Source organism: Pseudoalteromonas sp. SMS1 (assembly GCF_021530565.1).
In the GTDB taxonomy this organism is placed as follows: Bacteria; Pseudomonadota; Gammaproteobacteria; order Enterobacterales; family Alteromonadaceae; genus Pseudoalteromonas.
Window position 1 is genome coordinate 230,686 of record NZ_JAKGBI010000001.1, and the last position, 230,686, is coordinate 461,371.

A 230,686-nucleotide genomic window follows, 5' to 3' on the forward strand; every position below is an offset into this window, starting at 1 on the left:
GGCCTTTATGTGTCTCTAATAACACTTCATGAGGGCCTAAAAAACTAAATGGGTCACTAAAACACCCTGATGACAACGCGTTGACCTGTACTGAATAATCTTCAATATTCACAAGCTTTTTATTTACAGAATTCATTGTTCCTTCCTGATCTCACTAAGCTGCTTGATAAAATCTTGCTGCATTCTAAAAATATCAGCTAACTCATGATTTAACTTTCGACGCCAATTGGGATACTCAGTATCAGTGCCAGGTATATTTACAGGTATCTGTTGCATGTCCAAGTCATCAAGCTGAACAGCAATCAATTGACTTGGACAACCAGCTATCACCTTCATCACCGCGCAATATATGGCGTCACTGGGGCTGTCCAAACTGTAGCAGTGATCGTTATGCATGCTTAACCAGTCTAATAAACGACTTTTCTCAGTGTCTCTTTCACTTCGTTGCTGCTGGCGCTGTGCTTGGTCAATAATGTTGTATGAAAGTTTCACATCAATATCCTTTCCATTCCACCAGCCATAAAAAGGTGGCACATCGTGGTTTGCCACCATCGTCAGTGCATTCACTCTAAATGCATCGCTGTGCTTAAATGAACCATCGTTATTTTTTTCAAAATAAAAGAGTGTATTACCGAAAATGGCTGACTCTTCTAGTGCAGTAGTTACCTCTGGTGGTACTACACCTAGATCCTCTCCAATTACGATCGTCTCATTTAAATGAGACTCTATTTTTAAAATAGCTAGTAGGTGTTCAAATGGGTAATAAACGTAACAACCTAACGCTTGCTCACCTTCAGTAAAGCACCACCAAAGCCTGCGCAGCGCCATAACGTGATCAATCCTCAACGCCCCTACTGAATGCATATTGGCCCGAACAAGGGACTTAAAATAGTGATATTTACCTGATTTGAGTTTTTGTGGGTTTGGCGCAGGAAGTCCCCAATTTTGCCCATTTTCAGCCCAAGGATCTGGCGGAGCGCCTACATTAGCGTCATTGGTAAAACAATCTCGGTAAGTTTGATACTCTAACCCTTCTTTTGTACAACCCACGGCTAGGTCATTCACCAGCCCAATTTGCATACCAAGCTGCTTAGCGAGCACTTGGTTGCGCTCCAACTGCGTTGCGCAAATCCATTGTAAAAACCATTCGAATGAACTTAATGGTAAGTTTTCGTGTGCTATTGTTTGCGTCGTTAAAAATGCTTGATAACGGCTGCATGAGTCCGATTCAATCACCCAGGCATCATAAAGCTGCTCGTAAAGACGGTATTTAGTCTCGCTGACTTTTGAGTAATCAACATACTGCCCGTCAAAAATTCTATTCTTACTCAAGTCTGACGTCGCCAAAAATCGCGACCAACATGCGTTACCAACAATATTTTGAACATCGTCTAGCGCAATATAAAGAGGATTGATCAGACATCGGTGAGAAGGGCTGTATGGGCTCGCTTTTTCAGGCTGCTCAGAAAACAGCATATGTAGTGGGTTTAGTAATATAAAATCAACACCCACACTGGCTGATTTGCTAACTAGCTCTTTCAAGTCGCCAAAATCACCAATCCCATAATTTCGATCACTTTTAAGCGTATATAACTGTAAAGAAAGTCCGATAGATTTGTTTTCGCGCTGTTCAGAATACGGGTTGTAGCATCTATTGGGCACAGACCATAACTCAGTCTTGAACGTTCCTAAACTACAACTTACTCGCATATCAAAATACCCAACGGGTAATTCACCAATTGATATTTCTAATGCAACGTAACGTTCGTTATTATGCTGGTAGTTACCCACTTCAGGACAACTAGCTAGATCTACCTCCAAGGCAAGCTGACACTTTGCAATGGCAATGTTTACCACTTCACAACGATGAGACTCGGGTACCTTTAATTCGAATACACCTAAGGCGGAGCTTGCTAAAGTAACTTCCTCAAGCATTCGCATCCATGGCGCAACGTCTAATGAAAAGTTAGTCTCATAAACATGCGCTTGATCGCTGGTATCAATTCCACAGCAGTTTAAAGCCGCATTTCTTGTTGTTTCGTCGAATACGACATACTCGCCATTGTATTTGGTAAAATCATATCCGATACCATATAGGTAATACAGTTGCTGTAATCCTTCCATTGGCGGCTAAGCCAATCTTTGCGTATCGACTATACTATTTTCACTACCAAACCCATTGGCAGCGTAACCATCGGCGTTATGGTCGTTATCCCACTCTTTGCCGTCAATAAGATAACGAAAGTGATATTTCTGCTCGGTTGGGAGTCGGTGTTTTACTCTAAAACGTTTGTCTTTTTTGCTAAACTTCATAGAGATAGGCTGCCAATCGTTGAACTCGGCAACAAGTTCGACTTTATTTGCTTCTGGGTGGGAAAATTCAAACGTGATTTCAGCTTCGTTTTTAGTTTTAAAAAAACGTTTTGTTAACATCTTGGGCTCCAAAAACCTAACCTGGTTGGTGTTCCTTGCCACAAAAGGATGTCGTATAATTAAAATCTTATACGTACACATTTTGTGAGAATAATTTAGTTCATCAAATAAACTTGTACGCCTCACAACAGTGCAATACAACTTGAATTTGCACCAGAAAAGTACATTTTTGGATAGTCAACTTGATACCTAACTGGATACAGCAAGTATCAAGCCAATGACATAAAAAAGTAGATAAGAATTATTATCATGTAAAGTGAATTAATTTGATAATTGATCTTACTCAGTGAATTTTAAAATATTTTGTTTAATCAAAGTTGAATTTATTTTGAAAATTGCACTTGATAGCAAAAGCGTGTAAAAGGTTGTAATCTCTGTGACTAATTTGATGTATACTACAGAGGTAAGAAGGATCCGGTTATCGGTTAATTTTGGATTGTCTCAATCATGCAAAATGTATTTAAAAATTTAGCTTATGGCTTAGTCAGTATCATCGTGATTGGGATTGCTGCAAACTTGACGTTTGCAAAGCATGTTTTGAATGCACAGTCAGGTCTTTTGACACTAGATACGCAAGTCGCAAACTTTACCGACGTAGACACTTCATCTCCATGGTTTCAGTTTGTTTTATATGACCAAGACTTTGTCGAACTCGATACACAATATTACGTTGTCGTAGGCAAAGAAAATGCCAGCTACATATTAGCAACCACCAGCGAAGTGTTTACGTTAGTGTGGTCTTCTCCTGCGTTACTCATGCTTTGTTTGCTTATTGCGCTATTCATTTTTTCACGACTAAAAAGCCAGTCCCATGAATCCGCGCAACTCGAAGCTTTACTCGCCATAAACAAAGACCTAACGACCTTGTTAAATGGTTTGGACATCCAACATAAAGAGTTACATTCTGGTGGTCCAATGGCGCAAATTTGTCATGCTGTTCAGGCTTTAAGTGATAACTTGCAACGAATAAAAGTGCAGTCTGATAGCCATGTCTATCAAGATAAGTTGACCAAGCTCATAGACAGACACGCGTATATTGAACACATCAGTGAACAGCTGACGGAAGCTGACAAAAGCAAAACCAAATGTGGCTTGCTTTTTATCGACTTAGACGGCTTTAAACAAGTCAATGATTCATTTGGTCATAGCTTTGGCGATGAAATTCTAATACAAGTCTCAGGGCGGCTTGAGCAAGTTGTTAGGCAGTTCCAATTAAATGACGCCCACCCTGTACATGGTTTAGACCAGAATTTGTCACGTCTTGGTGGCGACGAATTTTCCATATTCATTCCAAACTTGAGAGATACTAGTTTTTGTACAGAAGTCGCTCAAACCATACTGAGTGAAGTAGAGCGTGACTTTGTACTTGGCAATAAACTTGTAAAGATCAGTGCAAGTATTGGGATTGCCGTATTTCCTGACAGTGCGTCAACACCAAATGCACTGTTGCAAATGTCAGATGTAGCCATGTATAGGGCTAAAACAGACGGCAGAGGGATCTTTAGGGTCTATTCACCAGAAATGGGGAATAAAATCCGTCGTTACCATTACTTATTGGAAGAGTTGCGTTTGGCAATCGCCTCACAAAACTTTCAGCTGTCTTTTCAACCCATCGTTCATGTTGAAGATTGCTCGATTGATTATTTTGAAGCGCTTACTCGTTGGCATCACCCTATTGAGGGACTTATCCCCCCCTCGGAGTTCATTCCCATTGCAGAAGAGTCAAATCTTATCTTAGAGCTTGGAGATTGGATATTACTCGAGTCATGCAGACAAATGTCAGCGTGGCATAATGCCGGAATGAAAAAAGTGAAAATCTCAGTAAACGTATCGGGTATCCAATTGAAACACCGCCCTATTTATGATTGGGTCTTGAATGCACTAGATAAGTCTGGGTTACCACCGACCTCACTGATGATTGAAATAACCGAATCAACACTCATCACAGCCAGCGATGAAATCATTGCACAATTAGAGCGATGCAGAAGCGCAGGAGTTACCATCGCGATTGACGACTTCGGGACAGGATTCAGCTCTCTAAGTACGCTTGCAGATTTGCCGATCGATGTAATTAAAATTGACAAGTTGTTTATCTCTCAAGCGAAGGACAACCCTAAATACTATAAAATTTTAAATTCAATTAGTGAACTTGGGGCACAACTTGGGCTAAAAATTGTGGCTGAAGGTGTTGAACAGCTTGATCAATTTGAATTGGTTAAAGACATGGGAATATGTTGCGTTCAAGGTTATCTCGTTAGCCGCCCAGAAACGTCTAGAAATGTGGGAGATAAAGTGCTCAAGGGCAACGTCAATCACATTGCATCTACAGGAACCAGTGTCTGGTTGCCTAAAGCGAATTAGTTTCAGCGCTTATTAGCGCTGAAACTTTGTCTCTAAAATAACCGCTGAATTGGTTCTTTCCACACCATCGAGATTACCGATTTCGTCTAGCAGTTTACTCAATTGCTCCAAACTTTGTGCCTCAACAATTGCAATCATGTCGTATTCTCCGCTTATTGCGTACAAAGCCGAAATATGGTCAAGCTGTTTTAATGCATTGTTAGTTTTTGCCGTTAGCTTCTGCTTCACCTTGATGGATACGTGTGCCGATACGAGACTCCCTAAATAGTCTTGACCAAAGTCAATTTTATAGCCCTGTATCACACCACTTTGCTCAAGTTTTTGTAACCTTGACTGGACTGTTGTACGCGACATATCCAGTGTTCTTGCTAACTCAGAAATACTCGCTCGCGCGTTGCTACGCAGTACAGAAATCAACCTTTCATCTTGCTTACTTATCATATTGATCAATTCAATCGTCAATTTGACGATAATTATACTCATTTTATACAAAATTACACTGCAAATTTTCATCACTTCACGCAATAATGGCCTAATAAGAACATACACAAATTGAAACGTGTAATTGTAAGTTGAAGTAATATGAGGACGAAGTCATGCAAGTGAATCGCGAACTATTTGATGAAGTTATGGTGCCAAACTACAACCCTTCTGCAGTAATCCCTGTTAAAGGTAAAGGAGCACGTGTTTGGGATCAAAAAGGCGACGAATATATCGACTTCGCAGGCGGTATAGCTGTTAACTGCCTTGGCCATAGTCACCCTGCACTAGTGAATGCACTTAAAGAGCAAGGCGAAAAGATCTGGCACCTATCTAACGTAATGACAAATGAGCCTGCGTTGCGTTTAGCTAAAAAACTAACTGATGCAACCTTTGCTGATAAAGTCTACTTTGCTAATTCAGGTGCTGAGGCTAACGAAGCCGCATTGAAGTTAGCGCGTCGTTTTGCAATCGATAATTTCAATGAAGACAAAACACAAATTATTGCGTTCAACAAAGGATTCCATGGCCGTACATTTTTCACTGTAACCGTTGGTGGTCAAGCGGCATATTCTGATGGCTTTGGTCCTAAACCACAAGACATTATACACATCGACTACAACGATCTAGAAGCATTCGCCAAAGTTATCTCTGACAAAACGTGCGCCGTTATGATGGAACCACTGCAGGGTGAAGGCGGCATTATTTCTCCCGAAATTGAATTTGTTCAAGGTGTAAGAGAGTTGTGTGATAAGCACAATGCACTGCTTATTTTTGATGAAGTTCAAACAGGCGTTGGCCGTACTGGTGATTTATATGCATATCAGGGTCTTAATGTAACACCTGATATCTTAACAACCGCAAAAGCACTAGGTGGTGGTTTCCCAATTGGTGCCATGATCACTACAACAGAGATTGCCAAACACCTTAAGATTGGTACACACGGTTCTACGTATGGCGGTAACGCACTTGCTTGTGCAGTAGCCGAAGCCGCATTTGATACTGTAAATACACCTGAAGTTTTAAATGGTGTTAAAGAAAAAGAACAAATGTTCCGTGATGGACTAGACGCTATAAATGAAAAGTATAATGTATTTAGTGAAGTACGAGGAAAAGGCTTACTACTTGGTGGCGTGCTAAAAGGTGATTACGAAGGTAAAGCGCGTGACTTTTTAGTCGCAAGTGCAAAACACGGCCTAATGACTTTGGTTGCAGGCACTAATGTAGTGCGTTTTACACCTTCTTTGGTTATCACTGAAGAGGAAATAAAAGCTGGCTTAGCTCGTTTTGAGCTTGCTGTCGCTGATGTTGTAAACGCTTAATCATTACAGGGCGGGCCTCCGCCCTTTCAGATACTCTTATGCAAGTACTTAGACCAATTAGCAGTGAAGACTTCGCTGCGTTAAAAACCATCGCGGTAGAGTCAGGGCATGGCTTCACTTCTCTACCTGTTGATGATGAACAGTTAACAAGTAAGATTCATCGCTCACAGGAGAGTTTTGAAAAACATCTCAATGCGCCTGTGAATGAAGGGTACTTATTTGTTCTAGAAGACACTCGAACTGGAGAAATACTGGGCACAACAGCGATAGAGGCAGCTGTTGGCATGCAAGTGCCTTTGTACCATTACCATCAGGGTAAAACGGTTCATCATTCGAGCACACTAAACGTATATAATACGGTAGAGATCCTATCCATTTGTAATGACTATACGGGCAGTTCTGAGATCTGCACATTGTTCTTGCGAGAGCAATTTCGCCGTGGTCTAGCAGGTAGATTTCTATCACGTGTTCGCTTTTTATTTATGGCGCAACACAGCAATAGATTTAGCGATAAAGTCATTGCTGAAATGCGTGGTGTCAGCGATGAACATGGCCATAGCCCTTTTTGGCAGTGGCTTCAAGAACACTTTTTTAGTATTGAGTTTCCACAAGCTGATCATTTAGTTGGATTGGGAGACAAAGTGTTTATTTCTGAGCTGATGCCCAAGTACCCGATTTATGCCAACCTTCTTAGTCCAGAAGCCCAAGCAGTGATCGGCCACGTGCACGAAAAAACCAAACCAGCACTTAGGCTGCTACAAAAAGAAGGTTTCGAGCATAGAGGATATGTAGATCTTTTTGATGCAGGCCCAACAGTTGAAGCCCGTTTGGAAAATATTCGTACGGTAAGAGAAACAAAATCTGGGAACTTAATCATAGATGACCAAGTGGCAAACTCGACAGAGACATGGGCACTATCCAATGGTCAACTAGCACAATTTAGAGCCACTTTTACAACCGAAGTCCTGTGGGATGAAATATCACAAACATTTACGGTTAACAGTGAAACTGCACAAGCGCTTAAATTAAGTGCAGGCGACAAAATAAGTGGGTTCGTTTTATAACAATCAAATACGTCGTGCTTTGTCGTAATATTAACTCGCGGCCAAGCCGCTATTTTAAGGAATTGTCATTATGCACAACAATGTAGATAGCTTATTCGATAATTTATGGAGCAATTACTTAGAAGTAACGCCTTCTGCAGTAAAAGTTCATGAATTATTAGGTTCAACACAGCAAGATGATGTCATCAACGATCACATCGCATTACGTACTTTTAATCATGATAAAGTGGGACTGGAGAAGCTAGCGGCACATTTTAAAGCGGTTGGATACACTGAATGTGGTGAATATCATTTCGAAGCTAAAAAATTGTATGCAAAACACTATGAGCATAGTGATCCAAGCAAGCCGAAAGTATTCATTTCAGAGCTATTGCTTGAGAAGTGTTCTGAATCGCTACAAGCAATCGTAACAAAAATGATTGATAGCATTGATGAAAGTGCTGTTACTGCTGAAAACTTTTTATATTCAGGTACGCACTGGCAAGTCAGCAACGAAGATTACAAACAGCTGTTAGCAGAAAGCGAATACGCTGCATGGATGTCTGCATGGGGTTACCGCGCAAACCACTTTACAGTAAGCATCAACTACTTAGCAAACTTCGAAACGATTGAAGCAGTTAATCAAGCACTGAAGGATGCAGGCTTTGCATTGAATACTTCTGGCGGTGAAGTGAAAGGCTCAGCGGAAGTGTTGCTCGAGCAGTCTTCAACACTTGCAGACCACCACCCTGTTATGTTCTCTGATGGTGAGTTTGAAATCCCAAGCTGCTTCTACGAATTTGCCTTGCGTTACAACAAGCCGGATGGCGAGCTGTATACCGGCTTTGTAGCTGCATCTGCAGATAAAATCTTCGAAAGTACTAACGCTAGATAAACTATTCTGCGTTAATACTAATTGAAGTAAAACTAACTTAAACACACAAAGCAGCTTCTGGCTGCTTTTTTCTTGCTCTCCATATTTACAGCCTGTAAATTGATTTAACAAAGATAATGTAACGTCACACTCACTGAATTTTATCAAGGATAATGGAGAAGCCAGTGTACACAGCGATCCCTCCCCCAGTCTCTCTGGCGCCTTACGTCATTAACTTTTGGTACGCCCATGGCGCCACGCCTGATGTGCCACAAGCAATACATAGTGATGGCTGTATTTCTATATTGTGGGTGACTGCAGGAGAATCTCAAATCAATGACGTGTCGATATACTCGGGTGCGTTTTTGCTTGGCCCACAAACGACTTCACACCTGTGGCACTTCAAAACCAATCAACATACGATGTTTGGCGTGAGGCTGACCCCCTTAGGCGCAAAACACTTTACGACCATGCCATTAAAATATGCAAAAAACCAATGTATTGAATTGAATGAGTTGGTGAGTACAACAAAGCTCACCATGAAAATATCACAGCCACTCGCAACCCCAAGAGAGTGTATTAATACACTGAGCGCCTGGCTAGAGGCACACTTGAAACGATTCAGCTATCAACTACCCACCGCTTATAGTTTAGTCTTAAAACAAATCGAATCTAAAGCGAGGTCAAAAAAGCTTTCTCAGCTGTATGACACAATGGGCGTGAATAGTCGATGTGTCGAGAGGGCATTTATGGACGTAATGGGCATAGGTGCCAAGGAATATGCGACCCTGATGGAGGTATCGAAGTCAAGAAACGCGATTAAACACAACCCAAACAAATCGCTCACTGAAATTGCTTATGATTTGGAGTACACCGACCAATCTCATTTTATACGTCAGTTTAAAAAAGTGATGAAGATCACGCCAAAACAATATCGCATGAGGTTACCAATTTGACTAAACCGCAAGAAAAAAAGCTAAATAGGACGACATCGATCACAATTCAAGACAAGCAGGACTATCCAGCTATTGATACGAAAAAGGCCTATAAACAAGCGTTAAAGTATTGGCAAAATGAGTTACTTCATGTTCAACAAGCCTATTACCATCAAGGGCAACGTGCAGTGATTGTCTTTGAGGGGTGGGATGCTGCTGGCAAAGGCGGCGCAATACGCCGTATTACCGAAAAACTCGACCCGCGGGGCTATCAAGTTTTCCCCATCGGTGCGCCTAGCGCTGATGAGCAAGGTCGACATTACCTATTTCGGTTTTTCAATAAACTCCCTAAACCAGGCACCTTCACTATTTTTGATCGCTCCTACTATGGCAGAGTATTGGTAGAACGAGTCGAAGGGTTTGCCAACAATACAGCTTGGCAACGTGCGTATAGAGAAATTAACGAATTTGAACAACTTTTGCTCGACGATAACATTAAAGTCATAAAACTGTTTTTACATATCAGTAGCGATGAGCAACTTAAGCGATTTTCAGAGCGACTGAATAACCCATATAAACACTGGAAACTAACCCAAGAAGATATTAGAAACAGAAACAAACGCGCGGAATATGAAGTTGCTATTAACGAGATGCTGTCCAAAACAAGTACGACGAAAGCACCATGGCATATAGTTTTGGCAGATCACAAATGGTATGCCCGTGTCGAAGTACTCAAATATCTCACTTCGACACTAAGTAAAAATATGGTGGTAACCCCACCCCCTGTTGACCCGACAATTGTTGCATTGGCAGAGCAGCAATTGGGAATAAAGCAAAGAGGATGTAAGTATGAGCCGTGAAAAGGTATTGAGTAAGTATTTTAAACGTCATGATGGCTGCGAGCCTTCAAGTACACTTGCAAAGCACGAGAAAATGGCGTCCAGCCCTTTTCACTTTTTCCGCGGCTCGGCGCCATTAATGTATCAAGATATATTCGATGGTGAAATTGTGTTACCTGAGGACGCTTATGAAATTCCAGTTACGACGATTATGGGTGACTGTCATGCCAGTAACTTTGGCTTTTTAAGTGAAGAAGGATCCCATGGAGAAACATTGGTATTTACACCTAATGATTTTGACGATGCGTGCGTTGGGCATGCTGTTTGGGATATGTTTCGCTTTCTTGTCAGCTTACACTTGGCGCAACAGGCCGGTCAATTGCTGCAAGCGCGTTCAGAGGATCTCACCATACGTCAAAAACCGCTTGTTTACGCCAGTGATATACCGGAGGCACAAAAGCGCTTTCTTACTCACTATGTGCTCACTTGTGAAGCTTCATTACGAGGTGAAAACAACAGTCAAAGTGCCATCACTCAATTCGACCAAGATCATATTTTACATAAACGCTGGCAAAAAGGGTTACAGCGCTTAGTCGGAGGTTCAGCGTTTAATCTGAAGAGTAGCCTTGCAAAAAGTGTAGACTTAACCACCTGGCCTTTACGCTTTAAAGCAGATCCTCAAAAATTCGAGCCCATTCATAGCGATATAAAAACCAATTTGATCGAACAATTTAGACCATATGTTGATGATGAAATCATTGACTGTGTCGAGCGCCTTGACGCAGGAACAGGTAGCAATAATCTAAAGCGATATTACTTACTCGTTGGCCCTAGAGATCATAGCCCAGCAGAGCTTTACCATATCGTAGAAGTCAAACAACAAAACCTTGCAGCACCTTTGCACTACTTCTCAGATCTAAGTCCGATGAATCGATTGAACCAAGCGCACCTGACCGTAAATTGCCAAAGGAAAATGCAGCGACGCCCTGATCTCATCATTGATGATGCGCTTTGGCAAGGCATCCATTGGCTGGTGAGGTCGCGACATCATGCCCGTGTCGGCATTGACCCCGAGCATATTGTGCTGGGCAAACGCGCAGCACAAAAACAGGGTTTCCAACAATATGCCCAAAGTTGTGCTCAAGTCCTCGCTTATGCACATATGCGGGGGGATAGAAGATCAATGTCATTTCAACAGGCGTGTATTGACAAATTGCCAACTTTATTTGATTCGCTCATTGAGCAAGCCGCAAAATATACAGACCAAGTTAACGCCGACTGGCAATTATTTAAGTCACTCAGAAAGTAGCACCTTTGGTACATCAATAATATCACCATCGTTTGCCAAAATGAGTTCCCCTTCGAAGTTGGTTTGGGCCTCTTCTTTTAGCTTGTCTAGAAGACCTGGTCCATGATACCGAACGCTAAAATGTGTCAACACGAGACAAGCAATTTGCACAGACTGAGCAAATTGCGCCACTCTCTTAGCGTCACTATGTCCTGTATGCTTGCCTACTTTCATTAAATCACTGTGTGTAAATGTTGCTTCGTGCACTAACAGATTAACGTCACAAATATATGGTTTTAATAAGCTTGGCTTTTCATTGTCACCACACACAATGACTGCACGAGGTTTCCAACTAGGAAACGCATACTGTTGCGAGCACAGAGTTTGACCATTAAATTTTACATCTAACCCCTTTTGCAATTGATTGAAATGCGGGCCAGCTGGGATCCCATCAGCCTTGAGTGCTGCTATGCGTAGCTTATTGGGAATAAGCTTCTCTGTCACTTTGAATCCATAGCTTGGTACACGATGCTTTAAAGACATCACTTCCACCGAGCAAAAATCAAATTCTAGTCGCCCGTGTATCTCTTCGATTGATGTTGTTTTTAAATCAAAAGGCAAGGATACGTCTGTCAACGCAAACGTTGCGTGCAAATACTCTATCACTTTTTTTGGCGCAATCATGTAAACAGGTGCTTGCCTGCCAGACATTGCCATTGATGCAATCAGACCAGGAAGACCGTAGCAATGGTCTCCATGAACATGGCTAATACAGATCACACTAAGTTGATATAAAGTGAGCTTGGATTTTAATATTTGATGTTGAGTGCCTTCTCCACAATCAACCAATAGCCATTGTTTACTCTTTTCAAACCTGACAGCGGTCGCGGACATATTTCGATATGTGGTGGGACTACCTGAAGAAGTTCCTAAAAACTCTAATTGCATATACAGACTAGACAACTTTAATATAATAACTCACAGTGAGTTTAAATGAACTTTACGTTTAACAAAAGGATTGCTCCATGACCACTAACGTACATTTATATGAAATATTGGTCGTCGATATTCAACAGAACTTTGAGCCACACATAACAGAATATGATGCAACAGTAAAAATAACGCAAAAATTGCTTTCGGCCGCACAAACATTAGATATACCTACAATTGCTTTTGAACAATACCCCAAAGGATTAGGACATACTGACAGCAGGCTTTTGGCTTATTCACCGCCTGTAGTAGAAAAAACGACCTTCAGTGCAACGCCGCAAAACAGTGACTTTGCCAATAAAATAGACCATCAAAGCATTAAAGTTCTTGTCGGGCTAGAAGCCCATATTTGTGTCTATCACACCGCGACGGATTTGCTAAATCAAGGACACAGAGTTTATATCATTGCAGATGGTGTTTGCTCTAGAAACCCACAGCACAAAGCGTGGGCGTTAGAACAGCTGCGCAATGATGGGGCTAAGGTAATGAGCCTTGAAACCTTTTTATTTGAAGTGCTCAAGGACGCAAAACATGCGAAGTTCAAACAGATATCAAAACTGATCCAGTAGGTTATATCGTTAGTATTGATATGTAGCTTGAAAAATTAGGGCAGTAATATGAAAAATGAATTAAGCACAACATTGGTTTTAAAGGTGTACGAGCACATTAGCCAAAATGGACAACAATACGACCTGGGGAAGCAACTTGACGGGGTCACTGCATTTTCAGATCCCGACGGCTATACCATTTATTTAAAAGGGAGCGGTGTGTTGCTTAGGTTTGGGTTTCATAACACGTATCATTTTGAATACGACAAAGAGTCTCAAAAACAGGATTTCATGAAAAAACTCAGCCAAATAGCAGACGCCATTGATGATTGAACGACGTAACAGAGTATGTCGAACCGACAGTGCTTCGACTCAATATTTAGAAAAAGTCATTGCCGTGCTCAAAGCAGAGCCACACAAAATATCGATCCTGAAACGTAATTGTGAATACTATCAAAAGCAGCAATTTCTAAAAAAAGGATTTCAGCGTGCAATAGAACATATGCAGTGGTTGCTTGCCGTTGATGACGACGTAGAGCGGATTTGCAATCACATCATGGCAGAGGATTACATCGGCAACAAACTGAGACAATACCCTTTACTTTTTAAAGGCGTAACAACGCTTTAAACAGGAATAGTCTAAGCCAGAAAAAATAAGAAAAACAAATAGTTCATTAATTGGCCAAGTCACTAGCTAGTGCAAGTTGTATCGGCACTTGCGCTGCGCCCTTCATCACTGTTACTTGTAATTTTATCTCATTTTCACTTCTAGTTAACTTTAATAAATGACCACTGAACGAAAAAGTGGTAAGGTATGCCGCATTTTTTGGAACCGAGAAAATTTGCTATGTCGAATGCAGTAGAGACTAAAGCTAAACAAGACTCACAATCTCCTGAGCAACAAAGTGGCTTATTTAACCGCTTTTTAGCGACAGTTGAATTTTTAGGGAATATGCTTCCTCACCCTATTACGCTTTTTGCGATGTTCTGTATTGCAATTGTTTTATTCAGTGGCATTGCCGACTGGATGGGATTAAGCGCAATAGACCCTCGACCTGAAGGCGCAAAAGGCCGTGATGCTGATGGAGTTATCGAAGTAGTTAGCTTGATGAGCGCCGAAGGCTTACAAAAGATTGTTACAGGACTCGTAACAAACTTCACTGGCTTTGCTCCGCTTGGTACTGTGCTAGTTGCATTGCTAGGTGTGAGTGTTGCTGAACATTCTGGTATGTTATCAGCGGCAATGCGCGGTATGGTAATGGGTGCATCAAAACGCCTCGTAACTTTCATGGTTGTTTTTGCAGCTATTTTATCTAATACAGCTTCTGAACTCGGTTATGTTGTCCTGATCCCACTGGCAGCGATGATTTTCCACAGTTTAGGCAGACACCCACTAGCAGGTCTAGCAGCTGCGTTTGCAGGTGTGTCTGGAGGTTACAGTGCCAACCTACTGCTTGGTACCATTGACCCACTTCTCGCTGGGATCACAACGCCAGCCGCTCAGATGATTGATCCAACATACCAAGTTGGCCCTGAGGCGAACTGGTACTTCATGATGATATCTGTATTCTTGATTGCCATCGTTGGTACACTAGTCACAGAAAAAATTGTTGAGCCGAGACTCGGTAAATACAACCCTGAAGAAGCTAGTATCGATTTGTCAGAGAACAATATTGAGCACTTAACTGACAAAGAAAAGTCTGGTTTAAAATGGGCTGGTGTTGCCTTACTGGTAGTTTCAGCGTTACTTGCACTGACAATCGTGCCTGAAGACGGTATTTTACGTCACCCTGAAACTGGAGCGGTTGCAGGTTCCCCTTTCTTAAAAGGCATCGTTGTATTTATTTTCGTGACCTTTGCCATTCCAGGTTTTGTATATGGACGGGTTGTGGGCACTATGAAAAATGATCGTGATGTGATTGACGCTATGAGTAAGAGCATGAGTTCAATGGGCATGTATATCGTACTCGTTTTCTTTGCTGCGCAGTTTGTTGCTTTCTTCAAATGGACTAATTTAGGTACAATCTTGGCAATTAATGGGGCAGCATTACTGCAAGCCTTGAATCTGACCGGGCCTGAAGTCTTTGTCTTGTTCATTCTAATGTGTGCCCTGGTTAATTTAAGCTTAGGTTCCTCGTCAGCACAATGGGCGGTGACAGCCCCTATCTTTGTTCCAATGCTGATGTTAGTTGGCTATGCACCTGAAACAATTCAAGCTGCATACCGTATTGGTGACTCAGTAACGAACTTGATTACACCAATGATGAGTTACTTTGGTCTAATACTGGCAGTCGCCACTAAATATAAAAAAGACATGGGAATTGGTACGCTCGTAGCGACAATGCTCCCTTACAGTATGTTCTTCTTTATTGGCTGGGTTGCACTATTTTACATTTGGGTGTTCGGATTTGGCTTACCAGTTGGTCCAAATTCGCCAATCTATTACACGCCTTAGCCTTTTTGGAGCATTATGTGCTAACTCACATAATGCTCCAATTCACTTCTGTTAATACAAAACACACTTCATTAGAATAATCATAATCTTTTGAAATTTGCTTGGCCCCTCTTCCTAAAAAATACCTCGTTGGGGTAAAATCTTTAACGCTAGAGAAAGTATTGGTTAATAATGTAAACATTCTTTACCGGATATATAATTTTGAATAAAAATAGAGCATTTTATTTGTTATTATTCAAATGCTGTCCTAAAGTGCTTATGGAATTACCAAAAAAGGAGCTTTCCAGCCAATAAAAACTTGATGATAAGGCCAGCTATGTACACTTTGTTTTACTACCCCCGCAATGCCAGTCTCGCCCCACATTTTGTTCTAGAAGCATTGAATGTCCCATACCAACTAGAGCTTGTAGATAGAAAGAAACAAGCCCACAAATCTGCACAATATTTACGGCTAAACCCTACCGGACGGATCCCCACCTTAGTTGACGATGATTTTGTGTTATTTGAAAGCGGTGCTATTTGTTTATACCTCGCCGAGAAGCACCCAGAGTCTCTGATGATACCTTCAGATCCTCACAAAAAAGGTGAGTTTTACCAATGGCTTATGTACTTTACGACAACAGTACAAGCCGAGCTCATGATTTACTTCTACCCTGAGCGGCATACTCAAAGTGCTTTAATGTACGATGACATAGTTAAAACACAACAAAGTCGCTTAGTCAGTATGTTTGAGATCATAAATCGACATTTAGCAGATAAAAATTATGTTGTAGATGATCAATTCACAATATGTGATTGCTATTTGTTTATGCTTTGTGTGTGGGCAGACGAACTGAACAAACCGCCCCTACAATTTGAACACCTATCAAACTACCTAAGGTTTTTGGCTAAGCACCCTGTGATCAAAAAAGTATGCGAAACAGAACAGACTGATTTAAGTCCTTACAAATAATCTTATTTTGGCGGTAACTTTTACCGCCTAGTTCGCCAACTCGGATACATTTAACTTCAATTTAGATTCAATTTTACATAATAAAAATACGGATTTTCCTTATCCTAAAGTGAATTGCTGAAACTATGGTATGCATTCTAAAATTCTAAACAGCAACTTCATATTATTTTACTAACACGTTAGTATATTCCGAACCACGTTTCCTTAGTTTAATTAAATGTCTATTATTCAATCCCGGTACGATAAACTCGTTAATGAAAACATCCTCACTCTCGACCAATCTCAAAGCAATGCTATCTCCGCGCTAGACAACCTATTGGTGAACATCACGAGCAATCGTAAAACGAAAGGCATTTATTTGTATGGGCCTGTCGGACGGGGCAAATCTTTCTTAATGGACTTATTTTTTGAATCACTTGAATCGTCAAATAAACAACGGCTTCACTTTCATCACTTTATGGCGAAAATCCACCAGCAGTTGAGAGAAATACAAGGTGTGAAGAACCCTTTACAAAACCTAGCGAAGCAATGGGCAACACACACCAAAGTACTCTGCTTCGATGAATTCTTTGTAAAGGATATTGGTGATGCAATGATACTCGCTGGGCTCTTAGAGGCATTTATCAAACACGGTATCATATTTGTAACTACATCCAACACTCACCCGAGTGAACTATACAAAAATGGCTTACAACGTAGTCGATTTGAGCCGACAATTAAGCTACTGTTGTCGCAATGTAACGTGGTTAATGTTTGCGGGGAGTTTGATCATCGGTTTAAAAATGGCTTCAGTAGTCGCTACTATTTTGTTAAAAATCAGACAAAGTTCGACTCTGTTTTTAGGCATATTTCCGGAGTCAAACGCCAAAGGACGATAGAGGTAAATGGTAGGCCTATTTTCATAGAAGGCGCCTGTCAAACAGCTATTTTGGCAAACTTCCTTGAGCTCTGCTCTTCCCCAAGATCCACATCTGATTACATAGAACTTGCCAATCAGTATGAAGTCATTTTTGTTAGCGGTGTTCAGCAAATGGGCGTATCTGTTGAGAATGGAAAAAATGCGCAAGGTATAGAAGAAGGGTATATTCGCCCACAGCAAAACTACGCAACACATACACTTGATGATGAAGCCAGAAGATTTATCGCATTGGTGGATGAATGTTATGACCGCAAAAAGCTGGTGGTGATTTCAACAGAGGTCGAATTAGGGTCACTGTATCTGGGGGAACAACTGGCATTTGAGTTCGAGCGAACAAAAAGCAGACTGGTTGAGATGCAATCCTGGCAGTTAGTCGGCTTGCCAATCACAGCATAAAGGAGATTTGAAAGAGGCGAGTAAAGTTCACCTCTTTCTATATTAGCTAGATTTACTTGTCTAACTTTAGCTTCACACCTTTTAGCCTGCTTCTTACAGAACTAATTTTATTGCGGTTTTTGGCTCTCGCCTCACCACTTGCCTGGTTACTCGGTCTATTGGTACGGACTTTTCTTCTTTGGTGGCTCGGCTTTTTACTCAAGTTTTCGATTAAATTGTCACGATTTGCCACCTCGTAACCAGGTAAATAATAACGTTTAATTTTTTGCCCAATTAATGTTTCGATGTGCAGTAAGAACTGCTCCTCTTCACGGCTGACAAAAGAAATTGCCTGGCCGCTGTTACCTGCACGACCTGTTCGACCAATTCTATGAACATAATCTTCGGCTAAATAAGGGAGATCATAGTTAACTACACGCGGTAAGCCTTCAATGTCGATTCCTCGCGCGGCAACTTCAGTTGCAACAAGTACACGAACCTTGCCTTCTTTAAACTCTCTTAAAGCACGGCGCCTTGCTCCCTGTTTCTTGTCGCCATGACACACAGTGGCCGCAATCCCGTCTAGCGCTAATTCTTGAACAATCGTATCCGCATCATCTTTCATATTGACGAATACCAATACCTGTTGCCAGTTTTTCTTACCGATCAGTTCAGAGAGCAACTCTTTTTTACGTTGCTGTTCAACCGGATACACAACATGGCGAACAGTTTCAGCAGTGGTATTCTCAGGAGTGGTTTGGACGAGCTTAGGGTCTTTGAGTACTTGCTTGGCGAATTGTTTAACTTCCGAAGGGAAAGTGGCAGAGAACAACAAAAGCTGTTTATCTTCTCGAGCAAGGCCAATTACTCTGCGCATTTCATCAATAAAGCCCATGTCTAACATACGGTCCGCTTCGTCGAGTACTAGATGTTCGATGTTTGACAAATCAACGCTTCCCAAACGAACTAAGTCTAATAAGCGACCCGGTGTCGCTACAACAATATCTGCACCTTTCGCCAGACGCTGTGATTGACCTTCTACATTCACACCACCAAAAACAGCGACTGTACGCAGTGACGTATATTTAGAAAAAGATTCGCAATTGACGGCAATCTGCTCAGCTAACTCTCGAGTAGGTGCTAAAACAAGTGCACGTGGTGAATTTGATGATGTGCCCTTTAGCAGGTTATGGATCACAGGTAGCGCAAATGCCGCGGTTTTACCCGTCCCTGTTTGCGCTGTAGCCAGGACATCATGCCCCTTTCTAATCACAGGAATGGCCGCCTGTTGAATAGGAGTGAGCTCTTTGAAGCCGATTTCATCTAAGGCTTCTAACAAAGGCTCCGGGAAACTAAACGATTTAAAATTCATAACAACAAACCTGCGACCAATAATGAGGGTCGCAGATTATACGTCATTAATTGGTATTAACAAAGCTTAAGTAGCGTATCATCCACCAAATTTGCTTTTCCGCCAACGATGTACTGTTCATCAATCGCATTTATCAAGCTTTGGCCTTGTAACTGCTGTGCTTTATTTAAAGGCACATATGGCAGCCTGAATACGGGACTAACAGCACCAGTCATAATTAGCGCCGTGTTTATCGCGATTGGATTTGGCTCACAGAAAAGCCAGTTGATCATTGGTGCAAGCTCTTTATTAAGCGTATCATTGCGTTCATCCATCAACTGCCTGAACAGTTTCGGCACAAGGTTTGATGTAACCGAAATAACACCATGTGACTGACAGAAGTGACGACCATCATGTGCTTCATCATCATTTCCAGACCAACATGCAATTCCCTGGGCTTCGTAATGCGCAATTCTCTCGTTGCCGGCGCATTCCTTAACACCGATGAAATGCTTATGTTTTGATAATGGTTCAATAATTTCAGGGGTTAAATCCTGTCCCGTTCGACCCGGTACGTTGTATACAAACGCAGGGCCAATCTCTAATACGCGTGTGAAGTGTTCAATCACCCCTTTATCAGAAGTGCGACCGTAATAAGGGTTAATTTGAAGTGCAGCATCCATACCTGATGCAAACCCATACTCCGTTGCTTTAATTGCTTCGCGTGTGTTATTGCTTCCTGTATTACCCACAATAATCAAGCGCTCAGAAAATTGGCTAACGCTGTGCGCGATGAGCATTAAGTGCTCTTCCCAGTTCATTAATTGGCCTTCGCCAGTTGTGCCACCAACAATGATACCGTCGACACCCGCCTCAATTTGAGCTTCAACTAATGCATCATAAGCATTTAAGTCTATCTCTCCATTCATTTTATAAGGCGTTTTAATGGCTGTAATTAAGCTGGCTTTTTTTATAGTTTGTATACTTCGCATGCAAATTCTAACTGATTGTGAATATACGATATGTTGTAACACAATTGGCTCTATATGCCGAGTGTAAAAAGAAAGATTTACAAATTTTCTTGCTTAACGGTGAGAATTAATACAAAATCAAAACACTGTACATTCATCCAGTATGCACTATGCGACTTTCTGACTACTTGAAAACGAACTTTTACGACACACAAGAACTGTGTAGTTTGCTTAAAATTGACTTACCTCAGTTGCAATTATGGCAAGACAATAGCTTGTTCCCCAATGCCAGTTACAATATTGAAAATCAAATTAAGTGCAGTTCATATCTTGGCCTATATGAATGCCTAGAAATCACCGACTACTACCCTCGCGGCCTGATAGAATGGGGTCTAACAATTATTAAACACGACGTGACGCAGTCTAGCCATGCTTATGAATTGTTCCAACAAAAGTATGTTGCGACACTTCAGTCGTGTGCGCAAAAAGGCATCATTTCTCAAGATGATAAATTTTCTGACGATTTATCAGAGCACATCCAACAGGTTTGGCAGCAGTTCCTTTGCAGCAAATATGGGGTCATTAGCCAAAATGGGCGGGTTGAAGAAGTGGTATATATTGACCTCGGCCGAGCGATTGTTGATTCAATAACAGAGGATAAAACAAGCCATTCTATTCCGTTAGCGCAAAGGAGCCCGTTACATGATGCAATTAAATTGCTAAATCGCGCTTTAAGCCACCACGCAGAGCACGAGCGTAGTGCATCATTGCGTGATAAATACATTGATAGCGTAATGCAGAAATATGATTTGTCTATTGGTTAAAAATACCGCGGGTTTGAAAATCGCCGCTTGACAAAAGGCTGAGCACTAAATGTAAAAGCCATTGTTAAAAATGGCTTTTACATTTTAATAATGGCGACGCATGTTTACATTAAAATACTGCCTAGTTGGTATTCTCATAATGAGCACGAATAATTTCAAAACCTTTAAGTACTAATTGTTGGTCTTCGCATAAATTGTCATACCAATCATCAAATTTTTGATCATCGTCTTGTTCGCTCAACACTAAATAATGAGCAAGTAGTTCTACAATGTCACTGTGATCGCAAGTCAACCCATTAAGTTGCTGGGCTAAAGATGAATGATCCTTATTTTGCAATTCCGCAATGACACCATTGTCTAATTGTTGTGCTTGTTCAGTCACGGCGTTATCCTCTTTCTCGATCTCGCTTCTAGTTATAACAGCCTGATATTGAAGATCCAGTAACAATTTACTTATTAGTACAATCAGTAATCAAAATCGTCAAAAAAAATAATTATTAGAATTAATTGAAAACTATTCTCAAATAGAATAATATTTGTGACGTTATCACATTTCATAAGGTTTTAATTTAATATGAAAGCAAATATCCACCCGGATTACCAAGCAGTTGCGTTTCATGACACTGCAGTAGACAAATACTTCATCGTTGGCTCAACTATCAAATCTGACAGAACTGTTGAGATTGACGGTAAAGAATACCCTTACGTTCCAATCGATGTATCTAGCGCTTCACACCCGTTTTACACTGGTAAGCAGAAGATCGTTGCTAGCGATGGTCGCGTTGCTAAGTTCAACCGCCGCTTCAAGAATATTGCTTCAACATCGAAGTAATATCTCAAGCAACGCTTTGACATCGGCTAGGTTACTAGGCGATGTCAAGACGAGGCCAGTCGCCTAAAATTTATAACATAAGTAAAGGAGCATAAATTGAAAGTTTTAAGTTCATTAAAAAGCGCAAAGAGTAGACCAGGATGCCAAGTTGTTAAGCGCCGTGGCAAAGTTTACGTGATTTGTAAAACTAACCCTAGATTCAAAGCAGTTCAGGGTAACAAAAAGAAAAAACGTTAATTTAGAGTCTCTGAATTAACAATGAGCACTTTGAAAACAAAGTGCTTCTGCTCTCTTCTCTCCTTTTTTATTTCACCTATTACTTATTAAATCTATACAAAATTTTAGTCGAAAAAAAAGCGGCTAATGCCGCTTTAAAAGTTGATTTTAGCGTTTACGCCTTCTTAATAATGCCAGCGGTAAGCTCAACAATGTCAAGAAACCAAATGAGCCTGCGTCACCATCATTGTCATCATCATCATTACCTCTCACATCAATTAAGTTGACTGTTACTTCGGTATACTCAGACATATTCCCGCGAGTATCCTCAGCCCTGACGCCAAACTTAATGACACTTTGGAATTCAAAGTCAAGATTTCCCTGAACCACAATATCCCCATTATCCTCTACAACAAATGGCGCGTTACCAATTACAAAGAACTCCTTCACTGGTGATGTTTCAGGGTCTGGATCTGAATATTCAAGACGTCCAACAATGGTACCTAACGCGGCGTTTTCCCTTATTTCGAACACTTGACCAGCCGGAATCACAGGGTCACGATCACTGCCTGTATCATTTGGATCGTCAATGACGGTTACTTTAACTTTCGTGTACTCAGATTCGTTGCCTTTATCGTCAATCGCTTTTACAGCAAATTCGAAATACGTATTTGTTTCAAAATCGATATCACCTGATACAGTGACGCCGCCACTTGTATTGACTTCAAACGGGACATTACCTAACACTTCAAATGACACAATAGAGGCTTCATCGGCATGGTCAAACTCTATTGTTCCTATCACAGTCCCTATTTCTGAATTTTCCATGACTTCGAACATCTGGCCTTCATCGATTACCGGATCAGAAATATCGTCGTCTGCGCTATCGTTTGTTACAGATACTTCAACCTCTGTATACTCCGATGTATTGCCTAATGTATCAACCGCTCGCACAAAGAAACTATATTCATTTTGAATCTCATAATCCAAGGATTCAGTTACAAAGATCTCACCAGTTTCATCTATCATGAATGGTACTTCGTCTAAAATCATAAAGCGTTCAACTGGCGACACCTCTGGGTCAGGATCACTAAACGCGAGCATACCTAATGAAGTGTTCTCGTCATTATTTTCCTGCAATTCGAATGACTGACCTTCTTCAATCATTGGTGCGCGTTTAGGCGCCTCAACAATATCCAAATTAAAGAACTGCATAACTTCCAGTTCACCATCGCTGACCACTAGTGTCATCTGCTGACTGAACGTTTCAAAAGGTCTTCCCGAGAGAACACCGTCAATAAATGACATGCCTGGCACCGAAGGCTCTAGTGAAATCATTAAATTATCACTGTCGACATCTTCAATATGGTCTTTGAAGTCTACCTCAACCAATTCATCTATATACAATGTCATATCATCTACAGGTTCAATCACTGGTGCATCATTAACCGCTTTTACCTTGATACTGACCGTATGCTGATTTTCTTCACCGTCGTTATTTGGAACTGACTCCGTCATCATACCTTTAAATGTAAAGGCATCATCACCATAAAAATCATCATTGGGCTTGTAGCTGACGTTCGCGAAATCAGCTTGTTGTACTTGGTCCCCAACTTCAAGTACTTCGTCGGCAGACATCAAGGCTCCCCCGGTAGGCGTATCGACAATTTCTACTGAATCATAAGGCTGGCCAAATTCATTGACTAATACATCACTCAACATAAGCGACATATCTTCTTGTGTTTCTAAGGTTCTATCAGACTCATTTTTTATCGCAACCTTATAAGTACTGCGACCGTGCGTAAACGCAAACAGTTCGGAATCCTTAATAATCAATTTGGCAATATTGGTATTCGCTAAACCTGAACCATCTGCCATCCAATTCATTCCGCCATCAATCGATACAAAAACGCCCAAGTCAGTACCGACAAATAGCCGTTGTGTATTCGTTGGGTCCACAGCAATTGTCATCGCAGGTACATTGGGTAAGCCATTATCCATTGCTTGCCAATTTTGGCCACCATCAGTTGTCTTCCACACATGCGTGACATCAAAGTTGGAAAGCGTTGCGTAAATGACCTGATTGTCCTTGGGGTCAAATGCGATTGAGCTGACAGTTGCGCCACCTTCAAGCGTTGCTTCTACCCATTGAGTTTGTGTATCAGCTTGATCCGCATTGTAAGTGACATAAATTGTGCCACCATTGGTGCCTGCTGCCACAGCACTATCTGTATTGGGTGCTATGCCTATCGCATAAACTGAACCGTTAAGCACGCCAGATGCAGCCGACCAGCTTTCTGCCTGATTATCTGTGCGCCATAATTGACTTCCACCTATCCATAATACTTGTGGGTTTGATGGTGCCATTTCAAATCGTGTAATGAATGGGAATCCATTATCACCGGAGATACCCACTGTAGCGCTGCTGAAGCTCTGTCCACCATCTGTTGACTTTTGAATAGACAAGCCCGTATTTTCAGCGAACATAACATCAGGATTTGTTGGATCAATTGCAGTCCATCCACCATCACCACCGAGTATTTCTATCCAACCATTGAATCCGCCATCTTGACCGGACAATGTCCCGTTATCTTGTGTACCACCAAAATAACTTTCCCCATCAGGTTTGACTGTTCCATGATAGAATTGTGTTACCGCATACCCATTATTAAGTGTTGACCAACTTACTCGTTGCGCAGGATCTGCAGCAGTATTTCCGCACACTTCATTGAGCGTTAAGCGACCTGACAGCGCATTATCAGTTCTCTGTATCCCCCCATCGTTCCCCACAAACATCGTTGTATTCGTTGTGCCATTGTAATCTGGATGGAATACAATCTCATGTTGGTCTGCGTGAGCATACTGCGGGTTAGTCGGATCAAACCACCAAACGCTTGTCGGCACAAATGACTGTCCGCCATCGTCTGAACGAAATACATCAATACCCCCAGTCCAAACAACATCTGGGTTAATCGGATCCACCGCGATAATGTTATCGTACCAGCCTTGGTTAAAGAACTGAGCCGTGCCACCAAAGCACTGATCAAACAGCCCGAAAACCGTATTACTTAACAGTAATTTCGTGAAAGAGTCGGCAGTATCTTGCGTGACGGTCGTGTTCCAAGTCGCCCCCATATCAGTCGACTTATAAACAGCATCCATTGCGTGAGAATTTCTGTTTGCCGCCAACGCATAAATGATATTATTGTCGGAAGGCGCTACCGCAATCGTTGTACGCCCTTGTGTGGCATCGGCAATAACTGGCGTCCAAGTTGCACCTGCATCTGTGCTTCGATGAACGCCACCCGCATTAAATGACCCGCAAGCGGTCAATAGGACATCGACACTTGATTCACTCAGTACGCTCAAATCAGTACACCCAACCGAAGCGCCCTCAGGTACAAATACAGTACTCCAAGTAGACCCACTGTCCATAGACTTCTGAACACCTGTTCGTGTTGCTGCGTACAGTATATTGGCGTCATTTTTACTGAAAGCGATTTTGTTAACATACTGAAAATCACCATTACTTGCAGTGCTTGAAATTTGCTCCCAAGTCATGCCTGCATCTGATGATTTAAAGATTCCGTCCCCTCGCAGCGCATCAAAATTAAAAAAGCCCTCGCCTGTACCCGCATAAATAATATCGGCGTTATTAGGATCGAATGTCAGAGTTGTTACCGCGAGGTTTGTCGCAAGGTCACTTAAGGGCTGCCAAGAAGCACCTGCATCGGTTGTTTTCCAAACGCCACCAGCTACGCCAGCTGTGTACATCACGTCGTGATTTGTTGGATGAATAATCAATGTTCTTGTACGCCCACCGATGTTCCCGGGACCAAGCTCTTGCCAATCACCAAGTTCTTGATTCTGACCGTCTGGTGCATTCAATTGGGGCTGATAGTCAAATAGTACTGAACTCTGTGCAATTGAGTAATGTGGCATACTCTTTATCTGTGCCAACGCCGCTGAATATTTTTCTGTAGGCAAACTGGTCGCACCAAGGGGCAGTCTTTGTTGCACATAAAACTCATGTGCTTCTTTTGGTTTGTCATATCTTTTTGGCGCCTGCGATTTACTTGCAGCTTTCTTTGCAAGAAAATCAGCTTTCATTTCATAGGGGGTTTCTTGCGCCCGATTTTCATAGGCTAAATAGGCAGCACCGCCAAGAGCTACCGCCACAGCGAGACTTACTGGGTGGAGAAGTGTCATTCGTTTTATCCCTTTTTTTCGTAACAATTTTCTGTCCTATCGAGTCATTACGATCAACGGCAAATATAACAACCTGTGCAAACCGCAGATTTCAAAAACAACTATTTACAAGTATCAAAACTAATTGAATCTTCACACGAACACATTTAACATCTTTCATATATTGATAGGTATCCGAGCAAAGTGTAGTAACAAATACCAATTAATCCACGGTAAAAATAATGTTTATGGAGATATATGATTGAATTAATGGGATTAGCGGCTACAACAAGCCATGTTGAAGTAATTGAGGTATACGCAGGAAAAAACCTCCTAAAAGAAGCCGTTTTTACAGATAATACCGTGGAGTCCCAGCCCCCAAATTCATTCAGTAGTCCAAATAACACTATTGCTGATCATCTAGAAGCGTTTCCAGGTCTGAACAAAACGGGGCAAGGTGGCTTGTTTCAAAGTTACAGTATCCGAGGTTTAGGTGGTTGGCGAATTAGAACTAATGTTGATGGTATACCTATCATAACAGACAGAAGAGCAGGTAACTCAGCGTCTTTTTTGCCCGCAGGGCTCGTCTCTTTGTATGACGTTAACAAAGGTTCAAACTCCCTACTTCATGGCTCAGGTGCCATGGGTGGCGTTTTGAATATCTCCACAATAAAACCAGAACAGCCCCTATTTACATTGGCACATCAAATGCCTGCGGATGCAACCAGTTTAACTGTTGGATATGGCACTCTGTCTAACTCTATCGCGACAAGCGTCCGCCATTCACAAAACGAAAAATCGGCGTCAGGACAACCATTACATGCTCAATACACACAGTTTGCTGCAGCGCTATATCAACAAGGTCACCTTTTCGAGCGATTTGATTACAACATCAGCTGGATCCCTTCAATGGGCAGTGACATTGGCAAGAGCAGTAATCAATACCCCGATTATCAAGTAGCGGTTTACCCTGAAGATAATCATAGCTTACTTCAAGCCACACTCCATACAGATCGCTGGTTGTTTAAAGCCTTTCATCACTACCAAAATTGGGATAGCCTAGTCGAAAGAATTAATAAAAGAGAAAACCTCACACGCTATCAGTCACATACTTATGGCTCAAACTTATACAGTAGTGCGCATGGCCAATTGGCATCTTGGCGTTTTGGAATAGATTGGGTATCACGAAATGGTATTAAAATATCAGACCGCGAGACTTCGACAGATAACCTCGTTACAGAACAAGCTTTAATTGATGGACATACGATTAATTTGGCGCCTTATGTTAGTACAGCTATAAAGCTAAATGATATGACCGTCAATCTTGGGGTCAGATATGACTATTTCAAAGCCCAAAATACCAATATGAGTCGTTCTGATAACCACATTTCATACCAAGCGTCTGCCGAACGACAAAGGGAAAACCAGCTGCTAAAAGTGTCCTACAGTACAGCTTTTAGATTTCCATCCATGACCGAGCTGTATTTTAACGGCGTGACACCACGGGGAGATACCTTTGGCAATCCTTCTCTAAATCCAGAAACAAGTAACACCTTTGAATTCAACTACATTTATTCACACCAGACTTTTTCAGGACGCTTCAATCTTTACCAAAGTAAGCTCGAAAACTTTATTGAACGCACAAAACTACCTAGTGGTGACCGAACATATAATAACTTACAACATGTCGATTTAAACGGCTTTGAGTTGGCCTTCGACTTTACGCCGTTTACAGGGCATAGTCTGTCGTGGAATGTAGCCAAGCAATCGGCAAAGCAAAATAACGGTCACTATGTACAAGGCATTGCGCCGATCAAAGCAAATATAAAACATCGTTTTACTTGGCGGGAAGTAGAGCTCTCTACTGAAATCACACATCGGTTTAGAAAAACTGAAACGGGTTCTGGCGAGCAGCCATTACCAAGTGCCACAATGATCAATACTTATGCTAAATGGCAATTTGATAGACATTGGGTTGGTACAATCAAGGTCAGTAACCTGCTAAACAAGGCATTTCTAACAACCGCAGATGAAGATGCTCCTGAAATACCACAGCGTCAAATATCATTTCAACTTGACTGGCGAAACTAACGACCAAAAAGCAGTTCCCAAACTCCCGGAGGTTCATGAAGTTTATGGTATTCGACACGTAACGCCTCTATCTCCTTGAGCTTCTCTTTTGCTGCAATGAGCGTATTCTCACTGGACAAAGCCGCAGCTTGTTTGGCGAGTGCAATTGTTAGGTTCAAACCTTTAATTGATTTTTTGGCCTGATCACGTCCAAACCGTTGATGTTTTGCAAGCTCCACGAGCGAAATAAATTCATCGATATGATGTTGCATTTCATTTGCTGATTGAGATTTGATAGCAAGCTTGTATTCATGACCCATTTTCTTCATGATCTGGTTCAAATCTTGTGTTTCAGCATAAACTAAACCAGACATCAAAAATGCGACAATAAGTATAAACTTCATAAGATCCCCCAAGCAGATTGCGCTAGTATATAGAATTATGAACACTGCACAAGACTCGGTTATGTAAAGGGCGTTTGCATGTTGAAAATTAATATTTTGTTTTACTTCGTTTTATCCACAATGATTACTTTGTCATTGTTTACCACCAGCTTTGGCGCTCACGCATCGCAACCTTTAAAGGTCACGTTCATTAACCCTGGGTTTGACAGCGATAATCCAACTGGAAACTTTTGGTTTAACGTGTCAAATATTATGAATGCCGTTGCCCAAGACACCAACATTGAACTCACAACCTTGTTTGCTCAGCGAAACCATATATTAATGAAGCAACTCACCCGACAAGCTTTAGAGTCGGACGCTGACTATCTGATACTCGTGGATGAGAAACGTGTTATTACAGAGGTGCTGTTAACCTCTGAAAAAACACACCCAAACATTTTATTCTTATTAAATAGCCCAAATAAACTCGCATTGGAAAGGCTAGCTGCAAAAGGGTTCGGGGTTAAAGCCGCCATCTTGCCAGACAATTATCAAGCAGGTAGCTTACTGGCAAGAGAACTAGTGCAAAAAGCAAGTAACACACCGCCAAAAACACAAAATCACACCATGTTGGCATTTTTGGGTGATATCGCGACCAATGCGGCCACAGAAAGAGAACAAGGGCTATTAAGTTTCACAAATAGGATGTCAAATATAACTTTGGTTGAAAAAGTAGATGCACAATGGTCCAAACAACGCGCCTTAGAGCTATCAAGAGGTTTGCTTAGACGCTATAGAAACCTTGATATGATTTGGTGTGCCAATGACGCGATCGCATTTGGTGTAAGCCAAGCTGCAGTTGAACTTGGGATAAGAGATAAACTACAAATTGGGGGAATAAACTGGGACAACGAGCATGAATCTAAACTCGATGTTTCAATCGGTGGACATGTTTTACTGGGCGGTTATTTACTGATTGAGCTCAAAAAATACCAACTTGGATTGGTGAAGTATATTGGCACACAAAAGATTGCAATTTTTAGGCCGTATAAATCAGAATTTGCTCCCATCTACAAAGCTATTCATGAAGATAGACTGCATCAAGTTGACTTTTCTCAATTCGTCAACGATGAAAAAGATTACAATATAATGACGATTAACAGTGAATTAAATTTCTAACCTTTTAGACTCTATAAATCTAAAAAACAATCCACCGAACAATAAATAACCAAATATTTAATCTAAATTAAACTTATGTTATAAATACATTAATCAACGCTTTGAATTGAATGAATTTCACGCAGTTGACAGCCGACCAAATACCTGTTTTAGTTAAATTGGTTAACAACATGTAACTAGGACAAACAAAATGAAACACAACTTTCTAACAAGCACTAAATGTACTTTACTTGCCCTTGGCGTTGCGTCTGCGCTTGGTACTGCCACAGCACACGCGTCTAATACAGAGCGTATGATTGTCACTCTGAAAAGCGAATCAATCGCCAATACATTGCCAGTTGCAATGTCAAACGCTGAGGTGTCCGAGTTTAAAGCTCAGTCACTTTCGTTATTCGCAAATGATTTAAACACAACTGCAATTAAAACCTTACCAAGCATAAACGCAGTTGTAATGGAAGTAACGCCTGAGCAGCTCGCTGAGCTTGAGAAAAACGGTAATGTTCAAACGGTAGAAGTGGATCCGAAACGTTACGTTCCAGAAATCATTGAAGCAGGCATCTCTCCACTGGCTGAATCTACACCCTACGGTATCAATATGGTTCAAGCGAAGCTTGTAAGTGATGCAGCCGCAGCAAACCGCAAAGTATGTATCATGGATACAGGTTATCATCGTGCACACGAAGATCTTGTGAGCTCAGGTGTAACAGGCGACGATGGTTATGGTTCTAATGACACAGGCCTTTGGTACAACGACGGTAATGGTCACGGTACGCATGTTGCGGGCACAATTGCGGCACTTGGCGGAAATGGAACAGGTGTTGTAGGTGTTAACCCATCAGGTAATCTAGGTCTACATATCGTAAAAGTATTCAATGATTCTGGTCGTTGGGCTTATGGTTCTGACCTAATCGAAGCAATTAATCAATGTGAAGCAGCGGGTTCACACATTACCAGTATGAGTCTAGGTGGTAGTGGCAGTTCAACTGCGGAACGAAATGCTTTTGATCAAAGCTATCAGCGCGGTATGCTCCACATCGCAGCAGCAGGTAATGGCGGAAACAGTGCGCTTAGCTACCCAGCATCATACAACAACGTTGTTTCAGTAGCCGCTGTAGATAGCTCTGAAAACAAAGCATCATTCTCGCAATATAACAGCCAAGTTGAAATTGCAGGTCCTGGTGTAGGCGTTAACTCTACTTGGAATAACGGTGGTTACAGAAGCATCAGTGGTACGTCTATGGCAACACCGCATGTATCAGGTGTGGCAGCGCTTGTATGGAGTAACTTCCCGAATTGTTCAAACGCAGATATCCGTGCAGCACTAAACGCGACGGCAAAAGACAAAGGTGCCGCAGGTCGCGACACATCTTATGGCTATGGTATCGTTCAAGCAAAAGCAGCTTATGATTACCTAGCACAAGGCTGTGGTGGTGGTGACCCAGTTCCAGTTGCAAACTTCAGCTACACAACGGATGGTTTGAAAGCAACATTCTCTAACTCTTCAACAGTGGGTACTTACAACTGGACATTTGGTGACGGTAACTCAAGTACTCAGGGTTCACCTACTCACACTTATGCGCAGGCAGGCACATACGATGTAACGCTAAAAGTGACTAATTCTGCAGGTGACTTTGACAGCATCGTTAAGCAAGTAACCGTTGATGATGTAGTGACTCCTCCAGGATGTTCTGGTCTATCGGCTTGGAGTGCTTCAACATTCTACCGCATTGGAGATAAAGTATCTTACAACGGGTATGAGTACCACTCAATCTGGTGGTCACGAGGCGCTCGTCCAGATGTATTCTCAAACGTGTGGAGAAAAGTAGCTAAGTGTAACTAATCAAATAGAGAAGATAACACTGGTTATTAAAATAACCCCAACGCAGGTCCACTGTGTTGGGGTTAGTTTTTCTCTGAATATATACACGCCGATAAGACCTGCGCCAATGATCCCAATAGCCCGCTTTAACGCTTCCAAAATACCTGGCTGAACTTCTAATAAGGCGACAAACTGAAACGTGACGGCAAGAGAAAAACAAACTGCCGCGCCAATCCAAAAGCGCGTAAACTTCATTGCTTTCATCAAATCTAATTTGGGTCTAAATAATAAGCCATTAAAAGCGAGCACAACAAAAGTGATATACATGATATGAAACTCAATACTGCTTGCTTGTAGCGCCTGTTTATCAAATACAATACAGCACCCCCAACATATGGCAGTGATGAAAATATAAGTACTCCCCTGCTCGAGAAAAGTAAATCTGCCCCCTTGTAATATAAAAGAAGCACTTACTAAGATAGCTATCGCCCCAACCTCTATCATACTCAGTGATTCCCCCAACCAAAACCAAGCAAAAATGCCCGATATCACAGGCGTTAAGCAAAGCATGGGTAACATCACTGCAACTTTGCCTACTGCTAAGGCACGGATAAAGCAAACACTGCCGATCCCAGCAAGTAACCCGCTCACCGTCGCCGGGAAAAAATAGTATGAGTCTGGAATGGTTTTATCAGCATAGAACCAGTAAATCATGTAACACGGTAACACCAGTGCACTAAAAACCACCGACATCAAAGGAGCTGAAAAATCTGCGGACAAGCGTTTGCGCGTGTAGTCAAACCCAACCCAAAATAACGCACTTAAAAGAGCATACACCATCAGCTATTGCACCTTATAAAAACAGGGGTAATTTTTTCGATTGGTATTTCATATAGTGATTGATTTTTTTATGGTCAGGTTTCCAGCCCACTAAAAAACGATGAAAGTCAGCCCATATCAAAGGCCATAAAGGGCGCCATTCACGCTCCACATCCTGCGAAGATAATTGAACATGGCACTTAGCCATACAATTTGCTAACGCCATAAAATAGATATCCAACAGCTTATCACTAAGCGCCTCTAGCTCGTTACACTCAAGCACTGACGTGAGCAATAACATCACGTCTGACAATCCAATTCCAACACCAACATGCTGAAAATCGTAACCAATTACCGCTTTATTATTGAAAGCAAAATTAGCTAACTTCGCGTCGCCATGTATCAACGTTTTAAATGTCGTAGCAGTTAAGATTTGGTCAATTTTTTGCGCATGCTGTTTAAGTGGGCCACCTGGCATTTTTTTAAATTCGTCGGGTCGGGTTTTAAAGTGCCAATAATTTCCCTCTCCAAACTCAGCCAACAAGCTGTGACTTGTAGACTGCTCTAACCAAATAGCGTGAAATCCAGCTAACCATGTCAATATCGCGACTATGTCTTCAAAACTGGCAGAAGCTTTATTCTCAAAACCTAGTGTACGAAAGTCAGCCAATATAGTGACGAAAGTTCCCTGCTCTTTATGCAGTTCATATACTTTTGGCACGGTGCAAAGAGGATTGAGCACTCCGCTGTACTGTTTGTAAAACAGTTGCTCTTTCTCATAACTGCGCACCTTACGTTTCAATGAGAAACTAGATTGCTCTATAACGCGATGTTTAAGATCATTTGGCACACTGCTAATCTTTGCGACGTAGCAATGAGAATTGACAACAAATCTCTCTAACGTACCACACCCGTTCCAGAGATTTACTCGGTCTTGACTGCGATTGGCTAACTCAAGAAATTCTTTATAAAGAGAGGACTGCATAATGAATAAACGTAAACCCTTTTTACGCAGTCTATATGAAACACCCGCTTATAGATATAAGCGGGTGTCAAAGAGGGTTATTGATTTACTGCAGATTTTAAGCGTTCATCCGATTTTTCATCCACGATTAAGTTTAAATCAAAATCAAACTCATCTACTCGTATTGCTTTTTCACGTTTACGGTTGTAGTCGACCAGCTTAATGTACTCTTGCTCGTTTATGATGTTTGCAACAAATGCGTTGTTTAACGTTTCATCGAATGAAACGCCCGCTCTAATCTCACGACGCTTAAGCGCTTTTTTCACTTTACTTAGCGACTCCAAGCACACCATCTTAGCTTTGTAAGCTTGTTCGTTAATATCATGCCCATCACCTTGTGTTGGCTTCACAAGATGAGTCAACTGCTGCTTAAATGTGGTATCCATTTGTGCTGCCTTTGCTAACTCGCGGATCATATCATCGCTGATTTTTGGCATACGATAGCTAAAGTTAACGGTAGCAATACGCATAAAGCGGCGAGCAGCTTTACTTGGGAAGTTGTCCAAAAACTTATGCAGTGCTTCCTCAGCTTGGCCAAGCGCATAGCGCGTCGCGTAGTGGAAGTAAGGCGCAGCTTGAGCACGCTCACTGTCAGAAACTTTTTGTTCATAATAGCGTATCGACGCCATAGCCGCGTAAACAAAGCTCATAACATCACCTAACCGTGCAGATAGGAGCTCTGCCTGCTTGAGTTTTCCGCCCAATACTAGCAGTGAAAAATCAGCGTATACAGCAAGTTTCGCAGATAACTGCTGAGCTGCTTTTTCGTATTCTACAACTTCCGGTAACTTTGATTTACCAGAGGCCAAAAATGGGAATGCACCAAGTTTAAATGCTCTAAACCCATTACCGACACTGTATCCTATGGTCTTTCGTAGGATTTTATTAAACTCTTTGTCAGCCGATGGAGACTCACTGTGAATAGACTCAACCATGCTTTGTAGATATGGGTGACAACGCATCACACCTTGACCAAAGATCATCAGGTTTCTAGTTAGAATATTTGCCCCTTCAACCGTAATTGCAATAGGTTGCGCTACATAGCCACTCGCTAACGTATTTTGTGGTCCATTTTGAATCGCTTTACCCGCCAAGATATCCATCGCTGAGTCTAAAACATCTCTGCCAAGTTCAGTCATATGATATTTCGCGATAGCTGTCACAACTGACGGCTTAAGACCCATACCTAGGCCCTCGGTCGTAAGTACTCTCATTGACTCTTGTAGGTATGCTTTACCTGCAATGTCAGCTAGCTTTTCTTGAATGCCTTCAAACTGTCCTATCGCAAGACCAAACTGCTCACGTACAGCGGCATATTCTGAAGCTGATTTAAGTGCAACTTGGCTGGTCGATACACCTAGCGCAGGCAGTGAAATCCCCCTACCCGCACCTAAACAACTCACGAGCATTTGCCATCCTCGGCCAATGTTCTTCTGCCCACCAATGATAAAGTCCATCGGAATGAACACCTTATTTCCGCGTGTCGTGCCGTTGTAAAAACGGATCCCCATCGGATCGTGACGGTTTCCTAGCTCAACACCCGGGTGAGACTTTGGTATCAAAGCACATGTAATACCTAGAGACTCTTTCCCACCAAGTAGACCTTTAGGATCGAATACTTTAAATGCTAAGCCCAAAACCGTAGCAATCGGTGCCAAAGTGATATATCGCTTGTCCCACGTGACTTCTAGACCAAGCACTTCTTTACCTTCGAACATGCCTTTTGTCACGATGCCTTGGTCTGGGATACCACCGGCGTCGGATCCTGCTTCAGGGCTCGTTAAAGCAAAACAAGGAATATCACGACCATTCGCGAGCCTTGGGAGGTAATGAGCCTGCTGCTCAGCTGTTCCGTAGTGCAACAATAGTTCGCCAGGACCCAGAGAGTTTGGAACCATAACGGTTACAGCCACAGCGGACGATTTTGTCGCAATAGTACCAACAATGGTTGAGTTTGCGTATGGACTAAACTCCAACCCGCCATATTGCTTTGGAATGATTAGTGAAAAGAATTTCTCTTTTTTCAAAAACTCTAAAATATGTTCTGGCAAATGCTTAGAATTTTGTATGTGGTTCTCGTCGATCATCGACATCAACGTCTTTACCGGCCCATCTAAAAACGCTTGCTCATCTGCCGACAACGTCGCCTCTGACACCGCTCTCAATGCGCCAAAATCTGGCTTTCCTTGATAGATAGAGCCTTCAAGCCAAACATCCCCTGCGTCTAACGCTTCTTGTTCTGTGATTGAAATGCTTGGCAAAATTTTTCTTAGCTGTGTTCTTAAACTCATAATAAACTCATCCGACCAGATAGATATACCTACATTACGGCATAAAAAAAGAATTAGATCAATTGCTCCAATGAAAAAATTAACGATATTTTTACTGATTTTGTGTAAGCACATGGAAAAGTTGCTAAGTATTAATAGCTTACACGTGTACGCTGAAATAATTTATTTTGGAAACTTTTCGTTTGAAAAACCCTGAATTTAGACGCTTTGGGCTAAAATTTAGCGAGTGTCGCTTTTGTGATGTGGATGAGTGTCTCTGGACAAATCGATATCTCTAACCCTCTGCGTCCGCCACTCACATAAATATTTTGGTAGTTTTTCGCCGTTTCGTGAAGCACAACTGGTATGTGTTTCTTATGAGCGAAAGGGCTAATGCCACCTAGCAGGTAACCTGTGGCTGCTTGCGCTCTTTTTGTGTCGGCCATCTGAGCTTTTTTGCCAGAAATCGACTTAGCAAAACACTTTAAGTCAACTTGTTGACTCGCTGGTGTTATTCCGATGTAAAGCTCGCCGTCGACATCAATCACCAGTGTTTTAAACACTTGCTGCTCTTCTAAGGTAAGTTTCAACGCCGCTTCTTGGGCATAATTTGTTGTGTTAGGATCGTGTTTGAACTTTAACACTTCAAATTTCACTTTGCGTTTTTTTAGTAAATTTATGGCTGGAGTCATAGCATCTCCTTGATAAAATGGACACAAATGAGCACGATGAAACTTGCCACTGTGGTTACTTCATCGGCGCGCCGACCATTTGTCGAATAACACATTTTCTAATCAAAAAATAAACCTCAGTTTATACTAAATTATGCTCGACAATATAGGATTGTCTACTAAAGTAGTATATACCGGCAAACGCTTATTGAAGCCGCTACACATCTGGGCTTGAGGCAAGTTGCGTTCCTGCTTCAAAAGCATCGTAAGCCGAGCGAGAAAGGTAACATGAGTGTTCAAGTTGTAAAAGCAGTAAGCATGACAACGTGTGCATGTTTATTGGTGGTTTTTTTAAGTAACGAGTACAACTTCTGGCTTGACCGATTAGCATGTAATGAGAAGTGTGAAGTCTTAGGGTGTCACTCAGGAACACTGATTTCAGGAGAAGACCGATCGGACCTACTGTGCCGATGCAACGACGATATGGATTATCTCGTAATATTAGACTGAGAGGTAAAACGGCGCCATTGGCGCCGTTTTGATATATTTTTTATTTGGTAAGGTCATCAAAGAACTTTTTAACACCATCAAAAAAACCTTGAGCTTTAGGGCGATTCTTACTCGTGTCGCCACTCATGCTCTCTTCAAACTCACGTAGCAGCTCTCTCTGACGCTCATTAAGGTTAACAGGTGTCTCAATCACAACCTTACAAATCAAGTCACCCACAGAGCCACTGCGAACTGATTTAACCCCTTTGCCACGCATGCGGAACATCTTGCCAGTCTGGCTTTCTGAAGGAATTTTCAGATTTGCTCTGCCATCAAGTGTAGGCACTTCAATTTCACCCCCTAGTGCAGCGGTGGTGTAACTGATGGGTACTTCACAGTACAAGTTGTTACCATCTCGAACAAAGATTGGGTGTTCACGCACACTAACCTGAACGTATAAGTCACCTGCAGGTGCACCGTGCATACCCGCTTCACCCTCACCAGACAGCCTAATACGATCTCCCGTATCAACGCCCGCAGGGATCTTAACTGAAAGTGTCTTCGTCTTTTCAACTCGGCCCTGGCCATGGCATTTATTACATGGATCAGAGATAACTTGCCCTGTACCTTGGCACGTTGGACATGTTTGCTGAACAGCAAAGAAACCTTGACGCATTTGTACTTGACCTGCGCCGTGACACGTTGTACACGTCTTAGGCTTAGAGCCAGCTTTAGCACCTGAACCATCGCAAGGTTCACAGCTAACCCATGTAGGTACTTTAATTTCGACATCTTTGCCTTTTACTGCTTCTTCAAGCGAAAGGTCTAGGCTGTATCTAAGATCAGCGCCGCGCTGCTGTCTCGATTGACGACGGCCACCGCCACCACCACCACCAAAAATATCACCGAATACGTCCCCGAAAATGTCGCCAAAGTCGGCTCCACCACCGAATCCGCCATGGCCTCCACCACCGTTTTGTTCAAACGCTGCATGGCCGTATTGATCATACATCTGGCGCTTTTGACTATCCGTTAGGATTTCGTAAGCTTCTTTTACTTCTTTGAATTTAGCTTCTAATGTTTCATCACCCGCGGTACGATCCGGATGATATTTCATTGCAAGGCGCTTATAAGCCTTTTTAATATCACGTTCACTGGCGTCTTTAGATACGCCTAATACTTCGTAATAATCACGTTTTGACATAGTTATCACACAACTCTTACAAGACAACTCTCAAGGGTTAAAACCCGATATATTGAGCCAAATTTTAAAAACACGAAGGGCGCGTCTGACGAAACCGCCGCGCGCCCTTAACAGTCAACAATTACTTGTTGTCTTTAACTTCTTCAAATTCAGCGTCAACTACATCGTCGTCTGCTTTAGCTGAACCTGATTGAGCACCAGCCTCAGGACCTGCTTGCTGTGCTTGCGCATTAGCTTGTGCAATTTCCATTAGCTTTTGAGACTTTTCAGCAAGTGCTTGAGTCTTAGCATCGATTTCTTCTTTGCTATCACCCTTAATAGCAGCTTCAAGCTCTGTTAGAGCACCTTCAATTGCTGATTTGTCTTCAGCTGGAAGTGCTTCGCCTGCTTCTTCTACTTGCTTACGAGTCGCATGTACAAGTGCGTCAGCTTGGTTACGCGCACCAACTAGCTCTTCAAACTTTTTATCTTCTTCAGCATTTGCTTCTGCATCACGTACCATTTTTTCAACTTCATCGTCGCTTAAACCAGAAGAAGCTTGGATAGTGATTTTTTGCTCTTTACCAGTATCTTTGTCTTTTGCAGATACATGTAAAATACCGTCAGCATCGACATCGAATGTTACTTCGATTTGCGGTGCACCACGTTGTGCAGGACGGATACCTTCAAGGTTGAATTGACCAAGAGACTTGTTATCAGTTGAGCGTTTACGCTCACCTTGAAGAACATGAATCGTTACTGCAGATTGATTATCTTCCGCTGTTGAGAATACCTGTGACTTCTTAGTTGGAATAGTCGTGTTTTTCTCGATAAGCGCAGTCATCACCTGTCCCATAGTCTCAATACCTAGAGAAAGTGGGATTACGTCTAGAAGTAGTACATCTTTAACGTCACCAGATAGTACACCACCTTGAACTGCCGCACCCAGTGCAACCGCTTCGTCTGGGTTTACATCTTTACGTGCTTCTTTGCCGAAGAACTCTGCTACCTTAGTTTGTACTAATGGCATACGCGTTTGACCACCAACAAGGATGATGTCATTTACATCGCTCACTGATAAATCAGCATCAGCAAGTGCACGCTTCAACGGTTCGATTGACTGGTTTACAAGATCTTCAACAAGTGATTCTAACTTAGCACGTGTAAGTTTAACATTCATGTGCTTAGGACCAGTTGCATCAGCAGTTACGTAAGGAAGGTTAACTTCTGTTTGCTGTGCTGATGACAGTTCAATCTTCGCTGTTTCAGCAGCTTCTTTAACACGTTGCATCGCAAGTGGGTCAACCTTAAGGTCAATACCCTGCTCTTTTTTGAACTCTTCAACTAAGTAGTTGATAACACGGTTATCAAAGTCTTCACCACCTAGGTGAGTATCACCGTTAGTCGCTAGTACCTCAAATGTGTGCTCGCCATCAACTTCATCGATCTCGATGATTGAGATATCAAAAGTACCACCACCAAGGTCATAAACCGCAACAACATTATCGCCTTGTTTCTTATCCATGCCGTAAGCAAGTGCAGCAGCTGTTGGCTCATTGATAATACGTTTAACGTCAAGACCCGCAATACGACCAGCATCTTTAGTTGCTTGACGTTGTGAATCATTGAAATATGCTGGTACTGTGATTACAGCCTCTGTTACTTCCTCACCAAGGAAGTCTTCAGCTGTCTTTTTCATCTTTTTAAGTACTTCAGCAGAAATTTGTGGTGCAGCGCGTTTTTCACCGCGTACTTCAACCCATGCATCACCATTGTCAGCTTTAACAATGTTGAACGGCATGATGCTGATATCTCGTTGTACTTCTTCGTCTTCGAAACGGCGACCGATAAGTCGCTTAATTGCATAAAGCGTATTTGTAGGGTTTGTAACCGCTTGACGCTTAGCCGGTTGACCTACTAGTGTTTCGCCTTCTTCTGTAAATGCAATAATCGACGGGGTAGTACGATCGCCTTCAGCGTTTTCAATTACGCGCGTGTTCTCACCATCTAATACTGCTACACAAGAGTTAGTAGTACCTAAATCGATTCCAATAATTTTACCCATGTGAATCTTCTCCGACCTCAAAAAATTCGTTGTTCTGTTAGTTGAATTGATAGATAAGGGCGGCAATCTCTAATTCAACCTTAAAGTCGAAAAAAATTTCATTTTTTTTCAATTTTTTTTATTTTTAGGATGAACAGAGCAAAAAGCAGACAAAATAACTGTATTTATTTGGTTAGAGTTTATATTCTAATTCGATAAATCTTCATATTTGGAAAAACAATGGATTTTGATTCTCTTATTTCTTCCCAACAATTACAGGAAAACCCGTGTCAACTCACAGTACCTGAGACATGGAGCCAGGGCAGAACCGTGTTTGGTGGGCTCAGTGCTGCATTGATGATGAAACATATGTACCTTCATATAAATGATAGTGAACGTAATATGCTCTCCTTTAGCTGCAACTTTGTAGCGCCGTTACTCGCACAGACTCCCTTTCATATTTCTACAAAAACGCTTCGTAGCGGTAAAAGTGTCACACAAGTTGAAACTACTATCACGCAAAATGATTCGGTGTGTTTAGTTTCTTTAGGTTGTTTCGGTGTTCACAGAAACTCCAAAATCAATGTTGCAACGATTGATACGCCGCAAAAGCTGAGTTCTGAAATCAATAACAAGCAAACTTTGAAGTATGTCGAAGGGCTGTTTCCAGCTTTTATTCAAAACATCGACCTAAATTTACAACATGGCGCAATGCCATTCAGTGGCGCTAACTGTACAGAAATCCATGGCTGGATGCGGTTTAAACAGCATAGTAAAAACACATTAAACGAATTACATGTGCTAGCGTTGGCCGATGCATGGCCTCCCACGTTGCTGCAATTGTGCGACGCCCCTTCTCCGGCAAGTACCGTATCTTGGTATATTGAGTTTATTCAGCCACTCGCTTTAAAAGGCAGCCAATGGCTTGGATATCAGGTCTTAACACATCAAGCAAATGGAGGTTATGGCACAGAAGACGCTAAAATCTTCTCGCAATCTGGTGAATTACTCGCATTGAGTAGACAGACCGTTGCGGTGTTTGATAGTTGATATTCTTTTGATGGTCACTCACAATAGAAGACATCGTTTCTTGCATTTATACTTTGTTTAATTGTGATAGTAGCTTGTCAACATTGCGACCATCTTGTATCCATTGCACACATGGGCAAACAGCAGCGTGCTGTTTGTCCTCACTGTAGCAACGTATTAGCCCATTGTCGTGTAGACTATAATCAAAGCATTAACGCGTTTGGACTGTCTTCTATCCTGTTCCTTTTGGTCAGTTTGCACCCGCATTTCATCTCCTATGCACAGCACGGATTGAAGCAATCCATCAGTTTGATCGATGCCATTTCATTACTTGCTACGAATTTCAGCGCGCTGCTTGCGGGACTGCTGAGCTTTACCATTCTCGTTATGCCACTGGCCGCCTTATTGCTAATATTACTAGCTCACTCGCCATTGTGGCGACATTTAAATCCACACAACGCACGCATATTTGTCAGAGCACTCATGCTCTTAAAACCACTTAACCTTGCCGACATTTTTCTTGTCGCAGTATTAATCAGTGCATTTAAGCTCACTGAATTTGCAGAAATAGAAGTTGGACTGGGGTTTTGGGCCTATGTCTTGTTTGTATTATGCTTTATAGAAACCCTCTCTCTTTTAAGTAAAGAGCAACTTTGGGAGCGTGAACAACAAACGTTTTGCCCAGACGAAAAAACGTGTTCGCCGCGAGCCAAGCAACAAAATCTCAAGCAATGCCACGTTTGCGGTCAATTAAGCGACTCTACCCATTGTCCTAGATGTATGACCAAACTCAAATTTAGAAAAACAAACTCTTTGGCAAAGAGCACAGCTTGGATGGTTACCGCAATGGTCTTACTTATTCCCGCCTTAGCTTTACCCATTATGGACACTATCAATTTGGGGTTACATACCAAAGCAACAATTTACAGCGGCGTTGAAGTAATGTGGCATGCCGGTTCATACCCAGTTGCAATTCTTATCTTTGTCGCCAGTATTTGCATACCTATTATTAAAGGCGCTGCACTTTTCTATTTAGTGTACCAAGTAAAGAAATGTACCCACCCTAAGTTAGCCAGTAAATTATATCGTGCCCTTGAATTTATGGGAAAGTGGTCGATGATAGATGTATTCGTCGTAATTCTCTTGGTTTCTTTGGTGCAACTTGGTACTGTCTTAAGTGTTGAACCTCAATCTGGTATCGTGTTTTTTACTGCTATGGTCTTATGTCAAATAATCTCTGTTAACCACTTCGACCCGCGTTTACTTTGGGACAATCTAAAACAACAATGAACGAACAAGCCTATATCGAATCCAAACCGAAATTTTCAGTCATCTGGATTGTACCCATTATCGCCATCATTATCACTGGCTGGATGCTCTATCAACACCAAGCCAATAAGGGCCACTTGATCTTTCTTAAAATGGAAAACGCAGATGGCATTGTCGCAGGTAAAACTGAAGTTAAAGTGCGTAGCGTGCAAGTGGGCATCGTAGAGTCTCTGAGGTTGCAATTGGAGCAAAATGCAGTAATCGCCACGGTACGCATAAATAAACATTACGATTCATTACTGACAGAAGATGCAAAATTCTGGACCGTCAAACCACGAGTGGACGAAACAGGCATTTCAGGTTTGAATACATTGTTATCCGGTGTCTACATTGAATTACTGCCAGGTGAGAGTAAGAACTTTGCTAGTTTATTTACTATGCAAAACCAACCCGCGCTCATTTCCCCAGATGTGCAAGGACTCAGATACAACCTGACGGCAGCAAACGCGGAAGTATTGGATGTGGGAACTGGTATTTTCTTTAGGAATTACAAAATAGGCCAAGTGGAGACCGCAAATTTCAATGAAAAAACACTCGAAATGGATTACGGTATTTTCATTAATTCTCCCTATGATGAACTGATCTCAAAAAATGTCATCTTTTGGGTAAATTCTGGGATTGAAGTTGATTTATCTACCGAAGGTATTCGCGTTTCAACAGGCTCCTTATCGAAGTTGATAAAAGGCGGCATTTCTGTTGACTACCCTCCGGGGACAGAAGCAGATACGCTCGCCCCGCAAAATAACCAATATAAACTGCACAAAAACTTCGCAGTTGCATTGGAGCGTCGATTTGATTTGTTCGACTTGTATTTGATTGAATTTGAGCAGTCTATTAAGGGCCTTAGACCGGGTGCGCCAGTCGAATATCGAGGTATGCGAATTGGTACGGTCGAACAAGTGCCTGCGCAATTGGTCAGAGATGGCCAACCACTCTACTTTCAACAAAACAATACTTCCATTCCTGTGCTCATTAAGGTTGAATATGGTCGAATTTATGATGTAGATGAGCAAGCGAAGGAATATTGGCAAGGAAATATAGAAAAATGGATTAACAATGGATTAAGAGCATCATTAAAAAGTGGTAATTTGTTAACAGGTGCGGTATATATAGAGCTAGACTTCTATAATTCGGCAAAACCAGAATCGATTGCGAAACACTCTGTATATCCAATATTGCCGAGTGTACCAAGTGGCTTTACGGCTTTGTCTGAGCAAGTCATGGCGCTGCTGAATAAACTCAATAAACTGCCTCTAAATGACACATTGGGTGAAGCGCAAGACACATTAGTAGCTTACAAACAGTTGGGTTTAGAAACCGAGAAGCTAATAAAAGAATTAAACAACAAAAAAGTATCAGAAAAAGTGGACAAGAATTTAACTCAATTACAAGGCACGTTGGTTCAATTAACTGCAAGCTTGAAACAATTCGAGAAAACGCTCTCAACCTATCAACAGGGTTCTGGCGTTATGGAACAACTTACCGATACCTTAAGTGAATTGGAGAGCTTGTCTAATACGCTTAAGCCTGTGACGAAAAGCTTAAACGAACAGCCTAGCATGTTAATTTTTGATAAAAATGCAGAGCAAGACCCTATGCCGAGGAAGGGGCAATGAAACTAACAACCATAGTCGGCTTATTTTGTTTGTTACTTGTTGGCTGCAGTAGCCAAGTAGATTCGCACAAGTACTATAAATTCACGCTTGAAAATGATGGCCCTTCCCCCAATACATTGGAAGCAAAACAAAGGCTCTACATAGACACAATTTCGATTCTTGGTGCGGCAAACCAACAAGCCTTAGTTCAATACACAGATACAAGCCGAGTGAACATAGCTAACTTTCACTATTGGGCTGAACACCCTGAAAATATGTTAGCGCAAGCAACGCAATCTTATTTATCTAATGAAGGGATCTATACGATCCCGCTCTCGTATGCCGGAGACGACCTTAACCGATATATGACGCTTAAAATCGTTGTTCGCGAGTTTGCTGGTCACTTTACAGAGGGGGCAATCTTGAAAGGAAATTGGTATTTATACCAACACCAAAAGCGTAACAAAATTTTGTTGAGCTCCTCGTCTTTTTCGCTGTCAAATACACTTGATAATGATGGTTTTGATGCATTGGTCATTGCACACAGAAAAAACTGGCAGTCGCTCATGGAAGATGTTTCGTCACACCTTGAACAGTTTGATAAATAAGCTCACTGGATCATGCGGTGAATGCGCATAAAGGTATCCACTATTGTTGAACCCTAATTTAGCTAAAAGTTTTTGGCTACGTTCGTTATTTGGATCAGTGACGGCGTAAAGTGCGCTCAAGTTTAGCTGACTCTTTGCAAATTGCATCAGTGTGGTACACACTTCTAACGCAAGCCCTTGCCCGGTATATTGATCAAGCAAGGCGTAGCCTAGATCCGGTGCATTTAAATAAGGCCGCTGGTAAAATCCTACAATACCGATTGGTTCTTCATTTTTTAGACTTACAATATATGGAGCCAACGCACCTGATTGGTAAGGCGTCAAAAACGCCTTTTTTATGTATTCTTGCGCACTCTGTTCATCACATACGTTTTTATCACCGATATTATCGATGAAACTCTTTTGTCTGAGCAGTTGAACAATAAAAGTTGCATCATTCAATGTGGCTTTTCTAATACTGCATCTTTGTGTCGTTAACAACGTACTATGATCCATCCGTTCTCCTTCAACTTTTACTGTCACGTACCAATAGCCTTTACCTGCCAACATCGATTTGCAAGTAATTTAACATAAATGCGGCGAAGCAATCGCAATCACCGCACGCATATTGGTTTATTTAAATGTAGCCTGCTGATATAGCTCAGATAACGACGTGATCAATTTTTGGTTTGGTAGTGTTGCAAATGGTTGGTCTGCGAACTTTTTACCCCGTATTTGGATATTTAAGCGAGCTGCATCATCATTCAATAGTGTCTCGTTTAAGTATTCTTTTACGTTTTCCAAAGAAACGTCTTTAGCTGCTTCTACCAGTTTTTGCTTTGAGTCAAAAGAAAGCTGATTCCGATACCAGTCAGACAAAATTGGCTGCGCTTCCTCAGCGAGATTCTTGGGTTCTTCCATCAAGTTTGCAAGCACAGATGACTTGATTTTTGTGAACTCCTCTTCTGATAACTTAGCGAGTTCTTGTGCGTAACTTAGTTTAAATTCATCAAATCGCTTCTGCATTTGCTGCGCACTTTTCACCGGGGTTTGAATGAAGAGCCCAATCGCAGAGTAGTCATCGATATTCGTTGACAGCGCGCCGACAGCATAAGCTAGTTGCTCCTCTGTCCTAAGCGTATTGAAAGCCTTTTGACGCAAATGTGCTTTAAGAATAAGTGCCGCTGCTTTTTGTTCATAGCCAGATTTCGGGTGAACAGCCACATCGACAATCGCAACGTCAGCAACATCGGCATCTTGTTGCCAGACTAATACCTCGCCTTTTTTAGGCTGCCAATACCCGGTTCTTACATACTTCGCCTGGCTAGCCGTATCGCCAATTTCTTTTTCAAGCAGCTTTACAACGTGACTAATATCACTGTCACTGTAATTACCATATCCAAAGACCCTTACTAAGTTCTCACCCAGTATCTTGCCTTGGTATTGAGTAAAGCTTTCAGGCGTCATCTTCTTCGCAGTTTCGATTAGCAATTCATGATCAAAATTACCACCCCGTGTCAAACGCCGATAGGCACCAAAGGCTTGGTAGTATGGAATTTGTTTGTTCTGATTTTGTATTTGACGAACAAATCTGTCTACAGCTTGATCAAGCTGTTTTTTGGTTGGAGAAACTTTAAAGTCAACAAAAGCCTGTTCTAATAACAGCGACTGTTTATCAGTGAATCCGGATAAAGACATAACTAGACCATTGGCGTAGCTTAAGTTTAACCCCATGCCCGCAACTTGAGCCTCAGTGATGAGCTTTGCTTTATTGATTTGATAAAGATCAACCCACAGCTGTGCAGCAACACGCGTCTCTATACTCTGAACAGGCGTCTCACTATTAATGACAACTTCCAATGTGCCTTTTGGTTGGTGTACAAAGCGCTCACTTGACTTTCTCCAAGCATGAACACGCTCACCTTTATAGACCTGTACTACCTCATCATTCGCGTTACTTTGCGCTAGTTTAATATCAAAGTTTTCTGGCAATAAGCGGTTAATGCTTGGCAATGCCATCGCCAATTCACTCGATCTAGACCAATTTGCAATTTCCCTGTCTGAAATTGAATCAACTTTATACTGCCCGTCATAAAAATGTAGCTTGCTATCGACTGGCTCATCTTTACTGATGTACCAAATACGCATAGTTTCTGGAGTAAGCTGGTTTAATACTTGGTTGATTGCCTTGGGATCAAACTTGGCAAAATGATAACTCGCATTGACAGCATGATTTAAGGGATAATCCTGCATGTTAGCCGCCAGATCACTGACATAATCAAATTCATCTTGTTTTTCGAGGAATCTGAATTGGTTATCCAATGAAGTTTTTATTTCCTCAAAATATTTTGCATCAACACCTGTGTCCTTTATCAAATTAATGTATTGCATAACCGTTGCGACAATCTCTTCGCGTCGCTTCATGCCCTCTTCAGTCAGCTCAATACCCACATTGATCACACCGTAGTTGCCATAATGATTGGGTGAATCATAAGCGCCTAAAGAAGCAATCCAGCCCTTATCTTTTAACAGTTGCGCTGGGCTTCCCTGCATTTCATTGCTAAGTAAATAGGTGATAAAATAGTTCGGTTTAACTGCAAAATCAGACTGATTATTTTCAATAATAAACTCAATATTTAGAGACTTTACATCTTGATTTGGTCGATAGTGAATACGTTTTTTACCTGCATTATCGAAATTTATCTTATTCGTAACGACAGGCTCTTCAATGCGCTTGTTCTTGATGCTGCTAAAATGCTTAACAGCTTTCACTTCCATTTCTGACAAAGGCAGATTGGATACCAATGCAAGCTTCATGATATTTGCTGAGTAATATTGGTCGTAAAACTTCACGGTCTCTTGATGCAGATTACTGTGAGGCTTATCACCCAATGTTTCTAAATTTCCTATTAGGAAGCGATTCGCAGGGTGTTCGCCCAAGAGTGAGCGTGCCAGCTTAAATTGCCCAAAGAAGTCCATTTCTCTTCTCATTGACCACTCTGCATTAACCGCATTTTTCTCTTTGTCTGTATACTCAGGATACAATTTAGGCGCTTTAAAGAAGTCAGAAAATCGTTCGAGCGCTTCATCATATGCATCGTTATTTATCTTCAGCATATAATTGGTGACGTCTAACCAAGTATAGGCATTGTGACTCCCGCCATTTCGCTGCATAAACTCTGAGTATTCATCCGGATCTGGAAATTGCTCAGTGCCCAAAAAAAGCATGTGCTCTAGGTAATGTGCCATACCTTGTTGGGACATAGGATCATGTAAAAGCCCAACCCCAACACTAAGGGCAGCAGCAGACTTTTCCGCACTCGGGTCTGAAACCAAAACAACGTCAATGCCATTTTCGAGTGTCAGCACTCTATATTGACGATCATCATTTGGACTGACGACCAAGCTCTCAGCAAATAAAGGTGAGTGAGAAGAAGAGAAATGCGTCGCTGAGCATCCGGCTAACAAGCCTAACGATATTGCGCCTAAAGCAAAAAGTTTTTTCATTATTTACCTATAGGTTTTCGCGCTGACCCATGAGACAAGCCTCACAGAATTCAGGCAAGTTTTTGATAAGTTTAGATACTATTCATATTGAGTGTAATTTCGCAAAGGTACAACTGTTATTAAGAAAAAAATGTAACGTATTGTGAGACTCTTTAAGTTTTACTCTATGATAAGGTCATGTTCGTTGCTTCCCTACCCACTTTCACTCAATATAAATATTAATTTTTTTACTAAAAGGTATTTTTTTTGTTATAAAAAACACCTAAACTGTCGACAATTCAAACAGAGGGACGTACGCTCTGCAAATACATGGCTAGTAAAAGGTAAAATAACAGGGGCAACTTTATGGCTGATGAATATGTCTGCGACTTTGGATTACATGCAGGTGAACCATATAGCAAGCTACCAGCTTGTTTCTTAAATTGGATGATAGAAACAAACCATAGTAAGCAGGATATCGCTAAAATAGAGCTAGAAAGAAGAGAGCTGGCGGTATCCAACTCTAGAGTACTTACCAACACAGAAACTTTGTAATTCCATTTTTGTGCAATTGCTTTAAAATAAGCGCATAAATAAATTCAGAAGTACAAAATAATTTATGCGCATAATTGCTTCAGTTCTATTGCTCAGCCTTTTAGCTGCGTGTGAACTAATACCAAAATCACAACAAACGCAATACCTCACAGTTCTACACACCAATGATCACCATGGCCGTTTTTGGCACAATGAAGATGGTGAGTATGGTATGGCCGCAAGAAAAACGCTCATTGATAAACTACGCAATGAGGCGCAGCAACAGGGACACAGTGTGCTGCTTCTATCCGGTGGAGATATTAATACTGGCGTGCCAGAGTCTGATCTACAAATTGCAGAACCTGATTTTAAAGGGATGAGTTTAATCGGTTATGATGCAATGGCCATTGGTAATCATGAATTCGACAATCCACTGGATGTTTTAGACAAGCAAATAGCCTGGTCCAATTTCCCGCTGTTATCAGCGAATATTTTAGACAAGCAGACGCAAAAACATGCCTATCAACCCTATGCAATCATAGACAAACACCCATTAAAGATTGCAATTGTAGGTTTGACGACTACCGATACGGCAAAAATCGCGAACCCTCAGTATATCGGGCATTTAGACTTTGTGGAGCCTGCAGTTGCAACACAGCCCTTGGTTGATGAAATCAAGTCAAAATATAATCCCGATGTTGTTATTGCAGTAACGCATATGGGCCACTACCACAACGCAAATTTTGGTATTAATGCGCCTGGAGATGTCACACTTGCTCGCACTTTGAAGCCAAACACACTTGATATGATCATAGGTGGCCATTCTCAAGAACCAATTTGTGTCGATGAACATGGCAATCCGAATAACGAATTTAAGCCAGGTGATGCTTGTTGGCCAGATAAGCAGAACGGGATTTGGATCATGCAAGCGCATGAATGGGGTAAGTTCGTTGGTAAAGCCGTTTTTAAAATAGACAATGGCGAAAAAACACTTTTGAGTTACGACCTCATCCCAGTAAATTTGAAAAACGAACATGGTCATTATATCAATGAAGAGATCGAAAAAGACGACGCTTTGTATGCTTTTCTTCTTCCTTACCAAGAAAAAGGCGCATTAAAGCTTGCCGGCTCTGTGGGATCTATTGATCACTACCTAGATGGGACAAGAGACACAGTTAGATTTAAGCAAAGTTTGATCGCTGATTTAATCATCAATGCGCAAGCAGAAGCGGTAGGTGCAGACTTTGGCATCATCAGTGGCGGTGGTATTCGTGCTAGCATTAAAGCAGGTGAAGTAAGTTATAAAGATATATTAACGGTTCACCCGTTCAAAAACCGTGTAGCTTACATCGACTGGCAAGGGACCGAGCTAATAAATTATATGAATGTTGTAGCGAGCTTTCCACCTGATGCTGGCGCTTATCTTCAACATCATAAAATTGATTTTGAGATGAAAAATGGAGTTGTAACTATTAACGCCATTAATGGTAAACCATTTCATAAAGATCACACATACAGAATGAGCATTAATAGTTACAATGCCTCAGGTGGTGATGGTTACCCGACGATATCCGAGCATAAAAATTATCAAGTAACTGATTTAACAGATGCGCAAGCGCTGCGTATTTACATAGAAAAACATTCACCAATAAAAGTTAAATCGCTCTAAATCCTAACAGGGCACATATCAATAACGATATGTGCTCTGCCCTATCTGCCGATAATGTCTATATCTCCACTTGTTACTCGCGTTAGCGCATAACTATGTAGCTTTGAACGTGACCCCTCACCATGCGCTTTTGGTGGGTAGTACTTCGACTTTAACTCTGGTGAATTAGATAGTAATTCATCTAAAGCTGCCCTAATCTCACTCAACGTTTTTTCCAAACTATTCGAAAAATTTGGGCGTTTCCTTATTGTATGACCAAGAGAAATTAATCGATGAAAATACTTATCTGCCAGTTCTAGCAACTCTTCAGGCAATTCTTTATTCTGGTTCAATGGAGATTCTGGGTTTGCAGCACAGTACTCTATTAACGCCAAGTAGAAACATAATGGCTTATTCGCTAACTGCACCTTATGCTCTTTATCACAAGACAAGTGTAGAGATTTAGAATATAAATCGACCTGTAAGATTGGTTTTTCTTCTATTAATGGAACAGCACTTTTCTTGATTTGCGCTTTAAATCTCCGTCTACTAACGCTCCGTAATACTGCTAAATTAAACACTGCAAAAATAATAGGTATAATGTACAAAGGTAACTTATGACTATCATCGACTTTAAATAATAAATAAGTTTCATATGTTGTGCCAGTAAGCACTTCAATATGTTCACCTTCCTGTGCATTAAGCTTTTTGCTTGAAACCGCCGATAAATAGATTCTGCTATGTTGCTGTTGAAGGAAATCATTTAAGGCATATATATACTCACTTAATGCTTCTTCATTCCCTGAGTAATTAAGATTCGGGTCTTCTAATGACAATCTGGCCCTATCGATCGCCACCCTCAATTTTACACTTTGAATATCACGTAAAATATTTTCATTAATTGTATATTTACTTGATACATTAAATATAAAAAGAAACAAGATTAAAAAAAGCGTAAACATAGAAACTTGCTTTAACGAAATCATTAACCTTCCCCTAAGAAATTATAAGGAAATGACTCGCACTGCCAATATCGGTCTACACTGTTGAAATAGCTCGAACCGCCACCTCTAGCAACACGTTGCAGTACATTTTGTAAGGAGCATGCAAGTTCTGTATTGTCATTCAACATTTTTAAATACCATTTGCTACCACTGATGTTTTCGCCAATTGGAGTAATATAGTTTTTTGAAAAATACTGCTCATCAGATTCACTCCAATAACTCGCAATTATATCAAGTTCACCAGCTGCCAATTTGTCTCGTAAAATTTGATGAGAACTCACATATTGAACATTCAGTGTATCGACATCTATATCTAGACTCTTAAATGACTTTTTTGGAATGATATGCCCTGATCGGCTTGTAGGATAATCTAACAGTCCGATACGCTTATCTAGAAAATAGGCTTTCTCTAGTTTAGGCTTTTCTCTATTAGAAATGAAAAATGCAGTGTAAGTTGGATAACCAATCACAGGCATATAACTATAGGTTGATTCAGCCATCAATGCTTTCATTACATTGTCTTTAGATAAGGTTAAATCAGCCAGGCCTTTGGCGATGTAGTCTATTTGCTCAGCTAGGTTACCACTCCACCAAACCTCAACAACACCATATTGCTTCGCCAAAATTGGATCTTTACATAGCTCAGGCGCCAATGATGCAGCCAAACTTTTAACTGGAACATGGACACTAAACACTTGTGCATTAGAGACTGAGCGAGTGTGACATTGAACATGCTTTTGCATCACTGGCGGGAAATCTAAGACTTCACGACTATTAAGCTGTTCAGCCAGAAACCAGCAGCCTAGAATAGACAGAAACAAAACTGTAACAATGGTTGTATTATTGCTTAAATTGAGATTGTATTTCACATTGATGATTTTCTTTTCCTTCAACCATGCTTATTAGATCAATTTTTATTACTTATTGCAATAGGTAATTTTACCAATAAAACATAAACTGTTGTTTTTAATACTTTATTAATAAGAAATTATGAATCTCATTGACTCCTTTTATTTTGCTAAAAAATCCGGACAATTGACCTCATTGGAATGACTGGTTACATCCAGCTTTACAACGTATAGAGTTAGTAATGTTAAGAAGTTCATTTAAAGTTTTAGCTGTTTCATTGGGGTTACTTAGTAGCTCGGTTTTTGCGTGGGGCCAAAATGGTCACAGAGTTATTGGAGAGTTGGCGCAAAACAACCTTACTCCAGCAGCCTCGTCACATGTTCAGTTAATTTTGGGCGATGATTCATTGGCGGAAGTGTCTACTTGGCCTGATGAAATGAGATCAAGCTCAGAACACTTTTGGCGAAGAAAGGCCGGTAAGTGGCACTATATTAACATTGATAAGCCTGAACTAATGCACCAACACACTAACGCTCATATATCCAATATAGATGATGTAAAGCACATTCTAGACGGTATTCATTACACAGCCAATGTACTTAAAAATCCTGCTTCAGACACTGTAGACAAGCAATTCGCGTTAAAGTTCCTCGTTCATTTAGTGGGGGATGCACATCAACCATTCCACGCTGGCAGAGCCGAAGACCACGGTGGCAACAAGATTAAAGTAGAGTTTTTTGGTAAACCATCCAATTTACACAAAGTATTTGATACAGAGTTGGTTGAACACGAAAGACTTTCTTATACTGAGTTGACCCAATTTTTAACGACATCGAATAAAAATGTAATTGCTGATTACTTAAACAGCTCCCCCTCGGATTGGTTATTAGAATCCAACCGAATTGCTGAAGAAATATATGAGAGCAATGAAACTGAAATAAGTTGGGGTTATATATATAAGCATTCGCCAATGATTAAAACGCGCCTACAGCAAGGCGGGATCAGATTGGCGGGGCTGCTAAACCAGATTTTTGACAAGAACTCAAAACCTTTAGTTAATGCTTTAGCGAAACAATAAGAGTTTTGAAAATGATATTTAAACTAACTGATAAACCTAATAACACGGGAAACAACATAATGAAAACGCAACTACGCAAAACGGCACTTTCTCTAGCGGTAATCGCTGGCATTGGTGCTAGTGGTGCTGCTAGCGCGAACTCTTTAACAGCAACTATCAAAGGTACCGTTGTAGGTCCTCAAGGTAACCCTGATACGTCGTCTGTTGTTACTATCATTCACGAGCCAACAGGCTCTAAGAAAACGCTTTCTTTGAATGAAAATGGTGTGTTCAATGCGTCTGGTCTGCGCGTAGGCGGTCCTTACACTGTCGTAATTGATTCTCAAAAAAACAGAGACAAAACACTAACCGATTTGTTCTTAACATTAGGTAAAACGTCTGATTTAGACATCGAGCTTAACTCTGATGTTGAAACAATCACAATTACCGGTGCATCACGTCACTCTATCATGAACGCTTCTAAAGATACGATGGGTAGCGTATACGGCGCAGGCGATATCGAGCGTGCACCTTCATTTGATCGTGATCTAAAAGACATCATTAGACAAAACCCGCTTGTTAATATCTCTGATGATTCTCGTGGTGAGATGTCAGTAGGTGGTGTTAACCCTCGTTTTAACAGCATCTCAATTGACGGTGTTAAGCAAAACGATGACTTTGGTTTGAACGACAATGGTTACCCTACTAACGGTTCACCAATCTCTCTTTTGGCTATTGATCAAGTATCTGTAGACATCACGCCATTTAACGCAAAAGCGTCTGGTTTTACAGGTGCGTCTGTAAATGCAGTAACAAAATCAGGTTCTAATGAACTTTCTGGTGAGTTTTTCTATGAGTACGAAGATGACTCAATGGCTGGTACGCCTAAGCGTGAAGATGGCACAGAAGTTGACCTAGCATATGAACGTAAAACGTTTGGTGCAGCGCTTGGTGGCAAGATCATCGAAGACAAACTATTTTTCTTCGTCGCTTACGAAGAGTCTACAACACCATTTGTTACTGAATGGGGCGTACAGGGCTCTGGTGCAGCAAACGAACTAGATTGGTTAACAAACGCTGATTTAGAAGAAGTTAAGAGTGTTGCGAGCAGCAAATACAATGTAAATACGGGTGATGTGCCAAGCGGTCTAAACAATGACAGCGAAAAACTACTTCTTAAGCTTGATTGGAACATCAACGATTACCACCGTGCTGCATTCACGTACCAAGATTCAACAGATAATACAATTACGCCACAAAATACGCGTAGTAGCCGTTTTTCTCTGTTAAGTAACTGGTACGATAAAAAAGGTGAGATCACATCTTACGCAGCACAGTTCTACTCTGACTGGACTGACGAATTTTCAACTCAAGTTAAAGTATCTTACAAAGATACAAAAACTGACCAAGCACCATTCTCTGATGCACTAAATGACGCAAAAGTTGGTCAAGTGCGCATCGACTTTGATGACAACAGAGTTTATTTTGGTACAGATCCATTCCGCCACGCGAATAAGCTAGAGAATACAACAACAACTTTCGACATCGAAGGTGAATACTTATTTGACTACCACACGTTAAGCTTCGGTATTGGTGTTGAGAAAATCGACGTATTTAACCAATTCGTACCGTTCTCTCGTGGTGACTGGACATTTGACTCGTTACAAGACTTTAAAGACGGCAAAGCGAGCCGAGTATCCTACTCAAACGCACACACTGGCAATGCAAACGATGCAGCAGCAGACTTTGAAGTTCAAAATCTACATATGTTCGTAGAAGATCGTTGGGACATTCGTGACGACTTATGGATTAACGTTGGTGTTCGTTATGAGAAGATTTCAACATCAGGTCTAATTCGTGAAAACACGACATTCACAGATCTATATAACTTTTCAAATACAAACAGCCTAGACGGAAAAGATATTATTCTTCCACGTATCGGCTTTAACTGGACTGCAGCAGATAACCTAACTATCAGTGGTGGTCTAGGTCGCTACTACGGTGGTACACCAAATGTTTGGATCTCTAACTCTTATTCAAACGATGGTCAGATCAATGTTCGCGCAAACACTGACGGTGTTAACTTAGACGCACCTGACTTCACTAAAGCTCCTGAAGGCGCAACCCTTGCACCTGGAGACGGCGATGTTAACTTAATCGACCCTAACTTCGAACTACCTTCAGAATGGCGTTACGGCATTACAGCAAACTATTCTGCTGACTTCTCAGACATTGGCCTTGGTGACAACTGGGACCTTGAAGCAAGCTTCATGTATGTAAAAGAAGAAGACGCTGTTCGCTGGAAAGAGCTATACCGCGAAACTCAAGAAGTTGTAGTAGGCCCAGATGGTCGTAACATTTACGTTGGTACTGGTGAACGTGACCGTGCTGACATCATGCTTACAAATGGTGATGGCGGTGAACGTAAGACATTTACTTTAAGCCTTGCTAAAGCATTTGATAACGGTTTCTATGTAAACGCGTCATACGCAAACCAAGATGCATCATCGCTTGTAGGTGGTACTTCTTCAACTGCGAACTCAAACTATGAGAAGTACAACGCAGCAGATAGAAACAACCCTGTAGTTGGCCGTAGCCGTTACGAAATTGAACATAGCTTTAAGCTTAATGTCTCGTACTCTACTGAGCTATTCTCAGGCTATAAGTCAACCTTCTCACTACAAGGTGAGCGTAGCTCTGGCAGACCTTACAGCTGGGTATACGCAAATGGTTACGATACATTCGGTGGCCAAAACAACTTTGATGATGGTCAATTCTTAGCGTACATCCCGACAGGTGCTGACGACAGCCGCGTAAGATACGCTGACGGATATAGCTACGAGCAACTTAAAGCAGTTATCGATGAGAATGGTCTTGGCGGACACGCAGGCAGCATCGTAGACCGTAACACTGTAACTGGTCCTTGGACTACACGTTTAGACTTCAAATTCACACAAGAAATTCCAGGGTTCATGGAAGGCCATACAGGTTCTGTATACTTCTCTGTTAAGAACCTACTTAACCTAATCGACAGCAGTGCAGGTAAGGTTTACAGAACTGATTTCTTCAACAATCGTGAATTAGTTGGCGTTGAATACGATCAAGCGAGCCACCAGTACGTCTACAGCGAAGGTTATGAAAGTGATGCACCGACAACATTTGATGCAGAGCGTTCTTCATGGCGTATCAAGTTAGGTGTTAACTACAAGTTCTAATATCTAACTTAAACATGTAATTAGATAGCAAAGGCCAGTGTTATACTGGCCTTTTTTTGACCCTGACAGCGAGGATAAACATTATTTATCTGTAAATTGGGATTATCTCTTCAAATCCACTCCCAAGTGCAGCACTCTTCGCTCAATACACACTCCAAATGGTTTAAGTATCCAATATAGCTATTAAATTAACTTATAGTCTTCAGTTATTCTTATATATAAAATTAAATTAATGAAACAGAAACAAATAATGAATATAATATTCCAGCACTGACATTCTTTTGTGTTGGCAGTGTAATTTGATACTTAGAAAAGGAATAAATTCTAATGAAATTAAAAAAACTACTATTAAGCGTAGCAATCTCAAGCTGCGTCGCACTATCCCCCGCCCATGCAACTGAGCAAGAAGAAGAAACTGCCTCAATTGGTGAGCTCATTTTAGACAAAGCGAAAAGTAAACTCATCTCTGGCTTTGGATCATTGCTTGCTGATGCTGTTTTCGGCTCTCGAGGACCTCAATACGTGATGTTGAGTGAAGCAAGTTTGCAAGCTATTCAAGATCGCGTACGCGAAGAGATAGTCAGAGACGCTGAATACGATTTTATTGCTGAATTCAGGTCGCTCGAATCATCGATGGAACATTACGCCGATACTGCGAGCCATAGTCAGCCTGATCTCGCGCTATTAACAGCCTTACTTGTAAAATCAGAAGACGTCATTAATCACAGGGCGTTGAATTATCGATACAACGATGATTACTATTACATGGCAGATACGTACGCACTTGCTGCCTCTGTGAGCATTGCAATTTATACCGAACGACATTTAGAGGGCTATATCTCAAAGAGTGTTGTTTCGACAAAAGCGCATACACTCGCAAATACATTAGAAAGCATGTTACGAAAGAAAAAAGCGGCAGATTTACCACTGCGTAGTGGCTGCGAAGCGCCAGATCCTTATGACCAAGTGGTAGAATATGCTTGTTGGTTAAAGGACCCATATGGCAACTACCTGGCGTCTTACGTTGTTGAGCCACAATACCCTGGCGACAGTGAGTATTGGGACAACTTAAAAGACCGTAAAGAAGCGGAATACAAACGGACTAAATTTGATAAAATCCAAGCAGTAATAAATAAACTACGTGGTTTTTGATCCCGTAACTCTCCTGGGGCAATGATGACTGCCCCTTCTTATTTAATGCTCACCTTTCTCTTCTACTGATTTGTACAGCTTCGCAACCAATTCTCTAAACGTAGCTGTCTCATCGTCCGAAAAGTTTGACAAAAGCGTACGTTCCCATTCTTTCGCTTTGGGTGTGAGTTGCGTGTAGAGTGTCAAACCAGCTTCTGTTGCTTCAAGTACAGACGCACGCTTATCCGTTGGATGCTTCGAGAGCCTAAGCAACTGCTTTTCTTCAAGCTGTTTTATAGCCCGAGAGACCGTTGATTTATCCATATTCGCCAACTCACACACGCGCTTTGCAGTCGCAAACTCCAGATTGAACAGATGAGATAAGACGCGCCATTGTGCCTGTGTTAGGCCAGCTTCTGCGCTATACACCTGCGCGAAATCATCACTGACTTTGGTAGATAACGAAACCAATTGATACGGTAAAAACTCACTAATATCTAAAATTGACGGCTTACTCACGATGGAAAGCACCTCTCACTTTTTGTAATTATTTATTTACAGTACATCTTTATTGGGATGTTTGCAATTACTCTCACATGAGAGTATCTTACAGAAAACATCAATGGAGTCTAAGTAAAATGAGTACAGAATTCGAATATATGACAGGATTCGGTAACGAATTTGAAACCGAAGCATTACCTGGCGCACTACCGATTGGTCAATTTTCACCACAGAAAGTGAAATATGACCTATATGCGGAACAATACAACACAACCGCATTTACTGCACCACGTGCTGAAAACCGCAGAAACTGGTTCTACCGTATTCGTCCTTCCGTATTACAAGGCGAGTATCAACCAATGGACAATGGATTAGTACGCACAGGACCAATTACTGAAGTGCCAACACCTCCCTCAATGCTACGTTGGAACCCAGTAGAAGTGCCTAGCGAGAAAACAGACTTCATTGATGGCTTAGTAACAATGGCTGCCAATGGCAGCGCAAATGGGCAAATCGGTATCGGTATTCACGTTTATGTTGCTAATGCATCGATGGAAGGCCGTTATTTTTACAATGCCGATGGCGAACTGCTTTTTGTCCCACAACAGGGTGAATTAGTACTCCACACTGAGTGCGGTAAATTAAACGTGAAACCAGGCGAAATCGCAGTAATCCCAAGAGGCTTAAAATTTCGTGTTGAATTAATCAGTGACACGGTTCGCGGCTACATTTGTGAAAACTATGGGCATCCGTATATTCTCCCTGAACGTGGTCCTGTTGGCGCAAACGGTTACTCAAACGAACGTGATTTCCAATACCCTGTTGCAGCATTTGAAGACCTAGAAGGTGATTTCGAGCTTGTTGCAAAATTTAACGGCAATTTGTTCCGCTGTGATATTGGTCACTCTCCATTGGACGTGGTAGCTTGGACAGGTAACAGTGGTCCTTATAAATATGACTTGTCTCGTTTTAATGTGATGAATACAGTTAGCTTTGACCATCCTGACCCTTCAATTTTCACGGTCTTGACCTCCCCTTCAGGTCAAGAAGGTGTTGCAAACGTTGATTTCGTGATTTTCCCTCCTCGCTGGATGGTGGCAGAAAACACATTCAGACCACCTTATTACCACCGTAATATCATGAGTGAGTTTATGGGGTTGATTGAAGGTGTGTATGATGCAAAAGAACACGGCTTTGTGCCTGGTGGAATGAGTTTACATAATTGTATGTCACCTCATGGTCCTGAAGCGGATGTATTTGAAAAAGCGTCCAATGCAGAGCTAGAGCCGCAGCGTTATGAAAATACACTCGCCTTTATGTTTGAATCTCGTTACGTTATTTCTCCAACAAAATACGCGCTTGAAGGCAAAGAGCGTCAGCCAAATTATGCTGATTGTTGGAAAGGCATCAAAAAATACTTTAAAGGCGCATAACCTGCTGTAGATTAAACTACAACTGAAACGCATTAAAATGGCCACATTATGTGGCCTTCGTCGTGAAAAAGGATCAACAATGAAACTGTATACATATTTTCGTTCATCTGCGGCTTATAGAGTACGTATCGCTTTAAACCTCAAAGGTATCGAACATGAGCTTGAAGCAGTTAACTTGCTTAAGTCAGAACAACAACAACAGCCTTACACCGACAAGAACCCTCAAGGCTTATTACCAGCAATGGAAACTGAGCAAGGCACACTCGCACAATCTTTGGCTATTTTAGAATGGCTTGAGGACACACACCCAGAAACGCCACTTCTACCTAGTGACCCTTGGCAAAAAGCGCAAGTACGTAACTTTAGCTACGCAATTGCTTGCGACATCCACCCAATAGATAACCTTCGTGTGCTGAAATATTTGGCAAACGACTTAGGTGTGTCAGATGAGCAAAAAACAACATGGTACCAACATTGGATCATTGAAGGGTTTAAGAAACTTGAGCCAACGCTTGGCGATGGACCATTTTGCTTTGGGGATACACCAACACTGGCAGATCTGTGCCTTGTTCCACAGGTGTTCAACGCACTGAGGTTTAAAGTGGACATGACGCAATTTCCAAAAATTGCCGCCGTTTACGCCCACTGCAATACATTAGAAGCGTTCATTAAAGCTGCACCAGAAAATCAACCAGATGCAGCATAACGTCTACTTCATGTCTGGAGCGTTACTTTAACGCTCCATGTACTTGGTCGATATGGGACAATAAATCATGCCCCAAATCAGTCAAATACCCCCCATCAGGGCGATCTATTACGCCTTTCTCGAACAAACGCTCTGCCGCCGCCAAAATGCTTTGATCAGCACTGCTATGTATTTTTAAACCTTGGTGTAAACTGCTCCTTGGAAATTTTGCTAAAAGTTCTAGTTCCGCCATTAACTGAGTGTCAAATGCCATACTTCCCCCTATTACAATCAAGCTACCATTCGGGCATGACTTGTGCTTACATTAGATATAACTCGTTCGACGAGGTTGCCGTCGAAAATCCCTTTGACCGTAGTTCAAACAAGCAAACATGTTACTAGCTATTATTGTTGTTTTAGCTACTTTGACCTAATAAACATTAGCCCAGACTATGAGTAATGCCATGTATAAGATCAATTTTTTAGCATTTTTAATACTTTTTTTATTTATAAGCCCCATTAACGCAAAACAGCAATCTGCGCGAGTCTTTGTAAATGGCCCTGAACGCGTATGTTGGTTCAACTCATCAAAATACAGCGAAGGCGCAATTATTAAACAGTTTGACCAACTTTATATTTGCAGCCACAAATATGCAAATCAACCTGACAGTCCGTTAGCGTGGCTGCAAGTAAATGAGCAAGGAGATATAAAAAGGCTGGATTTGCGAGGCAAGATACGAGTACACTAGCGCGTCGTAAAAAATGAGATTCATAATGAGTACTGAACAGCCAAATAATCCCCTTCATGGTGTAAAACTTCAAGATATTTTAGAACGACTGGAATCTGAGCTTGGTTGGCAAGAAATGGCTCATCGCGTAAATATCAACTGTTTTAAGTCTGACCCATCCATCAAGTCGAGTTTAAAATTTTTGCGAAAAACGCCATGGGCTAGAGAAAAAGTTGAACAATTATATTTAGATACTTTTCATGGTTTTGCTTGGCCTACTTCACCTAAAAAGTAAAAAGCGATTTACCCAGACTGCTTATATGCGAGCTTGATTTTTTTGGTGATGTGCGGGGCCAAGTTTTTATTGCAAGCAAAGTAGAGCTGGGTATTGAGATTTTCAAGTGTCAGTACCGGTTCTAATAAGCCACTTCTGCTATCATGTTGCTGTTTAAACTTAAATTGATTGTCGCTTAAAATCACTAAATCAACAAAACTACGCCTTGCTTCTAATAACTCAAACACCCTATCAAAGGAGTTTATTAGCACCAAGTTATACCCTTCAATAAATCCATTTTTCACTAAGAATTGATGACTGTAGTTATCTTTGATTACGGCAACTTTATATTGCTTGGCATCTTCTACACTCTCAATGTCGATGCGAGACGATTTCAGTGCATAAAATGAAGTTGTAAATTTGCTGATAGGAAAAATCCAGTTAAATTTCTCACCTCTTTGGTCATTTTTTGCCATAGAGAATATGCACGTATTGCTGTCTCTAGCAGCAGTATTATATGCTGTTGTCCAAGTTTGGACGCTTATATGATAATCAATTTGTGCATTGTCCAGCACCATTCTCACTTTATCAGCCGCGGCGCCAATCAGTTCCCCCTCCCCATTAATGTATTGAAAGTTCGGGAAGTTTTCCGTAACTACATTCAGTTTATATTGCGCATGAGCAACAATCGATGAAATCAATAAACTGAATCCAAACACAAACTTAAGCAACATAGGCTCCTTCTAAAATCGTTTTGCCCACATAAACTATAGGAAAAAATAACTAGAGTGTGAAATTGGGATTTAATTTTGTGAAGTTACGTCGCATTTAATGACAAGGTAGGTGAGAAGGAGGAAGCCCTCCTTCAATTCGGTGATTAAGCTTTGTTCATTGTATCAATTAAGAATGCAGATAGCTTAGCGCCTTCTCTGAGTGTTGTTTCAGAGCTTGACTGTCCCGCCAAAGAACTATCCGTAAATGGCGCGATTTCCATCATATCAGCACCGGTGATAGGAAACTCTTTTGACAAGGCCTTCAAAATTGTCATTGCTTCATCAGGTGTTAAACCGCCCGTCTCAGGTGTTCCTGTCGCTGAAGCAAACTCTTCATCTAACGCATCAATATCGAAACTTACATATAATTCGTCAACATTGTCGGCTTTAAGCTGTTCGATGACCTGCGCAACAATGACATCTGCACCTTGCTCACGAATCTCATGGGCCCAATGTTGTTTGACGCCAAATGTCTCTTCCCAATGCGATTTTGCTTTACCACTAGAGCGGATACCAAACTGGATCAAGTGATGAGGCGCTGGTAAGAACTCCAGGATATGTGTGCACCATGAGCCAAAACAAAGGTCGATGCCTAGTCTTTCAACTAGTAAATCGGTATGTGCATCAAAATGAATTATTGCCGTGCGCTTACCTTGGTCTCTTTTGGCTTTTAAATAAGCTTTTGTTAATGGGTAACTAATAGAGTGATCGCCACCAATACCAAATACCCCCTTATCCGGGTAGTGTTTGTAAAAGCCGTCACATACGTCTTCAGTGATAGAAAGCGGTGCAACAAAATACTCGCTATTTTCATCCTGATAAAGGGCTTTTTGACAGTTAGAAATTGTCCCTTCATTTAAGTACTTGTCGTGCAATAAATGCGGAATTACTCGTACATCGCCTAAATCAAATGCGGAGGTTTGCGGTTGCTGCTCTATTAACGTACTGCGTAAAAAGAGTGGACCCCAGTTCGCGCCACGCAGAATACCGCCGCCACAATCTGAGCTGATCCCCAAAATCGCAGCTTTGTGTTCACTGTCCGCCAATGTTTTCAGAGAGTCTTTCCAAAGGTTTTCAACGCCTTCAGTTTGCCCATATAGTTTTTGTCTGAGTGCTTCTTTTCTTTCTTTCGCTGTGTTTACAGTGAATACACCATCGCCTGGCGGACACAAACAATTTTCTAGTTTTTCAAGGTATTGTGATTTGCTGTTGCTCATAGCGTGCTCCTCAAAAATTTGCATAATCATGCTAAATTTACTCTATATCAAAAACGTACTACGCGATTGAATTCAGCTGACTTGAACTTGAGTTAAGGCGCAAAGGACTTCTAAAAACAAAAAGTAAAAGTATTAAAAATCAAAACCTTAATTTTATTACAAGATAACTTTAGAGAAAATTACAGTTGGAATATGGCTGGTATATCACGACTGACTTATAAGTCAACCGCTGCGGCAATTTTCCTTGAAATGCTCAGCGGTTGATTATTCATTGAAGCTGTCTACTTATTCGTACCCTCTCGGTTTTTTTGTTTTTATAATAGCAATGTATCCATGCCAACTCGCGTATGCTAAAAGCGGCATTATCACGATGAAGCCAGCAGCACCCGTTAAAAACCCAATAAGCACCAGTGTTACAATCGTCAATCCCCACACAAACATTGCAGGCGCGTTGGTTTTAACCGCATGAACAGAAGACACTACCGCGGTCATAATATCAACGCGTCTTTCCATCATAATTTGAGGAGTAAATGCGGATATTGCAAATACGCACAGCATCAAAACACCACCCACAATTGACCCCAATGCCAAAAAGGCCTGTAATTGCTCAAATGTTGGATTAGGAACATTCGGGTACAACGCATGGATCAGTGCAGCCAATCGCATCCATACAATCATAATCACCATCAGCAGTATGGCAAACCCCCATTCTCCTGCGGGATTTCTAAACATGGACTTTAAGCTATGCATTAACGTTGGTTTATGACCTTTTTCTAGTTCCCATGCCACATCATACAATCCAGCGGCAAACGCTGGACCTATTAATGCGAACGCAACTGACGCAGGTAAAATAACGAGGTGGGTACCAGACTGGAATACCAGCCACATAATAAAAGCAGGAATTATGCTAAACACCAAGCCATAAATCAGGCTTAACATTGGCGCTCTAACAATATCTTTCAAAGCCAATGATAACCAATGGAATGGAGCTAGCGCACTTATTTGATTGCTCTCTAAACACCGAGCAAACTCTTGGTTTTTATCGATAGGTTGAGATGTTGGCATAATGTTTCCTCTCTACATTGCTATATTAAGGTTTAGATGAGCACTGGCGAACATGCAAGCATTGCAATAATTGCGTGTTAAATTTGTTATAAAATATTCGTTACTGCCTATCATATAGCCCGACTTTTAGTTGCTCGTTCACCTCGGCTAAAATATAGGCGCTTCGTTACTTCCTATACTGATAGCGGACATCTGTCCTGTACTTAGAAGCGCGTAACTTTAACCATTACGTTTTAGAACATAAAAAGGTTTTTTTATGGAAAAGGTATTTCATTTGGGGTTAACCCAAGCAGATCTCAAAGGCGCAACGCTCGCAATTGTCCCAGGTGACCCTGAGCGTTCTAAACGCATTGCGCATCAACTAGAAGAACCAGTCTGCCTGGCACAAACTCGAGAATTCCACATTTACCTTGCCAACATCAAAGGCCACCCTGTGGTCATTTGCTCAACTGGCATTGGGGGTCCTTCAACATCTATCGCAGTTGAAGAGCTTGCTCAGCTTGGCATCAAGACATTTTTAAGAATTGGAACAACTGGTGCAATCCAACCTCATATTGATGAAGGTGATATTTTAGTCAGTACTGCATCAGTGCGTCTGGACGGCGCAAGTCAGCATTTTGCACCGCTATCATACCCAGCGGTTTCTGACTTCCATTCAACACAGGCCATGGTGCAGGCGTGTGAATTTGAAGGCGTGCCATACCACACTGGCATTACTGCTTCCAGTGACACCTTCTACCCAGGTCAGGAGCGTTATGATACGTATTCAGGCTATGTTTCCAAGGCATTTCAAGGCTCTTGCGAAGAGTGGCAAAAGCTGAATGTCATGAATTATGAAATGGAGTCAGCAACATTATTCACTATGTGCGCAGCACTTGGACTAAAGGCTGCTTGTGTCGCGGGTGTGCTTGTAAATAGAACAAGACAAGAGATCCCTGATGTAGATCACCAAATGGTAGAAAAACGCGCGGTATCTGTGGTGATTAAAGCTGCAGAAATAATCGTGACTAAAACAAAGTAGGCATTGCCTACTTTGATTCGAAAACATGGTGCACCAAGGAAGACTCACCATTTAAATTTGATAAGACAGCCTCTGCGACCGCTTTTTGATTTTCAACCCCTTTAGTTTCAACCAAGGTAATTCGCTCCACCTCTACTTCAGAGAGAGCTTCACCCGCCAAAGCTAATTGACTTAATGCACTGCTCATTGGACTCAAACTCGGGCTATAAGCTGCGTTCTCGGCGTATCGACCATAAAACACTCTACCATCGGTGAGCACCAACTCTGCTGCGCTCATATTGTGACTATAGGGTACATAGGCCAATTTAACTTGCTCTTTTAATTCTCGTGAGATTGGCAAATCAATGTCAATATCCCCTTTAATCTGAGACATTAATGCCTCTTGATTACCTAAATCCTGCGGGCCAAAATCACAAGGTAATAACTCTTCAAGTGAATACCTGCCAGTAGGCAGTATGATGTCGAGTGTGCCAGCGGTGCTTAGCTCATTCATAAACTGTCGGCAGAATCCGCAAGGTGCAGCGTTTATTGCAATCGACGTAATTTCTTTCGCGCCATTAATCCACGCGTTTGCAATGGCGGCCTGCTCAGCATGCACAACTAACGATAAGGCTTGGCGTTTAAACTCTAGATTAGCGCCTAAGTACATATTTCCCGTTTGTTTATCGAAAATGACCGCACCGACATAAAAAGAAGAAATCGGCGCTTGCGCAAATTTGGCCGCGATGGGCAACAATGCTTGTTGTAGGGACTCGATATCACAATCTAGCTGGGACATGAGTTTATTGACTAAATCCGCACTCACTACACCGTGTGTCTGTTTGCAGGACTCTATGATAAATAATTCAGTTTTGTTGTCTATTAATGCCATAACTTTTTTATTATAGAATATGGCATGCCAGTTTACGCACCTTTTAAGCGTTACTCAACCATTCCTTTGCAGATTTAAAACATTCAAAATTTTCAGCGTGAATACCAAAGCGTTTTACTTTTTGTAAAAACAAATCGTGCATATACCCCTCAAAGCCGACAACACGAGCGATCTGCATATTGGACACATAGTGCGCGACTTTTGGCATGACATTAACAATGTCAATGGCGGCAAATCGATGCTCTAGTTCAGACACATCTACCAAAACTTTATTACTGCCATGAGATTGCGCATATTTTTGTACTGCTTTGTAAGCATTTAAAACATCTTCAACGCCAGCGCGTCCTCTCACCGTCATCATAATTAATGAAGTAGATTTATCGTATGTGATGCTGGTCGATAACAATGACATTTCTCGCTCTATATGTGGTTAAGTTTACAAAATTTCTTTCGTGGCCGTGAATTTTAATTTATAGAGGCTGGCTGTCAACAAATTACGATTTAAAAACTAGTAAAAAATAAAAAACCAACCCTTATGGATTGGTTTTTTATTTCTAGTTGTTATTTAAAAGTATATTTTTAAAACTTTTAGGAAAATAGGGTTAGCCCGTATTGCGTAACCCTGCTGCAATACCCATCATTGTAATCATCAAAGCACTGTCTAATTGATGGTTTTGCGATTCTCTCGTGCGCTTTAATAGCTCCACTTGTAACAAGTTTAGCGGGTCTGTATACGGGTTTCTGAGTTTAATTGATTCTTTAACCCAAGGCTGCGCTGAAAGCAAACTGCCTTTAGGCGCAAGCCTCTGCACACCTGCCATGGTTTCTTTAAGTTCAATGCGCAACGTTTCGCCGATTGGACGCAGTTCATTTGGTACCAGCCGTTCGTCATAATATTCAGTCAACCACAGGTCTGCTTTGCAAAACACCATCTCTAGCATTTCTAAACGTGTTCTAAAGAATGGCCACAAATCACTCATCTCTTCAATTAATGCTTCCCCCCCTAAATCTAGTACCGCTTTAATGCCCTCATTGGCTCCAAGCCAGGCTGGTAACATCAACCTATTTTGGCTCCAAGCAAAAATCCATGGTATCGCACGCAAACTTTCAATGCCCCCTTTAGGGTTTCGCTTAGCAGGCCTAGAGCCCAATGGTAGCTTGGCAAGTTCTATCTCTGGTGTTGCACTGCGAAAGTAAGCAACAAAATCGGGGGTGTTACGTACATATTTACGATATTGTTCACATGAAGCTTTGCTGAGTAGTTGCATCGCCTCGCGCCATTGTGATTTGGGTGTTGGCGGTGGAAACAAATTATTTTCGACAATGGCACTTGCGTACAGCGATAAACTTTGGATGGCAACCGTGGACAAACCGAATTTAAAGCGAATCATCTCGCCTTGCTCGGTCACTCTCAGTCCATGCTTTAATGATCCGGGTGGCTGAGACCGGAGCGCTTGCATCGCAGGGGCACCACCCCGGCCGATGGTACCACCTCGACCATGGAACAGCTTCATCTTAATACCATGTTGCTCACCAAGCGTAATCAGTGATTCCATCGCGCAATACTGTGCCCAACCCGCGGCCATCATTCCAGCATCTTTCGCAGAGTCAGAGTACCCTATCATGATGTATTGTTGGTGTGCGAGGTGGCCTTTATACCAGCTGGACCCTAACAACGCTTTCATCACTTCTGGCGCCCGATTCAAATCATCGAGCGTCTCGAAGAGTGGCGCAACAGGTAAGTTAAATCTAACACCGCTTTCTTTGAGAAGCAGTTGTACTGCCAGCACATCAGACGCATTACGTGCCATTGAGATAACGTATATCCCCAGTGCAGCTCGGTCTTGCGCAGCAATGGTTTCAAAAGTATTGATAACTTCTTGCGCAGCCTCACTTGGCTGCCAGTGCTTTGGAATGATTGGTCTTCTAGAGCTTAATTCGGAGAGTAAAAAAGCTTGTTTGTCAGCTTCAGACCACTGCGCATAGTCGCCAATACCCAAATATCTTGTCAGCTCAGAAAGTACCTCGGTATGCCGGGCTGAGTCTTGTCTAATATCAAGCTTACAAAGGTGTACACCAAAACAATCTAGGCGTCGTAACACATCCAGTAGTAGCCCTTTTGCAATAACTTCCATGCCCTGTTCATTTAACGAATTAAAGCAAACAAGTAACGGTGCTCTAAGCTGATCGGTAAAACGGATTTTGTCGTTACTGGAGCTGGGTAATCCTTTTATTTTATCTTCTAAATGATTGATCGTTTCTCGCAAATCCGCTTTAAGTGATTTCAATAATTGACGATAGGGTTCCGTGTTATCATTTGTCATAGCGCGCAATGATTCACTCGCTTCTCGCATTGAAAGTTCTGCACTTAACTTATCTAAATCCCTGTAATACAAGTCCAACGCCATCCACCGGCCATGATCGAGTACACTCTGTGTCACTTCTGCCGTTACATTAGGGTTACCATCTCTGTCTCCCCCCATCCATGATGCCAATTTTACGGGAGCGTAATTTAGTGGTAAATCGACTTGTAAATTCGCTTTAACCAGTTTGCTCAACTTATCCACAAACTGAGGAATTGCATGCCATAAGCTATTCTCCACTACCGCAAAGCCCCACTTAGCTTCCTCTAGTGGTGTGGGCCGTTTATCTCGAATTTCATTTGTATGCCACGCTTGGCAAATTAACTGAGCGATGCGAGATAAAATGGCTTCTTTTTCGATAGTATCGAATTCGTTATTTTCTAGCTGCTTCAGACAGTCACTCAATTCAACGTGTTTGCTTATAATTGTTCGGCGTGTTACCTCTGTGGGGTGCGCCGTTAAAACAAGTTCAATTTGTAATGCCTGAACAGCGTCCAGCGCATCCCCCAAGGAACACTCGCCTTTTTCAATGCGCATTTTTAAAGTGTTTAACGTATTTTCAATTGTGACGAAGGGGCCTTCTGGCGCACCAGATTTAGAAACTGTGTGATACTGATCGGCAACATTTGCAAGATTAAGAAAGTGGTTAAACGCTCTACAAACCGGCAGCAGCTCCTCATTGCTCAGTGCTTTTAAGGTATCAATCAATGTTTGACGAGCTTGGTGGTCGCCGCTGCGAGACGCTTTTGCAAGGTGCCTAATTTGCTCCACCTTTTCCAGTATTTTTTCGCCTTGAGCATGCTCGATAGTGGCACCTAAGCACTCCCCGAGCAAACTAACATTACGGCGTAAATTTGTATATTGCTGATCCATAAACATTCCTTGAATACTAATTAATCAATCCAATATACTGCCAAACAGGCATAAATGAAAAGACCATTTCATGACAGGCAAGGCGGCAAATAATGAGCCATGAACGCCATTTTTTAGACTGATCCAAGTGCCAATTTCATCCGTAAAGATAAAAAATTACAAGCTTTGATAACGATGAATCAAGAAACGGCAGTTGTGATAGGCGCCAGTGGCGCGATAGGAAAGGCACTCGTCAACGAGAAGCTTAAACACCGTGCACACGTGATAGCAGTCAGCAGGTCCCCTATCAGCATAAAACATCCGTACATGACTATGTACGAAACAGACTATTCGCAAAAAAGTATCTTGTCGGTTGCAGACAAGATAACCAGGGTTAATCCAAAAATTCAGTCCATAACCGTATGCAATGGCGCGCTTCACACGCAAGATAACATGCCTGAAAAAAGAATCGAGTCGTTCGACAGTGACTACTTTAATACTTTGCTGCACGTCAACACGGCAGTGCCATTTAATTGGCTGCAAGCATTTATGCCTCACTTGTTGTCGACAGAGTTACCATGTGTGTTTACTGCGCTGAGCGCACGTATTGGGAGCATAAATGACAACCGACTTGGCGGCTGGTATAGCTATCGCGCATCAAAGGCTGCGCTGAACATGCTTTTTAAGACCGCAGCGATAGAGTTAAAACGCAGAAAATGCAACGCCAAATTGATGCTATTTCACCCCGGTACAACGGATTCTGAGCTTTCAAAGCCATTTCAAAATAATGTGCCACCAGACAAACTCTTCTCCCCTGCTTTCGTTGCCGAACTGCTCAATAAATTTGAGCATAGCAGAGAATTTGATGGCGAAGTTGATTTTATTGATTGGCAAGGTGAAACCATAAACTGGTGATGAGATGATTTTAAACAACAAAGACTTATTACAATTCCAAGAACGATACAGAGCCCATTTTGTGAATTCGTTGTCTGGATACAAAAGCGCAAACTTAATCGGCACCCGCAGCCTTCAAGGTGATGAAAATCTATCAATTGTAAGCTCAGTCTTTCACTTGGGGGCTAATCCCCCTTTGATGGGCGTGATTTTTAGGCCTCATAGCGTTAGAAGAGACACGTTAGAAAACATTATAGAAACTGAGTCATACACAATTAATCACGTAAACTCACTAATTTGGAAAGAAGCGCATCAAACCTCAGCACGATATAAAGAGCATCAGTCTGAATTTGAAGAAACAGGCTTGAAACCTTATTATCATGACGAGTTTGATGCACCTTTCGTCGCTCAAAGCCAACTTAAAATCGGGCTAAAGCTCCGAGAGTACAAAACAATTGAACTGAACAAAACCGTGATGGTTATTGGCGAGATTGTACATGTTGAAGTACCTAATGGTGCAGTAAACGAAGACGGCTACATTAACATTGAGCAACTTGATACGGTCGCAGTGTCCGGGCTGGATTGTTATCACACAACTCAGAAACTCGCTAGGTTAGACTACGCAAAGCCTGATAGGCAAGTCTCAGTGAAACGCTAAACTGACGAGGCTTAGCGCAGCTAAGCCTACTACTCTCTTATTATGAAATTGCACATAATAACCTTATCCACGCTCATTTAAATTGATAAACAACAAGAATATGTGGGCTTTTCTCATTCAAACTTTCAATTTTACGCGTATTTACCCCATTGAGCTTCATTGAAATCGATGGTAGCATCGAGAAAATTTATTAAAACGTTCGCCAAATGCGTAAATTTTCTATCATAATTGTAATGCTATGTATTCTGAGTACTCAGGTATTCGGAAGTATTGCTTATGATGGACAACATCAATCGCAAGGTGACACGCATGGCCTACTACATGAAATTGGTCAGCCCCACAGTCATGATCACAATGATGAAGTAAACTTCACACTTTCTTTCACACAAGAAGCGGTTGAACACATTAATCAAGACCTTGAATGCTGTATAACCGCCATCGTTGAAGCTTCTCCCCTAAGAGAGCCTGCAATTAAACCAACCGGGCCCGTTATTTCGCTTTCCGCCGATTGGTCTCCGCCTTTTTTAAAACATAATACGCCCCCACCTCGGGCTTAATTCAAACGAACTTTTTTCGCAGTCAATGCACCGGTGTGCATGGCGAGTGTTGTTGTTTTTTTGGAATATTTATGTATTTTAATTTAGTTTTGCTGCGTACCATGCAGCGTGCACTAAGCAGTATGTTGCTTATCGTGCTTATATTTTTGTTTAATTCATTTAGCGCTTACGCTTCTCCAGGTGCCCATGGGCCAAATGGAGAACACTTGAATACTCAACCTAAAGTTGATGTATCAAGCATTCCCACATTTGAAAGTGCTACAGAATCCTTTGAACTGGTTGGTTTACTCTATGACCATCAATTGGTTATTTACCTTCACGATTTTAAATCAAATGTCCCTGTCACTAATGCATCTATTGAATTAGAAGTAGAGAACCTATCGGCGAGCATGGTGTACTCCATGCAAAGAAGCGCCTACATACTAAACGATGAAGCAGTGCTATCAACACTGATCCGCGCTGGTACACATGAAATTGTACTGACCGTTTTGGCCGATAATCGCGGGGACCTGTTAACGGCCAGCCTTGAGACTGTCGTAAAACCTCGCAGTGATGCAACCCAGCGTTCGCCCCACCACCATGAATTTCCATGGCTGATTGCCGCAATGTGCCTTTTAGTTTTTGTCGCAGGATATATGTTTGGCCGCCAATCAAAGGAGTCAAAATCATGAAATTTTATCGTTCACTTATCTTACCTTTAGGCTTATATTCCCTCACTGCCTTAGCCGCTCCGGGGGCACATGGCCCTAATGGCGAACACCTAGCACAATCATCAAATAAAGCGTCTGGCGCTATGGGTCGACAGTCAAATGGGATTGTTTTTTTGCCAATGCACCATCAAGCATTACTCAGTATTAAAACGCAATTTGTCACTGACACACATGCACAAAGGCATACACAGTTAGACGCCGTCGTAAAACATCATCCAGACGGTTACGCGAAAATACAATCAAGTAGTGATGGCCGGCTTGATGCATCTTCAGAAGGTATTAGACCCAGCGGTAGCCGTGTACAAGCCGGCGATATACTTGGGCTCATTCGATACCAAGACACTGCCTATGAATTCGCAAGCCAAACCAGTGAACTTATCGCTATTAGAAACCAAATTTCTCAGACTCAACGAGATGTTATACGCTTAAAAACCCTCGGAGAGTTGGCGTCTAAGCAAGGGTTAGAACAACTCGAAACTGAGTTATTCAGTTTGAAGCAACAGGCAAACGCGTTACAAAGCGGGTTAGAAAAACCCGAGTTTTTAATTGCACCTATATCAGGCGTACTTATCAACCATGATGCATCTAGAGGTCAATGGGTCGAAGCTGGCGAGACCATTTTTGAAATCATTTCACCCAATCAGTATGTGATCGAAGCCACTACAAGTCATCACCAATTATCTTTGCAAGTAAGCGCGGCCAACATTGAAGAGCAACCAAACCTATCTTTGAATTACATTGGTCACGCACCAAAGCAAGTGAACGGCTTAACACTCCTTAATTTTGAACTTGCTGATGACACTCACGAGTCGAACCTCTTTGTCGACCAACGAGTTTCATTGAGGGTGCAAACTAACGAAACACGACGGGGCATAATCTTGCCTGAGGATGCCATTGTGCTAAGTCAAAACAACCTCCCTCAGGTCTGGATAAAACTCTCAGCAGAACAGTTTTTACCTCAGTTAATTCAATATGAATCTCTGCAGCCAGGGTTTGTGCTTGTAACCCAAGGGTTAGGTGCAGGTAACCGAGTGGTGGTTGAAGGTGCATCACTACTAAATCAGGTGAGATAGACAAACAATGTTTAATTTATTAGTCAAATCAAGTTTAAAGCATCGTTTGGTCGTTTTACTCGTCGCTTGTGTGATGATGATATATGGCGTGATGCAAGGCCAACAGCTACCAATTGATGTTTTTCCCAACCTAAACAAGCCGGTGGTTACCGTGCTAACTGAGGCTGGTGGCATGGCACCAGAAGAAGTCGAGCAATTAGTGACTTTCCCTTTAGAAAATCTTTTGAATGGAGTAACGGGGGTCACACGCATTCGCTCTACTTCCGGTATTGGTTTATCAATCATTTACATTGAATTCGAGTGGGATACCGATGCCTATCAAAATAGGCAATTGGTGTCTGAACGATTGGACTTAGCGTCAGAGCAGCTCCCAAATGGCATATCTCCTGTCATGGGCCCTATTTCATCCATCATGGGCGAAGTTATGCTTATCGCGCTTCCCATTCATGAGGAAGGAAAAACCGATGCTATGAAAGCACGCGAGTATACCGACTTTGTACTTCGGCCAAGAATACTGTCTATTGCAGGTGTTGCTCAGGTCATTCCCATTGGTGGTGAAGTGCGCCAGCTTAGAGTTTCTCCTGATACCATGCGTATGCGCCAACTTAATATCTCACTGAGTGAACTACACAATGGGCTCGAGGATTTTGCAGCAAACTTTGGAGGTGGTTTTATTGATTTAAACAATCAAGAGTACCTTATACGCCATCAAGGACGTACATTAGACATCCGGCACTTACAAAATTTGGCAATTGGCTGGCGAAACGATCGCCCTATTTTGCTCTCAGAAATCGCTCAAGTCAGTTATTCTGCTGCTGAAAAGCGCGGCGACGGTGGGTTTAACGGCCGTGCAGCGGTTGTTATCAATGTACAAAAGCAGCCTGATGCCGACACCGTTCAACTTACCCAAAAAATAGAAGCTGCGCTAGAAGAGTTAGAAGCTGGATTACCAAGTGGCCTTGCCCCGCCGCAAATTCTTTTCAGACAAGCTGACTTCATTCAATCTTCCATTGACAACGTCACTGAAGCTCTTCGAGATGGGGCCATTATGGTTGCGATTGTCTTGTTTTTGTTCCTACTCAGCGCAAAAACTACCATAATCTCATTACTTGCTATTCCCCTCTCTCTTGCCGTGACCGTGCTAATATTTAATTGGTTAGGGCAGAGCATCAATGTCATGACACTGGGCGGCCTGGCCATTGCAATTGGAGAGCTTGTTGATGACTCAGTCGTTGATGTCGAAAACATTCTCAGGCGCCTAAAGCAAAACGCACTATTGCAAGCCCCCAAGCCAGTGTTCGAGATAATTTGGCATGCAAGTTTAGAAGTTAGATCAGGCATTGTTTACGCAACCGCGATTGTCATTTTGGTATTTTTGCCCTTGTTTGCACTCCCCGGCATCGAGGGCCGACTGTTTTCACCACTCGGGTTAGCCTACATCGTGGCTATTCTTGGTTCATTGCTGGTGTCAATGACCGTCACACCGGTGCTTTGTTACTATCTTCTTCCCAAGGCAAAAGTCGTACACCAAGGTGATAGTTGGCTCGTAAAAAGACTAAAATCACTGCAAAGTAGATGGATTGACTGGGCTTTAGCTAAAAAGACGAATTACTTAATTGCCTTCACCGGCGCCATCGCCTTGTTGTCTGCTGTGAGTATTACACAGTTTCCACGCGCTTTTTTGCCCCCCTTCAATGAGGGCTCATTAGTACTTGGAATTATCTTTGAACCCGGGACATCTTTGGATGAGTCAAATAGAATGGGACATTTAGCCGAATCCCTATTACTGACGGTCCCCGAGGTCACCCAAGTTGGCAGACGCACTGGTCGCGCAGAATTAGATGAACACGCTGAGGGCGTCCACGCTTCCGAAGTCGATGTTGATTTGGCCTATTCTGAGCGTTCTCGAGAAGAGGTGCTCACTGAGATCCGCGAGAAACTGGCTGTCATTCCAGGACAAGTCGCCATTGGCCAACCAATTTCACATCGTCTTGATCACTTATTATCAGGTGTGAGAGCTCAGCTAGCCATCAAACTGTTTGGTGATGATCTTGCGGCTTTACGCATTAGTGCACAAGCGCTTCGCGCTAAACTTGAAGCGGTACCCGGGTTGGTTGATGTCAACATCGAAAAGCAAGTCTTAATACCTCAACTAAGTATTCGTATAAAGCACACAGCACTTGCACAATATGGACTGACGCCAGGTTCAGCACTGCGTCAACTCAACTTGCTAACAGAGGGCGTTGAAGTTACTGAGGTGGTAGACGGGGTAAAACGATTTGCATTGGTGTTACGACTCGATGATGCAAAGCGTACGCCGCAAGCACTTGCCTACACCTTAATCAACTCACCAGCAGGCGCAATCCCAATATCTTATATTGCAGATATAGAATTGCTTGATGGGCCGAACCAAATCTTGAGAGAAAATGGTCGGCGCCGACTCGTACTATATGCCAATAGCGAAAATGTTGATGTTAAGCAATTGCTCAGCGTTATTCGTGACATTGTTGCAACCCATCAACTACCCGATGGCAGTTTCATCCGTTTAGAAGGGCAATTTTTAGCGCAAGAGCAAGCCATGCGCTTGCTAATTGTGTTGTCGGCCTTGTCGTTTGCACTGATTTTTTTAGTGTTGTACCTGCGTTATAAATCCGTGGTGTTTGCCAGTATTATCATGTGTAGCTTACCGATGGCTCTAATTGGCTCTGTGGTTGCAATGTGGTTAACTTCCACAGCACTTTCTGTGGCTTCGGTTGTCGGCTTCATTACCTTGACCGGTATTGCAGCGCGCAATGGCATTTTAAAAATTAGCCATTATCTAAACTTAATTCGATTTGAGGGTGAGTCATTTAATGCGTCACTTATCAAAAGAGGCGCAAGTGAGCGCCTGTCTCCCGTGCTCATGACATCGATGGTGACTGCATTTGCCCTTACTCCTCTACTTTGGGCTGCAGACCAGCCAGGTAAAGAGATTCTGCATCCAGTTGCTATCGTGATATTTTCGGGCTTAGTCAGCTCGACATTACTGGACATATTATTAACGCCATTACTGTATTGGAAGTTTGGCAAAAAGCCGACCGAAGTATGGTTGAAAAGCGGCTCTAACAAGTCAATTTAACGGGTCTTTACAGCAACACCTACAAAAATAAGTATGCTGAAAATACATTACTTTATAAGAGAGAAAATAATGAAAACACCTATTATTACCGCGATTTTACTAACACTGATTACATTGGTTATTACCCCACATGTTAGCGCACATGGCAGTGCCCATCCACGCCATGGTGGTGTCGTTAAAATAGCCCATGAAATGGAATTTGAGCTGGTGCGTGAAAAAGCAGGTACAGCCCTTTATTTACGTGACCATGGTAAACCTTATTTCACTGCCCAGCTAACGGGAAAGATCACAATACTTGCATCGGGCAAGAAATCAGACGCCCCATTCACATCCGCGGGGGATAACAAGATGACAGCCAATATTAGTATTCCTGATGGCGCCAAAGTACTTGTAAACATCAAAGAGCAAGGGCACCACGCCGTTACAGTGCGTTACACATTCTAAATAAGTACTGAAGTAGTGCCTTGGCTGAGGTTCAAGGTACTACCACACTATATACATCAACTTATTGTCTTAAGTAATGACAGTTAAGCCTGCTTAAAGCTTGGTATCCATTAACTGCTTCACAACGTCTGTCCACTTTCGAATGTACTGATCAACTTGGTCTTGTTGTTGTAATGAGAGTGTTTCGCGAAGATCCAACATGAGCTTGACTTGCTTTTCTATCCATTGTGCTCTTACACGCTTAATGTGACTCGGCGCGTCATGGATTGAGTTGAAAACATAACCACCAAGCAATGCTTTTTGTTGCTCGTTCAATGCTTGTTCAACTGCCAATAAAGATTCAATTTTTTCAATTCTCTTTTGGGTATGTAAATGCCATACCTCTCTGTAATATTCTGTATCGTCTAAGTACTGTGTCACCAGTTTTTGTTGACTCGGCGTAAGCGTTCCCAATATATCTTCAAACCGCTCCAGTGCCCTTTCTAGTCTCTCGGTATTTTTCGTACGCTCTTGTGCACGTTTTTTTAAAGCAGCGATAAAATCCGCTTTTTGTTGGGTGTTTAAGCCGTGTAACAAACTTGTGGTAGGTGCACTGATACTCAATGATAAGTCAGACCAATGCGTTTGCATGTCCTCGCTGAGGCTAACGATTTGCGCGTAGCTTAAAATACGCCAATTTCCCTCAAGCACCGTCAACCACCTTAAATACAGGGGCATATGCTCTTTTTGATGCATCACTTGAAAGTTGCTAAATGAGCCTAAAAAGAATTGTGTTTGTTCATCATTGAGCTCTACAAGCTCCTCCAATCGGTTTAAAGCCAACCGATCTGCATTTTTGTATACGGTTTCGTAAAAGCAACCACTCAACGTGAGTACCGCAAATAATGCGAGTAAATATTTTTTCATTAAACCCCAAATACAATTAGTTATCATTTTCAGTTGACAAGCAGCGAGAAGTTATTGATAATCATTCTCAATGAAACTTGGTGATCAGTATACGCATTTAGCGCTGTGTTTCATTACTGTGAGTAAACTACTCGACCCAGTTTATTCACATACTCATTTACTTGCTACATTACATTGCTCATATCGGTGACGGTTGATATGAAACTAAAAAGCCCTTTAAGGGCTTTTTTTATTTCCCTTCAAAAGCTTATAATCTAAACTGGTAAATTGCACTAGGTGCATTAAACTAAATTTATCCCCCTGTGCTATAAGGAGAAACGCCATGTGGCAAAAAATAACTCGAACCTTTGTGTTAGCGGGGCTTATTACTTGCTCTGCACCTTCCCTCGCGACCTTAGAAGAAGGTATCGCCGCTGCCAATATGGGAAAATTCGATGTAGCCCTGAAAGAGTTTAGATATCTAGTGGATATGGGCTATGCGCCAGGAATGTATGAACTGGCCAAAATGTATGATGGCGGCTACGGTGTACCAAAAGATCCTAGAAAAGCAGCCGAATTGTTACAACGCGCAGTGAAACTAGGCAGCTCTGATGCCATGTTTGCTTTAGCGGTTATGTACGAAGATGGTCGAGGCGTTAAGCTCGACAAACAAAAAGCAGTTGACTTGTTTACTCAAGCAGCGAAAAAGAACCTGCCAGCAGCCCAATACAATTTAGGTGTTATGTATGCAAATGGTGATGGTGTTACTCAAGATTACCTAGAAGCGCGTTTCTGGTATGAACGCGCAGCTGCCAATAACTATACATTGGCCATGTTTAATCTTGCGTTGCTGTATTATCAAGGGTTAGGAGTTCAGAAAAACATTGAGCGTTCATATATTTGGAATACTTTGGCGGAGTTCAATGGTTATCAACCAGCAGCAGAAAGCCGCCAACTAGACGAACAGAGTATGTCTCGCTCTCAAATCGAGAGAGGACAAAAAATCGCGAATGAAATCTACCATAAAATTCAAGCTCGTACTTATATCGCAGGTAGTGGGTTTGCTCAATAAAGCGTAGTTGTCCTGAAAATTTATCTTAAATACAGCCATGTTAAAATCTTGCCGATGACATGGCGGTATTTACTTAACATTTTACTTCGCCATATGTGGTCACTTGAGCTAAAGATCCCCTTTCCATGACTAAATGTTTTGAACCCCTCGATAGCATGATACTGTCCAAATCCCGAACTACCTACTCCACCAAATGGTAGATCAGCAACCGCCACATGCAAAAGCATGTCATTAATACTCAAATTGCCACATGCCATCCTATATTTAATATCATTTTGAGCGCATTTATTACTCGTATACAGATAGCATGCGAGTGGCGTTTCAGTGCACCTAATGATGCTATTAGCATGCTCTAAGTCTGTCACTCTAAAAATACTCAACACCGGACCAAACACTTCCTCTTGCATCACTTTTAAACTTCTTGTTGGCTCAAAAACAAGGTGCATACCAAAATCATCAGAAGCCGTCATTTCAAGCGGTTTTGAATGCCACACCTCTACACCTTTCGATTTTGCCTGCTCAAGCATCCCAACAAGCCTTTGCTTATGTTTATCATTTAATAGACCTGTATCAGTTTTAGGCTTGGCTTGGTCGCTGCTAAAAGATTCTTTTAACTTTTCAACAAACTGCTCGTAAACAGCTTGATGTACTAGCACATAATCAGGTGCTACACAGATTTGACCACCATTCATCCGCTTTGCAAAAGCGATATCTAATACGGCTTTTTCTATATTTGCATCGTTTAAAATAATGGCTGGTGATTTACCACCCAGTTCAAGTGTGCAAGGTATAAGGCGGCTGGCACATGCCTGATAAACTAGCCTTCCCACATGGGTTGAGCCGGTAAAAAACATATGGTCAAAAGGTAATTCACTAAAGTGCCCACTGACTTCAGCTCCTCCCTCCACGACGATGCAATCTTGCTCTAAGCAAGCCAAAATGGATTTGATGACCTTATTCACGCATGGGGTGTATTCGCTCAGCTTAACCATGACTTTATTGCCCGCAGCAATTGCAGTTGCCAATGGCACTAATGAAAGTTGTACTGGGTAATTCCAAGGTGCGATGATACCGACAACTCCTTTTGGCACATATTCAACATAGGTCTTTGATGGGAAGAATTCGATGCCGGCGCTGCGTTGGTCGGGTTTCATCCATTGATGGAGATTGCGGCTAATATGTCCGATATGGTTCACCGCGGGGACCATATCCGCCATAACAGTATCAAATTCAGCACGATGACTAAAATCTGATTGCGCCGCAACAACTAACTCATCTTTGTTCTGTATGATAGCAGACTTCAGTGCAGCTAATTTTTCAACTCTCAATGCACAGGATGTGTAAGGCTGTGCCAAAAAGGCTGCTTTTAGTCTAAACAGTGCTTGTTCTAATGCGGAATCATGCTCGGGTTTCACTGACGTGCCCTCGTTTTTGTGGTTTCCAAGCTTTGCATGTTAGTGTTACCAAGTTGCGAAACTAATTTGAAGACACATGCCATAAGCACTGACGTGCCATCTTTATTTAACTACCCAGCATAGTATCAAAGAAGCTTAGAAACCACCAACTTGTTAAATCAATGTTATAACTAGTATGCCACGAAAGCGGAATAAAGCGACAAATTCAATAGAAGCGCCGTAGCACAGCCTATTTCATGCTGCGCTATAACATGCAGACAACACTAAAATACAAAAACCCACTTAGCGACTGTGAGCGTCAAGATACTGATCATAGTGATAGCGATTAAGTTCAATACGAAGCCCGCTTTAACCATATCGCGTATTTTAATTTCTCCTGAGCCAAAAACAATTGCATTTGGAGGCGTCGCAACAGGCATCATAAATGCGCAGCTAGCAGCCATCGCAGCAGGGATAATCCAAATAAGCGGTGTGCCAGTTACCTGTTCAGCCACAGGGCCAAGCAAAGGTAAAAAGCCTGCTGCAGTGGCTGTATTGCTTGTCAATTCTGTTAGAAATGTTATCAGTGCCGCAACAGCTATGACACCCAATACAATTGGGATGGCGCTTGCACCTGCCAACAAATTTGCAATGTACTCGGCTAACCCTGAGCCTTTGATTTGACTCGCTAACGTCAAGCCCCCTCCAAACAGCAACAGTATTCCCCAAGGGACATCTTTTGCCGCAGCCCAATCCATCACTTTTTCTTTACCATCTTTGCTTGCAGGTAACACAAATAACAAAATAGACGCAGCAATGGCGATGCCTGTATCGGTAATATCCAGGCCTGTCCAAGTTTGCAAATATGGCCGCAGTAACCAGCCAAACACGGCAAACAGAAATACAAACAGCACATTCTTTTGCGCAATTGACATCCTACCAAGCGCAGACAATTGAGAAGCGAAAATCTCCGATAATGCTGAGCTATTTTCTTGCTTAGACAGTTTAAATGCAAACTTTGTTAACCATATCCAGCAAAGTAAAATCATACCAAATGTAAACGGAACGGCCACTATCATCCATTGAGCAAAACCTATTTTAATTTGATAGTTATCCCATAAATATGCCACCATCAATGCATTAGGCGCAGTGCCAATAATCGTCCCGACACCACCTAAACTGGCACTGTACGCGATAGCCAGTAGCAAAGCCTTGGCATAATTGTCACAACCATTGCCATTTTTTTGCAATACATGAATGACTGACAATGCGATAGGTAACAACATCAATGTCGTTGCAGTATTGTTAATCCACATCGATAAAAACCCACTTACCATCATCATTGCTAGAATTTGATACTTCGGATTAGTACCGCTTTTCAACATCGTTTTAAGCGCTATTCTTTTATGTAACTGTGACTTTTCCATTGCTATGGAAATCAAAAAACCGCCCAAGAATAGAAAAATCAATGGATGCGCATACGCAGATGAAGTCGTTTTGATATCATTAATACCCACCAGTGGCACTGCCAATAAAGGAACAAGTGACGTGACAGGGATCGGAACAGCTTCACTGACCCACCAAACAGCGAGCCACATAGCAAGGCCAGCGGTTCTCCAACCTGGCTCAGATAACCCCTCAGGACCGTTGGTAAAACATGTAATCAGAAAAAGAAATGGGCCTAAAAAGAGCCACAAATGATTGTAGTGTGCACTGCCTTTATTCATTGTATCTGTCATTTTTGTATTTTTTATAATTATGCTTTGTAAATAAGGAGGCAGTATGAATCACATCGGACATAACGACAAGACAGACCAGCCTTTCAAGGCACTAAAGTAGTTAATTTAATGGTATATTTATGGCGTTACTGGTAGTTGTGTTTTCCCACCAGTAACGCATTGAAGAATACCCTCTACTTCGCACTGTAAGTAAGTGAGACGCCTGAAGACTGCGAGTATCCTCTTATGTCAAAGTGCCATGTTCCAGCGGTTGGCAAATTGAATGTGCAACTCTCGTTGTTTCCGTACAAATATGGTCTGCATCGGTAGGTGGAAGTTGAAGAAGCTGTGCCAAAGTTCACATACAAGTCTGCATCTCCGGTACCGCCAGAGATTGAAACTTTAAGTTCTTGATAGCCAGCACCAAGTGCTACGCTAAAGCGTTGCCATTGACTTGAACCGATATCTATTCCCGTAATCACTTTTTGTATCGGTGTCGGATCGGTTGGCGGCGGTGGAGGTGCACTGCCCGCTGTTTTTGCAAGTTCTGCCACATAGGCAGCAGCCAATTTCGCAAAGTTAATTGAGTGGCTTGCATCAAACCCCGTATCATTGGCGGTGTGAATATTGCGGTTCGCCTCTCTCATTCGAGACTCAAAAGGGAAAGAAGCAGCAATCCCCTGTTGATACCAAGAGGCATGATCGGAACAGCCATAGCCACATCGATCGAACCCATAGTTTAGACTTGGCAAATAAGTATCTAAGAGTTGGCTCATAAATGTATTTTGTGCGCTGTTTGTATAATCAGTAATAAAGACAATGTCATAACTTCCCCCTTTGTTTCCTGACATATCAAACTGTGCCATACCCACAACATTTTTGCCTTGTGCCACATAATCAGCAGCAATCGCTTTAGATCCTCTTAAGCCAACTTCCTCAGCTGCATATCCCATAATTTGTATGGTTCTTTGAGGTTTAAACTCAGAGTTGACAATTGCTTTTAGTACTTCGCTCAGTACAGCTATCCCTGATGCATTGTCATCAGCACCAGGAGCTCGACCATTACTGGAATTCGAACTATTAATAGAATCCAAATGACCGCCGATAATCACTATTTCATCAGCCTTTTCCCGCCCGGGAATCGTCGCGATAACTGAAGGCTGTGCCCAACTATGTGCGTACTGCTCAACACTAATATCGGTTCTGCTTTTAGAAATATCCGTCCAGTGCTGTTTCACCCAATTGGATGCATCTACTCCGGATTGTTGTGTGTAATACCGATTGTAAAATGACATCAACGAATTCACCGTACTGTCTAGGCCAGTTGTTGAAACCCGAGATATGAGATCTTGTACCGTGTCACCATTGTCAATGGTATAAGCTTGCGTTGGCTGAGTCTGATGCGCTCGCGCTAATTGCGACAAATACTGCTGGGCATCCAATTCACTGTCATGGGCCACGAAACCACCACATCGATGGTAATGGTCGTGCATAAAGTGACTTAGTGCAAAGTGTTCCTGTTCATCCACCAGCAATACATCGACATCCGCCGAATTGGAGATAGCACTTTGATACGCAGTGCCCTTTAACGCATTTTCTAGTTGGTAATGATGGCTTGCTTGTGATTCGATGGTTATCCACTTAGGTGTGAGTTCAGTGTTTGCAAAGGCAGGCAAAACAATGCACACCGCCATCGTTAATAAGGCTTTTGTACACATAATTGTTCCTTTAAAGAGGGGTTAAGTTGAGGCGGTAGAACACCGCCTCACCCTTTGGCGAAGTTAGTTGGCTTTAATATTAAGCGTTACACCAGAAGCGCTGCTGTAACCTCGTAAATCGATATGCCAAGTACCACTTTGAGGGTTAGTAAAGGAACAAGATTCAGTATTACCATTTTTATACGGTCTGCACTGATACGTTGATGTGGTTGAAGCGGAGCCAAAATTAACATATAGGTCGGCATCACCTGACCCACCAGAAATCGTCACTTCAAGACTGGAATAACCGGCACCAAGCTGTTGTGTATATCTAGCCCACTGACCCGAACTAACCGCTATGTTGCTCTCTGTTCTGTCAATCGGCGGGGTACTATTACCACCTGACGTGTATGTACCAGTCAATGACACACCTGAGATTTGATTCCATGCCTCAACCATCACATAGTAAGTGCCTGCTTGAATATTGGAAATAGAGCATGTTTCATTACTCGTTGAGGTCGTGCTTTTACAATCGAATGTTTGCAGTGTTGGTCTGCTACCAAACTTAACATATAAGTCAGCATCGCCACTACCACCGACGGTTTCAAACTTTAAGCTTGATGCATCAGCCGGTACATTCAAGATGAAAAATTGTTGCGCTTTAGAGGCGCCGTTAATGCCAGTACGCGCAACACCATTGGTCAGCTCTTCGTCAGTTGGTGGGGTACCACAACTGCTCCCAGAACTTAATTGAGAGTTAACGCCTACTTGTGCTAGCGCCGCTTTTACGTCATCAGGGTTGTAACCCAGATCACATGCTGCATCCATTACACCATTACCAGCTAGATCCCAATCCGTGCTCGCAGTCCAATACATTTGATTCGCCTTAGCCATGACAATAAATGCTTTTTTAGTGTCCCAGCCGGCCGTAGTAGCGAGGTTATAAAACGCTTTGTTAAATACACCTGATGAGTGATGAACATCCATCCCTGAAGTAAAGTTTGCTTGTTGATCGATAGAGCGGCCATCTTTAGTCGGATCGTTCATGTATCTAAGCGCGCCACTTCCTTTAAAGATATCCTGACCAACTAACCAGTCGTTTGAACCCTTCATGTAAAATTCAGCAGCTTCACCTGCCATGTCTGAAAACGCCTCATTCAGACCGCCTGATTTATTTCTGTAAATTAGGCCTGAGTTTTGCTCGGTAAAACCGTGGCTCACTTCGTGTGCGGACACATCTAAGCTAACCAGTGGATAAAATCTATCTTTACCGTCGCCAAACGTCATCGAACGTCCATCCCAGAACGCATTTTCATAGTTATTGCTATAGTGAACACGCATTTGCAATTGGAAACTGAGCGGTGCAGTTCCTAACCAATCGTTATACATGTTGAAAACAACATTCCCAAAGTAGTGTGCATCATTTAAAGGAGAATACGCGCCATTAATAGATTTCACCGTATTTTCAGGACACGTGAAACTGTGAGCAGACGAGCCGCTTGAGCCATGATTGAGGTTAATCGTTTTTACGTTGGCATTATTCATCGTACATGTTGAGCCTGACTGGCTAACATCTAAGTGCCCATAATCTGTCCCATAGTCATATCGACCAGTTTTTTGGTTTCCACCAGGGCCAGATGCATTTGCATGTTGAATATTGTTATAATTAACAAGTACTTCACCTGTATTTGCATCGATAATCATATAAGGGCGAGCGGGCTCATGGCCGTATGTGACATAAGACATCTCATACACTAAACGCGCACTACCAGCAGTATCTAGCCAAACGCCCAGCCTACTCTCTTCATTGTGTTTTTGAACATCTATACCTTTAGAGAAAACTTGAGCTTGTGCAGCTTTTACGGCACCTTCAAGCTTTAATGCAGGTGTTGTACTCGCCAAGTCTGATTCAATGCCGTATACCGCCGCACCATGTGCGTGTTTCAGCGCACCTTGCTGATTAAACGTTAAGCTCACTGTATCTCCTATGACAGGTAAACCTTGATACATTTGTTGATAACGGTGTGTGATCGATCCATTTTTATGTTTAAAAGATTTCAATACTTTTAGCTGACTTTGCGTACTCAACCCGATCATTTGAGCTGCTGGTGTAGAGAGAACAGCAGGTGCGCCAGATTGCAGCATCATACTTAAGTTTGCTTCATTATTTAAATAATGCTTTTGCGCAGCAGTCGCGCCCCCTGACATTAAGGCTAACGCGGATAACGTCACCGTTGTTATCATTGATAGTTTCACTTTTATGCTCCTTGATTGTGTGTTTTTGTCTCTCATTTCAAGGTGAGAGCGCATGTTAACAACCCATGCCTGATTGAGATTAGCCAAATGAAACAGTAAATACACTTATTTTTTACAATTGTTGCAAATTTGCATCTACATATATTTATGCAACAACTTCATTAGCTTAATGAATTTCTATCAATGTTAACGATCTACGATGGTTAAATGTGTAAACTATTTAATACAAACCTAGTATTTATACTCTTTTCAGGTATGACAGAAAGAAATGAAAGTGACACACTTTAGCTAAAAGGTTTAAGCTAAAGCATAGGGGGTATGTTGGGTCGTTGCATGAACTTGTGGCTTCTTTTTCACCCGAATCCACCCTCGTCAAGCCTTTAGACTACACCAGTCTATGTTAATCACTTTAAAAACTAAGTAGCTGACTAAGTTTGCCGAACACCAATAAAAGACATTGAAAAAATAGCGATATTCTGGAACTCGTGTTCTCTCATTGATGATATCGAGCCAGCACATATATGCTGTTCTACTACTCCATTATCCGACTAACAACACAGGTTATCGTGTTAAGACAGAGGCTCGAATAGCATAGCGCAGAATTGAATACCGCTTAGTCAGAGACGCTGTGGTCCCAAGTGAGGTGGCATGTTATATTAGTAAAAAGAGCTTGCGTGCTAACATTTTTAATATTTGTGAATACAACTAAAACTTATAAGTGTAACGCATTCTGACTTGCCGACCTCTTTGAGGTACTCTGCCATCGTACCGCCTGGGGTCAAACGCATCCGTTTCTTTGTCAAACAAGTTTTGAATTTGCAAAGCAATCCCTTGAGATTCATCCAAACGCCAACTTACCGTAGCACCAAATATCCAATGACTCGGTTGCCTGTAAGGCGAAAAATCGGGATCATCTGGTAATTCGAAAGGAATCACTGTAATACCATCTCGCCACAAACCATTCAATGCATATTGAAATTCGCCAGCCTTGAAATTAAACACCAAAGATCCGAATTTTTTGTAGCTTGGGTTAAAGGGCAAATCAATGTATTGAGTAAACGTCGTACTCAACCACGCATTTTTTGATATATGAACAGAACCATTAAACTCAATACCTTGCATACTGGTTTCGAACACATTATCAAATGTAAACCGCGTTTGTGCTTCGTCGACAGGGATCAAATTTATAAAGTCTTCTAACTCATTGTCAAATACTACCAAGTCCACTTGCCAATCTTGATCTTGAATATGCCAAACTAGCTCAGTGGTTTTCACGTACTCAGCTTTTAAGTTGGGGTTTCCTTGCGTCACTTCATCGTTTGAATTCAGTTCATTGCTCACCGGCACCCGGAAAGATTCACCGTATTGTAGTTTAAAGGTATGTTTGGGGTTAAAACGATAAATTACCGCAAGTCTGGGTGAAAGCTTTTTGTCGATGTCCAACACATCATCAAATCTCGCACCAGTGAAAATGGTCACATCATCATTTACGGTATACTTCGCTTGCACGTACGCTGCATATGAGTCAAAGTCCTGTTTAAGCGACGTAAATGGAGCGTAGTCTTTAATTACTCGAAGCCCCCCTAAATAGAATGCTTCTGCTGGGAGTACGATCTGTTGTTGAGGGTCGTAATAATTGGTGTATACGTCTGCTCGAGACTGCTCTTCCCACGAATATTCTCCACCGATTATAATATTCAGTGCCTCACTGTGGTCATAGACAAACTCGGTGTTCAAAGTGAGGTCTTTTGATTGCCAACGAGGTCCGACAAATAACCCATGCGCTAGGCCTAACTCTTCCGCTGTTGCAATTTGCCCACTGCTCTTTATATCGTGCTTGATAAACTCTACTTTCGTTTTATTACGCAATGACTCTGAGAGTGTGTCTTCAAATTCTAGTTGCATCCCTAAATTACGACTGGTGTACTCATTCTCTTTGGACTCACCGGATAAATTGATAAATTCATCTAAGCGAGTTTCAGTATTGTGAATGGAAAATTGCCAGTTGTGCCACTTCATATCAATTTCAACAAAACGGCCGTCAACGGGATCCCGAACGCCTTGCTCGAAATACTTATCGCCGTCATCACGATACAAAGACGCATTGATATTTAGCTCGATCCCATTTTCAAAGCCCTGATGCATACTCATTGCACCTTGATACATCCCTTTGTCACCCACTGCTGCCATCAGTCTATTGTCATTTTTTCTGGTAACGATATTCATTACCCCTAAAAATGCATTACTGCCATACAATGCGGACCCTGGCCCTCGGATAAACTCTACCCTTTCAACTACTTCAACAGGAATAAAAGGGGCATAAACAGACGCTTTGCCAAATGAAGATTCGTTGAGCCGCTGACCATTCAACATAACCAAAACGTTACCACTGTCTAAGTACACGCCGCGGGCGTGCTCTTTTGGTACCGCACCTACCCAATCACCTCGCGTGGATTGCATACCAGGGACAAAATTCATCAGCTCATACACATTAGCGACACCCAACAACTGGATATGCTGTTGATTAAAAACGGTAATACTTGAGGGGACTGAGGTAGACGTTTCAGCAGTTTTAGTTGCCAATGTAATATTAACATCAAGCAATTCTTCAAAGCTCAACTCAAACAAGTCTTCTTGAGATGCGTTGCTGGTAGCGCTTATAAAAGTGGCAAGAATTAGAGGGACTGTTTTTTTCATTTTGAGCCTTACTACTTACACGATAGTAAGCTCATGTTTAAATAAAGAAAACTTTATCTAACTTTGGCTTACACAGTTACCGTCCATACAACTTAATAATACGCATGATATGCAACTGTGCAAGTTTTTGCTTATGTTTTTACGCCGTTTGTAATTTCTTTGCTTTGAAATACTTATAAAGGCCGATAAGTGACGCTGCGATCCAGAATAATTCGATCACGAAGCTTGCAAGATTAAAGTTGTAACATAAGCTAATGAGCAGCAAGATTGCTCCTGTGAGGTTCATGAGGTTATATTTGAGGCCGTCTGGTGCGACTTTTTCTAGCTGTAGTAAAAAGAAAGCACCAACAACAAGAAAAGTGCCTGTCATACCAATAACGTCAAATAAGATATCAATCATGTTTTTGTCCATAGATTTTGTGGATACTCACCCAAACACGCTGGCCCTACTCCATGGGAAGGGTGACTTTCAATCGTTGAAACAGCACAAACTTTAAAAGTATGGCTAATATCAATTGCAATCTACAGGATAAATGTCCGCTAATTATCTATTTGAAAGTGACTTTATTTCCCACTATTTTCAGTGCTGGCGCACCTCTTATGAGTGTCTTTCGAGAAAACTCTTGCTCGCAATTGGGGCAATGTGTTTGATTGATTGTATGATCAACGCTAATTCTTTCGACAAAGCACTTTATTAAATTTCCTTTTCCTCCTTTTCGATACTTGAATAACTGCGTTTTACATTTCGAACAAAATATATCAACTGTACGAATTGGCCCTTTTTTATTTGGCTTAGCCACTTAGTTAAAGCTCCCTACAACAAATCCAATTAATGTAAATTGTAACGTGTGATATCCCGCATTGACCAGAAACAGCTTCAAGGGTCTTTGTTCAAACAAGTAACTCACACCAAAAGAAGTACCGACAAACACCACGCCAATTCCCATACCATATAACATCGTATCCAAAGCCGAAGGTGACGTTCCAACTGCAAGTGCCACGCCGGCTGACGCGAGTAAGCAAAATATAAAAGCGCCAAGGAAAATCATTTTGTGATTTGCATTTTTCAGGTCAAGCTCCGTTAAACCCGCACCTTCTAACCACGCCTGCTGAAACATCAAGGGAGAATACCAGACTCCACCTAACACAAAAGAACCAATTGCGCTTAGCAATACGGCAAATACGTTCACTTCAAATAAATACATAGATACTTGCCCCATTATCTCGTTAATTTCAATTTAGTTAATAACTGAGAAATGAGCAATGTCGCTTAGACCTTTATAGTCACTTAGTAACGGGGCGTTTTTGCAATTTTCGCTGCAATGTTCTTCTATGCATATTCAACTGCCTTGCAGTTTCCGAAACATTGCCGCCATTTGCTTGCAACGTTTGTTGAATATGTTCCCACTCTAATCGCTCTGGAGACATTGTAGACTCGAAGCAGCTCTGTACTTCAACATTTTCCCCTAGTAACTTTTTAGCAATCAATTTTGTATCTGCGGGTTTAGTTAAATAATCATCAGCCCCTAACTTAATCGCCTCAACCGCCGTCGCAATGCTCGCAAAACCGGTCAGTAAAACCAGCTTGCATTCGGGTAACGTCTCACGGATTTTCGCAATATAGTGAAGCCCAGAACCATGTTCTAGTTTCATATCGAGCAAAACAAAATTAGGCGCGAACTGTAAACATGTATCAATTATTTCTGATTCCACATTAACGCACTGACAATCAAAACCCATTTTTGCCATTCTACGCGCCAACGTATTAGAAAAAGCGATATCGTCCTCAATAATCAATAACTTCATCGAGCACCTACTATTGGTAATTTTACCGTGGATAATACACCACCTTGCGGCAGATTCTCTAGCTTTAGCTCTCCTTCGATACGCTCTAATGTGGCATGCGTAAGCAATAAAGCCATACCAAAGCCACTGTCACTTTCCACGATAGACTTTCCAATCTCGTCTAACTTGTGCTCAGCGATTCCTCGCCCTTGGTCTTGTATGGTCAAAAACCAATAGTCATTTTTAACGAAAGTATTTAATTCGATTTTAGTCATGCCTGAACGCTCGTTGGCTTTTGCGGCATTCACGACTAAATTTAGCAGCGAAGGGATCAGCATGGGATCTCCCTGTATGGTGGAAGGCTCTGACTTTTCTTCAATTTGAATTGCTTGATTAGGATATTGGAGCGCCATCAACTCTTCTAATTGTGCAAGTACATAATTCGTAGACTGCAACTTTGTCTGTCCTTTGAGCTTCAATAGCTCGGTTTGATCTCTAAAGCCGTCCAGCTGTGTGCGGCATTGGGATATGGGGTCAACCATTTCTTGCACTGCTGGGTGGGTTGGGTAATCTTCTTGAAGCTCCTCTAAAAGTAAGCTTAGGTGCGCAATTGGAGTCGCTAGTTGATGCGTAACTTGAGCGGCTGCACTGCCCAATGCTAACAATTGCTCTTGTTGAAGTTGTTTCTCTCTCGTTTTTGCAAGTAATGCTTCTCTCTCTCTTATACGTTTCACCAACAGCGCAACAACCCCAACGGTCACCACAACCATAAAAACGAAATTGACGAACATACCTAGGAGATGCTCACCCATATGCATACCATGATGATGCATCGGCATCGTGACAGCGATATAAAGATAACCATATGCACTTAATGCACAGGCAGACACAAATAACACATAGCCTATGGATACCGTGACTGCAGCAATAATACACGGGAGTAGTAGTAAAGAAACAAAGGCATTACTCGCCCCGCCCAAAAACGAAAGAAGAATAGATAAGAACAAAACATCCGCAACAAGCTGCAATGTCATTGCACGTTCAGAAATTTCCCTAGAGCGTCGATAGACAAAAATGCTGAGTAATTGAAACACAGATTCCAAAGCAATAATGGTAAAAACGGGCTTATGTGGCAAGTGCTTATCGAGTAATAAAATAGAGATAATTACGAGTACGAGCTGAAGCACAATGGCAATAGAGCGCAGTAATAACAGCTGACCCAGCGCAGATTGAGGGGAAAAAGCGATAACCATTTAAAAGGTCCAAATCAAAATGATAGCGTACTTTACCGCACCCAAGTCGTAACTCAAAACATAGCGAAACGTGTACTAGTCATAATTCAAAATAAATTCAGGACTCGGTGTGCCCTGATGAAAAAGCAACTGCCATCCGACTGTATTTTTACGCCAAATTGACATCCTTAAAGAATATTGCAAGTTGCTGTAGGCATTGCGCCGATAGGCAGCCTGATAGGTTAACTGAGCAATGTTCTCAGCCAACATTTGTCCCCTAAAATCTTGATTGTAAAACTGGGGCACTTTCTCGCTGGGTAATCGAGACAAAACATGACGCTTGTTGAACAGCAAACCATTGGCAGATATTTCATAAAAATCATCGTCCAACATAACAGACAAACGCTCCTTTGATTCTCTTACGTTAGGCTCAAGTAATTGACGCTCTAAAGAAATAAGTTCGTCCAGTAATTCCTGAGTGATTTTTTGAGTCATAAAGTGCTGATATTTAGCCTGTTTCAAACCTAATTTTAGACAAATGTAGCAAATCAACAAGGTTATCTTTGTGTACGAAACAATAGTTTGTTATAAATGTGCGATTACCCAAGTGGTCGGATTTGATAAAGAGACACTATGATTTACGCAAAAATAACAGGCTGGGGCAAAGCAGTGCCACCGGCCGCCATCAGTAATGATGAAATCAGCTCTATTGTTGACACAAACGATGAATGGATTGCAACCCGAACGGGAATACGATCAAGAAGGGTTAGCCATGTTAGTACAGCAGAACTAGCCACGATTGCCAGCAAACATGCTTTAGCGTGTGCAGGGTTGGACGGCAAAGATATTGACTTGGTACTGTTGGCCACGTGCACCCCCTCAACCATGGTTGCGAACACCGCTTCTTTGGTGCAAAAGAATATTGGTGCCACTGGGGCGGCTGCATGTGACACCAATGCCGCTTGTTCAGGCTTTTTATATGCGCTACAAAACGCCACCGCTCAAATCCAAGCAGGCATGATTAAACGCGCGGTTGTAGTTGCAGCAGAGCGGATGACTTGGTATGTAAACTGGGCGAAGCGCGACAGTGCCGTTTTGTTTGGAGACGGTGCGGGTGCTGTGATATTGGAAGCTAGCACAGAGCCAAGTGGCCTGATGGGCACAAAAACAGGGTGTGATACAGAAGACAGAGATATTCTTCATATCACTAACTATGGTTCTGACATCGACAAATACAAGCCTGTTGGCCCTTCTGACTTGCTATTTGAGGGCCGTGAAATTTTCAAACGAGCGGTTACAGGTATGAGCATAGCGTGTGATGATGTGATGCAAAAGGCCCAGTTAAACTTGGACGATATCGATGTGCTGATACCGCATCAAGCGAATTTGAGGATCATTCAAGCTATCCAGAAAAAGTTGAATATCAACGACGAGAAAGTCATGGTCAATATTGACCAGTATGGTAACACCTCAGCTGCTACTATCGCCATTGCGTTATGTGAAGCTGTAGAAAAAGGCTTAATCACCCCTCACGCTAATATCATGTCTGCAGCGTTCGGCGCTGGATTAACTTGGGCTGCGAGTTACATTCGTTGGGGTGAACGTACAACGCCAATCAATACTTGTGACTACACGTTCCCGGTATGCGAAAAATCGGGGCTAGAGCTGGTCCATGAGGCCGTCTTGGCATGTAAAGCCAAAGACTAATCCCCCTTATTTTTGGGCAGCTATTATCTACATAGCTGCTCGCTATCCCCCAACAGACCTGCTAAAATTTCTCGACGTTTTAGATTAAAAATGCCTGCTCGGCGATTAATAACAAGCATGCCAGTAACTTGCTCGTCCATTGTATTTTACTAAAACAAATTCGTCTTACTGCATGGAACGGTCATTATAAAGGCCTAGGTTCATTGATATTGAGCCTAATCAATAACGACGACTGGCAGATAAAAGTAAACAGCACATCACCTACACTTTTGAATAGGTGATCACGCAAATTAATGACAACAAATTTAGACTCACATTAGGGGAATAAGGTGTTTAAACCTCACTCAGAGATAAGCAATTTAGAGCCAAAAATTGTTTGGCAGTTTTTCGATCAAATATGTTCAATCCCTCACCCTTCAAAACATGAAGAGGCACTTGCCCAATTTATCGTTGAATGGGCAAACGCTCAAAACCTTGCGGTCCGCAGAGACAAAACTGGAAACGTGTTTATCAAAAAGCCCGCCACATTGGGTATGGAAAATAGAAAGCCGGTCGTGCTGCAAGCACATATCGATATGGTACCGCAAAAGAACGATGACACAGATCACAACTTTGTAACTGATCCAATCAAACCATTTATTGATGGAGAGTGGGTGACAGCAGACGGCACAACTCTAGGTGCTGACAACGGCATTGGTATGGCGTCTTGCTTAGCTGTACTGGCTGCGGATGATGTTGCGCACGGCCCACTAGAAGTCATATTAACTGTTGATGAAGAAGCGGGTATGACTGGCGCGTTCGGATTGGAAGCGGGTTGGCTGGAAGGCGAAATCTTACTCAATACGGATTCTGAGCAAGAAGGTGAAATTTATATGGGCTGTGCTGGTGGTATTGACGCCAGTATGAACCTTAATATCGAGCGACAAGCCAAACATGATAACCAAGTTTATCTTGAAATATCTCTCAAAGGATTGAAAGGTGGTCACTCAGGTGTAGATATACACACAGGCAGAGCGAACGCCAATAAACTACTGGCTCGCGCCCTAAAACATCATCTTACAGACATTGAATTTCAGGTGGTCGAATTCAAAGGCGGGTCACTAAGAAATGCGATCCCTCGTGAAGCTTATGTCACACTCGCACTCAAAGACGAAGACGTAAACAAGGTAGTCACGGCGATTCAGGATGTTGAAACATTGATGCAACAAGAACTCGCAGCAATAGAAACCGGTTTGAGTTTTTTGACAAAGCAAGTAGAAAGCTCGCTTTCACCGTTGACGACGCAAAGTACTGCTAAGTTATTATCTATTCTCAATGCATGCCCGAACGGCGTGGTTAGAATGAGTGATGATATTAAAGGTGTTGTAGAAACTTCTTTAAATTTGGGTGTTATTTCAACGTCGCAAGACACCATTGAAATATTGTGTCTTATTCGCTCATTGATAGATTCTGGCAGAAAAGATGTCGAAGGGACGCTAACATCACTGGCTGAATTAGCAGGCGCACAAATCGAATTTTCGGGAGCTTACCCAGGCTGGAAACCAGAACCAGACTCTGAACTTATACACATTTTCCGTGACATGTATGAGGGAATTTATGGTAATAAGCCTGACATAATGGTCATTCATGCCGGTTTAGAGTGCGGATTATTCAAAGAACCTTACCCTGACATGGACATGATTTCATTTGGCCCGACCATTAAATTCCCGCACTCACCAGATGAAAAAGTTAACATTGAATCTGTTGGACTATATTGGCAACAAATGAAAGCGCTATTGACAAATATCCCAGTCAAAAGCTAAGTCAATCGAATCGCTAAAAACGGCTCCAAATGAGCCGTTTTTTATTGAATAAATTACTTAGCAAACCGTTTTTGCAAGTAGGCAAAGGTCGCTCTCAAGCCTAACCCTTCCCCACCGACAGGCCTTCCTGGTAAGTGACGAACATTCCACGCCATCACATCAAAGTGCAACCAAGGTGTCGTTTGTGGCTCTACAAACTCCTTCAAGTACAGTGCAGCCGTAATTGAACCGCCAAAAGGGGTTGAACCACAGTTAGCGATGTCTGCGATATCACTTTTGAATAATCCTTTATATTGATCAAATAGTGGTAACTGCCAGACAGGATCTTGATGCGCTAGGCCCTCTGCAATAATGTCATTTGCAATGCCTTGATCCGTACTATAAAACCCGGGTAACTCAGTGCCCAAAGCAATACGACATGCGCCAGTTAATGTTGCGAAGTCGATCAATAGCGCTGGCGCTTCGTTTTGCGCTTCAGCAAGTGCGTCACATAACACAAGGCGCCCTTCAGCATCTGTATTGTCGATTTCTACCGTGATGCCTTTACGTGTCTTAATGACATCACCCGGGCGGAATGCATTTTTAGACACCGCATTTTCAACAGCGGGCACAAGTACACGCAGTCGAACTGGTAGATTAGCAGCCATAATCATATGTGCTAGACCAAGCACATGCGCCGCGCCACCCATGTCTTTTTTCATGTTACGCATGCCAGACGCAGGCTTCAAATCCAAGCCACCTGAATCAAAGCAAACCCCTTTACCTACTAGGGTAAGCTTTGGTGCACTTTCGTCACCCCATGTAAGGTCTAAAAGTCTTGGTTTATTATCACTGGCTCTACCCACCATATGAATGGTTGGGTAATTATGTTCAAGTAACTCATCCCCTATCAATTGCTTGAACTCACCACCAAACTGTTCTGTTAGCTCAATAAATGTTTCTGCAAGGTGTTGAGGCATCATGTCTGCCGCTGGCGTATTTACCAAATCTCTGACGAGATAGATCCCCGAAACCATGTCTTTTATACGTTTGAATTGCGCTTCGTCAGATACCGCTAACTTGGCTTGAATTGGTGCTGACTTTTTGTAGGCACTGTATTTATATGCGCCCAGCGCATAGCTTGCGGCAGCGCTTTCGATCAAGTCACTGCCACCCATGATCTGGTACGTGCCTTTGGGTAACTGCTTAGCTAGGTCTCCCGCAATCCATTGATCTTCTAATGAATCTACAATGCACACTACACTTTCAAGCTCTCCACTATTCAAATCAGGGACCAGTAAAACATTTTGCCCTTCTTGTCGAGATGCCAGCACGAAGTTTTGCGCAGCACTTGCATGCTCTGACAGCCAGCCAGTAAGTTGAGACTCTGTGGTGAAATGAATCGGAGTACCTTTATTTGAGTGAATGAGTAAAGTGCTCATACGTGCCTCTTATTGTAAGTTGTATTAAAACAAGGATACCAATTCACGACAGACAATTCACCGTTATAAGGGTAAGTTTTTACTATATTTTCAGAAATCTGTTGAGTATGTGAATCACCGACATATGTCGATATACCTTTTGAAGGCCATTGCTCGCTTGACGTTATTAAGTGCACATTCCTTGCCAAGCTTATTTGGTTTTAGAATCTCTTTGAGTTGAAAATGAACTAGGCAGTACATCAACACCGAGTTTATTTCCCAATGCGATGATGATTGGAATGGTAATTGGTGCAAACGGTAATATGGCAAACACGCCTAAACCAAGCCCTTTTAAAATATCTACAAATTGCTTATTGGCGGTTCTTAACTCAGCTTTGGATGCATCCCCTTGGGTGTAACGTTTGTAAATATCTAGCATTTCTTCGGTCTCTTGCTTTTCTTGAGCAAGCGCACCTTTTAACGAAATTAACGCGCGTTTTAATCGCAGCTTTTGCCGCTTGCGACTAATTCGAACAACTCTTATCGGCGCTTTATGCGCCACTTTTATCAACTTCATCTGCACCCAACATCAGGTCCTTTTATCTGATTTTAGCAAATTTTGTGACAAAAATCGTGAGGATATTCATGCTAAATCAACTGTCAGTCTCTACAACTGTGTACAGACTAATTTTTTGCATTGCAAAGAAAAACATTAAATAAACTTTACGTTTATTTAATGTTTTTGGTAAAAATTAAAAGAACCCTTTTTGCTTTGTAAACATATAAAAATAAAAGAATACCTTGCTAAAATAAGTAAACAAACGTCCAACTCTCGACTTAAAATCGTAAAAAAATAAAAATTAAACACGTTATTGCAACATAGTAAGTACCTGTTATAAAAACATAAAAATATCAAAAAATCACACCCAGAGCATAAAAAATTCACACAGAAAGATAAAAAGCAATTAAATCAATCAAAAAGTTGAACTTGAAAAATTCACTGCTACTTTTATAAATGTGTTAACTATTTGATTGATAGTATAGGCAAAATCCTTTTGCAATGTTATCTTAATGTTAACAATGTTAAGCTGTTAATCAGCAAATAAAAAAGTTAAAACTGGGGAAACAGGATGAAACTACAGAGATGCAAACTTAGAAGTGCGATTAAATTTGCCATTTCAACTACTGCCGCTATTACGACAATAGCGTCATTTAATGCTTTGGCGGATGCCAGAGAAGATGGAGCAAACAAAGACATAGAAAAGATAGCCGTAGTCGGCTCAAGGGCAGCACCGAGATCGGTGGGTGAGTCACCTGTCCCAATTGATATTATTGGTGGTGACGAACTCAGTAAAGCCGGTGGTGATGATATGCTTGAGTTGCTAAAAGGCTCTGTTCCCTCACTTAATGTTCATGCAAACCCAATAAGTGACGCTGCAAGTTTAGTGCGTCCGGCGAACCTTCGAGGTTTACCAGCTGATTCAACGTTAATCCTTCTAAACGGTAAACGCAGACACCGCTCGTCAGTTATTGCGTTTTTAGGTGGCGGTATTAACGATGGTGCCCAAGGCCCAGATATTTCAGTTATACCAAGTATAGCGCTCAAACAAGTCGAAGTGCTTCGAGATGGTGCGGCAGCGCAATACGGCTCAGATGCAATTGCAGGGGTACTCAACTTCGTCTTAAAAGATGCGTCAGAGGGCGGCAGCTTCTCCGTCAAACAAGGCGAATATTATGAAGGTGATGGCGACACTACAACAATTGAAGGTAACGTAGGCTTGCCGTTCACAGATCAAGGTTTCGTAAACTTGAGCTTCCAATATAAAGAAGCTGACCCCACTAGCCGAAGTGTACAAAGACCTGATGCTCAACGCTATATTGACGCCAATGTAGAAGGTGTTAGAAACCCAGCGCAAATTTGGGGGGCACCAGAGATTAAGGATGACATTACGATATTTGGTAATGTCGGACTTGAACTAAGTAACAGCTCAGAATTTTATATGTTTGGTAATTATTCTGAGCGTGATGTAAAAGGTGGATTCTACTACCGTAACCCTCAAACTCGTCCACAGGTCTATTCAAATGATGGCGGTGCAACCCTACTCGTCGGTGATTTAGATGGACTAAACAACGGGATAGACTGCCCTACAGTAAATTTACGTGACAGCGAAGGTAATCAGATATATAACGTTGCAACTATTGCTGCCTATCAGCAGATTGCGGCCGATACAGAGCTAGGTAGAAACTGCTTTGCCTTCAATGAAATTTTACCTGGCGGTTTCACGCCTAACTTTGGTGGTAACATCACTGATACGTCATTGACGATTGGTACAAAAGGCGAATTCACTGAAGGCTTCATGGAAGGCGGGTATTACGACTTAAGTGGCTCGGTGGGCCGAAATGAATCACGATACTTCATTACAAATACGGTGAACGCTTCATTGGGTGCAGAAACCCCCATGGAGTTTAGTCCTGGTAAATATATTCAATTAGAGAAGAACTTTAACTTTGATGTGTCTAAAGGGTTCGACTTTGGTCTCGCTTATGAAGTAAACGTTGCTGCGGGCCTTGAGTGGCACGAAGAAACGTTCGAGGTGATTGCAGGTGATGAGGCCTCGTTCATTGCAGGACCACTTACCCAACAGGGCTTTGGTATTGGATCTAATGGTTTTCCTGGATTCCAACCTTCTGCGGCAGGCGAGTTTTCTCGTAGAAACTACGCAGCATACGTAGATATCGAAACCCCATTCACTGATGACTTCCTGATGGGTTGGGCTTTACGATTTGAAGATTATGATTCGTTCGGTTCAACAACTAACTTCAAAATCATGGGTCAGTATCAGATAACCGATGATCTATCTGTTAGGGGCTCTGTAAGTACAGGCTTCCGTGCACCCACTGTAGGCCAAGCAAACGTCAGTAATGTTCAAACCAATTTAAGTAGCGGTGTGTTAGTAGACTCTGCATTATTACCCCCGACTAACCCAGTGTCAGAAATATTAGGTGGTACTGAACTCCAGCCTGAAGAGTCAGAGAGTTATACGCTTGGCTTTGTTTATCAGACAGGGGATTTGTTCTTAACCATTGATTACTACAACATCCAAGTTGAAGATCGATTGAGTCAATCTGATAAGATCAACCTGACACCAGCCCAAAAAGATGCACTGAAAGCAGACGGCGTCCCTAACGTTGATAGCATCGCGCAAGTATCATTCTTCACAAACGATTTTGATACTACAACTCAAGGTGTGGATGTAGTTGCTAACTACTCAATGGATTTACTTGGTGGCTTTGCCACTTTCAGTATGGCTTATAACTGGAATGAAACGACCGTTGATAAGTTCTCTGCTATCACCGGTGCATTCAAAGTAAAACGCTTAGAAAACGATTTGCCACAACATAGAGCAACTTACACTTGGTCACAGCAGTGGGAAGACTTCTCAGGCTTCATCCGTTATAACTACTTTGGCGAGTATCAAGGTGTTCACGTAGACTACGATGCAACCGCTATTATGGCGGATCCAACATTCACGTTTGATGCTGAATTGACGTACTATGCTACAGAAAACATTAGCTTAACCGTCGGTGCAAACAATATCTTCGATCAAGATGCTGAGGAAGTCATCGACTTTTATGAGGAAGGTAATGCGACCACAACAGCTAAAAATACATGGGGTGGTGTTTACTACGAAACCTCTCCATTTGGCATAAATGGTGGTTATTATTACGTCAAAGCAACGTATACGTTCTAAACTTTATCTGTAACCCAGAAGCAAAAGAGGAATTAGCGATGGCTATTTCCTCTTTTTATTTTTATTATTTAGTTAAAAATAAAAAGCTTACAAGATATGCTACTTTTAGATCGCGCCACAGAATTACTACTTGAGAATCGCCTCAGAGAGGCAGAGTTTATGTTTAAGCAAGTGCTAAAACAAAACCCTAAAAATGGGAAGGCTCTGTTTGGATTAGGTAGGATCTGTATGCGCTTAGAGCAATACGACAATGCCATTTATTACCTAAAAAGAGCATGCGAGCACTTACCTAAGATGCTCGATCCACTGTACGCCCTTGCCGATGCATTTATTGCAGTTGGTTCCCCAGTAGACGCAAAAACCGTTTTGGAATATGCATTGAGCGTAGCTAAACATAATGCTCAAATCCATTATCACTTAGGGCAGTTCTATCTAGATCATGGTTTTATTGATAATGCGACACAAGTATTCGAAAAAGGCTTGGAGTGCCCGCCATCCGGCGTATCGGTCTTTATGATTTTTGAATTGATGCAACTTCAACCTCCTGCCGAAATTCCCGCCTTGATACAACGCTTAGAAAGCCTCGACGGCAAATATGAGCATCCAAAGTTTCAAATTATTTCATATCATGCGCTGGCAACAGGTTATCAAGCACTGGGCGAGAATGAAAAAGCATTTGAGTTCTATGAAAAAGCCAATGCGCTTCAACTTGAGCAGTGCGAATTTAGAACTGTGGATATGTTGCCGTTTTTCAACCGACTATTAAGTACATTTGATCGTACTTTTTTTGAAAAACCAACGGACAAGGTTCAGTCAACCTTTACCCCAGTGTTTATTGTCGGACTCCCAAGAACGGGGTCTACTTTATTAGAACAAATCCTCACGCAACACAGCCAAGTTGGTAGTATAGGTGAAAGCATTGTCGTCAGTGACAAAATCGTCCCTTATCTCGAGATGAGAACCGAACGGAAATTTCCTGAGTGCTCACTGGATGTCAGCACATCGATGTTAGATTACTGTCGAAATGTCTATGTTGATGAAATCAAAAAAAACCGCGTACAAGAAGAGGTCGTCTTAAATAAATTACCGGCGAACTTTCAGAATATTGGTTTGATTTATAAGATTTTCCCTCAAGCTAGATTTATTCATTTAACCAGAGACTTTATGGCCAATGCCTGGTCTGTATACAGCAATCATTTTGCTGAAGATGAACCCTATTTTTGCTCCCTTACCGAATACCAACAATATGCGTCGATTGAAGAACAAGTTATGTCGCATTTTAAGCCTTTTATGAAGCGCAATATATATTCGATAAGCTATGAAAAGCTGATTGAAGAACCCGAAAGAAACATACAAAAACTGCTCAACTTTCTATTCCTAAAGTATGAACCAGAGTGTATGGAATTTTACAAAAGCCGAGGAAAAGTAGAGACATTAAGCAAAGTACAGGTTAGACAGCCTTTGCACACGCGCTCTTTAAGCCGTTGGAAAACCTTCGAAAAGCAAATAGAAAGTGTATTAAGTGAAAAGTAAGGCACGTCGCACCTGCCCTACTTTCTATAAAGCTCCAGCCACTTTAATAAATCTTTAAACTGGTCATCTTGTGCTTTTGGGTGAGTCAGCATATCGATGTGTCCATAATTATGACCATGGCCATTTTTTTTACCATAGATATTAAGCGTTTGAATCCCCTTACCTGACTCTTTCATAAACATTTTAATGTCTATTGGCTGAGCAAGCGCTTTGTCTTTAACGCCAGCAATATGCAATGTGGGCGGCAACACTTGAGATTGCAATGCCTGAGCATAGTCAAAACCATCATCACTGTCTATCCATGGCTTCTTCTTTGCCCACTGTACACTTTGCAAATGAGATTTTACGGTTTCATTATCGGAGCCCCATTTCAGTTCTTTTGCCGGTAAATAACCGTATTTTTTTGAATACCGGTGTGCCAGCCAATACCACAGTAAATTTGCTTTTAGCAGCTTTTCTGGGTGGTTATTATGTAAACTGCGCTTAGAGCCAAAATATACGCAGGCATCTACTGGTTCAATTTCTTCAGGGAAACGAGCAAATACACTGTTCATGAGTACACCTCCCCAAGAGTGCGCGACCCAAAACTGTGGTTTAGTCCCGGTAAATTGCTCAATAAACGACAGTGCAAGTGGCACGTCTTCTAAAATAGATTCTGTTTGGCCATACTCATGTCCAGACCCAATTAAAGGAAAGCTTTCCCCCCTTCCCCTCAGGTCCAAAACGAAGCACCGATAACCATTGAGCGCCATAAAAGGCGCCAAGCCTTTGTTACTATGTGTATAGAAAATCTTGCCATTTTCAATAGCACCATGAAGAAACAGAACAACCGGGCCCGCCTTTTGCTCATGATATATATGCCTTAAGTGCAAAGAGCCTGAGCAGGGTAAAGGCACAAATAGGGATTTTTGTGTGATCATGAATCGTCAATTATATTTTTTAACTCATCGTACCAGTTAACACATCCAAAAGTAAACCTCATAGTTACATCTCATAATTTAAGGTATAATCGTTGGCAATTATTTAGCGCCTTTTTTTACTATGCACTCTAGAAACAAACATTTACCTGGTTATGACTTTCCTTTATTGATTAAACATGTGCCAGAGCTTGAAAATCATCTCATCGCCAAACCAAATGGCGAAAGCACTTTAAACTTCGCAGACAAGTCAGCTGTTTTACTGCTCAATAAAGCATTGTTGTCTGCGCATTATGGTATTAAGTATTGGGATCTGCCTGAGCAATTTCTTTGCCCACCCGTGCCGGGGCGAGCTGACTACATCCATGCGCTCGCAGACCTTTTGGCACATGATAACGCAGGCCAAATTCCAACAGGAAAATCTATAAAATGTCTTGATATCGGCACGGGCGCTAACCTCATATACCCAATACTTGGCCAATCCATTTATCGCTGGCGATTTGTCGGCTCAGAAATCAATGACGTTGCAGTTAAAATTGCGCAAAACATATCAAAAGCGAATAAGTTAGATGTGAAAGTGAAGCTTCAGAAAAATACTGAACAGATTTTTTCGGGCATTATTGGTGAAACAGATTATTTTGACATAACAATGTGTAATCCGCCTTTTCACGCCAGTGCAGAAGAAGCGCAAAAAGGCACTCAGCGGAAATGGAGAAATCTGGGCATAGATCACACAGCGGGGAAGAATTCATTGAACTTTGGCGGCCACGCACCTGAGCTATGGTGCGAAGGCGGAGAACTTGGTTTTGTCAAAAACATGGTTTTACAAAGTGCCCACTTTAAGGAGCAAGTTGGCTGGTTTACGTGTTTGTTGTCTAAAAAAGACAACGTATCGCCGTTAACGAAGTTACTAAAGCAACAAAAAGTGAGTCAATTCAAAACTGTTAAAATGCAGCAAGGTAACAAACAAAGTCGCTTTTTAGCATGGCGTTACTCGTGCTAAAAATACAAAATGAGCAGGCAAATTGAGTTTGCTCATTCACCTTTTGAAAAGCTAACATCAAAACAACTTCCAACTCCAGATTTGGACTCTACGCTTATTTTTCCATTATTATTTTTAACCAAAACAAGTGCAATTGTTAAACCTAATCCTAAATTTTGCCCAACTGGTTTTGTAGTATAAAAAGGGTCAAAAATTCGATTTAAGCAATGCTGTTGAATTCCCTCACCTTGGTCTTTAATTATAAGATGCATTGACTTTGGATTGGACACCACTTGCAACTCAATCCCTTTTTCTGTGGAGCCTGACTCAAGCGCGTTAATGTGTAAGACGTTCAAAATTTGTAGGAGTTGGCTCCTACAGCAGTCAATATTCCAATCGGTGTCTTCGTCACATGAAAACGACAGTACCGGAGGTTGTGAAAGGGTCGCAACATATTGCTCTAACAACGCCTTTATATTCACAGATGTGCTTTCCTCAGCGGAAACACCATTAAAGATAGATAGCGCACTGACTATCTTCTCGATTCTCTCTATGTCTATGCTCGTGTCTTCTATTACTTCAGCAATTTCTAACAGATCGTCATCAACGCCTTCTAGACCAAGTGCTTCCACTTGTCCTTTAAACTTAGTTATGTAGTCATTTAGCACATCAAAGTTACACTTCATCGCGCCCAAAGGGTTATTAATCTCATGTGCAACACCAGCGGCAAGTTGACCAATTGATGCCATTTTTTCTGACTGCAGTAAAGATTGTTGTTGCGCAATAATTTGCTGTTTGGCATGGATGAGTTCTAAATTAGCTAACTGTAATTCAGAAGTTCGCTCCGTTACACGTGCTTCCAAATTGTCATTGAGATCTTTAAGCGCTGTAATTAACTCAGCCTGTCGTTTTATATCCTGATAGGCGCGTAAAGCACTGGTCATAACAATGTATAACCGTGACTTGGTTAAATCCACTTTGTTTTTATAATCGTTAATATCGTATTTGAGCATTACTTCATGCTCTGGAATAGTACTTGGCTGACCTGTTCTGAGTATGATACGCACTGCTTTATTCTTTAGGACGTGGCGTATCTCTCTCACACAGTCTAAGCCCGCAGTGTCTGTTTCCATAATCACATCGAGCAGAATGACGCTAATTTCGTCATTTGAACGCATAATCTCGAGCGCCTCACGCTTAGAATATGCATGTAAAAATTCCAACGTTCTATCTTCGTAAGTAAACCGAGACAGTGCCATTTTTGTGACTTGATGTATTTCGGGCTCATCATCGACAAGTAACACTGTCCAAGGTGCATGATTGGTAGTCGAGGGTGTTTTGCCAGATTCGCTGGCTAAAAATGAAAAAGAAGAGTTAGACATGGCTACCAAATATTTAGATTGATAGCCTAAGCATGGTTAAAAAAACTTAGAATTACAACTTATTAAGTTCTGATTTATAGTGTTTTCTACAAACAGATACATACCGGTCATTACCGCCGATTTCAACTTGGTTACCGCCTGAAATCGCATTACCGTGCTCATCTAAACGCAAAACATGGTTTGCTTTTCGCCCACAGTGACAAACTGTCTTTAGTTCGATGAGTTTATCAGCCCAAGCAAGAAGATACTTTGCTCCTTCAAAAAGTTCACCCATAAAATCAGTGCGCAAACCATAACACAATACAGGCACCCCCAAACTATCTACCACATCCGTAAGCTGGGACACTTGCTGTTTACTTAAAAACTGACTTTCATCGACCAAAATACAGTCGAGCTTTTGTTCTTGATGGTGTCTGCTTATCAAGTCAAACACATTTGAAGAGGGCTCGAATGTGCATGCATCAGCCTCTAAACCGATTCGTGATGCTACTTTACCAACTCCGGCGCGATTATCTATGGCAGCGGTTAAAATAAATGGCGTCATTCCCCGTTCGCGATAATTAAATGCAGATTGCAAAAGCGTTGTAGACTTGCCAGCGTTCATTGCTGAATAATAGAAGTAAAGTTGTGCCATGGTGAGCTCACAGAGTATATCAGTGCGCGTTAGTCTACATAAAGAATTCTAATATGACCACAATCAATACCTTGGAAGTTTATAATTGTCAGGGTTATTAACATAATCAAGGTAATACTTATGCAGTGGCATGCTACCAAGCTGATCCCACAAGCTTTGTGCTACATCTGGGTTTTGCTCGGTAAACTCTTTTGAAAGCGCGAGATAGCCATAACTGATATCTACCGGTGGATAAACTGCTTGTAATTGATCACTGTGGGGGAAGCCTGCTATCTGCTCGTCATAAATTTTACACAAACCCAAAGAGCCATCAACTAAGCTTTTCAGAACCAATTGGTACGCATCTTCTTGTGAATCAGTCAAAATTACGCGATATAACTCTTGTTGAAGCGTACTAAGCACCGCATACCCTCTTGGCGCAGCCAAGCTCAATGGAAAATTTCGGTTTGCGATGTCAATTGCGAGCCCCTCTTTACCGACCAAACAAGTGCCAAGCATACTAATCGCGAGTGACAAATTAATACTGCCATCTAAGTTTTTGGGAAATTGCAAAAAACGACTACGCTCTGGTCGGTAAGATGCGACAACAGCATCAACTTTGTTGTTTTTAATGTCCTTTAAGCATCGCTGCCAAGGCTTTCGAACAAACACCATCCTTACCGTCGATACATGTCTATCGAGACTCTGGAGTATCTCAATGGTGGCACCTGGACGCTTTTCTGGCACGTCAAATCCGCTACCCACAAAAAATGGTGGGGCATGCTTGTCTTCATAACAGACCGTAATAAACGTCGTAGCCGAAGCAAACGAAGAGAAAATTGCAAATAAAACGACGGTAAGAAATCGCATACTGTCCACGTAATATAATGATGTTTGGCAGCTCGTTATATAAACTTAAATGCCAAAGACTTACCTATACTATAGCGCACAGTTTTATCTGCGTCTCTCATGGAAAGTGACTATTTCTTTGAATAGGACTAATTGCATGATTTAGGCGTGTACAAATTGACCACTCAGGCGGATTAAGTAGCACCGCTCAAATTAAGCGGTGCTACTGATGTTGATTAACCGGCAATTGCTGCTAAATAGCGCTTTTCAACCTCAACCCAATTAATGACATTGTAAAACGCCGCTATGTACTCTGGACGGCGGTTTTGATACTTTAAGTAATACGCGTGCTCCCAAACATCCAAGCCTAAAATTGGTGTTTTGTTGTCCATTAGCGGGCTGTCTTGATTTAGTGAGCTTGTTACTTCTAATTTGCCATCAGCAGTAACAACTAACCACGCCCAACCACTACCAAAACGACTGACTGCAGCGCCAGTAAATAGCTCTTTAAACTTATCGAAGCTACCGAATGTGTCTGAAATGGCTGTAGCCAGTGACCCTTCGTGAAGAGTCCCTCCCTCTGATGACATGATTGTCCAAAATAAACTATGGTTGTGGTGACCACCAACATGATCTCTCACGGCACCTTTTAAGTTTTCAGGTAGGCTATCTATATTTTTGAGTAGCTCTTCAAGTTCGCGATCCGCATACTCTGTGCCCTCAAGCGCAGCATTCGCTTTACTGACGTAAGTTTGATGATGCAAGGTATGGTGAATTTCCATTGTTCTCGTGTCAATGTGTGGTTCTAAAGCGTCGTAAGCATACGGTAGCTGTGGCAATGTAAAAGCCATGATATTTCCTCATTTACTTTAGTGGACTATGTGTGGACGGTTGAATCCACCTTCCATAGCGATATTGACTTGTTCAATAAGCTCAGGAAGATGGGGGTGACAAGAAGCAAAATGAATCAGCTCTTGCCTTGTTTTATGTAAGTGGTGACAGGCAATCTCAACGATTTCAACGCACGTGTTTTGAACTAGGTTTAGCATGACACTATGCACTTCTATTAGTTGTTCACACGCCCTCTCAGGGTTCGACAGTGCAATAAAGCAATCAGCCAAATTGTGTGCAGCGACCACTAGAGCTGGACAACAGTGCTCAATCGCAACTAACTGCTCTTCGCACACTTCACTATTAACAAACCTCTCTAGTAAATGACCCGCGAGATTCAATGCACTTTGATAGCGATCTCGTGCAGAGTTAAACTCTCCATGTTGGAAAGCATCGTTTCCAGACTTAATGGCATACTGCCAAGGTGCTAATGCATACTCCAAAGGAGTTTCAACAGAAGTATCGAGTTGCTCAGTTAGGGCCATTACGCTCCCCTCAGATTGCTGTAGACCCGACAACTATATACAAAACAAACACCTTAATGCAAATTGTTTTTATTTGCATTATTGGGATCATTTGCATTTGACTTGATAAATTCTCATCGATATTTATCGAAACCTTGATTAGAAACGAGCTAATAGCAGAAATGACAACGAAAATGAGAATAAGAATCAATTGATAAACCATTGATTTATAAGGAATTTATTGACAAGTTATTCTCTTTATATACAATAGCCCCATCAGTCAGAGTTTGAGGAAAGACCTATGAAAGGTAAACAAAAGATCATTGATGCATTTAATGCACTACTGGCAAATGAATTGGCAGCTATCGACCAATATTTCATCCACTCACGTATGTATGAAGATTGGGGCTTAAACAAATTGTATGAACGTCTAAATCATGAAATGGAAGAAGAAACAACCCATGCAGATTGGTTAATAAAGCGTATTTTATTTCTAGAAGGCGTGCCGAATATGACTAAGCGCCGTGATCTGTTAATCGGTCATGACGTAAAATCAATGATGGAAAATGACCTCAAACTAGAGTTAGAAGTTGTGGCGTGTGTAAAAGATGCAATCAAAGCATGTGAAGAAGAACAGGACTACCAGTCTCGTGCGGTACTAGAGAAATTACTGTTTGATACTGAAGAAGACCATGTTTATTGGCTTGAACAGCAAATTGGCCTAATCGGCAAAGTCGGCATTCAAAACTATCTGCAAACGCAACTTGTATAAGGAGCCCAGTCAATGAAAGGTGATAGAGAAGTCATTGTTGCACTGAACAAAGTGCTTGCTAATGAGCTTGTAGGTATTAACCAGTATTTTTTACATGCGCGTATGTTCAAAGATTTTGGCTTTCCAAAGCTCGATAAGGCGGACTATAAAGTATCCATCCAGAAAATGAAGAATGCCGACAGACTGATTGAGCGTATTTTATTTTTAGAAGGACTGCCTAACTTACAAGATCTCGGCAGATTGAATATCGGTGAAAATGTGCCTGAAATGTTGAAGGCAAATATGCAATTTGAAGAAGCCTCTTTAGTCGACTTGCAAAGTGCCATTGCACTATGTGAAGAAAAGCAAGATTATATCAGCAGAGAAGCGTTAGATAACATCCAAAGTGAGCAGGAAGAACAAATAGATTGGTTGGAAACGCAGTTACATCTATTTAAAGCGATGGGCACTGAAAATTACCTTCAGTCTCAAATGTAAATCTTGAGCAAAATAAAAAAGGGCCACTCGGCCCTTTTTTTATGTTTAAATTACTACGCGACTTGCTCTGTCACATCAACGATGTCGATTAGCTTTTCGTTCAATATTTTCTTTGTACAATTACAGCATTTACCACACTGTGTACCTACGCCAAGCTCTTTACTAAGATCTCTCATAGATCTCGCACCATCATCAATGGCTTGTGCGATTTTATTGTCGGTAACTCCGTGACAAATACAAATATACATGAATGAAAACCAATCTCAATTACATCAACTGGGAATAAGTTTAATCTAAACAAAAATAGTTATCAACAAGCATAAGTATAAAAATGAGAATAATTACTAATAACATTGATAGATAAGGAGTTTTATTTTTAGCTAAAACCCCAAACTATGCTGGTTTGCGCAATTAACCATCAACTTTATCAGGCGTTTCTTCGCTTCCAATCGGCCAGACACGCATACAAAGCTTGTGACTCTATTGGTTTTGCAACAAAATCATCCATACCAGCCTGTAAGCACTTCTCTTTATCCTCAGGAAATGCATTTGCTGTAATTGCAATGATATGTGGCGTACCATATTTCTTTGGCTGCTGACGAATGATCCTCGTGCATTCAAACCCATCCATATTGGGCATTTGGCAATCCATTAAGATTAAGTCAAATATCTGCTCTTCGATGGCTTTAAGCGCTTCCAGCCCATCCTGAGCTTTTGCAATTACACAGCCTGTTTTCGCTAAAAACTGGGTAGCAACAATTTGGTTAATCGGATTATCCTCAACCAATAGAATTTTAATATTTTCTAGATTTGGGAGTTCGGCTCTTACGGGTACTCGTTTTGGTGAATTACCAATCTCAGCGGGGAGCTCTACGACAAACTCACTGCCAATATTTTCTGTCGATTGAAAACTCAACTGGCCATCCATCAAAGCTATTAAGCGTTTACAAATCGTCAACCCAAGCCCCGTTCCTCCATATTTCCTTGTTGTAGACAGGTCGGCTTGAGTAAACTCATCAAATAAATCTTTTTGGGCATTGTGTGCAATGCCTATTCCGGTATCTTTCACTCGGAGCTTGAAAACGCCCTGCTCATAGCCAACATCCAGTTTGATACTCCCCTTTTCTGTGAATTTGCCAGCGTTACTTAAAAGGTTATTAATCACTTGGCTTAATCGCAGGTCATCAAACTCTAAAATAGCTGGCACGCTATTATCCACCGTACAAATAAATTCAACATTCGGCTTGTTAAGGGACTTTTCAAATGCAGTGGATATGCTTTTTACAAACTTTTGTACGTCAGTGTCATGTTTTGACAACTCAAGTGCACCCGCTTCTATTTTTGAATAATCAAGGATGTCATTTAAAATCAAAAGCAGTTTATGCGCCGACTGATGAATGATATCCAATTGCGACTTTGACTCTGGATTGCACTCACTGCCGATTAACTCTTCCGACATACCAATTATCCCATTTAGCGGGGTTCTGATCTCATGACTCATATTCGCTAAAAATTGACTTTTCGCAGAGCTGGCTTTGTTTGCTTGCTCTAATGCACTGATCAACTCTTCCGTTTTTTCACTGACCTCTTGCTCCAGGTGCTCGTTAAAATCTTTTAACTTGCGGTTAAGCTGTTCATTCTCATGATTGGCACTGTTTAACTTGGCGAAATTCATTGACAATTTAAAGGCCAATTGAGAAAACTGTTGCTGCAATGTAATTACCTCTAAGCAACTGCCTTCCGAGGTATTTTTGACCTCCGACATTTTTGCTCCAGGGTCAAAAGAGTGGATACTATGGCTCAAATCAACGATGGGCTTGGTAAATACTCTGGTCATTCGATTTACTAAAAAACTACTAATGGCGATGATAAATAACGCCAAAACAAATGACTGTATCCATGCCGACGCCACAGCAATATTGACATGCTTTCTTTCAATTAGGCTGATCACGCGCCAATTAAAAATGTCAGACTCTACACTTTGTCGATAAAACACATCTCGATTATTGCTAATATATATCTCATCAGTCGACTCTGTGAGTTCTGCCAGCTGATCATTCGCAACATTGTCCAGTATATTAAAGTCCGATTTAAGAGAACTGAAAACAATGTTGTTCTCATGGTCGACTATCAGTAAATGCCCTTTTTGTGCGAGTACTTTCGGTATGAACTGCTCAAACGATTCAAAGAATAAAGAGCTCTCTACGATGCCTTGGAAAACACCATCCTCATACAAAGGCGCGGACACGGCAACAACAGGATCATTGCCAAACCCCCGGCCTTGGAAGATACCAGACACATAACCATTAGGATAATAAGGTGCTTGGATAAAGTACTCTCTATCAGCCACCGAGGGGACTTCCCCCACTAAACTGGTTTTTAAAGCATTGGGATAAAAGTGTGTCACAAATGCACTTTGGTCAGCGACAATCGCCGTTCTAAAGTTGGGGTAAGTATCAACTAAGCGGCTAATGACCTGTTGCTTATCTACACCCGACTGTATATCTTGCGCTGCAATATTAATTGCGCGGCGGTAACTTTCTAAGTAGTCATCAATTTGTTTCAATGCACTCATAGAAGCATCATGCAACTGTGCGGTAACTTCAAATTCAATGCGCTTGTAATGGCTGTTAGTCAGAACAATAGTTGTTATCAGGACAACCAAAATTATCAGGTGGCTTATCATGTAATTGAGGATCTGATAAAGCGATTTGGCTTGCCATACCCGTTTGAATAAAAATAAAGAAGTGAGATCGACGATTGCTAGGTAGACCGCAGCATTGATCATATACTTAGCAAGCGCAGTAAAGATAACAAGTAATGTTAGCCCCAGTACAAACTTGCCCATAATAAATAGGATGGGGATCCCAAATAGCACCCAAAACCCTAGTCCCCTCATAAACAAGGGTTTATTTGCTCTTACACAGAATACCTGCAACCATATAATTTCGATTAAAAAAACAACGGACGGCAGGCAATGGCCCCACCGATACAGCAAGAATATAGCACCGATCCCAACCGCTAAAATAGCATACTGCCATCCTAGAGCGAGCAAACAGAGAATGACAAACAATTGCCCAAACAGGAACTCTGAGCTATCTAAAAACCAAATTGGTAGCAGGTTGGCTATACCACCTAAAACGCCCAAAAAGAGCGCAACAACCACTTTCGGTAACTTTGTGATGTAATTTAGCAATACCAGCTCCTTTTATATTCTATTAAAAAATAAAGGAAAGCTGGTAATTTGCCAAGTTTAATGGTGGGGACAATTGTGACTTTCTATTTGCAGAACACATTTTTCTACTGAAAAAAGCAGCTTCAATCGTGCTTCAACCTGAAAACGGCATGCGTCATCATGCATCTCAATCGTACAATGATGCTTCAATACGATATGTGCACCAACCATCAAAGTGCTCTCGCTATTAGAAACGGTCACATTGTGTACACTTTCAACATGCTCTGTATCAACAATTGCTTGCTCAACTTTTTCTACGGCTGGTAAAGACGTGCCTTTATCGAGTAACCCGATAATACAGGTTCTAATCACCTTGAGACCGGTGAACAAGACAAAACAAGAAATCAACACACTCGACAGTACGTCAATGATATTCCAGCCCGTCAAATGTATTAAAATACCTGCAACGAAGGTTGAAATCGTTGAGAGTAAATCAAAGAACGAATGTAAGAAAACAGCATATACATTAATGCTATCTTTACGACCTTTGTACAAAACCCACGCGGCTAAACCATGAAATAAAAAGCCAACACCCGCAACGGTTGCCATCACAAAGGTGTTTACCTCATGAACATGCCCTCTAGAATGTAATTCTATTCGATGAGTCGCTTCAAGTAAGATAATAATTGCGATTGAGAGGTACAAAATACCATTGAGTAAACCACCCGTGTATTCTGCTTTTTTGTACCCATCGTTGAAATTTTTTGCCAACTTAACAGCCACGCTAGAAGCAATCAGGGCAATCAGTAAAGAACTATTGTGCACAAACAAATGTCCGGCATCGGCTAATACAGCAAGTGAATTGGCATAGTGAGCCGCAACTACCTGAATCAGCATGAATGTGCATGTTAAGGCGAGCGCAATTAACAAGCGCTTGCGAGAAGCCTCATGAGTTGTAAGATCGGTCATTCGAAACTTGAGAAACCTTTGTAACTAGTAATTAGAGGGTGCTAATGATAAAGGACAGCAATTGTAACCCTATTTTCTATCAGACGCATCAAAAATCATAATATTTAGCAAATAAATAAGTAATTTACCGCAGCACAAAGTCACGAAGAATGACTCACTAATTCAGTGTCTGAGTGAAGTGCGCTTTCAGCAGAGAATAATCTTTGTTCGAAGTATCTTAGCTGCTCATAACTGAACATATACTGAGTATAACGCATCACCTCCAAAGCCACCTCTTTAGATTGGAAGCAATTAAAAGGCTTTCCGGGGTAAAACTCTGATTCGTCATCAAAAACTATCATACATCTAACCCCACTTTCGACCCCCATACATTTGTTTAAATTCGCAACTCTCACTTTTGCAGCATTGGCTGGGTTTAAAAAGAAATTGGACGACCCTGCTTGGATCACATTCCACATTTCTCCTTGAATATCAGCTTCAATCACACCGCTCTGAGGGCAATAAATCAAGACGAAAATACCAAAAGGCGATAAAACAATACCATCGATATCTAGCTCATCAAGCAGTGGGCTCATACTACGATATAGCACGATGTACTTTTTGTTGTCGAGTTTACTGGTCAACAACTTATGAGTACTAATAAAACTGCGTCTTTGCCTTCTTTGTTTAGTTGTGCGACCTGTAAAGGCATACTTCACTAGCTCAATAATCACATACCCCGTCAAAATAATACTCAACCACATTGCAAATCGGTCAAAGTGACCCTTATCAACATATTCATCGGAATGCGTTTTTGGCAAATTGTCTGCATAACCTATATCGGTATTGGTACGGATTTTACGCCTGTGCGAATCATTCAATGGGACTTGGTTGATTGCCTCATTTGCTACTGGAGTAGATTGGTTTAGTGGGGTCTGATTTTGTTGCGCTTGCTCTGTACGAAATTGCAATTCAAAGGCTTGCCTTTGCGCCGCGACTTGCTCTGCACATTTTACGGCACTGGTAAAACTCTGGTCCCCATGGTGACAAATTTTAGGCTTTTTAAAGTAAGCCAACCATCTTTCACGTGTTGCTTGATTTTTAAATGTATCGCTGCCAAATATACGATGTGATGGCTGGTTTAATGCAGCCGCTTCTTGAACCCTTTGCTTAGGTGTTTTGCAATATGTATCTAATCGCTCAATTAGCCTCAATAAGCGCGCATCCTCGCCCACTTGCAAAGCACTATTTTGACGTAAAAATTCTAACTCATCAGTGTAGCGGGCACACTGACGCTGGCTAAGTTGCTGCGTACTAGCAATGACACTGCTTGAAAATAGCATCAAAAACAAAATCCATCTGTTCATTTTCTCTAACCTAATTGTAAATTAGTGGCACGCCGAGAAAGCAATCGCCCTAGCGGTGTGTTTAATTGCCTACTTGGTTGCGAGCATATTTAATGCCCACTCTTCCAAGAGCCCATCACTACTGAGTGTCACTAACTTTTCTCTGCTTGGTGCATACATATCCACGATCGTTGCTCCCGCATTGAGCGTGTCAATTTGCCACGTCCCTATTTCATTGCCACTCTTAGTGTCCCAGATTGTCAAGTGTGACTTTGAAGAAGATGTTGCCAAATAAGCACTTTGCTCGATAAATAATGCTTTGCGAAACACTTTAAATCTTGCCATGTACTTGAGTTCGCTTTTGTCTACTCCGTCTAACAAAGTTGCAATCACTTGGTTGTCTAATGCGTCCGATACAAAAAATTCTGAAAAGTCTCGCCTCACCGCAAGACTGGTTACGCGATGATTAAATTCTTTTGTAAACACAGGGTCTGGAGAGCCAAACTGCCAAAGTGCCAGTTTGCCATCTTGCGCAGCGGTCATCACCATCTCACCCTTGTCGTCCCATAGAGTATGCATAACGGGTCGAGTGTGGGGCGCAAATTGGTTATTAACTTGTGTATGTAGATTGGCCATGTTTACTGTGCCATCAGACATCGCCACCACAATTTTGTCCATTGTGGGCGCTAGCGCAACCGACGTAATATGTGCATAACCAGATACACCATTGAAGCTAACCCTGGTAACAAACTTACGCTTTGGTAATGACCAAAATTGTAGTTCATTGTCTCCAACAACGATTAACATCGTATTATCTTGCGACAGCACAACTTCTCTGACGCGATCTGGCATTTTATCTTTGGGCACAGTGAATTCTTTGACACGACTATTGGTTTCCCAAACATGCAAAGTATTAGTGCCATCGACCGTAACCATTTTGCTGCCATCTGCGGAAAAGTGCCCAATAAGCACACCACTATTCCCCAACTGATCCAAGGCGCCTTTGCTCAATGTAACTTCTTCATCACATCCAATTAGTAATAAAGCGGCGATAAATATAAACAGTCTATATGACATGGCTCCAGTCACTCTAAAATACGGCAAGATTAACCGACTGGTGATAGTATAGTCTTTTATACGATTGTACAGTGTAATCTCACAATTTGCTCGTGCTCTCGATGAAGATCGCACGACAGGTGGGCTTTTACAGCAAGGTTTAAGCCACTAGTTAGCAATTCTCGCTAAGGTGTTGATATCCCATAATTCAACAATACCGTCGCTACTTAACGTTGTCAGAACATTGTCCTTATTAAAGTGCATATCCAAAATCATGGCAGTTGAAGTGGCAGATTCAATTTTAAAAGCGCCAATTTGTTGGCCATTTTTTGCATCCCACAGTGTCCACCAGTATTTACTGGATCCGGTTGCTAAATATTGTCCATTGGGACTGAGTGCCGCAGCTCTAAACCAGCGGAACCGTTCGCGATAGGTTAGTTTTATCGGCGCACCTGCCTCTGAGAATGGTTTAAGCAAATACTGCTCGTTGAGAGCATCTGAAACAAACAAAATATCATTTTGAGACCCACTTGCCGCACTTGTTACTCGCTTTTCTAACGAAAAACTGAACTTTGGCGTTAGTGAAGCAAAGTGAGATAGCTTGATTTGCCCATCATGCCCCGCGGTCATGATGAGCTGTCTGTGCTCACCCATGTCTAAATGACTTACTTTTGCGTCGTGTAATTTTGCTTGCTTGGTCAGCTTATTATCAAAATCGATAAGATTTAAAGTGCCATCCGTCATACCGACGAGTACCAACATTGGATTTGCGTATACTGCAACTCGCGATATCTGGGCAAACTCAGATTGGCCAACCACAGAGAACTCACCTTTAAGCTCATTACGCATTAGGTCCCAAACGCGCAGTTTATTGTCAAAGCTTACCGCAAGTAGGCTATTGTCTTGAGAAAGAGATAGGTCGCTTGCTTTTAATGGATCTACTTCAAACTGATGAACTATTTTAGTCGTTGCAATGTTGGATACCGTGACCGTACCGTCATTTAGGAAAGCAGCTAACTTAGCATCTTGAGAAATGATGCCTAAATCGATCGGGGCTTCGGATAACAAGTTAATAGGGTTTTGTGGATCTTTTTTTGAGTCTGAGCACCCCAAAGTGCAAACAATCAATATCACCACCAACCCTCTATACATTGCGCCTGCGATTTTCATTATTTTTCACTTCTCAAACACTTGACCTGATATCGTTTAGATCAAAATAAATGAATTTAGTTCACTCATGTCATTCAACATCGTAAATACCCAAAAGCACAACGTAATTCCCTCAAAACCTTCAAGACAACCCCCGCTAAAAGTACTATACTTCAAGTAATACTGTTAGCAATTTATTTTATTCAAAAATCAATAAATTACTAATTTAGGCACAGTATTTAAAAGCCATTCAGTAGTAAGGAGGGTGATATGTGTGCAGCCCCAAGAGCAAGGCAACCTTCCAGAGGAAAGCCCTTAGATTATCAAAGCTCAATAAATGAGACGTTAAGTGCCGAAAAACGAACTGCATTTGCCAAAAAAGCCAATGCAGCATATGAGCGACGCCACCCGAATGAGGACAATGATATGCCACTAAAAAAGAACAAAGAAGACAAAAAAGCCAAGGCAATCGTGCATAGAATTGAACTGATTTTGTTGCTTGTCGTCATCGCTGCTATTGGCATTAGAGTTTTATTTATGACGGACTGAATGCTAGCGGCTAGTTAGTACTCAAAAGCAGATAACTTTTTCGCTTAAGTTTTTAGCTTATATTGGATGGGCGGTCCCTACTCAAAAAAAACCTAAACTAGGCTGTTTAAATAAGCCCACACATTGCGCTTTACACTTCTCTTTTATGTTTCTGTATTAAAAACAAACTTCTTCAAAATTTTTCAATTCCCTCTTGCCAGCCAGCAACGTTATAGTATAACATAATTTCAAATTGTTACTTTATAACATACCAAAAGCAGACCCATTGTAAGGAAACGAACAAAACCTGCTAACCATAACTCTTATAATTGAAAGTAAATATGAAACATACGTATAAATTACTCTCTGTTGCAGTTGCAACGGCACTACTAACAGCTTGTGGAGACACAAAAACAACGATTGTTGAACATGATCCAGTCGTTGAAGAAGTTAAAAAAGATGAAGGTAATGATCATAACCATGACCACGATCACGGTTCAGAAAATGCCGCTGGCCGCCTATTAGTTACTTCGCCGGACTCGAATTCGATTCATATTTTAGACATCGAGCATAAGGAAGTTGCCGAAGAGCTAACATCATCTCATTATCCTAAGTATGTTTATACAACAGCAAGCAGTCGCTATGCGGTCCTAGTTCAATATGACAACAGCCGTGTTGAATTTGTCGATGGTGGAATCTGGGAAGAAGATCATGGTGATCATATGCACCCATACGAAGAAACACCAAAGCTGAGCAGTGTGTCATTTGACAATGTAAAACCTGCGCATGTAACAAGCGGTGAGAGCAATACAGCCATATTCTTTGATGGCGAAGCAGGCCAAACCAACGCACAGGTTGCTGTTTTCTCTGAAGCTTACCTTTCAGGTGACGCATCAGCATTTGCTGAGATTGAGTACGACACAAATATGCATGGTGCGGCTCAAGCACGTGGTGATTTTACACTGAGCACTATTCGTGAAGCAGATACACACCCAGTCTTACCAAACAAAATCGCGCTGTTCCACAAACACGATGATCACTTCGATCAAGAAAAAGTATTCGACGCGGAATGCCCTGTTTTGCACGGTAGTGCACAAAACCATGAACACGTAAGTTTTGCCTGTGGGGACGGTGTTGTTGTTATTACTGAAGAAAACGGCGAATTCACAGCGTCTAAGATTGCTAACCCTGAGAGCTTTGCTGAAGGTCAACGTATTGGCACATTAAGAGGCCATGAAGACAGTCACCAGTTTATTGGTATTGCAGGCACAGACATAGTCGTTATCGATCCTGAACATAACGAGATTGAAAAAGTAGAATGGACAATCACTGAAGGACACAGCATTGCTGGTGGCGATTTCAACTACGATGGTTCACATGCTGCGGTTTTAGACACTGCTGGCGTACTTAGCATTTTTGAACAACACACAGAAAATGGCGAACATCATTGGGAAGTTTCTCATACAGTAAAAGTGCACGAGCATGAATTAGACGCTTTACCTGAAGGCGCCTCTTTCAGAATGACGTTCTCGCAAGCTGAAAATATGGTATTTGTCATCGATTCAACCGCAAAACACGTTTTAGGTTATGACTTAGAAAGCGCAGAATTGAAAGTAGAGATTGAACTAGATTTCACACCAGACAGAGCTGTTTGGTTAGGTATTGAAAAAGGAGGCGAGCACGCACACTAATACTCCCGAGTATCACGTGTATGTCTCTTGATTGTGAGCCAAAGTGCCTTTTTTAAGGCACTTTTTTCATTTCTGGTACTTACTTTTTTGCTTCAACGATTTAGTTTTAAAAATAGAATTAAGCTTGTTGCAAAAGTTTATAAAAGCGACTGACGACGCCATTTGTCCACCCAAACCCTTGCTGTACCATGTACTCACCACCCTTTGCTATTTTACTTGGATCAACAACATTGTACTTTTCGAGCAAACACCCTGTATGCGAAAATGTATCCTCTACCGTATTTACCCACTTTTGCGCCACTTTATTCGCTTCAACGTCATAGCCATAATTTAGCAGCCCTTTTACGCCAAACCATTGCAGAGGTGCCCAACCATTTGGACTATCCCACTGCTGCGCAGTACTACATAATGTTGTCACCAATCCACCCGGTTTCAAAAACTCAGACATTAAACGTGCAGTCATGTCTCTGGCATTGCTGATATCAACCAGTTCAAAAAACATGGGGGTAAACCCTGCCATCGAGTCAACAGTTGTCAGACACTGCTGTTCAAAATTGTAATCGAAGTACCAACTAGAGTTAGGTTGCCACATATATTGTTCAATTAATTCGGCCCTATATTTCGCTTTTTTCTGGAAAGAGTCTCTTAATGTCGAGATGCCGAGCGCGTCGTAGCAATGAGCTAACTGACGCTCCATAAAGTACATTAGGCAGTTGAGATCGACAGGCACAATCGCAGTAGTCATGATTGAATTTAAATCATCAGCATTTTCAAGCCAGCGGCTACTGAAATCCCACCCTGACTCGCAAGCTGCTCGGATGTGTCGATAAAAGCTAAACTTTTGCTCTTCGGCTAACTCTGCCGCGTCCGAGGTGTCCTCTTTGTAAGACTCCGGTCTTGCAACCGCCTCATCATCCCAGTAACGATTCAGTACGCCGCCACATGGCATTTTTACAACGCGACGATGCGATTCCAGCTCACTTGAAAGTGAATCTTTGCCAGACATCCAAAATTCGTATTCACGGACAAGTGCTTTGGTCACTGCGTTTAGCCATATGTGATCCGACTTGTTTGACTCCCATAACAAATCAACCATCAAAGCGGTCACTGGAGGCTGTGATCGCGTCCCGTAGTAGCTCCTGTTACCATTTGGTACATGCCCTAACTCTTCTATGAGAAAACAGAAGTTAGACAGCATATTCTGGACAAGATCGTCACGACCACAATCCATCAACCCTAATGCGGTGAAATAACTATCCCAATAGTATATCTCGTTGAAGCGCCCTCCAGGTACGATATACCGCTCTGGCAAAGCAAGTAAAGAACTCGAGTCCTGTTGCTCTGGCTCTCTAAGCAACCGCTGCCACAAAAGGTCAATATACTCTGGGACACTGTTTAGATCTGGTAAAGCCTCAAGTTCAGGTTGAGGCCTAAACTTGAAATGTGATTGAACAAAAGCTTCCAGGTCTTGTGGCTGTTCAAGGTCGTACAGCTCACACACTTCTTGCCAACTATGCAATGGTATGGCATCTGCAAATGTTTTACTATCTGCAAAGATTCCGCTTAGTTGCACCTCTTTGAAAAGCTGGCTGTGCTCAAACTTCATACTATTTCCTCGACTATACCGCTGACGAGCACGCTACTTGTTGAGCACGCTTTTTAAATAAAAATAGGGTTAAGGTAATGATACCCATAGGAATTAAAGACATGTAAAATGCATGTTGGCCGCTCATATATTCAAAAACAAAACCTGTAATAAGCGATCCCGTTGTCCCGCCAAGCGCTGAAAAGACCACAATCAAGCCTGTCATAGCTGCATGTCTGTGCTTTTCTAAGCTACTTAACATAATTGAATTAATAACCGGATAAATCGGTGCCATCAGCAACCCAATTAAAGGCATTAGATATGCGGCAATTGGTGCATCGAATACACTCGTAACGGGTGCTAAAGGTAAGTTTTTAGTCATTGGCAGGGTCAGCAGCACCAGCGTGGCCATACCAGCAATACACACATTTAAAAAGATATACCAATCAACTTTTTTAAGGATCTGCCCGGCCAATAGACGCCCTAAGGCGAGACTCGCGGCAAAGATACTGCTGAGCTGTACACTCACATCAACAGGCAAATTAAGTACTTGATTGTTAAACGTAGGTAACCACGTCCCTACTCCCTGCTCTATCAACACATATAAAAACGCACTAATGACAAAAACCAACACAAGCGGCTGATATGTCAAGCGCAGCATATCTATAAAGTCATTTTTTGGACTGTGCTCAGCATTGAGTTTTGGTTTTTCAATCTGAGCGCTGAAAACCAGTAAGAATGTGAGCAATGAAAGGCCTGCTAAAAGATAATAAACATTCAGCCAATTGTTAGAAGCAACATCATCACTTAAAAATGCAGCAAACACCCAGTAGCCACTCAGCACACCCACCATGAAAACGCCCTCAATGGTGTTCAACAAGCTGGAGTGCGACTTTGCAGAGTCAGTTACCTGGCCAATTAACGCGTAGACAGACACTTTTACAATCGCGAATGCACACCCAACAGCTGCAAACAATGCTTTCAGTGCCCAAAAACTCCCTGCGATAGGCGTGACTAAACACATCACGATAACCAATGATAGCGCGGCCAGTAGTGCGACCTTGTAGCCGATCCGAGGGATAAGCGACGCGACGAGAAAAGACACAATAGCAATAGGGATATCCTTAAAGCCCTCTAAGCTTGCTGCTTGCGCTTTGGTTACACCAAAAGTGTTAATGGCTTGCAAAATTACTGTGCCAACACTATTGAGTAATATTGCAAATAAGAAGTAACAGACCGCCATGGCCATAATGATTCGCATGTTCTGCATTACATGACTCATAAATACGCTAAGATTATCTCAGTCTAGCGCTCATAAAATCACAATGCAAACGTTTGCAATATTAATTTTATGTTATTTTCGTTTAAACATGTGCTGGAGAACGCAATCTATCGTTAAGCGTAAACTCGCTTTGGGTAATTAGCTTGATTGACGCTCAACCAAAGAAATAGCCAGCTGACTCGACGACACAGCTTCCCCAGCCAGTTGTGCCAGCAGCTTTTCAACCAGTAGTTCTCCTGCCTTTTTAGTGTCCTGCTTAACGGTTGTCAAGGAAGGAAAACTCACATCAGCCATGGCGATGTTATCAAACCCGACAATAAGCACGTCATTTGGGATACTAACATAACGTTCTTTGAGTGCTTTCATGGCGCCCAGTGCGACCATGTCACTACAAGCGAAAATACCATCAAAATCAAGCCCATCGCTACGTAGTTTTCTATTTATGCTGTCGTAAGCCGCTTGGCTGGTTATATCTATTTTTAAGAGCTGAGCTTGCTCAGCCAAACCCGCGAGTTCTATGGCAGTCCTAAAACCTTTGTAGCGCTCACCCAGTTCAGCATGCTCAGGTTCACCTAAAAACAAAGGCTTTTTACACCCTTTGTCGAGAAGATGTTGAGTGGCCACTTTACCGCCCAAGAAATTGTCGCTCCCGACAATCACATAGTCAGCCTCCGTTTTCGGGTCACCCCAAACGACTAAAGGCATACCTGCTTCAGAAGCCCGCTCTATGTGTGCTTGCTGTTTGCCCTGACCAACCACAATCACACCATCAGCTCTTCTCCCGTCGATAAAGTATCCATGCCAATCTTCACCCGCCATAAATGAGTTTGACAACAATAGTTCGTAACCTTGACGATTAACGGCAAGGTTTATATCACTCACCACTTTTAGCAAGAATGGATCATCAATTGATTGCTCTGTTTCAGCGTCAAGGTTAATCAACACAGCGATTACTTTGGTCTTTTGCAGTCTCAACCTACTAGCGGCGGCATTCAAGCTAAAGTTATGGGTTTTAGCCAACTGCTGAATGCGTTCTCGCGTTTCTTGCTTAATAAGCGGGTTATCGTTAAGCGCCCTTGATGCAGTAGAAGTAGACACCCCTGCTAACTTTGCTAAATCGGCTAACTTTAATTTCTTTTGCGGCATGTCACATCCATTACATCGTGAAAAAATTGGCTTTAAAATAAGCGACTGTTTTTTAGAGACTAACAGTTTACTGATCCGAATAACTGCACTTCTAATAGTTCAATGAGCGCGGGTTATTTTCTTACTATATTTCGGTCTCGTCTATCAGTTTCTTAACTCTTTGTTTTTAATATACCTAAGTTCTTAATCATAGGTAAAAAACCTAGAGACCCTGACGAAATAAGGTAAATGCTAGGTAAAAAAATATCACTTCACACTATTGCAAACGTTTGCATTAAGTTCTATTTTAGAATAACGCCCAGTGCAAACCAAACAAAATTATACAAAGCGCGCGTATTTTTAGCTCCTTTGTATCGTGGCGAAAAGCAATGCTGACGGACAGTCAGCTCTTATGACAACAAATGAAACAACCAAGGGAGCAGCTCCTGTGAACTTAGGCAAGAAGTATTCAGCACTGACTGCAGCGGTTTTATCCGCCCTCGCATTTTCAAATGCGGTAAGCGCTGAACAAAATAAAAAAACTGACGAAAAAGTAGAAACTATCATCATCTCTGGTACGCCAGGCGGTATGGGGATCCGTAAAGTTGATGCAGCTTACGCTGTTACCAATGTGGACGAGTCACTCATAGAGCGCCTTGCACCTAAAAGTACAGCTGACTTATTCAAAGCTATCCCAGGAGTTTGGGTCGAAAGTTCGGGTGGCGAATCCGGTGCGAATATCAATGTGCGAGGGTTTACCTCTAGCGGCGATGCTCCTTTTTTGACTGTTAGTCTAGATGGTTCACCTGTATACCCTGCTCCTACACTTTCATTTTTAGAAAATTCATCCATTTTCCGTCTTGATGAAACCATCTCGATGATGGAAGGCTTACGTGGCGGCCCCAACCCGGTTCTTTCCAATGGACAACCGGGTTTAACAACAAACTTTCGCCTAAAGCGTGGCCAAGAAGATACCGAAGGGACCTTTAAATACACCACTTCGGACTATGGGTTACAACGCGTTGATGGTGTGCTTAGTGGTGAACTTAGCGACGACCTATATTATATGGTTGGTGGCTACATTAAACGCTCTTCGGGGATCCGAGATGCCGGCTTTACCTCTGAAAAAGGTCATCAATTTACAATTAAGCTTACAAAAGAGCTGGAAAATGGTGAAATTAACGTTTACACCCGCCAGACTGACGACACCGGTGCTTGGTACTTGCCAACGCCTTTGAACGAGCAAGGTGTTGACGCCGAATTCACACAACTGGGATCACTCAACCGACAAGCGACAATTTACGCTGGCAACGGCAAGGCAGACATCGATTTAGGTGAAGGCCGAGGTTGGAAAGGCCATGTTTCAGGCGGGAGCATCTCGTTTGAATTGGGCAACGACTGGCACTTTATTGATAGATTCAGCCTAACGCAAGGCGATGCAAATACATACGGTTTAGTACCAGGTGGCAATGTCGTTAACCTGTCAGATGTAGCGTACAACGGCGAAACTGCAATCGGCGCTGTCACTGGCACGGTTTACGACTCAAACACGCGTGTGCAAGATTACGGCCGGTGGGTTGTACTTAAGGATATTGAAGCATTTACCAATGATCTCGCCTTTAGTAAAGACTTTGGAAAAATCAGCAGTGCTTATGGTATGTATACAGCGACAACCTCAGCTAAAGATTGGTGGAGTTTAGGTAATTCGGCTTACCATGTGCTCGCACAAGGTGGCGAAATGCTTACCGGCATTGCATGTAATGACTCAACCGAAGGCTGCGGTTTTAACTACGACATTAACAGTACTGGTGATGCGACGACAGTGGCTTTTTATACAACGCAAAGTTACAAAGCAACGGACGCGCTCACGTTAGATTTAGGACTTCGTAGCGAACGTCATGAAGTTGACTACTCTGTCGATGAGGGTCTAGATGGAAAAATCACCAAATCTGTTGATTACAGTGCACGAAAAACATCTTGGACTGTCGGCGCAGATTACAAGCTCAATGATATCAGCGGTGTCTTTGTACGCTTTAACAAAGGCTTCAAAATGCCTTATTTTGACGATTTCAGAGACAACTATAACAGCTATACCAGTGGCGATCAGTTAATTAAAGAAGTGTCTCAAAGTGAGATTGGCTACAAGTACATGGGTGAAAACATGGACTTCTTTGCTACTTTCTTTGCAAATGAGGTCAAAGGAGAGTCATTCTCTACACGTCCAGATCTGCCAGCTAAACGCTTCACGACAGAAGCACACGGTATAGAGTTAGACTTTAACTACAATCATGATTCAGGATTTAGCGTTAACCTAAACGGTACTTTACAAAATAGCGAAATTGCAGAAAGCCCAGATAGTACACTGACTGGCAATAAGTCCCAGCGTATTCCTGATTGGCAATTACGTATCACACCAAGCTATGAGTTTGAATTGGGGGATATGTTTGCCACTGTTTACGGCACAATTTCAGCCGTAGACTCCCGTTATAGCGACATCCAAAATACGCCAAGTGCTGTACTGGATGGCTATGAAAAAATCGACATTGGCCTAACCCTTGAGCCAATGGAACAAGTTCAGCTTCAGCTAGCAATAGATAACCTCACAGATGAGCAAGGTCTAACAGAAGGTGATCCGCGTAACCCTGCCGCTGCAAATGGCCGATACATCTTGCCTCGTAGTGTGAAGTTCAGTGTTGCTTACAGCTTCTAACAGATCGAAATTTTGCACGCGGTTAGCGCTTCGTGCCACTAAAAACTAACGACCAAAGCCCAGTAGGATCACCTTTATACTGGGCTTTTTTCTTCTAGACATCTACACTTTACTTTTAATACCTCTGCACGAAATTAACGTATCTCGACATCTAGCTCATAACACATAATATGCTCAAAACATGTCGAAAACTTGGGAGTTTCACTATGAATATTGAAGAGATCCGCAAAGGCGAGTGGCTCGAATACCATGAACACCCTGTAGAGGTGCTCTCAGTAGACCGACAACATAGTATGGTAACAGTCTGGGATGAAAAGAATCAAAGTAAAGTGGACCTACATATCGACGAGCTAAAAGACGATCCACAATGCCATTGTGATTCGTATTTATATTATTGACCAGTAAACCTAGAGTGCCTAATTAAAGGCACTTTAGAAAAACTCGAATTTAAAGTGACTTTATTTGCCACTGCGCATTCGTATTATATGCTTTGCCAGCACGGGTCAAATGTACTTGGCCTGACGACGGATTCGCCCACACATACTGTTGCCAATAAGTGTTTTTGAGATTCACCGCTGAGCCATATGACTCAAGCAAAAATGCAGCTTGGTTAGGTGACGTCCAAAGCTTGGCATCACCGCTTGAAGTACTTTTATAACTTAAAAATAATTCCGCATTATCTCTTGTGCGAAAATATACGGTATTTGCACTCGTCTCAACTTTGATAAATGCAAGTGGTGATCGGTCACTGATAAAAAGCTCCTGATTTTTAACCGTGTGGCCATTATCGCTAATGGCATGCCCATTTAGCATACTCGTCACGTGCACAACTTCACCGGTATCCGCCTTGACTTGACTTGGTTGCCAATCTGCAGGAGGGGTTTTCCATGTTAAAGACTTCCACTTCCAGTTATAAGGCATGTTGATCAACGGATCGTTGACGTCAGAGTACCCTTCCTCGGCTTCAATATTGTATAAGCAGTGTCTGCGCTCTTCTTCAAGTTGCGCAACGCGGGCTAACTGATCATTTGTACCAACGTTTAGCTCCTCCATACACTGAATGAGCGTTTTTCCTTTACCTGACTCACCCGGTGCAAGTACATATGTATGGTCGCGCTTGGCTTCATCATCGTACCAATCTAACATTGCTTGTTCGTCAAAGGACAGCCAATTATTGACCAATTGCTGCGCTTCGATTTGCGCTTTTTCACGACGTTCTTCTTGAGGAAGCGCCATGGTACGAATAAATGCAGCCCAAAGGTCTTTACTGGCCTCTAATGAAACAAGTGCAACGGGCTTAATGTTACTTGGTTTGTAGGCTTGCCACCCTGTTTCACCGCGAGACTCTGGCTTCCAAATAACATCACCACTTTGATAGTTCAGTGCTTCTTTGGTGTCATGGGTGTGTTGCTCAGCGCCTTCAGAACAAAGGTACGCTTTAACTTGCCAAATTTTTTCATAATTATCAGCAGGTAGCCTTACTGTATGTTCAGGGCTGAAAGAGTCTTGGAACAAGTGCACCGCGCGCCCAAACAGAAAGTAGTTGTGATCAACTTCTACCGCTTGCGCGTATCCACCACCATCCCAAACTTTGATTTTTTTCGATTCAGCTGTTGCAGCGTTTATGAAATGATTAATAAACCGAGTCTGCGCTCTTTTTGCTGCGTTAACACCACCAATCCCCCCGATATCGTCATATCGACGCATAAAGTGATCTTGTTGAAGATCGGCTGGTTCTTGCGCGACGGCATTAAAACAGTTGGGACCCGTGGGATCCGTACTCGCATTGGTGACGTTGAAGCCTGCAATATCAACCCACCTTTCTCCGACTATGGCAGCATAAATAGCATCATACTCCGACCAATACGTTCCATCTTCATTTCTGTTAGACAAAATTTTGGTCACTTCAGCCTGCGCGACATTCAGCTCAACTGACTTAGCCAAGCCATTACTCCAACCAAGCCTTGGATCTAGACTGTCAGATACTTTCGTATCTTGTCCCATCACTTCAAGCGCGGATGTACGGGTTAACCATTCATGGCCTATCGGCATAACACCTGCACCGCCTAATTGCGTGAACGCGGTTGCCGAAGCGCTAATGGTCATAGAAGCTAAAATGCTGCATAGATATTTGATTTTCATAATTACTCCTTTTAAAACGGAGCAATCTTTACATAAAAATTAAATTAAATCTCTAAAAATTGAATTTTTTATTACAATAACGTTACACAGCAACAATATTAATCTATTTTCAACCTGTATTCGTTGCACATAAAATCTAGTCTTAATCACTGCGCTAATGCCAGTTCCACGGCCATATTCGCATGCGCTTTTGTCGTATCATAAAGTGGCAGGTTTGTGTCGCCGTCATTTATAAGTAGCGCAATTTCTGTACAACCAAGTATGACCGCCTGCGCCCCTTGTTGATGTAACCGAGAGATAATGTCCAAATAAGCCTGCTTTGACGCTGGCAAAATTTCACCCACACATAGCTCGTTATAAATGACATTATGCACCGTGTCTTGATCTGGAGACTCTGGCACAATCACATCGATGGAAAACAGTGATTTTAATCGCTTTTTGTAAAAAGGTTGCTCCATGGTGAATTTAGTACCTAGTAGCCCCACTTTAGTGATTCCGTCCTGCTTCAATTGTTGAGCCACGGCATCCGCAATGTGAATAAGAGGTACGTTTACGTGCGAGGCGACTTCGTCGAACACCAAATGCATTGTATTTGTGCCAATCAGGATAAAATCTGCATTAGCTCGCTCAAGAGCTTGTGCTTCTTGGACGAGCAATTGTGCCATTTCTTGCCACTCTCCACGCACTTGCAAATCTGCAATAGGTGCAAAGTCAACACTTTTCATTGCCATTTTGGCTGAATGTAGCCCCCCTAACCTCTTCTTAACACCCTCATTTATATAACGATAATAACTTGCAGTTGATTCCCAACTCATTCCACCAATTAACCCAATTGTTTTCACAGGACACTCCTTTATTTAATCTCGGCACGTTTTGTGACATCACTGGTGAGGCTGAATTTACTAGCCCTATCATGTTAAAAAACCATATAGAATACCAACAAAAATTGATACAACGATTCTGAATCTATTTAGCATTGTTTATACCAATTAATTATTGCGTGAGAGGCAGGAGTTTGTATTTGAAGGGAGTCAATTCACTGCTGGAAATCCCCACAGACGGTGCATGCACCCACTGGGGGATTGTTAATTCTATCGCGATTGAGTATTAAAATGAGTAACGATACATTAGAGCGGATTGGTCAAAATCGTCACCTTTAAAGTACTCCAGACTAATGCTCGAACCACCAAAATGTGCCTTGATACCACCACCATATCGCGCACCATCACGTTTTGACACATCTGACGCATCATAGCTTTCATATCCTAGCTGGGCAAAAGCAGAAAAATACTGACTCAAGCGATGCTCATACTCGGTATAAAATCGAGTTAAGTCAAAGTCTGTCGTGCTGTTATCAACTTTGATGTCCATTTTTCCAATCTGCGCACCGAAAGCAAAGCGGCCATTTTGTGTTTCATGCACGATGTAACCTAACTCAAACAGATTTTCATCGAACTCTATATCTGTTTCGTTAAGGAAAATACTTAATGTATCTTTTTGTCTTCGATAGTTAAAACCAACAAAAAAACCATTTTCAAACTCATAACCCGCACCGGCTTTGTAGCCAGTTGCATCATAATCAGCTTCATCTAAATCCGTCTGAGAATAGCCAATCTCTAAATAGGTTTTACTTAAATCTGCCGCATGTGCATTAAAACCAAACGCTGCGAACACAGCCAACAATAATCGTTTTTTCATAAGTTCTCTCCATACAGTTTATGGGGAACATATTAACGGACAGACCATTTTCAATCCGTAATAAACCATTAAATAATGCATCAGAATTTGGCCAAAAAAGGCGACATTTTAGACCTGACGTTTACAATCATTTACTTTACACAATTGCTGAACATCCTACTCAGAAAGCGATAAAACAAAAACATATCTATAAACATCAACAACTTAAAAATAAAAATATAAAATCAAAAGGCTAGGTTATTTTTCTCTCTACATAATCACGGTGTTTTATGTACAAGAGTATGTTTAATCTGCTGATACTTTTACTCCGAGTGTAAATACACACCGGCGCGTACTTAAAATCAGTTAGCGCGAGACAGCTCATGGCCCAATTTTTATATGGACCATGAGCAAAAACATGACGTACAAATTGATTAACGTTGGTAAGCATATTTACTATGAGCAACTTATGTGTGCCATATCGAAAGTCACTACAGGGCAGCGAGTCTCAGTGTTGCTTCGGCAGACCAGCTACTGCGGCCAAACCCACATTAAACAACAACTCATTACACTGCTATCAATGTCAATGAGATACCTCAATATAACCGTCAAATGTATCAAGCTGCGCTATGACACCCGGTGCAACAACATCTGTCACATTTATCAATCTCTAAAATACTGCTTCGCTTTGTCAATAAATGTATCTATGTCGGCACGCTTAATACCCGAGTGTGTGACCAAACGCATACCCTGATACCCTGGCGTAATATTGATACCTTGGTCGAACATGGCTTTTGAAAACTGCATCATGTCAATTTCTTGGTTTACATCAAGAAACACTAAATTTGTTTGCACTTGATAGGCTGAACTGTCAAACCCCGGTAACTCATTAACTCTTTGCGCTAAATAAGCCGCATTGTCATGATCTTCTGCCAGTCGCTCAACATTATTTTTTAGTGCATATAAACCCGCTGCAGCAAGTATACCGGCTTGTCTCATACCACCACCAAGCATTTTTCTTATACGGCGTGCCTTATCTATCAACTCTACATCTCCCAAAAGTAGTGAGCCCACAGGGGCACCAAGGCCTTTTGACAGACAAATGGTCATGGAATCAAAATGTTTGCTGATGTCTTGTATGTCGACATTGAGCGCAACTTTGGCGTTATACACGCGAGCACCATCTAAGTGCAATTTTAAGCCATATTTTTTTGTCAGCGCCCTCGCTGAGCTCAGATAGTCTAAAGCAAGCACTTTGCCGCCAATGGTATTTTCGAGGCTTAACATTTTTGTTTTGGCAAAATGAAAATCATTGGGTTTAATCACAGATCTCACTTTATCCAAACAGATACTGCCATCAGCCTCGTTTTCAATAGGTTGTGGTTGAACGGATCCAAGCACCGCTGCACCACCCGCTTCATATCTGTAATTATGTGCACTTTGGCCACAAATATATTCCTCACCTCTTTCACAATGCGCCATAATTGCCAATAAGTTAGCTTGTGTGCCTGATGTAACAAATAGCGATGCATCAAAGCCATGCGTTGTTGCGCTATATCGCTCCAATTCATTAACGGTTGGGTCATCACCATACACATCATCCCCAACCATTGCATTACTCATTAATCTGCGCATGTCTTTGCAGGGCTGAGTCACCGTGTCAGAGCGTAAATCAATCATACAGCGTCCTTATATTTATTAGAGAGACTTCATAATATGGCCATCGCTCGTAAATTGAAACAACACTTAAGCAGGTACGCTTTATTTACCCATATAAAAGCAATGTAATACCCCCCGGTTATCCCAAATTGTTTGTGCGATGCTGGACAGGCAAGTTTTGATTTGAGCGCTTTTGAATTGCAATTGTCTCAGGGGTAGAGCCAAGTACTTTCCACTTCTATCATTTTTTCAACACCCGATGGCGAGTTTCTAATCAACATGTCGGCGGTTTTTCTGTGTCATGTCAATATCCTCGAACGGTCCCTTCAGGGCAAAAATAAGCGCTCAGGCAGTCGCGATGAACTATTCACTGCGATTGAAAACAGTAAGGCTAGCTGTTAAATGTAAAAGGATTCTTGCTCATGCTTATAGCTCTAAGGGATCCACCCTGATCCGCTTCAATGATTTATATTATAAAAAAAGCGTGCTTGAGTTTACGCACCTATTGCAAGAATGCGACATAAATTGCCTACCAACGCAGTAAAACCGCTTTTGGACGGGTAAGCTAAGATGACTTTTTCAATGTTGAGCACACGCTTTGATCCTTTATATGTAAAAACCGACATAGGTTAATGATTTGATTGTTACATAAATCCCTAACCCAAACACCGCATGGGCAGCCAAACTTTTCATTCGAGCGAGATTGGGACTGGGTGCTTTAGATGCAGCGACGCCAAAGCCAAAACATGGCTGCATCACGAAAAAGGGAAACATCACAGTGACAGTACCAAAAGCAATACTCCAAATAACACACTGCGGACTCAAGTTAAGAAGCAGACTTAACTCAATAAACAGGCTCGCAAAGATAATACCAATTGCGTAATGCAGCACCCACCCCAAAGTACTTTCACCCCGCCTTTTTGGCGATTGCATAATTGAGTCGTGTCGCAATTGCAATTGGCAAATCAAATACAGTGCCCATCGACCAACTAATGCATAATCTAAAGGTTGAATTTTAAAAATACGCTTCAATAAAAAGCTGTACACATCCATAAGCATCGTCGCGCCGACACCAAGCGCCACGGCATACGATGGAAAAAGGGGGAATTCTGAAATTACAGACATCATGCTTTCCTTCAAGGTTATTGACTTCACTTCTAAACGGCTAAAAAATCATGCCACTTGAAGTCAACTTGAGGTCAAGCGCTTTTTCTCATAAACATGACGTTGTATGAGATTGAAGCTAAGCTTCAGCAAAAGATAGGTATCTAGAAAGCGCATTAACGAGGCTTTCTAATTGAATAGGTTTAGTTATGTAATCGTCCATGCCCGCTTGAATACAGGCTTCTTTGTCACCTTTCATCGCATTGGCAGTCAATGCTAAGATTGGCACTTCTAAATAGGCATCTCCGGCCTCACCTTTTCTGATTCGTTTTGTTGCTTCAAACCCATCCATCTCAGGCATTTGGCAATCCATAAGCACGAGCTCAAATCCCTGCTCAGCTGCGTTATCAGTCAGCAACTTTATTGCTTCTCTGCCATTGCCTGCCAGCTCTGCCCGCAGGCCAAGCGAATCGAGCATTTTTTTGGCGACCAACTGGTTAACAGGGTTATCCTCAACCAACAGTACACTTTGCCCCGCAAACTTGTGGTCTTCAACCGTGCGTTCACTTGTTCTACCTTGAAGTACGCTTTGGCGCATTTCAATAAACTTTTCAATATCATGCTGGGTAAATGGTTTTGTATATTTGCCTAAGTATCCACGGTTTTTAAAGTATTCACTATTTTCTTTATCATGGAGCATAGTCAAGATAATGGCTTGTGTACCAGGTTGTACTTGCCATTTTTTAAACCAATTATCTGTTTTCCTGCCATTGATGTTTCGGCTCACCACGATAAGATCCACGTCATTTTCAAAAAGATGTGTTTGGGCATTTCTGAAGCTGTCCTTGATATCCACTTGAGTCGAATAACGCTCAAACAAATTTTTAAGTGCCCGAGCAGAGGCATCATGGCTCTCAACAATTAAAGTACATCTGAATATCGTATGTATCGATTGCCCCTGACAGCTGCCATTACCCAATAACATATCAAATCCAAATGTACTTCCGATACCCAACTCACTCTTAAGTGATACTTTCCCACCCATTAGCATTGATAACGTTTTAACAATCGCGAGTCCCAAACCTGTTCCTCCAAATCGTCGTGTGGTTGTTGCATCAACCTGTGAGAACGAGTCAAACAACTTTGCTTGCTTATCTTCTTCAATACCAATACCGGTGTCTCGTACCTCGCCTATTAATCGAACTTTGTCCGCCTCTGCAATGGTAGAAATAGAAACCACAACCTCTCCGCTTTGAGTAAATTTCAATGCGTTACCGACCAAATTACCAAGTACTTGTTTAAACCTAATAGGATCCCCGATGACCTTGCGAGTTTGAACGGCATGGGTTTCTAGTAATAACTCAAGCTGCTTTTCATGTGCAGCATGTGCATGTGTTTTAACGAGCGCAGTACTTTGCTCAATAACATCAAATGCCACTTTTTCAATCTCTAGCCTACCAGCCTCTATCTTTGAAAAGTCTAGAATATCGTTAATCACAACCATCAAAGCATCCGCACTCGACTTGGCTGTGAGTACGTAATTGAGCTGTACCTCTGTCAGGCCCTCTTTTTCGACCAAATCAAGCATGCCAATCACCCCATTCATAGGGGTCCGGATCTCATGGCTCATATTGGCTAAAAACTCAGATTTATGACGTGACGCTTCTTCGGCTTTTTTCTTCGCAATGCCAAGTTCATAATTAGAATTGAGTAAGGCTTGTCTCGCTTGTTTATTGGCAAAATTGTGCAATTCACCAACCATAATCGCGAACCCAAAGTTGAATATCAATTGCGCAACCATAATGGTTATAAAGAACAGCTGAATATAAATGCTTGTATCGTTTAAAATACTCGACGCATTTTGGCTGATGGGCGCACTGATTCTGAATATGCCAGCTGTGTTAAGACAGCCAAGCCCAAGCACCACCAATGCACCAGACACCTCAAAGCGGTTTCTGCGGTGTTCAACTAAAATAGATACTATCCAAACAGAGGTTAGAAAAATCGTCAGAACGGCCAGTTTTAATCGCGAAGCGTAAGACTCATCTACATACGTAAAGTAAGAGAGCAAAAGTACAAAAATGCCCAAGTAAAACGCCAAAATACGCAGTGGCGGTCGCCTATTAACCGCATGATACAATCCTACCAGCATCATAATCAGCGAAAGCTGCCCGCAAAAATTAGAGGCAATATGTTTAAAGAAGTAAGGTATGGCGTTTTGTGCTGCAAACAATCCGAAGTTTATCACCAGCAACCAAGGTCCAACTGCCCAGTACGCCGTCGCTTTAATATCTCGATTGGCCATCCATAAAAAAGTTAATGCAGTTGCAGATGCGACAATGCCTATCGCACACATGAGTAGTATTGTCTGAGTAGATAAAACGAGCATCCCCACCTTCTTGTTAAAGTTATTGCAAACCTACGGATTGCCTTACTAAAAAGTAGGAGACAGGTGCTTTAAAGTAAAGCGAACACGCCCTCTGCTTGAGTTAAAATAAATGGCCTTTGGTGTCCTACAACCAAGTATTTTCAACGCGATGACACCCAATGTTTTGGCGTCATTAAGCTCCATAACAAGACAAGACCTCCCTTCAAAACTGCATAATTTTTGGGTTAAAAAGCCCAAAACAAGATATGTTTGTGCGCATTCGTCATTTCCACACTATGCTAGTCTAAAAAGTATCTGAATCATCAAAACTATGGATCTGATTGAGCTTATTTATATCAGTACAGTAGCAACCCCTTTGAGCGACGACGACTTAGAGATGTTACGTAGCCAGTGCGCTGCGGCAAACCAATTGCAGGGGATCTCGGGTATGTTGCTGTATGACAGACATCACTTTATGCAAGTTATCGAAGGTGATAAATCAAAAGTAGAACAACTTTTTGAGCGGATAAAAAGCGATAAACGACATACGGAGGTGTCAGCTTTAATCTGCAATCCTATCGAAAAACGAAACTTTAGACGCTGGGCCATGGGTTTAATTGATTTAGAGAAACATGAAGCTTATCGAAAAGTACGCAAAAATAGGCCTCACAGACGCTTGCCACTGAGCTATAAGCTGCTGAAATCATTTCGCAATCATGAGTTTGAGATAGAAGAACATATAGATAAATCATTTGGCAGTTAGATTTATCAACTTCTCGCCAAACAACACGTGCGTATATTGCGCTTAGCGCATCCAACCCAAGACAAAAAGTTGATTTAGTGTAATGTCCTGTAATGTAAAAACATGAATTGTGGAGGAAAAACACATATTTCATCCACTTTTGTGGTTTCTAATCTAAAACGTACATTTCTCAACTATTCTTCTTTTATGAACAATATTTATTTAAGCATTGCAATCGTCGTTGCAGCGGTGAGTATCATCGCACTGATAAGGACCAATCAATTACGTAAAAAGGATTTGAAGGTCTTAAAAGAAATCAAAAAAGCCAAAGATGCACTGAGCAAGTCTATTCTTTACCATGGCAAAAGCGACATACCTAACTATATGTTTTTTATGCAACGTTTGCTGAAGGTAGAACGTAAGTTTTCGAGATTTCATGTTTCGCTCATTAAACTCGGTAAAACCCCGGTGTTTGATTCTATTGAAGGAAACCTCGAATCACTTTCCGAGCTTTTCAGAGACATCAGTAAGTCTTGCCAGCCTTACGCATTGGCACTACATGACTCTGATTATTTAGTTATGGCATTTGTAACCCATGATACCGATTCCAATCAACAAGACGCACAAGCTAAACAAATCGAGATTTTAGATAAATTACCTAAGCAAGTGTGGGTAAATAACACCCAAGTGCCTATTGATTATGCAATTTCATCGATGAGCTTAACGGGTCAATCGTCTTTATACGGCATTGATAAAGTGCAACGTCGACTCACCTTTTCAATGAAATACGCGTTGGAGTCTGACAATGGTGCTTTTGTACATAATGAAAAACTATACCAAGCAGAAATGTACAGAAAGCATGTCCTACTCAAATTGATGAACAGCATCTCATTCAACCCTGATGATTTCTATCTTGTGTTTCAGCCAATTTTTAAGACGTCAAACCTCGAAAGCCCAAAACGTTACGAGGCATTGGTGAGGTGGAGAAATACTAAAAATTTGGGTCCTAAAATGTTTATGCCTATGATCCAAGACAAGCCAGAACTGCAAAGTGAACTCACTAAAATTGTGGTCAACCAAGTCTACTCAATGCTGAAGATTAAGCTTGATGCACAAGAAAAACTCAAACCTATACACCTAAACATTTCGGTTGCAATGTTAGAAAATGAACAGCTATTGGATTACTTGAAAAAGGTCATTAGAGATACCCCATCGATCGCAGCCTTTATTACCTTTGAGCTGACAGAAGGCAGTGAGTTGAGTGTCAGTGACAATGCACACAATACACTTAGAAAGATGTCAAACCTTGGGTTTAGTTTCGCTGTTGATGACTTTGGTCAGAGTGATGCAGATCTCAGTGTGTTGAATAGCAAATATTTTAACTCGGTGAAGATAGACAAAGCGTATATTTCTGAGGTGCAAAGTAAATCAGATCAAGCCCCTAAACTGGATGCTATTGTGCAAGTTGCTAGAGAAAACAAAAAAACGGTGATTGTAGAAGGTGTCGAAAACCGGTACCAATACGAATATATAAAACGGTTCCCCAATATTTACATTCAAGGTTATTATGCATCGGTGCCATTAACAATGAATGAGTTTCTGTCTAACGAGGCAGCCTAACGATGACTTTTCCCGCATGCACCTGTGTGCGGGATTGTACTCCTACCACTGACCAGCTCTACTCACATACTTAACCTTTCGCTTTAAGCCAAAAAAGCCCGCCGTTTACTGAGCACCATGCTTTTTTTCCGCCTCTATTAATATATTCATTAACAGAATCTGAGCTTAACTCACAGTGCTGATTCTTATCCTCGCTCGAAGGGTCATATAGCATCTCAATCGCAGGATAGGTTGATTTCAACTCCTTTTTTAGTAGTCTGGTATTTTTAGTATCCCCTTCTTTTGCATAAGCCAATAGAGTACGTGTTGCTAAATCACCAAAACTTCCTTCACTTTTCGTCGACAGTAAATGGTCCAAAGAATGCCAGCATTTTTGTTTGATATAGCAATTATATAGTTGGTAACGATTTTTATAGGTATCACTCAAGGTCAGGGGTAACAGTGCTTCAAGTTCGTCAGTAGCTCCTTTAATGTCACCTAAATCAAATTGGATTTGTGCTTTTCTACTTCTCAAAATCAAGTATGGCTGGGCTTCGTATAATTTATCGAACGCCATTTGATGACGTTGTTTAAAATTTTCGGTGATCAACTCTCGTTCGATCACTAAAATCAAATCGTTTATCAGTGATAAAGTCGATTCATCATTTCTATTTAGGAGCCCCTGTAGATGGTCCTCAGCTTTGCCACGATCAAACTCACCATCCATTACCTCATTCTGAGCTGACTCGATACATTGTTTTGAGAAGCGCATTTCATATATCGTGTTATTAATAAGAGACAATAAAGCGCGTTTTGCCTGCATTGCTTGTTGACCAAAGCTGTGCCCTTCACGCCCAAATGTCTCTCTTGCATTGATGTAACTGCTAAACCCCTTTAAAGTCTCAGACAACCAGTCCAGAGATTGAAGTTGCACTTGATTTAAAGCACTTCGGTCAATAAAACTGAGGGCTTCAAGCATACCTTTACAGTAGCTAGGTAACGGCATATTGTCTTGCAGGGCAACGTGAATTTCTGTTTTCGGTAGCGTACATCGACTAGGTAACTTGAGCGTATTGGACATGATGTTGTCCATACAAATGTGGTAAAAGTCCATCAAAGATTTAAGCTGAACTTCTTGCCCAAGAGAGATATCACCAAACAGTTTTGTTATCCATAACCTCGGTAATACTGTTTGAGGTGTAATACCTAGTCCGACAATATAACCTTCAATGAAAAAAATATTAGGTTGGAGCTCTGACTGAAAGGAGAGCTTTTTTATGATTTTTCTTATGCTCCGCAACCGTAATAATCACTCTATTCTATGTATATATTAATAGCATACATGATTCACACTGGCATTTACATAGCAAAACTGCCAGCTTGATTTATTTAAACCTCAGTCAATAAAAAACTATAAACATAAAACCAATTGTCAAAAACTGATTTTTATTTAAAAAAACAAACTTTATTTCTCATAGTAAAATTAAAAAATTTAGATATCATTAACTTATGCTCAGACCCCGGTTTCCGTAGCACTCAACACAGCGTCGTTGTGCCATCTCTATCAGACATGCTCGCTCTGAGTAAAAAGCAAAAAAACATCTCGTTACCACGAAAGCTAAAAGAAAATAAAAACCACTGGGCAATTTTTGCCAACACTCAGATAGGCCGTTAGTCAATTAATCAAAATTCCACTAATTGAAATAATAGAACAACAAAGCAGTAAAAGTTAATATATTAATTATAATAAATAACCTTAAATAACAATAAAAAACTGAACCCTATGCGGTTATTCACGACCTCGCGTTTATTTACCACAATGAAAAAAAGTGATTATTTTTCATACTCTGCAATAACGTCACTGTCACTTAATTCGCTCCTGGCCTTTATGTGGCCACTTGAAGCTGCGGCTTTTAGCCACTTAGTTGCTTCTGGCGTGAGCTGATTGCTATTTTGCTTTTTGAGTAGCATCGCGAGTTGGTACATCCCTTCAGGTAATTGATCGTCGGCGGCCCGCTGTAGCCATTTAAATGCTTCTTGCTGGGCAGCGCCATCCGCATTTTGACTGGCATAATACTCCCCAAGCAATATGTAACTTTCTGAGTGATTTTGTTTTGCTGCTCTTAGCAACCACACCAACCCCTTAGAGTATTGGTTCAATGCTAAATTTAATGCCCCAAGATTATGCATCGCATCAGGCAACCCTAATTCAGCAGAGCGCTTGAAGTAATTGAGCGCGCGTTCATTATCGACTGCGACTTTCAGTCCGTCACGATAAATAATACCTAACTTATTAAGGGCAATGTCATCCTCTTGCTGAGCGGCTTGTAGGTAGTACGTTTGCGCTTTTTCTAAATCAATTTGTTCACCAAAGTCTCCGTCTTGATATATCGCACCTAACTCTCGGTGAGCCAGTGCCACCCCTCTGTGAGCAAGAGAAATAAGTAAGGTGATAATCGGCAGATCTTGTTCCTGCCGAACCCTCATGTAATGCGTTAACTTTTCAGCGCATACTCCTTGTCCCTGCTTTGCGCCTTCAAAGTAGTAAGACTTAGCTTGTCGCCAGTCTTGATCGATCACGATGTCCGCCGCATAGCAGTAAGCCTTCGCGTAGCCCAATTTTGCAGACTTGATATAATATTCAAGGGCGAGCTGCGTATCTTGCTCTGTGCCTTCACCCTGTTTCAATGCATTGCCTAAATGAAACGCTGAGAAAGCATTGCCAAGAGCCGCGGCTTCCTTAAACAAACTCATTGCTTTCTCTTTATTTTGCTTTACGCCTTGCCCTGTCTGGTACAAGCCTCCTAAATGATGCATCGACTGTGCATCTTTGCGTAAAACACCAACTTGATAGTGCCCAATGGCTTGCTCAAAATTTTGCGCCACGCCCTTACCCAACTCGTAAAGCCGCCCTAAATTGCCAAAGCTTGATGGGTTTCCAAGTTCAGCCGCTTGTTCAAAATAACTTTTAGCGACCACAAAATCAGGGTCTACGCCTTGCCCTTGTTCAAACATCTTTCCTCGATTATTCACTGCTTCAGCAGATCCAGCCAACGCCGCTTTTCGATACCACCGATGTGCTAACGCATAGTTATCAGTAATTTTGTGATGCAAATGGCCAAGCTCAAACGCACATAACTTGTAACCTTGCAGATAGCTGATTTCAAAATATTCAGCAGCTTTTGGTATGTCTCTTAACGTCCCTGATTCTTGATACACTCGACCCAACCCACACAATGCTTTGGTTTCACCAAAATAAGCAGCATTAGCAAGTAGCTGCTTAGCAGTTTCGTACCCTTTGTCCGTGCGCCAATATTCAAGGAAAATATACCCTAACTCAGTCGCCGCAGCTGGCTCACCTAGGTCGACGGCTTGGGCATACAACGCCATTGATTTTTTGAGATCCATCTTTAGGCCGTAGCCACCGTATCGATACCATTTAGCAAGGTATGTGATTGCAGGTACATGTTCGTTTTCGACAGCTTTTAACACCCACTCCAATGCAGTGCCATCCACATACTCTCTGCCGTGACCCGATAATAATCGCTTGGCAATTGCCAGTTGCGCTGGCCCATATTGATGATCGGCCAGCTCAATTAATAACGCAAACTCATAATGAAAATTTTTGAGACGATGGGCTTCTTTGGAGAGCAAAAAATGACTTTGAGCGACCAATGCACGACTCGGTATTTTATCTGGCTCGATAAATAAGTAAGCCTGATTAACCGGTTTAGAAGTGGCGTTACACCCAGCAAGAAGCGCAACACAGAGAACAACAGCTAACAATTTCATATGAAGTCTAACTAGTGCGGAGTAAAATAAAGACTGCCAGTAGCGAAACGCCTCGCAAGTCACCACTCTTAATTCTAGCTAAGACTGTCATAATTGGCAGACCTTTTAAGCAAATGATAGTACCAATCACACATTTGCAGCCCATGTGAATTTGATTACAATGACATGGCGTTTAATTAATGAGCTAAAAAATGGATTTTAAAACAAAAATCAATACTAAAAGAGCATATAAAGAGAATAGTAATCTCATCGCCAGTCTCGAAAGTGACCGAGGACGCATTTTAAACTGTGCCGCACTTAGGCGCCTACAACAAAAAACACAAGTGTTTCCGCTGGAGAGAAATGCAGCGGTGCGCTCTAGACTGACTCATTCTTTGGAAGTACAACAAAATGGACGCTTTATTGCCAAGTCCATCATTGATGAATTGCAAAAGACCGAACAAACACAAGTACTTTTCGATCCCCAGGAGGCTGAAGCACTCATCAGTTTGGTAGAAATGGCTTGTATTATGCACGATATTGGTAACCCAGCTTTCGGACATTTTGGTGAAGCAGCCATTAACGACTGGTTCCGAGGCTATTTCGCGTCTCATCCCGACTATACACACACATATGCAAGCTGTATTGAAAACCGCGATGGTGAACAGGACTTTGCCGCTCGTCTGCTACGTGATTTATGTCAGTTTGAGGGAAATGCACAAGCAATTCGAATTGTTCGCACACTGTCAAACCTCAATTTAACCTACTGCCAAACTGCCTCAATATTAAAATACACACGTTGCGGTACAGAAATTAAACCGGCTAAAAGTGCTAACAATAGCTATTTGCAAAAGAAAGTTGGCTATTTTTATAGTGAGCAAAGTTTTATTGAAGAGTTGTGTGACAAACTCAATATGCATTTGGGCAATCGCCATCCTGTTTCATATATCATGGAGGCAGCCGATGATATTGCCTATTGCCTAGCGGACATAGAAGATGCCGTAGAAAAGGGCATACTGAGTATTAAGCAGGTTATCCATGAACTCAATAATGAGTATGCAACTCAATTGTATGACCTGAAAGTTGACACTCACTCAAACACCGTCGCACTCGCCTGTGAACGCGCATTGAATCGCGCCCAGGCCAACCAATCTAACCTCAATGCTGAGTTTTTTATCTACTTGCGTGTCGAGCTTGTGCACCCTCTCGTCAAACATGCAACTAAACGTTTTATCGACAATCTTGAAGATATATATCACGGCCATTTTAATGAGGCGCTTTTAGAGGATAAAAGCGAAAAACACGCAATCACAAAAGCGCTGAAACAAGTCGCACTTAATCATGTATTTTGCCATTATGAGGTGGAGCAATTAGAACTACAAGGGTACAAAATTACCTCTGGTATTTTAGATGAGTACACACGACTTCTAAATTTAACTGCAACCCAATTCAATCAAGTGCTTGAACATAGCCATGATTATCCTATCGAGGTGCGATTGCTAAAACGTATTTCAGGTCAGTTTATCTCCGCATATAACAAAGCCATTCAATCAATGACTGAGGCCGAACAGTCATTGCCAATCTACGAGTTTTACTATCGCTGTCGCCTGATACAAGACTTTATCAGTGGAATGACTGACCAATTAGCCTACGATACGTATCGCACATTAATGGTCATTGATTGAGTGTAACAGCGCACTGCTCCCCCTGCATTGCACTTGCACCATGTTCACAGTAAAGTTGAGCAAGTCATATTCGCGAACGGGCCTGAACTATCGCGTTCACCAGTGAATAACTTGATAGCATAGTGACAATAATTAATAAGGATAATTATGTTAAAACAAACAGCAATAGCATGCATGTTGTTGGCAAGCCTGAGTGCATGTAAACAAACAAGCCAACCTGTAACGCCGACGAGCGCTGTACAGTCACATGAAGACTTTCGCACATACTCAGCAAAAACCTTCTTTGACACAACCAGCATTTCTGGCAGTGCGTTTAGTCCTGATGGCAAGAAAATACTTGTCAATTCTGATGAGTCTGGCATTTTTAACCTCTATGAGATAGACGTAAAAACGAGTGTTAAATCGCAATTAACGCAATCACCAGACTCGACTTACGCACTTCAGTATTTCCCCAATGACAACCGCTTACTGTTTACCCGTGACAACAATGGCAACGAACGATTTCATGTTTTTGTAAGACATGAAGATGGTAACGTGCAAGATCTCACCCCCGGAAAAGACGTACGCGCCAGATTCATCGGATTCGCCAGTGGTGGCGAGGCATTTTATGTCTTAAGTAACAAGCGAGATCAAAAGTTTATGGACCTTTACCGCTTTGATGCGACAACCTATGAAAGTGCGCTGATTTACCAAAATGACAAAAACCTGAGCGTAGAACGGGTCAGCGACACTGACCGATATATCGCTTTAGTCAACGCACAAGGTAACAAAGACAGTGATTTATTTTTACTCGATCTAAAAACACCGGACGCCAAACCTGTCGAAGTCTCTAATGTGCCATATCAGGCAAACTTTTCTTCTTCTGCATTTTCAAAGGGTGACAAATACCTTTACTACGGCACGGATGCGCACGGCGAGTTTTATCAAAACTGGCGATACAACATCGCGACAGGCGAACATTCACGCTATGTCGCAACAGACTGGGATATCCAGTTTTTGTACTTTTCAGATACCAATAGATACCGTGTTGTTGGTGTCAATGAAGACTCAAGCATCAAGGTGACAGTCACCGATTTAAAGCAACAAAAAGACATTCAGTTACCTAAACTCCCTGCCGGCAGTATTAGAGGTGTAAACTTTTCTGAAGATGAAAAATTAATGGCGTTTTATCTCAATTCAGATACCTCTCCGAGTAACTTATTTGTATGGGAAGTTGGCAGTGACTCCGTTAAACAGTTGACGTCGACGCTAAGCAAAAAAATAAATCCTGAACATTTGGTTAAAAGCTCAATCGCAAGATTTAAGAGCTTTGATGGCCTAGAAGTACCAGGTGTACTTTACAAACCTAAGCAAGCCACCCCCACTAACAAAGTGCCAGCCATGATCTATGTTCATGGCGGCCCTGGAGGACAAAGTAAAACAGGTTATAGCGCGCGAGTGCAGCATTTGGTGAACCAAGGTTACGCTATTTTTGCTGTAAACAATCGCGGGAGTTCAGGGTACGGTAAAACATTTTTTCACTTAGATGATAAAAAGCATGGTGAAGATGACTTACAAGATATCGTTTGGGGTAAAAAATACCTGCAAGAATTAGACTGGATTGACCCAGAGCGCATTGGCATTATGGGCGGCAGCTACGGCGGCTATATGACTGCTGCGGCACTGGCATTTGAACCTGAAGAGTTTAAAGTCGGGATCAATGTCTTTGGGGTAACCAATTGGGTTAGAACCTTAGAGTCTATTCCACCTTGGTGGGAAGCATATAAAAAGTCGATATACGAGGAACTGGGTGATCCAGCTGTGGATGGCGAACGCTTACGACGTATTTCACCGCTATTTCACGCTCAAAAGATAACTAAACCATTGATGGTAGTACAGGGAGCCAATGACCCGCGTGTACTTCAAGTTGAGAGCGACGAGTTGGTTGAAGCCGTGCGCTCAAACAATGTGCCAGTTGAGTATGTACTGTTTGAAGATGAAGGACATGGGTTCTCTAAAAAAGAAAACCGTATAGAGGCATCTCAAGCATATTTAGACTTCTTGAAGAAACATCTGTAGTCATTCTGTTGAACCAACGGTGATTGAGCACGGACCTAACAACGCGTTATGGGTCTGTGCTTTTTAATTCATCGATTATCCACTCTCGAAAGGCCTTTATCTTTGGCCACGCAAAATGGCGCTCAGGTGCAACGAGGAAATACCGGTACTCACATTGCCATGCAAATTCAGGGTGAATTTCTAACTGTCCAAGTGCTAACGATTGTGCAACCAACCGCCGACGTACTAACGAAAACCCTTGACCTGCTACGGTTGCTTGCAATACCAGCGCCGCGTTGTCAATTTTTAAGTTGCTGGATGCATGCCCGCTAAGCCCAAGTTGTTCGCAAAGCTCGAACCAAGCTAGCTCGTTGTCTCTGCCTTCATCATAAATAAAATTGTGCTTGGATAGCTGAGAGCGAAGTGGCTTAGTCGGATCTATTAGCCCGGGCTGATAGGCAATCACCAATTCATCTTCAGCAATAAGTTCGCTCTTTAGACCCTTATAGTCGCCGAGACCAAAACGGATCCCGATGTCGATGTCGTCTTCATTAAAGTCTGCCAGTTGCTCCGTTGGGTCAATGCGCAGCTGGTAGTCTGGGAGCGCCTGATTAAACTGTGCGAGCCTTGGTAGCAACCAACAAGAGGCAAAAGAGGGTAAAACAGACAGGTTGATTGTACTTGGATTTGGATCTGCTTTTAACGTCGATAGGCCCATATCAATTTGGCCAAATGCTTTGTGCAAATAAGGCAGCAGATCTTGCCCTTGTTGAGTCAGCAAGACTTTTCTGGTTTGTCTTTCAAACAGCATACACCCTAATTGCTGCTCTAATATTCTGATCTGTTGACTGACAGCGGCTTGTGTTACAAAAAGTGCTTCGGCGGCTTGCTTAAAACTCCCCAGTTCAGCGGCGGTTTTAAAATACCAGAGACCTTTTAACGGTGGTGATTTCATGATCTTTATACTTAATAAAAACTTAACTATAAGACAGATTTTCTCGTTTGTCAGTTTTGAGTAAGGACACAATACTTAGCGGTGAATACAGACACACAAGGACTATTTATCATGAAATATGCAATTATTTTCGCTTTTTCTACAATCGCATTTACTTCAGCTGCTCAGCAGGTACAAACAGACAGAGTATTCACTAATGCTGGTTACCCCTACAAAAACTTAATCATGAAAGCAGAGCGCGTCGAACTAATTTATTCAGAAGAGCAGCATAAAACCACTTGCCGAGTCAAAGTGTATAAAGCAGGAACTCTGCACGAAGGCGCACCGATGGAGGTGTCTTCTAAAGCATTTTCGGATGCGCCCGTGAAGAGTTGCTTAGCCCGTCACAATGCAAAGCAAATTTTGGGACTTTTATAGGTTATGCAAGAGGTTGTTTAGAGCTAAGCATCAACCAAAAGCTTTTAAATACCAATCAACATTTAAAAGCTTTGACCTTTTTGGTTCAAAGAACTCGATTAAGCAACGTTTTCGATTTTTTGTCATCAAAGCCAATGGGGCTTGGATTGATGTTGTGGTTAAAAAACCAAGAGAACGTTTGATTCATGTTGGATAAGCGTTGTTAAATGTAGAACGAAAGTGAACGTTCTCTAGCATACAGCAGACGCTGACAGCTCTAGTAGGAATAGTTGTTGTAAGTTCATTTTACCATGACAGAAGACATTAAAAAATTGCGCACATGCACAGCTTTTCCAAAATTGTATATCAGGCTTAACTGAGCGCCAATTCGTTTCTGCCTCTTTTGATTAATGCAAACCCAAGATCTGACATTACAATAACTCATTACGAGAAACATGTTGAAAGAGGAAACTTTGACAACTTGCATTAGGGCATTTAGACATTAAAAATACTCCGTAAGCCCCTCATTTAAACAACGTGGTAAAAGCTAATAACACCGCAGCACTGCTTTCTTTCTAATTTAAGCGTAATCTTAAATACCGAAGTAACATTAAACTAAAACAAAAAAATTTTGATATAACTGGGTATTAAAAAGTAGCTAAAGCGTAGTTACAAGATAATTAATTACCTAACACAAACTTTTAAACACCAAAATATTAACCTATTACACCAAGCATTAACCTTTGTTACTTTAATAGGGCAAGAATAAAAACTTAAAATAAAGGAGTTAAAAATGAAAGTTAAGTTGAACAAAAAGCCATTAAAGCAACTATCAAAAAATAAAGTCGCATTCCCAGCAGAAGCGACACCTCAAGTAGCTGGTGGTAGTTACAAACATCAGACTATTGCGGGTGCTTCATGTGATACTTGCCCTATTATAGTATAGTTATAGGCATATGAATTGAGGCTAAGTAGCTGTTACTTGGCCTTTTAAATACAGTTAAACTTTTCATTTTAATAAGCTTATCTTTTAAATCTCATTATTACTCCCTATCCAAGCGTTTGTAGCCATATTTCATTTTGGGCTGAGCACGTACCCAACGTAATTAAACAGCCGTGATGATTTCGCCTAAAGAGGTAATTTCTGTACCAAATGTCACCGATCCTAGTAGTGTGGTGTTAGAGCCTCTCGGTATAGTGTCTTTGTCAAATTTTGCTCTGGCATGAATCCCTGAAGTCGTGCACGGGCCCGGAGCTATGATCAATTCACAACGATTTAGCGCGAGGTAAAACTGACTAGGACCATTATCAAGTCTGGCAACGCCAACGGTAGGATAAAGCGAATAGTTCATTGTATATTCTATAGATAAATTAACAATTATACGTATTTATCTGCTTAACAAGCGCACAAATAATCACTCAAATGCAGAGTAACCAAACTATGGCACGAAGAGAAAAACATAAATATTTCGCTTTATTACAAGTGCTTTCCTAAAACATAAGTCGATTTTACTCTCTTGATGTATATTAACTTTCTTTGGCCTTGGAGTTTACGCGGCGGTTATGGCATGAATCATAAGCGCTGAGGCTTAGCCTCACGATTTAAAAACGTGGCATATGCGCCTTGTATATTCGGATAACTGCCAGACAAAACCCTATGCACATTGGCATAGTCCAACGAGCTACATGGCATTTTTTGCTCCTCTAACATCAGTGCTTTGAGGCTTTGCTTTCCGGATTTTGAAGACATTAAAAAATGGACGAACGCCCAGCTACTTCTATATAGGGTGGCAGGATCTGAGGTTTGCCATGTATCCTCCGCGCCAATAAGCTGACTTGGTCTAAGTACATGACCTTTAATATAACCGTTGCGGGTAATATGGTTATTCGGTTTTACTTCGCCAACCTGCATTGATACTTCTACCGTTTCAAAGTATTCAGCGAGTCCTTCGTTCAACCAACGTGGTGAGAACCCAATCACCGCTTGATTGATTGCATGGACCGCCTCATGGATTGCCGTTTGCATAGTCGCTTCGTCGGAGGTTTGCTCAACAAATGCAGTATTCTTAACCCCAAAATACACACCAGCAGTGCCGGTTGGATCCCCACCATAAGCCTTAACTGCACGTTCATAGAGCCTTCTGGAAGGCAGCACCTGTATTCTGAGCGTCACTTTTCTCATCGCCTCAAGGCCAACAATGCTGGTATAGCCTCTAAATATGGCGTTCAATCTAGCGCTCAAGGTATTCTTAAACGGGTTTGATATGGTCTGCCCACTGATATTAAGATCAAAATAATCTAACACGCGACTACTTCGGGGCTGGTACGTTTTCGCGCCACGGGCAGGTTTTTGGTCTGAATAATTTGTCACGCCGTTGCTGTCAACCCAAGTATAGATCCCCTGCTCTACACGATACTTGACGCGCTCGCCACTGTGCGGCTGGCATTGTCCGAAGCGCCTTAAAGTATGCTGATGATCAACTCCGGTTTGACGCTCTGCGTGATGAATGGGGCTTTTCGACGCCCTAACACGCACTTTCGTATGAGCAGGCACCTCACTCGTGTCTTGCGCTGATGGCTGGTCATTTTCCTGAGAAAAATGAGTGTGTACTTCGGTAATCCAAAATTGCCTGCCATCAAAAAAGAGATATAACAAAGCCGAAAATACAACCAAACACGCCTTAAAAATGGGCCCTATCCATGTGTGCTTACCGTCGTTCATTCCTTTTCTTCTTTTCCTTTATATCGTGTGATGTGTATTCCTTAACACGTCAACCTAAGTCTGTTGAAACTTTACTTTACCTTGCAAACGAGACTGCAATAGCGCGCAGTTTACCACTCATCGCACCGTTAAAACACGACTTAGCGCAACACTTCTCCAATATGTTTTTTATGCCAAATGGTACAAGCCATTAACGTAAAAAATCCGCTGGTATACGTGATATACAATGGCAGTGACGTTGCGGCATCTTCAGCATACATAAATACGCTCGATAACACCCACGCCGAAATTGCGCCTATAATCAACCAAATCGCGGCTGACAATAGCTTAAATCGCGGTGCACTCACATAAGCCGAAAACACCACACATGCAGCGGCAACCGCGCCGATAATCGGCTTTTTCCACAGCCCAAACGTCTCGGCAAATAGCCCAGCCGCAATCGCCGACACCACAAATACAAAAATGACAATCACCCCAGAAATTAAAAAGCCAAGTGTCTGATTCATATAAAGCCCTATTCATTCATACTCATTTGGTTCGTTTTTGTTCGACACTCGCTTAATAAAAAGCAGATAGCCATTAGTTAATATAGTCAATAACTGCTACTGACCTGAAATTTAGATGTTTTTCTTGATGTTCCCGCGACTCCATGACCACCGACAAATATGGTGCTAACCGCATTTTTTCATCTGAGGACAAGGCGAATTCTAGCTTGAACTTACGCTTGCTGCCCAACGGCACAGTAAAGTAATCGGAGGTTCTAAAACCATACCGTTTCTCACCAATATAAAATGCGTTGACGCTGGCGTGGCTGTCTTTGTGATCAATTGCGTAGCTGTCTGAGTCAATTCTAAACTCATTGTCTTTTGGCAGCAGGTTAATTGCATAAAATGAGCAGGTAAGATTTTTACCGCGCTTTTCACATGCCTCTTGTTTTACTTCAAACCCCGCATAATTTTGAAGTGTTCTCACGGGGCCATCGTATTCATCATTGAGCATAGACAGCGACAGCCAAGGATCTTTTAGAAACATCCCTGCACTAAAAAATGCCACGCACACACTGGTCATAACTGCTGATTTAAACACACGTTTGAAGGTACTTTCGGAGGACTTTTCAAAACCATAATATAAATAGCCCACAAGACCGGTTCCCAATAACACGATAGGCAAAAACCTGATCACACTACTCCCAGAATAAAACACATACGCTTTGAGTGTTTCGACAATGTCTGTCGCATACGCGCCAATGATAATACTGACTATAAAAGCGCTTAGTGCCATCAGCTTTTTAACTGAAAACAAGGCCGCTTTTTTAATTTGGCTAGGTTGTTGCGGTGCTGACTCTTCCATAGGTTTCCTTCCTAAGTGTAACGCCCTAATTAGACCTGCTGGGTTTTATTGGGACAACAAATTTACATTTCAATTACATTTAGTGCAAGTGGGATGGTGGATTTATACCATCGCCATTTCTTACAGAATGGTACAAATCAGCGGATAAGAACCTGGTTCAAAATAACAAAAAGCGCTAATATACAATGGCTTTTATAGAATTAAGAATAAAAACAACAGGACTTGGCCGTGCAGCAAATTGGCATTTATGAGCAGCTTATTACCCAATTGGTAGAGCAAAACTTAAACCGTGAACAGTTTTATATTGGTGAACGTCAGCTTGAATCAGGCGAAGCCTCTGTGTGGCTATCACGCTTTCTTTCAAAGCTGGTCGCCCATGCCATTGATGCCATCCCAAATAGTGATGACAACCGTATCACCAAGCAAATTGAGCTGGCCAACAAACTGGTATTTTGGTTAAAAGATCACATCAGAGACGATCAATTGATCAGCGAAAACCTCATTGATTCACAAGGTCGTATCCTCACCGCCCTGTTTGACAAGCAAAACCCAATTTCTAGCGACCTACCAAGTTATAGCAAAGACATCTTTCCACAAACGGGACTGAGCCAAAGCGAGCTATTTTCTGGTGCAAACGCAGGCATTTCTCTTGAGAGCGAAATCAAAAGAGAGATCTTATCCAGCGACACCATTTACTGGATAGTGTCATTTATACGCTGGACAGGCCTACGTATTTTTAAAGAAGAGCTAAAGCGCTATGTTGCAAGCGGTAAACAGTTAAAAGTAATCACCACTTCATACATGGGGGCCACTGAACAACGAGCCATCGATTTTTTAGCCAGCTTGCCAAACACCCAAGTAAAAATCAGCTACAACAATGATAGCCAACGCCTACACGCCAAATCCTATCTGTTTTTGCGAGATAACGGTTTCCATACTGGCTATATTGGCTCTTCCAACTTATCAAAAGCCGCATTATCTAATGGATTAGAGTGGAACTTAAAAGTCACTAATCAAGAGATCCCGCATATTATTCAAAAAGCACTGAGCACCTTTGAAACCTATTGGGAGTCTGATGAATTTGAACGCTACACAGGTAAAGCGCCTTGCCAAAATAAATTAACGCAAGCGCTTAGTGTCGCAAAGAGTCAGCAAGCTGATACCTCACACTTTTATTTAGATATTCAGCCAAAATCGCATCAAAAAGCCATGCTTGATAAGCTCTGTGCTGAGCGAAGTGTACACGGTCGATATAAAAACCTAGTCGTTGCAGCCACAGGCACTGGTAAAACCTTGATCTCCGCGTTCGACTTTGCGCGATTTTTAAAGCAAAACCCACAAGCTAAATTACTCTTTGTCGCCCATAGAGAAGAGATACTAAAACAAGCACGTTCAGCATATCGCGCCGTACTCAAAAACAACCAATTTGGTGAGCTTTGGGTGGGTCAACATAAGCCAAGTAGATTTAGTCACCTGTTTGCGTCAATCCAATCGCTCAATAATCAATTAGAGTCGCTTAACCTCACCGCCGACTTTTATGATTACATTGTCATTGATGAAGTACACCATATCGCAGCAAACAGCTACCGAGGCGTGATCAATCATTTTGCCCCCAGCATCTTACTCGGTTTAACTGCTACGCCCGAAAGGCAAGACGGCGGCAACATTCTAAGTGATTTTAATGATGTCATCGCCGCAGAGCTACGATTACCTGAAGCAATCAATAATCGCTATTTGATCCCATTTCAATACTTTGCAATTGATGATGACACCGATCTCAGCCGTGTTTCTTGGCAACGTGGCCGTTACGATGTTGGCGCGCTTACACACGTATTCACACAAAACGACCATCGCGCCTTAAAAATCATGCAAAGCCTAGCGGATATCGTAACGAATGTGCACGTCATCAAGGCATTGGCATTTTGTGTTAGTAAGCAACATGCCATATTTATGGCCGAGCAATTTAACTTAAAAGGCATTAGCAGTGATGTACTGATCAGTGACAATGCCAATGAAAGACACGATAAACAGCAAGCCCTCAGACAAGGCGATATTCAAATATTGTGTGTGGTGGATATTTTTAACGAGGGTGTGGATATTCCAGAGATCGACACCCTACTATTTTTACGTCCAACAGAAAGCTTAACTTTGTTTTTGCAACAGCTGGGCCGTGGCCTGCGTCTAACCCAAGACAAAGAATGCTGCACCATTTTAGATTTTGTGGGTAATGCGCGGCCTGAATATGACTTTGCCAGCAAGTTTAGAGCGCTGATCGGTAAAACCAATACGTCAATCAGCCAAGAGATTGAAAGCGGATTTGCACATCTGCCTTTAGGTTGTCGCATTGAGTTACAAAAACAAAGTAAAGACATCATTCTTAAAAATATTAAAGGTGCCATAAACAACAAACGCCGATTGCAAGCACTGCTCAACCGATACCATCAAGACACCAACTTACCGCTCACACTCGCTAACTTCTTACAAGTTAACCCAAGTGTGACTTTAGAAGATGTATTTAAGCTCTCTCAAGGTAAATTAGGTGGATGGCATTGGCTAACCAGTCAATGTGACTCAATGACGGAGCTTGAACAAGCTCATATACAAGCCTATTATCGCGCTATCAATACCCAGTTAATTACTTGCAACTCACTCAGTTACTTGCAGTTTTTACAGTCTTTATGTAAGCATAACTTTGATTTTACTGAGCTTAAAAACATTCCGAATAGCGCTGTATTTGCTTTAATGACACACTACAACTTTTGGGAAAAATCAGGTAAGCAAACAGGACACCAAGACATTACCACCAGCTTAAAAGCACTTGCCAATAAGCAACTACAAGCTGAGCTCAACGACGTGCTCAACATTTTAATAAACCGTATTCATCACCAAGAGCAATCACTGTCGGGCTTACCCAATACCGCTTTACAATTACATAGCCGATATTCTCGTGAGCAGATACTCGCATCGATTGGCGCAAGCACCTTTGAGAAAAAGTCACCAGCACGTGAAGGCGTGTTAGAGCTTAAAAGCCACAATATCGAGCTGTTATTTGTGACCCTCACTAAATGCGAGAAAACCTACTCTCCAACCACACTATACAAAGACTTTGCCATCAGCCCCACCCGCTTTCATTGGCAGTCACAAAACAGCGCAAGACCAGAACGAGGTAAAGGCTTGAGCTATATTACCCACCAAAAAACTGGCAAGCGCATCTTTTTATTCGTACGAGAGCAAAACAAAGACGAGAACAACCGCACTATGGGCTTTGTCAATTTCGGTGAGGTGCAATATGTGACGCATACAGGCAGTCAGCCAATGGACATTACGTGGGACTTGCTTCACCCCATGCCAAGTGAGTTATGGCATGAGGCTGGGAAGTTGGCTGTTGGGTGAGTGCTTATATCTATAAATTAAGCTCTCTGTAGAGGGCTTAATTTATAGAGGTTAAATATAGTGCCAAAATCCGCATCATATTTGTGATAGCACGATTTATAAAGGAACTATGAAAAAATATATAAATATATGCCGTTTCGGAAAGACTTCTTCGAGAACTTATGCCTTCGGGCGAGCCAAAGAGGGGTATTAAATGATCCGTTTGAATTAAGTCCTGCTCAAGACTATATAGATAGGCTCCAAGGAGGAGGTTTAAGCGATAACTTTTTCGAAGAAACTGAAATAGCTTTTCCAAATAGCAATGTAAATGAAATAGGTGTTATTTCATTTACTGAAAATTACAATAACCTACTCATGTGGTCTCACTATGCAAACGAACACAAAGGTATCGTAGTTGAGTTCGATTATGAGATATTACTTTAATTATAAATTATCTAAAAATAGAACAATCGAGAGAGTTCTTTACAACAGAGAACGTAGCTCACATTTACAACCACACTCAAATCTGCGAGAGCGTTTATTAACGAAGAGCGATGACTGGATATACGAAAAGAGCATCGAGTGTTGCCAAATTTAACGAAGGCAGACATCATTCGTGTCGATAAAAATATTTTCATCTAGCTACATGAATTTTATGACAATATTTATATAGAACTATCTGAATTGATTGAAGATAATGGTGATTCAATAACTTTCACTGTAAAGAAAAACGAATGTGAAACGCTCGACAACAAAAGAGTTGATGGAAATGCTACGGACGACGAAGAGGAGATGCTATGCAGCCACAGCGAAGCGATCTTAGATGAAATATATTATTCGTTAGCTGTTTTACCTACTTCTATATTTTTATTTAAGTTGCCTAGCGATTGTATATCATCAATTTTTCTTGGGTGTAGAGCCTCAAAAAAAGATTATTCTTCTCTATCGAAATTGAAAATATCCCCATTTTTGAAGCCTCACTAAGCAAAACACAGTTTTCTTTAATATTCAACCAAGAGTAATAACACTTTTCAACATTGGCTGTGTCAGGAAGTTATATGATCACAAACACAGCCAATACAGTTTAACAAGAGTTTTCAAGTTCAAATATCTCGATCAGAAACTTCTAACAAAAGCGTTTCTAAATCTTCAACTTCCATTGCTAATAATTTTGGTGCTATTTCAACTCTGCTATTCAAAAAGTCTATTGCTTTCCTAACCAATTTGTCCCCTCCACAAACAACCCAAAAACGACTATGCTGAGTTTCAGCTGCATCCAATACGGTATAACCAAGCTTCTCAATTGTAGTACCGTTCACTTCTTGCCACTTTGCAGTTATTTGCACGCTTTCAGAGTCTGTAAAAAGTAAAAAATGCGCAGTTTCTTGCTTACCCTCTATCAAACCTCCATATTTAACAGATGTTTGATAAGTCATAGGGGCAGACGTCGAAGCTCGTGCGAAACCAAAACTTTCAATAACGTTTGTAATATCTTTCAATAGCTCAGCTCTAGCCATATAAAATCTCCAAAAATATTAATAAGTCATCACAACTTCTCTCAATCGCGCAAACGTTACAAACTCATCACTGGCTTCCATTACTGCATACTCTGGGTTTCGTGCTACAAGTAGGTAAGTTATTTCACCTTGCGCATTTATCTGTTTTTGTACATCGCGTAATAAAAATTGCTCATCGCCTGCGCTATCAAAGCGCTCTATGGCGATGGTGGTATTGGTGATCGAGCCTGCGTTATCGGATGTGATGCGCTCAAGTAGGAGTAGATCACCGTCTAAAATCGGGTGCTTTCCGCCGTTCATGGAATTGCCACTGGCGTGTGCCAAAAAGTGTTTTTGAGGGTCGACTTTACCGCAGCCGTCAGGGGCTGGCAGGGTTGTCATATCACTGGTATCGCCCGTTTTAAAATGACCGCACGCGATTTTTAAATTTGGGAAATATGGCAGTTGAATAATATCAGCTTCATCCGCTAAACTTTCGCGAGGTGGGGTACTATCCCCTGCGGTTAATTCAGCGCATATGGAGCTGTCGTTTTTACCCTCAACCTCTTGATGACTGGCGCTGCTAGTTTGCTGCTGTTCAAATTCAACTAACTTCTCGCTTTTACTTTTGAGGTAATTAGCTAGCCGATATTGGCTTAGCTCAAGTATGCAGTCATAAAGCTGCGCTACATCTTGCTCATTAACCTCGATGTTGAGCTTAAATAACGCATCCTCAATGGAAGTATTTGCAGGTTGCTCAACCACAAACCAATGATGGTCTTTGCGCTTGTGCACAGATTTAGCAATGTCAGTAAACGCATTTATCGGATTGATTAACCAATACTTAAACCAAGCGGCACTGCCTTTGGTTTTACTTTGATCTTTTTGTGCAATGTCTAAGGCTCGTAGCTGCGGGTAGTGCATCAACACGTCATAACTTTTATCGGCCAATACCTTTAAGCTGGGGGGATTTGAAACCCCGTCCAATGCAACAAATGCTTCCAGCAAAATCGCTTTAAAGCATTTGGTCATGGGTGTTTGTTCAACGCCTTTATGTAAGAATGCTTGGAAAGGTGCAAGCCAATGTGAGGTGATGGTTTTGCTGAGCCCTGCGTTTGCCACCAGCTCAAACCAACTGCCCTGCTGCTTGGCTTTTTTAATATCGCCATATTCATGGAAAAACTCACTGGCACTGGGGCCATGACCGAGTAGTTCAGCAAGATTTTGATAATCTTCAAGTGCTGTGGTGCGCTGTGCTTTAGCAAGCTTTTGCCAAAAGTCGGTAATGGCCAAGTCGTAATTAATAAAACAGTCATCGGGTAATGTGCTGTTCTGCTCGTTGTGCTTTAGTTTTGTCTCCAATTCCTTGGGTGAATGTGCGCCAAGCAAAGCATAGGGTTTGTTTAAAAAGCTGTGGTGATTACCAATAAAGTCCATCACCACCAAATGGGTTTTATCAGGGCATCGTCTAAGCCCTCTGCCAAGCTGCTGCAAAAACAAAATTTTAGACTCGCTGGGCCTGAGCATCATCACGGTATCAATGCTCGGTATATCGATGCCTTCGTTGAATAGATCAACACTGAATATGACCTGTAGCTTGCCCGACTCTAACTGAGCGAGCGCTTCACACCGTTTTACCTTTGAGTCACCGTGTACGGACGCTGCGCGGATCCCCGCCTGATTAAAGTACTCAGCCATATGATCGGCATGCACTCTAGAAATACAAAACGCCAGCGTGCGCGTTTGTGCAAGCTTGTTGTAGTGCTGCAGTGCATGCTTGGCTCTTTGCTCTGTGGCAAAGTGATTATCTATGCTCTTTGGGTCAAACTTGCCATTTCGCCATGGTATTGCGGTGTAGTCGACGCTTTCATCCCAAATACCGTAGTAATGGAACGGCGCAAGCGTTTTAGCATCTATGCCTTGCACCATGTTACGCTCATACACGAGGTTATTGTCACACAAGCCCAAAATATCCGCTTGGTCGGTGCGCTCTGGCGTCGCGGTTAAGCCCAGCAAAAACTGCGGGGTAAAATATGACAAGACATTGCGATACATTTTACTGCTCGCATGATGAAATTCATCAATGATAATGTAATCAAAATGCGCTGCCGAGAAGTTAGCTAAATTAGTGACTTTGCCGAGTGTTTGAACTGATGCAAACAAGCAGTCCGACTCGGTACTTTTGTGTTTTGCGTTGTAAAACCCGACAGTACAACCAAGTAACTGAGTAAAGGTTTTAGTGGCTTGCATCAGAATTTCGTCACGATGCGCGACAAACAAGATTTTTTTAGCCTTTACTTGCTGTGCATCGAGTGCTGCGAGCCAAGTTTTTCCCATGCCTGTTGCCAGTACCACAAGGCCGCGTTTGTAGCCTTTGGCTCTGGTTTGAGTGAGCATTTCAAGTGCCGCTTGCTGCTCGGGCCTTGGGGTGATTATCCCCAATGGTTCTTCGTTGGCGTCTGCACTAATTGTGCGAAATTCCGGTTTGACTCTGCGCTTTTGGTACTCGTCAATCCACTGTTCAGTTAGGTTAGTCACTTGTGGATGGTTAAATACTGCCTCAAACGCCCGTTTAAATTCAAAAAAGGCATCATCTTTAGTGATTGGTGACACAGGCAAATAATCATGCCGAAAAGCCCATTCGAGCCCGCTTGTCAGTGCCACCTTGCTAATATTATTCGAGCCAACAAACGCACTCCCCTCGTATATTTGACCGTCTTCCCCCTTTGTTTTGGTGAAAATGTACGACTTCATATGAAAGCTATCTTGGGGTTTGGTCTCAAATACCCTGAGCTCTGCCCCCAAACTGTGTAGAGATATAAGCGCTTTTAGTGCCTGCGGACAGGTATACCCTAAGTAATCAGAGGTAAGTAGTTTTAGGCTCGTGTCATTATTCAGCGCGATATAAAGGGCATCAAACAGTAAATTGAGCCCTGAACGCTGAATAAAAGAGACAGAAATCTCTATTTCATCAGCGTGTTCGATGGCTTGCAGCAGCGCAGGAAGGAGTGGATCATTACCCCCAGTGTATAGGTGTTTTTGGGGATTATGTTGCAGTGCTCCTCCTTGGTTAAAATCACTCACTCAATTAATCCTTCCTAAGCAAACAATTTAACCAATGTTCGTTTTCTCTGCCTGGTCGCCTATCTTGCGTCACCCAAGTTTGAATCATACTAAGCGACGGCGTTGAGGTAATGAGCGCTTTTAAACCTTGTTCATCGAGATCAGTGAAATGACGTCCACCTTGCACTCTTTCACCCTGACCATATTTAAATGACGCATACAAAACACCCTTTGATTTTAACGCCCGTTCGAGCCGCTTAAATACATCGGGCAAGTTACTTTGCATCACATGGAGTAAACTTGCACAGGCCCAAATTCCGTCATACTGCCCGTTTTCATCAATCGATTCAAAATACCTGTGTTTAACGGGTTGTCCAAGTAAGCTTGTCGCTAGTTCCACCAATTCAAGGCATGCGTCCATTGCACTCACTTGATAACCAAGCTCCTTAAATGCCAACGCATCTCGGCCACTGCCACAGCCTGCGTCTAAAAGGTGAAGCAGCTCCATTTTTTTATTTGGTAGTGCATTCAAAAATGGGGTGTACAAAGGCTGCATATTTACATTGAGGGTAGCATCTGCAAACTCTTTGGCATGGTTACGGTAGTATTGATATGTAGATTCAGACATTGTTCACCTTAAAAATATGACTTTGCGGTGACGCGTATAAGCGATGACTAAAAAGAGAGTAGTTCCTGCTATACACGGTTCAAAAGTCCTTTAACCGCTTACCTCTATTGTTCATTCCAATAAGTAACTTTGTATTAAGTATTTTATAGAACCCCGTAATTAAACACGATTCTCCCCACTATTAGTAGTGTTTTAGCTCAATTTTTGAGTCTTTTTTTTCTAAAAAAACCAAACGGGGTGAAAGACTAATTATTATAAATAACCTATAAATATACACCTCACATCAACAGACGTTCAGTTGCATAGATATATAGCCATGGACAGCCAGTGCACAGCTCGCGTGTATTCATGGCTTATATAAATAGTTGTTTTAAAAATTGTTCAAAGTATAAAAACAACTGTATACCTATAGAACGATTTAATACACTATTGCCGTTTTAAGCATAACAACACATTAAATATAGTCAGGGCTCTTACATGACAGACAAAGTGAAGCATATCCTTGGGTTATCTGGTGGTAAAGATAGCGCCGCACTGGCTTTACTCGCAAAAGAATTATATTCGGAAGATAAAATTGATTACTTTTTTATAGATACAGGTTACGAATTACCAGAGACATTGGCATTTTTAGACCGCTTGGAAAGCAAACTTGGTTATATTCATAGATTGAGTACATCACCGCAGAATCAAACAAAAGAGGACTATTTTCGGCACCTTTTAGCGCTACACCACAACCATTTACCTTCACCTCGCACCCAATGGTGCGTTGTTGAAATGAAGTTGAAGCCTATGAAGCAATGGCTAAATAGTTACATTCAACAAGGATACAAGATAAAAAATTACCTTAGTGTTCGAGCTGATGAACCAAAAAAAAGCAGCTCATCAGACAATAGCGAGCCAATAGAGTGCATTTACCCTTTTTTATCGCTTGGGATCACTCACAATGATATTAACGATATACTACTTAAAAGTCGGATAGCGCTTCCTGATTACCATCACTGGCGTTCACGACCTGGTTGTTCGTTTTGTTTCTATCAAAGTCAAATAGAGTGGCTTAATTTAATGGATCAACACCCCCACTTGTTTGCAGAAGCTAAATCGATTGAGCAGCACAGCAATACAAACAAAACATCTGAAGAGCATAATTATTGGCAGGGAGCACAACTATCGCTTAGTCGCATTGATGAACCCAGAGTAAAGCAAGCCATACGACATAATCACCGAAATAAAATTGCTGCCATTCATGATGCTAAAAGCAATGAAAGCAGCACTGTTCACCCCCTTTGCTACAAATAACAAAAAAGCCCACATTCGTGGGCTTTGCGACATAACATCTAATTGCCAGATTAGATTAGTTGCTGCACGCGACGGAGTCGCCATCCTTGTCATAGCATGACTGAGCGTGGCCCAATTGAAACTTACAATAGTAAGCTACTTTATTTTCTACACAATTGGTGTAAGTACCATATGCGCCATAGCCGGACCTAAACGTCACTCCCCACTCATAATAAGAATAAGGCGCTGTATTTTTATTTGATTGCCAACGTTTAAATACTGCGGGTGAAACAATATCGTAAAGCACCGAGGGCTTTTGATTTTTACCGTAGTCTCTCCAGCCTTTTTTAAACCCAGTATGGGAACCGTCTAATTCTACTGCGGCATTTGCGGCATCGTAATATGGATTATCAAAGTTCTTTTTCTTATCCACTTTGGATAGTAACCCTTGATAGTCTTTTACCCAGGTTGTGCTTTCACAACTATTAAGAAACGCCATGCCTTTGTCTTCGCCTTTTCCGCATGTTCCCTCCGGTGCACTGTCGCCAGTCCATATGTAGTCACCGTTCTTACCACCATGTATTTTGGCATCGAAATTGGTTGAAAGCGCAATAATCACGTCATTGCCGCCGCCACCTTCTTGGTTAGAGTTTTCTCCATTGGTGACAATAATGTCATCACCACCATTGCCCCATGCTTTGTGCCAACGCTGGTTATTTGGGCTTCCATCGCCGTTTTCGAATAGTGCATCATCTCCTTCTCCGCCATAAAGTCGATCTTCTCGGCCACCGTTTCCCGTTAAATAGTCGTGCCCATCGTCACCGTATAGGGTATCGCTTCCACCGCCGCCACTGAGTACATCATGGCCATCGCCACCATACAATTTATCTGCACGGTCGTCATCATCATTACATGCTGATTGTTCATATATATCCGCGCCATTGGCGTTTTCGAGGGTACAACCTCCCCCTAAATAATCGTTGCCATTTCCACCATACAGAGTGTCAGATCCCTGTCCGCCCATAATCAGATCACCGCCATTTTCTCCGGTAATGATATCGTTGTTATAGGAGCCAAAAAGTATATCGTGACCCTCACCACCACTGATCCTATCATTACCGTAACCGCCATCGATTTCATCATTCCCTCGATCCCCAATGATAAAGTCGTTACCACTGCTGCCAAATATTTTGTCGTTGTTATTCCCGCCACGAATATAGTCATTTTTACGGCCTGTGGTGATGTGGTCATTGCCATTACCGCCATATACCTTTTGTACCACAGCAATGTCTTTACCATTGTAAGTATCGTTACCACTATTTAGAGAGGCTTGTATTCCATTAATTTGGCTCAAGTAAAACTTGTCACAGCTGGAGCTACTCCCCACTTTTCGAGTTACAGTTAAATTGTCACCCGACAGACTCAAAGTAAACTTTTCACTGCTGCTTGTGCCGTTAATTTTAAGTGTTTCACCATCAAGATAAGCCGACGCCCCATCGCTCAAACCACCGCAGCCCGCCATTGCATAGTTAGACAGCCCAAGTGCTAAAGCTGCGCAGAGTGCACTTTTATTAAATGTCATTTTTGTATCCTCAAAGTTTTTGATAAAGAGGCACTTTTACTCCTTCACATGCCTGCTTTTGAGGAGCCTAAAAAGCAAATAAGTAAGAAAAGTGAAGATAAAACCACAACAAAACGATTGGCACCTTTGGCATGCATTTTGGCGCCATAGGCAGGTTTGTTTTTTTCAAACTATGCTTTTTTGTCCTGTTTTTATATTGCAAAAATAACGTTTCCATTTTGCAAATTGCGAATCAAGTCTTCAAGTTAAAGCCTTTGCAAAATGCGAAATCCACTCAAATAAGCCCTGATATGTGGCCTTGCTCTAATGTGTTCAGGGCTGTTTTTATTAGCAAAAAATATCAATGAAGTTAAAAAACGAGGATTTGGAGCCATTCTTGCAGCATTGATACAAATTATCTCAGTGCATGGGTGTATATGGTGGAACAAGTAACCGATAAAAACATTTTACTTCTTGAGAAAAAACTGCAGCGTGCGCTCGCCGCGAAGGCACTTGCAGAGAACCTACTCGAGTCTAAGTCACGCAGTCTTTATAAGTCTAACGATGAGCTGTCTAACGCCATAAAGTCGCTAAAAAGCCAGGAGGCACAATTGATTCAGCAGGAAAAAATGGCGTCCCTTGGCCAGCTGTCAGCCGGTATTGCGCACGAACTTAATACCCCAGCAGGCTATGCCCGTTCAAACATTGAGACCTTGCAAATGTATTTGGTCACTCTGTTGGCTTATCAAAAAGATCTCGAGAACATGGTGAGTGATCAGCAAGCAATGCTCGATCTGAAGTCCAGTTACGACGTGGCCATTATTCAAGAGGACATTCCTGATTTAATGGACGAATCCATTTGTGGTCTTAATAAAATTGCATCCATTGTTTCGGAGCTCAGAAATTACACCCATGTAGACAACGAAGACATGGAACTTGAGGACCTCAACCTCGTGTTGGATCAAGCCATTAACCTGGCACACAGCAGTTTTAAACATCACGCAACACTCGACACTCGCCTAGAGCCCATCCCCAAAATTCTGTGTAAACCCAATCGATTGTGTCAGGTGTTTGTGAATCTCCTCGTGAATGCTGGGCAAGCAGTCAATAAGGGTGGCAAGATAATAATCACCAGTACATCAGACGAGCACTATGTGTACTGTAAAGTACAAGACAACGGTTCAGGCATCTCGCCTGACAACATGCGTAATATTTTTGATCCCTTCTTTACAACCAAACCAGTGGGTAAAGGCACAGGGCTCGGGTTATCTATTTCTTACAAAATCATCGAACAACATAACGGCCATATTAACGTCGAGAGCGCAGAAGGTGTCGGTACGACCTTTACAATCACACTCCCCAAATCACAGGAGCACGAAGCATGAAGGGGCACATTTTTATACTGTTAGAGGACTTTGTGTCAGAAGTTGCCTCAGACGCGCTATTGTACGATGCGCTTGATGCTTGCTCGTTTGACACCAGCCAAGGGTTTGTTCGAACCGAAAATTATCCCGATGAACATCTTGTGGAGCTTGTCGGCATGGTTGTAGACAAAATGGGGATCTCACTCTCGCAAGCCCACTTTGGCTTTGGTCAATGGTTGTACCCTAAACTTACCAGCCTGTTACCCTCGCATTTTACACAGCATCCTCACCCTGCACATGTACTACAAAAGTTAGACTTTCTTCATCAAATTGAACTTAAAAAGCTCTACCCAGATGCTCAGCCACCTGCCTTTCAATACATACCGACATCTGAATATAGTGCAGAGCTCATTTATACGTCGCCAAGAAAGTTGTTCGATTTAGTTAAAGGCGTTTTGGCTGGCATGAGTACCTATTACCAGGTCGAGATCACAGTCGAGATGCAAGCACATTGGCGCGGTGACGAAAACTGCGCACGTTATTTACTGACCTACAGTAAGCAGTGTCAGCTACAACCTGAGTAACGTATTTATGACTTTATGCCGCGTGCGTTTGTGCGTGCTCGCCACATTTTATGTATCGTTTTTATCGGGTAATAGGTATACAAGACACACGCCAATGTCGCGTAGATGCTAATCGTCAACTTGTAGTTAACAGCGCTAATGACCGTTACATCATAGTAGCCACGAGATATCAGTTGGATCATATATAACGTGATAGGCAGGAGTCCGAGATAAAACGCCATTCTCGTTGTGGCAGAAAACGAACAGCTTCTCATCGCGTGTAATGCATACAGTGACAAATAAAGTAACAAAAAAAAGAAAATTTTGCTTAAATAAAATAACTTCCGCCGCAATAAGTAGTCTGTATCTAAAGAGATTATTGAAGCTGTAATGGTCGTGTCGATATAATTAAATAACGCAAACACCAAAAGTGTATAGCTCCATGAGACGTAATCGTGCTCATCTTTGCCACTCAATTTATATTGCGTATTGAAAAATATCCTCATCCCCCGTTGTTTAATGCCAATGATGATAAACACAGTCGACAAAAGAACAACAAAATCGAGTAACCTGTAAGTCACAGATGCATAAAACTCTACTACTGATTGCACTCACTACCTACCGAAAAACACTGCTTGTTCAAGATATTTTCCTTGAAATTGAGTTACCTATTATTTCTCAATTGTAACCAAAAAAGGAATTCAACACATCATTAACCTAACAATAATTCTAAAAGAGCATGGTTTTAGGCGCCTTTTTTGAGCAATCCTTGCTCCAGGTAAGGCCTATGTGGCAGTATCAATCAACAGACGAGTACAACAGCCAACAACCTTCTTGTGCTGGTGCAACACCTTTAATATTATCTTCAGAATCAATAATTTCTAGTTGGTTAATTTTATATTCCTGACCATAATAATGCACGAGCTTGGTCTGACTCACTGAAAATGGCGGACCTGCCACAAGGTTTTGGTCATACGTATATCCTATCAATAGCTGGGGTGCGTTATTAGCGAGTTCAATCAGTTTGCAACTGTAATCCTGCAGCATTGTTCTGGGCATCGCAATAAAAGCGGCTCTATCATAAACTGCGTCGACCGCTTGGATATGCGAAGTCGTAAGCTCAAAAAAATCTCCGACGAATACCGTCAAATGGCGACTTTTGTATACCTCAAACTTGTCAATTTTCTCAATCTTTGGCGTCATCTCCAATTCGTCAAACAACTCATCAATGGCCGTTTTGCTCAGCTCCGCGCCCGTTACATGCAAGCCCTGTTTCAAGAGCCAAGCAATGTCTTTTGTCTTTCCACATAGTGGCACAAAAATATGTGCGTGTGGACGTAGCTTAAGCTCGTTGACATGTTTCTCAAGCAATTGATTTACTTTGCCTTCGTGAAATGCAATTTCCCGTGATTGCCACTTATCAAACCAAAATGACGCTTTCATCGTTACACCTTTTACTAAAAATTCCACACCAGCTTACAACTTAAAGCCGACTTTAAGTCAAGTGCAAAAATACGCATTAATTAGACGCCACTTAACAAGGTATCATTTATATGCCAAGGTAATGATGCGCTTAAATACTCAGGAGAGAATCATGCTAGACATAGGAAAAGTGACCAAACTAACTGGCGTTAATGCATCTGCGTTGCGTTATTATGAATCAAAAGGGTTAATTCAACCTGCAGGCCGCAATGGTCTACGCCGTTACTATTCAAATGAGGTTATTGAGCAGTTATCTATTATTGCATTGGGGCAATTAGCGGGGTTTTCTCTAGATGAAATAGCCTCTATTTTTACCAAAGAAGGGGTAAATATTAGTCGAGAAAAATTACTAGAAAAGTCACACGAGATTGAATTAAAAATCAAACAACTTCAAGCCGTTCAAATTGGATTGGAAAAAGCCGCGAATTGCCCTCAATCGAACCATTTAGATTGCAGAAATTTTAGAAGGCTGATGAAAATTGCAATAAATAACAATAGTAAATAAAAAGAAGCCATTGATTAAATTTAATTTTATGATAAATTTATTACATAAAGTTTAATAAGGAAATGAAAATGCGACTAAGGATGAGTAAAAGTCGATTAAGCCTTTTTCATCACGAGTTATGCAAGCACCGCTAGTCGCTGCTGGTTATTCTGCTTTTCCTGCTACACGTATAGACCAAGATTACCTTTGATTTACACATTAACGGGGATCCGTTTACACTGATTCTTACTAAACTTACGCACTTATAAATCAGGCTCCCTGGAATAAGTGCCTCAAATCTTATGGGATATGGGGCACTTGTTTTCACCTTTAAAATTAACTTTCAATAAGATATATAACACGGCAAGTGCGATTGAAATATCGAAATAGAGAAAAGAAGCCACTTCCATGTGGCTCTGCTTGCTTGGAAGAATAAAAAGCTGCTACGGCTTTATTCCAATTCATAATCCCCTTTAAATATGCAAATAAAATGAATTTAGCGAATTTTTATTTCCATAAAAAAAGGCCAGATATAAACTGGCCCTTTAATGTTCATAATTAAATGGCTGATATTAATTTGTTGTATTTACCCTTCTAAATAGGGGATTATTCTTGCGCTTATTCATCATCCAATAACAACTCGGTACAAAAAAGAAAGACAATACTGTTGTTAACACGGTACCACCTGCAATGGCAATTGCGAAAGGCGGCCAGAAACTTCCCCCAGCTAATATCAGAGGGAGAAATCCCCCCACCGTAGTGATGGTTGTCGATGTGATATGCCTTGCACAAGTCATAACAGATCCCACAATATCCTCAATGGTTTGCGCATTGTTCGCGCGTAGCTCCGAAAGAATAACGATGGCAGCGTTTATGGCTAGGCCCATTAACCCTAGTAGTCCAATAATAACGGTAAATCCAAAGGGGTACCCTGCAACGTAGACACTTAAAATACCTAACATAGCAGATTGAAACGCTGTGATCAGAATTAGCCCTGTTGTTGTGAATGAATTAAAAGTCAGCACTAATACCGTGATCAATAATACAAAAATCACACCCACCTTCCCCAGTAAGCTGCCAACGGCTTGGTCACGTTGTTGCGACTCACCACCAATCTCCAGCCTATATCCAACCGGGACTATCACACCTGACTGCGCTAACTGTGCTTGAATTTCTGCCAATACTTTCGCAGGTAGAACGTCGGTGCGCAAGAACGCTTCGACTACGTTTACGCGCTCACCATTGCGGCGGTGAATGGTGCTCTGCTCTGGTATAATTCGACTGGTCGCAAATGCCGACAGCAATAACGGTTGGCTGCCCATCACCTCAACATCAGCGAGACCATCCAGATCCGCTCGATAATGATCGCCAAACCTCACTTTGACAGGCACGGTTTCGGTGTCTTCTAGAATACTTGCCACTTCAACTCCCTGAGATTGCGCCTGTAACTGCGCCGCCACGCGTTGAACTTGGGCGCCAGCATGGGTTAGCTGCGTTTCATGTGCTAATAACTCGACCTTGGCCGCGCCCGATTGTAACGTTGTTCTGGTGTGAGTCACATCCGCATGGGCTATCACCGTTTGTTTAACCTGATGGCCTAGCTGCGCGAGCTTGTCTAGTTCAGGCCCAAAAATACGAATCTCTATGGGCGCATTAAATGGTGGGCCTTGCTCTAGCTTTCGAACCAGTGTTTGCGCTTGAGGAAACGCTCGGTCTAGTTCATATTGGAGCTGTTTTATGAGTTCGTTTGCCCGTTCAAAGTCACTGACCTTCACCATCGCTTGGGCATAATTACGTGCGCCCTTATCCCGTTGCAACAAGTTATAGTAAAATATCGGTATATTGCGCCCCACCATCCAATCTAGCCTTTCGATGCCTTCATGCTTGAGGATGTGTGCTTCCATCTCCTTGACCAAGGCTTTAGTCGCTTGAATACTGGCATTGTCCGACAGCCTCACTTCAATGTGAAACATGTCCCTATCTGCTGGTGGGAAAAACTGCTCGGTTAACTGCCCCGCTGAGATAAAACCGAGTATTGGCAGGATCATCACACTTGCAGCAGTAAGAACAGGTTTTTTTAATGAACGCGTTAAGACTCTTTCAAACCCTTGGCTTAATTTTGTGATGGTTAACCCTTGCGCGACGATGCCTTGCGTATTGCGGTTGCTTACCAATACATATTTTCCTGCAAACACCGCAATCAACGTGTGAGAAATCAAATAGGACCCGATAAGTGCAAAAATCACACTTAGTGCAATCCCCCCAACAAACTCACCTGATGGCCCTGGCATCAATACAATTGGCGCGAATGCTAAAATCGTGGTGAGGGTAGAACTCAACAATGGCAGCCAAAAATGGTTAACAGCCTTGGAGACCGCGTCAAGTGCCTTCATGCCTTGTTGCCTAAAGCGCTGCACCGCATCGGTTATCACAATGGCGTTGTCAACCATGATACCTAATGCAACAACGAGGCCAGTAACCGATATTTGGTGGATCGGTAAGCCATAAATGTTCATACAGGCCAGTGTAAACATTACCGTAAGTGGCAGCGCCAGCCCTACGATCACCGCAGCCCTGAGCCCTAAGGTTAAAAATAATACAGTTAAGATCAGAGCAAAACCCAGTAAGATGTTTTCCAACAACCCGCCAAGCCTTTCTTCGGTATACCCTTTTTGATCAAATAAATTATGCAACTGAATATTATTCGGTAAAGTCTGGCTGAACACCCCCAGCATGGCGTCAATCTGAGTCGAGAATTTATCGATCCGTACATCGGGTAGCATACGGATCCCAAGGTAAGCACCATGCATGCCATCAATCCAGGCTATCTCTTGTTGAGGAGATACCAATGTTCGCTCGATAGTGGCGATATCACGCAGCAAAACTTGACCAAACTGTCCATCGCTTTGGATAGGGATCGCTTCAATACGCTGAACTGAAGTAAACTCGCCACTGAGCTCAACTTGCATTTGGATGTTGTCATTACTCAACATACCCGCAGCAACCTTTGCGTCGGCATTTTTCACTGCCTGCGCGACTTGTTCAAAAGACAATCCGGCAAGCTTGAGCTTGGCAGGGTCGAGGGTGATCCTTATTTCTTCATCGGCAACACCAAATAAGTGCACGACTTCAACCCCTGGCTGATTACGAAGACGATTTCGCAATTCTTTAGTATAGCGATTCACTGCCACTTGCTTCGCTTGCAGCAAAGAGCGTGTTGTGCTGTCATCTGGTTCAATCGTCAGCGCAACAATTTTAGTGTAGGCGTAACCTCTATCATCTTCTAAGAGCGGCGAAGAGGCACCTTGAGGTAGCTCAATTTGTACATCCGCCAATAAATCCCGTAACCTAGACCACACTGGAGCACTATTGGTAACATCATCACCTAATTCAACACTTAGAACGGATATGCCAGCTCGAGACATACCAATCAGGTTTTTAATTTCGGACTGTTGTTTTAATTTCTGCTCTATTTTTTCTGTCACTTGAGCTTCAACGCGCGCAGCTGACGCGCCTGGCAAATACGTCGTGACAAATGCAAACCGGTTGTTTATGCGCGGATCTTCTGTCCTTGGTAAACTGTTCAGTGCAGCAAAACCAGAAACCAACAACAAGGCCACAAGCAGGGCTTGAAAACGCGCGTTGTTAAGTAGGTAAGCAATCATCGTTGCTCACCTCGGGTCGCCACAGACTGCACAATGTCTACTTTAATATTTGCAGCAACTTTGTGCGTGCCATTGGCCAATATTGCAGCACCACTGTCCAAATCGCCATCGATATAGGCATATTGGCCGTCGCTGTGTAACAATTCAACGGTGGTTGGTTTGAGATGCCCCGAGACAATTTCATACACTTGCCAAGTCCCACGAGTGCCATTGGTCAACGCACTCATCGGGATCCAATACCCCGTTTTATTTTGTCTTTTTGAAATTGTCATCGAGGCCATTTGGCCTGAATATACAAATGCATCGCTGGGAAGAGAAAAACGTAACTGCAATGTTCTTGAAATGGGATCTAAGTTGGTTCCTCCTGACTTTTTTACCCCTTTAAATACATTGCCACCGATATTGATCGGCATTACATCTTGAATATTTGATAAAAGCCCTTGGGGTACCCCTATCCGAACTTCTGAGTTGCCTTGCTCTAGCACTCTTATTGCGACTTGGTTAGGGCCCACGATTTCACCTACTGCGATTTCTCGTGCCGCAATGACACCATCAAAAGGCGCTTTGAGTGTCGCTTTGTCTAGACGTATCTCCATGCCTTTTAATTTGACATTTAATACTCGTTGCTCTGCTTTAAACACCGCTATTTGAGCGCGGTTTTGGTCGAGCTGTTGCTGTGCAGAGTAATTCGCTTTACTCAACTTAAGTAAACGGTCGCTGTCCTGTTCAGCCAATATGAGCTGCGCCTTAACTTTATCCAAGTTGGCGAGTAACTCTAGTTTTTCAATTTCTAATAGCTGCGTATCTTGTTTAGCCAGCACTTGACCTTGTTTAACGGTATCACCTTGGTCAACGTAAAATGATGCAATCACACCATTGAACTCAAAGCCAATTTCCGCTTCTTGGCGTTTGACAACCAACCCTGTGACTTGTCGCGTTTGGTAAAAGCCGTTTGCTTGTTGCAAACTATAGGCTGCAACAGGTAAGCCTTTGTTTGCACCATGTACCTGTTCATCGTCTGCCCACACATATAAAGCACAGGTTAACAGCATCAAACTCAATAACACTCTCATACAAAATCCTTGCAATTTTCATTACCCTTTTATACTTCTCAAGTTCACCAAAAGTTTGTAAGTGGCGGCCTAAACTTTCACGTTTACCCAAGCTCAGTGCTTAAAATGCATAAAGCAGGCTAGATCAGTAGCCTGCAAATCGTAAAAGGGACATTCAATTTAGAATAAATACCCTAGTCTATATTGTACGCCTGTGTAGTTTATATACTAGCGATATCAAAAAATAAGACGTGTAATAAATTCATTTTTTAGACGACTCACTTACACATTGATTTAACTCCGTTGTCTGGATTGCGCGCAGTACCCATTTCCAACCAATCATTTTGAGTGTTTGGTTTAACAATGTGAGGTGTGTTTTGTCTGGGTAAGAAAAGTAACTACCGCAATCTGTTTGGGGCGTAGCAATGACCTCATCAGCACGCACTTTGCCGATCACACGCGCATAGAGCTCAGGCAAGTGGCTACTGACTTGCCTATCAATGTCTAGCAAACAAGTGGCTGAATGCACATTTATTGCTTGCTGTGCAATCACAGGCCCAGCATCAATCTCCGTATTTTCTATCCAGTGAGCCGAAATCCCATAACGCTCACTGTTGTATAAGTAACTGAACATAATAGGAAATAAGCCTCGGCAATCGGGCAAGTACGCAGGGTGGAAGTTCACCACTCCTTTACTGGGTGCAGCAATGATATTTGGCTGCAATATTTGGTCAAAGTAATATATTGTTAAAACATCAATCTGATGACGTTTTAGCAAGGCCTCAACCTCAGGTCCATTGACGTCTTTCACATGAATATGACGGATCCCCAGTTCTTTACAGCGCTGTTCAATACTCGGTAACACATCAACCCCAAACGCGCTTAACAAAGGCCTGATCAAGTTTAACAGGACCATTTTTACAAAAAGATACTCGGTGAAGCGATACCCGCGAAGACGCATATTTTGGTATGCTTGCTTAACAAATCCCCCTTTTTTGCGCGAATATGGGTCGCTTGTTATCACCAGTGAAATCGCATCTTTATGATTTTCCAAAACCTGCAAAATTGCGGGTTGGGTTGCCATGTTTTCGATATTGCACAGCGCCAATCGCATTACACCATCTCCAATTGTTGACCATTAAAGTACTGATTTAAAGGCGTATACATCGCGTGCTTTGCAGGTGGATGAAAGTTAAAGGCATGAACAACTTGCGCAATCGTACCGAAGTAACCTTCATTGATGTAATTGATTCCCCCCACTAAACTTAATGTACTTTGGGTGACACTAGCGAGGACATCCTGCAGTTGGTAACGTGCAGCCAATATGTGCGCCAAGGTGTCTTGGGTTTGGTTATCCATGTCTCCTGCTACCGCTTTGAGTGACAAAGCACTGGCTTCTAATTGAATGTGTACTCGCGCCTTTTCATCACCTTGTAATCGACCTTGCTCAGAGGCTTTGTTAACAAGTCCGTACACCATACCGAGATACGATGCGCACGTAATAAGTTCAAACCAAACAAACCCTGCAATATGGCTTTGATAAGCCGATTTTTCATCTACATTGACCATCATAGAGTGCGGCACAAAGACATTATCTAACACCACGGCTTCACTTTGACTGGCTTGTAAAAATGGCGCTTGCCAAAACTGTTCCACAGAAATACCCTCTGTGGCTTTGTGGATCATTGCAACCGCAAAATACGGTTCTCCTTGCGCCGGCTCGACCTGCACACTTGCCGTCAGCAAGTCCATGCAATGAGCTAAACTGCATGGCTTCTTTACACCAGATATGACATAACCTTTTTCCACTTCTTTCGCTTGAATCTGGCTCTTGAGAATACTCTTACCAATTTGGCCTTCGCTAAATGCAGATGACACCAACAGGTTAGAGCGCGCAATACCTTCTAGCATCAGGGATTCTAATCCATTCCCGACCTTCGCCATTTCTTGCAATGTGGCTATCGAAAATTGGTGCATCCCAGCGGCAATGGCAAGGGAAGGTGACGCCCCTCCCATTGCCATTTGTAACAGTACACCTTGCCATGCTGTCAGCCCTTTTCCGCCGTACTTTTCTTTCACCAACGTGGCTGCGCCGCCAGCTTCACGAAAAACATTGATAGCGTCACTTTGCTTACCTTCTAGTGTCTCAAAGTCAGCCTCTTGAAGGTGTTTGGCTAACTCTGGCAAAGTCTCGTGCAGCAATTGCTGCGCGTGTTGATAGATACTCATGCCACCGCCTTATTGCTCTGTGCGAAAAGCTCACTCAACATTTGTTCAACATTTTGCTTAATTGCAGACTCCGCAATCGGTTCCAAAATGTCAGCCAAAGTTGGGATCCCCATGCAAAAACGTGCATCGAAAGAAACTCTTGACTCGGACTCGCTCACCGATTCAATCGTCCAGCGCCCCTCGAAGATGTCTGCATCTCCCGCGGTCTGTGTAAAATCTATGGTTAATTGCTGTGCATCGAAAATATCCCTTTCAGTCCATGACATTTTGCCGTCATGAAAGTGCACCAGCCAGGTAGATTCAGACTCATTTTCAGATATCTCATTGACATCCACTGAGATCACCGCCTGACAGTGGCTTTCAAACGATTTAAAATCCGCAATTTTGTTAAAGGCTAGCAGGGCTGGTGCCGCAATCATTTGTGAATAATTTACTTGTCTCATGGTATTTCCTTAAATCTTTTCAAGTGCATTAGCGTATGCATCGTATAAGTGAGTGAGCTGCTGCTCTGATAAATAGGCGCTTGGTGTAAGTCGCACAGTCGATGCATTACTCAATGAATGGCTGGTCAGTATATGCTGGTTAAGCAAAGATAAAGTCAGTTGCCCAGCGCGTGCAGGGGTTTCAACGTCAATGCCAATCAATAACCCTTCTGCACGGATTTCAATGCTTGATTGGTGGCGTTGATTAAACTGTTCAGTAATATGCGTGAGCTTTGAAGCAATTTGCTCACCAAGTGTGTGCGCCCTTTTGGCAACATCATCTCTAATCAATACGTCAATGGTTGCCTCAGCTGCTGCAAGTGCAATCGGTGATCCGCCAAAGGTACTTGAGTGGAGCATAAAGTCCTGATTAAGTGGTGCAAACGCGCGCTCGGTTGCAACTACCGCGGCACAAGGCACCACGCCACCACTTAATCCTTTACCCACTAACAATATATCAGGGGTGATCCCAAACTTATCGATCGCCCACATAGCGCCTGTTCTGGCTAGCCCGGATTGGATTTCGTCACAAATAAACAGCCCCTGAGATTGGACACAGAGCGCCTTTGCTTTATGTAAAAATTCATACCCCAAGGTATACACACCACCTTCACCTTGCACTGGCTCTGCGATAAATGCCACTTTACCATCGCAGCGTTCAAACGCAGCTTGCAACGCTTCGAGGTTGTCTCGCTCTACAAACTCAACATTGTTAAACAGTGGCATAAAAGGCGCCCGAAACGCATCGCGATGGGTAACCGACAGCGCACCGAGTGACTTTCCGTGATAGCTCCCTGTCACGGCAATAATATGATTACAGCCATTGGCACGAGCCAATTTCAGCGCAAGCTCAGTCGACTCCGCCCCAGAATTAGTGAAAAATGCGTATTCCAGCGTTTCCGGGCAAATATCGACCAGCTTTTTGCTGGCGCTGGCGAGTACGGGATTGACTAACGTGCGAGAGCTCATGGGCATACAGTCAATTTGTGCTTTGACAGCAGACACGACCTGTGCATGACGATGGCCCAAAATAAAGACACCAAACCCGCCAAAATCAACATATGATTGGCCTGTCTCATCTATAATTTCGGCACCTTGGGCGGTGCACTCGATGGGTAGGTTCATCAAGCTGGACAGTCGAGCTTTAGAGCGATTGCTGTGCGCTTTGAGCATTTCTAATGTATGTGCTCTCACCTCAATTTACCTCATCAAGCGCAGCGATTAGCGGGTGCTGATGGTCATACGCCGCTAGATTTTTTGCGAGTGTATGACGAATATCGTAATCGTAACTCTCTCCTGCGACTTCCGCCAAGTGGCCAATGTCAGATTGAAAACCTTCGGACATATCTAAGTATTTCAAGTAAATAGAGGTTTCGTCGAACATGCGCTTAAAACGCTTCGGCAGTGCAGGCATAAAGACAGGTTTAACTAACCTTTCAAAAGTCGTAGGACTCATCAGCTTTGGCGCCTTAAAACTGACTTGATAGAGTGACTTTAACTCTTCATCTTCGCCTAACGTCAATAAATCGCCTAACGTTTTAGCTAACTCACCAGCCGTTAACCAAAACTCGCCGCTGAGCTTTTGATCAACGATGGTCAAAATACACTTGGCGACGATGTCGCGTGGAATCACATCCACAAGTGTACTCGCATCTCCGGGTACGATTGGTATAACTTCCTTGGTTGCCAGTTTCAGCATATTGTGGATCCCTTGCTTTTTCGGCATTAATCCGGCGACGCTGTCACCAATAATAACCGATGGGCGGATCACCGTAATGTTGTCACCAAGACACGCTTCGGCTTCGCGTTTACTGTGCTCATAATTATTAAAATCATGGCCATTACGCCCTTTCACAAATGCCGTGCTGATATGGATTAGCGGCACATTTAACTGTTCAGATAAATCGATGGCATGTTTTAGTCCTGCGACATTGATTTCTGCCAATACTTGCGGATCAGCAGTAAAATCAGTGAGCGCAGCACTGTGCACAATACACTCGATACCTTTTAACTCGTTAACCTGCTCAGTATTTAACCCAAATTTTTCTTTACGAATATCGCCTTTAATTTGGCGACTTACTCCAACTGGTAACTCTTTGAAAGATCGTTGATTAACTAGAATAACAATCTCATCATTGGGTGATAAAAGCTCTATCATTGAGAGCCCCACGACACCAGTCGCGCCAGTCAATAAAAATCTACGAGACATAATTACTCCTTAATCATTTAGCGTATAAGCGTTACTAAAATACCAAAAGTACCCTATACAGGTAATAATGATAATGATTTTCAATTTCAGATCAAACAAATATTTTACTAAATTTTAACTTAGCAGATTCGTTTAATATCAATGCAGGAAATTGTGTGTAAACTGTTTGCGTGAATGTTTTACGTAAACAAAGTGCAAGCTTTATGTATAAGGAAGAAAAATTAGATGGGAATTTTCAATAAAGTAAGTAGCGTAAAAAAGCGCAATGTACTACTCAAAGTGGACCAGATAATGTGTTACCAAGGTCCACTGTTTGACTGTGAGCTGTCGGTCTGGTTATTTGTTCACAACTAACGTGTAATCACCTGCACCAGAATACGAATATACAATGATGCGATAATAGCCGCTTGTTGCGCCATAGGAGATTGACTCAACAGAAGTTGGGCTTTCTGAAATCGCAACTTGCTGCCATGCCCCTCCTTGCCATCGCTCAAGCTTAAGATCAAAGTCAGCTGAGCTTGGACCGGTTAGGTCTAGTTTCATTTGACCACCACCATACTGGAACCAGCTACCATTGGGTTGAATTTGCTGTGCGCCATTTGATAATGTCCCTTTGTAGACCTCGCCTTTAGGTGGTTCTATCACCGAGGAATCAACTGTAAATGAAATGGTTTTTGCCGGATCCGAAATACCTGAAATCGACAGGCCTGAATCGTTACCATCCCACCACAATGCATTGGTGCCACGTGACGTTAATGCGTTTGGTAGAACACGATTAAACTCACCACTAACGTTGTAAAGATCTGTTCCGTCACCGCGATTGCGGTCGTATTCAGGATCACGATTACCATCTGCATGTTCCATTTGAATATACGGGTACCATTCGTTGGAGTTGTTACCACGACTGTCGACATGCCAGATCGCAAGGCCCTGTCCTGGTTGCTCTGAGTTTTGCCCAGATTTGTGGATAGCTTCGATATAAAAGGCTTCATTGCTGTTGTTTGGGTTAGTCCACTTGTAAGAAGTATGACTATCTGATGTGTGACTTAGTCGTCCACTTGGTGCATTTGCGTTGACAGCAGGATTGAGCTCTGTCACCGTATCCCAGCCTGCAATCGCTCTAAAATGCGCCACTGGTGGAGTTGGACGAAATTTATTGGTTGTGCCAATAGCTCCGAAGCCCATCACACCATAGCTAGCAACAGATCCTTCCGAACTGCCATCATAATCGTATAGATCAGGCCAATTGGTGATCAAATGCCCAGACTCATGCACAAAAGTCCCTATGGATAAACTGGCACGCATGTCAGTGATTTGGTATCTGTCTGTACACACGCCATCAGCACAAAACCTCGGGCTTAATCTTGCCATATGCGGCCACAGACCTTTTGACCATGCACTGTCAGAGTTGCCGGCATAAAAGATATTGAGGCCTCGGATCTGGCCACTGCTATTTGTTGTTAACGTCGAGAAATTAAAACCTTGTTGATACTCAAGCCAGTTCAATGCTTCTTTTATGAGTTCTTGAGATCGCACCGTTGAACTGAGGCTAGAGTCAGCATAATAGGCTTTATTTTTCTTGGCGGTGTAGTACGCGGTGACCGTATTGGTGTAATCCAATTTTTCGCCAGAGACCTCTAAAAAGTAACCTCTGACAGATTGCGCATTGCCAAACTCCGTGTAATTCCTGTCATTTAGGAATCGCTCCACTTGAGACTGGGTGATCGTGCCACGCTCATCTGGGAAATCGATGATAATCGTTAATCCCTTAACTTGACCGCTAATTTGTGTATTCACCGAACTAGTTTGCATGCGCGTCATAAGGGGGCTTTCTATCGCTGGCATCAACTCTTGCTGTTTTTGCTCTACAAGTGATTGAATTGCGCTGCTTGAAAGACCGGGCTGTTTTACCGCACGCGCAGTGAGCATACTGCCCTGCCCCATATTGCGCTCTGATGCAAGCACGCCGGTTGACACAAGCTGAGTCCCATCATCACTTACTGTTGCATACGCCATCCCTTTTAGGTTTTTATCAAACACCACTAAGGCACCTGATTGTGTTCTTTGCTCTGCATAGTAAGTATTACCATTGAGAAAAACAGAGAGTACTTCACCATTGGGCTGTGTAAATGTGTACTCTTCATTTTGATAGGGAATAGCAGCTTGTGAGAGCAAGGGGACAGTCAGCGACGATATCGCTAACATCGACTTTAATAATTTCATTATAGTTTCCTTTACAAGTTTTCCTGATACGGAAACTGGAGTATTGACCTTTTTTTAACCAAATTCAAATAAAATTAAAAATCAGAAAAATAATTTTTCGCGGCCGAGGCATTAGAACACCACTTTTCGAGCGCTATTCTCTTGCCGGTAGGTGTCTTTATATCTTTGATATTTGGTGTTTTATTGAGTTGATCTTGCAAGGCTTGTTGGAGTTTCGAATTATTGAGTAACTTTACATAAAACGCTAAGGAAGGTCCCAATTCACTCTTTAGCAATAATGGAATTGAGTCAATTAATTGTGTCTGCGCATCGACCTGCAGCTTTTTCCCTTTTTGAGTCACTTCGAAAAGAAGTTGTTGCCACGCAAAAAAATGTTTGAATACAGGTAAATTGCTGGACTTAATCTCCATATTTACCGAGCTTTTGTATCTAGAAAATCCCTGCCAATCTTGTAAAAATATGTGTGTATTTAGTAAATTCAGCCCAGTTCCCGCCGCATACCCTGACTGTCCAACTTCTGAATGAAAACGAAATGCACGTTTATACATAAGCTGCGCATTGCGATACTTTTGTTGGTCAAAGTAAATATTGCCTAGATTGTTCTTGATATGTGCGATGATTTCTCTGTCTTCTGCCAACAGCAAAGACTCTTTTAAAATCTTACTGGCTTTTGGGAGCTGATCACTATATCGATAAACAACTGCCATATTGTTTGCGACTCTCGCAAACTCTTTTGGGTCTGTTGCATAGGAAATTGCACATTCATTTAATATTTCGGCATGGCTGTAATCGTGAATACGTCGATGGTAGATGGCAACCGCTGTGACGATATCAAGCTCACCACCTTCAACAACACTTTGCCATTCCTCTGTGGCGAGCACTGATATAACATCGCGCACAATACCTGCATCCTGTACCCGCACGCCAGATTCCAGACCGATGCGGTATAACTCGTACAAACCTCTACTTGGATTTCTTGGCAGTCTACTTTCTACTGAGCGGAATAAATCAGCAGCTTGTGGCGAGTTTTTACTGTTTAGATCTTTGAGCTGGTGTAATGTTTTAAACATCTCACTGGGCGACAACGCCACTGTAACTGATAACCAAATTGCAACTAGCATATTGTTAATATCGAATATACACCTGAGTAAGCATGGTATAGAAAACCACTTATTCCAAGCAATTCAACCGTGATTTTTTCTGTTATCTGAGAATGAAGATGTGGCGAGACGACTTAACAACAATTAATTAGGTGTTTACCCGCCCTTAAAATTAACATTTATTTTACACAAAAATGTACTAACCAGAAAAAGTTAAATGTTTCCTTGTGTACTTTTAAAATTAAAAGCCATATATTTCATAAAATTACATTCTCTCCCAAATGTTACCTGTAACAGAAACAGCATTCTCCAACCGCATGAAAAATACACTATCTCACTGTATATAATCATTTTTAACTGAGACATATGAAAAAACGCATAAAACAAATAAATATGTATACATTTTAAACATACAAATTACATGTGAACTTTTTTACCCTAAATATATTTACAAATAAAAAACATACGTGTAGGATGAAGTCGTTCCTTTGGAGACAACACTTAATTTTAAGTGCCTCCTAGAACTCCCGAGAAGTAGAGCTTACTAATAAGGATGTTGGTTTATTGGGTATTTCCTTGGCACGAATTGTTGCTTTTGGAGATTCGGCAGGCGTTTTGCCTGCCTTTTTTTTGCCTGCGATTTATTGCCTTTCAAACTAATCAAAAAACGACGCGTTTTCGTACCAATTTGGTACACTATGTTTGTATTTTAAAATAATCAGGATTGACTATGTTACGCCAACCGGCTTCAGTGCTTGTTGTTATTTATAATGAAAATAAACAGTTCTTATTATTACAAAGAAAAGATGACTGCGAATTTTGGCAGTCTGTAACTGGTGGAATAGATCATGGAGAGTCATGTTTAGAAACCGCGTATAGAGAACTACGAGAAGAGACCGGCATTGATGCCCGTGCACTCAACCTCCAAATCAAGCAGCATAATAAACAAAACCACTATGAAATAAGGCCACAATGGCGACATAGGTACGTTGAAGGTGCGCTTATCAACACCGAGCATGTGTTTAGTATTTGTGTACCCAATCATATTCAGGTCACGCTCTGTGCAGAAGAGCACACTGACTTTGTTTGGTTAAGTCAGGCAGACGCTGCAAGCAAGGCATGGTCAGACAGCAATAAACAAGAGATTTTAGCGATAAGCTAAGTGCGACAAAGCGCTTAGCTTATTCACTTGGCTAAGCCTTTAAATGGGCTTAAACAGCAAAGTTTGCCACTTTGTATGAGTCCTTCCCTGCGCGTCCTCTTCAAGATCGGTCATATCCTCACACACTAAATCAGCTTCTTTTGCACAACCAATGAGCGCATTCACATCCACGTTCATTAACCCTCTTTTGGTAAGTTCCTTTTCGTCTTCGCAGTGGCGAAGCTTCAGAATTAACAACCCTTTGGGCCTAAGCAATGAACGTATCGTCAGCAAAGCTTGAACACAAGCATGGGTATCTAAATAATTAAATACAGAACTCACCAAAATAACATCAAACTGTTCACAATGTTTTTTAACTTGATATAAACAGGGTAATTCATCCCGATACCATTTGATTGGCAGATCACGTGTATAGGCTTGCCCCAAACGGTTCAAAGAACTTACCGGTTCTACCGCTACAACATGAGCTTGCTCTACGTTTTCGGCAATGAACTTTGCATCTCGCCCAGCGCCTGCGCCAATATCTAAAAACGTCATACCTTTTATCGTTAAATATGGCTCTAAATATATTAACCAATTCGCGTGTAATGATTCAAAACAGTGTGACTGGTATATTTTTGCCAGCTTCAACGCATTGTTCTCGTAGTATTGCGTTGCCATAGTGCCCATGTTTCCTTGTATTAAATATTGCTCACTGTATGCATGATAGGTAATTTGGATAACAGGATTATGACAATTTATATCACGCTATGTGCCACTGTCGCTAGTGACTTTATCTGACCTTCGCGTGTCAAGTAAACTGCAAATTCGCATTGGATTACTGATACAATTCATAGCAATGGAAGGTAAATGTAAGTAGCAGGAAGCTCACAATAGCGGCGCCAAAAGTAGGCTGGGTAGGTGAGCAAAATAATAGGACGTGCCTGAGATAACGACACGTTCTAATGGCATTATTAACTTAGCATGCAAATGGATAGTGTGTTTGAGGTGCTATTTTAATGCCTCCCCCAATCTTAGGCGTCACATCCTCTGGCAACCTCTTATTGCCGTTTAAATTTGATAAATTTTTAAGCTTATTTCTCTTCAGTTGAATCTTCATTATTAGCTCCTTTTAAAAAGTTAAGCACTAAACACCATGTGCTCCTGTAAACGTTCACTGAATGAGCCAAGTCAACAAAGTGATTAAGAAGCGTACTCGAAAGTACCCAACTTTAAACCATAATCGCAGACTGTATCTCAAACAAAAACGTATTCTTGGATTAAGACTCAGCCATGGGTGCACACCGCTCTCATGCTTTTTGAGCACGCCCTGTTTATCCTAATCTTATTCTGTACAAATAGAGTTGCAAAATTTGCGAGGTAGCCTCGGCTGTTTTTGATATTAAGAGTGAAGCCTAATGGCCCCCGAACACATACACCAAACATTGCGTGGGGGCCCATTCAGTGTGTTCCACTATGGTTCGTAACGTCTCTTCCCGTACAAACGCTCTGTTTCAACGCCTAAATGCTCTTTACACAAATCAATCATCTTGTCCGTTTCAATTAGCTGCACGGAGTTTTCATCATAATCTAAACCCATGAAATATTTGTACCAAGGCTCTAATCCAAGCGCGTACAAAAAGATTTTATCTGGGTCGAAAATTTTTGCGATATTGAATGCCTGTACTGAATCAGACCCATTTAGTCGGCGTGACTCTTTGATCTTTTTACTGACCATTTTCGTGTGTAGTGCACCATATAGCCAAGTATACGGAGCACCAACACACTCCATCCCAATCGCCATGACATCAATCTTGCCGAGTACTTTACTGATGTGCTCATACATATGCGGATCAAGGTTAGAAGAATCGGCACCGAAAAATAGTTTCTTGCCCTCTAACTCTAAAAACCAAGCCGCTTTTGATCTTACGTTGAGATCACCATGTTCACCTAGGAAAGGTACGCTCACAATCTTGCCGCCTGGGACAGGGATTTCGTCTAAATCATCGAGCTCAATCACTTTGAAATTAAATTGTTGCAACAGCATTTTTAGTGACGGATCAGGCAGCTGCCCACCATTATTTTTCGGCACTAAGATCGTATCTGTTTTGTGCCTAAGTTGCAGTAATGATTCCAAATTTGCGTGGTCTTGGTGGCTGTGTGTAATACAGATATAGTCTATTTTATCTGGCAACTGAGTGAAACTAATCACTTCATCGGCATTTTGCTCGCCACGGCTGGCAATGACAGGGTCGATAAGCACTGTCACTTCAGGCGTATCAATCATAAAACCAGCATGCCCTATATATTCCATTCTTACTTTATCTGTCGGCTCATATACATGCTCTGGTGCTTTTTCAGTAAACAATTCAGAATAATGAACGCCGCCAGCCGTTTCACGCCCTGCAAATAATGCTTCAACTTCTGCTTGGCTAAGCGGGGTCATTCTCGCAGCAAATAGGGTGTCCAGCATCGGATCTGCATAGCCAACTTTAAACTGAATATGATTGTCATCCGGCAAACGTGGTGTGCTTAATACAAACGGACGCTCCCCTACTTTATCCAATAGTCCAAACGATACACTCTGTAGTTCTGGCTTGTAATACTGGCTACGATATAACAAGCTTTCGAGTAAGCGATATGAGGCGTTGTGTTCCATATCCATGAAAAACTCCACATAGCCCTGTAAAGGTCCAGGTACTTGTTCATATAGAGCATCCGTTGATTCACCACTTGTGTGGTTTCTACATAGTTCATCTACTTCACGAACAGCATCAGCCAACTCGACCATGTCGCTGTATTCATTATCAATTTTATCAACTAACTTTTTGATATCATCAACTTGCTCTTCTGTACAATCTAGAAACTCCGCACCAGCCATACCGGGCTGTTTCACTGCCATAATATGCAATTTATAATTTTTGATAAAAGATTTCATAATACGACGATGCGTATTCACCATATGTCTCGCCCCTGTAACGGGCGGGAGTAAATATGGCCACGCATACCATTGGCACCAAAGCGGTTCAAAATACACATCTTCACGCAAGTAAAATTTCTTCTCGTTTGTCATTTTTATTTTCCTTAACTCACTAATTTATTAACTGCTAAGCTGTGGTGTCAGCTTATGACTTGTATGGCTTTGCCATACCAACCAATACTTGACGTTCACCTTTAAATGGCTCCCGTCCGTGTGCAAACAACATGTTGTCTAGTAACATCAGATCATTACACTGCCAATCAAATCGAATGGTGTGTTCGGCGAGCGCGTCACGTATAATCTGAAGCGTTTCAAGCTCGATCGGCGAACCATCCCCATAATAAGTATTGCGCGGTAACTGGTCTTCAGACATCACATTCAATAAGCTATCTCGGACAGACTGCTCTAAATTGCTTACATGAAATAAGTGGGCTTGGTTGAACCACACTTTTTCACCTGTAATAGGGTGATCAATAACCGCTTGATTTACCTGTTTAGTACGTAGGTGATTATCATCTAACCATTCAAAATCTAATTGGTTTTCAAGACAATATGCTTCAACTTCGTGTTTGTTTTCAGTTTGAAACACCTCTTGCCATGGCACATCAATTTCTGAGTAATTGCGCACATACATCACCCCCAATTTGGCAAACTTGTCTCGTATGTGAACCGGTATAGATTCGTATACTTTACGACTATCGCTAATGGGGGTTGCACCACCTTCTTGTGCAACAATGGTAGACAGAAATCCCACTCTCATTGCCCAGTTATTGGTGTAGGAGTTCTCATTGTGCTGAGGAATGGTCTGATCTGAGTGATACTCGGTTGCGGTATAGACATTGCCTCTTAACTCAGTTCTCGGTGTCGAACGAAAGCTATAGTTGATCAAAGGCGATGAAAATACGCTTGCCAATACTTGGCCAAACTGCTTACTCCCTAGAAATTTCAAACCTCGAATGAGTAGCGCGCCGTTTTGTTGGAGCAGCCGCTCAATGTGCTCCGCATTGTCAGTAGCCCAATCTTTCACCTTTTGGTTTTGAGTATCTACATTGAGCCTCAGCGGTACACCATTCACAGGGCGTAACTCCTTTACCGTGACATTGGCAAGATCTGTATATACCGGCGCTTGCTCGGGAGCCCCTTCACCACTGAGCGTTTTATTCATTGTGATTTCATCAATACTCATTGTTTCCACTTTCCCTATTTCATTGTTTTTTTTCTTACCCACATTACTCATAACGTAACGACTCACTCGGCTCACAGAGCACCGCCTTGCGTGCAGGAATATAGATGGCTACAGTCACCAATGAGCTAATCGTTAAAATGATCCCAAGCCCCACTAAAATAGAGAGCAATGGGCTGATCCCAATGAGACTTGTCGCCGCGATTAAAATCGGCGCGACGAGCAGCGCCGCAATAAAGAACCCAATAGATAACTGCACAGCACCCTGCTTAACAAAGTGCTTGATGATATCCAAATCATCTGCCCCCAGTGCGCGTCTAAGTCCTATTTCTTGAGTCTTTTGGACTATCGTATTGCTCGTTAGGCCATACACCCCCGTCATAGCGATTAACACGGAGAAAATACCGCAACGAATAAACAAATCGGTCATCGTGGTGGCCATCATTGTTAATTTGGCAAGCATTTCGTCATAATTGCGGATGCGAGAAGGTACCATGAAGCTATCGACGCTATTCACCGAGTTTATGAGTTCCTCTCGCGCACGCTGTTCTATGCCTCGGTACTTCACTAACACGCCAGCCGAAGGCATCACGGATTGTGCAAAAGGTAAGTAGATAGCTGCGTGAGTTAGAGCGCTTTCCACAAACAAATCACCGCGTTTAACATCACTGAGAATACCCACAATGGTGTACTCATCGTCTGTTTCGTCTTCGACTAATTTAATACGCTTTCCAAGTGCTTCGCTTCCGCCAAAATGCGTGTCAGCCAAGTACTGACTAATCATGGCGGTCTTTAGGCCATCTTTGTTATCACGAGAGTCAAACGAACGGCCATTGAGTAAGTCCATCCCAACTAATTGCTCACTTTCAGAAAGTATCACTAGGTTCGCTTTTGGATAGCTGTCTTCACTTTCATAGGCCACATCGTCAGTGCCAAACTTCACGGCACCCAGTTCTTGCAACAACATTGCGGATTCAAACTCAGGGTTGACCCTCAAGCGTGACAACAATTGCTGGAAAAACATCAATTGCTTATCCTCATCCGTATAAGTCGTTTCATCTAATGCTATTTCAGTGTGTAACAGGTTGGTTGTATCCATGCCAAAATCAACATTGGCAACGCGTCCAGCCACGATAGCCATAATGCTGCCAAGCAACACAATCACTGAAATAAGCACGATTTGCACAATGACCAATGCGCGCGATACTTTCCCTGTGAACTTCCCTTGAGATCCGCGAGAGCCATCTTTCAAAACAGTATTAATGTTTAAATTAGTTGCGCTCAACGTCGGTAAGAAAGACACCAAGAACATGGCAAAAAACACAAAAATAACCGTTGATTGCACCGTATCTAAATCAATCCCCCAGCTCCACCAAAACGGTAAGTCCCCTTCAAAGGCATTGTTAAAGAACGCGTCAGTCAGACCCAACATCCAACCGCACAGCATCAGCGCAAAACCCCCTCCAACGAGACAAATAATGATCGATTCCAACATCATCTGAAGAATAAGTTTACCGCGAGGCGCGCCTAGCGCGAGACGAATGGCTAACTCATTGACCCGCTCATTGGTGCGAGCCAAGATCAAGTTGCCCACATTAATACATACCAATAGCAAGATAAAAATCGATACAACATTGAGCAACAAAAATACAATTTCGCCCTCATTCCCCGTTTGTGCTAGCTGAAAGCTACTCACAAAAGCAGCATCAATGATATCCTCGTCTTCTTTTGAAACTTGAAACTGTAGTTGAGTCAGCTTCAATATGGATGTTAGCTCTGTATTTACCTCTCTGATTGTCGTGTCATGTTTTACACGGGCAAAGGCACTCATTGGCGCGTCGGCATAGCCGATTGGATTTAACTCAATATCATTTAGCGGGATCCACATCTCAGCGCTGATTGGAAAGGTGTAATACTTGGGCATCACACCCACAATGCGCGTTGGTATATTATCAATGCGTACCACAGACCCGATAATTGCAGGATCGCCTGCAAATGTGGCCTGCCAAACACGGTGACTTAATACAGCAACTTTTTCGGCGCCGGGTCTACCATCACCTTGCACAAACCCCCGCCCGAGTAACGGTTTAGTACGACTGAATTGAAATATGTTCCAGCTTGCATATGTGGTTTTCACACTGCGCGTGGCTCCCTGATCAAAGATGATTGAAGCGCCATTAACATATAATCCAAACTCATCAAGGGTCTGCGCATGCTGTTGCATTTGAGCCAATTCAAATGCGTCTAACGAACGATTTCGATTTTTTTCCTTCCCTTGTACTCGCACAACTTGCTGCGCATCACCTATGGGTAATGGTTTATACAACATGGTGTTCAATACGGAGTAAACATACATACTGACAGCTAGTCCGCCTGCCAACACCAACATCGTGATCACAGCAAAAAACGGACTTTTTATCAGTAACCTGACAGCGTAATTAAAATCTGAAAAGCTCAGCATATAAAACCCTTATACCGAACCGACCGACGCAGCCATGATCGGTGCTTTTATCACGGTGTCATCGTCGACGACAACACCCCTAACATCACTGTGGATCACGCCATCGAATAGGCTGATTTGCCGTTGCGCCCGCTTTGCGGCTTCCGGATTATGAGTGACAATACACACCGTCGCCCCATCCTGATGCAAACGCTCAAGTAATGAAGTCACGATTTCGGCATTTTTAGAATCAAGATTACCAGTCGGCTCGTCAGCCAAAATTAGCGGAGGAGAGCCAACTATCGCTCGCGCTACCGCGATACGTTGCTGTTGTCCGCCAGAAAGTTGCGAGGGGTAATGTTTACTGCGGTGCTGCATTTCGACGCGCTCTAATGCATGCTGCACATATTCACTAATCTGTGACTTATTCATGTCTTTGCGGTATGTCAAAGGCAACGCCACGTTCTCAGCTATCGTAAGGTCACTGATCAAATTAAACGACTGAAACACAAACCCGATTTGCTTGTTTCTAACTGCGGCCCGCTCTGCTCGAGATAAATCAGACACATCGTGGCCGCCCAAAATATACTGGCCTGCGGTTTGTGTATCGAGCAACCCGAGCACAGACAGTAAGGTTGACTTACCGCACCCTGAAGGGCCAGAAAGTGACACATACTCCCCCTTACCAATATTCAGATTGATGCCATTGAGCGCTTTCGTTTCAACATCCTCAGTCAAAAATGACTTTTCAACGTTGATCAATTGAATTAGGTTTTCTGAACTCATAGCAACCCCTTAATTAGAATCGATTCATGGCTATCCCACGCGGATGAATCAGAGACAATGACACGGTCACCTTCGTTAAGCCCCTTTACAACTTCGATATAACGCGCCGATGTACGCCCCATATCGACAACTGTTCGAGAAGCAGATGACCCATCAGAATCAATCCGGTATAACGTTGCAGGGCGATAACTTTGCGCAAATGTTGGACGGCTCACAAACAAGGCTTCAGACTTTCTCTCAATTTCAATCACGCCCTCAATACTTAAATCAGGACGCGCTTCTGCTGGCAACGCACCCGCTATCGTCACTTCAACTTTTACGACACCTTGTACAACAGCAGGATCAATACGTGCAACCATGCCTTCCACTTCACTGCTTCGGGTATCGATCATGACGCGCTGACCGACGGCAATATCACGGACCTGAAACTCTTGTACATTTAGCATGGCCACTAGGTTATCTTCAGGCGCAACTTTGGCAATTTGAGTGCCATACGTGACTCTTTCACCCAAAGAAACAGCCACTTCTTGAATCACGCCGTCGATGCGAGCCCTGACAACCAAGTCATCAATTTGGCGCTGGGTTTTGCTTAACATATTGGTAAGTTTCTTGAGTCTGGCTTCGTTGGCTTCTTTTTGTGCTTGCATGTTGGCTTCCATCTTTTCCAAGCGCTCTTTTTGCATTTTTATACGCTCAACATGTTGCTCTATCGCTAGGAGCAGTTTCTGGTGCGCCAATGCGCCAACCGTTGTATTCCCCTGACTCATGAGTTCTTTTTCAGCCTGCGCTTGCAGTTTGTCACTCTTATACTTCAGCTCGGCTTCCACCGCTGAGGTTCTGATATTGGCAATCTCCGACTCTAATGCCATTTCTTTCGCAAAAAAATCTTTGCGCTGCGCTTCGAGTTCCCATTTAGATTCATCATACAAATCTTGTAACTGCGGGTTGCTCAGCCGCGCAATGACTTGACCCGCTTTGACTGGCGTACCTGCCTCAAGCTCAATCTTCTCTACAACCCCCTCCACGTTTGAAGCAATGAGCTGCACATCTTTAGGGATCAAAGTACCCACTCCCCTCACTTCAACGACAAATTCGCCACGGTGAACTTCACCGATAACAACATCTTGTTTATCCACGATATAAGATGCGCCATTTAAGCTGGTGAGTGCGATTGCCGAAATTAACACCACTATCGCAACAGCGATAATGGGCCAATAGCGGCGAAGATTTACTTTTTTGTTTTTTGTTGTATTTCTTGTGATATCCATATTTTTCTCACTTCTTTTTAACCTGGTTGGCATCTTCTAAAGTCACCAATATATTCGTTAATTCACTCGCCAAAACATCGGCGTACTGGGTAGACAACATAGACATATGGCTACCAGGTACATCAAGGATCTCTGCTGGTGTTGAGAGACAACAGGACAAGTGCGCTTGGATCTCAGAATAAGTCCCGTGAGCTAAAACGCCCTGTTGAGCTCGTATCAAAATCGTCTGACCACCAAATAGACAACGCGGTTGGTACGATTTGTAAATCTCAAATTGTGTTTTCATGAGCGCCTGTAATGAATGGATAAAGTCACCGTTATTGCTATGTTGTTGCAATGCTTGCGTTGTGACCTGTTCTTCATATGAACGCACTCCCTCACGCTCGGTGCCGCTTGTTTGAGTTCGACTGACTTCGTCATTCATCATGGCTATCGCCATTTGCTGAACCACATCATCAGCATGTCGAGCCTCTCTAACGGCATCTGGCAGATATATCAAACTATCTAGCAAAATCAGCGTGACAGATTTACCGAGCTTCTCTAAAGCAACCGCTAACTCGAAGGCTACTGCACCGCCAAACGAGTGGCCACTCAGCACGTAGCTGTCGCGATAACCATTCGCTAAGATTTCATCTAGATAACTTGAAACAATTTGCTCTAAGCGTGTGTGTCGTTTTTGATCCGCTTGCAAACCACATGGTTCAAACACAGACAAACTCACCGTATTGTCCAATGCATTGCCCAAGGCCTGATAAGACATAGGTAAAAGGCCCGCAGCAGGCACGCACAGCAACTCAAGATCCGAAGAAGGTGTATTATTGATAAGGGTAAGCGACTGCCACTGCTCTGCTTGCTTCATCGATCCTTGTTCAATATATTCCGCCAACGCGCCCAAAGTGTTATATAAAAATAAATGGCGAATACTTATATCAATACCATAAAGCTGGTTAATATTTGACACAAGCTTTATTGCTAGTACGGAATGACCGCCTAAGTCAAAGAAGTTCGCGGTAATGCTGATCGCAGCCACATTCAGCTCCAAAATCTCAGCAACTAATTCAACTAACTTTTGTTCCCACTCAGTTGCGGGCGCAATGTAACTTGAATCTGCTTGGAACTCGGGTTCTGGTAGGTTTTGCTTGTCTACTTTACCGTTCGCAGTGATGGGAATATTTGGTAACAGCATGAAGACACTAGGCACCATAAATTCTGGTAAAACGTCTCTAATATCGCCACGCAACTGCGCAATAAATTCAGCTTTGTCAATCGTTGTTAAGTCCACAGTCGATACGGGGACCACATAGGCGACCAAACGTTGCTGTGCGCTGGAGTGATGCACAGTGACAACGGCATTAGCAACTTTCGATTGGAGTTTTAATCGGTTTTCTACCTCGCCTAGCTCGACCCTAAAACCACGTATTTTGACTTGATCATCTGCTCTGCCTAAGTACTCAAGTTCACCTGTTGATAACCACCTCACCACATCCCCGGTGCAATACATACGTAGACCATCGGCCGTAGTTACAAACTTCGACTGCGTCAGATCAGCCCGTTGCCAATAGCCTTGAGCAAGGCTCGCTCCCCCAATCAGTAATTCACCCGGAACACCGACTGGGACCGGCATATGCGCTTCATTAACGACGTGCACAAAGTTATTTGCCGTTGCACGGCCAAGCGTAATTGGTTGCTGTGGCACCACGTCACTGAACGTCGCAACCACTGTTGATTCAGATGGGCCATACGCATTTACGACTCGACACTGTTGTGCCCATGCCCAAGCCAGTTCGGGGTCACACGCTTCCCCTCCAACGACTAACACCTCTAATGCATAGTCTCCAGTCACCGGGAGCTGTGCCAACATTGCTGGTGGAATGAGGGCGTGAGTAATTTTATTTGCCGCCAAATAAACCGCCAGATCTGTCGCCGACAACCTCGTTTCTTGGTCGCACAAGTGCAGAGTCGCCCCATTAGTTAATGCCAATAACCAATCCCAGGTTGCGGCATCAAAGCTAAACGAAGAGAATTGCAACACTTGGCTTTGCTGCTTAACCTCAAAGCTCAGTTGTTGCTCAAACATTAAGTTAGAGACACCTTGGTGTGTCAGCATAACGCCTTTTGGCTTGCCTGTTGATCCTGACGTGTAAACCATGTAAGCCAGATTTTGCGGCGTTAATGACACCTCAGACACAGGTATATTGTCAGCGTTATATTCAGCAAATAACACCTCTCTGAACTCTCTATCCAATGGCAGTACGGTTTGTTCAGACAGGAATGGCAGCACTTCTAATACTTCCGCTTGTGTCAGGACGATGTCAATGTGAGAATCCTCGACCATTTCAATTAAGCGCTGCTCTGGATAGTTAGGGTCCATCGGTAAATATGCTCCCCCCGCCTTCAGCACACCCAGCACGCCAATGAGCATCTCGACCGAGCGGTTTACACAAATTCCAATGATTGAATCAGGCGACACGCCTTCGTCAATCAAGTAACGTGCTAATTGGTTAGCCGCCGCATTGAGTTCACCATAGCTCATACTTTGGCTTTCGCATGCAACCGCTATCGCATCTGGGGTGCTCTCAGCCCATTGCTCAACAGCTTGGTGAGCCATCAATTGAGCTGAATCGGACGGCGTGTACTTATTCCATCGCGCAATCCGCTCTAAATCCTCAACAGGCGTTAGGTTAGCACCGCGTATTGTCTGGTGTGGATTTTGAGTAAACGTATCAATTGCCATTTCGAAGCTTTGCGCGATTCGTTCGATTGTTTGCGGGTTAAACAAACTCGTTGCGTATACCCAACGCACATATAACCCTTCGTCGTTCTCACGCATATGCACTTCAAGATCGTAGCGAGATTGTTGAGTTTGCCTGTCGATACGACTCACGCTCACCGCATCCAATTCGACATCGGTCATTTCATGATTGTGATAAGTCAAACTCAATTGATACAGTGGCGAATAGGCCAAAGAACGTTCAGGTTTAAGTTCCTCAACAAGTGCCTCGAAAGGGAGCGACTGATGCGCAAACGCATCTAAAGTGGTTTGCTTAACTTGCGCCAGTAATTCGGTAAATGTTGGGTTCTTCGACACATCACTGCGCAATACCAAGCTATTGACAAAGAAGCCTATTAAAGGCTCAAGGTCCTTGTGCTGGCGACCAGCAACAGGCGTACCAAGTACAATATCTGACTCACCACTAAAGTGGGCATAGACCACCTTGAGCAGACTTTGCAGTAACATAAACAAGCTCGCATCGTGTGTATTTGCAAGCGCATGTAGCTTAGCCACTCTTTCAGGTGCAAGCACACGTACAATATGCGCCCCGTTAAATTGCTGTCTGGCTGGCCTGCTCTTATCAAGAGGCAAGCCATGTACGGCGGGTAACCCTGACAATTGCGTTTTCCAATAGCTTAAATCGTTCTGGATAGCTTCATCACCCAAAACATTACGCTGCCAATGCGCATAATCAGCATATTGAATATTCAGAGGAGACAGCAGCACTGGGCTTCGCGCACTATGACTCTTGTATAGCGACATAAACTCCTTCGCTAATACATTCATCGACCAGCCATCTGAAGCAATGTGATGGGTTGATAAAATTAATGCACTCTCATCACTGGGTAATTTAACAACGGTGCAGCGCAGCGCTGAATCTTGTGTTAAATCAAAAGGCTTTTTCATCTCGTCTTGAACAATGGACAACAATTGTGCGTCTGCGCTCTCACTATCCGTTGATAAATCAATATGACTTAACACCGCGGTACCATGTGGGTGGATTATTTGAACCCCTTCACCTCCCTCATTAGCATAGGTTGTACGCAGTATTTCATGACGCTGCTGCAATGTATTTAATACTCTTTGCAATACTTCAACATCAAATCCACGAGAGAATTTCAATGCCACTTGCATATTGTACTGCGCACTGGCACCTTCTAGTTGATAAATGAACCACAGCCTTTGTTGTGAGAATGACAAAGGTATTCTAAGCGCCCTATCTACAACTGGGATGGCACTGAATTGCACACACTCTAACGTATCCACATAGCGTGCAAACGCCTGCAAGCTAGTGTGTTCAAATATAGCGCGTATCGGTATCTCTTTATTTAAACTTTGAGCCAAATGCGACATCATTTGAGTTGCAAGCAAAGAGTGCCCTCCCAACTCAAAAAAGTCCGCGTGTGCACTGATATTTTCCACACCTAACAGTGTCCCCCATAGTTGAGCTAACTCTATCTCGGTCTCAGATTGAGGCGCTACAAATTGGCTAACTGACTGATAAATAGGTGCTGGTAGTTTGCGTTTATCCACTTTGCCATTGCTGGTCAGCGCAAAGTTTTCCACGACCATAAATGAAGCCGGTATCATGTAGTGTGGTAGTTGCTGTTTCAAATATTCACGCCATTGTCTAACCGCTTCTGATTCAGCAATATCAAGAGAGTTCGTCAACGTAACGTACGCAATCAATTGCTTGGTACCAGAAGACTCGTCTACCAACACAACGGCCTTCGAGATATGTGTATGATTTACCAGTTGCTGCTCTATTTCACCAAGCTCAATCCTAAAGCCCCTGATTTTTACTTGTGAGTCTTTTCGCCCGATAAACTCCAGTACACCCTCTGCGTTTCTTTTACCCAAATCCCCCGTGTAATAATACCGATGACCATCTTGATGTTGGACAAAACGTTCGGAGGTTAAACCCGCATCCAAATACCCTTTTGCCAACGAAGCGCCCCCGATCCGAATTTCGCCGCTTACACCGACAGGCTGTATCTCTCCTGCGTTGTTCACAACATCAACCACAACATTATCTAGCGCACTCCCCAAGGTAATCGGTTCGCCTTGGTAGATTTGCGCATGCGTTACCGCTACAGTACTTTCAGATGGACCATACGAATTATAAACATGACACTTTTGTGCCCAGCGCCACGCCAAAGATTGCTCACACGCTTCACCAGCAACAATTAAAGCCTCAAGGCTATATGCCTTGTCCACGGACATGTGCGTTAGTATCGCAGGGGGGATCGCGGCATGTGTAATGTCGTTATCAAGTAAAAATTGCGCTAAGTGACGCGCGGACAGACGCTGCTCTTGGTTACAGATATGTAAGCTTGCGCCATTCGCCAACGCCCAGAGCCACTCAAATGTTGCACCATCGAAACTGAGCGAAGCAAAAGCCATGACTCGACTTGTACTTTCAACATGGTACAGCTTCTGCTGATTTCGCTGTAAATTTGCTAGCCCGCCATGCGTCAGTAAAACACCTTTTGGTGTACCCGTAGAACCCGATGTAAATATGCAGTATGCAGCACTGTCAGATTCAATCCCTGTTTCACATTTAGCAATGTTTTCCTCACTCATAGCAGCCAAGAGCGCATTGCGAATGTCCTTATCCATCGGAAAAGTTTGGTAGTCGGCCAAACACGATAAGGATTCAATCACCGAGTTTTGCGAAATCACCCACTCTACATCTGCCTCTTCGAGCATGGTGACAATTCGATCTTCGGGGTACTCTGGATCAATAGGCAAATACGCCCCGCCGGCTTTCAACACAGCGAGTATCGCAATGCTCATCTCGACTGTTCGCTCAACACATACAGCCACCAAAGTGCCTGATTTTAAACCTTGGGCTCTAAAAAACGCAGCAAGTTGGTTCGCGGTACGGTTCAATTCACAGTAAGAGAGTGTGTCTTCATCACAGCTTACAGCCAGCGCATTCGGTTGTAATTGAGCCCAGTATTCAACACGTTCGTGCGCAAGCTGTAGCTCGTCGAGCGCAGCAACTGGCCAATTCCCTGAATGCCGATTGATCACACTGAGATCATCGTGCGGCATAATATTAAGGCGAGAAATCGGTAACTGCGTATCCGTGACAATGCTATTAAGCAATGTTGCAAAACTGTCGGCAAAACTGGCCACCGTTCGCTCATCGAAAATGGCTGTTGCATAAAGCCAACGTAGGTGTATGCCGTCATCACTCACTGAAACATTAATGTGCATATCAACATCGACCGATGTAACATCTTTGCCATATGTCGAGACCTCCACATCAGGTAAACTGAGCGCTGGGGCTGCGTTGTTTTGCATCGCGAGTGCAATTTGAAACAACGGCGCATGACTCAAATGACGCTCTGGGTTTAGGCGCTCAACTAAGCTGTCAAACGGTGTGTGCTGATTGGCAAACGCATCCACAACCATTTTCTTTGATTGGTTTAAGAAGGTGCTAAAAGACTGTGTGCCATCGACCTGATTTCGCAATACTAGGTTGTTCACAAAGAATCCAACCAAAGGCTCAACTTCGGCACGATTTCGACCCGCTATGGGTGTGCCTAAGACAATATCCTGTTCATTACTCCATCGCGATATTAAGGTCGCAAGGGCCGCTTGCATCAAAATAAATAAGCTCACTTGGTGGGACTTTGCAAACCCATCCAATTTATCAGCTAAAGCAGGCGCGATCAGCTGTGAATGACGCTGCGCACGATAGTCTTGCTGATTAGGTCTTGCTCTATCAAGCGGCAATCCATGTGTCACTGGCAAGTCTTTCAATTGCTGTTGCCAATAATCCCACTCTAATTGTAAAACGTCTCCGCCACGAGCATCTATTTGCCACTGAGCATAGTCTGAATATTGAATGGGAAGCGGTGGTAAATTTACGTCTTCACCAGTTATCAAAGCACTATAAAACGCAATAAATTCATGGCTTAAAATACCTTTTGACCAACCGTCCGTTGCAATGTGGTGAACCGTGACAAACATCACAAAATCATCATCTCCACAGTGCGCGATGGCGTAGCGTAAACTTGGCTCGTGACGTAAATCGAATGCGTATTTTAATTCTTGCTTTGCTTTTTGTTTGAGTGCAATTTCTTGCTCATCTTCGCCAAGGTCATATAAATCTATGAACTCTGGCTTGATAGTCACGTCCTGCAATACGCGCTGTATGACGCGCTCTCCCTCATCATTGTATACAGAACGCAATATTTCGTGACGGTTCACGATGGCTGAAATTGATTTTTCCACGGTTCGCAGATTCAACTTGCCTTTAAAACGTAAGACGATTGACTGGTTATAATCAGCCCCGGCTCCATCGAGCTCATTAACAAACCACAGTCTTTGCTGTGCATAAGAAAGCGGCGCCTCTTTTTTTGCCAACTTCTCGATTGGCTTGCTTTGTTCATCCGTATTGCTGCTGTCAATGTACGCGGCTAACTCGCTCAGAGTTGGATGTTCGAATGCAGCACGTACCGATATATGTTTACTTAGCCGCTTATTCACTTGATTCACGACCCGAGTAGCCAGCAAAGAGTGACCCCCAATTTCAAAGAAATTATCGCTCGCATTAATGTGGGACACACCCAAAATGCCCTGCCAGACTTTGGCAACTAAAATCTCTGTAGAAGTCGACGGCTCTTTCTGCGTCGCGTGGTGCTCTATTTCTATCTGGCTCAGTGCACGTCTATTCACTTTACCATTGGCTGTCAACGGCAACACATCCAACACCGCATACAACTTAGGGAGCATGTACTCTGGCAGCCATTGCTTAATGAACAAACGAATATCATCCAACGAGGTTCGCTCTGTATTACCAGAGGTCAGAACGATATACGCAGCTAAATAGCGTGCATCCCCTTCCCCTAACGCAAGTACGACCGCAGTCTCAATTTGCGCGCAACGCACGAGCATACTTTCAATTTCACCCAGCTCAATTCTGAATCCCCGGATCTTGACCTGATTGTCCGCACGACCCAAACACTCGATATCTTGACTTGGCAGCAACCGCCCTAAATCTCCAGTACGATAAGCGCGCTGTCCGTTCTCTAAGGTGACAAACTTCTCAGCAGTCAAGGTTTGTTGACCCCAATAGCTCAGTGCTAAGTTCACGCCTGTGACGCAGATCTCACCAGGCACCCCGCTTGGTTGTATCTGACCATTATTGACGATGAGCACCGTGTTGTTCGCAATTGCTTTGCCAATGGGTGCACTGGCACTTTGAATGTCTTCTTGTACAACATAAAAGCTCACATCCGACATGGTTTCAGTAGAGCCATACAAGTTAACAATTTGCGTACTCGCGAGCAGACGCTTGAGATTGTTTGCAAGCTGCCCTTGTAGCGGTTCGCCACTTAAGAACCAGTAACGCATTGCCTGTAATGCTGTGCCAACACCTTCAACGGCACTCACTGCTCGAGCCAATGAGGGGGCTGTGACAATGCGAGTGACGCCATGTGCCGCCAACGTCTCAACAAGTCGATTCTGATCCAAGACAACATCGTTTGAAATCAAGACAGATTGCGTGCCCGCAACCAGAGGCGTAAACATTTCCCACACTGAGCGAATAAACGCAGAGCTGGTGACAACAGCCGTCACTTCGTCATGAGAAAATGCAAACTCGTCTAACATCCAGTTGATGCGGTTTGACAGTGACTTATGACTGCCCACCACCCCTTTCGGGTTACCTGTTGTCCCAGACGTGTATATGATGTGCGCAGGCGCCTCTGGTGAAATTACTGGCCACTGAACATCCTGTATTAATGGAACGCCCGTGGACATTTCTACCATTAAGCTATGGCTTGACTCGGGCAATCTCGCGATCAGAGTGTCTTCAGTTAGCACAATGCGCGCGTCCACATCTGCCAAGATGTAAGCCACTCGCTCATCAGGAAACTCTGTAGAAATAGGAACATACACTGCGCCAACGCGCAGCGTTGCCAATGCAGCAATGACCCATTCGCAACGTCTTGTCATCAGCACAGCAATATGATCACCGGGCTTGACCCCTTCATCCATTAAATCAAGCGCCAAACACTCCGCTTGTTCACATAGTTGCTTGTAAGTGAGCGCCGTGTGGCCATCTTGTAACGCGATTGACTCGCTGTCAGTCTGTCCATGCGCCCAAATCTGATCAACAATGTTGCTTGGTGTCTCGATTGTTCGACCTTGAGGGTAATGTGTACATGTATCTTGTTGCGCACTAATTGGCAGGTCGAAAATCCCCGACGACGGATTGGCCAATGCTTCATCTAATAAATATGCAAAACTTTCAGTCAACTGCTCGATACTGTGTGGCTCAAAAAGCGCGGTTCTGTATGACCAGTTAAAGAATAGTTTGTCACCCATATGACGTACATACACTGTCAGATCGGCTTTGGCTAATTGCACTTTGTCGTCTTGATGTAACGGCTCTATGGTGAGTTCAGTTTGATCCCTTTGAGGTTGCGCCGGCGCTTCTTTTTCAAAAACATTCAGCATCACTTGAACAACCGGATGATAACTTAAGCTACGCACCGGTTTCAGCTCATCCACCAGCATATCAAAGGGAATGGTGTCATTTGAAAACGCATCTAAAATCATCTGCTGGTTTTGCTTCAGCTGTGACATAAAGCTTGGATTGCCTACAAACTGCGTCCGTAAAACTAGCGTGTTAAGGAAAAAGCCAATCAATGGTTCAACTTGCTTAGTCTGTCGGCCAGCAGTAGGCGCACCGATCACAATATCTTTTTCCCCGCTGTATCTGGCCATCAATAACGATAATAGCGTTTGCACAAAGGCAAACAATGTTACGCCTTGTGCCTTGCAGAATGCTTTAAGTTTAGTTGCCTGTTGCTCGTCAAAAATTTGAACCAATTGCTCACCAGCAAAGTCTTGCTGTACCAGACGTGGTTTGTCCAAGGGTAAACTGTGAACTTGTGGCATGCCCGCCAATTGCGTTTTCCAATAGTTTAACTGTCCTTCGAGCCCTGCATCTCCAAGTCGCTGTCTTTGCCAAACGGCATAGTCGGCGTATTGAATCGATAAAGGCGCTAGTTCTGCGTCAGTTCCCGATACAGCGGCTTGATACAGTGCCGTCAACTCCTTGCCGATGATGGCATTTGACCAACCGTCAGATGCGATGTGATGCACAGTAAAAATCAGCACATGTTCAACTTCGGATAGCCGCACTAAACACGCTTTGATCATGAGATCCTCAGCCAAGTCAAAGACACAACTTGCTTGTTCATTCACAAGTGTGTTTATCGCCTGTTGCTGTGCTTCGCCACTTTGTGCGCTTAGGTCATGCTGTAACACCTTGATTTTAGCGTCAGCACAAACCTGCTGTTTCGGCTCGTCATCTATTTGTACGTATACGGTGCGTAATATTTCATGGCGTTTAACTAAGCCTTGCAGTGCTGCTCGCATTGCCGCCACATCCAGCGCCCCTTTGATCTTCAAGGCACTTGACATATTGTACTGTGGGCTTGCACCTTCAAGCTGGTCAATAAACCACAATCGCTGTTGTGCAAAAGACAAAGGCAACGGCTCAGTGCGTGGTTGGCATTGAATTTGATTACACTCAACGGTCTCAAAACCATCAATATACTGGGCTAATGTTGCGAGTATGCGATTTTCAAACAATGCCCTAACAGGTACTGGCTTAGAAAAAGCCTGTGATATTTCACTGACAGCGCGTGTGGCTTTTAGGGAGTGACCGCCGAGAGCAAAGAAGTCTGCAAAGCGTCCAATGTCCTTGATACCGAGTATGTTTGACCATATCTTGGCGAGCAACCGTTCTGTATCATTTTGTGGTGGAGACTGATCCACCTCTTGTTGTAAAGGAGCTAAAAGTGCATTTTTGTTTACCTTACCATTGGCACTCAGAGGCATAGAATCAATGAGCTCAATGCTTTGGGGTAGCATATACTCTGGTAATCGCTCACGTAAAAAAGCGTGCAGGCTATCACTTTCTACTTGCGAATTTGCCACAACATAGGCGGCCAGTTGAGATTCTTCGTCTTCGCCCCACACTTTCACGACCGCTTCACTCACTGCCTCATGGCGAGTTAGCTGATGTTCTATATCACCCAGTTCTACGCGATAACCGCGTATTTTTACCTGCTCGTCCATACGGCCCAGAAAATCGAGCTGTCCACTTTCCAACCAACGTACTTTGTCACCCGTGCGGTATACTTGTTCATTGCCTAAGGCAGGCAGTCTTACAAACTTTTCAGCGCTTAAATCAGCATGGTTTAAATAGCCTTTTGCCATGCGTTTAGTGGCAATACACAACTCGCCCGGCACACCTATCGACGATAAGTTACCTGCCTCAGTAAGGACATATAGACACGTATTGGGCAGTGCTTTACCTATCGGTAAACTGCCTATATTTTCGAGCGTATCTGCTGAACGCAAAAACTCAGTAACATCAAAGCTACTCGCACCTACGACCGTTTCTGTGGGACCATAATGGTTATAAATTTGTGACTTTGGAAAACGTTGCTGTAACTCGCAGGCTATGGAAGCTGATAACTTTTCCCCCCCGATCACAAATACATGCGCTTTTGCACTTCCTCGGTCTTGTAGCAGCGGTAGCACAGCACGCAAATGCGACGGTGTTAAGCGAACAAAGCGTTGCTCAAGGGCGTCATTCTGTAAGGCACTTGCCAACTGTGTTAGTGGATCATCTTCGCTGATTAAACATACACTTCCGCCATTAATAAGCGGCACATACAACCCAGGAATAGTCAGATCAAATGTTGGTGCAGTGGCCACCAGTGAACCATTACCTGGGTAATGATGCGAAGACGACAATTGACAGTAGTCCAGCAAACCTTCATGCGTAACTTGAACGCCCTTAGGCTTACCCGTTGAGCCAGAGGTGTAAAGCACATAAGCGATATCTGCCAGCGCAACATCTTTAGCCAAGGCTTGGTACTCACTTAACCACTGCGCGTGCGTCGCTGCACCATCTAGAAATATGGCATCAACACCTGGCAGCGCAGGCAAGTTTTGTGTCCGATCTTGTAGCACTACTTCAATGCTAGCATCCTCAATGATTTCACTGAGTCGCTGGGTACCTTGGTTAGCGCCTAGTACAACGTACACAGCGCCTATTTTCTGCACCGCGAGCAAGGCGATGAGCAATTCAATAGACCGAGTGAGGTAAACCCCCACATGATCCCCTGATTCAACGCCCGCTTCATCTAGCACTGATGCAAGCTTGCCTGCTTTGTCATTCAACGCGCCATAGCTCAGCGTTGTCGGGTTATGATCATTATCTAGGTAACACACCGCCTCTGCATTGGGTGTTTTATCTGCTTGCTGCTCTATTTGTCTAATTAATGGTACCACTCTATTGGCGTGTGCAATTTCCCCCTGACCCCAGTCAATCAACTGCGCCGTATCGTGTTCATTTAGTAGCCCAAGGTCTGACACCTTAGCGTCACTGTGGTTGGCCATTTCACGCAGTAATGCTTCGAAGCAATCTGCCATTCTTTCCATACGAGCACCGCTGAACAGGTCCTCTTTGTATGACCAGCCCAAATAGATACCGTTCTCTGACGCTTTTGCTGTTAAATCAAGATCAAAGCGAACTTGATCGCCTTCTTTTTCAATGGGTGTAAAGTCGACCTCAGGCAAATCCAAACTCGACATTTCGTGATTTTGCAAAACAAACTTAATTTGGCATACCGGGTTATAAGCAAGTGTGCGTTGCGGGTTAAGCGATTCAATGAGCTGTTCAAAAGGTAACTTGTCGTGACTAAATGCTTCCAACACCGTTTCCTTCGCCTGTTTGATTAACTCACTGACTGTCATCTCAGAAGATACTGACGTTCTTAATACCAGCGTATTAATAAAGAACCCAATCAACCCTTTGGTAGCTTGATGCTCTCGACCTGCATGGGGCACCCCCATAACAATGTCCTCAGAACCACTTTGGTAGGCCAACAATGCAGAAAATGCCGCCTGCATAACCATAAACAGTGTCGCATCATGTTGATTGGCGAGGCTCATTAATGACTGATAAACCGTACTATCCAGCATACGGTGAAGGCGCTTGGCTTCATAGCTTTGCTTGGCTGGCCGCGGCTTGTCTAACGCCAGCGAATGTACTTGTGGTATGCCCGCTAACTTTTCAAGCCAATATGCGAGATCGGTTTGTAACGTGGCATCCGCATTACCGTGTCGCTGCCAATAGGCAAAGTCTTTAAATTGTATGGGCAACGGTGCCAGCTCAACGTGTCTATTTTGGCTATGCGCCTGATAAAGCTCGCTAAACTCATTTACAAAAATCCCCATTGACCAGCCATCAGAGGCAATATGGTGCATTGTAAAAATGACAATTTTTTGCTGATCATGCAACTCCAGTACCTTACAACGGAGCATGACGTCAGTCCGTAAGTCGAATGGTCTTTGCGTCTCTTGCTGGATCACCTCTTTAAACATCGTACTTTGATGCGCATCCAAACGCTCGACAACCACCGGAACGGACACCTCCTGTTGCACGATTTGAACAGGCTCACTCTCGTGCTCGACAAACACTGTACGCAGCACTTGGTGGCGAGCAACCAATGCGTTCAACGCATATTTCATCGCCTCGACGTTGAGCGCTCCTTTTACGCGCAGTGCATACGATAAGTGATACTGTGTGCTGTTTTGTTCCAATTGGTCGATAAACCACAGTCTTTGCTGGGAATACGACAATGGGTAATGTTCAAGGGCTGGCGCAGGCTCGAGCGCTTGCTGATTGCCATTTTCTGGATTAAACCAAGCAATAATATCTTGCTTGTATTCTCTTAATTGTGACGTTAGCTCCTCGGTTAAATTGCCACATTCATCACTAATCAGTAGTTTATTATTTTTTACAACCAGCTTTATCTGCTTGTTTTTACATTCTTCTAGTGTAGAGATAAATTTCATAGTTCAATGAGTTCCTGAGCGTTATCCGTATCCATGTCTAAAGAAATTGCTTGCCTTAGGTCGTGCTGTGAGGTGTGTTGTTCTATGACAGTGGCGAGCGTTTTGATCGTGCTATTGGTAAAAATGTCTGTCACAGACAAACTAATGTTGTAACGTTCATTGAGCTCAATATTGAGCTTTGCTACCAGCAGTGAGTGACCGCCCAGCTCAAAGAAGCTCGTATTTGCACCAATTTGCGCCCCATCCAAATTAAGCAACTCGGCCCAATAATCAACAAGTTGCATTTCAATATCGGTTTCAGGTGCTTGGTAGTCCTGTGTTGATGTAAAATCAGGGCTCGGCAGAGCACGTTTATCAATTTTGCCATTAACCGTCAGCGGCCACGCTTCCAGCACAATGATTGCTGCCGGCACCATGTAATCTGGTAACACGCTGAACAAGTGCTGTCGCAATTGAGTCACTTGTGTATCATCAACTGCTTCAGAATCCTTAGGAACCACGTAGGCAATCAACGTACTGTCACCTTGTGCACTTTGCTGCGCAACCACCACACTGGCCGCTATTTGCGGCACCAAATTAAGCTGAGATTCAATTTCGCCCAGTTCAATTCTGAACCCTCGAATTTTAACTTGCTCATCGTTTCGGCCCAGGTAAATTAGCTCACCCGCTTGGGTCAGCTTGGCTAAGTCCCCTGACTTGTACATTGTTGTGTAACCGAACGCGCGCATTTGCTCAGTGGCAAAGGGGTTATCAACAAATCGCTGTGCACTGAGTTCTGGTTTGTTCAGATAACCCTGTGCGACGCCCCGGCCACCGACATAAATCTCGCCCGGCACCTCAATTGGTACTGGGTTGCGATTGCTGTCCAACAAATAAATAGGTAAGTCACCCAGTGCGACACCAATATTTGAGCGCCCCAAATCTGCTGGCGTGATGTGTTTATAGGTTGCATGTACGGTAACTTCGGTAATCCCATACATATTAATAAACTTCGGTTTATCAACCTGATAACGTGCCCACCAGCCCAGTAAGTCTTCTGTTCTTAATGCCTCTCCACACATTACAATATACTTAAGTGCATCTAGCGGATACTGCCCTGACAACGCGGCTTCGCTTATCATTTTGAATGCGCTTGGCGTTTGCGTCATAGAGGTGACTTTTTGTGATTGACACAGCGCGATAAATGCTTGCGGATCACGTGTTTGAGCATAACTAGGTATGATCAGTTTTGCGCCATGTAGCAAAGCGCCCCAAATCTCCCAGACACTGGCATCGAATGCGATTGAGTGGAAAAGTGTCCAAACCGCTTGGTCATCAAATTCAAAGTGCGGGTCAGTAATGCTGAATAGACGCGCAACATTCGCATGGGTTACCAGCACACCTTTTGGATTGCCCGTTGTACCAGACGTATAAATGATATAAATCAGCTGCTGCGGATCAGCTTGCGCACACAGCAAGTTATCTTTTGGCATGTCCACTAACTGATCGGTCAACTCATCCAGACATACCACTGGGACATGCGATACATTAATTTTTGCAGCCAGTTTACGACTGGTGAGTAGCGCTTCAAAGCCACTGTCCTGCGCAATGTAATCAATGCGAGATTGTGGTGCGGCAGGATCCATCGGAATGTACGCCCCGCCCGCTTTCAAAATCGCTAAAATCGCAATGATGGCGTCAAAGTTTCGCTCAAAACAGATCCCGACTAAACTCCCTCGTTTTATGCCTTGCTGCTGCAAGTAATGCGCTAATTCATTGGCCTTTGTATTGAGTTCAGCGTAGGTCAGCATATCGTCTTGTTGCCAAAGTGCCACGTTATCAGCAAACTGATGTGCACAATGCTCAAACTGCTGATGCACCAACCGCACGTCAGGCAGATTAGCTAAACATGGCTGATTGTGCTGGTGCACTTCATATTCGCCAGCCGTTAGAAATGCGGGGTATTGATTTTGATCAATGGCAGTGGGCATTTTCAGCAAGACATTTTTAAAGTGTTGCAACAGGCGCTCAATACTGGTTTGTTCAAACAGGTCACTGCGATAACCCAACTTCACATTCAGCGTCAGTCTCAAAGACGCAACCACACTCAATTTAAACGTGGTACTTTCAGTATTTGATAGCGACTCTACTTCGAATGGTGCTTGACGTGATCCTTCTTGCATAGCGGCATCAATCGGATAGTTTTCAAACACCAATAAGCTGTCGAAGAGACTATGCCCCAATTTAACGGCACTCTGTCTTTGTATTTGTAAAAGAGACAAGTAGCCAAATTGGTTAGATGTCTGGAATGACTTATGCAGTGCCTGTATCGCTTGCGCAATATCTGCTTGCTCAGCAAAAGAAGCTTTCACTGGTATGGTGTTGATAAACATTCCCACCATTTGCTCAATTCCCTCTACCTCGGCAGGACGACCGGAAATGGTTGCACCAAATACCACGTCTTGTTCACCGCTATAACAATGTAGCAAGTAGCCCCAAGCCCATTGTAAAAGCGTATTAATCGTCGTGTGTTGATGCTGTGCTAATGTTTGTAATAATTGAGTTTCACGCTCAGTAAACTTAAGTTGCAGTTGACTAAATTGCTTTTCTTTATCACTTCCAGTTAATTCAATTGCAAGCGGCGTAGCCTCGCTAAAATCGCTCAACATATCATGCCAGTGCTGCTGCGCTTGATTCACATTAGCTTTCGTTAACCATTCGACATAACGTTGATAGCTTGGAGCTTGCTCAAGGCCGACTTTTCTGCCTTCAAGGCGCGCACAGTAAGCGCTTAATACATCACGATACACAACAGGAATACTCCAACCATCTAATAAGATATGATGTAGCGTCCATAAAATTTGATATCGATTGTCTGCAAGTTGAATCACATACCAGCGACACAGAGGTGGTTGCGTAAAGTCAAACCCTTTATTGCGATCTAGCGTTTTAAAGGCTTCAAATTTTTGTGCTTGCTCATCAACCGGTATATTCCGCCAATCAAGAAGCTGCCACTGCAATTGCACATCAGAGAGCACCATTTGATTTAAATTGTCCGCTTCACCCACAAAACCGGTGCGTAATATGTCGTATCTAGCCACAACATCCTGCCAGGCTAGCTTGAATACAGATACATCTAGTTCGCCACGAATCACAGGGTGAATCTGCACCGTGTAAGAGGACTTATCAACTAAGTGTTCAAAGTACAGGCCTGACTGCATGGGGGTTACTGGATAGAGGTTGTGCAATGCGGGATGCTGTTGTTGTAAATCGTCCAATTGTGCCAACGTAACCGACGCAAGCGGAAAATCAGACGGCGTAAACTGGCTGCTTTCAACTGTGGTGCAATGTTCAACGATGGCAATGAGACCCGACTCAATTTTTTGAGCCAGTGCACGCATTGAAGCATCTACAAATTGTTCATCAGAATACCCCAGTGAAAATGACAGCTTCCCCGCCACCGTCTTGCCACTGAGGGTGAGCATTGCGGCTCGTTGGCGATTCAAACTGACTTGAGGCCCAATTGATTCTGGTGCGACTTGGAACTCGGTTTGCTCATTAATCACCTGGTCAAATTGTCCAAGGTAATTAAATACTAGTTGTGGTTGGTGAGCTTGCTCAGCCGTAATCAAATCCACATCTTGGTTTAAATAACGCAACACGCCATAGCCTATGCCATTATTTGGGACCGCACGGTATTGTTCCTTGATTGTTTTAATCACCGTGCCAATATCATGCGCTTCACAATGCAAGGCTAGCGGATATATGCTGGTAAACCACCCTACGGTCTGAGTCAGGTCAATATCATCAAATAAATCCTCTCGCCCATGACTTTCAAGAGTCAATGTTAAACCACTCATACCCTGCCATGCCCTCACCCCCAACACGACTGCTGATAACAATAATTCATTGATTTGAGTGTGATAAGCACTATTACAGTGCTGTAAAAGCTGGGTTGTGTGGTGCTCTGGCAGCTCGATAGCCACACGCTTAGTTGACGCGATTTTACCCGTGCCAATTACAGGTAAATCTGTTTTAAAGGCGTGCTTTACCTGACTCAATTGTGACAGCCAGTACGATTTCTCATCCTGTAAATCAGGCGCTTGAGCATACTCACTCAGTGTGTTAGACCAGCATTGATAAGACGTTGTTTTGTTTGCAAGTTGGATTGTCTGCCCTTGCTGCCATTGCAAATAAGCTGTTTCAATGTCTTTTAACAGCACCCGCCATGATACGCCGTCTACGACAATATGATGTACAGCCAGCAGCAATCGGTTTTGCACTATGCCAGGTGCAGAATCACAGTCAAAATACACAGCTCGGATCAATGGCCCTTGAGTCAATTCAAATTGTCCTTGCCAATACTTGCTGCGCGCCTCTATTTGATTTGATTCAGAAATAGTCTCTGTTATACAACACGCATCAATAAAAGCTTCATCCAACTCGATATATTCCGCAACACAAGCGTCGCCCGATGTTTCAAATCTTAACCGCAGTGCATCATGTCTATTCAAGATTGCCGTTAACACTTGTTTGAGCACCGTACGTGTAAAGGACTCCGGTAAGGTCAGTAATACAGCCTGATTGAAGTGATGACGATCTACATCGTCTTTATTAAAAAAGTAATGGTGGATCGGCAACATTGTATGCGTACCGGTTACGGCACATTGTGGCACATCAATACTCTGAGTCTGCATCTCAAGCTGAGCTAACGCTTCAATCGTTGGATGCTCGAACAGCTGCTTTGTACTGAGAGCTAGACCAGCCTCATTCGCCCGAGAGACCACTTGAATTGAGAGTATTGAGTCGCCACCAATTTCAAAGAAGTTATCAGTTACCCCAACCTGCTCTAGCCGCAATACATCTTGCCATATGTCCACCAATAGCGTTTCGGTGGCATTACTCGCAGCAACAAACTCAACGCAGCTTTCAAAGTTCGGCTCTGGAAGTTTCGATTTATCAACTTTGCCATTGGCCGTTAATGGTAAAGACGCAACAGCAACCAATACCGCTGGCACCATATAGTCTGGTATATTTTGTTTTAAATAGGCCTGTAACTGTTGAACAAATATGTGCTCATTAAATGACGAGTCGTTATGCTCCACGACGATATAGCCCACTAAGCGGTTGACATGCTCATCGCGTTTGGCAACAACACATGCATTCACCACCTGTGGATACGTTAGGATATGGTTTTCAACTTCTCCCAGCTCAATCCTAAAACCACGGATTTTGACTTGATCGTCTACACGTCCCACATACAGCAAGTTGCCACATTCGAGCAGTCGCACGATATCACCGCTACGATACAAGCGTGAGTCACTTGAAGTGGGATCTGTCACAAAGCGCTGCTGCGTCATTTCCTCACGATTTAAATAGCCACGAGCAACGCCGTGACCACCTAGATACAACTCACCTTGGCCGCCAACTGGAACTGGGCGCATTTGTTCATCAAAGACATGGTGCTTAGAGCCCGAAATTGACTGTCCAATCGGGAAACCAATTTCGCTGCTTTGTGTTATTTCAAACGCGGTACTATACGTGGTGTTTTCAGTTGGGCCATAGACATGGACTAAATGCTCAGGTTTACCTGCTGCCAGAATTCGTTTAACCGCAGAATTATCCACTGCTTCACCACCAAACAGTAGATACTTCAAGCAAGCGAAGCCATTTGCCGCGACCAAAGACATTTGATTCAAAATAGCCGTTGTAACAAACAGCGTTGAAACTTTATGCGCCTCCAGCGCTTCGCTCAATTGTTTGGCATTGAGTAAGGTTTCCTTACTGATGTAGTGAAGTTGCATACCATTGGCAAGTGCGCCCCAAATTTCGAACGTTGCCGCATCGAACGATGCATTAGAAGCCTGCGCCATGACTGTTTCAGCATCATAGCGCACAAAGTTGGTCTCGCTGACTAAGCGTACGATATTACCATGCTCTACCATCACTCCTTTTGGTTTCCCGGTCGAGCCGGAAGTATAAATGACATATGCCAAATGATGCGCATCAATCGCTTCACTTAAATTATCACCCGCATATGAGCCCGACACATTTTCTCTAAAGGCCTTATCGAGAGGCAAGAGCGTCACGTCCTCAAAAATAGACAATGACTCCATCACGGATTGTTGTGTCAGCACCACCTCGATTTGAGCATCCGCGATCATGAAGGCTAAACGTTCTTCAGGATATTCTGGATCCAGCGGCACATAGGCTGCACCCGCCTTTAAAATGGCCAACATGCCAATTAACATTTCTATAGAACGCTCAACACTGAGGCCAACTAACGTTTCATGGCTGACGCCAAACTCAATCAACAGCCTCGCCAATTTGTTCGCTTGCGTATTGAGATCGCCATAGCTGATCTCTTCACCTTCAAAATGTGCGGCTATCTGTTCAGGTCTCTGCTGAGCTTGCTGCTCAAATAGGGTAACCACTGAGTCAGCAAAAAGCGGCGGCAACGGCTCAGTGCTTGCAACAAGCGCATCACTAAGTAATTTCAGCTCCTGAACATCCCGCTCTGCGCAATCAGGCATTTGTGACAAGATATATGCAAAGTCTTTCAGAAGGCCATCAATGGTTGAGTCTGCAAATTCATTACTTTGATATTTGCATTGAATATGCACCTTCTGTCTGACACCTACATTTAAGGACAACTTATAATTCGTCTCCTCGTGACTTGCACTATCGATTATCTCTAAACCTGAGTCATTACTTGCCGCAGAAGTCGCCGCTTCTATGGGGTAATTGCTGATTACCAAAAGGCTATCAAACAACTGAGTGCCGCCGCGCAGTTGAGATTGCTTTTGAATATCAACGAGAGAAATGTGCGCGTGTTCATTACATGCTTGGAAATCTGTTTGCACGCGTTGCAACATGTCTGTGAGTGACAGTGACTCTGTAAAATCAACATTAAATCCAATGGTGTTAATAAACAGGCCAACCAGTTCTTCAACTCCTTCTACTTCCGCTGGTCGACCGGATACAGTCACACCCAGCACGACTTCCTGATCTTGGCTGTAGCGATGTAATTGGTAGGCCCATGCTAACTGGATCAATGTATTTATTGTAATTCGCTGTTGCTTTGCGAACGCTTGCAGCACATCAAACGGATCCCCTTCGAGGGCCACCGAGCGAGTGCGCGTTTCATTCGTCAAACCTACCTCCAGCTTGTCAACCACCAGCGGAGTCGGCGCTTCAATATGAGATAAACGGTCTCGCCAAAACTGTATCGACTGCTCCGTTGATTGAGCAGATAACCACTCCATGTAACGTTCATAAACGGGAGCCGTATTCAGAACCGGTAACTGTGCGGTACTAAATGCCTTATATGCGACCATCAACTCTTTATACATCAGTGGCAATGACCAACCATCCGACAAAATATGGTGATGGCTCCACAGCATTTGGTAGCGGTCATCGGCCAAGCGTATCAGTACAATCTTCATCAATGGCGCTTGAGCAAAGTCCACACTTTCTGAACGCTCATTGACTCTCAGAGCCTCAAAGCTCGTGGATTGCTGCTCAGGTGAGCGGGAGCGCCAATCAAGCTCCTGCCAGTTTAAATCAGCGTGCCTGCTTACAAGTTGATATAACACGTCATCGCATTGGACAAATGCCGTTCTCAATGTATCGTGGCGCTCAACCAAATACTGCCAAGCCTGCTTAAATGCCTCCGTGTTCATCTCACCTTGAAACACGGGGTAATGCTGCGTCACGTAAGATTCAGGATTTATCTGTGCGTGAAAATAGAGCCCAGTTTGCATTGGTGTCGCGGGATATAGTCGATGCAACTTGGGATATTGCTGTTGCCACTTTTCCAATACGTGCGGTGCTACATTGGCTAACGGAAAATCAGACACGGTAAAGGTATTCTGTTGCGGTTCACAACAATGGGTGATAACGCTGGCCACAGCAGCCTGCAGGTGTTCAGAAAATACTTGCATCGTACGTGCGGTATATCGCTCAGCGCTATATTCCAAACTAAATTGCAGTACCCCATTTGCTACCAGCCCTTTCAATACAACACCGTGACGTCTTGCTCTTTGTGCACTGGTAGTTACACCAGTGCTTTCCTCAGCAAACGTAAAAGCATGCGCTTTATCTTTCGCTGTATTTTGTGTTACTTGACCAAGGTAATTAAATGTCAACTCAGGCTCATTTTCTTCATGCCAAGCCAAAGTACTATCGGTCAGTTGAGATATCCCGAACCCAAACCCGCGCATTGGCACGGCACGCACTTGCTCTTTAATCGTTTTGACGACATCTGAAACAGCCATGCTTTCACTGTACAATGCCAGAGGGTAATGTGTCGTAAACCAACCGACAGTTTCCGTGATATCGAGTTGATTAAACACATCTTCGCGGCCATGCCCTTCTAGCTTGATCTGTACGCCTTGATGACCTGTCCAGTTATAAACGCCAAGCACCACCCCAGCGAGTAATAACTCATTTATTTGCGTGCGGTAGGTATGATTCGCCTTGCTTAGCAACTGAGAGGTCAGGGTTTTAGAGCAAGAAAACGCGCATGTTTTTGTACTTTCATTCGTCCCAAACCCTGCAATTGGAAAATCTTTAGGTAATGTGGGCACTGTGCTATTAAGTTGCTGATGCCAGAACGCTTGTTGTTGCTTAATCTCCTCTGATTGGCTGAAACGTACAACTTCTTGCGCAAATGCTTTAAAAGACGATGTTTTTGCACCAGGTTGTACCTCGTCGCCTTGCTGCCATTGATGATACGCCTGTTCTAAATCAGCCAACATTATGCGCCAAGACACGGCATCCACAACAATATGATGTGCGACTAACAACATTTTACGATGGGCAGCGTGCTCAAATAATACCGCTTTAAACAACGGGCCATTGGCCAAATCAAATTGCGATTGCCAAAAGTCACACCGCGCTCGTAATTGCGCCTCATATGTTTGCTCACCTGCTAATGTTTCAACATGGTAACTGTGCGACAACAGCGTGTCGTCGAACGCTTGGTGCACTGCCTGCCAGCCCGATGGTGTTTCGGTAAAACGCAGCCTCAACGCATCGTGTCTGCCAAGTAGGGCTTGAGATAAAGCTTTTAATGTCTGACTATCAAAGTCTGTCGGCACGTCCAACAAAACAGCTTGGTTAAAGTGATGTAAGTCAGTCCGCTCGCCCGTTAAAAAATCTCGCTGGATAGGTAATAGTGCACACTCCCCTACGACGTCACTTTGTTGACACGCTTTATGACTTGTATCCACCACCTGAGCAGCCAGCTCTGCGATAGTCTGACTTTGGAAGAGTTGACGAGTTGATAAAGAGAGCCCCAATTTTGCGGCGCGAGATACGACTTGAATACTCAGCACTGAATCGCCACCGATGGCAAAAAAGTTATCATGGATCCCCACTTTGGGCAGATCCAGTACCTCTTGCCAAACAGACACTAATTGTTTTTCAACTTGGCTTCGAGGCGCGGTATAGACCGTTTCTGACACGTTTAACTCAGGCAATGCATTACGATTAATTTTGCCGTTAGCATTCAATGGTAAAGTAGTCAAAAACTGTATGGTCGTTGGCACCATATATTCAGGTAACGATTGTTGCAAAAACGCCTTAATGTTTTCAGATGACACAGCTTCTTTGCACACCACGTAAGCGCCAATCAACGCATTTTCTGTATGCTGACTGACGATGGCAACCGCTTGCTCAACTTGTGGGTGGCAAATTAACTGTTGCTCGATTTCACCCAGTTCAATTCGATAGCCTCTTACTTTAACTTGGCTATCTAACCGACCGATGAACTCTAAATTTTGGCAAGGTAACCAGCGAACTCGGTCACCTGTTTTGTATAAACGTTCATCGCTGGAAAACGGGCTCTGGATAAAGTGGCGCTCGCTGAGTTGTGGATTATTGACATACTCTTTAGCAACACGTAATCCGCCAATATAAAGCTCACCTGGCATACCTTCTGGTACAAGCTGTAAAAACTCATCTAATACATATACAGATGTGTTAGGCAAAGGCTTACCAATCGGCAATGCTGCTCGCGTCAACATCTCATTGGGATCTAACGAGTAACATGTCGCCCCCACGACCGTCTCAGTAGGACCGTAGTGATTAAATATATGTGCTTTTGGAAAACAAGATTTCAGTGCAAATGCTAAGGTGCTATCAAACCGTTCTCCGCCAATCACAAAGCGATGTGCCATATTCGACGGGTAGTTTTCCATTAGGGGGATCAGCGCTTGCACATGAGATGGCGTCAGACGCACTAAGCGAGCACCTAAATTATCGTCACACAACATTGGCGCTAGCGCATCTAGCTCTTTTTCAGCTGGAAGCAATGTCACACACGCCCCTTTTAATAACGGCGCGAACAGTCCGGGGACTGATAAATCAAAGGCGATATTACTGGCTACGATAGAACCTGATGAAGGGCAATGATGTTCACTTGAAATTAAGCAATAGTCCACCAAGCCTAGATGTGTAATGGCAACCCCTTTTGGCTTGCCCGTAGAACCTGATGTGTACAAGATATAGGCGATATCTTGTTGTGAACATGTGAGCTGCAAATTAGTCTTTGGCTGGCCACTCAACCAAGTGTCACTGTGCAGCGCATTGTTTACATTAAGCTGATCAAGTTCAGACGCCAGCTCACTGCCTTGTTCATCACACAGTATGTGAACAACATTTGCATCCGAGATGATGGAAGATAGTCTTTGTTCAGAATGTCCTTGAGGCAAAATAACATAACTTGCGTTGGCTTTTTGCACGCCCAGCAAGGCAATTAAAAGCGCAGCAGAGCGACTCATATAAATACCAACTCGCGCTTGATTGCCAGCCTGATTGGTGACGAGGTAATGGGCCAATTGATTGGCTTTTTCATTCAGTTGGGAATAGGTCAGCTGGACCTCGCCGCATTCAACGGCCAACGCCTCCGGTGTTTTAGCAACTTGAGACTCGAACAATGCGACCAAACTGTGTTCCCGAGCAAGGAGATAATCTTGCCCTTTAGCCTGCACTAACATGCGTGCTTTTTGTTGTTCGCTAATAAGCGCATGCTCAAACACAGCACGATCAGGTGCGCTTATCAATTTTTGTAGCAATATCTCATAAGCACTTGACCACTGTGAGATAGTCTGGGCACTGAATAAAGATGCGTTATACAACCAAGATGTTTTAAGGCCGTCCGAGGACTCTTCTACGGCGAGTTGTATATCAAACTTTGACTGTGATTGTTGACCACCAATACCACTAATTTGAAGCCCTTTTAAGCTCAATTCAGGTGTAGCGTTATTACGCATGGTAAATAAGATCTGAAATATCGGCGAATAACTCAGGCTGCGGGCAGGTTTCAATTCATCGACTAAATAGTCAAATGGAACGTCTTGATGCTCAAATGCATCTAACGCGACCTGTCGCGCATTTGCTAGTAGCGTCGTGAAACTAGGGTTAGCATCCAATGAGGTCCTCAACACCAACGTATTTATGAAGAAGCCCACTAATGGTTCAAGACTCTTATGATTGCGCCCTGCCACTGGCGTCCCCATCACAATGTCTTTTTCGTTACTCAAATGAGCCAACAAAGTTGCAAAAGCCGTCTGCAACACCATAAACAGAGAGGCGCCATGCGCCAGAGCAAAGTTATGTAACCCCTTAGCCAATGCTTGATCTATTGTATGATCAAAGCGCACCGCACCAAATTGCTGTTGAACAGGTCTAGGGTAATCCAATGGCAGAGTGTGTACCGAAGGTGCATCTGCTAACTGCGTCTTCCAATAAGCCAGCTGCTGAGCAAAAACGGACTCACCTAATTCTTCACGCTGCCATATTGCAAAGTCAGCATATTGGATGTTAAGTGTTGGCAAGTCAGCTGGCTGCTGCGCACAAGCCGCGCGATAAAGCTCAGAAAGCTCATTGATAATAATACCATTCGACCATCCATCCGAGGCGATATGATGCAACGTTAAATACAGTGCATTGTCATCCGGCGCGAGCGTCGCCAATGTTGCTCGCAGCATAAATGCGTCATCACTCAAGTTGAACGGTTTTGTTGATTCTTCAGCGGCAAAAGTACGCAGTGCCTGTTCAAGCTCATCACCGGCCAGCATCGTAAAATCAACCTGTTCTATGGCGACGGGACTTGCAGGCAAAATCACTTGCAGCGCTTGGCCATCACTTTCACGATAGCTTGTTCTTAGGATCTCATGCCGTGCAACTAATTGGCTGAGTGCCTGTTGTAACGCTTCAACGTTAAGCTCGCCACTTAAACGCAATGCAAAAGGCATATTATATTGCGTGCTACCACCTTCTAATTGCTCGATAAACCACAACCTTTGTTGCGCAAAAGAGAGCGGTAAAGGCACATCACGTGAGGTTCGTTCAATTTCCTTAAAGCCCGATCTCGGTAAACCATCCACATATGCAGCTAGATCACACAAGCGCCTGTGATCAAACAGTGCGCCAACTGTTATTTTCTTACTCAGGAGACGATAAATGTCACTGGCTACGCGTGTCGCCAATAATGAGTGACCACCTAATGCAAAGAATTCTGATTGACGACCAATGGCATTTTGCCCTAAAACGGTTTGCCAAATGCCCGCTATTAATAGCTCGGTATGAGTCTGTAATGCCGCGACTTCATCCTGATGAGATTGATTGGGTTCAAGCAGTTTAGATTTATCCACTTTACCATTCGTTGTGCGAGGTAATTCATCTACAAATAGAATCGCCGAGGGCATCATATACTCAGGTAAACATGCTGCCAACTGCGCGCGCACTGCGCGTTCATTTAAGTCGTCAACGACACTTAAATATGCGGTAATATAGGCACGACTTTCCTTTCCCCAAACTTTAGTGACAGCCTGAGATACACCTTCAATCTTTAATAACTGCTGTTCAATTTCACCCAACTCAATACGATGTCCACGTATTTTAACTTGATCGTCAACACGCCCTAAGAATTCAAGGTTTCCGTCACTTAGCCAACGTACTTTGTCTCCGGTCCGGTATATCTGCGCCCCATCAAATGGACTCTGCACAAAGTGCTTGGTCGTCATCTCTGGACGGTTCAAATAACCTTTCGCAACACGTTTGCCACCGATGTAAAGCTCCCCCGGCATGCCTTGCGGCACCAATCTTAGTTTCTCATCGAGTACAAATAGACTCGTATTCGGTAACGCTGTACCAATGGGCATGCGCTCAACCAAGCTATCTATGTGTGCACTGACATCAAAACACACAGCCCCCACTACGGTTTCTGTTGGTCCATAATGATTGAATATTTGACTGTTTGGAAAGTGAGTTTGCAGTGCTTGCGCCAACGATACAGAAAATCGCTCACCGCCAATCACAAATTGATGGGCAGCATCTATTGGCTGTGAGGGTAATACTGGCAACAATGCAAAAATATGTGATGGCGTTAAGCGAATAAAACAATCGCCCAACTTATTGCCAGTGAGCACCTGCCCCAGATGTGATAGTTCATCTTGTTCACACAACAAATGAACACACCCGCCTTGTAGTAAGGGCACAAACAATCCAGGTAGTGTTAAATCAAATGTTACGGCACTGGCAACGAGCGCATCTTGCCCTGTGAAGTGATGTTTGCGTGAGATTTGGCAATAGTCATTCATGCCTTGGTGTGTAACTTCGACCCCTTTTGGTGTCCCAGTGGACCCGGAAGTGTACAACACATATGCACAGTCCTGTTGCGTGCAGGCTACACTCTCCATCGGCGTGTATTCTGCTAACCAGTTTTCGTCAATAAGCGCCTCATCTAGGTATACACTATCAACGCCATTTAAGGTCGTCATACCGGTTTGACGTTTGCGAAGCACGATTTCAATGTCAGCGTCTTCATAGATATATTGAAGACGCTGGGCTTTTGCATCAATTGGCAACATGACATAACTTGCCCCGATCTTGTGTACTGCTAACAGTGCAATCAACAATTCACTTTCACGACCGAGATATACCCCCACACGCTCGGAGGCTTCAACGCCGGCATCCAATAAAGCCGAAGCGAGTCGTCCGGCTTTGGTATTCAGTTGTAAGTAAGTTAATTGACCTGTTTCACCTTGCTCAGAAACTTGCTTTACAGCAATGGCATTGGGCGTTATTCGTGCTTGTGCTTCTATTTGCTTAATAACATTCGACTGTCTGTATTCTTCATCTGCAACACCTTGTCCCAACTTGAGTATGGGCGCCTCCCTCTCTGGCGTAATGAAGTCGATATCGACTAATCGTTTGTCGGGGTTTGCGACCATGTGCGCCAACAGCGTTGCAAAACTATTGGCCATCCCTTCAATTGAGCGACTTTCAAACAACTCTTCTTTAAAAGTCCAACTGAGAATCAACTCGTCTTCAAGTGCTTTTGCCGTTAAATCTAAATCAAACCTCACTTTATCGAATGATTTATCAATTGCCTCAAATTCAACATCATCTATCGCTAACTCTGCAGCCTCATGGTTTTGTAAGACAAACTTGATTTGGCATACAGGGTTATAAGCACGTGAACGCTCCGGATTAAGCACTTCAATCAACTGCTCAAGAGGCACCTGATCATTATCAAAGGCTTGCAGTGCCGTTGCTTTTGTTTGCGCCAGGAGTGAGGCAACGGTCGTCTCTTCATGAAATACCGTCCGAAAGACCAATGTATTAATAAAAAAGCCTATCATCGGTGCTAGTACAGCTTGCTTACGTCCACCATGGGGGATCCCCATAACGATATCTTGCTCGCCGCTGTAAAACGCGTTCAACGCTGCAAATGCACTTTGCAGCACAATGAAAAGACTAAGATCATAGTCACTGGCAAGGTGTTTAAGATCGCTTAAAAGCTGCCCATCAAGCCTTTGTGTAAATCGCTGAGCGTTATAGCTTTGCGTGGCTGGACGCGGCTTATCCAAAGGTAAGCCATGGACCTGCGGGATACCATCGAGTTGCTGTTTCCAGTATGCCAATTGTGCATCAAACAGCGTGCCTTCTTGGGCATGTCTTTGCCAGTAAGCAAAGTCATAGTATTGAATAGGCAGCTCAGGTAAGTTGGCCTGCGTACCACATTTATAAGCTTCATATAGTTGTACGAACTCTTTTACTAAGACCCCCATAGACCAACCATCAGAAGCTATATGATGCATGGTAAAAATCAGTGCACGCTCACGCTCGCCATGTGTCACGATGCAACAACGCAACATCAAATCACGCTCTAAATCAAACGGCTGATTCGCTTCTTCTTCAATATACTGGGCTAGCGCGTTTGCTGACTGACCACGCAAATCAACATGTGCAATACTGAGTGTATGTTGTGTCAACACTCGCTGCATTGGCTGTGATTCATACATTGAGAAAGTGGTTCTAAGCACCTGATGACGTTCAATAATCTCTGATAGTGCGTGTGTCGCGGCGGCTTCGTTAAAATCGCCTTTCACCGCTAAGGCATATGACAAATTATATTGTGCGCTGCCGCCTTCTAGCTGATCGATAAACCATAAACGCTGCTGCGCATAGGACAGTGGATAAAACGTCTGTTCAGGTGCAGGCGTAATTAAGTGTTGTGACAGCTCGCTCTTCTCAACCCGTTGTAACAACGCGATAAGCTGTTCTTTGTGCTCTTTTATCGCCGTCGCTAACGGTTTATCAATTACGCCCTTTGCCGCACTGGTCTTTAGCTTACCATCGACAACCGATAGATTAACCGATCTACTTTTAAGTTCTTTTAAAAGATCAAATACACCCATGATTACCATTCCAATTCTTCTAGTTCTTCTGATGATTGTTCTATTTGATGTCCTTGAGTCTGGGCATGTTGCGCTAGCAGCTGAATCAACTCAGCTTGCTCTGCTATCGTTGAATAGTTAAATAAATCAGCGACAGAGATGGCAACATCAAACTCGTTCAACATCATGGGGATTAATTTCATCGCTAAGATAGAGTGCCCACCCAATTCAAAAAAGCTGGATTGGGTACTGACTTCACTCAGGCTTAACACGTCTGACCAAAGCGCGGCTAAGCGCTTTTCAATTTCACTGGCTGGCGCCACAAACGCCTGTTGATTGGTGACTTGTACTTCAGGCAAAGCACGAATATCCACTTTCCCATTGGCATTGAGTGGCAGTATCTCCATATTCACGATAGATGCTGGGATCATGTAATAAGGAAGTATTTGTTTTAATTGGCTTTGGATACTGGCCTGTTGCTGCGTATTGCTCACGACATACGCCACAAGATAATGCTCGCCTGCACGGGATTGAGTGACGACGACCGCATCTTCGATATCAGGTAAGTTTTTAAGCGCAACTTCAACTTCACCCACTTCAATTCTGAAGCCTCGAATTTTGACTTGATTATCGATACGGCGAATAAACTCCAGTTTGCCAGACGCATTCCAACGCACTACATCACCGGTTTTGTAAGCCCGATGAGCGCTGCCATTAGGTAATGAGATTTGAACAAACGTATTGCTGTTTTGCACCAAATCAATATACCCCGTTGCCAAGCCATCCCCAGCAATATAAAGCTCTCCAGATACGCCAATGGGCACATGACGCTGTTGGGCGTCTAGCACATATAACTGAACGTTATCAACAGCTTTCCCTATTGATGGCACATCGGGCCAAAGTATAGGATCTCCTGTTAATGCTTCATGGCTCACAACAAAGCTCTCTGTGGGGCCATATAAGTTAATGAGCTGACATTGCTTCGCAGCGAAAAACTGTCTAATTTCGTCACTGATAAGAAGCTGCTCACCCGCAACCTGTAACACTTTCAACGATGACAAACATTCAGGCGAACTGTGTGTAAAGTGAACAAGACGTCCCAATAATGCCGTTGGGAAATAAGCGCATTCAACTTGGTGCTGGTCGATTAATTCGACAATTTTACCTAACTCATAGCGAGCTTGATCTTCCACGACCACTAACGTGCTGCCAGTGAAAAATGCTTGTGTTAATTCATATAACGACATATCAAAATTAATGGTCGAGTAATGCAGTACGGCGCCATTGTTATTGATTTGCGGATACTGGCGCTTCATCGCTTCGGCCACATTCACAAAGCTACGGTGGGAGTGCTCAACTCCTTTAGGCGTCCCGGTGGATCCCGATGTATATAACGCGACGAGCTTGCTATTTGCGTTGACCTCCAATGCTGCTAAATCAAGGTTTTGCTGAGACATGGCGCTAAACTGCGACACCTCATCCAACGCCAGCATCTCTACATTTTCAAAATGGGCATCGGGGATCAGTGCTTGTTGCGTTAACACTAGGTTGAGTTGTGTCTGCTGTTGAATAAACCGCAATCGACTCTCAGGGTAGCTCGCATCAAGAGGGACGTAGCCTGCACCCGCTTTTATAATCGCGAGGATCCCCACCACCATCTCAACACTGCGGTTACAGTGAAGGCCAACCCAAGTGCCAGCACAAACACCAAGAGACCGTAATTTATGTGCAACCTGATTTGCACGGATGTTGAGTGCTTGATAGCTCAGCTGTTGAGCACCAACAATCAAAGCACAGTGTTGCGGCGTTTTACGCACCCACTGCTCAAACCCTTGAGATATCGTCATCTCACTTGCATAAGGGGTTGTGGTTTGATGCTGCGAACAAATCATTTTCGCTTCTGCATCCGTTAATAAGTTAATCGCTGTTTGCTGGACTAAGCTCTGTAGAATTTGACCAAATTGCGCTTTGAGTCGTTCAACAGCCGTGCACTCATAGTCACAAGTACGATATCTGAACTCCACTCGCAGCGCATCATTGGGGTTCACTATCAAAGTCATGTTGTAATGGGTCTGCTGCTCACCTTGGGACGCCTCAATGGTAATTGCATGTTCCAAGTTCGACTCAGCGACTTCACCATCAATTGGAAAGTTTTCAAATACCAACAAGCTATCAAACAACGCCGTGCCCGCAGCTACATGAGACATCCTTTGAATTTGCGCCAGTGGCAAATACCCATATTCAACACTTTGCTGAAACTGCTGATGTAATTCAGTAAATGCTGACTCACGGGGTTGACCATCGACGAATCGGATCTTCACTGGAATTGTATTTATAAATAAGCCAACCATTGTTTCGATTCCAGAAACTGACGCCGGCCGACCCGATATCGTGGAGCCAAAAAGTATCTCTGACTCGCCACTATACTGATGCAATAAATATCCCCACGCCCACTGCACTAAGGTGTTAAGCGTCGTTTGGTGTTGTTTGGCTAATTGGTTAAGTTGCTCAGTATCACTTGAAGACAGCGACAAGGTTTGTTTGACATAAGCTGGCGCTTGAATTTGCGCTGGCTTGATTAGATCAAGCACGGTGGGGGAAACGACATTTGCCATAAGCTTCTGCCAGTAGCTTTGCGCCGCTAATTTATCCTGTGCAACCAGCCATGACATATAGTTTTCATAAGGCGTGGGTGTTAAAGGTTCAACCTTCCCTGTTAGTGATAGTTGCTCATATAAAGAGATCACGTCTCGATATATGACAGGGATACTCCACCCATCCGAAATTGTATGATGTTGGCTCCAAAGCAATTGAAAACGCGCATCCGCAATTTGTAGTAGCGTGATCCTCAGTAATGGAGCCGTTTTAAAATCAAAACCAAGCGCTCGATCTTGACGTTGAAGTTCAGCAAACTTACGCTGTTGCGCTGCCTCGTCCAGCTCACGCCAATCTTCAAACCGCCACGGCAAGGTCGCTTCGCTGACAACCAATTGATGTAATGAATCACCTTCGCCAACAAATACAGTGCGTAAAATATCATGCGCGTTGACCATTTCTTGCCAAGCTTGCTTAAATATGGACACGTCCAAGTTGCCAGCTAACACAGGAAACGTTTGTACCACATAGGTACCTGGGTTAATCATACTTTCAAATAGCAAGCCACTTTGCATAGGCGTCGCTGGGTAAAGTTTGTTTATCTTCGGGTATTGAGATTGCCAACTATCCAGCTGTCGTTGATCGACGTGTGCCAGTGAAAAGTCCGAAGGCGTGAAGCCTCCGACTTGAACTTGCTGACAATGCTCTATCACTGAGCGAATTCCGTCTTCTATCCATTTTGCAAGTTGCACCATGGTGCTTTTCGCATAGTTATCGGTGCTGTAATCAAGCACAAAAAACAATTGACCATCAAATACTTTGCCAGAAAGCCCTAAGCGGTGCATGCGCGACCTAGCATGGCTGATTTTTTCACCGACATGCTCAGGCGCGGCATCAAATGCCGTGTCCTCATTGAGGACCTGATCAAATTGCCCTAAGTAGTTAAATTCTAATTCTGGTTCTTGCCCTTCGCATACCGCCAATAATGCTGCATCTTGAGTGAGATAACGCAGTACACCATAACCTATACCGTTGTCTGGCAACGCACGATATTGCTCTTTCACCGCCTTTATTACATCAGCAACATGCGCACACTCACAGTGCAAGGCCAAAGGATATACACTAGTAAACCAGCCCACAGTACCTGACATATTGAGCGTGTCGAACAAAGGCTCCCGACCATGACCTTCTAAACGAATGCGCAGACCATCACTGCCTGTCCAGCGGCGCATACCAAGAAACACACCCGCAAGTAATAGTTCATTAATTTTCGTTCGATATACCTTATTACAATCTTGCAGTAACAACTGTGTTTCAGAGGCGGTCAATTCGATGGCGGTAGTCGCAGTACTGCCAATACTGCCCCAACCAGTATCTGGCTTATCTAGAGGCAGCGGGGCAATGTCATGATGATATTGAGCAACCCAGTAATCGCGCTGCTCAGACAAGCCCTCACTGTGCGCATAATCCGTTATCGCATTTGTCCATTGTTGATATGAAGATGTTTTTTCACCTAAGGTTATGGACTCGTGACGACACCATTGTTCATAGGCAGACTGAACATCATTCAGCAATATCCGCCAAGACACACCATCAACGACAATATGGTGAACTACTAAGAATAAACGACTGGCACCTTGCTCAGATTTGAAATAAACAGCGCGCAGTAAAGGCCCTTTTGACAACTCAAATGCACGTTGCCAATGGGTACAACGCGCCGTGATCCACTGCTCGCTATACTCCTCAGGTTGCATCTCCACAATACAACTATTGGTAATCAACGCCTCGTTATTAGCATGGTGCTCCCCTTGCCAATGCTGGCCTTGCTCTTCAAACCTGAGGCGCAGCGCGTCGTGTCTTTGGTAAATTTTTGCAATAATGGCTTCGAGCGCGTCTTGGTTAAATTCGTCAGGCACAGTGAGTAAAACGGCTTGATTGTAGTGATGCCTATCAACCGTTTCTTCATTTAAGAATAAGTGATGAATTGGCAGTAGTTTAATCCCACCTGTCACAGCAGCTTGAGGGGCTTCAACGCTCGTTGTTTTCCCAGCTAATTTGGCTAGCTCGGCGATTGTCTGAGCTTCAAATAACTGTTTTGTAGAGATTTCCACCTGCGACTCTTTCGCACGCGTCACCACCTGCATCGCGAGGATAGAATCCCCCCCATTTTCAAAAAAGTTATCATTGATCCCAATCTGATCAACACGTAAAACATCTTGCCAAATAGCTGTCAGTGTTAGCTCTATGTCATTTGAAGGGGCGACATAAGCTTGCTGTGCTTGATAGTTAGGTTTAGGCAACTTGGTTTTGTCTACTTTTCCATTGGTATTTAATGGCAGGTCATCAACCACAACAAAGGCCGAAGGCACCATATAGTCAGGCAAGTCTTGCTTTAAATATGCTCGCCAAGCTTTACCCAGTAAGACATCATTTTGCGCCTCTTCTGAAATATCGCGTACCACAATGTAAGCAGCCAAACGTGCCACGCCGCTGCTGTTGTCTGATAACACGATCGCTTTGGCTACCCAAGAATGAGTCAATAGGCGACTCTCTATTTCCCCCAGTTCAATCCTAAAACCGCGAATCTTAACTTGGTCATCAACCCTACCAACGAATGTGAGTTCACCATTATTGAGCCATTTAACCCAATCTCCCGTATGGTAGAAACGTGTGCCATCATCATCTTGGACGAATTTGCTTCCAGTGAGATCAGGACGGTTCAGATAACCCTGTGCCAATCCATAACCGGCCAAACACAACTCACCTTGGACCCCAATAGGCTGTCTTTGCCCATAGGCATTTACAACTTTAACTTCGACATTATCAAGTACATGACCCAGCGTTATGGGCTCATGGGGTAGCACGTCTTTGTGCGTCGCCGCGACCGTCCCTTCGGATGGACCATACGAGTTACAGACGCGACATTTTTGCGCCCATTGCCACGCTAAGCTTTCTTCACACGCTTCACCTGAAATAATGAGCACGGCCAGTGCATACGCTTTCTCTTGGGGGATTTCAGCCAACAAGGCGGGTGGTATGGCTGCATGTGTAATTTGTTTATCAACAATAAACGTAGACAGTTTGTCAGCAGATGTTCTCTGCGCTTGGCTACAAATAAACAGCGTGGCGCCACTGGTTAAAGCCCATAGCCACTCCCACGTTGCGCCATCAAAACTCAAGGACGCAAATCCAAGCACCCTGCTAAGTGAAGATGTGTCATATAATGAGCTTTGGTTGTGCGCCAAATTCACCATACCACGATGGTTCAATAAGACACCTTTAGGCTTCCCGGTAGAACCCGAAGTATATATGCAGTAACTCAAGTTATCGGGCGTTAGATTTAGCGATTCAGGTGCAATGTTGTCATCCGCAAACGGCGAAAGGAAAACCGCTCGCATTTGTTCATCCAAAGGAATCGTTGTGTACTCAGCCAATATGGCCTGTGTCTCCAATACCCCCTGCTGAGTGAGCACCACTTCAACGCCGGAATCTTCTAACATGGCACTGATACGCTCTTCTGGATACTCAGGGTCGATTGGTAAATAGGCGGCACCAGCTTTCAAAATACCCAAAATGCCGATCAACGTTTCGACTGAACGCTCAACGCACAACGCCACCAATTGGTTCGGTTTGACATCCTGAGAGAGCAATAACCGTGCAAGTTGATTTGCTGCTTGGTTAAGTGCCAGATAGGTGATTGACTCTCCCTCACATTCGACTGCAACGGCGTCAGGTTGAGCCTCAACAAATCGCTCAAACATTTCATGTACACATACACTCGCAATGTCAGCTGTGCGTGTTTGCAGCTGCGCAAGTTGCAGTTGGTCACTTTGTGGCAGAATAGCCATGGTCTGTACTGGCTGATTAGGATCAGCAACAATACACGCCAATAAACTTGCGAATGACTGCGCAAAACGCTCAATTGTTTGGTGCTCAAACAGACTGGTCGCATACAGCCAGCGAACGGCAAGCCCTTGGGGCGTTTCGGTGATATGCAACTCTAAATCATAACGACATTGCGCTTTATCAAGCTTATATTCACCGACAGTAATACCCGGTAAATCACCTTGTACATTGTTCAGGTTGTGCAACGTAAAACTGACCTGAAATACCGGGGCATGGTTTAGGCTTCGCTCAGGTTTGAGTTCATCAACCAATAGGTCAAATGGGACATCTTGATGTGCAAACGCATCTAACACCATGGCTTTATTTTGTTCTAATAACGCCACAAAGCTAGGATTACCCTCTAATGTTGTTCTGAGAACTAAGCTATTGATGAAGAAACCAACAAGTGACTCTAACTGCTTGTTTGTGCGACCAGCTACGGGGGAACCAATGACAATATCTGTTTCATTACTCCAACGTCCAATTAACAGCGCAAAAGCACTTTGCAGCACCATAAATAAGCTCGCACCGTGATCATTCGCTAATTTTTGCAGTGCACGCTGAGTTTGACTGTCAACAACATGGCTCACCTTGGCACCGTGAAACTCTTGTACAGGAGGTCTTTGTTTATCCAAAGGCAAACTGTGTACGACAGGCAATTCACTCAATTGTTGTTGCCAATAACGCAGCTGTTCGGCACATTGACTTGACTGAATAAAATCATGTTGCCAGCTTGCATAATCTGCATATTGTAAACTTAGAGGCTGTAAGTGTGGCGCTCGACCTTCTAAGCTGGCACGGTAGCACTCTATGAATTCATCGATCAGTAATGTGGTAGACCAACCATCAGCATTAATGTGATGTACCGTTAATAGCAGAACATGGTTTTGTGTATCCAAACGATACAAGGTAGCGCGCATTAATAGGTCATTGGATAAATCAAAAGGTTTTTGGCGCGCTAATCTAATTGCGTCATCCAGCACCATGCTCTGCTTGTCTATGTCCACGATCGAAAAGTCGAATGCACACGCGTCACGGATCACTTGATTGGGTTGACCATCGACGACGACATAGTTGCTACGTAATACTTCATGACGAGATAAAATAGTATCGAATGCGTACTGTAGCGCCGCTAGATCAAGATGCCCCTCTAACTTGAGTAAATTGTCGATATGATACTGCGTACTGCCTCCATCGATACTATCTACAAGCCATAACCTGCGCTGAGAAAATGACAGCGGTAGCGCGCTATCTCGGCTGATGCGTGGAATGAGTGTTTCGCGGGCAGCTGCGCGCGTTGATAATGCCTCTGCTAATGTACGGATTGTACTTAGTTCAAACAGCTCTCGTACTTGCACGCGTAAACTCAGCTGCACCTCGATTTCACTGATCACTTGGGTTGCCAGTAATGAGTGGCCACCTAAACTAAAGAAATTATCGTCTATGCCTATCTGTTGAAGACCAAGCACTGACTGCCAAATATCAGCAAGTTGCAGCTCTAATTCACTGCTTGGCGCAATGTATTGTTCTTTCTCGAAGTCACTGTCTTGTGGAGTTGGCAATGCTTTGGGATCAACTTTTCCGTTGTTGGTCAGCGGTATTGCACTTACAAACATAAAAACGGACGGGCACATATACTCCGGTAAATGCGCCTTACAGTGCGCACGAAGCTGAGTTGTTATGGTGTGCTTAACCCCTTCGAGCAAGGTCTCATCCTGTTCGCTTTCTAAAAAGTCTTGCTTGGGGACAATGTAACTGACAATCACACTGTCATGATTGTCCCGCTCACATACCACCGTACAGGCCTCACTCACATCGGTGAATTTATTTACAACAGCATCAATCTCAGACAACTCTATTCTAAACCCTCTGAGCTTAACTTGATTGTCAGCACGCCCTACGTACTCGAGCTCACCGCTATCTAAATAGCGTGCCAGGTCGCCGGTGCGATACATATATGGGTATATGCCTTCGTCATCGCGAATGAACTTGTCTGTTGGGTGCGTAGGTGATTGGATATACCCTTGACTCACACCCTTACCAGCCACCACGATCTCGCCTGTGGCACCTTGTGGTACTGGTTGTTGTTGCGCATTGAGAAGGTGTATATGGGTATTGGCAATACCTCTGCCAATCGGTACTGCACTTCGACTGGCATCAAGCGACGCTTTCGTCACTCGGTATACACTACAACCAACAGTTGTCTCAGTAGGACCATATTCATTGAAAAGCACCGCTTGCGGGCAAACTACTGAAAATAACTTGGCCGCAACCGATTGAGACAAAGCTTCTCCTCCCACAACAAAGTGATGCTTAGCGTCGCTTAGTGCTGGCGCGTCTTTGCTCAGGAGCTCAATATGTGCTGGTGTTAGCTTGAACAACCAGGGTTTAGGTTCGCAACAATACTGTTTTAGTTGAGGTAAATAGTTTTGGATTTCATCGGCAAGTAAGACGGCGGGTTTGCCAACAACCCATGGGGTCATTATTGATGTAACGGCCGCATCAAAAGTCAGGGGCACACTCACGACAGCTCCCGCCATATCCGCCATTTGATATTCAAGCGCCGCATACTCAACATAATTAACTACGTTGGCGTGGCTAACCCTGACCCCTTTTGGCACACCGGTAGAGCCAGACGTAAAAATCACATACGCAGTGTCTTGTGATGTCATTTGGGCTAATTCCGGGTTATCCGTTGACATGCCACTCAGTAGGTCGTCCACGAAGTCTAAAGGCAACACTTCTTGATCATCAAACGGCAGATCCATCATCAATTCAGACTGTGTCAACACCACTTTGATATCAGCCACCTCTAACTGTGCTGATATACGCGCCTGAGGAGCCTCTACATCGAAAGGCACATAAGCCCCACCCGCTTTAAGAATCCCTAACAGGCCCACTAACATATCCGTACTTCTGGTGGTGCATAGACCAACACATTCACCAATTTTAACCCCAGAAGCAATGAGATAATGTGCAACCCTATTCGCATTTGCATTAATACTTTCATAGCTATGCGCTTGTTCATCACATATTAGGGCGGTGTTACCTCCTTTGTATGTCGCCTGATTTTCAAAAAGCTGGTGCACGAAAGCCACGGTTTCATTTAATTCAATGGTCGCGTGTGCCTTGGGTACATCAACGGGGTCTAGCAGAGGCAAGGCCAATACATTGCATGCAGGGTCCGCAGCGGCTCCTCTCAACAGTGCACCGATGCTTCGAGCAAACCTTTCAATCGCGGTTTGCGTGAATAAAGTGCGGTTATACGACCAAACCATCGTTACACCATCGTTTTGGACAGAGACATTAAATTCGATGTCAAACTGATTGGTATTCTCTTCGTTTTCTAACGCGTTAATCTGCACACCGGGTAACACAACACCGGCCTCATTGTCGCCACCTTGATGATAGGAAAACAAAACTTGAAATAAGGGACTAAAAGCTAAGCTTCGTGAGGGCTGCAATTGCTCGACCAGCATATCAAACGGGATCTGCTGATGCGAAAATGCATCTAAAACGTTGGCTTTATTTTGCGTCAATAATGCTTCAAAACTGAGGGCAGGATCCACATTTGTACGGAGCACCAGCGTGTTGACAAAAAACCCGACTAATCCTTCAATTTCTCGATGCATTCGGCCTGAAATCGGGGTGCCCACGACAATATCAGACTCGTTGCTGTATCGTGCCATCCAAATCGCAAATATAGTATGCAGCGCCACAAAGGGCGTAACAGAATACTTTTGGCACAGCTCATCCAGTGCGCCGCGATCAACATTGTAAATGTATTTTCCGCCATCAAACTGCTGCTGTGCCGGGCGTTTATGGCACAGTGGTAATTGATGTATCTCTGGTAACTCAACTAGCTTTGATGTCCACCATTCTAGATGCTGTTTTAGAGCGTCTCCCTGCAGTGACTTTCTTTGCCACGCAGCAAAGTCCCGGTATTGAACAGATAGCGGTTCAAGGTTAGCGGAAGTTTGCGTCGCATAAGCACGATATAATTCGCTAAATTCGCGCATCAATACAGTACGCGACCACCCATCAGACGCAATATGATGAATGGTAAACAAACAGGTTATGTTATCTGCAGCAAGACGAATCAAACTGCACCTAAGCATGATATCCTGCGCTAGGTTGAAACTCTGCTGAGCACGCTGTAGCAAGCATGCTTGTAGCTGTTGCTGTTGTGTTTGTTCATCTTCATCACTGAGGTCAACTTGGTTTATCTCAACATGTGAGACATCATTCACTTGCTGCAATAGCTGATCATCAATTTTAATGAAAGTCGTGCGAAGAATCTCATGACGCTCAACAATGTTATCAAGCGCATATTGAATGGCTGCCAGATTAATGTCGCCGACCAATTCAATTGCAATGTTGATGTTATATTGTGCACTGTGCCCCTCAAGCTGATCGATGAACCACAACCGCTGCTGAGCATAGGAAGCAATGCTTGGCGCATCTCGATTGCTAAGCAATACGATTGGCTCAACAGCTAGCTCGCCTTCATCCTGTTGCAAAAATGCAATCAATTCTGTCTTGTTGTCTTTAATTAGTTTGATCACATTGGGATCGGTCACAGGCTGTTCTGAACGTGTTTTTAATTTTCCCGCATCAACATACGGATAAATCCCTAACTCGTTTAATTCCCTGACAAGATCTGTTAAACGCATATCACCACTCCGTTTCTTCCATATTTTGTTGTTCTTCCGCAAGTGCCATTTGAATGCTTCTTTTTTTAATTGTCAGCGCTTCTACTAATGTGGCGATACTGCGAATATCTGATTGCTCAAATAAGCTTCTCAGAGGAAGCTCAATATCAAACTCTTTTTGCACCGCATTGATCACACGTGTTCCCAATAGGGAGTTGCCACCCAAATCGAAAAAGTTTGCGGTAATACTGACGGTCTCTCGCTGTAAAACATCTTGCCAAATACTGACCAAACGATGTTCGATATCCGTCTCTGGTGGGGTAAATTGCGCGATGACATTTTGCGGTCGCGCCAACGCATGTAAGTTCACCTTGCCATTATTATTCAGTGGCATCGCGTCGATGACTTGAACTGATGTTGGGATCATATAGCTTGGCAAGCGGTGCTTTAAAAACGCCATAAATGCACGTTCATCAAATTCATTCTTAACGACCAAATAACTGGCTAATATGGTGTTTTCAACCTCCTCAAAGACTTTTACTGCCGCTTGTTCTACATCTCTGTAAGCACTTATTTGTAATTCAATTTCAGCCAGTTCAACACGGAAACCGCGTACTTTTACTTGCCTATCTAAACGCCCCATAAATGCAATATTGCCATCAGCCAGCTCTCGAACTTTGTCACCTGTACGGTACATGCGTGCGTAAGGACTGTGCGCATCTTTAACGTAAGGGTTATTTACAAACACGGATTGGTTAAGCTGCGGCCGATTTAAATACCCTTTAGCAACCCGCGGACTCGCAATACAGAGCTCTCCTGGTACGCCTGTAGGCACTCTAGCCCCAGATGTATCTAGGATCATCACTTCGGTATTGGGTAATGGCTTGCCGATAGGGATCTCAGTTTCAATGACCGCTTCATGCGACGTCACATCAAAACTCATCGCACCCACAACGGTTTCTGTTGGACCATAGTGATTAATAATTTGGCTATGCGCGAATTGGGCTTGTAAGCGTTTAGCCAAATCTGGCGCAAACCGTTCCCCGCCAATTACAAACACATGTTGTGCAATAAATATTTGATGCTCTATCAGCGGTAAAAGACCTTGTACGTGTGAAGGTGTTAAACGAATTAACAAAGACGAGTCATCGTGCTCAGCCAAAAACAGCGCAAGATCATTTAATTCATTCCCCTCTTTGAGCAGGTGCACACACCCACCATTTAATAAGGGGACGTAAAGGCCAGGAATCGTCAGGTCAAACACCGGTGCACTGGCAACTACGGAGCCATCACCAGGGTAATGATGTTTTGAAGATAACTGACAGTAGTCATTCAAGCCTAGCTGACTTATTTCCACTCCTTTTGGCTTACCGGTAGAGCCTGAAGTGTATAAAATATAAGCGCTATGTGCTGTATTTCTTTCTACCTCCGGGTTTTCTGCGGCATGTTTGCTAAAATTCCCCGTGCGCAATGCCTCATTACTTATCTCAATTAACGTCACTTTGTGAGGCAGGCTAGAGCCACTTTGTCCGTCATGAAGCACCACTTGAATTTCAGCATCTTCAATAATGCCCTCAAGCCGTTGCTGTTCTGCACCAATAGATAACATCACGTAAGTCGCTGCAATTTTTTGCACTGCCAGTAACGCAATAAGCAATTCTGTACTGCGCGCTAAGCACACCCCCACTTTTTGCTCAGGTGATACTCCGTGCGCTAATAAAGCGCTTGCCAGCCGGTTGGAATGTTCGTTTAATTGATGATAAGTCAACGTCGTTTGCGCATCACGTACTGCAATATTGTTGGGCGTTAACAGAACCTGTGCTTCAATATAGTCGATCAGTGTGCGCGCTCGGTTTGCCAATTCACGTACCCCCGTTTGCGAGCGAGACACATCGTCAAACAACGGGAAACTTCGTATGTTAAATTCAACATCTTGGGCAACCTGCTGCAATATTGACGTCAATGCTGCAGCAAAACGCGTCATAGTCTGAGCGTTGAAAAGTGCCGTTGCATACACCCAAGTAAACTCTAGCTGTCCTTCGGTCTCACCCACTACTAACTGAATATCAAACTTCGACTTAACGTCTTGTTCAATGAGCTTTTGCAATCGAAGTTCAGGTAATTCAATCGTTTGTTGCTCGTAATTTTGCATCGAGAGTAAAATCTGAAATACGGGTGCATGACTAAGGCTTCGCTCGGGGTTTAACTCATCAACTAACAGATCAAAAGGTAAATCCTGAT

Annotated in this window: 160 protein-coding genes (2 of these 160 running past the window's edge); 65 read left to right on the forward strand and 95 right to left on the reverse strand. The window is 42.8% G+C overall.

Features of this window, described 5'->3' with window-relative positions; all coding sequences use genetic code 11:
• The 3 genes in view from glgB to L1286_RS00970 are tightly spaced (at most 6 nt apart) and all read right to left on the reverse strand, a layout consistent with a single transcriptional unit that may run on beyond the window.
• Positions 1-136 carry the start of a 1,4-alpha-glucan branching protein GlgB gene (glgB, locus tag L1286_RS00960; RefSeq protein WP_235405021.1) on the reverse strand. It extends 2,102 nt beyond the left edge of the window, so the window shows 136 of its 2,238 coding nt (coding positions 1-136); it begins with the start codon at positions 134-136; its stop codon lies beyond the left edge, outside the window.
• Positions 133-2,124, reverse strand: coding sequence for a 4-alpha-glucanotransferase (gene malQ, locus L1286_RS00965; RefSeq protein WP_235405022.1), 1,992 nt, complete (start codon positions 2,122-2,124; stop codon positions 133-135). The genes glgB and malQ overlap by 4 nt, the downstream gene beginning before the upstream one ends.
• A 6-nt stretch (positions 2,125-2,130) precedes the next feature.
• On the reverse strand, positions 2,131-2,433 hold the full coding sequence (locus L1286_RS00970) for an isoamylase early set domain-containing protein (RefSeq protein ID WP_235405024.1): 303 nt from the start codon (positions 2,431-2,433) through the stop codon (positions 2,131-2,133).
• Positions 2,434-2,880: 447 nt separating this feature from the next.
• On the opposite strand from L1286_RS00970, the gene L1286_RS00975 reads away from it, so the two are divergent.
• On the forward strand, positions 2,881-4,794 hold the full coding sequence (locus L1286_RS00975) for a putative bifunctional diguanylate cyclase/phosphodiesterase (protein WP_235405025.1): 1,914 nt from the start codon (positions 2,881-2,883) through the stop codon (positions 4,792-4,794).
• Positions 4,795-4,806: 12 nt separating this feature from the next.
• On the opposite strand, the gene L1286_RS00980 is transcribed toward L1286_RS00975, so the two are convergent.
• Positions 4,807-5,235, reverse strand: coding sequence for an Lrp/AsnC family transcriptional regulator (locus L1286_RS00980; RefSeq protein WP_235405215.1), 429 nt, complete (start codon positions 5,233-5,235; stop codon positions 4,807-4,809).
• 155 nt (positions 5,236-5,390) lie between these two features.
• Between L1286_RS00980 and L1286_RS00985 the strand changes: the two genes are divergently transcribed.
• The 6 genes from L1286_RS00985 to L1286_RS01010 all read left to right on the forward strand — a co-directional run bounded on the left by L1286_RS00985 (position 5,391) and on the right by L1286_RS01010 (position 11,596).
• Positions 5,391-6,596, forward strand: a complete 1,206-nt coding sequence (locus tag L1286_RS00985; protein WP_235405026.1) for an aspartate aminotransferase family protein — start codon at positions 5,391-5,393, stop codon at positions 6,594-6,596.
• A 38-nt stretch (positions 6,597-6,634) separates the two neighbouring features.
• Positions 6,635-7,660, forward strand: a complete 1,026-nt coding sequence (gene astA, locus L1286_RS00990; protein WP_235405027.1) for an arginine N-succinyltransferase — start codon at positions 6,635-6,637, stop codon at positions 7,658-7,660.
• 70 nt (positions 7,661-7,730) lie between these two features.
• A complete protein-coding gene (locus tag L1286_RS00995) occupies positions 7,731-8,534 on the forward strand; it encodes a DUF1338 domain-containing protein (RefSeq protein ID WP_235405029.1) in 804 nt (267 codons plus the stop codon).
• A gap of 164 nt (positions 8,535-8,698) precedes the next feature.
• A complete protein-coding gene (locus tag L1286_RS24200) occupies positions 8,699-9,469 on the forward strand; it encodes a helix-turn-helix domain-containing protein (protein WP_235405031.1) in 771 nt (256 codons plus the stop codon).
• Entirely contained in the window at positions 9,466-10,308 is an 843-nt protein-coding gene (locus L1286_RS01005) for a polyphosphate kinase 2 family protein (RefSeq protein ID WP_235405032.1), read from the forward strand. Before L1286_RS24200 ends, L1286_RS01005 begins: the two co-directional genes overlap by 4 nt.
• Positions 10,298-11,596: a DUF2252 family protein gene (locus tag L1286_RS01010; protein ID WP_235405034.1), complete on the forward strand. Its 1,299-nt coding sequence runs from the start codon at positions 10,298-10,300 to the stop codon at positions 11,594-11,596. The genes L1286_RS01005 and L1286_RS01010 overlap by 11 nt, the downstream gene beginning before the upstream one ends.
• Here the strand turns inward: L1286_RS01010 and L1286_RS01015 are convergent.
• Positions 11,582-12,523, reverse strand: coding sequence for a ribonuclease Z (locus L1286_RS01015; protein WP_235405035.1), 942 nt, complete (start codon positions 12,521-12,523; stop codon positions 11,582-11,584). The genes L1286_RS01010 and L1286_RS01015 overlap by 15 nt on opposite strands.
• Before the next feature lie 77 nt (positions 12,524-12,600).
• Between L1286_RS01015 and L1286_RS01020 the strand changes: the two genes are divergently transcribed.
• From L1286_RS01020 to zapE, 6 genes are all read left to right on the forward strand, one after another.
• Positions 12,601-13,134, forward strand: a complete 534-nt coding sequence (locus L1286_RS01020) for an isochorismatase family protein (protein ID WP_235405037.1) — start codon at positions 12,601-12,603, stop codon at positions 13,132-13,134.
• A gap of 48 nt (positions 13,135-13,182) precedes the next feature.
• The gene (locus L1286_RS01025) at positions 13,183-13,446 is read left to right on the forward strand and encodes a DUF3081 domain-containing protein (RefSeq protein WP_235405039.1); all 264 of its coding nucleotides are present in this window, start codon (positions 13,183-13,185) and stop codon (positions 13,444-13,446) included.
• A complete protein-coding gene (locus tag L1286_RS01030) occupies positions 13,439-13,741 on the forward strand; it encodes a hypothetical protein (protein WP_235405041.1) in 303 nt (100 codons plus the stop codon). The genes L1286_RS01025 and L1286_RS01030 overlap by 8 nt, the downstream gene beginning before the upstream one ends.
• 219 nt (positions 13,742-13,960) lie before the next feature.
• Positions 13,961-15,568, forward strand: coding sequence for an AbgT family transporter (locus tag L1286_RS01035; RefSeq protein ID WP_235405216.1), 1,608 nt, complete (start codon positions 13,961-13,963; stop codon positions 15,566-15,568).
• A 316-nt stretch (positions 15,569-15,884) separates the two neighbouring features.
• Positions 15,885-16,520 carry a glutathione S-transferase family protein gene (locus L1286_RS01040; RefSeq protein ID WP_235405043.1) on the forward strand — a complete coding sequence of 212 codons (636 nt, stop codon included), beginning with the start codon at positions 15,885-15,887 and terminating at the stop codon, positions 16,518-16,520.
• Between the two features lie 217 nt (positions 16,521-16,737).
• The gene (gene zapE, locus L1286_RS01045; protein ID WP_235405045.1) at positions 16,738-17,835 is read left to right on the forward strand and encodes a cell division protein ZapE; all 1,098 of its coding nucleotides are present in this window, start codon (positions 16,738-16,740) and stop codon (positions 17,833-17,835) included.
• Between the two features lie 52 nt (positions 17,836-17,887).
• On the opposite strand, the gene L1286_RS01050 is transcribed toward zapE, so the two are convergent.
• Together L1286_RS01050 and dapA are read right to left on the reverse strand one after the other, a co-directional pair.
• On the reverse strand, positions 17,888-19,186 hold the full coding sequence (locus L1286_RS01050) for a DEAD/DEAH box helicase (protein ID WP_235405047.1): 1,299 nt from the start codon (positions 19,184-19,186) through the stop codon (positions 17,888-17,890).
• Positions 19,187-19,242: 56 nt separating this feature from the next.
• Positions 19,243-20,157 (reverse strand): 4-hydroxy-tetrahydrodipicolinate synthase, encoded by a 915-nt coding sequence (dapA, locus tag L1286_RS01055; RefSeq protein WP_235405049.1) that lies wholly within the window; start codon positions 20,155-20,157, stop codon positions 19,243-19,245.
• Positions 20,158-20,306: 149 nt separating this feature from the next.
• Here dapA and L1286_RS01060 point away from each other — a divergent pair, with 149 nt between their 5' ends.
• Positions 20,307-20,960, forward strand: a complete 654-nt coding sequence (locus tag L1286_RS01060) for a DUF6058 family natural product biosynthesis protein (RefSeq protein ID WP_235405051.1) — start codon at positions 20,307-20,309, stop codon at positions 20,958-20,960.
• A 121-nt stretch (positions 20,961-21,081) separates the two neighbouring features.
• On the opposite strand, the gene L1286_RS01065 is transcribed toward L1286_RS01060, so the two are convergent.
• A complete protein-coding gene (locus L1286_RS01065) occupies positions 21,082-21,342 on the reverse strand; it encodes a hypothetical protein (protein ID WP_235405053.1) in 261 nt (86 codons plus the stop codon).
• Between the two features lie 192 nt (positions 21,343-21,534).
• Between L1286_RS01065 and L1286_RS01070 the strand changes: the two genes are divergently transcribed.
• On the forward strand, positions 21,535-21,792 hold the full coding sequence (locus L1286_RS01070) for a type B 50S ribosomal protein L31 (protein WP_063375393.1): 258 nt from the start codon (positions 21,535-21,537) through the stop codon (positions 21,790-21,792).
• Positions 21,793-21,888: 96 nt separating this feature from the next.
• Positions 21,889-22,029, forward strand: coding sequence for a type B 50S ribosomal protein L36 (gene ykgO, locus L1286_RS01075; protein WP_063365231.1), 141 nt, complete (start codon positions 21,889-21,891; stop codon positions 22,027-22,029).
• A 147-nt stretch (positions 22,030-22,176) separates the two neighbouring features.
• On the opposite strand, the gene L1286_RS01080 is transcribed toward ykgO, so the two are convergent.
• Positions 22,177-26,217, reverse strand: a complete 4,041-nt coding sequence (locus L1286_RS01080) for a rhombosortase-dependent cadherin domain-containing protein (RefSeq protein ID WP_235405056.1) — start codon at positions 26,215-26,217, stop codon at positions 22,177-22,179.
• A 237-nt stretch (positions 26,218-26,454) separates the two neighbouring features.
• On the opposite strand from L1286_RS01080, the gene L1286_RS01085 reads away from it, so the two are divergent.
• Entirely contained in the window at positions 26,455-28,287 is a 1,833-nt protein-coding gene (locus tag L1286_RS01085) for a TonB-dependent receptor (protein WP_235405058.1), read from the forward strand.
• On the opposite strand, the gene L1286_RS01090 is transcribed toward L1286_RS01085, so the two are convergent.
• Positions 28,284-28,670, reverse strand: coding sequence for a cytochrome b562 (locus tag L1286_RS01090; RefSeq protein ID WP_235405060.1), 387 nt, complete (start codon positions 28,668-28,670; stop codon positions 28,284-28,286). The genes L1286_RS01085 and L1286_RS01090 overlap by 4 nt on opposite strands.
• 78 nt (positions 28,671-28,748) lie before the next feature.
• On the opposite strand from L1286_RS01090, the gene L1286_RS01095 reads away from it, so the two are divergent.
• Positions 28,749-29,828 carry an ABC transporter substrate-binding protein gene (locus tag L1286_RS01095; protein WP_235405062.1) on the forward strand — a complete coding sequence of 360 codons (1,080 nt, stop codon included), beginning with the start codon at positions 28,749-28,751 and terminating at the stop codon, positions 29,826-29,828.
• 190 nt (positions 29,829-30,018) lie between these two features.
• Complete coding sequence (locus L1286_RS01100; protein ID WP_235405064.1) at positions 30,019-31,668, forward strand: S8 family serine peptidase; 1,650 nt, start codon at positions 30,019-30,021, stop codon at positions 31,666-31,668.
• Here L1286_RS01100 and L1286_RS01105 read toward each other — a convergent pair whose 3' ends face one another.
• The 6 genes from L1286_RS01105 to dnaK form a co-directional block, all read right to left on the reverse strand.
• Positions 31,669-32,487 (reverse strand): EamA family transporter, encoded by an 819-nt coding sequence (locus L1286_RS01105; RefSeq protein WP_235405066.1) that lies wholly within the window; start codon positions 32,485-32,487, stop codon positions 31,669-31,671.
• 13 nt (positions 32,488-32,500) lie between these two features.
• Positions 32,501-33,451, reverse strand: coding sequence for an aminoglycoside phosphotransferase family protein (locus L1286_RS01110; RefSeq protein WP_235405068.1), 951 nt, complete (start codon positions 33,449-33,451; stop codon positions 32,501-32,503).
• 77 nt (positions 33,452-33,528) lie between these two features.
• The gene (locus L1286_RS01115) at positions 33,529-35,781 is read right to left on the reverse strand and encodes an acyl-CoA dehydrogenase (RefSeq protein WP_235405070.1); all 2,253 of its coding nucleotides are present in this window, start codon (positions 35,779-35,781) and stop codon (positions 33,529-33,531) included.
• A gap of 212 nt (positions 35,782-35,993) precedes the next feature.
• Positions 35,994-36,452 carry a Cys-tRNA(Pro) deacylase gene (ybaK, locus tag L1286_RS01120; protein WP_235405071.1) on the reverse strand — a complete coding sequence of 153 codons (459 nt, stop codon included), beginning with the start codon at positions 36,450-36,452 and terminating at the stop codon, positions 35,994-35,996.
• A gap of 529 nt (positions 36,453-36,981) precedes the next feature.
• The gene (gene dnaJ / locus L1286_RS01125) at positions 36,982-38,124 is read right to left on the reverse strand and encodes a molecular chaperone DnaJ (RefSeq protein ID WP_235405073.1); all 1,143 of its coding nucleotides are present in this window, start codon (positions 38,122-38,124) and stop codon (positions 36,982-36,984) included.
• Positions 38,125-38,245: 121 nt separating this feature from the next.
• Positions 38,246-40,168 carry a molecular chaperone DnaK gene (gene dnaK / locus L1286_RS01130; RefSeq protein WP_235405074.1) on the reverse strand — a complete coding sequence of 641 codons (1,923 nt, stop codon included), beginning with the start codon at positions 40,166-40,168 and terminating at the stop codon, positions 38,246-38,248.
• Between the two features lie 219 nt (positions 40,169-40,387).
• On the opposite strand from dnaK, the gene L1286_RS01135 reads away from it, so the two are divergent.
• The 4 genes from L1286_RS01135 (at position 40,388) to L1286_RS01150 (ending at position 44,708) form a co-directional block, all read left to right on the forward strand.
• Positions 40,388-41,197, forward strand: a complete 810-nt coding sequence (locus L1286_RS01135) for an acyl-CoA thioesterase (protein WP_235405076.1) — start codon at positions 40,388-40,390, stop codon at positions 41,195-41,197.
• Positions 41,198-41,260: 63 nt separating this feature from the next.
• Positions 41,261-42,466: a paraquat-inducible protein A gene (locus tag L1286_RS01140; protein WP_235405077.1), complete on the forward strand. Its 1,206-nt coding sequence runs from the start codon at positions 41,261-41,263 to the stop codon at positions 42,464-42,466.
• Complete coding sequence (gene pqiB / locus L1286_RS01145; RefSeq protein ID WP_235405079.1) at positions 42,463-44,121, forward strand: intermembrane transport protein PqiB; 1,659 nt, start codon at positions 42,463-42,465, stop codon at positions 44,119-44,121. The genes L1286_RS01140 and pqiB overlap by 4 nt, the downstream gene beginning before the upstream one ends.
• Positions 44,118-44,708, forward strand: coding sequence for a PqiC family protein (locus L1286_RS01150; protein ID WP_235405080.1), 591 nt, complete (start codon positions 44,118-44,120; stop codon positions 44,706-44,708). Before pqiB ends, L1286_RS01150 begins: the two co-directional genes overlap by 4 nt.
• Here L1286_RS01150 and L1286_RS01155 read toward each other — a convergent pair.
• Both L1286_RS01155 and L1286_RS01160 read right to left on the reverse strand, forming a co-directional pair.
• Positions 44,682-45,203 carry a GNAT family N-acetyltransferase gene (locus tag L1286_RS01155; RefSeq protein WP_235405081.1) on the reverse strand — a complete coding sequence of 174 codons (522 nt, stop codon included), beginning with the start codon at positions 45,201-45,203 and terminating at the stop codon, positions 44,682-44,684. The two genes, L1286_RS01150 and L1286_RS01155, sit on opposite strands and share 27 nt — an antisense overlap.
• Positions 45,204-45,320: 117 nt before the next feature.
• On the reverse strand, positions 45,321-48,194 hold the full coding sequence (locus L1286_RS01160) for an insulinase family protein (protein WP_235405082.1): 2,874 nt from the start codon (positions 48,192-48,194) through the stop codon (positions 45,321-45,323).
• A gap of 345 nt (positions 48,195-48,539) precedes the next feature.
• Here L1286_RS01160 and L1286_RS01165 point away from each other — a divergent pair, with 345 nt between their 5' ends.
• The gene (locus L1286_RS01165; RefSeq protein WP_235405083.1) at positions 48,540-48,728 is read left to right on the forward strand and encodes a hypothetical protein; all 189 of its coding nucleotides are present in this window, start codon (positions 48,540-48,542) and stop codon (positions 48,726-48,728) included.
• Positions 48,729-48,792: 64 nt separating this feature from the next.
• Entirely contained in the window at positions 48,793-50,376 is a 1,584-nt protein-coding gene (ushA, locus tag L1286_RS01170) for a bifunctional UDP-sugar hydrolase/5'-nucleotidase UshA (RefSeq protein WP_235405085.1), read from the forward strand.
• A 41-nt stretch (positions 50,377-50,417) separates the two neighbouring features.
• On the opposite strand, the gene L1286_RS01175 is transcribed toward ushA, so the two are convergent.
• Positions 50,418-51,341: a hypothetical protein gene (locus L1286_RS01175; RefSeq protein WP_235405086.1), complete on the reverse strand. Its 924-nt coding sequence runs from the start codon at positions 51,339-51,341 to the stop codon at positions 50,418-50,420.
• On the reverse strand, positions 51,341-52,228 hold the full coding sequence (locus L1286_RS01180; protein WP_235405087.1) for a hypothetical protein: 888 nt from the start codon (positions 52,226-52,228) through the stop codon (positions 51,341-51,343). Before L1286_RS01180 ends, L1286_RS01175 begins: the two co-directional genes overlap by 1 nt.
• Before the next feature lie 221 nt (positions 52,229-52,449).
• On the opposite strand from L1286_RS01180, the gene L1286_RS01185 reads away from it, so the two are divergent.
• The 3 genes from L1286_RS01185 to L1286_RS01195 all read left to right on the forward strand — a co-directional run bounded on the left by L1286_RS01185 (position 52,450) and on the right by L1286_RS01195 (position 57,632).
• A complete protein-coding gene (locus L1286_RS01185; protein WP_235405088.1) occupies positions 52,450-53,286 on the forward strand; it encodes a S1/P1 nuclease in 837 nt (278 codons plus the stop codon).
• Positions 53,287-53,345: 59 nt separating this feature from the next.
• Entirely contained in the window at positions 53,346-56,480 is a 3,135-nt protein-coding gene (locus L1286_RS01190) for a TonB-dependent receptor (protein WP_235405089.1), read from the forward strand.
• 327 nt (positions 56,481-56,807) lie between these two features.
• Entirely contained in the window at positions 56,808-57,632 is an 825-nt protein-coding gene (locus tag L1286_RS01195) for a hypothetical protein (RefSeq protein ID WP_235405091.1), read from the forward strand.
• Between the two features lie 42 nt (positions 57,633-57,674).
• On the opposite strand, the gene L1286_RS01200 is transcribed toward L1286_RS01195, so the two are convergent.
• Positions 57,675-58,130, reverse strand: a complete 456-nt coding sequence (locus L1286_RS01200; protein WP_235405092.1) for a MarR family winged helix-turn-helix transcriptional regulator — start codon at positions 58,128-58,130, stop codon at positions 57,675-57,677.
• A gap of 119 nt (positions 58,131-58,249) precedes the next feature.
• Here L1286_RS01200 and hmgA point away from each other — a divergent pair, with 119 nt between their 5' ends.
• Together hmgA and maiA are read left to right on the forward strand one after the other, a co-directional pair.
• Complete coding sequence (gene hmgA / locus L1286_RS01205; RefSeq protein ID WP_235405094.1) at positions 58,250-59,545, forward strand: homogentisate 1,2-dioxygenase; 1,296 nt, start codon at positions 58,250-58,252, stop codon at positions 59,543-59,545.
• A gap of 79 nt (positions 59,546-59,624) precedes the next feature.
• On the forward strand, positions 59,625-60,251 hold the full coding sequence (gene maiA, locus L1286_RS01210) for a maleylacetoacetate isomerase (RefSeq protein ID WP_235405095.1): 627 nt from the start codon (positions 59,625-59,627) through the stop codon (positions 60,249-60,251).
• A gap of 22 nt (positions 60,252-60,273) precedes the next feature.
• On the opposite strand, the gene L1286_RS01215 is transcribed toward maiA, so the two are convergent.
• Positions 60,274-60,504: a TIGR02647 family protein gene (locus L1286_RS01215; RefSeq protein ID WP_063356194.1), complete on the reverse strand. Its 231-nt coding sequence runs from the start codon at positions 60,502-60,504 to the stop codon at positions 60,274-60,276.
• 190 nt (positions 60,505-60,694) lie between these two features.
• Here L1286_RS01215 and L1286_RS24280 point away from each other — a divergent pair, with 190 nt between their 5' ends.
• Together L1286_RS24280 and L1286_RS01220 are read left to right on the forward strand one after the other, a co-directional pair.
• Complete coding sequence (locus tag L1286_RS24280) at positions 60,695-60,979, forward strand: DUF1496 domain-containing protein (RefSeq protein WP_442961651.1); 285 nt, start codon at positions 60,695-60,697, stop codon at positions 60,977-60,979.
• Positions 60,980-61,004: 25 nt separating this feature from the next.
• Entirely contained in the window at positions 61,005-61,253 is a 249-nt protein-coding gene (locus L1286_RS01220) for a VF530 family DNA-binding protein (RefSeq protein WP_235405096.1), read from the forward strand.
• 8 nt (positions 61,254-61,261) lie between these two features.
• Here the strand turns inward: L1286_RS01220 and L1286_RS01225 are convergent, their stop codons facing one another.
• The 3 genes from L1286_RS01225 to L1286_RS01235 form a co-directional block, all read right to left on the reverse strand.
• The gene (locus tag L1286_RS01225; RefSeq protein WP_235405097.1) at positions 61,262-61,966 is read right to left on the reverse strand and encodes a substrate-binding periplasmic protein; all 705 of its coding nucleotides are present in this window, start codon (positions 61,964-61,966) and stop codon (positions 61,262-61,264) included.
• 143 nt (positions 61,967-62,109) lie between these two features.
• Complete coding sequence (locus L1286_RS01230) at positions 62,110-63,222, reverse strand: arginase family protein (protein ID WP_235405098.1); 1,113 nt, start codon at positions 63,220-63,222, stop codon at positions 62,110-62,112.
• Positions 63,223-63,507: 285 nt separating this feature from the next.
• Positions 63,508-64,287 (reverse strand): DUF2189 domain-containing protein, encoded by a 780-nt coding sequence (locus tag L1286_RS01235; protein WP_235405099.1) that lies wholly within the window; start codon positions 64,285-64,287, stop codon positions 63,508-63,510.
• A gap of 256 nt (positions 64,288-64,543) precedes the next feature.
• Between L1286_RS01235 and udp the strand changes: the two genes are divergently transcribed.
• Positions 64,544-65,308 (forward strand): uridine phosphorylase, encoded by a 765-nt coding sequence (gene udp, locus L1286_RS01240; RefSeq protein ID WP_235405101.1) that lies wholly within the window; start codon positions 64,544-64,546, stop codon positions 65,306-65,308.
• Positions 65,309-65,315: 7 nt separating this feature from the next.
• Here the strand turns inward: udp and cdd are convergent, their stop codons facing one another.
• The 3 genes from cdd to ppc all read right to left on the reverse strand — a co-directional run bounded on the left by cdd (position 65,316) and on the right by ppc (position 69,415).
• Positions 65,316-66,179 carry a cytidine deaminase gene (cdd, locus tag L1286_RS01245; protein ID WP_235405102.1) on the reverse strand — a complete coding sequence of 288 codons (864 nt, stop codon included), beginning with the start codon at positions 66,177-66,179 and terminating at the stop codon, positions 65,316-65,318.
• A 43-nt stretch (positions 66,180-66,222) separates the two neighbouring features.
• Positions 66,223-66,591, reverse strand: a complete 369-nt coding sequence (locus L1286_RS01250) for a hypothetical protein (protein ID WP_235405103.1) — start codon at positions 66,589-66,591, stop codon at positions 66,223-66,225.
• A gap of 190 nt (positions 66,592-66,781) precedes the next feature.
• Complete coding sequence (gene ppc / locus L1286_RS01255) at positions 66,782-69,415, reverse strand: phosphoenolpyruvate carboxylase (RefSeq protein ID WP_235405104.1); 2,634 nt, start codon at positions 69,413-69,415, stop codon at positions 66,782-66,784.
• Positions 69,416-69,589: 174 nt separating this feature from the next.
• Between ppc and L1286_RS01260 the strand changes: the two genes are divergently transcribed.
• The 7 genes from L1286_RS01260 (at position 69,590) to L1286_RS01290 (ending at position 76,848) form a co-directional block, all read left to right on the forward strand.
• Complete coding sequence (locus tag L1286_RS01260) at positions 69,590-70,309, forward strand: SDR family NAD(P)-dependent oxidoreductase (protein ID WP_235405105.1); 720 nt, start codon at positions 69,590-69,592, stop codon at positions 70,307-70,309.
• Positions 70,310-70,313: 4 nt separating this feature from the next.
• On the forward strand, positions 70,314-70,946 hold the full coding sequence (locus L1286_RS01265; RefSeq protein WP_235405107.1) for a flavin reductase family protein: 633 nt from the start codon (positions 70,314-70,316) through the stop codon (positions 70,944-70,946).
• Positions 70,947-71,152: 206 nt separating this feature from the next.
• Entirely contained in the window at positions 71,153-71,503 is a 351-nt protein-coding gene (locus L1286_RS01270) for a hypothetical protein (RefSeq protein WP_235405108.1), read from the forward strand.
• Positions 71,504-71,574: 71 nt separating this feature from the next.
• Complete coding sequence (locus L1286_RS01275; protein ID WP_235405110.1) at positions 71,575-72,174, forward strand: hypothetical protein; 600 nt, start codon at positions 71,575-71,577, stop codon at positions 72,172-72,174.
• On the forward strand, positions 72,171-73,286 hold the full coding sequence (locus L1286_RS01280) for an efflux RND transporter periplasmic adaptor subunit (RefSeq protein ID WP_235405112.1): 1,116 nt from the start codon (positions 72,171-72,173) through the stop codon (positions 73,284-73,286). Before L1286_RS01275 ends, L1286_RS01280 begins: the two co-directional genes overlap by 4 nt.
• Before the next feature lie 7 nt (positions 73,287-73,293).
• On the forward strand, positions 73,294-76,404 hold the full coding sequence (locus L1286_RS01285; protein WP_235405114.1) for an efflux RND transporter permease subunit: 3,111 nt from the start codon (positions 73,294-73,296) through the stop codon (positions 76,402-76,404).
• Positions 76,405-76,473: 69 nt separating this feature from the next.
• On the forward strand, positions 76,474-76,848 hold the full coding sequence (locus tag L1286_RS01290; RefSeq protein WP_235405116.1) for a hypothetical protein: 375 nt from the start codon (positions 76,474-76,476) through the stop codon (positions 76,846-76,848).
• 93 nt (positions 76,849-76,941) lie between these two features.
• Here L1286_RS01290 and L1286_RS01295 read toward each other — a convergent pair whose 3' ends face one another.
• Positions 76,942-77,754, reverse strand: a complete 813-nt coding sequence (locus tag L1286_RS01295; RefSeq protein ID WP_235405117.1) for a membrane lipoprotein lipid attachment site-containing protein — start codon at positions 77,752-77,754, stop codon at positions 76,942-76,944.
• A gap of 322 nt (positions 77,755-78,076) precedes the next feature.
• Here L1286_RS01295 and L1286_RS01300 point away from each other — a divergent pair, with 322 nt between their 5' ends.
• Entirely contained in the window at positions 78,077-78,805 is a 729-nt protein-coding gene (locus L1286_RS01300) for a tetratricopeptide repeat protein (RefSeq protein WP_235405119.1), read from the forward strand.
• 20 nt (positions 78,806-78,825) lie between these two features.
• Here L1286_RS01300 and L1286_RS01305 read toward each other — a convergent pair whose 3' ends face one another.
• From L1286_RS01305 to L1286_RS01355, 11 genes are all read right to left on the reverse strand, one after another.
• Positions 78,826-80,220: an aldehyde dehydrogenase family protein gene (locus L1286_RS01305; protein WP_235405120.1), complete on the reverse strand. Its 1,395-nt coding sequence runs from the start codon at positions 80,218-80,220 to the stop codon at positions 78,826-78,828.
• A gap of 263 nt (positions 80,221-80,483) precedes the next feature.
• A complete protein-coding gene (locus L1286_RS01310) occupies positions 80,484-81,938 on the reverse strand; it encodes an SLC13 family permease (protein WP_235405121.1) in 1,455 nt (484 codons plus the stop codon).
• Positions 81,939-82,111: 173 nt separating this feature from the next.
• A complete protein-coding gene (locus tag L1286_RS01315) occupies positions 82,112-83,635 on the reverse strand; it encodes a M20/M25/M40 family metallo-hydrolase (RefSeq protein WP_235405123.1) in 1,524 nt (507 codons plus the stop codon).
• A 63-nt stretch (positions 83,636-83,698) separates the two neighbouring features.
• The gene (locus L1286_RS01320) at positions 83,699-85,870 is read right to left on the reverse strand and encodes a M4 family metallopeptidase (RefSeq protein ID WP_235405124.1); all 2,172 of its coding nucleotides are present in this window, start codon (positions 85,868-85,870) and stop codon (positions 83,699-83,701) included.
• A gap of 705 nt (positions 85,871-86,575) precedes the next feature.
• A complete protein-coding gene (locus L1286_RS01325; RefSeq protein WP_235405126.1) occupies positions 86,576-88,567 on the reverse strand; it encodes a TonB-dependent receptor plug domain-containing protein in 1,992 nt (663 codons plus the stop codon).
• Positions 88,568-88,706: 139 nt separating this feature from the next.
• The gene (locus tag L1286_RS01330; RefSeq protein WP_235405127.1) at positions 88,707-88,967 is read right to left on the reverse strand and encodes a CBU_0592 family membrane protein; all 261 of its coding nucleotides are present in this window, start codon (positions 88,965-88,967) and stop codon (positions 88,707-88,709) included.
• A gap of 148 nt (positions 88,968-89,115) precedes the next feature.
• On the reverse strand, positions 89,116-89,367 hold the full coding sequence (locus tag L1286_RS01335) for a hypothetical protein (protein WP_235405128.1): 252 nt from the start codon (positions 89,365-89,367) through the stop codon (positions 89,116-89,118).
• Positions 89,368-89,772, reverse strand: a complete 405-nt coding sequence (locus tag L1286_RS01340) for a DUF1761 domain-containing protein (protein WP_235405130.1) — start codon at positions 89,770-89,772, stop codon at positions 89,368-89,370. It abuts the gene before it with no gap.
• Positions 89,773-89,851: 79 nt separating this feature from the next.
• Complete coding sequence (locus tag L1286_RS01345; RefSeq protein WP_235405131.1) at positions 89,852-90,373, reverse strand: response regulator transcription factor; 522 nt, start codon at positions 90,371-90,373, stop codon at positions 89,852-89,854.
• Complete coding sequence (locus tag L1286_RS01350) at positions 90,370-91,605, reverse strand: sensor histidine kinase (RefSeq protein ID WP_235405132.1); 1,236 nt, start codon at positions 91,603-91,605, stop codon at positions 90,370-90,372. The genes L1286_RS01345 and L1286_RS01350 overlap by 4 nt, the downstream gene beginning before the upstream one ends.
• Before the next feature lie 75 nt (positions 91,606-91,680).
• The gene (locus L1286_RS01355; protein ID WP_235405133.1) at positions 91,681-92,079 is read right to left on the reverse strand and encodes a nuclear transport factor 2 family protein; all 399 of its coding nucleotides are present in this window, start codon (positions 92,077-92,079) and stop codon (positions 91,681-91,683) included.
• 138 nt (positions 92,080-92,217) lie between these two features.
• Between L1286_RS01355 and L1286_RS01360 the strand changes: the two genes are divergently transcribed.
• Positions 92,218-93,291, forward strand: coding sequence for a ketoacyl-ACP synthase III (locus L1286_RS01360; RefSeq protein ID WP_235405134.1), 1,074 nt, complete (start codon positions 92,218-92,220; stop codon positions 93,289-93,291).
• 329 nt (positions 93,292-93,620) lie between these two features.
• The gene (locus L1286_RS01365; protein ID WP_235405135.1) at positions 93,621-95,093 is read left to right on the forward strand and encodes an aminoacyl-histidine dipeptidase; all 1,473 of its coding nucleotides are present in this window, start codon (positions 93,621-93,623) and stop codon (positions 95,091-95,093) included.
• A 53-nt stretch (positions 95,094-95,146) separates the two neighbouring features.
• On the opposite strand, the gene L1286_RS01370 is transcribed toward L1286_RS01365, so the two are convergent.
• A complete protein-coding gene (locus tag L1286_RS01370; RefSeq protein WP_235405136.1) occupies positions 95,147-96,514 on the reverse strand; it encodes a leucyl aminopeptidase family protein in 1,368 nt (455 codons plus the stop codon).
• A gap of 190 nt (positions 96,515-96,704) precedes the next feature.
• On the reverse strand, positions 96,705-97,070 hold the full coding sequence (locus tag L1286_RS01375; protein ID WP_235405137.1) for a hypothetical protein: 366 nt from the start codon (positions 97,068-97,070) through the stop codon (positions 96,705-96,707).
• A 553-nt stretch (positions 97,071-97,623) separates the two neighbouring features.
• Between L1286_RS01375 and L1286_RS01380 the strand changes: the two genes are divergently transcribed.
• Together L1286_RS01380 and L1286_RS01385 are read left to right on the forward strand one after the other, a co-directional pair.
• Complete coding sequence (locus tag L1286_RS01380) at positions 97,624-100,245, forward strand: TonB-dependent receptor plug domain-containing protein (protein WP_235405138.1); 2,622 nt, start codon at positions 97,624-97,626, stop codon at positions 100,243-100,245.
• Positions 100,246-100,341: 96 nt separating this feature from the next.
• The gene (locus L1286_RS01385; protein ID WP_235405139.1) at positions 100,342-101,778 is read left to right on the forward strand and encodes a tetratricopeptide repeat-containing sulfotransferase family protein; all 1,437 of its coding nucleotides are present in this window, start codon (positions 100,342-100,344) and stop codon (positions 101,776-101,778) included.
• Positions 101,779-101,795: 17 nt separating this feature from the next.
• Here L1286_RS01385 and L1286_RS01390 read toward each other — a convergent pair whose 3' ends face one another.
• On the reverse strand, positions 101,796-102,698 hold the full coding sequence (locus L1286_RS01390; RefSeq protein ID WP_235405140.1) for an alpha/beta fold hydrolase: 903 nt from the start codon (positions 102,696-102,698) through the stop codon (positions 101,796-101,798).
• 121 nt (positions 102,699-102,819) lie between these two features.
• On the opposite strand from L1286_RS01390, the gene rlmF reads away from it, so the two are divergent.
• Positions 102,820-103,698, forward strand: coding sequence for a 23S rRNA (adenine(1618)-N(6))-methyltransferase RlmF (rlmF, locus tag L1286_RS01395; RefSeq protein WP_235405141.1), 879 nt, complete (start codon positions 102,820-102,822; stop codon positions 103,696-103,698).
• Between the two features lie 32 nt (positions 103,699-103,730).
• On the opposite strand, the gene L1286_RS01400 is transcribed toward rlmF, so the two are convergent.
• The 5 genes from L1286_RS01400 to L1286_RS01420 form a co-directional block, all read right to left on the reverse strand.
• A complete protein-coding gene (locus L1286_RS01400; RefSeq protein ID WP_235405142.1) occupies positions 103,731-105,059 on the reverse strand; it encodes an ATP-binding protein in 1,329 nt (442 codons plus the stop codon).
• 52 nt (positions 105,060-105,111) lie between these two features.
• Positions 105,112-105,693, reverse strand: a complete 582-nt coding sequence (locus L1286_RS01405; RefSeq protein WP_235405143.1) for a thymidine kinase — start codon at positions 105,691-105,693, stop codon at positions 105,112-105,114.
• Between the two features lie 63 nt (positions 105,694-105,756).
• Positions 105,757-106,542, reverse strand: coding sequence for a hypothetical protein (locus L1286_RS01410; RefSeq protein WP_235405144.1), 786 nt, complete (start codon positions 106,540-106,542; stop codon positions 105,757-105,759).
• A gap of 215 nt (positions 106,543-106,757) precedes the next feature.
• Positions 106,758-107,372 carry a superoxide dismutase gene (locus L1286_RS01415; protein WP_235405145.1) on the reverse strand — a complete coding sequence of 205 codons (615 nt, stop codon included), beginning with the start codon at positions 107,370-107,372 and terminating at the stop codon, positions 106,758-106,760.
• Between the two features lie 18 nt (positions 107,373-107,390).
• On the reverse strand, positions 107,391-107,897 hold the full coding sequence (locus tag L1286_RS01420) for a hypothetical protein (protein ID WP_235405146.1): 507 nt from the start codon (positions 107,895-107,897) through the stop codon (positions 107,391-107,393).
• Between the two features lie 280 nt (positions 107,898-108,177).
• Between L1286_RS01420 and bfr (L1286_RS01425) the strand changes: the two genes are divergently transcribed.
• Both bfr (L1286_RS01425) and bfr (L1286_RS01430) read left to right on the forward strand, forming a co-directional pair.
• The gene (gene bfr, locus L1286_RS01425; protein WP_235405147.1) at positions 108,178-108,648 is read left to right on the forward strand and encodes a bacterioferritin; all 471 of its coding nucleotides are present in this window, start codon (positions 108,178-108,180) and stop codon (positions 108,646-108,648) included.
• A 12-nt stretch (positions 108,649-108,660) separates the two neighbouring features.
• Positions 108,661-109,125: a bacterioferritin gene (gene bfr / locus L1286_RS01430; RefSeq protein WP_235405148.1), complete on the forward strand. Its 465-nt coding sequence runs from the start codon at positions 108,661-108,663 to the stop codon at positions 109,123-109,125.
• 53 nt (positions 109,126-109,178) lie between these two features.
• Here the strand turns inward: bfr (L1286_RS01430) and L1286_RS01435 are convergent, their stop codons facing one another.
• The 6 genes from L1286_RS01435 to L1286_RS01460 form a co-directional block, all read right to left on the reverse strand.
• Positions 109,179-109,373, reverse strand: a complete 195-nt coding sequence (locus tag L1286_RS01435) for a (2Fe-2S)-binding protein (RefSeq protein WP_235405149.1) — start codon at positions 109,371-109,373, stop codon at positions 109,179-109,181.
• Between the two features lie 179 nt (positions 109,374-109,552).
• Positions 109,553-112,321 carry a response regulator gene (locus L1286_RS01440; RefSeq protein ID WP_235405150.1) on the reverse strand — a complete coding sequence of 923 codons (2,769 nt, stop codon included), beginning with the start codon at positions 112,319-112,321 and terminating at the stop codon, positions 109,553-109,555.
• Between the two features lie 57 nt (positions 112,322-112,378).
• Positions 112,379-113,269: a cation diffusion facilitator family transporter gene (locus L1286_RS01445; RefSeq protein ID WP_235405151.1), complete on the reverse strand. Its 891-nt coding sequence runs from the start codon at positions 113,267-113,269 to the stop codon at positions 112,379-112,381.
• A 140-nt stretch (positions 113,270-113,409) separates the two neighbouring features.
• A complete protein-coding gene (locus L1286_RS01450) occupies positions 113,410-114,615 on the reverse strand; it encodes a hypothetical protein (protein ID WP_235405152.1) in 1,206 nt (401 codons plus the stop codon).
• 69 nt (positions 114,616-114,684) lie between these two features.
• On the reverse strand, positions 114,685-115,671 hold the full coding sequence (locus L1286_RS01455; RefSeq protein ID WP_235405153.1) for a WD40 repeat domain-containing protein: 987 nt from the start codon (positions 115,669-115,671) through the stop codon (positions 114,685-114,687).
• A gap of 147 nt (positions 115,672-115,818) precedes the next feature.
• Positions 115,819-116,820, reverse strand: coding sequence for a WD40 repeat domain-containing protein (locus tag L1286_RS01460; protein WP_235405154.1), 1,002 nt, complete (start codon positions 116,818-116,820; stop codon positions 115,819-115,821).
• A gap of 249 nt (positions 116,821-117,069) precedes the next feature.
• On the opposite strand from L1286_RS01460, the gene L1286_RS01465 reads away from it, so the two are divergent.
• Together L1286_RS01465 and L1286_RS01470 are read left to right on the forward strand one after the other, a co-directional pair.
• Positions 117,070-117,348, forward strand: coding sequence for a hypothetical protein (locus L1286_RS01465; RefSeq protein WP_235405155.1), 279 nt, complete (start codon positions 117,070-117,072; stop codon positions 117,346-117,348).
• Positions 117,349-117,668: 320 nt separating this feature from the next.
• Entirely contained in the window at positions 117,669-119,018 is a 1,350-nt protein-coding gene (locus tag L1286_RS01470; protein ID WP_235405156.1) for a hypothetical protein, read from the forward strand.
• Positions 119,019-119,136: 118 nt separating this feature from the next.
• On the opposite strand, the gene L1286_RS01475 is transcribed toward L1286_RS01470, so the two are convergent.
• The 3 genes from L1286_RS01475 to L1286_RS01485 all read right to left on the reverse strand — a co-directional run bounded on the left by L1286_RS01475 (position 119,137) and on the right by L1286_RS01485 (position 123,031).
• Positions 119,137-120,624: a trehalase family glycosidase gene (locus L1286_RS01475; RefSeq protein ID WP_235405157.1), complete on the reverse strand. Its 1,488-nt coding sequence runs from the start codon at positions 120,622-120,624 to the stop codon at positions 119,137-119,139.
• A gap of 13 nt (positions 120,625-120,637) precedes the next feature.
• Positions 120,638-121,873, reverse strand: a complete 1,236-nt coding sequence (locus L1286_RS01480; protein ID WP_235405158.1) for an MFS transporter — start codon at positions 121,871-121,873, stop codon at positions 120,638-120,640.
• Positions 121,874-122,023: 150 nt separating this feature from the next.
• Positions 122,024-123,031, reverse strand: a complete 1,008-nt coding sequence (locus L1286_RS01485; protein WP_235405159.1) for a LacI family DNA-binding transcriptional regulator — start codon at positions 123,029-123,031, stop codon at positions 122,024-122,026.
• 427 nt (positions 123,032-123,458) lie between these two features.
• Between L1286_RS01485 and L1286_RS01490 the strand changes: the two genes are divergently transcribed.
• The gene (locus tag L1286_RS01490) at positions 123,459-125,720 is read left to right on the forward strand and encodes a TonB-dependent receptor (RefSeq protein ID WP_235405160.1); all 2,262 of its coding nucleotides are present in this window, start codon (positions 123,459-123,461) and stop codon (positions 125,718-125,720) included.
• Between the two features lie 206 nt (positions 125,721-125,926).
• Complete coding sequence (locus L1286_RS01495; protein WP_235405161.1) at positions 125,927-126,118, forward strand: hypothetical protein; 192 nt, start codon at positions 125,927-125,929, stop codon at positions 126,116-126,118.
• 49 nt (positions 126,119-126,167) lie between these two features.
• On the opposite strand, the gene L1286_RS01500 is transcribed toward L1286_RS01495, so the two are convergent.
• The 6 genes from L1286_RS01500 to L1286_RS01525 all read right to left on the reverse strand — a co-directional run bounded on the left by L1286_RS01500 (position 126,168) and on the right by L1286_RS01525 (position 134,691).
• Complete coding sequence (locus L1286_RS01500) at positions 126,168-127,862, reverse strand: hemolysin D (protein WP_235405162.1); 1,695 nt, start codon at positions 127,860-127,862, stop codon at positions 126,168-126,170.
• Between the two features lie 146 nt (positions 127,863-128,008).
• The gene (locus L1286_RS01505) at positions 128,009-128,704 is read right to left on the reverse strand and encodes an aspartate/glutamate racemase family protein (protein ID WP_235405163.1); all 696 of its coding nucleotides are present in this window, start codon (positions 128,702-128,704) and stop codon (positions 128,009-128,011) included.
• A 265-nt stretch (positions 128,705-128,969) separates the two neighbouring features.
• The gene (locus L1286_RS01510) at positions 128,970-129,560 is read right to left on the reverse strand and encodes an outer membrane beta-barrel protein (protein WP_235405164.1); all 591 of its coding nucleotides are present in this window, start codon (positions 129,558-129,560) and stop codon (positions 128,970-128,972) included.
• A 642-nt stretch (positions 129,561-130,202) separates the two neighbouring features.
• Positions 130,203-131,219, reverse strand: coding sequence for a low-specificity L-threonine aldolase (gene ltaE, locus L1286_RS01515; RefSeq protein WP_235405165.1), 1,017 nt, complete (start codon positions 131,217-131,219; stop codon positions 130,203-130,205).
• 585 nt (positions 131,220-131,804) lie between these two features.
• A complete protein-coding gene (locus L1286_RS01520; protein ID WP_235405166.1) occupies positions 131,805-132,326 on the reverse strand; it encodes a DUF2938 domain-containing protein in 522 nt (173 codons plus the stop codon).
• A gap of 115 nt (positions 132,327-132,441) precedes the next feature.
• Positions 132,442-134,691, reverse strand: a complete 2,250-nt coding sequence (locus L1286_RS01525) for a response regulator (protein WP_235405167.1) — start codon at positions 134,689-134,691, stop codon at positions 132,442-132,444.
• Between the two features lie 310 nt (positions 134,692-135,001).
• Between L1286_RS01525 and L1286_RS01530 the strand changes: the two genes are divergently transcribed.
• Both L1286_RS01530 and L1286_RS01535 read left to right on the forward strand, forming a co-directional pair.
• Positions 135,002-135,433, forward strand: coding sequence for a BLUF domain-containing protein (locus L1286_RS01530; RefSeq protein WP_235405168.1), 432 nt, complete (start codon positions 135,002-135,004; stop codon positions 135,431-135,433).
• A gap of 186 nt (positions 135,434-135,619) precedes the next feature.
• Positions 135,620-137,032 (forward strand): EAL domain-containing protein, encoded by a 1,413-nt coding sequence (locus tag L1286_RS01535; protein ID WP_235405169.1) that lies wholly within the window; start codon positions 135,620-135,622, stop codon positions 137,030-137,032.
• A gap of 70 nt (positions 137,033-137,102) precedes the next feature.
• On the opposite strand, the gene L1286_RS01540 is transcribed toward L1286_RS01535, so the two are convergent.
• On the reverse strand, positions 137,103-138,092 hold the full coding sequence (locus L1286_RS01540; RefSeq protein ID WP_235405170.1) for a hypothetical protein: 990 nt from the start codon (positions 138,090-138,092) through the stop codon (positions 137,103-137,105).
• A 752-nt stretch (positions 138,093-138,844) separates the two neighbouring features.
• Complete coding sequence (locus L1286_RS01545) at positions 138,845-140,803, reverse strand: tetratricopeptide repeat protein (RefSeq protein ID WP_235405171.1); 1,959 nt, start codon at positions 140,801-140,803, stop codon at positions 138,845-138,847.
• A 191-nt stretch (positions 140,804-140,994) separates the two neighbouring features.
• Between L1286_RS01545 and dgt the strand changes: the two genes are divergently transcribed.
• A complete protein-coding gene (gene dgt, locus L1286_RS01550; RefSeq protein WP_235405172.1) occupies positions 140,995-142,467 on the forward strand; it encodes a dGTPase in 1,473 nt (490 codons plus the stop codon).
• A gap of 147 nt (positions 142,468-142,614) precedes the next feature.
• Positions 142,615-144,525, forward strand: coding sequence for a S9 family peptidase (locus L1286_RS01555; RefSeq protein WP_235405173.1), 1,911 nt, complete (start codon positions 142,615-142,617; stop codon positions 144,523-144,525).
• A gap of 46 nt (positions 144,526-144,571) precedes the next feature.
• Here the strand turns inward: L1286_RS01555 and L1286_RS01560 are convergent, their stop codons facing one another.
• Positions 144,572-145,459, reverse strand: a complete 888-nt coding sequence (locus L1286_RS01560; RefSeq protein ID WP_235405174.1) for a LysR substrate-binding domain-containing protein — start codon at positions 145,457-145,459, stop codon at positions 144,572-144,574.
• A 111-nt stretch (positions 145,460-145,570) separates the two neighbouring features.
• Between L1286_RS01560 and L1286_RS01565 the strand changes: the two genes are divergently transcribed.
• Together L1286_RS01565 and L1286_RS01570 are read left to right on the forward strand one after the other, a co-directional pair.
• Positions 145,571-145,876 (forward strand): hypothetical protein, encoded by a 306-nt coding sequence (locus L1286_RS01565; protein ID WP_235405175.1) that lies wholly within the window; start codon positions 145,571-145,573, stop codon positions 145,874-145,876.
• 772 nt (positions 145,877-146,648) lie between these two features.
• Positions 146,649-146,801 (forward strand): hypothetical protein, encoded by a 153-nt coding sequence (locus tag L1286_RS01570; protein ID WP_235405176.1) that lies wholly within the window; start codon positions 146,649-146,651, stop codon positions 146,799-146,801.
• 160 nt (positions 146,802-146,961) lie between these two features.
• Here the strand turns inward: L1286_RS01570 and L1286_RS01575 are convergent, their stop codons facing one another.
• The 4 genes from L1286_RS01575 to L1286_RS01590 all read right to left on the reverse strand — a co-directional run bounded on the left by L1286_RS01575 (position 146,962) and on the right by L1286_RS01590 (position 149,927).
• Positions 146,962-147,207: a hypothetical protein gene (locus tag L1286_RS01575; protein ID WP_235405177.1), complete on the reverse strand. Its 246-nt coding sequence runs from the start codon at positions 147,205-147,207 to the stop codon at positions 146,962-146,964.
• A 221-nt stretch (positions 147,208-147,428) separates the two neighbouring features.
• Entirely contained in the window at positions 147,429-148,577 is a 1,149-nt protein-coding gene (locus L1286_RS01580; RefSeq protein WP_235405178.1) for a DUF1570 domain-containing protein, read from the reverse strand.
• 140 nt (positions 148,578-148,717) lie between these two features.
• Positions 148,718-149,083: a hypothetical protein gene (locus L1286_RS01585; protein WP_235405179.1), complete on the reverse strand. Its 366-nt coding sequence runs from the start codon at positions 149,081-149,083 to the stop codon at positions 148,718-148,720.
• A gap of 73 nt (positions 149,084-149,156) precedes the next feature.
• The gene (locus L1286_RS01590) at positions 149,157-149,927 is read right to left on the reverse strand and encodes a hypothetical protein (protein WP_235405180.1); all 771 of its coding nucleotides are present in this window, start codon (positions 149,925-149,927) and stop codon (positions 149,157-149,159) included.
• A 228-nt stretch (positions 149,928-150,155) separates the two neighbouring features.
• Here L1286_RS01590 and L1286_RS01595 point away from each other — a divergent pair, with 228 nt between their 5' ends.
• Both L1286_RS01595 and L1286_RS01600 read left to right on the forward strand, forming a co-directional pair.
• Positions 150,156-153,320 carry a DUF3427 domain-containing protein gene (locus L1286_RS01595; RefSeq protein ID WP_235405181.1) on the forward strand — a complete coding sequence of 1,055 codons (3,165 nt, stop codon included), beginning with the start codon at positions 150,156-150,158 and terminating at the stop codon, positions 153,318-153,320.
• A gap of 129 nt (positions 153,321-153,449) precedes the next feature.
• A complete protein-coding gene (locus L1286_RS01600) occupies positions 153,450-153,743 on the forward strand; it encodes a DUF2971 domain-containing protein (RefSeq protein WP_235405182.1) in 294 nt (97 codons plus the stop codon).
• Between the two features lie 659 nt (positions 153,744-154,402).
• Here the strand turns inward: L1286_RS01600 and L1286_RS01605 are convergent.
• Genes L1286_RS01605 through L1286_RS01615 form a run of 3 tightly spaced genes read right to left on the reverse strand, consistent with a single transcriptional unit; the run spans position 154,403 to position 158,486 of the window.
• Positions 154,403-154,816 (reverse strand): PD-(D/E)XK nuclease superfamily protein, encoded by a 414-nt coding sequence (locus L1286_RS01605; protein WP_235405183.1) that lies wholly within the window; start codon positions 154,814-154,816, stop codon positions 154,403-154,405.
• A gap of 18 nt (positions 154,817-154,834) precedes the next feature.
• Positions 154,835-157,879 carry a DEAD/DEAH box helicase family protein gene (locus tag L1286_RS01610; protein ID WP_235405184.1) on the reverse strand — a complete coding sequence of 1,015 codons (3,045 nt, stop codon included), beginning with the start codon at positions 157,877-157,879 and terminating at the stop codon, positions 154,835-154,837.
• A gap of 4 nt (positions 157,880-157,883) precedes the next feature.
• Positions 157,884-158,486, reverse strand: a complete 603-nt coding sequence (locus L1286_RS01615) for a class I SAM-dependent methyltransferase (RefSeq protein ID WP_235405185.1) — start codon at positions 158,484-158,486, stop codon at positions 157,884-157,886.
• Between the two features lie 477 nt (positions 158,487-158,963).
• Here L1286_RS01615 and L1286_RS01620 point away from each other — a divergent pair, with 477 nt between their 5' ends.
• Positions 158,964-159,782, forward strand: coding sequence for a phosphoadenosine phosphosulfate reductase domain-containing protein (locus L1286_RS01620; protein WP_235405186.1), 819 nt, complete (start codon positions 158,964-158,966; stop codon positions 159,780-159,782).
• Between the two features lie 55 nt (positions 159,783-159,837).
• On the opposite strand, the gene L1286_RS01625 is transcribed toward L1286_RS01620, so the two are convergent.
• Entirely contained in the window at positions 159,838-161,343 is a 1,506-nt protein-coding gene (locus L1286_RS01625; protein WP_235405187.1) for a calcium-binding protein, read from the reverse strand.
• Positions 161,344-161,759: 416 nt separating this feature from the next.
• Here L1286_RS01625 and L1286_RS01630 point away from each other — a divergent pair, with 416 nt between their 5' ends.
• Both L1286_RS01630 and L1286_RS01635 read left to right on the forward strand, forming a co-directional pair.
• Entirely contained in the window at positions 161,760-162,707 is a 948-nt protein-coding gene (locus L1286_RS01630) for a sensor histidine kinase (protein WP_235405188.1), read from the forward strand.
• Positions 162,704-163,270 (forward strand): heme NO-binding domain-containing protein, encoded by a 567-nt coding sequence (locus tag L1286_RS01635; RefSeq protein WP_235405189.1) that lies wholly within the window; start codon positions 162,704-162,706, stop codon positions 163,268-163,270. The genes L1286_RS01630 and L1286_RS01635 overlap by 4 nt, the downstream gene beginning before the upstream one ends.
• A gap of 5 nt (positions 163,271-163,275) precedes the next feature.
• Here the strand turns inward: L1286_RS01635 and L1286_RS01640 are convergent, their stop codons facing one another.
• Positions 163,276-163,860, reverse strand: a complete 585-nt coding sequence (locus L1286_RS01640; RefSeq protein ID WP_235405190.1) for a hypothetical protein — start codon at positions 163,858-163,860, stop codon at positions 163,276-163,278.
• Positions 163,861-164,047: 187 nt separating this feature from the next.
• A complete protein-coding gene (gene tmpT / locus L1286_RS01645; protein ID WP_235405191.1) occupies positions 164,048-164,692 on the reverse strand; it encodes a thiopurine S-methyltransferase in 645 nt (214 codons plus the stop codon).
• A gap of 151 nt (positions 164,693-164,843) precedes the next feature.
• Here tmpT and L1286_RS01650 point away from each other — a divergent pair, with 151 nt between their 5' ends.
• Positions 164,844-165,236 (forward strand): helix-turn-helix domain-containing protein, encoded by a 393-nt coding sequence (locus L1286_RS01650; protein WP_235405192.1) that lies wholly within the window; start codon positions 164,844-164,846, stop codon positions 165,234-165,236.
• Positions 165,237-165,787: 551 nt separating this feature from the next.
• Here the strand turns inward: L1286_RS01650 and L1286_RS01655 are convergent.
• The 9 genes from L1286_RS01655 to L1286_RS01695 form a co-directional block, all read right to left on the reverse strand.
• Entirely contained in the window at positions 165,788-168,880 is a 3,093-nt protein-coding gene (locus L1286_RS01655) for an efflux RND transporter permease subunit (protein WP_235405193.1), read from the reverse strand.
• A complete protein-coding gene (locus L1286_RS01660; protein WP_235405194.1) occupies positions 168,877-169,953 on the reverse strand; it encodes an efflux RND transporter periplasmic adaptor subunit in 1,077 nt (358 codons plus the stop codon). The genes L1286_RS01655 and L1286_RS01660 overlap by 4 nt, the downstream gene beginning before the upstream one ends.
• Before the next feature lie 241 nt (positions 169,954-170,194).
• Positions 170,195-171,046 (reverse strand): formyltransferase family protein, encoded by an 852-nt coding sequence (locus L1286_RS01665; RefSeq protein ID WP_235405195.1) that lies wholly within the window; start codon positions 171,044-171,046, stop codon positions 170,195-170,197.
• On the reverse strand, positions 171,046-172,161 hold the full coding sequence (locus L1286_RS01670; protein WP_235405196.1) for an acyl-CoA dehydrogenase family protein: 1,116 nt from the start codon (positions 172,159-172,161) through the stop codon (positions 171,046-171,048). Before L1286_RS01670 ends, L1286_RS01665 begins: the two co-directional genes overlap by 1 nt.
• Positions 172,158-172,604 carry an SRPBCC family protein gene (locus L1286_RS01675; protein WP_235405197.1) on the reverse strand — a complete coding sequence of 149 codons (447 nt, stop codon included), beginning with the start codon at positions 172,602-172,604 and terminating at the stop codon, positions 172,158-172,160. The genes L1286_RS01670 and L1286_RS01675 overlap by 4 nt, the downstream gene beginning before the upstream one ends.
• Positions 172,605-172,613: 9 nt before the next feature.
• The gene (locus L1286_RS01680; RefSeq protein WP_235405198.1) at positions 172,614-173,837 is read right to left on the reverse strand and encodes an aspartate aminotransferase family protein; all 1,224 of its coding nucleotides are present in this window, start codon (positions 173,835-173,837) and stop codon (positions 172,614-172,616) included.
• A 1-nt stretch (position 173,838) separates the two neighbouring features.
• Positions 173,839-174,852 carry an SDR family oxidoreductase gene (locus L1286_RS01685; protein WP_235405199.1) on the reverse strand — a complete coding sequence of 338 codons (1,014 nt, stop codon included), beginning with the start codon at positions 174,850-174,852 and terminating at the stop codon, positions 173,839-173,841.
• A gap of 336 nt (positions 174,853-175,188) precedes the next feature.
• Complete coding sequence (locus L1286_RS01690; protein WP_235405200.1) at positions 175,189-177,075, reverse strand: M6 family metalloprotease domain-containing protein; 1,887 nt, start codon at positions 177,073-177,075, stop codon at positions 175,189-175,191.
• 74 nt (positions 177,076-177,149) lie between these two features.
• Positions 177,150-178,196: a tetratricopeptide repeat protein gene (locus L1286_RS01695; protein WP_235405201.1), complete on the reverse strand. Its 1,047-nt coding sequence runs from the start codon at positions 178,194-178,196 to the stop codon at positions 177,150-177,152.
• A 709-nt stretch (positions 178,197-178,905) separates the two neighbouring features.
• Here L1286_RS01695 and nudB point away from each other — a divergent pair.
• Entirely contained in the window at positions 178,906-179,337 is a 432-nt protein-coding gene (nudB, locus tag L1286_RS01700; RefSeq protein WP_235405202.1) for a dihydroneopterin triphosphate diphosphatase, read from the forward strand.
• Between the two features lie 39 nt (positions 179,338-179,376).
• Here the strand turns inward: nudB and L1286_RS01705 are convergent, their stop codons facing one another.
• The 10 genes from L1286_RS01705 to L1286_RS01750 form a co-directional block, all read right to left on the reverse strand.
• Complete coding sequence (locus L1286_RS01705; RefSeq protein WP_235405203.1) at positions 179,377-179,997, reverse strand: class I SAM-dependent methyltransferase; 621 nt, start codon at positions 179,995-179,997, stop codon at positions 179,377-179,379.
• 793 nt (positions 179,998-180,790) lie between these two features.
• Positions 180,791-182,389: an MBL fold metallo-hydrolase gene (locus L1286_RS01710; RefSeq protein WP_235405204.1), complete on the reverse strand. Its 1,599-nt coding sequence runs from the start codon at positions 182,387-182,389 to the stop codon at positions 180,791-180,793.
• A gap of 52 nt (positions 182,390-182,441) precedes the next feature.
• On the reverse strand, positions 182,442-183,557 hold the full coding sequence (locus L1286_RS01715; RefSeq protein ID WP_235405205.1) for a TauD/TfdA family dioxygenase: 1,116 nt from the start codon (positions 183,555-183,557) through the stop codon (positions 182,442-182,444).
• Positions 183,526-185,940 (reverse strand): ABC transporter permease, encoded by a 2,415-nt coding sequence (locus tag L1286_RS01720; RefSeq protein WP_235405206.1) that lies wholly within the window; start codon positions 185,938-185,940, stop codon positions 183,526-183,528. Before L1286_RS01720 ends, L1286_RS01715 begins: the two co-directional genes overlap by 32 nt.
• A gap of 9 nt (positions 185,941-185,949) precedes the next feature.
• Positions 185,950-186,705 (reverse strand): ABC transporter ATP-binding protein, encoded by a 756-nt coding sequence (locus L1286_RS01725; RefSeq protein WP_235405207.1) that lies wholly within the window; start codon positions 186,703-186,705, stop codon positions 185,950-185,952.
• Positions 186,702-187,973, reverse strand: a complete 1,272-nt coding sequence (locus L1286_RS01730; RefSeq protein WP_235405208.1) for an HlyD family secretion protein — start codon at positions 187,971-187,973, stop codon at positions 186,702-186,704. Before L1286_RS01730 ends, L1286_RS01725 begins: the two co-directional genes overlap by 4 nt.
• Before the next feature lie 7 nt (positions 187,974-187,980).
• A complete protein-coding gene (locus L1286_RS01735) occupies positions 187,981-201,645 on the reverse strand; it encodes a non-ribosomal peptide synthetase (RefSeq protein WP_235405209.1) in 13,665 nt (4,554 codons plus the stop codon).
• Positions 201,642-217,334 (reverse strand): non-ribosomal peptide synthetase, encoded by a 15,693-nt coding sequence (locus L1286_RS01740; protein ID WP_235405210.1) that lies wholly within the window; start codon positions 217,332-217,334, stop codon positions 201,642-201,644. Before L1286_RS01740 ends, L1286_RS01735 begins: the two co-directional genes overlap by 4 nt.
• Before the next feature lie 2 nt (positions 217,335-217,336).
• Positions 217,337-228,466: a non-ribosomal peptide synthetase gene (locus L1286_RS01745; RefSeq protein WP_235405211.1), complete on the reverse strand. Its 11,130-nt coding sequence runs from the start codon at positions 228,464-228,466 to the stop codon at positions 217,337-217,339.
• 1 nt (position 228,467) lies between these two features.
• Positions 228,468-230,686, reverse strand: the 3' end of a protein-coding gene (locus tag L1286_RS01750) for a non-ribosomal peptide synthetase (protein WP_235405212.1). It continues 9,187 nt past the right edge of the window; 2,219 of the gene's 11,406 nt are visible here — the last part of the coding sequence; its start codon lies off the right edge, out of view; it ends in the stop codon at positions 228,468-228,470.

Bases quoted from the DNA above. Each gene is read 5' to 3' on its own strand.
- bfr (WP_235405147.1), top strand. From the start codon at position 108,178: ATGAAAGGTAAACAAAAGATCATTGATGCATTTAATGCACTACTGGCA.
- L1286_RS01510 (WP_235405164.1), bottom strand. From the start codon at position 129,560: ATGAAAAAACGATTATTGTTGGCTGTGTTCGCAGCGTTTGGTTTTAAT.
- L1286_RS01460 (WP_235405154.1), bottom strand. From the start codon at position 116,820: ATGAAAATCGCAGGCGCAATGTATAGAGGGTTGGTGGTGATATTGATT.
- L1286_RS01570 (WP_235405176.1), top strand. From the start codon at position 146,649: ATGAAAGTTAAGTTGAACAAAAAGCCATTAAAGCAACTATCAAAAAAT.
- ltaE (WP_235405165.1), bottom strand. From the start codon at position 131,219: ATGATTGATTTACGCTCTGACACGGTGACTCAGCCCTGCAAAGACATG.
- L1286_RS01470 (WP_235405156.1), top strand. From the start codon at position 117,669: ATGAAACATACGTATAAATTACTCTCTGTTGCAGTTGCAACGGCACTA.
- L1286_RS01605 (WP_235405183.1), bottom strand. From the start codon at position 154,816: ATGGCTAGAGCTGAGCTATTGAAAGATATTACAAACGTTATTGAAAGT.
- L1286_RS01345 (WP_235405131.1), bottom strand. From the start codon at position 90,373: ATGAAGTTATTGATTATTGAGGACGATATCGCTTTTTCTAATACGTTG.
- L1286_RS01165 (WP_235405083.1), top strand. From the start codon at position 48,540: ATGGCTGATGAATATGTCTGCGACTTTGGATTACATGCAGGTGAACCA.
- L1286_RS00980 (WP_235405215.1), bottom strand. From the start codon at position 5,235: ATGATAAGTAAGCAAGATGAAAGGTTGATTTCTGTACTGCGTAGCAAC.
- L1286_RS01150 (WP_235405080.1), top strand. From the start codon at position 44,118: ATGAAACTAACAACCATAGTCGGCTTATTTTGTTTGTTACTTGTTGGC.
- L1286_RS01635 (WP_235405189.1), top strand. From the start codon at position 162,704: ATGAAGGGGCACATTTTTATACTGTTAGAGGACTTTGTGTCAGAAGTT.
- L1286_RS01135 (WP_235405076.1), top strand. From the start codon at position 40,388: ATGGATTTTGATTCTCTTATTTCTTCCCAACAATTACAGGAAAACCCG.
- L1286_RS01225 (WP_235405097.1), bottom strand. From the start codon at position 61,966: ATGTTGCTTAAGTTTGTGTTTGGATTCAGTTTATTGATTTCATCGATT.
- L1286_RS01555 (WP_235405173.1), top strand. From the start codon at position 142,615: ATGTTAAAACAAACAGCAATAGCATGCATGTTGTTGGCAAGCCTGAGT.
- ushA (WP_235405085.1), top strand. From the start codon at position 48,793: ATGCGCATAATTGCTTCAGTTCTATTGCTCAGCCTTTTAGCTGCGTGT.
- L1286_RS01620 (WP_235405186.1), top strand. From the start codon at position 158,964: ATGACAGACAAAGTGAAGCATATCCTTGGGTTATCTGGTGGTAAAGAT.
- L1286_RS01525 (WP_235405167.1), bottom strand. From the start codon at position 134,691: ATGCTCGTTTTATCTACTCAGACAATACTACTCATGTGTGCGATAGGC.
- L1286_RS01295 (WP_235405117.1), bottom strand. From the start codon at position 77,754: ATGAAAAAATATTTACTCGCATTATTTGCGGTACTCACGTTGAGTGGT.
- nudB (WP_235405202.1), top strand. From the start codon at position 178,906: ATGTTACGCCAACCGGCTTCAGTGCTTGTTGTTATTTATAATGAAAAT.
- L1286_RS01590 (WP_235405180.1), bottom strand. From the start codon at position 149,927: ATGGAAGAGTCAGCACCGCAACAACCTAGCCAAATTAAAAAAGCGGCC.
- L1286_RS01435 (WP_235405149.1), bottom strand. From the start codon at position 109,373: ATGTATATTTGTATTTGTCACGGAGTTACCGACAATAAAATCGCACAA.
- L1286_RS01455 (WP_235405153.1), bottom strand. From the start codon at position 115,671: ATGTCATATAGACTGTTTATATTTATCGCCGCTTTATTACTAATTGGA.
- L1286_RS01035 (WP_235405216.1), top strand. From the start codon at position 13,961: ATGTCGAATGCAGTAGAGACTAAAGCTAAACAAGACTCACAATCTCCT.
- L1286_RS01360 (WP_235405134.1), top strand. From the start codon at position 92,218: ATGATTTACGCAAAAATAACAGGCTGGGGCAAAGCAGTGCCACCGGCC.
- L1286_RS01025 (WP_235405039.1), top strand. From the start codon at position 13,183: ATGAAAAATGAATTAAGCACAACATTGGTTTTAAAGGTGTACGAGCAC.
- rlmF (WP_235405141.1), top strand. From the start codon at position 102,820: ATGCACTCTAGAAACAAACATTTACCTGGTTATGACTTTCCTTTATTG.
- L1286_RS01445 (WP_235405151.1), bottom strand. From the start codon at position 113,269: ATGACCGATCTTACAACTCATGAGGCTTCTCGCAAGCGCTTGTTAATT.
- udp (WP_235405101.1), top strand. From the start codon at position 64,544: ATGGAAAAGGTATTTCATTTGGGGTTAACCCAAGCAGATCTCAAAGGC.
- L1286_RS01630 (WP_235405188.1), top strand. From the start codon at position 161,760: ATGGTGGAACAAGTAACCGATAAAAACATTTTACTTCTTGAGAAAAAA.
- L1286_RS01685 (WP_235405199.1), bottom strand. From the start codon at position 174,852: ATGTCTCGTAGATTTTTATTGACTGGCGCGACTGGTGTCGTGGGGCTC.
- L1286_RS01385 (WP_235405139.1), top strand. From the start codon at position 100,342: ATGCTACTTTTAGATCGCGCCACAGAATTACTACTTGAGAATCGCCTC.
- L1286_RS01650 (WP_235405192.1), top strand. From the start codon at position 164,844: ATGCTAGACATAGGAAAAGTGACCAAACTAACTGGCGTTAATGCATCT.
- ppc (WP_235405104.1), bottom strand. From the start codon at position 69,415: ATGGATCAGCAATATACAAATTTACGCCGTAATGTTAGTTTGCTCGGG.
- L1286_RS01215 (WP_063356194.1), bottom strand. From the start codon at position 60,504: ATGGCATTTGACACTCAGTTAATGGCGGAACTAGAACTTTTAGCAAAA.
- L1286_RS01175 (WP_235405086.1), bottom strand. From the start codon at position 51,341: ATGATTTCGTTAAAGCAAGTTTCTATGTTTACGCTTTTTTTAATCTTG.
- L1286_RS01530 (WP_235405168.1), top strand. From the start codon at position 135,002: ATGGATCTGATTGAGCTTATTTATATCAGTACAGTAGCAACCCCTTTG.
- dgt (WP_235405172.1), top strand. From the start codon at position 140,995: ATGGATTTTAAAACAAAAATCAATACTAAAAGAGCATATAAAGAGAAT.
- L1286_RS01450 (WP_235405152.1), bottom strand. From the start codon at position 114,615: ATGAACAGATGGATTTTGTTTTTGATGCTATTTTCAAGCAGTGTCATT.
- L1286_RS01050 (WP_235405047.1), bottom strand. From the start codon at position 19,186: ATGAATTTTAAATCGTTTAGTTTCCCGGAGCCTTTGTTAGAAGCCTTA.
- L1286_RS01665 (WP_235405195.1), bottom strand. From the start codon at position 171,046: ATGCGATTGGCGCTGTGCAATATCGAAAACATGGCAACCCAACCCGCA.
- L1286_RS00970 (WP_235405024.1), bottom strand. From the start codon at position 2,433: ATGTTAACAAAACGTTTTTTTAAAACTAAAAACGAAGCTGAAATCACG.
- L1286_RS01480 (WP_235405158.1), bottom strand. From the start codon at position 121,873: ATGCAGAACATGCGAATCATTATGGCCATGGCGGTCTGTTACTTCTTA.
- L1286_RS01015 (WP_235405035.1), bottom strand. From the start codon at position 12,523: ATGCAATTAGAGTTTTTAGGAACTTCTTCAGGTAGTCCCACCACATAT.
- L1286_RS01095 (WP_235405062.1), top strand. From the start codon at position 28,749: ATGTTGAAAATTAATATTTTGTTTTACTTCGTTTTATCCACAATGATT.
- L1286_RS01300 (WP_235405119.1), top strand. From the start codon at position 78,077: ATGTGGCAAAAAATAACTCGAACCTTTGTGTTAGCGGGGCTTATTACT.
- L1286_RS01670 (WP_235405196.1), bottom strand. From the start codon at position 172,161: ATGAGTATCTATCAACACGCGCAGCAATTGCTGCACGAGACTTTGCCA.
- L1286_RS01220 (WP_235405096.1), top strand. From the start codon at position 61,005: ATGAGTACTGAACAGCCAAATAATCCCCTTCATGGTGTAAAACTTCAA.
- L1286_RS01695 (WP_235405201.1), bottom strand. From the start codon at position 178,196: ATGCTAGTTGCAATTTGGTTATCAGTTACAGTGGCGTTGTCGCCCAGT.
- L1286_RS01375 (WP_235405137.1), bottom strand. From the start codon at position 97,070: ATGAAGTTGATAAAAGTGGCGCATAAAGCGCCGATAAGAGTTGTTCGA.
- L1286_RS00975 (WP_235405025.1), top strand. From the start codon at position 2,881: ATGCAAAATGTATTTAAAAATTTAGCTTATGGCTTAGTCAGTATCATC.
- L1286_RS01080 (WP_235405056.1), bottom strand. From the start codon at position 26,217: ATGACACTTCTCCACCCAGTAAGTCTCGCTGTGGCGGTAGCTCTTGGC.
- L1286_RS01350 (WP_235405132.1), bottom strand. From the start codon at position 91,605: ATGGTTATCGCTTTTTCCCCTCAATCTGCGCTGGGTCAGCTGTTATTA.
- L1286_RS01090 (WP_235405060.1), bottom strand. From the start codon at position 28,670: ATGAAGTTTATACTTATTGTCGCATTTTTGATGTCTGGTTTAGTTTAT.
- L1286_RS01660 (WP_235405194.1), bottom strand. From the start codon at position 169,953: ATGAGAGTGTTATTGAGTTTGATGCTGTTAACCTGTGCTTTATATGTG.
- L1286_RS01725 (WP_235405207.1), bottom strand. From the start codon at position 186,705: ATGAGTTCAGAAAACCTAATTCAATTGATCAACGTTGAAAAGTCATTT.
- dapA (WP_235405049.1), bottom strand. From the start codon at position 20,157: ATGCGAAGTATACAAACTATAAAAAAAGCCAGCTTAATTACAGCCATT.
- L1286_RS01465 (WP_235405155.1), top strand. From the start codon at position 117,070: ATGTGTGCAGCCCCAAGAGCAAGGCAACCTTCCAGAGGAAAGCCCTTA.
- L1286_RS01290 (WP_235405116.1), top strand. From the start codon at position 76,474: ATGAAAACACCTATTATTACCGCGATTTTACTAACACTGATTACATTG.
- L1286_RS01190 (WP_235405089.1), top strand. From the start codon at position 53,346: ATGAAAACGCAACTACGCAAAACGGCACTTTCTCTAGCGGTAATCGCT.
- L1286_RS01040 (WP_235405043.1), top strand. From the start codon at position 15,885: ATGTACACTTTGTTTTACTACCCCCGCAATGCCAGTCTCGCCCCACAT.
- L1286_RS01390 (WP_235405140.1), bottom strand. From the start codon at position 102,698: ATGATCACACAAAAATCCCTATTTGTGCCTTTACCCTGCTCAGGCTCT.
- L1286_RS01010 (WP_235405034.1), top strand. From the start codon at position 10,298: ATGAGCCGTGAAAAGGTATTGAGTAAGTATTTTAAACGTCATGATGGC.
- L1286_RS01405 (WP_235405143.1), bottom strand. From the start codon at position 105,693: ATGGCACAACTTTACTTCTATTATTCAGCAATGAACGCTGGCAAGTCT.
- L1286_RS01250 (WP_235405103.1), bottom strand. From the start codon at position 66,591: ATGTCATTGTTATCGACCAGCATCACATACGATAAATCTACTTCATTA.
- L1286_RS01355 (WP_235405133.1), bottom strand. From the start codon at position 92,079: ATGACTCAAAAAATCACTCAGGAATTACTGGACGAACTTATTTCTTTA.
- malQ (WP_235405022.1), bottom strand. From the start codon at position 2,124: ATGGAAGGATTACAGCAACTGTATTACCTATATGGTATCGGATATGAT.
- L1286_RS01520 (WP_235405166.1), bottom strand. From the start codon at position 132,326: ATGATGTCTGTAATTTCAGAATTCCCCCTTTTTCCATCGTATGCCGTG.
- L1286_RS01575 (WP_235405177.1), bottom strand. From the start codon at position 147,207: ATGAACTATTCGCTTTATCCTACCGTTGGCGTTGCCAGACTTGATAAT.
- L1286_RS01100 (WP_235405064.1), top strand. From the start codon at position 30,019: ATGAAACACAACTTTCTAACAAGCACTAAATGTACTTTACTTGCCCTT.
- L1286_RS01495 (WP_235405161.1), top strand. From the start codon at position 125,927: ATGAATATTGAAGAGATCCGCAAAGGCGAGTGGCTCGAATACCATGAA.
- L1286_RS01195 (WP_235405091.1), top strand. From the start codon at position 56,808: ATGAAATTAAAAAAACTACTATTAAGCGTAGCAATCTCAAGCTGCGTC.
- L1286_RS01545 (WP_235405171.1), bottom strand. From the start codon at position 140,803: ATGAAATTGTTAGCTGTTGTTCTCTGTGTTGCGCTTCTTGCTGGGTGT.
- L1286_RS01615 (WP_235405185.1), bottom strand. From the start codon at position 158,486: ATGTCTGAATCTACATATCAATACTACCGTAACCATGCCAAAGAGTTT.
- ybaK (WP_235405071.1), bottom strand. From the start codon at position 36,452: ATGACTCCAGCCATAAATTTACTAAAAAAACGCAAAGTGAAATTTGAA.
- L1286_RS01600 (WP_235405182.1), top strand. From the start codon at position 153,450: ATGCCGTTTCGGAAAGACTTCTTCGAGAACTTATGCCTTCGGGCGAGC.
- L1286_RS01060 (WP_235405051.1), top strand. From the start codon at position 20,307: ATGCGACTTTCTGACTACTTGAAAACGAACTTTTACGACACACAAGAA.
- L1286_RS01675 (WP_235405197.1), bottom strand. From the start codon at position 172,604: ATGAGACAAGTAAATTATTCACAAATGATTGCGGCACCAGCCCTGCTA.
- L1286_RS01235 (WP_235405099.1), bottom strand. From the start codon at position 64,287: ATGCCAACATCTCAACCTATCGATAAAAACCAAGAGTTTGCTCGGTGT.
- L1286_RS01560 (WP_235405174.1), bottom strand. From the start codon at position 145,459: ATGAAATCACCACCGTTAAAAGGTCTCTGGTATTTTAAAACCGCCGCT.
- L1286_RS24280 (WP_442961651.1), top strand. From the start codon at position 60,695: ATGTATAAGATCAATTTTTTAGCATTTTTAATACTTTTTTTATTTATA.
- bfr (WP_235405148.1), top strand. From the start codon at position 108,661: ATGAAAGGTGATAGAGAAGTCATTGTTGCACTGAACAAAGTGCTTGCT.
- L1286_RS01085 (WP_235405058.1), top strand. From the start codon at position 26,455: ATGATTGAATTAATGGGATTAGCGGCTACAACAAGCCATGTTGAAGTA.
- L1286_RS01410 (WP_235405144.1), bottom strand. From the start codon at position 106,542: ATGCGATTTCTTACCGTCGTTTTATTTGCAATTTTCTCTTCGTTTGCT.
- L1286_RS01110 (WP_235405068.1), bottom strand. From the start codon at position 33,451: ATGCAGTCCTCTCTTTATAAAGAATTTCTTGAGTTAGCCAATCGCAGT.
- L1286_RS01400 (WP_235405142.1), bottom strand. From the start codon at position 105,059: ATGTCTAACTCTTCTTTTTCATTTTTAGCCAGCGAATCTGGCAAAACA.
- tmpT (WP_235405191.1), bottom strand. From the start codon at position 164,692: ATGAAAGCGTCATTTTGGTTTGATAAGTGGCAATCACGGGAAATTGCA.
- dnaK (WP_235405074.1), bottom strand. From the start codon at position 40,168: ATGGGTAAAATTATTGGAATCGATTTAGGTACTACTAACTCTTGTGTA.
- cdd (WP_235405102.1), bottom strand. From the start codon at position 66,179: ATGGCATTAATAGACAACAAAACTGAATTATTTATCATAGAGTCCTGC.
- L1286_RS01270 (WP_235405108.1), top strand. From the start codon at position 71,153: ATGCGTAAATTTTCTATCATAATTGTAATGCTATGTATTCTGAGTACT.
- L1286_RS01285 (WP_235405114.1), top strand. From the start codon at position 73,294: ATGTTTAATTTATTAGTCAAATCAAGTTTAAAGCATCGTTTGGTCGTT.
- L1286_RS01185 (WP_235405088.1), top strand. From the start codon at position 52,450: ATGTTAAGAAGTTCATTTAAAGTTTTAGCTGTTTCATTGGGGTTACTT.
- L1286_RS01745 (WP_235405211.1), bottom strand. From the start codon at position 228,466: ATGCGTTTAACAGATCTTGTCAGGGAATTAAACGAGTTAGGGATTTAT.
- L1286_RS01030 (WP_235405041.1), top strand. From the start codon at position 13,439: ATGATTGAACGACGTAACAGAGTATGTCGAACCGACAGTGCTTCGACT.
- hmgA (WP_235405094.1), top strand. From the start codon at position 58,250: ATGAGTACAGAATTCGAATATATGACAGGATTCGGTAACGAATTTGAA.
- L1286_RS01265 (WP_235405107.1), top strand. From the start codon at position 70,314: ATGATTTTAAACAACAAAGACTTATTACAATTCCAAGAACGATACAGA.
- L1286_RS01655 (WP_235405193.1), bottom strand. From the start codon at position 168,880: ATGATTGCTTACCTACTTAACAACGCGCGTTTTCAAGCCCTGCTTGTG.
- L1286_RS01625 (WP_235405187.1), bottom strand. From the start codon at position 161,343: ATGACATTTAATAAAAGTGCACTCTGCGCAGCTTTAGCACTTGGGCTG.
- L1286_RS01115 (WP_235405070.1), bottom strand. From the start codon at position 35,781: ATGAGTTTAAGAACACAGCTAAGAAAAATTTTGCCAAGCATTTCAATC.
- L1286_RS01580 (WP_235405178.1), bottom strand. From the start codon at position 148,577: ATGAACGACGGTAAGCACACATGGATAGGGCCCATTTTTAAGGCGTGT.
- zapE (WP_235405045.1), top strand. From the start codon at position 16,738: ATGTCTATTATTCAATCCCGGTACGATAAACTCGTTAATGAAAACATC.
- L1286_RS01585 (WP_235405179.1), bottom strand. From the start codon at position 149,083: ATGAATCAGACACTTGGCTTTTTAATTTCTGGGGTGATTGTCATTTTT.
- L1286_RS01705 (WP_235405203.1), bottom strand. From the start codon at position 179,997: ATGGCAACGCAATACTACGAGAACAATGCGTTGAAGCTGGCAAAAATA.
- maiA (WP_235405095.1), top strand. From the start codon at position 59,625: ATGAAACTGTATACATATTTTCGTTCATCTGCGGCTTATAGAGTACGT.
- L1286_RS01315 (WP_235405123.1), bottom strand. From the start codon at position 83,635: ATGTGTACAAAAGCCTTATTAACGATGGCGGTGTGCATTGTTTTGCCT.
- L1286_RS01690 (WP_235405200.1), bottom strand. From the start codon at position 177,075: ATGAAATTATTAAAGTCGATGTTAGCGATATCGTCGCTGACTGTCCCC.
- L1286_RS01485 (WP_235405159.1), bottom strand. From the start codon at position 123,031: ATGCCGCAAAAGAAATTAAAGTTAGCCGATTTAGCAAAGTTAGCAGGG.
- L1286_RS01420 (WP_235405146.1), bottom strand. From the start codon at position 107,897: ATGGCCCTAACTGAGCAACTCGATACTTCTGTTGAAACTCCTTTGGAG.
- pqiB (WP_235405079.1), top strand. From the start codon at position 42,463: ATGAACGAACAAGCCTATATCGAATCCAAACCGAAATTTTCAGTCATC.
- L1286_RS01160 (WP_235405082.1), bottom strand. From the start codon at position 48,194: ATGAAAAAACTTTTTGCTTTAGGCGCAATATCGTTAGGCTTGTTAGCC.
- dnaJ (WP_235405073.1), bottom strand. From the start codon at position 38,124: ATGTCAAAACGTGATTATTACGAAGTATTAGGCGTATCTAAAGACGCC.
- L1286_RS01415 (WP_235405145.1), bottom strand. From the start codon at position 107,372: ATGGCTTTTACATTGCCACAGCTACCGTATGCTTACGACGCTTTAGAA.
- L1286_RS00985 (WP_235405026.1), top strand. From the start codon at position 5,391: ATGCAAGTGAATCGCGAACTATTTGATGAAGTTATGGTGCCAAACTAC.
- L1286_RS01230 (WP_235405098.1), bottom strand. From the start codon at position 63,222: ATGAGCAACAGCAAATCACAATACCTTGAAAAACTAGAAAATTGTTTG.
- L1286_RS01330 (WP_235405127.1), bottom strand. From the start codon at position 88,967: ATGATTGATATCTTATTTGACGTTATTGGTATGACAGGCACTTTTCTT.
- L1286_RS01535 (WP_235405169.1), top strand. From the start codon at position 135,620: ATGAACAATATTTATTTAAGCATTGCAATCGTCGTTGCAGCGGTGAGT.
- L1286_RS01380 (WP_235405138.1), top strand. From the start codon at position 97,624: ATGAAACTACAGAGATGCAAACTTAGAAGTGCGATTAAATTTGCCATT.
- L1286_RS01280 (WP_235405112.1), top strand. From the start codon at position 72,171: ATGAAATTTTATCGTTCACTTATCTTACCTTTAGGCTTATATTCCCTC.
- L1286_RS01730 (WP_235405208.1), bottom strand. From the start codon at position 187,973: ATGGATATCACAAGAAATACAACAAAAAACAAAAAAGTAAATCTTCGC.
- L1286_RS01740 (WP_235405210.1), bottom strand. From the start codon at position 217,334: ATGGGTGTATTTGATCTTTTAAAAGAACTTAAAAGTAGATCGGTTAAT.
- L1286_RS01540 (WP_235405170.1), bottom strand. From the start codon at position 138,092: ATGTCCAATACGCTCAAGTTACCTAGTCGATGTACGCTACCGAAAACA.
- L1286_RS01275 (WP_235405110.1), top strand. From the start codon at position 71,575: ATGTATTTTAATTTAGTTTTGCTGCGTACCATGCAGCGTGCACTAAGC.
- L1286_RS01310 (WP_235405121.1), bottom strand. From the start codon at position 81,938: ATGACAGATACAATGAATAAAGGCAGTGCACACTACAATCATTTGTGG.
- L1286_RS01710 (WP_235405204.1), bottom strand. From the start codon at position 182,389: ATGACAAACGAGAAGAAATTTTACTTGCGTGAAGATGTGTATTTTGAA.
- L1286_RS01475 (WP_235405157.1), bottom strand. From the start codon at position 120,624: ATGAAGTTTGAGCACAGCCAGCTTTTCAAAGAGGTGCAACTAAGCGGA.
- L1286_RS00995 (WP_235405029.1), top strand. From the start codon at position 7,731: ATGCACAACAATGTAGATAGCTTATTCGATAATTTATGGAGCAATTAC.
- L1286_RS01070 (WP_063375393.1), top strand. From the start codon at position 21,535: ATGAAAGCAAATATCCACCCGGATTACCAAGCAGTTGCGTTTCATGAC.
- L1286_RS01565 (WP_235405175.1), top strand. From the start codon at position 145,571: ATGAAATATGCAATTATTTTCGCTTTTTCTACAATCGCATTTACTTCA.
- L1286_RS01720 (WP_235405206.1), bottom strand. From the start codon at position 185,940: ATGCTGAGCTTTTCAGATTTTAATTACGCTGTCAGGTTACTGATAAAA.
- L1286_RS01105 (WP_235405066.1), bottom strand. From the start codon at position 32,487: ATGGTGTATGCTCTTTTAAGTGCGTTATTTTGGGTTGGGTTTGACTAC.
- L1286_RS01735 (WP_235405209.1), bottom strand. From the start codon at position 201,645: ATGAAATTTATCTCTACACTAGAAGAATGTAAAAACAAGCAGATAAAG.
- astA (WP_235405027.1), top strand. From the start codon at position 6,635: ATGCAAGTACTTAGACCAATTAGCAGTGAAGACTTCGCTGCGTTAAAA.
- L1286_RS01340 (WP_235405130.1), bottom strand. From the start codon at position 89,772: ATGTATTTATTTGAAGTGAACGTATTTGCCGTATTGCTAAGCGCAATT.
- L1286_RS01500 (WP_235405162.1), bottom strand. From the start codon at position 127,862: ATGAAAATCAAATATCTATGCAGCATTTTAGCTTCTATGACCATTAGC.
- L1286_RS01260 (WP_235405105.1), top strand. From the start codon at position 69,590: ATGAATCAAGAAACGGCAGTTGTGATAGGCGCCAGTGGCGCGATAGGA.
- L1286_RS01020 (WP_235405037.1), top strand. From the start codon at position 12,601: ATGACCACTAACGTACATTTATATGAAATATTGGTCGTCGATATTCAA.
- L1286_RS01325 (WP_235405126.1), bottom strand. From the start codon at position 88,567: ATGAAAAAAACAGTCCCTCTAATTCTTGCCACTTTTATAAGCGCTACC.
- L1286_RS01370 (WP_235405136.1), bottom strand. From the start codon at position 96,514: ATGAGCACTTTACTCATTCACTCAAATAAAGGTACTCCGATTCATTTC.
- L1286_RS01155 (WP_235405081.1), bottom strand. From the start codon at position 45,203: ATGGATCATAGTACGTTGTTAACGACACAAAGATGCAGTATTAGAAAA.